Origin of the sequence: Bosea sp. Tri-49, from assembly GCF_003952665.1 — a bacterium.
Classification (GTDB): Bacteria; Pseudomonadota; Alphaproteobacteria; order Rhizobiales; family Beijerinckiaceae; genus Allobosea.
In genome coordinates this window covers 112,114-335,579 of record NZ_CP017946.1, presented here as the reverse complement: position 1 = coordinate 335,579, position 223,466 = coordinate 112,114, and the positions used below count along the sequence as shown (strand labels likewise).

At 66.5% G+C, this 223,466-nt stretch carries 221 protein-coding genes, 1 tRNA gene, 2 other RNA genes and 2 pseudogenes (2 of these 226 only partly in view); 111 read left to right on the top strand and 115 right to left on the bottom strand.

Annotated features, from left to right (window positions below; translation table 11 throughout):
• The 13 genes and pseudogenes from BLM15_RS01670 to BLM15_RS31735 all read left to right on the top strand — a co-directional run.
• On the top strand, positions 1–1,412 hold the 3' portion of the coding sequence (locus BLM15_RS01670; RefSeq protein WP_236846488.1) for a fused MFS/spermidine synthase. 1,153 nt of this gene lie to the left of the window's left edge; only the last 1,412 of its 2,565 coding nucleotides appear in the window; its start codon lies off the left edge, out of view; its stop codon occupies positions 1,410–1,412.
• A 35-nt stretch (positions 1,413–1,447) separates the two neighbouring features.
• The gene (locus tag BLM15_RS01665) at positions 1,448–2,806 is read left to right on the top strand and encodes a DUF1214 domain-containing protein (RefSeq protein ID WP_236846487.1); all 1,359 of its coding nucleotides are present in this window, start codon (positions 1,448–1,450) and stop codon (positions 2,804–2,806) included.
• A gap of 57 nt (positions 2,807–2,863) precedes the next feature.
• Positions 2,864–3,886 (top strand): DUF1254 domain-containing protein, encoded by a 1,023-nt coding sequence (locus BLM15_RS01660; RefSeq protein ID WP_126109766.1) that lies wholly within the window; start codon positions 2,864–2,866, stop codon positions 3,884–3,886.
• A 36-nt stretch (positions 3,887–3,922) separates the two neighbouring features.
• Positions 3,923–4,927: an HAD family hydrolase gene (locus BLM15_RS01655; protein WP_126109764.1), complete on the top strand. Its 1,005-nt coding sequence runs from the start codon at positions 3,923–3,925 to the stop codon at positions 4,925–4,927.
• 2 nt (positions 4,928–4,929) lie between these two features.
• Complete coding sequence (locus tag BLM15_RS01650; RefSeq protein ID WP_126109762.1) at positions 4,930–5,943, top strand: AAA family ATPase; 1,014 nt, start codon at positions 4,930–4,932, stop codon at positions 5,941–5,943.
• 13 nt (positions 5,944–5,956) lie between these two features.
• Positions 5,957–6,960, top strand: a pseudogene (locus tag BLM15_RS01645) (DUF58 domain-containing protein).
• Positions 6,957–7,454: a DUF4381 domain-containing protein gene (locus BLM15_RS01640; protein WP_126109760.1), complete on the top strand. Its 498-nt coding sequence runs from the start codon at positions 6,957–6,959 to the stop codon at positions 7,452–7,454. Before BLM15_RS01645 ends, BLM15_RS01640 begins: the two are co-directional and overlap by 4 nt.
• 2 nt (positions 7,455–7,456) lie before the next feature.
• Entirely contained in the window at positions 7,457–8,479 is a 1,023-nt protein-coding gene (locus tag BLM15_RS01635; RefSeq protein WP_126109758.1) for a VWA domain-containing protein, read from the top strand.
• A complete protein-coding gene (locus tag BLM15_RS01630) occupies positions 8,476–9,393 on the top strand; it encodes a VWA domain-containing protein (RefSeq protein ID WP_236846484.1) in 918 nt (305 codons plus the stop codon). The genes BLM15_RS01635 and BLM15_RS01630 overlap by 4 nt, the downstream gene beginning before the upstream one ends.
• Positions 9,390–10,034 carry a tetratricopeptide repeat protein gene (locus BLM15_RS01625; RefSeq protein ID WP_126109756.1) on the top strand — a complete coding sequence of 215 codons (645 nt, stop codon included), beginning with the start codon at positions 9,390–9,392 and terminating at the stop codon, positions 10,032–10,034. The genes BLM15_RS01630 and BLM15_RS01625 overlap by 4 nt, the downstream gene beginning before the upstream one ends.
• The gene (locus BLM15_RS01620) at positions 10,031–11,305 is read left to right on the top strand and encodes a BatD family protein (RefSeq protein ID WP_126109754.1); all 1,275 of its coding nucleotides are present in this window, start codon (positions 10,031–10,033) and stop codon (positions 11,303–11,305) included. The genes BLM15_RS01625 and BLM15_RS01620 overlap by 4 nt, the downstream gene beginning before the upstream one ends.
• 431 nt (positions 11,306–11,736) lie before the next feature.
• On the top strand, positions 11,737–12,687 hold the full coding sequence (locus tag BLM15_RS01615; protein WP_236846483.1) for a SphA family protein: 951 nt from the start codon (positions 11,737–11,739) through the stop codon (positions 12,685–12,687).
• A gap of 289 nt (positions 12,688–12,976) precedes the next feature.
• Positions 12,977–13,285, top strand: a pseudogene (locus BLM15_RS31735) (MFS transporter); the annotation flags it as partial.
• A gap of 24 nt (positions 13,286–13,309) precedes the next feature.
• On the opposite strand, the gene thyA reads toward BLM15_RS31735, so the two are convergent.
• Positions 13,310–14,212 carry a thymidylate synthase gene (thyA, locus tag BLM15_RS01600; protein ID WP_126109750.1) on the bottom strand — a complete coding sequence of 301 codons (903 nt, stop codon included), beginning with the start codon at positions 14,210–14,212 and terminating at the stop codon, positions 13,310–13,312.
• A gap of 255 nt (positions 14,213–14,467) precedes the next feature.
• Between thyA and BLM15_RS01595 the strand changes: the two genes are divergently transcribed.
• The 6 genes from BLM15_RS01595 to BLM15_RS01570 all read left to right on the top strand — a co-directional run bounded on the left by BLM15_RS01595 (position 14,468) and on the right by BLM15_RS01570 (position 17,894).
• Positions 14,468–14,764: a PepSY domain-containing protein gene (locus BLM15_RS01595; RefSeq protein ID WP_164547352.1), complete on the top strand. Its 297-nt coding sequence runs from the start codon at positions 14,468–14,470 to the stop codon at positions 14,762–14,764.
• 92 nt (positions 14,765–14,856) lie between these two features.
• Positions 14,857–15,242: a transfer-messenger RNA gene (ssrA, locus tag BLM15_RS01590) on the top strand.
• Between the two features lie 164 nt (positions 15,243–15,406).
• Positions 15,407–16,030, top strand: a complete 624-nt coding sequence (locus BLM15_RS01585; RefSeq protein WP_126109746.1) for an SspB family protein — start codon at positions 15,407–15,409, stop codon at positions 16,028–16,030.
• A 23-nt stretch (positions 16,031–16,053) separates the two neighbouring features.
• The gene (gene fumC / locus BLM15_RS01580; RefSeq protein ID WP_126109744.1) at positions 16,054–17,448 is read left to right on the top strand and encodes a class II fumarate hydratase; all 1,395 of its coding nucleotides are present in this window, start codon (positions 16,054–16,056) and stop codon (positions 17,446–17,448) included.
• Between the two features lie 6 nt (positions 17,449–17,454).
• Positions 17,455–17,655, top strand: coding sequence for a DUF4169 family protein (locus tag BLM15_RS01575; protein ID WP_126109741.1), 201 nt, complete (start codon positions 17,455–17,457; stop codon positions 17,653–17,655).
• Positions 17,652–17,894: a ribbon-helix-helix domain-containing protein gene (locus BLM15_RS01570; protein ID WP_236846482.1), complete on the top strand. Its 243-nt coding sequence runs from the start codon at positions 17,652–17,654 to the stop codon at positions 17,892–17,894. The genes BLM15_RS01575 and BLM15_RS01570 overlap by 4 nt, the downstream gene beginning before the upstream one ends.
• Here BLM15_RS01570 and BLM15_RS01565 read toward each other — a convergent pair.
• Positions 17,878–18,786, bottom strand: a complete 909-nt coding sequence (locus tag BLM15_RS01565; protein ID WP_126109739.1) for a LysR family transcriptional regulator ArgP — start codon at positions 18,784–18,786, stop codon at positions 17,878–17,880. The genes BLM15_RS01570 and BLM15_RS01565 overlap by 17 nt on opposite strands.
• Positions 18,787–18,879: 93 nt before the next feature.
• Here BLM15_RS01565 and BLM15_RS01560 point away from each other — a divergent pair, with 93 nt between their 5' ends.
• Positions 18,880–19,488 (top strand): LysE/ArgO family amino acid transporter, encoded by a 609-nt coding sequence (locus tag BLM15_RS01560; protein WP_126109737.1) that lies wholly within the window; start codon positions 18,880–18,882, stop codon positions 19,486–19,488.
• A 99-nt stretch (positions 19,489–19,587) separates the two neighbouring features.
• On the opposite strand, the gene BLM15_RS01555 is transcribed toward BLM15_RS01560, so the two are convergent.
• Together BLM15_RS01555 and BLM15_RS01550 are read right to left on the bottom strand one after the other, a co-directional pair.
• On the bottom strand, positions 19,588–23,388 hold the full coding sequence (locus BLM15_RS01555; RefSeq protein ID WP_126109735.1) for an AsmA family protein: 3,801 nt from the start codon (positions 23,386–23,388) through the stop codon (positions 19,588–19,590).
• 106 nt (positions 23,389–23,494) lie between these two features.
• Complete coding sequence (locus BLM15_RS01550; protein WP_126116007.1) at positions 23,495–24,934, bottom strand: FAD-binding oxidoreductase; 1,440 nt, start codon at positions 24,932–24,934, stop codon at positions 23,495–23,497.
• Between the two features lie 153 nt (positions 24,935–25,087).
• Here BLM15_RS01550 and BLM15_RS01545 point away from each other — a divergent pair, with 153 nt between their 5' ends.
• Positions 25,088–25,648, top strand: coding sequence for a thioesterase family protein (locus BLM15_RS01545; protein WP_126109733.1), 561 nt, complete (start codon positions 25,088–25,090; stop codon positions 25,646–25,648).
• Positions 25,649–25,684: 36 nt separating this feature from the next.
• On the opposite strand, the gene BLM15_RS01540 is transcribed toward BLM15_RS01545, so the two are convergent.
• The 4 genes from BLM15_RS01540 to BLM15_RS01525 form a co-directional block, all read right to left on the bottom strand.
• A complete protein-coding gene (locus BLM15_RS01540) occupies positions 25,685–26,278 on the bottom strand; it encodes a YdeI/OmpD-associated family protein (RefSeq protein ID WP_126109731.1) in 594 nt (197 codons plus the stop codon).
• Between the two features lie 151 nt (positions 26,279–26,429).
• Positions 26,430–27,230, bottom strand: coding sequence for a potassium channel family protein (locus BLM15_RS01535; protein WP_126109729.1), 801 nt, complete (start codon positions 27,228–27,230; stop codon positions 26,430–26,432).
• A gap of 46 nt (positions 27,231–27,276) precedes the next feature.
• Entirely contained in the window at positions 27,277–27,894 is a 618-nt protein-coding gene (locus tag BLM15_RS01530) for a class I SAM-dependent methyltransferase (protein WP_126109727.1), read from the bottom strand.
• A gap of 98 nt (positions 27,895–27,992) precedes the next feature.
• On the bottom strand, positions 27,993–29,243 hold the full coding sequence (locus BLM15_RS01525; RefSeq protein ID WP_126109725.1) for a BtaA family protein: 1,251 nt from the start codon (positions 29,241–29,243) through the stop codon (positions 27,993–27,995).
• Between the two features lie 216 nt (positions 29,244–29,459).
• Here BLM15_RS01525 and msrB point away from each other — a divergent pair, with 216 nt between their 5' ends.
• A complete protein-coding gene (gene msrB / locus BLM15_RS01520) occupies positions 29,460–29,891 on the top strand; it encodes a peptide-methionine (R)-S-oxide reductase MsrB (protein WP_126116006.1) in 432 nt (143 codons plus the stop codon).
• Between the two features lie 113 nt (positions 29,892–30,004).
• Here msrB and BLM15_RS01515 read toward each other — a convergent pair whose 3' ends face one another.
• Complete coding sequence (locus BLM15_RS01515) at positions 30,005–31,645, bottom strand: acyl-CoA dehydrogenase family protein (RefSeq protein ID WP_126109723.1); 1,641 nt, start codon at positions 31,643–31,645, stop codon at positions 30,005–30,007.
• A gap of 152 nt (positions 31,646–31,797) precedes the next feature.
• Between BLM15_RS01515 and BLM15_RS01510 the strand changes: the two genes are divergently transcribed.
• The 4 genes from BLM15_RS01510 to BLM15_RS01495 all read left to right on the top strand — a co-directional run bounded on the left by BLM15_RS01510 (position 31,798) and on the right by BLM15_RS01495 (position 36,441).
• Positions 31,798–32,712 (top strand): alpha/beta hydrolase, encoded by a 915-nt coding sequence (locus BLM15_RS01510; protein ID WP_126109721.1) that lies wholly within the window; start codon positions 31,798–31,800, stop codon positions 32,710–32,712.
• A 120-nt stretch (positions 32,713–32,832) separates the two neighbouring features.
• On the top strand, positions 32,833–35,214 hold the full coding sequence (locus tag BLM15_RS01505) for an ATP-dependent helicase (protein WP_442859411.1): 2,382 nt from the start codon (positions 32,833–32,835) through the stop codon (positions 35,212–35,214).
• Between the two features lie 31 nt (positions 35,215–35,245).
• Positions 35,246–35,668, top strand: a complete 423-nt coding sequence (locus BLM15_RS01500; protein WP_126109717.1) for a GNAT family N-acetyltransferase — start codon at positions 35,246–35,248, stop codon at positions 35,666–35,668.
• 5 nt (positions 35,669–35,673) lie between these two features.
• Positions 35,674–36,441, top strand: a complete 768-nt coding sequence (locus BLM15_RS01495; protein ID WP_126109715.1) for an SDR family oxidoreductase — start codon at positions 35,674–35,676, stop codon at positions 36,439–36,441.
• Positions 36,442–36,459: 18 nt separating this feature from the next.
• Here BLM15_RS01495 and BLM15_RS01490 read toward each other — a convergent pair whose 3' ends face one another.
• Complete coding sequence (locus tag BLM15_RS01490; RefSeq protein WP_236846670.1) at positions 36,460–36,855, bottom strand: winged helix-turn-helix transcriptional regulator; 396 nt, start codon at positions 36,853–36,855, stop codon at positions 36,460–36,462.
• A gap of 124 nt (positions 36,856–36,979) precedes the next feature.
• On the opposite strand from BLM15_RS01490, the gene BLM15_RS01485 reads away from it, so the two are divergent.
• Positions 36,980–37,735: an SDR family oxidoreductase gene (locus tag BLM15_RS01485; protein ID WP_126109712.1), complete on the top strand. Its 756-nt coding sequence runs from the start codon at positions 36,980–36,982 to the stop codon at positions 37,733–37,735.
• 142 nt (positions 37,736–37,877) lie between these two features.
• Positions 37,878–38,825: a 50S ribosomal protein L11 methyltransferase gene (locus BLM15_RS01480; protein ID WP_126109710.1), complete on the top strand. Its 948-nt coding sequence runs from the start codon at positions 37,878–37,880 to the stop codon at positions 38,823–38,825.
• A 47-nt stretch (positions 38,826–38,872) separates the two neighbouring features.
• On the opposite strand, the gene BLM15_RS32120 is transcribed toward BLM15_RS01480, so the two are convergent.
• Positions 38,873–39,001 (bottom strand): hypothetical protein, encoded by a 129-nt coding sequence (locus tag BLM15_RS32120; protein WP_257791805.1) that lies wholly within the window; start codon positions 38,999–39,001, stop codon positions 38,873–38,875.
• 59 nt (positions 39,002–39,060) lie between these two features.
• Positions 39,061–39,306, bottom strand: a complete 246-nt coding sequence (locus BLM15_RS01475) for a hypothetical protein (RefSeq protein ID WP_126109708.1) — start codon at positions 39,304–39,306, stop codon at positions 39,061–39,063.
• A gap of 302 nt (positions 39,307–39,608) precedes the next feature.
• Between BLM15_RS01475 and BLM15_RS01470 the strand changes: the two genes are divergently transcribed.
• On the top strand, positions 39,609–41,447 hold the full coding sequence (locus BLM15_RS01470) for an aminopeptidase P family protein (RefSeq protein ID WP_126109706.1): 1,839 nt from the start codon (positions 39,609–39,611) through the stop codon (positions 41,445–41,447).
• A gap of 179 nt (positions 41,448–41,626) precedes the next feature.
• Here the strand turns inward: BLM15_RS01470 and BLM15_RS01465 are convergent, their stop codons facing one another.
• The 5 genes from BLM15_RS01465 to BLM15_RS01445 form a co-directional block, all read right to left on the bottom strand.
• The gene (locus BLM15_RS01465; RefSeq protein ID WP_126109704.1) at positions 41,627–42,589 is read right to left on the bottom strand and encodes a PLP-dependent cysteine synthase family protein; all 963 of its coding nucleotides are present in this window, start codon (positions 42,587–42,589) and stop codon (positions 41,627–41,629) included.
• 20 nt (positions 42,590–42,609) lie between these two features.
• Positions 42,610–42,909, bottom strand: coding sequence for an AzlD family protein (locus tag BLM15_RS01460; RefSeq protein ID WP_126109702.1), 300 nt, complete (start codon positions 42,907–42,909; stop codon positions 42,610–42,612).
• On the bottom strand, positions 42,906–43,616 hold the full coding sequence (locus BLM15_RS01455; RefSeq protein WP_126109700.1) for an AzlC family ABC transporter permease: 711 nt from the start codon (positions 43,614–43,616) through the stop codon (positions 42,906–42,908). The genes BLM15_RS01460 and BLM15_RS01455 overlap by 4 nt, the downstream gene beginning before the upstream one ends.
• Positions 43,617–43,627: 11 nt before the next feature.
• Entirely contained in the window at positions 43,628–44,491 is an 864-nt protein-coding gene (locus tag BLM15_RS01450) for an AraC family transcriptional regulator (protein WP_126109698.1), read from the bottom strand.
• An 85-nt stretch (positions 44,492–44,576) separates the two neighbouring features.
• Complete coding sequence (locus BLM15_RS01445; protein WP_126109696.1) at positions 44,577–45,791, bottom strand: MFS transporter; 1,215 nt, start codon at positions 45,789–45,791, stop codon at positions 44,577–44,579.
• A gap of 72 nt (positions 45,792–45,863) precedes the next feature.
• On the opposite strand from BLM15_RS01445, the gene BLM15_RS01440 reads away from it, so the two are divergent.
• Positions 45,864–46,919: an AraC family transcriptional regulator gene (locus tag BLM15_RS01440; protein WP_126109694.1), complete on the top strand. Its 1,056-nt coding sequence runs from the start codon at positions 45,864–45,866 to the stop codon at positions 46,917–46,919.
• 88 nt (positions 46,920–47,007) lie between these two features.
• Positions 47,008–48,243, top strand: coding sequence for a peptidase T (gene pepT, locus BLM15_RS01435; RefSeq protein WP_236846481.1), 1,236 nt, complete (start codon positions 47,008–47,010; stop codon positions 48,241–48,243).
• Between the two features lie 114 nt (positions 48,244–48,357).
• Here pepT and ligA read toward each other — a convergent pair whose 3' ends face one another.
• Positions 48,358–50,508: an NAD-dependent DNA ligase LigA gene (gene ligA, locus BLM15_RS01430; protein WP_126109690.1), complete on the bottom strand. Its 2,151-nt coding sequence runs from the start codon at positions 50,506–50,508 to the stop codon at positions 48,358–48,360.
• Positions 50,509–50,699: 191 nt separating this feature from the next.
• Between ligA and BLM15_RS01425 the strand changes: the two genes are divergently transcribed.
• Positions 50,700–51,509: a DUF2189 domain-containing protein gene (locus BLM15_RS01425; RefSeq protein WP_126109689.1), complete on the top strand. Its 810-nt coding sequence runs from the start codon at positions 50,700–50,702 to the stop codon at positions 51,507–51,509.
• Between the two features lie 202 nt (positions 51,510–51,711).
• Here the strand turns inward: BLM15_RS01425 and BLM15_RS01420 are convergent, their stop codons facing one another.
• From BLM15_RS01420 to BLM15_RS01410, 3 genes are read right to left on the bottom strand one after another with little or no spacing between them, the layout of a single operon-like run.
• Positions 51,712–52,515, bottom strand: a complete 804-nt coding sequence (locus tag BLM15_RS01420) for a carbohydrate ABC transporter permease (RefSeq protein WP_126109687.1) — start codon at positions 52,513–52,515, stop codon at positions 51,712–51,714.
• Positions 52,512–53,381: a carbohydrate ABC transporter permease gene (locus tag BLM15_RS01415; protein ID WP_126109685.1), complete on the bottom strand. Its 870-nt coding sequence runs from the start codon at positions 53,379–53,381 to the stop codon at positions 52,512–52,514. Before BLM15_RS01415 ends, BLM15_RS01420 begins: the two co-directional genes overlap by 4 nt.
• Before the next feature lie 52 nt (positions 53,382–53,433).
• Positions 53,434–54,660, bottom strand: coding sequence for an extracellular solute-binding protein (locus BLM15_RS01410; RefSeq protein WP_164547351.1), 1,227 nt, complete (start codon positions 54,658–54,660; stop codon positions 53,434–53,436).
• A gap of 116 nt (positions 54,661–54,776) precedes the next feature.
• On the opposite strand from BLM15_RS01410, the gene BLM15_RS31215 reads away from it, so the two are divergent.
• Complete coding sequence (locus BLM15_RS31215) at positions 54,777–54,923, top strand: hypothetical protein (RefSeq protein WP_164547337.1); 147 nt, start codon at positions 54,777–54,779, stop codon at positions 54,921–54,923.
• 142 nt (positions 54,924–55,065) lie between these two features.
• On the opposite strand, the gene BLM15_RS01405 is transcribed toward BLM15_RS31215, so the two are convergent.
• Together BLM15_RS01405 and BLM15_RS01400 are read right to left on the bottom strand one after the other, a co-directional pair.
• Positions 55,066–57,156 carry a DEAD/DEAH box helicase gene (locus BLM15_RS01405; RefSeq protein WP_126109681.1) on the bottom strand — a complete coding sequence of 697 codons (2,091 nt, stop codon included), beginning with the start codon at positions 57,154–57,156 and terminating at the stop codon, positions 55,066–55,068.
• A 239-nt stretch (positions 57,157–57,395) separates the two neighbouring features.
• On the bottom strand, positions 57,396–58,487 hold the full coding sequence (locus BLM15_RS01400; RefSeq protein ID WP_126116005.1) for a Cj0069 family protein: 1,092 nt from the start codon (positions 58,485–58,487) through the stop codon (positions 57,396–57,398).
• 224 nt (positions 58,488–58,711) lie between these two features.
• On the opposite strand from BLM15_RS01400, the gene aidB reads away from it, so the two are divergent.
• Positions 58,712–59,530, top strand: a complete 819-nt coding sequence (aidB, locus tag BLM15_RS01395) for an AidB family quorum-quenching N-acyl homoserine lactonase (RefSeq protein WP_126109678.1) — start codon at positions 58,712–58,714, stop codon at positions 59,528–59,530.
• A gap of 6 nt (positions 59,531–59,536) precedes the next feature.
• On the opposite strand, the gene recN is transcribed toward aidB, so the two are convergent.
• The 8 genes from recN to BLM15_RS01355 form a co-directional block, all read right to left on the bottom strand.
• A complete protein-coding gene (gene recN / locus BLM15_RS01390) occupies positions 59,537–61,225 on the bottom strand; it encodes a DNA repair protein RecN (protein ID WP_126109676.1) in 1,689 nt (562 codons plus the stop codon).
• Positions 61,226–61,284: 59 nt separating this feature from the next.
• The gene (locus BLM15_RS01385) at positions 61,285–62,199 is read right to left on the bottom strand and encodes an outer membrane protein assembly factor BamD (RefSeq protein WP_126109674.1); all 915 of its coding nucleotides are present in this window, start codon (positions 62,197–62,199) and stop codon (positions 61,285–61,287) included.
• A 169-nt stretch (positions 62,200–62,368) separates the two neighbouring features.
• Positions 62,369–63,316, bottom strand: coding sequence for a UDP-3-O-acyl-N-acetylglucosamine deacetylase (lpxC, locus tag BLM15_RS01380; RefSeq protein WP_126109672.1), 948 nt, complete (start codon positions 63,314–63,316; stop codon positions 62,369–62,371).
• 318 nt (positions 63,317–63,634) lie between these two features.
• Entirely contained in the window at positions 63,635–65,338 is a 1,704-nt protein-coding gene (gene ftsZ / locus BLM15_RS01375; protein ID WP_126109670.1) for a cell division protein FtsZ, read from the bottom strand.
• A 128-nt stretch (positions 65,339–65,466) separates the two neighbouring features.
• The gene (gene ftsA, locus BLM15_RS01370) at positions 65,467–66,792 is read right to left on the bottom strand and encodes a cell division protein FtsA (RefSeq protein ID WP_126109668.1); all 1,326 of its coding nucleotides are present in this window, start codon (positions 66,790–66,792) and stop codon (positions 65,467–65,469) included.
• Positions 66,789–67,724: a cell division protein FtsQ/DivIB gene (locus tag BLM15_RS01365; protein WP_236846480.1), complete on the bottom strand. Its 936-nt coding sequence runs from the start codon at positions 67,722–67,724 to the stop codon at positions 66,789–66,791. Before BLM15_RS01365 ends, ftsA begins: the two co-directional genes overlap by 4 nt.
• Positions 67,721–68,635, bottom strand: coding sequence for a D-alanine--D-alanine ligase (locus BLM15_RS01360; protein ID WP_126109664.1), 915 nt, complete (start codon positions 68,633–68,635; stop codon positions 67,721–67,723). Before BLM15_RS01360 ends, BLM15_RS01365 begins: the two co-directional genes overlap by 4 nt.
• 110 nt (positions 68,636–68,745) lie before the next feature.
• Positions 68,746–69,264 (bottom strand): MarR family winged helix-turn-helix transcriptional regulator, encoded by a 519-nt coding sequence (locus BLM15_RS01355; protein ID WP_126109662.1) that lies wholly within the window; start codon positions 69,262–69,264, stop codon positions 68,746–68,748.
• Positions 69,265–69,374: 110 nt separating this feature from the next.
• Between BLM15_RS01355 and BLM15_RS01350 the strand changes: the two genes are divergently transcribed.
• A complete protein-coding gene (locus BLM15_RS01350; protein WP_126109660.1) occupies positions 69,375–69,959 on the top strand; it encodes a nitroreductase family protein in 585 nt (194 codons plus the stop codon).
• Between the two features lie 34 nt (positions 69,960–69,993).
• Positions 69,994–70,893: a DMT family transporter gene (locus tag BLM15_RS01345; protein WP_126109658.1), complete on the top strand. Its 900-nt coding sequence runs from the start codon at positions 69,994–69,996 to the stop codon at positions 70,891–70,893.
• On the opposite strand, the gene murB is transcribed toward BLM15_RS01345, so the two are convergent.
• The 5 genes from murB to BLM15_RS01320 form a co-directional block, all read right to left on the bottom strand.
• Entirely contained in the window at positions 70,868–71,791 is a 924-nt protein-coding gene (gene murB / locus BLM15_RS01340; protein ID WP_236846479.1) for a UDP-N-acetylmuramate dehydrogenase, read from the bottom strand. The two genes, BLM15_RS01345 and murB, sit on opposite strands and share 26 nt — an antisense overlap.
• Positions 71,788–73,200: a UDP-N-acetylmuramate--L-alanine ligase gene (murC, locus tag BLM15_RS01335; RefSeq protein ID WP_126109654.1), complete on the bottom strand. Its 1,413-nt coding sequence runs from the start codon at positions 73,198–73,200 to the stop codon at positions 71,788–71,790. The genes murB and murC overlap by 4 nt, the downstream gene beginning before the upstream one ends.
• Positions 73,201–73,219: 19 nt before the next feature.
• Positions 73,220–74,320 carry an undecaprenyldiphospho-muramoylpentapeptide beta-N-acetylglucosaminyltransferase gene (gene murG, locus BLM15_RS01330; RefSeq protein ID WP_126109652.1) on the bottom strand — a complete coding sequence of 367 codons (1,101 nt, stop codon included), beginning with the start codon at positions 74,318–74,320 and terminating at the stop codon, positions 73,220–73,222.
• Positions 74,317–75,456 (bottom strand): FtsW/RodA/SpoVE family cell cycle protein, encoded by a 1,140-nt coding sequence (locus BLM15_RS01325; protein WP_126109650.1) that lies wholly within the window; start codon positions 75,454–75,456, stop codon positions 74,317–74,319. The genes murG and BLM15_RS01325 overlap by 4 nt, the downstream gene beginning before the upstream one ends.
• Positions 75,457–75,570: 114 nt before the next feature.
• Entirely contained in the window at positions 75,571–76,191 is a 621-nt protein-coding gene (locus tag BLM15_RS01320) for a TetR/AcrR family transcriptional regulator (protein WP_126109648.1), read from the bottom strand.
• A gap of 96 nt (positions 76,192–76,287) precedes the next feature.
• On the opposite strand from BLM15_RS01320, the gene BLM15_RS01315 reads away from it, so the two are divergent.
• Entirely contained in the window at positions 76,288–76,812 is a 525-nt protein-coding gene (locus BLM15_RS01315) for a DinB family protein (protein WP_126109646.1), read from the top strand.
• Here BLM15_RS01315 and BLM15_RS01310 read toward each other — a convergent pair.
• From BLM15_RS01310 to BLM15_RS01265, 10 genes are all read right to left on the bottom strand, one after another.
• Complete coding sequence (locus tag BLM15_RS01310; protein ID WP_126109644.1) at positions 76,797–77,258, bottom strand: cupin domain-containing protein; 462 nt, start codon at positions 77,256–77,258, stop codon at positions 76,797–76,799. The two genes, BLM15_RS01315 and BLM15_RS01310, sit on opposite strands and share 16 nt — an antisense overlap.
• Positions 77,259–77,310: 52 nt before the next feature.
• Positions 77,311–78,741 carry a UDP-N-acetylmuramoyl-L-alanine--D-glutamate ligase gene (murD, locus tag BLM15_RS01305; protein ID WP_126109642.1) on the bottom strand — a complete coding sequence of 477 codons (1,431 nt, stop codon included), beginning with the start codon at positions 78,739–78,741 and terminating at the stop codon, positions 77,311–77,313.
• Positions 78,741–79,823 (bottom strand): phospho-N-acetylmuramoyl-pentapeptide-transferase, encoded by a 1,083-nt coding sequence (gene mraY, locus BLM15_RS01300; protein ID WP_126109640.1) that lies wholly within the window; start codon positions 79,821–79,823, stop codon positions 78,741–78,743. The genes murD and mraY overlap by 1 nt, the downstream gene beginning before the upstream one ends.
• Before the next feature lie 17 nt (positions 79,824–79,840).
• A complete protein-coding gene (locus BLM15_RS01295) occupies positions 79,841–81,265 on the bottom strand; it encodes a UDP-N-acetylmuramoylalanyl-D-glutamyl-2,6-diaminopimelate--D-alanyl-D-alanine ligase (RefSeq protein ID WP_126109638.1) in 1,425 nt (474 codons plus the stop codon).
• Positions 81,262–82,734: a UDP-N-acetylmuramoyl-L-alanyl-D-glutamate--2,6-diaminopimelate ligase gene (locus tag BLM15_RS01290; RefSeq protein ID WP_126109636.1), complete on the bottom strand. Its 1,473-nt coding sequence runs from the start codon at positions 82,732–82,734 to the stop codon at positions 81,262–81,264. The genes BLM15_RS01295 and BLM15_RS01290 overlap by 4 nt, the downstream gene beginning before the upstream one ends.
• A gap of 163 nt (positions 82,735–82,897) precedes the next feature.
• Entirely contained in the window at positions 82,898–84,694 is a 1,797-nt protein-coding gene (locus BLM15_RS01285) for a peptidoglycan D,D-transpeptidase FtsI family protein (RefSeq protein ID WP_126109634.1), read from the bottom strand.
• Positions 84,691–85,080, bottom strand: a complete 390-nt coding sequence (ftsL, locus tag BLM15_RS01280; RefSeq protein ID WP_110488944.1) for a cell division protein FtsL — start codon at positions 85,078–85,080, stop codon at positions 84,691–84,693. Before ftsL ends, BLM15_RS01285 begins: the two co-directional genes overlap by 4 nt.
• Before the next feature lie 2 nt (positions 85,081–85,082).
• Positions 85,083–86,087, bottom strand: a complete 1,005-nt coding sequence (gene rsmH / locus BLM15_RS01275; RefSeq protein WP_126109632.1) for a 16S rRNA (cytosine(1402)-N(4))-methyltransferase RsmH — start codon at positions 86,085–86,087, stop codon at positions 85,083–85,085.
• Complete coding sequence (locus BLM15_RS01270; protein ID WP_126109630.1) at positions 86,084–86,542, bottom strand: division/cell wall cluster transcriptional repressor MraZ; 459 nt, start codon at positions 86,540–86,542, stop codon at positions 86,084–86,086. Before BLM15_RS01270 ends, rsmH begins: the two co-directional genes overlap by 4 nt.
• A gap of 386 nt (positions 86,543–86,928) precedes the next feature.
• Positions 86,929–87,393, bottom strand: a complete 465-nt coding sequence (locus tag BLM15_RS01265; protein ID WP_126109628.1) for a MarR family winged helix-turn-helix transcriptional regulator — start codon at positions 87,391–87,393, stop codon at positions 86,929–86,931.
• A gap of 230 nt (positions 87,394–87,623) precedes the next feature.
• Between BLM15_RS01265 and BLM15_RS01260 the strand changes: the two genes are divergently transcribed.
• On the top strand, positions 87,624–88,049 hold the full coding sequence (locus BLM15_RS01260; protein WP_110488942.1) for an organic hydroperoxide resistance protein: 426 nt from the start codon (positions 87,624–87,626) through the stop codon (positions 88,047–88,049).
• Positions 88,050–88,169: 120 nt separating this feature from the next.
• A complete protein-coding gene (locus tag BLM15_RS01255) occupies positions 88,170–89,123 on the top strand; it encodes an MBL fold metallo-hydrolase (protein WP_126109626.1) in 954 nt (317 codons plus the stop codon).
• Between the two features lie 61 nt (positions 89,124–89,184).
• Here the strand turns inward: BLM15_RS01255 and rnpB are convergent.
• Positions 89,185–89,577: RNase P RNA component class A (gene rnpB, locus BLM15_RS01250), an RNA gene on the bottom strand.
• A gap of 153 nt (positions 89,578–89,730) precedes the next feature.
• Positions 89,731–90,387 carry a lytic transglycosylase domain-containing protein gene (locus BLM15_RS01245; protein WP_126109624.1) on the bottom strand — a complete coding sequence of 219 codons (657 nt, stop codon included), beginning with the start codon at positions 90,385–90,387 and terminating at the stop codon, positions 89,731–89,733.
• A gap of 313 nt (positions 90,388–90,700) precedes the next feature.
• Between BLM15_RS01245 and BLM15_RS01240 the strand changes: the two genes are divergently transcribed.
• From BLM15_RS01240 to BLM15_RS01200, 9 genes are all read left to right on the top strand, one after another.
• Positions 90,701–91,000, top strand: a complete 300-nt coding sequence (locus BLM15_RS01240; protein WP_126109621.1) for a glycine zipper domain-containing protein — start codon at positions 90,701–90,703, stop codon at positions 90,998–91,000.
• Between the two features lie 56 nt (positions 91,001–91,056).
• Entirely contained in the window at positions 91,057–91,821 is a 765-nt protein-coding gene (locus BLM15_RS01235) for a TerB family tellurite resistance protein (RefSeq protein ID WP_126109619.1), read from the top strand.
• A 246-nt stretch (positions 91,822–92,067) separates the two neighbouring features.
• Positions 92,068–92,856, top strand: a complete 789-nt coding sequence (locus tag BLM15_RS01230; RefSeq protein ID WP_126109617.1) for an N-acetylmuramoyl-L-alanine amidase — start codon at positions 92,068–92,070, stop codon at positions 92,854–92,856.
• 126 nt (positions 92,857–92,982) lie between these two features.
• Positions 92,983–94,650, top strand: coding sequence for an efflux RND transporter periplasmic adaptor subunit (locus BLM15_RS01225; protein ID WP_126109615.1), 1,668 nt, complete (start codon positions 92,983–92,985; stop codon positions 94,648–94,650).
• Between the two features lie 11 nt (positions 94,651–94,661).
• Complete coding sequence (locus BLM15_RS01220; protein ID WP_126109613.1) at positions 94,662–95,411, top strand: ABC transporter ATP-binding protein; 750 nt, start codon at positions 94,662–94,664, stop codon at positions 95,409–95,411.
• A complete protein-coding gene (locus BLM15_RS01215; RefSeq protein ID WP_126109611.1) occupies positions 95,408–96,640 on the top strand; it encodes an ABC transporter permease in 1,233 nt (410 codons plus the stop codon). Before BLM15_RS01220 ends, BLM15_RS01215 begins: the two co-directional genes overlap by 4 nt.
• Positions 96,641–96,728: 88 nt before the next feature.
• Positions 96,729–97,685, top strand: coding sequence for a sensor domain-containing diguanylate cyclase (locus BLM15_RS01210; RefSeq protein ID WP_126109609.1), 957 nt, complete (start codon positions 96,729–96,731; stop codon positions 97,683–97,685).
• A gap of 301 nt (positions 97,686–97,986) precedes the next feature.
• Positions 97,987–98,331, top strand: coding sequence for a GrrA/OscA1 family cyclophane-containing rSAM-modified RiPP (grrA, locus tag BLM15_RS01205; protein WP_126109607.1), 345 nt, complete (start codon positions 97,987–97,989; stop codon positions 98,329–98,331).
• Positions 98,332–98,536: 205 nt separating this feature from the next.
• Entirely contained in the window at positions 98,537–99,007 is a 471-nt protein-coding gene (locus BLM15_RS01200) for a VOC family protein (RefSeq protein WP_126109605.1), read from the top strand.
• 10 nt (positions 99,008–99,017) lie between these two features.
• Here the strand turns inward: BLM15_RS01200 and BLM15_RS01195 are convergent, their stop codons facing one another.
• Positions 99,018–99,383 carry a winged helix-turn-helix transcriptional regulator gene (locus BLM15_RS01195; protein ID WP_126109603.1) on the bottom strand — a complete coding sequence of 122 codons (366 nt, stop codon included), beginning with the start codon at positions 99,381–99,383 and terminating at the stop codon, positions 99,018–99,020.
• A gap of 125 nt (positions 99,384–99,508) precedes the next feature.
• Here BLM15_RS01195 and gstA point away from each other — a divergent pair, with 125 nt between their 5' ends.
• From gstA to BLM15_RS01175, 4 genes are all read left to right on the top strand, one after another.
• Entirely contained in the window at positions 99,509–100,120 is a 612-nt protein-coding gene (gstA, locus tag BLM15_RS01190; RefSeq protein ID WP_126109601.1) for a glutathione transferase GstA, read from the top strand.
• Positions 100,117–100,506, top strand: a complete 390-nt coding sequence (locus BLM15_RS01185; RefSeq protein ID WP_126109599.1) for a nuclear transport factor 2 family protein — start codon at positions 100,117–100,119, stop codon at positions 100,504–100,506. The genes gstA and BLM15_RS01185 overlap by 4 nt, the downstream gene beginning before the upstream one ends.
• A gap of 297 nt (positions 100,507–100,803) precedes the next feature.
• Positions 100,804–102,513 (top strand): Na/Pi cotransporter family protein, encoded by a 1,710-nt coding sequence (locus tag BLM15_RS01180; protein WP_126109597.1) that lies wholly within the window; start codon positions 100,804–100,806, stop codon positions 102,511–102,513.
• Positions 102,514–102,693: 180 nt separating this feature from the next.
• Entirely contained in the window at positions 102,694–103,158 is a 465-nt protein-coding gene (locus tag BLM15_RS01175; protein WP_126109595.1) for a hypothetical protein, read from the top strand.
• A gap of 201 nt (positions 103,159–103,359) precedes the next feature.
• On the opposite strand, the gene BLM15_RS01170 is transcribed toward BLM15_RS01175, so the two are convergent.
• A complete protein-coding gene (locus BLM15_RS01170) occupies positions 103,360–104,559 on the bottom strand; it encodes an MFS transporter (protein WP_126109593.1) in 1,200 nt (399 codons plus the stop codon).
• A gap of 117 nt (positions 104,560–104,676) precedes the next feature.
• On the opposite strand from BLM15_RS01170, the gene BLM15_RS01165 reads away from it, so the two are divergent.
• Positions 104,677–105,564 carry a LysR family transcriptional regulator gene (locus BLM15_RS01165; protein ID WP_126109591.1) on the top strand — a complete coding sequence of 296 codons (888 nt, stop codon included), beginning with the start codon at positions 104,677–104,679 and terminating at the stop codon, positions 105,562–105,564.
• 28 nt (positions 105,565–105,592) lie between these two features.
• Here BLM15_RS01165 and metH read toward each other — a convergent pair whose 3' ends face one another.
• From metH to BLM15_RS01145, 4 genes are all read right to left on the bottom strand, one after another.
• Complete coding sequence (gene metH, locus BLM15_RS01160; protein WP_126109590.1) at positions 105,593–109,345, bottom strand: methionine synthase; 3,753 nt, start codon at positions 109,343–109,345, stop codon at positions 105,593–105,595.
• A 4-nt stretch (positions 109,346–109,349) separates the two neighbouring features.
• Positions 109,350–110,261 (bottom strand): methylenetetrahydrofolate reductase [NAD(P)H], encoded by a 912-nt coding sequence (gene metF / locus BLM15_RS01155; protein WP_126109588.1) that lies wholly within the window; start codon positions 110,259–110,261, stop codon positions 109,350–109,352.
• On the bottom strand, positions 110,261–111,274 hold the full coding sequence (locus BLM15_RS01150) for an ArsR/SmtB family transcription factor (protein ID WP_236846478.1): 1,014 nt from the start codon (positions 111,272–111,274) through the stop codon (positions 110,261–110,263). Before BLM15_RS01150 ends, metF begins: the two co-directional genes overlap by 1 nt.
• Before the next feature lie 64 nt (positions 111,275–111,338).
• Positions 111,339–112,793: an aminotransferase-like domain-containing protein gene (locus BLM15_RS01145; RefSeq protein ID WP_126109584.1), complete on the bottom strand. Its 1,455-nt coding sequence runs from the start codon at positions 112,791–112,793 to the stop codon at positions 111,339–111,341.
• Between the two features lie 84 nt (positions 112,794–112,877).
• Here BLM15_RS01145 and BLM15_RS01140 point away from each other — a divergent pair, with 84 nt between their 5' ends.
• Entirely contained in the window at positions 112,878–113,741 is an 864-nt protein-coding gene (locus BLM15_RS01140; RefSeq protein WP_126109582.1) for a DMT family transporter, read from the top strand.
• A gap of 174 nt (positions 113,742–113,915) precedes the next feature.
• On the opposite strand, the gene BLM15_RS01135 is transcribed toward BLM15_RS01140, so the two are convergent.
• Together BLM15_RS01135 and BLM15_RS01130 are read right to left on the bottom strand one after the other, a co-directional pair.
• The gene (locus BLM15_RS01135) at positions 113,916–114,119 is read right to left on the bottom strand and encodes a cold-shock protein (protein ID WP_057190882.1); all 204 of its coding nucleotides are present in this window, start codon (positions 114,117–114,119) and stop codon (positions 113,916–113,918) included.
• 248 nt (positions 114,120–114,367) lie between these two features.
• On the bottom strand, positions 114,368–116,569 hold the full coding sequence (locus BLM15_RS01130; protein WP_126109580.1) for a glycoside hydrolase family 3 N-terminal domain-containing protein: 2,202 nt from the start codon (positions 116,567–116,569) through the stop codon (positions 114,368–114,370).
• A gap of 200 nt (positions 116,570–116,769) precedes the next feature.
• On the opposite strand from BLM15_RS01130, the gene BLM15_RS01125 reads away from it, so the two are divergent.
• Positions 116,770–117,915 carry an alpha-hydroxy acid oxidase gene (locus tag BLM15_RS01125; protein WP_126109578.1) on the top strand — a complete coding sequence of 382 codons (1,146 nt, stop codon included), beginning with the start codon at positions 116,770–116,772 and terminating at the stop codon, positions 117,913–117,915.
• 12 nt (positions 117,916–117,927) lie between these two features.
• Here the strand turns inward: BLM15_RS01125 and BLM15_RS01120 are convergent, their stop codons facing one another.
• Entirely contained in the window at positions 117,928–118,941 is a 1,014-nt protein-coding gene (locus BLM15_RS01120; RefSeq protein ID WP_126109576.1) for a DUF2891 domain-containing protein, read from the bottom strand.
• Positions 118,938–119,861, bottom strand: coding sequence for a hypothetical protein (locus tag BLM15_RS01115; protein WP_126109574.1), 924 nt, complete (start codon positions 119,859–119,861; stop codon positions 118,938–118,940). Before BLM15_RS01115 ends, BLM15_RS01120 begins: the two co-directional genes overlap by 4 nt.
• Before the next feature lie 90 nt (positions 119,862–119,951).
• On the opposite strand from BLM15_RS01115, the gene BLM15_RS01110 reads away from it, so the two are divergent.
• The 5 genes from BLM15_RS01110 to BLM15_RS01090 all read left to right on the top strand — a co-directional run bounded on the left by BLM15_RS01110 (position 119,952) and on the right by BLM15_RS01090 (position 124,357).
• Positions 119,952–120,857, top strand: a complete 906-nt coding sequence (locus BLM15_RS01110) for a LysR family transcriptional regulator (RefSeq protein WP_126109572.1) — start codon at positions 119,952–119,954, stop codon at positions 120,855–120,857.
• An 87-nt stretch (positions 120,858–120,944) separates the two neighbouring features.
• The gene (locus BLM15_RS01105) at positions 120,945–121,514 is read left to right on the top strand and encodes a TetR/AcrR family transcriptional regulator (protein WP_126109570.1); all 570 of its coding nucleotides are present in this window, start codon (positions 120,945–120,947) and stop codon (positions 121,512–121,514) included.
• 84 nt (positions 121,515–121,598) lie between these two features.
• On the top strand, positions 121,599–122,480 hold the full coding sequence (locus tag BLM15_RS01100; RefSeq protein WP_126109568.1) for an SDR family NAD(P)-dependent oxidoreductase: 882 nt from the start codon (positions 121,599–121,601) through the stop codon (positions 122,478–122,480).
• A 312-nt stretch (positions 122,481–122,792) separates the two neighbouring features.
• Positions 122,793–124,031 (top strand): DNA sulfur modification protein DndB, encoded by a 1,239-nt coding sequence (locus tag BLM15_RS01095; protein WP_126109566.1) that lies wholly within the window; start codon positions 122,793–122,795, stop codon positions 124,029–124,031.
• A 14-nt stretch (positions 124,032–124,045) separates the two neighbouring features.
• Positions 124,046–124,357, top strand: coding sequence for a hypothetical protein (locus BLM15_RS01090; RefSeq protein ID WP_126109563.1), 312 nt, complete (start codon positions 124,046–124,048; stop codon positions 124,355–124,357).
• Positions 124,358–124,455: 98 nt separating this feature from the next.
• Here BLM15_RS01090 and ettA read toward each other — a convergent pair whose 3' ends face one another.
• The gene (gene ettA / locus BLM15_RS01085) at positions 124,456–126,108 is read right to left on the bottom strand and encodes an energy-dependent translational throttle protein EttA (RefSeq protein WP_126109561.1); all 1,653 of its coding nucleotides are present in this window, start codon (positions 126,106–126,108) and stop codon (positions 124,456–124,458) included.
• 193 nt (positions 126,109–126,301) lie between these two features.
• Here ettA and BLM15_RS01080 point away from each other — a divergent pair, with 193 nt between their 5' ends.
• Positions 126,302–127,105 (top strand): MBL fold metallo-hydrolase, encoded by an 804-nt coding sequence (locus BLM15_RS01080; RefSeq protein WP_126109559.1) that lies wholly within the window; start codon positions 126,302–126,304, stop codon positions 127,103–127,105.
• 12 nt (positions 127,106–127,117) lie between these two features.
• Here the strand turns inward: BLM15_RS01080 and BLM15_RS01075 are convergent, their stop codons facing one another.
• A complete protein-coding gene (locus tag BLM15_RS01075) occupies positions 127,118–127,858 on the bottom strand; it encodes an SDR family NAD(P)-dependent oxidoreductase (RefSeq protein WP_126109557.1) in 741 nt (246 codons plus the stop codon).
• A gap of 101 nt (positions 127,859–127,959) precedes the next feature.
• Between BLM15_RS01075 and BLM15_RS01070 the strand changes: the two genes are divergently transcribed.
• Together BLM15_RS01070 and BLM15_RS01065 are read left to right on the top strand one after the other, a co-directional pair.
• Positions 127,960–128,607, top strand: coding sequence for a TetR/AcrR family transcriptional regulator (locus tag BLM15_RS01070; protein WP_126109555.1), 648 nt, complete (start codon positions 127,960–127,962; stop codon positions 128,605–128,607).
• 82 nt (positions 128,608–128,689) lie between these two features.
• Positions 128,690–129,013, top strand: a complete 324-nt coding sequence (locus tag BLM15_RS01065; protein ID WP_126109553.1) for a hypothetical protein — start codon at positions 128,690–128,692, stop codon at positions 129,011–129,013.
• Positions 129,014–129,020: 7 nt separating this feature from the next.
• On the opposite strand, the gene BLM15_RS01060 is transcribed toward BLM15_RS01065, so the two are convergent.
• Positions 129,021–129,905 (bottom strand): AraC family transcriptional regulator, encoded by an 885-nt coding sequence (locus tag BLM15_RS01060; RefSeq protein WP_126109551.1) that lies wholly within the window; start codon positions 129,903–129,905, stop codon positions 129,021–129,023.
• On the opposite strand from BLM15_RS01060, the gene BLM15_RS01055 reads away from it, so the two are divergent.
• Positions 129,904–130,314, top strand: a complete 411-nt coding sequence (locus BLM15_RS01055; protein WP_126109548.1) for a DUF2000 family protein — start codon at positions 129,904–129,906, stop codon at positions 130,312–130,314. The genes BLM15_RS01060 and BLM15_RS01055 overlap by 2 nt on opposite strands.
• Before the next feature lie 114 nt (positions 130,315–130,428).
• On the opposite strand, the gene BLM15_RS01050 is transcribed toward BLM15_RS01055, so the two are convergent.
• A complete protein-coding gene (locus BLM15_RS01050) occupies positions 130,429–131,439 on the bottom strand; it encodes an aldo/keto reductase (RefSeq protein ID WP_126109546.1) in 1,011 nt (336 codons plus the stop codon).
• Between the two features lie 119 nt (positions 131,440–131,558).
• Between BLM15_RS01050 and fliK the strand changes: the two genes are divergently transcribed.
• The 6 genes from fliK (at position 131,559) to BLM15_RS01020 (ending at position 137,626) form a co-directional block, all read left to right on the top strand.
• A complete protein-coding gene (gene fliK / locus BLM15_RS01045; protein WP_126109544.1) occupies positions 131,559–133,088 on the top strand; it encodes a flagellar hook-length control protein FliK in 1,530 nt (509 codons plus the stop codon).
• A complete protein-coding gene (locus tag BLM15_RS01040; protein ID WP_126109542.1) occupies positions 133,085–133,360 on the top strand; it encodes an EscU/YscU/HrcU family type III secretion system export apparatus switch protein in 276 nt (91 codons plus the stop codon). The genes fliK and BLM15_RS01040 overlap by 4 nt, the downstream gene beginning before the upstream one ends.
• Positions 133,357–134,484, top strand: a complete 1,128-nt coding sequence (locus tag BLM15_RS01035) for a GNAT family N-acetyltransferase (RefSeq protein WP_126109540.1) — start codon at positions 133,357–133,359, stop codon at positions 134,482–134,484. Before BLM15_RS01040 ends, BLM15_RS01035 begins: the two co-directional genes overlap by 4 nt.
• A 61-nt stretch (positions 134,485–134,545) precedes the next feature.
• Positions 134,546–135,553, top strand: a complete 1,008-nt coding sequence (locus tag BLM15_RS01030) for an NAD-dependent epimerase (RefSeq protein ID WP_126109538.1) — start codon at positions 134,546–134,548, stop codon at positions 135,551–135,553.
• Between the two features lie 8 nt (positions 135,554–135,561).
• On the top strand, positions 135,562–136,107 hold the full coding sequence (gene mog, locus BLM15_RS01025; protein ID WP_126109536.1) for a molybdopterin adenylyltransferase: 546 nt from the start codon (positions 135,562–135,564) through the stop codon (positions 136,105–136,107).
• Positions 136,108–136,210: 103 nt separating this feature from the next.
• Positions 136,211–137,626: a mannose-1-phosphate guanylyltransferase/mannose-6-phosphate isomerase gene (locus BLM15_RS01020; protein WP_126109534.1), complete on the top strand. Its 1,416-nt coding sequence runs from the start codon at positions 136,211–136,213 to the stop codon at positions 137,624–137,626.
• 110 nt (positions 137,627–137,736) lie between these two features.
• Here the strand turns inward: BLM15_RS01020 and BLM15_RS01015 are convergent, their stop codons facing one another.
• The 12 genes from BLM15_RS01015 to BLM15_RS00960 all read right to left on the bottom strand — a co-directional run bounded on the left by BLM15_RS01015 (position 137,737) and on the right by BLM15_RS00960 (position 148,973).
• The gene (locus BLM15_RS01015; protein ID WP_126109532.1) at positions 137,737–138,294 is read right to left on the bottom strand and encodes a glutathione peroxidase; all 558 of its coding nucleotides are present in this window, start codon (positions 138,292–138,294) and stop codon (positions 137,737–137,739) included.
• Between the two features lie 129 nt (positions 138,295–138,423).
• Entirely contained in the window at positions 138,424–138,810 is a 387-nt protein-coding gene (locus BLM15_RS01010; RefSeq protein ID WP_110488895.1) for a response regulator, read from the bottom strand.
• A 112-nt stretch (positions 138,811–138,922) separates the two neighbouring features.
• Complete coding sequence (cheB, locus tag BLM15_RS01005) at positions 138,923–140,029, bottom strand: chemotaxis-specific protein-glutamate methyltransferase CheB (RefSeq protein ID WP_126109528.1); 1,107 nt, start codon at positions 140,027–140,029, stop codon at positions 138,923–138,925.
• Positions 140,029–140,622 carry a chemoreceptor glutamine deamidase CheD gene (locus BLM15_RS01000; RefSeq protein ID WP_126109526.1) on the bottom strand — a complete coding sequence of 198 codons (594 nt, stop codon included), beginning with the start codon at positions 140,620–140,622 and terminating at the stop codon, positions 140,029–140,031. Before BLM15_RS01000 ends, cheB begins: the two co-directional genes overlap by 1 nt.
• The gene (locus BLM15_RS00995) at positions 140,619–141,419 is read right to left on the bottom strand and encodes a CheR family methyltransferase (RefSeq protein ID WP_126109525.1); all 801 of its coding nucleotides are present in this window, start codon (positions 141,417–141,419) and stop codon (positions 140,619–140,621) included. Before BLM15_RS00995 ends, BLM15_RS01000 begins: the two co-directional genes overlap by 4 nt.
• A 73-nt stretch (positions 141,420–141,492) precedes the next feature.
• Positions 141,493–143,439 carry a methyl-accepting chemotaxis protein gene (locus tag BLM15_RS00990; RefSeq protein WP_126109523.1) on the bottom strand — a complete coding sequence of 649 codons (1,947 nt, stop codon included), beginning with the start codon at positions 143,437–143,439 and terminating at the stop codon, positions 141,493–141,495.
• A gap of 75 nt (positions 143,440–143,514) precedes the next feature.
• The gene (locus BLM15_RS00985) at positions 143,515–144,018 is read right to left on the bottom strand and encodes a chemotaxis protein CheW (protein ID WP_110488890.1); all 504 of its coding nucleotides are present in this window, start codon (positions 144,016–144,018) and stop codon (positions 143,515–143,517) included.
• A gap of 3 nt (positions 144,019–144,021) precedes the next feature.
• Positions 144,022–146,286, bottom strand: a complete 2,265-nt coding sequence (locus BLM15_RS00980) for a chemotaxis protein CheA (RefSeq protein WP_126109521.1) — start codon at positions 146,284–146,286, stop codon at positions 144,022–144,024.
• Between the two features lie 8 nt (positions 146,287–146,294).
• Positions 146,295–146,654 carry a response regulator gene (locus tag BLM15_RS00975; protein WP_126109519.1) on the bottom strand — a complete coding sequence of 120 codons (360 nt, stop codon included), beginning with the start codon at positions 146,652–146,654 and terminating at the stop codon, positions 146,295–146,297.
• A gap of 7 nt (positions 146,655–146,661) precedes the next feature.
• Positions 146,662–146,943, bottom strand: coding sequence for an STAS domain-containing protein (locus BLM15_RS00970; RefSeq protein ID WP_129159451.1), 282 nt, complete (start codon positions 146,941–146,943; stop codon positions 146,662–146,664).
• Positions 146,944–147,058: 115 nt separating this feature from the next.
• Positions 147,059–147,526: a response regulator gene (locus tag BLM15_RS00965; RefSeq protein ID WP_110488886.1), complete on the bottom strand. Its 468-nt coding sequence runs from the start codon at positions 147,524–147,526 to the stop codon at positions 147,059–147,061.
• Between the two features lie 67 nt (positions 147,527–147,593).
• A complete protein-coding gene (locus tag BLM15_RS00960) occupies positions 147,594–148,973 on the bottom strand; it encodes a methyl-accepting chemotaxis protein (RefSeq protein WP_164547350.1) in 1,380 nt (459 codons plus the stop codon).
• A 251-nt stretch (positions 148,974–149,224) separates the two neighbouring features.
• Between BLM15_RS00960 and BLM15_RS00955 the strand changes: the two genes are divergently transcribed.
• From BLM15_RS00955 to BLM15_RS00935, 5 genes are all read left to right on the top strand, one after another.
• Positions 149,225–150,100, top strand: coding sequence for a LysR substrate-binding domain-containing protein (locus BLM15_RS00955; RefSeq protein ID WP_126109513.1), 876 nt, complete (start codon positions 149,225–149,227; stop codon positions 150,098–150,100).
• Positions 150,101–150,441: 341 nt separating this feature from the next.
• Positions 150,442–151,626, top strand: coding sequence for a cystathionine beta-lyase (gene metC, locus BLM15_RS00950; protein ID WP_126109511.1), 1,185 nt, complete (start codon positions 150,442–150,444; stop codon positions 151,624–151,626).
• A gap of 91 nt (positions 151,627–151,717) precedes the next feature.
• Positions 151,718–152,737: an amino acid ABC transporter substrate-binding protein gene (locus tag BLM15_RS00945; RefSeq protein WP_126109509.1), complete on the top strand. Its 1,020-nt coding sequence runs from the start codon at positions 151,718–151,720 to the stop codon at positions 152,735–152,737.
• A 79-nt stretch (positions 152,738–152,816) separates the two neighbouring features.
• Entirely contained in the window at positions 152,817–153,263 is a 447-nt protein-coding gene (locus tag BLM15_RS00940; protein WP_126109507.1) for a hypothetical protein, read from the top strand.
• Positions 153,264–153,436: 173 nt separating this feature from the next.
• Positions 153,437–153,715 (top strand): GNAT family N-acetyltransferase, encoded by a 279-nt coding sequence (locus BLM15_RS00935; protein ID WP_126109506.1) that lies wholly within the window; start codon positions 153,437–153,439, stop codon positions 153,713–153,715.
• 283 nt (positions 153,716–153,998) lie between these two features.
• Here the strand turns inward: BLM15_RS00935 and BLM15_RS00930 are convergent, their stop codons facing one another.
• The 3 genes from BLM15_RS00930 to BLM15_RS00925 form a co-directional block, all read right to left on the bottom strand.
• A complete protein-coding gene (locus BLM15_RS00930) occupies positions 153,999–156,995 on the bottom strand; it encodes a thiol-disulfide oxidoreductase DCC family protein (protein WP_126109504.1) in 2,997 nt (998 codons plus the stop codon).
• Between the two features lie 156 nt (positions 156,996–157,151).
• Positions 157,152–157,304, bottom strand: a complete 153-nt coding sequence (locus BLM15_RS31565) for a hypothetical protein (protein ID WP_206438589.1) — start codon at positions 157,302–157,304, stop codon at positions 157,152–157,154.
• 317 nt (positions 157,305–157,621) lie between these two features.
• Positions 157,622–158,779 carry an acyltransferase family protein gene (locus tag BLM15_RS00925; RefSeq protein ID WP_164547349.1) on the bottom strand — a complete coding sequence of 386 codons (1,158 nt, stop codon included), beginning with the start codon at positions 158,777–158,779 and terminating at the stop codon, positions 157,622–157,624.
• A gap of 555 nt (positions 158,780–159,334) precedes the next feature.
• Here BLM15_RS00925 and BLM15_RS00920 point away from each other — a divergent pair.
• Entirely contained in the window at positions 159,335–159,772 is a 438-nt protein-coding gene (locus tag BLM15_RS00920) for a tyrosine-type recombinase/integrase (protein WP_236846477.1), read from the top strand.
• Between the two features lie 82 nt (positions 159,773–159,854).
• On the opposite strand, the gene BLM15_RS00915 is transcribed toward BLM15_RS00920, so the two are convergent.
• From BLM15_RS00915 to BLM15_RS00890, 7 genes are all read right to left on the bottom strand, one after another.
• Positions 159,855–159,930: transfer RNA gene (locus BLM15_RS00915), tRNA-Ile, on the bottom strand.
• A 104-nt stretch (positions 159,931–160,034) separates the two neighbouring features.
• On the bottom strand, positions 160,035–160,673 hold the full coding sequence (locus BLM15_RS00910; protein ID WP_126109498.1) for a ferric reductase-like transmembrane domain-containing protein: 639 nt from the start codon (positions 160,671–160,673) through the stop codon (positions 160,035–160,037).
• The gene (locus BLM15_RS00905) at positions 160,654–161,178 is read right to left on the bottom strand and encodes a peptidase associated/transthyretin-like domain-containing protein (protein ID WP_126109496.1); all 525 of its coding nucleotides are present in this window, start codon (positions 161,176–161,178) and stop codon (positions 160,654–160,656) included. Before BLM15_RS00905 ends, BLM15_RS00910 begins: the two co-directional genes overlap by 20 nt.
• 255 nt (positions 161,179–161,433) lie before the next feature.
• On the bottom strand, positions 161,434–163,836 hold the full coding sequence (locus BLM15_RS00900) for a methyl-accepting chemotaxis protein (protein WP_126109494.1): 2,403 nt from the start codon (positions 163,834–163,836) through the stop codon (positions 161,434–161,436).
• Between the two features lie 84 nt (positions 163,837–163,920).
• Positions 163,921–164,043: a hypothetical protein gene (locus tag BLM15_RS32115; protein ID WP_257791804.1), complete on the bottom strand. Its 123-nt coding sequence runs from the start codon at positions 164,041–164,043 to the stop codon at positions 163,921–163,923.
• 155 nt (positions 164,044–164,198) lie between these two features.
• Complete coding sequence (locus tag BLM15_RS00895) at positions 164,199–164,609, bottom strand: acyl-CoA thioesterase (RefSeq protein WP_126109492.1); 411 nt, start codon at positions 164,607–164,609, stop codon at positions 164,199–164,201.
• Positions 164,602–164,973 carry a hypothetical protein gene (locus tag BLM15_RS00890; RefSeq protein ID WP_126109490.1) on the bottom strand — a complete coding sequence of 124 codons (372 nt, stop codon included), beginning with the start codon at positions 164,971–164,973 and terminating at the stop codon, positions 164,602–164,604. Before BLM15_RS00890 ends, BLM15_RS00895 begins: the two co-directional genes overlap by 8 nt.
• A gap of 139 nt (positions 164,974–165,112) precedes the next feature.
• On the opposite strand from BLM15_RS00890, the gene BLM15_RS00885 reads away from it, so the two are divergent.
• The gene (locus tag BLM15_RS00885) at positions 165,113–165,925 is read left to right on the top strand and encodes an AraC family transcriptional regulator (RefSeq protein ID WP_126109488.1); all 813 of its coding nucleotides are present in this window, start codon (positions 165,113–165,115) and stop codon (positions 165,923–165,925) included.
• A 70-nt stretch (positions 165,926–165,995) separates the two neighbouring features.
• Positions 165,996–166,415: a VOC family protein gene (locus tag BLM15_RS00880; RefSeq protein ID WP_126109486.1), complete on the top strand. Its 420-nt coding sequence runs from the start codon at positions 165,996–165,998 to the stop codon at positions 166,413–166,415.
• Here BLM15_RS00880 and BLM15_RS00875 read toward each other — a convergent pair whose 3' ends face one another.
• Positions 166,416–167,639: an MFS transporter gene (locus tag BLM15_RS00875; RefSeq protein WP_126109484.1), complete on the bottom strand. Its 1,224-nt coding sequence runs from the start codon at positions 167,637–167,639 to the stop codon at positions 166,416–166,418.
• Positions 167,640–167,830: 191 nt separating this feature from the next.
• Here BLM15_RS00875 and BLM15_RS00870 point away from each other — a divergent pair, with 191 nt between their 5' ends.
• Entirely contained in the window at positions 167,831–168,853 is a 1,023-nt protein-coding gene (locus tag BLM15_RS00870; RefSeq protein ID WP_126109482.1) for a 2-dehydropantoate 2-reductase, read from the top strand.
• A gap of 1 nt (position 168,854) precedes the next feature.
• Here BLM15_RS00870 and BLM15_RS32280 read toward each other — a convergent pair whose 3' ends face one another.
• Both BLM15_RS32280 and BLM15_RS00860 read right to left on the bottom strand, forming a co-directional pair.
• Positions 168,855–170,069 carry a putative bifunctional diguanylate cyclase/phosphodiesterase gene (locus BLM15_RS32280; RefSeq protein ID WP_126109480.1) on the bottom strand — a complete coding sequence of 405 codons (1,215 nt, stop codon included), beginning with the start codon at positions 170,067–170,069 and terminating at the stop codon, positions 168,855–168,857.
• Positions 170,070–170,341: 272 nt separating this feature from the next.
• The gene (locus tag BLM15_RS00860; protein ID WP_126116004.1) at positions 170,342–170,629 is read right to left on the bottom strand and encodes an HlyU family transcriptional regulator; all 288 of its coding nucleotides are present in this window, start codon (positions 170,627–170,629) and stop codon (positions 170,342–170,344) included.
• 243 nt (positions 170,630–170,872) lie between these two features.
• On the opposite strand from BLM15_RS00860, the gene BLM15_RS00855 reads away from it, so the two are divergent.
• From BLM15_RS00855 to BLM15_RS00845, 3 genes are all read left to right on the top strand, one after another.
• Entirely contained in the window at positions 170,873–171,187 is a 315-nt protein-coding gene (locus BLM15_RS00855) for a hypothetical protein (RefSeq protein WP_126109478.1), read from the top strand.
• A gap of 145 nt (positions 171,188–171,332) precedes the next feature.
• Positions 171,333–171,704 (top strand): hypothetical protein, encoded by a 372-nt coding sequence (locus BLM15_RS00850; RefSeq protein ID WP_126109476.1) that lies wholly within the window; start codon positions 171,333–171,335, stop codon positions 171,702–171,704.
• Positions 171,695–172,264, top strand: coding sequence for a TetR/AcrR family transcriptional regulator (locus tag BLM15_RS00845; protein ID WP_164547348.1), 570 nt, complete (start codon positions 171,695–171,697; stop codon positions 172,262–172,264). Before BLM15_RS00850 ends, BLM15_RS00845 begins: the two co-directional genes overlap by 10 nt.
• Positions 172,265–172,268: 4 nt before the next feature.
• Here BLM15_RS00845 and BLM15_RS00840 read toward each other — a convergent pair whose 3' ends face one another.
• The 3 genes from BLM15_RS00840 to BLM15_RS00830 all read right to left on the bottom strand — a co-directional run bounded on the left by BLM15_RS00840 (position 172,269) and on the right by BLM15_RS00830 (position 173,638).
• Complete coding sequence (locus BLM15_RS00840; protein ID WP_126109472.1) at positions 172,269–172,694, bottom strand: secondary thiamine-phosphate synthase enzyme YjbQ; 426 nt, start codon at positions 172,692–172,694, stop codon at positions 172,269–172,271.
• Positions 172,694–173,305, bottom strand: a complete 612-nt coding sequence (locus tag BLM15_RS00835; RefSeq protein ID WP_126109470.1) for a LysE family translocator — start codon at positions 173,303–173,305, stop codon at positions 172,694–172,696. The genes BLM15_RS00840 and BLM15_RS00835 overlap by 1 nt, the downstream gene beginning before the upstream one ends.
• Positions 173,306–173,368: 63 nt before the next feature.
• Positions 173,369–173,638 (bottom strand): hypothetical protein, encoded by a 270-nt coding sequence (locus tag BLM15_RS00830; protein WP_126109468.1) that lies wholly within the window; start codon positions 173,636–173,638, stop codon positions 173,369–173,371.
• A gap of 228 nt (positions 173,639–173,866) precedes the next feature.
• Here BLM15_RS00830 and BLM15_RS00825 point away from each other — a divergent pair, with 228 nt between their 5' ends.
• Entirely contained in the window at positions 173,867–174,112 is a 246-nt protein-coding gene (locus tag BLM15_RS00825; RefSeq protein ID WP_126109466.1) for a DUF2798 domain-containing protein, read from the top strand.
• A 17-nt stretch (positions 174,113–174,129) separates the two neighbouring features.
• Here the strand turns inward: BLM15_RS00825 and BLM15_RS00820 are convergent, their stop codons facing one another.
• A complete protein-coding gene (locus BLM15_RS00820) occupies positions 174,130–175,317 on the bottom strand; it encodes an aminotransferase class V-fold PLP-dependent enzyme (protein ID WP_126109464.1) in 1,188 nt (395 codons plus the stop codon).
• 289 nt (positions 175,318–175,606) lie between these two features.
• On the opposite strand from BLM15_RS00820, the gene BLM15_RS31725 reads away from it, so the two are divergent.
• A complete protein-coding gene (locus tag BLM15_RS31725; protein WP_236846476.1) occupies positions 175,607–175,996 on the top strand; it encodes a LysR family transcriptional regulator in 390 nt (129 codons plus the stop codon).
• Complete coding sequence (locus BLM15_RS31720; protein ID WP_335904838.1) at positions 175,897–176,373, top strand: LysR substrate-binding domain-containing protein; 477 nt, start codon at positions 175,897–175,899, stop codon at positions 176,371–176,373. The genes BLM15_RS31725 and BLM15_RS31720 overlap by 100 nt, the downstream gene beginning before the upstream one ends.
• A gap of 59 nt (positions 176,374–176,432) precedes the next feature.
• Here BLM15_RS31720 and BLM15_RS00810 read toward each other — a convergent pair whose 3' ends face one another.
• The 4 genes from BLM15_RS00810 to dnaG all read right to left on the bottom strand — a co-directional run bounded on the left by BLM15_RS00810 (position 176,433) and on the right by dnaG (position 181,868).
• Positions 176,433–176,846, bottom strand: a complete 414-nt coding sequence (locus BLM15_RS00810) for a ribosomal maturation YjgA family protein (protein ID WP_236846475.1) — start codon at positions 176,844–176,846, stop codon at positions 176,433–176,435.
• On the bottom strand, positions 176,846–177,721 hold the full coding sequence (locus BLM15_RS00805) for a DUF817 domain-containing protein (protein WP_126109460.1): 876 nt from the start codon (positions 177,719–177,721) through the stop codon (positions 176,846–176,848). The genes BLM15_RS00810 and BLM15_RS00805 overlap by 1 nt, the downstream gene beginning before the upstream one ends.
• Positions 177,722–177,765: 44 nt before the next feature.
• Positions 177,766–179,781 carry an RNA polymerase sigma factor RpoD gene (gene rpoD, locus BLM15_RS00800; protein ID WP_126109458.1) on the bottom strand — a complete coding sequence of 672 codons (2,016 nt, stop codon included), beginning with the start codon at positions 179,779–179,781 and terminating at the stop codon, positions 177,766–177,768.
• Between the two features lie 194 nt (positions 179,782–179,975).
• The gene (gene dnaG, locus BLM15_RS00795) at positions 179,976–181,868 is read right to left on the bottom strand and encodes a DNA primase (RefSeq protein ID WP_126109456.1); all 1,893 of its coding nucleotides are present in this window, start codon (positions 181,866–181,868) and stop codon (positions 179,976–179,978) included.
• A gap of 126 nt (positions 181,869–181,994) precedes the next feature.
• Between dnaG and BLM15_RS00790 the strand changes: the two genes are divergently transcribed.
• Together BLM15_RS00790 and BLM15_RS00785 are read left to right on the top strand one after the other, a co-directional pair.
• The gene (locus BLM15_RS00790) at positions 181,995–182,912 is read left to right on the top strand and encodes a LysR substrate-binding domain-containing protein (protein WP_126109454.1); all 918 of its coding nucleotides are present in this window, start codon (positions 181,995–181,997) and stop codon (positions 182,910–182,912) included.
• 171 nt (positions 182,913–183,083) lie between these two features.
• Positions 183,084–183,404: an NIPSNAP family protein gene (locus BLM15_RS00785; RefSeq protein WP_126109452.1), complete on the top strand. Its 321-nt coding sequence runs from the start codon at positions 183,084–183,086 to the stop codon at positions 183,402–183,404.
• Between the two features lie 12 nt (positions 183,405–183,416).
• On the opposite strand, the gene BLM15_RS00780 is transcribed toward BLM15_RS00785, so the two are convergent.
• Positions 183,417–183,914, bottom strand: a complete 498-nt coding sequence (locus BLM15_RS00780) for a hypothetical protein (protein ID WP_126109450.1) — start codon at positions 183,912–183,914, stop codon at positions 183,417–183,419.
• Between the two features lie 58 nt (positions 183,915–183,972).
• Entirely contained in the window at positions 183,973–184,434 is a 462-nt protein-coding gene (locus BLM15_RS00775; RefSeq protein ID WP_126109447.1) for a GatB/YqeY domain-containing protein, read from the bottom strand.
• Positions 184,435–184,568: 134 nt separating this feature from the next.
• Here BLM15_RS00775 and carA point away from each other — a divergent pair, with 134 nt between their 5' ends.
• Complete coding sequence (gene carA / locus BLM15_RS00770) at positions 184,569–185,777, top strand: glutamine-hydrolyzing carbamoyl-phosphate synthase small subunit (protein ID WP_126109445.1); 1,209 nt, start codon at positions 184,569–184,571, stop codon at positions 185,775–185,777.
• A gap of 185 nt (positions 185,778–185,962) precedes the next feature.
• Entirely contained in the window at positions 185,963–186,763 is an 801-nt protein-coding gene (locus tag BLM15_RS00765; RefSeq protein WP_126109443.1) for a prephenate dehydrogenase, read from the top strand.
• On the opposite strand, the gene BLM15_RS00760 is transcribed toward BLM15_RS00765, so the two are convergent.
• Entirely contained in the window at positions 186,760–187,692 is a 933-nt protein-coding gene (locus BLM15_RS00760; protein ID WP_126109441.1) for a LysR substrate-binding domain-containing protein, read from the bottom strand. The genes BLM15_RS00765 and BLM15_RS00760 overlap by 4 nt on opposite strands.
• A gap of 91 nt (positions 187,693–187,783) precedes the next feature.
• Here BLM15_RS00760 and BLM15_RS00755 point away from each other — a divergent pair, with 91 nt between their 5' ends.
• On the top strand, positions 187,784–188,683 hold the full coding sequence (locus BLM15_RS00755) for a DMT family transporter (RefSeq protein ID WP_236846474.1): 900 nt from the start codon (positions 187,784–187,786) through the stop codon (positions 188,681–188,683).
• Between the two features lie 123 nt (positions 188,684–188,806).
• On the opposite strand, the gene BLM15_RS00750 is transcribed toward BLM15_RS00755, so the two are convergent.
• Complete coding sequence (locus tag BLM15_RS00750; RefSeq protein ID WP_126109439.1) at positions 188,807–189,355, bottom strand: MarR family winged helix-turn-helix transcriptional regulator; 549 nt, start codon at positions 189,353–189,355, stop codon at positions 188,807–188,809.
• A 164-nt stretch (positions 189,356–189,519) separates the two neighbouring features.
• Between BLM15_RS00750 and BLM15_RS00745 the strand changes: the two genes are divergently transcribed.
• From BLM15_RS00745 to BLM15_RS00735, 3 genes are all read left to right on the top strand, one after another.
• Positions 189,520–189,855, top strand: coding sequence for a cupin domain-containing protein (locus BLM15_RS00745; RefSeq protein WP_126109437.1), 336 nt, complete (start codon positions 189,520–189,522; stop codon positions 189,853–189,855).
• A gap of 29 nt (positions 189,856–189,884) precedes the next feature.
• Positions 189,885–190,295 carry a VOC family protein gene (locus tag BLM15_RS00740; RefSeq protein ID WP_126109429.1) on the top strand — a complete coding sequence of 137 codons (411 nt, stop codon included), beginning with the start codon at positions 189,885–189,887 and terminating at the stop codon, positions 190,293–190,295.
• Positions 190,296–190,994: 699 nt separating this feature from the next.
• On the top strand, positions 190,995–191,387 hold the full coding sequence (locus BLM15_RS00735; RefSeq protein ID WP_442859410.1) for a GNAT family N-acetyltransferase: 393 nt from the start codon (positions 190,995–190,997) through the stop codon (positions 191,385–191,387).
• A gap of 24 nt (positions 191,388–191,411) precedes the next feature.
• Here the strand turns inward: BLM15_RS00735 and BLM15_RS00730 are convergent, their stop codons facing one another.
• Both BLM15_RS00730 and BLM15_RS00725 read right to left on the bottom strand, forming a co-directional pair.
• A complete protein-coding gene (locus tag BLM15_RS00730) occupies positions 191,412–192,221 on the bottom strand; it encodes an inositol monophosphatase family protein (protein ID WP_126109425.1) in 810 nt (269 codons plus the stop codon).
• A 2-nt stretch (positions 192,222–192,223) separates the two neighbouring features.
• Positions 192,224–193,480 carry an SAM-dependent methyltransferase gene (locus tag BLM15_RS00725; protein ID WP_126109423.1) on the bottom strand — a complete coding sequence of 419 codons (1,257 nt, stop codon included), beginning with the start codon at positions 193,478–193,480 and terminating at the stop codon, positions 192,224–192,226.
• A 155-nt stretch (positions 193,481–193,635) separates the two neighbouring features.
• On the opposite strand from BLM15_RS00725, the gene BLM15_RS00720 reads away from it, so the two are divergent.
• Together BLM15_RS00720 and BLM15_RS00715 are read left to right on the top strand one after the other, a co-directional pair.
• Entirely contained in the window at positions 193,636–194,340 is a 705-nt protein-coding gene (locus BLM15_RS00720) for a class I SAM-dependent methyltransferase (protein ID WP_126109421.1), read from the top strand.
• 4 nt (positions 194,341–194,344) lie between these two features.
• Complete coding sequence (locus tag BLM15_RS00715) at positions 194,345–194,842, top strand: anthrone oxygenase family protein (RefSeq protein WP_126109419.1); 498 nt, start codon at positions 194,345–194,347, stop codon at positions 194,840–194,842.
• Here BLM15_RS00715 and BLM15_RS00710 read toward each other — a convergent pair whose 3' ends face one another.
• The 3 genes from BLM15_RS00710 to zigA are packed head-to-tail and all read right to left on the bottom strand — an operon-like array spanning position 194,843 to position 197,842.
• Positions 194,843–195,247 (bottom strand): GtrA family protein, encoded by a 405-nt coding sequence (locus BLM15_RS00710; RefSeq protein WP_126109418.1) that lies wholly within the window; start codon positions 195,245–195,247, stop codon positions 194,843–194,845.
• Positions 195,248–195,292: 45 nt separating this feature from the next.
• A complete protein-coding gene (locus BLM15_RS00705; RefSeq protein ID WP_126109416.1) occupies positions 195,293–196,591 on the bottom strand; it encodes a YncE family protein in 1,299 nt (432 codons plus the stop codon).
• 36 nt (positions 196,592–196,627) lie between these two features.
• Complete coding sequence (gene zigA / locus BLM15_RS00700) at positions 196,628–197,842, bottom strand: zinc metallochaperone GTPase ZigA (RefSeq protein WP_236846473.1); 1,215 nt, start codon at positions 197,840–197,842, stop codon at positions 196,628–196,630.
• Between the two features lie 143 nt (positions 197,843–197,985).
• Here zigA and BLM15_RS00695 point away from each other — a divergent pair, with 143 nt between their 5' ends.
• Positions 197,986–199,368 (top strand): amidohydrolase family protein, encoded by a 1,383-nt coding sequence (locus BLM15_RS00695; protein ID WP_126109412.1) that lies wholly within the window; start codon positions 197,986–197,988, stop codon positions 199,366–199,368.
• On the opposite strand, the gene BLM15_RS00690 is transcribed toward BLM15_RS00695, so the two are convergent.
• On the bottom strand, positions 199,369–199,716 hold the full coding sequence (locus BLM15_RS00690; RefSeq protein WP_126109410.1) for an ArsR/SmtB family transcription factor: 348 nt from the start codon (positions 199,714–199,716) through the stop codon (positions 199,369–199,371).
• 137 nt (positions 199,717–199,853) lie between these two features.
• On the opposite strand from BLM15_RS00690, the gene BLM15_RS00685 reads away from it, so the two are divergent.
• On the top strand, positions 199,854–201,065 hold the full coding sequence (locus tag BLM15_RS00685; RefSeq protein ID WP_126109407.1) for an MFS transporter: 1,212 nt from the start codon (positions 199,854–199,856) through the stop codon (positions 201,063–201,065).
• A gap of 75 nt (positions 201,066–201,140) precedes the next feature.
• Here BLM15_RS00685 and BLM15_RS00680 read toward each other — a convergent pair whose 3' ends face one another.
• A complete protein-coding gene (locus BLM15_RS00680; RefSeq protein WP_126109405.1) occupies positions 201,141–202,202 on the bottom strand; it encodes a methyltransferase domain-containing protein in 1,062 nt (353 codons plus the stop codon).
• A gap of 280 nt (positions 202,203–202,482) precedes the next feature.
• Here BLM15_RS00680 and carB point away from each other — a divergent pair, with 280 nt between their 5' ends.
• From carB to BLM15_RS00660, 4 genes are all read left to right on the top strand, one after another.
• Positions 202,483–205,815, top strand: a complete 3,333-nt coding sequence (gene carB / locus BLM15_RS00675; protein ID WP_126116002.1) for a carbamoyl-phosphate synthase large subunit — start codon at positions 202,483–202,485, stop codon at positions 205,813–205,815.
• A 98-nt stretch (positions 205,816–205,913) separates the two neighbouring features.
• Entirely contained in the window at positions 205,914–206,387 is a 474-nt protein-coding gene (gene greA / locus BLM15_RS00670) for a transcription elongation factor GreA (RefSeq protein ID WP_126109403.1), read from the top strand.
• 73 nt (positions 206,388–206,460) lie between these two features.
• On the top strand, positions 206,461–206,943 hold the full coding sequence (locus BLM15_RS00665; RefSeq protein ID WP_126109401.1) for a hypothetical protein: 483 nt from the start codon (positions 206,461–206,463) through the stop codon (positions 206,941–206,943).
• 4 nt (positions 206,944–206,947) lie between these two features.
• On the top strand, positions 206,948–207,424 hold the full coding sequence (locus BLM15_RS00660) for a hypothetical protein (RefSeq protein WP_126109399.1): 477 nt from the start codon (positions 206,948–206,950) through the stop codon (positions 207,422–207,424).
• A gap of 9 nt (positions 207,425–207,433) precedes the next feature.
• Here the strand turns inward: BLM15_RS00660 and BLM15_RS00655 are convergent, their stop codons facing one another.
• A complete protein-coding gene (locus BLM15_RS00655; RefSeq protein ID WP_164547347.1) occupies positions 207,434–207,895 on the bottom strand; it encodes an Lrp/AsnC family transcriptional regulator in 462 nt (153 codons plus the stop codon).
• 89 nt (positions 207,896–207,984) lie between these two features.
• Between BLM15_RS00655 and BLM15_RS00650 the strand changes: the two genes are divergently transcribed.
• The 7 genes from BLM15_RS00650 to BLM15_RS00620 all read left to right on the top strand — a co-directional run bounded on the left by BLM15_RS00650 (position 207,985) and on the right by BLM15_RS00620 (position 214,110).
• Positions 207,985–208,968, top strand: coding sequence for a mitochondrial fission ELM1 family protein (locus BLM15_RS00650; RefSeq protein WP_126109395.1), 984 nt, complete (start codon positions 207,985–207,987; stop codon positions 208,966–208,968).
• Positions 208,969–209,020: 52 nt separating this feature from the next.
• The gene (gene trxB, locus BLM15_RS00645) at positions 209,021–209,986 is read left to right on the top strand and encodes a thioredoxin-disulfide reductase (protein WP_126109392.1); all 966 of its coding nucleotides are present in this window, start codon (positions 209,021–209,023) and stop codon (positions 209,984–209,986) included.
• Positions 209,987–210,128: 142 nt separating this feature from the next.
• Positions 210,129–211,019, top strand: a complete 891-nt coding sequence (locus BLM15_RS00640; protein WP_110488827.1) for a LysR family transcriptional regulator — start codon at positions 210,129–210,131, stop codon at positions 211,017–211,019.
• Positions 211,020–211,476: 457 nt separating this feature from the next.
• Positions 211,477–211,935: a hypothetical protein gene (locus BLM15_RS00635; protein WP_126109390.1), complete on the top strand. Its 459-nt coding sequence runs from the start codon at positions 211,477–211,479 to the stop codon at positions 211,933–211,935.
• Positions 211,936–211,946: 11 nt separating this feature from the next.
• Positions 211,947–212,615 carry a ribonuclease T2 family protein gene (locus tag BLM15_RS00630; protein ID WP_126109388.1) on the top strand — a complete coding sequence of 223 codons (669 nt, stop codon included), beginning with the start codon at positions 211,947–211,949 and terminating at the stop codon, positions 212,613–212,615.
• Positions 212,616–212,621: 6 nt separating this feature from the next.
• Positions 212,622–213,473: a 23S rRNA (adenine(2030)-N(6))-methyltransferase RlmJ gene (locus BLM15_RS00625; RefSeq protein ID WP_126109386.1), complete on the top strand. Its 852-nt coding sequence runs from the start codon at positions 212,622–212,624 to the stop codon at positions 213,471–213,473.
• A 34-nt stretch (positions 213,474–213,507) separates the two neighbouring features.
• Positions 213,508–214,110, top strand: coding sequence for a glutathione S-transferase family protein (locus BLM15_RS00620; protein ID WP_126109384.1), 603 nt, complete (start codon positions 213,508–213,510; stop codon positions 214,108–214,110).
• A 219-nt stretch (positions 214,111–214,329) separates the two neighbouring features.
• On the opposite strand, the gene BLM15_RS00615 is transcribed toward BLM15_RS00620, so the two are convergent.
• The gene (locus BLM15_RS00615; protein WP_126109382.1) at positions 214,330–214,980 is read right to left on the bottom strand and encodes an outer membrane protein; all 651 of its coding nucleotides are present in this window, start codon (positions 214,978–214,980) and stop codon (positions 214,330–214,332) included.
• A 371-nt stretch (positions 214,981–215,351) separates the two neighbouring features.
• Here BLM15_RS00615 and BLM15_RS00610 point away from each other — a divergent pair, with 371 nt between their 5' ends.
• On the top strand, positions 215,352–216,149 hold the full coding sequence (locus BLM15_RS00610; RefSeq protein WP_126109380.1) for a glycosyltransferase family 2 protein: 798 nt from the start codon (positions 215,352–215,354) through the stop codon (positions 216,147–216,149).
• Positions 216,139–216,888 (top strand): SDR family oxidoreductase, encoded by a 750-nt coding sequence (locus BLM15_RS00605; RefSeq protein WP_335904815.1) that lies wholly within the window; start codon positions 216,139–216,141, stop codon positions 216,886–216,888. The genes BLM15_RS00610 and BLM15_RS00605 overlap by 11 nt, the downstream gene beginning before the upstream one ends.
• Positions 216,889–216,900: 12 nt before the next feature.
• On the opposite strand, the gene BLM15_RS00600 is transcribed toward BLM15_RS00605, so the two are convergent.
• The 7 genes from BLM15_RS00600 to BLM15_RS00570 form a co-directional block, all read right to left on the bottom strand.
• Positions 216,901–217,530: a 2-hydroxychromene-2-carboxylate isomerase gene (locus tag BLM15_RS00600; RefSeq protein WP_126109376.1), complete on the bottom strand. Its 630-nt coding sequence runs from the start codon at positions 217,528–217,530 to the stop codon at positions 216,901–216,903.
• A 135-nt stretch (positions 217,531–217,665) separates the two neighbouring features.
• A complete protein-coding gene (locus BLM15_RS00595; protein WP_110488819.1) occupies positions 217,666–217,953 on the bottom strand; it encodes a hypothetical protein in 288 nt (95 codons plus the stop codon).
• A 161-nt stretch (positions 217,954–218,114) separates the two neighbouring features.
• Entirely contained in the window at positions 218,115–218,879 is a 765-nt protein-coding gene (pgeF, locus tag BLM15_RS00590) for a peptidoglycan editing factor PgeF (RefSeq protein WP_126109374.1), read from the bottom strand.
• A gap of 22 nt (positions 218,880–218,901) precedes the next feature.
• Positions 218,902–219,999 (bottom strand): class I SAM-dependent methyltransferase, encoded by a 1,098-nt coding sequence (locus BLM15_RS00585; protein WP_164547346.1) that lies wholly within the window; start codon positions 219,997–219,999, stop codon positions 218,902–218,904.
• A complete protein-coding gene (lgt, locus tag BLM15_RS00580; protein WP_206438587.1) occupies positions 219,996–220,823 on the bottom strand; it encodes a prolipoprotein diacylglyceryl transferase in 828 nt (275 codons plus the stop codon). Before lgt ends, BLM15_RS00585 begins: the two co-directional genes overlap by 4 nt.
• A gap of 76 nt (positions 220,824–220,899) precedes the next feature.
• A complete protein-coding gene (locus tag BLM15_RS00575; protein WP_126109370.1) occupies positions 220,900–221,466 on the bottom strand; it encodes a hypothetical protein in 567 nt (188 codons plus the stop codon).
• A 145-nt stretch (positions 221,467–221,611) separates the two neighbouring features.
• On the bottom strand, positions 221,612–222,121 hold the full coding sequence (locus BLM15_RS00570) for a hypothetical protein (RefSeq protein ID WP_126109368.1): 510 nt from the start codon (positions 222,119–222,121) through the stop codon (positions 221,612–221,614).
• A 75-nt stretch (positions 222,122–222,196) separates the two neighbouring features.
• Between BLM15_RS00570 and uvrC the strand changes: the two genes are divergently transcribed.
• Positions 222,197–223,466 carry the 5' portion of an excinuclease ABC subunit UvrC gene (uvrC, locus tag BLM15_RS00565; protein ID WP_126116000.1) on the top strand. 836 nt of this gene lie beyond the right edge of the window, so only the first 1,270 of its 2,106 coding nucleotides appear in the window; it begins with the start codon at positions 222,197–222,199; its stop codon lies beyond the right edge, outside the window.

Genomic DNA, 223,466 nt, shown 5'->3' with positions numbered 1-223,466 from the left:
CGCTGCGGCTGATCGTCGATCCCCGCCGGGTCGGCCGCGGTGTCGGCACGATCGTCGCGCTCAACACGCTCGGCGGCATTCTCGGCACGGTCCTGACCGGCTTCGTCCTCGTGCCGATGCTCGGCCTCGTGCGCGCCCTCGCCATCCTTGCCATCGCGGCTGGAGCGCTCGGCGCCGTCGCCGCACTGCGCGAGCGGCGCGGCTCCTCGAGGGTCTGGATCGCCGCGCTCGTTGTCAGTGCAGCAACCTGCCTGACAGCGATCCTTCTCCCCAGCGATCGGCTCGCCGCCCTCCTGCCGGGCGCCCGCGGGGCAAGTCTCGTGTCCTATGAGGAAGGTCTTGGCGGCACGGTCGCGGTTGTCGAGCGCGGTTCGGGCCGTAACCGTTTCCGCCGCCTCTACATCCAGGGCGTCTCGAACTCCGGCGACGCCATGCCATCGCTCCGGTACATGCGTCTGCAGGCGCTGCTGCCCTTGATCATCCACAACCGCGAACCGAAATCGGCGCTGGTGATCGGCTTCGGCACCGGCATCACGGCCGGCGCGCTGCTGACCTATCCCGGTCTTGAGCGGCGCGTCGTCGCCGAGCTGCTGCCCAGCGTCGTTCGTGCCGCCTCGGCCTTCAGCGGCAACTTCCAGGCGACGAGCGATCCCCGCCTCGACATTCGTCTGCGCGACGGCCGCCGCGAGCTCCTGCGCAACCCGGACCGCTACGACCTGATCACGCTGGAGCCGCCCCCGCCCTCCGCCGCCGGTGTCGCGAACCTCTATTCCAGCGACTTCTACAGGCTGGCTGCGTCCCGTCTCGCTGAGAGCGGCCTCGTCGCACAATGGCTGCCGCTGCCGACCCAGAACGACGAGGATACCCGCTCCCTGGTGCGCAGCTTCCTCGACGTCTTCCCGCATGCGACGCTCTGGACCAGCGAACTTCACGAGATGCTGCTGATCGGCTCGCAGGAGCCCGCCACGCTCGACCTGCCGCGGATCACGGCCCGGCTCGCGCAGCCGGAGGTGGCGAAGGCCTTGGCGGAGGTCGGCATCACCTCTCCCGCTGCCTTGCTGGCGACCTACGTGACCGACCGCGCCGGGCTGGAACGCTACGCCGGCGCCGCCCGGCCCGTGACCGACGACGATCCTAGGATCGAGTATGCCGGCTGGGTCCGCCGCCAGGAGTTGACCACGACCTTGCCGGCGCTGATGGACATGCAGCACGCCCCTGCCGTCGCTGGAGCCGACGACGCCTTCAGCGCGGCGCTCGCGACCGAAACCGACACCCTCCTCACCTTCTACGATGCCGGCCTTGCCGCCTATTCGGGCGAGAGGGCGCGCTGGGCGCGGCAGATGCGGCAGGTCGCCCAAGCCGCGCCAGACAACGCATATTTCCGCTGGTTCAGCGGAGGGAGGCGGGAATGAGCCGCTTCCACGAATTGTCACGGAGGGCTGAAACAATGCGTTCGAGACAAACACCCTCGATGGTCCTGCGCCGCTGCGTGCTGCTCGGGCTTCTGACGCTCGCCGCTGCTCCCGTTTCCGGGGCGGGTGCGCAAGGATTGACAGCGCCTGCGCCCCCCGACGAGAAGACCGTCGCCGACGCCTATGTCTATCTCCTCGGCCGTGCGCTCGTGATCCGCCAGGAGCAGATCGATAGCAAGGTGAAGGGCTTCGCTTACAACCAGATCAAGTATAACCCTTTGGGATCGGCCGATTTCGTCAATCCGAACTTCGATGTGGCCTATCTCGAAGCCTGGTTCGCGGTGGACGACAAGACGCCCGTGATCCTCGAAGTGCCCGAGGTCAAAGGCCGCTACTACACCGCTCAACTGCTCGACGAATGGGGCGAGGTGATCGCCAATATCAACGAGCGGACCTTTCCCTCGAAGCCGTTCGGCAAGTTCGCGCTGGTGAAGCCCGGATCGACCGCCAAGATTCCTGCCGACGCCGCGCGGATCGAATTGCATTCGAGCAAGGCCAAGATGCTGGGCCGCGTCGAACTCAAGGGCGAGCCCGACGGCGCGGTGAAGCTCCAGCACGCCTTCAAGGTCAGCACCGGCGGCAAGCCCGCCATCGCCAAGCCAGTCGCACTGCCGATGTTCGAGAACAAGGGCCTGATCGGCGCCGAAATCTTCGACAAGGTCGACACCACGCTCGCAAGCGCGCTCGATGTCGCGCCGAACGCCGCCGAAATGCAGCAGAAGGTGCGCGCTGTAGCCGCCTATGCAGCCTCCGGAAAGGAGGCGCGGGCTGCGATCGATACGCAGCTGAAAAAGGTGGTGCCGGAGTTTCAGGAATACGCCTTCACCAAGAGCGCGCCCTATCGCAATCACTGGGTAGGCGGCAGCAGCACCGGCAATTACGGCAAGGATCATTGGCTGCGCACCACGGCAAATTACGCTGGCATCTGGGCCAACAGTTCGGACGAAGTGATGTACTTCGCCGCGACCCGCGATGCCGAGGAGAAGCCGCTCAACGGCAGCAACAGTTACGTGATGCACTTCCCAGCTGATCGGTTACCGCAGAACGCCGTCAACGCCTACTGGTCGGTGATCCTCGTCGGCGTGCCGGACTACCGGGTGGCGCCCAACCCGCTGAACCGGTTCAACTTCAATACCTACTCGCCGCTGGCGAAAGAGGCGGACGGTTCGCTGAAGATCGCGATCGGCCCGAAGCCCGCCGCGGGCGTGCCGGACTCCAATTGGCTGCCGTCACCGGAGGGCAAACCCTTCTCGCTTACCTTCCGCACCTATGTCCCGAAGGACGTCGTGAAGAAAGGCGAGTGGCAACCCGCAGCGGTGACGCCCGTGAAATAGCGCGCAGCTTCATTACGGCGGCCTTGGTCAATCAGGCACAGCGAATGGGAGAAAGTCATGAAACATCTCGGATTGCTGATCGCGTGCGCGGTGCTGCCCTTCTCCGCTCAGGCCCAGTCGCCCGGTGGCGCTGCCATGCCGGTCGGCGTCGACAACTTCGTCCGCGCCGAGTCCGATCTCTACTTGAGCAACATGGTCAAGGACGGCAGTTTCGGGAAATTCCTGCACCGCCGCGAGCCGGCGACGATCGACAACCAGACGGTGATCCGGCTCAACCGCGACACGCTCTACTCATCGGCGGTGTTCGATCTCGACGCAGGGCCGGTGACGATCACGCTGCCGGATGCCGGCAAGCGCTTCATGTCGCTGCAGGTGATCAGCGAGGATCACTATGTACCGATGGTGGCCTATGGCGCCGGCAGCTACACCATTGACAGAAAGAAGGTCGGCACGCGCTACGTCGTGGCAGGGATCCGCACGTTGGTCGACCCGTCCGACCCCAAGGATGTCCAGCAGGTCCATGCTCTGCAGGACGCCCTCAAGGCCAGCCAGAAGACCCCCGGCAAGTTCGAGGTGCCGAACTGGGACCAGGCCAGCCAGAAGAAGGTCCGTGACGCGCTGATCGTGCTGGGCTCGACCATTCCGGACTTCAAGAAGGCGTTCGGAACCAGGCAGCAGGTCGATCCCATCAGGCACCTGATCGGCTCCGCTTCGGCCTGGGGTGGCAATCCCGACAAGGACGCGACCTATCTCAACATCACGCCGAGCGGGAATGACGGCAAGACCGTCTACAAGCTCAACGTCAAGGACGTGCCGGTCAACGGCTTCTGGTCGGTCAGCCTCTACAATGCCGAAGGCTACTACCAGAAGAACCCCTATGACGCTTACGCGCTCAACAACCTGACGGCGAAGAAGAGCGCCGACGGCGCGATCGCGATCCAGTTCGGCGGCTGCGACGGCAAGATCCCCAACTGCCTGCCGACCATGCCGGGCTGGAACTATACGGTGCGGCTCTACCGCCCGCGCGCCGAGATCCTGAACGGTAAATGGCAGTTCCCGCAGCCGCAGCCGGCGTCGTGACGTCCGGCAGTACAGACCCGACCCAGGGAGGTTCGAATGTTGAATCGGCGTGCTGCGGTTGTCCTGGCGTTGCTGCTCGCGGGCCAATCGGCCTGGAGTCTCGGCGCCCTGGCGCAAACGGACCCACTACCATCCTGGAACGAGGGCAAGCCCAAGGCGACGATCCTCGACTTCGTCGCAAAGGTGATGCGGGAGGGCGGCCCCGACTTCGTCAAGCCGGCGGAGCGCATCGCCACCTTCGACAATGACGGTACGCTCTGGGCCGAGCAGCCGGCCTATTTCCAGCTGCTGTTTGCCTTCGACGAGGTGAAGCGGCTCGCCCCCCAGCGCCCGGACTGGAAGGGCAAGGAGCCCTATCGCTCGCTCGTCGCCGGCGACATGAAAGGGCTCGCCGCCTCGGGCGAGAAGGGGCTGCTGCAAGTCATGGCCGCAACGCATACGGGCATGACGACGCAGGATTTCGAGAAATCCGTCGCCGACTGGCTGAGCACGGCCCGGCACCCGACCAAGAAACGACCTTACAGCGAGATGGTCTACCAGCCACAGCTCGAATTGCTGTCCTACCTTCGCGCCAACGGCTTCAAGACCTTCATCGTCTCGGGCGGCGGTGTCGAGTTCATGCGGGTCTTCGCCGAGAAGGTCTACGGCATCCCGCCCGAGCAGGTCGTGGGCTCCTCGGGCACGGTGAAGTTCAGCATCGGGCCTGATGGCAAGCCCGAGCTCTTCAAGGAAGCCAAGGTCGAGTTCGTCGACGACGGCCCCGGCAAGCCCGTCGGCATCAACCGCTTCATTGGGCGGCGCCCGATCCTCGCCTTCGGCAACTCCGATGGCGACCTGCAGATGCTCCAGTACACGGCTGGCGGTAACGGTCCCCGCCTGGCCCTGATCGTCCACCACACCGATGCCGAGCGCGAATGGGCCTATGACCGCGCGTCCCGCATCGGCAAGCTCGACAAGGCGCTCGACGAAGGCCGCGCCAAGGGCTGGACCATCGTCGACATGAAGGCGGACTGGAAGACCGTGTTTCCGCCGGAGCGCTGAGCATGAAGATTTCGCAAGACGAGACAAAGGGCGAAGGCGTTGCCGGGTCGGCAGCGCGGGCGGCCATCGCCGATCTCCAGAAGCGGATCAACCAGGACATCATCGGGCAGGAGCGCGTCGTCGAGCGCCTGGTCATCGCACTGCTCGCAAATGGCAATGTGCTGCTGGAAGGGTTGCCCGGCCTCGCCAAGACGCGTGCGATCAAGAGCCTGTCGAAGAATCTCGAATCCGACTTCAGCCGCATCCAGTTCACGCCGGACCTCCTGCCCTCGGACGTCACCGGCGGCGAGATCCTGCGTCCGGACGGTCAGTTCGAGTTCCGCAAGGGGCCGGTCTTCGGCAACCTCATCCTGGCTGACGAGATCAACCGCGCGCCGCCCAAGGTGCAATCCGCGCTGCTCGAGGCGATGGAGGAACGCCACGTCACGGTCGCCGGCAAACGCTACGACCTGCCGGGCCTGTTCATGGTGCTCGCCACCCAGAACCCGATCGAGCAGGAAGGGACCTATCCCCTGCCCGAAGCACAGATGGATCGCTTCCTGATGCATATCCGGATCGATTACCCGTCCGACGCCGACGAGGTGAAGGTGATGCGGCTGGTGCGCTCCGAGAACGCCACGTCGCCAAATGGCGCCATACAGCCCCCGCCAAAGATCCCGCAGAAAGTGGTCTTCGAGGCCCGTTCCGAGATCGACCGGATCACGACCAAGGACGCCGTCGAGGCCTATATGGTCGCCCTGATTGCCGCGACGCGCCGCCCCGCCGAGTTCGGCGACAAGCTGAAGAACTGGATCGCGATCGGGGCGAGTCCGCGCGGCTCGCTGGCGCTCGATCGCTGCGCGCGCGTCTACGCCTGGCTCAAGGGCCGCGATTACGTGACGCCCGAGGATGTTCAGGCGATCGTGCATGACTGCCTGCGCCACCGCGTTTCGCTGAGCTACGAGGCGGGCGCCGATGGCGTGACGGCGGACGGCGTGCTGGACGAAGTCGTCAAACAGGTCGCGGTCGCGGCCTGACGCGAGGCGTCTCATGGGCTTGATACGCGAGAACCCAGGAACTGACGCCGCCGCACCGGAAACGGAAGCGCGCGCCTTCGTGACGCTCGACGAGTTGCTGAGGCTGAAGCATCGCGCGCAGGGATTCAGCTTCCTGCCCCGCCAGCCGGTCCACAGCCTGCTCACTGGCCGCCACGCTTCGCGGCTGCGAGGCCGCGGCCTGAATTTCGAGGAGCTGCGGCATTATTTCGAGGGGGATGATACGCGCTCGATCGACTGGCTGGCGACGGCCCGCCTCGGTTCCCCCATGTTCGCGTCTATTCGGAGGAGCGTGATCGGCCCGTGCTGCTGCTTGTCGACCAGCGCAGCACGATGTTCTTCGGGAGCCGGCGGGCGATGAAATCGGTCGCGGCGGCGGAAGCAGCGGCCCTTGCCGCCTGGCGCGTCACCTCGCTCGGCGACCGGGTCGGCGCCATCGTATTCGGCGACGATGACATCGTCGAAATCAAGCCCCAGGGACGAGATGCGGGAGTCGTGCGCGTGCTTGGCGAAGTGGTGCGGCAGAACCGGGCCCTGGGCCAGGCCATCGGCTCGCAAACTGCTCCCCAAAAGCTCAACGAGGCGCTGCAGTACGCCGTACGCGCCGCCACGCACGACTGGCTGATCTGCCTGATTTCGGATGCTGCCGGCGCCGACGACGAGACCGCCCGTCTGATCACGCGCCTATGTGCGCATAACGATGTGCTGGCCATCTATGTTCATGATCTGCTCGAACAGAGCCTGCCGGATGTCGGCCCCGCTGTGTTCAGCTCGGCTCTGGGAGAAATCGAGATCGATTCCTCCGCGCAGACGCTGCGCAGCCGCTTCTCGCGGGAGCACGACGACTGGCGCGCGCAGCTGGCTGAGCTCTCGCGACACCGAGCGATACCGGTCCTGCCGATTTCCACCGATCGCGATGTCGCCCGGCAGTTGCGCGAGCTGATCGGCAAGCGCACGCAGCAGCGCGCGACCGCCGTACGGAACCAGGTGCGGGCATGAGCAGCGATCCGGGAAGCCTTGCCAACCTGCGCGACCTGACGCTCCCGCCGGAGATCTCGTTCTGGCCGCCTGCGCCCGGGATCTGGATTCTCGGCGCGGCCTGCACAGCGTTGATCGCCGTCGCGATCTGGCACGCGATGCAGCGTTATCGAGCACGGGCCTATCGCCGGGCGGCCATCGCCGAGCTGAATGCGCTCGCTGGCGCGATCGAGCGCGGCGATCCCGTCGGCGTTGCGCGCATCTCGTCCGTTCTCAAGCGTGTCGCCATCGTGGACTATGGCCGCGAACAGGTGGCGCCCCTCAGCGGAGAGGCCTGGGCGGATTTCGTCGCAAGCAAAGCCAGCGTGGATTTCGACGCACGGCCGATCCGGAGAATACTGAGCGGGGTCTATGTGGCCGAGCCTGCGCCCGGTCCTTCCGAACTGCGCGAGCTCATCAGCCAGGCCAGCATCTGGATTCGCAGCGATCGCAAGTCCCCCGGCGCGGAGGCTTGACGATGCTGACCTTCGTCTACCCCTGGCTCGCCCTCCTTGTCCCCCTCCCCATCGCGGTTTGGCTGCTCCTGCCCGCCCACGCCAGCAACCGAACCGGGCTGCGGGTCCCGTTCTTCGATCGCCTCGCCCGGTTGACCGGTCAGCAGCCGCATCGCGGCGGCGTCGTGGCGCCGCGCCGTACCTTTCCGCTGATCGTCCTCATCCTCTCCTGGCTGTTGACCCTGGCAGCTCTGGCACGCCCGCAATGGATCGAGCCGCCGCTCCACCAGGACCGCCCGACGCGCGACCTCCTGCTGCTGGTCGACCTCTCGGGATCGATGGACACCAAGGACTTCGTCGATGCCTCGGGCAAGACGATCGATCGGCTGACGGCGGTCAAGCAGGTGCTCGACGACTTCCTCTCGCGTCGCAAGGGCGATCGGGTCGGCGTTGTGGTTTTCGGCGACGCGCCCTTCGCGCTCGTCCCCTTCACCACCGATCTCGAGCTCAGCCGCGCCATGTTGCGCGATACCGTCGTCGGAATGGCCGGTCCGCGTACTGCCTTTGGCGACGCGATCGGCCTCGGCATCGGGCTCTTCGACAAGAGCACCGTCAAGGCGAAGACGATCATCGCCCTGACCGACGGCAACGACACCGCCAGCAAGGTGCCGCCGGCCGAAGCCGCCGGGGTGGCCAAGGACCGTGGCATCGTCATTCATGCGGTCGCCGTCGGCGACCCCACGGCTGCGGGCGAGGACAAGCTCGATGAGGCTGCCCTGAAGCAGGTCGCAAGCGCGACGGGAGGTGGCTTCTTCCGGGCACTTGATCGCGACCAGCTCGCCGGAATCTACCAGCGCCTCGATGAGATCGAGACCCGCAGGATCGACACGGTCAGCTTCCGCCCGAAGCGGGACATCTACTGGGTTCCGCTCGCTGCCGCACTCGCCCTGTCATTGCTGACGCAGGCGCTGCGCCAGCTGTGGCGTCGCCGCCCATCTCGGCATTCGCAAGCGGATCAGGCCACGGCCGCACGGGGGGCGTCGTGATCGAAGTGCTCTCCGCCTTCCATTTCGAGCGCCCGCTTTGGCTCCTCGCCCTCGCGCCCGCCATCTTCCTGGTTTGGCTCGAACATCGGGCTGCGGATACGGCGGGCCGCTGGCGCCGGGTCATCGATCCCGAATTGCTGAAGCATCTCCTGGTCGACAGCGGCAGAATGTCTCGGATCACGCCGAATCTCCTGCTGCTGATCGGCTGGACGCTCTCCGCCATCGCCGTCGCTGGACCGGCCTGGCAGCGCGAGCCCTCGCCCTTCGCCGATGCCAGGCCCCCGGTCGTGGTCGTGCTCAAGGTCACGCCTTCGATGATGACTGAGGACCTTGCCCCGACCCGGCTCGACCGGGCGCGGCAGAAGCTCTCCGACCTGCTTGCGCTGCGTGAAGGCGCCGCCACCGGCCTCATCGCCTATTCCGGATCGTCCCACGTCGTGCTGCCGCCAACCCCGGACGGCAAGGTCGTGCTCGATCTCGCGAAAGCCCTCGAGCCCGGCATCATGCCGAGGGAAGGCGACGACCTTGCCAATGCCGTAGCCATGGCACGGCGCATCCTGTCCGGCGGCGGGCATGGTGGCTCGATTCTGGTGATGGCCGACATGGTTGCAGGTGATCAGCTCTCGCGCCTCGGCGATGCGGCGGCGGGCGAGAGCACGATCCTGTCCCTGCTTCCGCCCGATCTCGACGCCGCCAGCCTCAGCGATGCAGGACGTGCGCTAGGTGCGACCGTCATTGCGATCACGCCGGACCAAGCCGACATCACCGCCATCGCCCGCCGCCTTGATCGCGTCGGCCGCATCGCGGGCGTCGCGGGCGAAGGCCGCCATTGGCAGGAAGCGGGATACTGGCTCACCCCGCTCCTTGCGCTGTTCGTGCTGCTCTGGTTCCGCCGAGGATGGGTGCTGACATGACGCCCGCCCGCAGTAAGACGTGGCTTCCCTATGCGATCATCGCCATGGCGACGTGCGCTGCACTGGCGGGTGCCGCAGAACGCCTCGGTTGGCGCAACCTTTTCCTGGCCTCCGACCAGCGCGGGCGCATCCTGCTGGATCGAAGCCAGCCAGCCGCTGCTGCGGAGGCCTTCCGCGACCCGCTCTGGCGTGGCATCGCGCTGTTCCGGGCAGGAGACTTCAAGTCCGCCGCGCAGGCCTTCGCCGCGCTCGACACGGCCGAGAGCGCCTATGACCAGGGCAATGCCCTCGTCATGCTCGGCCAGTACGAGGGCGCAGTGAAGCGCTACGACCGGGCACTCGCCCTTCGTCCCGGCTGGCCGGACGCGGCCACCAATCGCGAGATCGCGCGCATTCGCGGCGAGCGCACGAAGGCCGAGGGCGGCGTCAACGACGACACTGAATCCAAGCCCGACGAGATCGTCTACGACAAGACCAAGAAAGGCGGCGAGGACACGACGCTTCAGGAGCCAGGCAAGGCGATGTCGGACGACGCCGTCCGCGCGCTCTGGCTGAAACAGGTCCAGACCAGGCCCGCGGACTTCCTGCGCGTGAAGTTCTCCTACCAGCTTCAGTCGGCAGCCGAACGGAGCGGCCCATGATCCGGCTCCTTCAACTCTTTCTTCTCTGCTGCTTATCGAGCTCAGCTCTCGCGCAGGCGCCGACCACGGGCCCGTTGGTCCAGACATCGATCGTTCCATCCGAGGGCATCGTCATCGGCCAACCCGTGCGGCTGCACATCAAGGTCATGTTCCCCGGGGAAATGCTGCGACCGCCCCTGGTCAAGATCACGGAGGCTTCCGGCGCGCAGATCATGCGCTTCGAGACGCAGGCGCTCACCGTCCGCGACAGCGTCGATGGCCAGGATTATGTCGGACAGACCTTCGAATTCGTCGTATTCCCCCGACGTGGCGGCGACATCCAGGTTCCTGCCGCCGATGTGACGCTGCTCGATCGGAAGGGCGACCCGATCGGATCGGTCAGGGGGCAGCCACTGCGTTTCGCTGTCACCGTGCCTGCGGGGATCGATCCGTCCGGCCCCGTCCTCGCCGCATCGGATGTCAGCGTGAGCGAGAGCTGGTCTCCTGCCTCGTCGTCGACCTTCAAGGTCGGCGGCGCGATCACCCGCATCATCCGACGCCGGGCCGCCGATGTCCCGGCGCTGGGCATGGCCGAGTTTCGTTTCACCGCACCCGCAGGGGTGCGCGCCTATGTCGACCCGCCGGCCATCGACGACAAGATCAATCGAGGTTCCGTCGAAGGCATTCGCACCGACAAGGTCACCTACGTCTTCGAGAAGCCGGGCACCTACGCATTGCCAGCGCTGACGCAACCTTGGTGGGACATCGACGACAGACAGCTTCGCTCCGAAACGCTGGACGGGATCACCATAGCCGTCGCAGCCGCGGCGCCATTGCAACCGGACTGGCGAGCCCTGATCGGAGGCTGGCAGGGTATCATCGTCGGCGGGTCAGGCAGCGCCTTGTTGCTGTGGCTCCTGGTTCAGCTCAGGCCCCAGCTGATCGTGGCCTGGCGCCGGCACCGACAGCGCCACCTGAGCTCCGAGGCCTTCGCCCGCAAAGCCCTGCGCAAGGCTGCCAGAACCGGCGATGCTTCCGCGACCTACCGCGCATTGCGGGTCTGGTCGTCGCGATTGTCGCCCGGTGCCCGGCAACGTCTCGGGCAGGACAGCCGTCTGAACGCTCTGGTCAACCGGCTCGAGCGCAGCCTGTTCGGCCAGGGTGAAAAATGGTCCCGGCAGAGCGGGGTCGAACTCGCAAAGCTCGCGCTTCGCATCGGCAGCGTCAGGCTCGAGAAGCGGCGGATCCAGCCGTCAGCCTTGCCACCGCTCAACCCGATCGGCCGTCCTTAGCCGGGAGTTCCCTGCCGCATCGCATTCACGATGTCCCCGTCCGACAGATCGCTGCGCAACCTGCCGGAACGAGGCAAGCGCCGCAGACATCTCCCGGGTAAGGGAAAGCTCGGCGCAATCCGGGGGTTTTACCGGATAGAGATGTCAGGGGCGATGCCCGTACCATCAGGCCCGTCCTGCGGAGCCGATGATGCCCCCTGCCGACATCATGATGAACGACCATTATTGGCAGGCAGTATTGCCGACCACGATGGCCGCACGCCCTGTCCTCAGTTATTGTTTCTGCGCAGAAGCAAGCAACTTGACCGGGATATCTGCGCCGCTCAGCCTCGCCAGCAACTCTTGCCGGAAATGAGACCATGATTCGATCCCGGAGCGCCTTCTGGAGTGCTGCGATCTGTATCGGCGCATCGATCGGTTGCAGTTCGGCAATGGCCACTGAAAGCGGGGCAAGTCTTTTTGTTCCTGGCCTTCGCGGCCCGGCTGCCGGCATCGTTCCGCCACCCGGATTCTACTTCGAGAACGACTTCTATTCCTATTCAGGCCGTCTCTCGGCCTCGACCCGAACCCAGATCGGCGGCGCGGTTCTCGCCAACGTCAAGGTGCAGGCGCGCGTAAACTTTATGACGCCGACCTGGATCACCCCTCTGCAGATCTTCGGCGGCAATCTTGGCTTTGCGGTGTCCTTGCCGTTCGGCGATCCTCGTGTCAGCGCAGGAGCCGTCATCGCCGCGCCGCGGCTGGGCAGAGCATTCGGCGTCAAGCAGCGCGACTCGGCTTTCCTCTTCGGCGACCCGGTCGTCTCCAGCTTCGTCGGCTGGCATGCGGGGAATTTCCACTGGCAGGTCGGCGGCTCGGTCAGCATTCCATCGGGAACCTATCGGGACGGTGCGCTCTCGAACCTGTCGTTCAACCGCTGGATCGGCGATGTCTATGCGGCTGCGACCTGGCTCGACCCCAAGATCGGCCTCGACATCTCCGGCGCCGTCGGTTTCGAGATCAACGGCAAGAACAACGATACCGACTACAAGAGCGGCAACGCCGTCCACGCCGACCTCGCGATCAGCCAGTATCTCAGCAAGGAGTTCTCGATCGGCGCCCTGTTCTCGCATTACCAGCAGATCAGTGGCGATAGCGGCGCGGGAGCCTCGTTGGGAGCTTATAAGGGCCGTACGACTGCCGTCGGCGGCACGATCAGCTATTCCTTCACTGTCGCCGGCACGCCGGTTTCCGCTCGCCTGAAGGTCCTGCGCGAGGTCAGTGTCGAGAACCGGCCGCAGGGCACGCTTGCGTTGGTCACGATTGCCTTCCCGCTTGGCTATTCCGCCCCGGCAGCGCCGCCGCCCGAGCCCATCCGGGGCGCTAAAGTGGTCAAACACTGAAGCACGGACACTACGTCGGGTTTTGGATTCACAGTTTGGGGACGCCTTGGCGGATCGGCAGCAGGTCTAGGCGCGTTGCCACAGCCAGATCGCCGAAGGCGCATTTATGCTCTCAGGCAACGTCAAGACGCGCTTACAATCCATACCATGCTACGGGCCGCGGCCGAGATCGATCCGGTATCGCGAATGCTCTCGAGCAGCGCGATCTTGCCAGGGTCAATCCGCGCCCCGGAATCGAAGACGATCATCGTTGTCAGTTTTGCCATGCCGGAAAACGAGCTTCAGCTGGGCCGGTGCGATCGTCACCTCCGGCCTGATCGCCGACCAGATCGGACGCCGCAACACGCTGCTGCTCTCCGGCTCGATGATCGCGCTGTTCAGCCTGTCGAGCATCGTCGCCCCGTTGCTCTTCGGCGACAGCCTGGCCGGGCAGACAATCTACGTGATCATCGGCTTCGGGCTGCTCGGCCTCGCCTACGGCCAGACCGCCGGTGCGGTCGCCGGCAGCTTCGGCACGCAATACCGCTACACTGGCGCGGCGTTGACCTCCGACCTGGCCTGGCTGCTCGGCGCTGGCTTCGCCCCGCTGGTGGCGCTGATCGGGAGCCGCGGAGCTGCCTGGTCAGACCGCGACGTCGGCCTTGATCGCGGCGTGGGGCGAATAGCCCTCGACCTCGAAATCCTCGATCCGATAGTCGTCGATGCTGGCGGCCTGGCGGCTCAACCGCATCGTCGGGAACGGCCGCGGCTCGCGCTCCAGCTGTCCCTTCGCCTGCTCGAGATGGTTGAGGTAGAGGTGGACGTCGCCGCCGAACCAGACGAGGTCGCCCGGCGTCAGACCGGCCTGCTGGGCGATCATCAATTGCAGCGCCGTCGCCCCGACCCAGTTGAAGGGAACGCCGAGCAAAAGGTCCGCCGAACGCTGATAGCACAGCGAGTTGAGCCGCCCGTCGCTGGTCACATGATACTGGTAGACCATGTGGCAGGGCGGCAGTGCCATCGAGCTCAGCTCCGGCACGTTCCAGGCGTGGAAGAGCATGCGCCTGCTGGTCGGATTGTTGCGCAGCGTCCTGATAAGATCGGCGATCTGATCGTGCTCGCGTCCGTCGGCGCCGAGCCAGCGCCGCCATTGCTTGCCATAGACCGGCCCGAGATCGCCCCAGCGCGCGGCGAAGCCGTCATCTTCGGCGATGCGCCGCTCAAACTCGGTCTGCGAGATGTCCTCGCCGCTCTCGCGGCGATAGGTCGCAAGCGGCCAGTCGGTCCAGATCCGCACATTCTCGCGCACCAACGGCTGGATGTTGGTCTGGCCGGTGAGGAACCACAGCATCTCCTTCACCGCCGTCTTCCAGAAGACGCGCTTGGTGGTGAGGATCGGAGCCGTCCCGTCCGAGAGATCGAACCGGGCCATCGCCCCGAAGATCGAGCGCGTGCCGACGCCGGTGCGGTCGATCCGCTCGTCGCCGCGGCTCAGCACCTCGTCGACGAGGTCGAGATACTGCTGCTCTGGATGCCTGCGGACCACTTCCGCCTCCACGATAACGGCTGTCGCCGGGACGAATCCGGGCTCGTCGGCGCAGCTTCTCCCACAGCTCTCACGATAATGACAGGGATCGTGAACGCTGGGGATATTGCAATGTCGCAGGACCGCCCCAATCTGAATGCCTGGTGAACAGAAGGGGCGCTTCGGGTTTGCGCTTGCTGCATCGGACGAAGGTGGCTTCCGGTTTCCGGAACGATCCGATGCTCCATCAAACGCCCGGTTGATATGGACCGTATCATGACCAGACTATCGATGCTGGCAGCGCTGCTTCTGGCAGCGGGCCTGGCGGGACCGGCTTCGGCTTCGGCCTGGGCCGACAGCCAACCCCAAACCCCGGCCGCTGCCACCAAGCAGAGGATCACCGAAGCGCAGGCGCGCTCGATCGCCTTCCGGCACGGCCTCGTCCATGTCGAGGAGATCGCCCTCGCCGATTGGCGCTGGGAAATCGCCGGGCGCGCCCAGGGCGGCGTCGAGGTAACCCTCGACCTCAATGCCTATGACGGCTCGGTGATCGGCGGCGCGGCGGCGCCCTGATCGCATCTCCCGCCAAGAAAAGCACAAGCCGCGGGGCTTTTCCCGCGGCTTTTTCCGTGTTTGCGCAGAAATTAGCCGGGACGGCGTTCTGCTCTCTTTCCCCGCGCGCACTCAGTCCCTATATTCCGCTTGCCGTCCGCAAGGTCGGCTATGGCGATAAACGGACGTCGGAATAAGCCTTTCGGACCCGGGGGCGGTACCCGGCGCCTCCACCACAGCCCTGCGGCGCGAGCGGCAGGGACTTGCAGCTACCAGGCTGCAGGGCTGCGGCGGGGGCGAAATAGGATCGACGAGGGTGTAAAGGTCGTTCTTTTGCTCGGCATGGTTCCGCCGTTATCGGGCCAAAAGCATAGTTGCCAACGACAACAATGCTCGGGTTGCTGTCGCCGCGTAAGCGGTGCTGGTTCCCAAACCAAAGCCCTTGCGTTTAGCCGCGTAAGGCGGGGCTCGGAGGCGCCTGGCAACAGAAGCCTCCACTTTTCTGCCTGGACCTGCGCGAAGCAGTATCGGGCATCGGAAGCAGCTGGCCTCTTTTGCATGAGAGGCGCTCTAAACTAATGGAATTGGTCACGTTTTTCGTTTCGGGGCGCTTCCCTCCGGTCGCGGCGTGATCTAGAGGAGCGGAAACGGAATCCGGACGCGATGACCAAGGATATTCTCCGCTACGACCTGATGGTGCAGGACGCGCTCAAAGGCGTCGTCCGCAAGATCCTGTCCGAGGCGGGCCGCGACGGGCTCCCGGGCGATCACCATTTCTACATCACTTTCCGGACGACCGCGCCGGGCGTGCGGCTGTCGCAGCGCCTGCGCGAGAAGCATCCGGACGAGATGACGATCGTGCTCCAGCACCAGTTCTGGGATCTTAACGTCAGCGACCACGCCTTCGAGGTCGGGCTCTCCTTCTCCGGCGTGCCGGAGCGGCTGCTGATCCCCTATGATGCAATTACCACCTTCTTCGATCCGTCGGTCCAGTTCGGCCTGAAGTTCGAGACGCAGGACGCCGCCGGCGAAGCGCCCGCGAGCGAGGCAGTCGCACCGGCGAAGGGCCCACGTGGCGCCGGCTCCGAGCCCAGCGTCGCGCCAGCCGCCCCTCTCGCTCTGCCCGCCAAGGCGCCGGTGAAGTCGCTGCCGGCTGCCAAATCGAAAGCAGCCGAAACAGACGAGGCCGGCAAGCCCGACGCAGCCGCCGACGAGAAGCCGGTCGAGGCCGAGGAGGAAGGCGGCGCCCAGGTCGTCAGCCTCGACGCCTTCCGCAAGAAGACCTGAGACCAGCCTAGAGGCTCCCTGCCATGACCGGATTCCGTAGCGAGACCGATTCCTTCGGTCCGATCGATGTCGCCGACGACCGCTATTGGGCGGCGCAGACGCAGCGCTCGCTGCAGAACTTCAAGATCGGCGGGCCGGCCGAGCGCATGCCGCTGCCGTTGGTCCATGCCTTGGTCATGGTCAAGAAGGCTGCTGCGACCGTCAATGCGAAGCTCGGCCTGCTCGACGGCAAGATCGAGACCGCGATCGTCCAGGCTGCCGACGAGGCGCTTTCCGGCAAGTTCGACGAGCATTTCCCGCTCGTCGTCTGGCAGACCGGCTCCGGCACCCAGTCGAACATGAACGTCAACGAGGTCCTGGCCAACCGCGCCAACGAGATTTTGGGCGCCGGCCTCGGCAAGAAGAGCCCGGTGCACGCCAACGACCACGTCAACAAGGGCCAGTCCTCGAACGACAGCTTCCCGACCGCGATCCATATCGCCGCCGCGCTCGCCGTCTCGACGGAGCTTCTGCCGGCGCTCGGTCGGCTGAAGGATGCCTTCGCCGCCAAGGCGAAGGCCTTCGCCAATCTCGTCAAGATCGGCCGCACCCATCTCCAGGATGCGACCCCGGTCACGCTCGGCCAGGAGTTTTCCGGCTATGTCGCTCAAGTTCAGCTCGGCATCGCCCGCATCGAGCAGACCCTGCCCGGCCTGCTGGCGCTCGCCCAGGGCGGCACCGCGGTCGGCACCGGTCTCAACGCCCATCCCGATTTCGCCAAGGCCTTCTCGGCCGAGGTCGCCAGGCTGACCGGCCTGCCCTTCCGCACCGCCGACAATCTGTTCGAGGCGCTCGCCAGCCATGGCGCGATCTCCTACAGCCATGGCGCGCTGACCGCGCTCGCCATGGACCTGTTCAAGATCGCCAACGACATCCGCCTGATGGGCTCCGGCCCGCGCTCCGGCCTCGGCGAGATCAGCCTGCCCGAGAACGAGCCGGGATCGTCGATCATGCCCGGCAAGGTCAATCCGACCCAGGCCGAGGCGCTGACCATGGTCGCGACCCGCGTGCACGGCAATCAGGCGACCGTCACCTTCGCCGCCAGCCAGGGCCATTTCGAGCTCAATGTCTTCAAGCCGGTGATCGCGCAGGCGTTCCTTCAGTCGGCGCGGCTTCTGACAGACGCGGCCGGCAGCTTCCGCACCAATTGCGTCGAGGGCATCGAGCCCAATCGCGAGCGCCTCACTGAGCTGCTCTCGCGCTCGCTGATGCTGGTGACGGCGTTGGCCCCGGCGATCGGCTACGACAAGGCCGCCAGCATCGCCAAGGCGGCCCATCACAATGGCACGACGCTGCGCGAGGAAGCGCTGAAGGCCGGGGTCGACGCCGAGCTGTTCGACAAGACCGTCGTTGCCGAAGACATGCTCAGCCCGGGCTGAAGCGCCATGGCCGAGATCGTCAATCTCCGCCGCGCCCGCAAGGCCCGCGACCGGGCGAGCGCCGAGGCGCAGGCCGAGCAGAACCGGATCGCGTTCGGTCGGACCAAGGCCGAGCGCAGATTGACCGAAGCGGAGAAGACACTGGCCGAGCGCCGCCTCGAAGGCCACCGTCTCTCCGACGATCCCGACGGCAAGGACAACGCGTGAGCGGCCTGCGTAAGCGCTCCCTCGCCATCGCCGGCCACCGCACCAGCGTCTCTCTGGAGGAGCCCTTCTGGGAGGCGCTGAAGGAGATCGCAGCGGCGGAGAAGCGGCCGATTGCGAGCCTGGTGGTTGAGGTCGATTCCGGCCGGGGCGAGCTCAACCTCTCCTCGGCGCTGCGTCTGCGCGTGCTGGCGCATTATCGCGGGCGGGCCGAGACCGCGAAGCTCACTCCCGCGGATTGACCAGCAGGCGGCGCGCCGTCTCGACGACCGCGCGCGTAAGATCCGACAGCCGCTCGGCCGCGACCCGATTGACCTGCCAGAACAGTGGCGTGTCGAGCACCGTCCCGGGCATGAGCTCGCACAGCCTGCCGGCAGCGAGATGCTCGCGCACCAGCAATTCGGGATTGGCGCTCCAACCGATGCCGAGCAGGCTCGCCTCGACGAAGCCCTGCGTCGACGGCACCCAGTGCACGGGGTGGGCAGGGCTCTTGCCGAAGGCAAGCTCCATCCACTGACTCTGAAGGCGGTCCTTCTGGTTGAAGATCAGCGAAGGCGCCTGCGCCAACGCTGGAACTGTCACGCCGTCAGCGAAATGGCGCGCCATGAAATCCGGGCTCGCCGTCGCGAGATAGCGCAGCGAACCAAGCGGGATCACGCGGCAGCCCTGGATCGGCTTCTCCAGCGCCGTGACGGCAGCGAGCACCCGCCCCTGCCGAAGCCAGTCTGCCGTGTGCTCCTGATCGTCGACGGCGATATCGAGCAGATGCGGGCACCGCTCCGCGAAGGCTGCCACGGCGCGCAGGAACCAGGTTCCGAGGCTATCGGCATTGGCGGCAACCCGCAGCGTGACGCGCTGCTGCGGCTGGTCCGGCTCGGCCAACGCCGGCAGCCGCGTCATCAGCTCGCCTTCGAGCAGCCCGACCTGCTCCATGTGGCGGCAGAGCCATTCGCCCCGTTCGGTCGCGGTGCAGGGCTGCCCCCTGATGATCAGCACGGTTCCCAGCCGTTCCTCGAGATGCTTGACGCGCTGCGAGACGGCCGAGGGCGTAACGTTCAGCGCCTGCGCGGCTTTTTCGAAGCTGCCGGTCCTGACAACGAGCGAGACGGCCTGCAGGGCCGGGTAGTCGAGCATGGCATTAGCTCTGCTTAATCAGAGTAACGATATTTAACTACATTAATGAACGCATCGCGCATAGGCAGGACGGCGGAAACGGGACCGCCGCTCATGCCTTTCTCCGTCTATGTCACCGGCCTGACCATGGGCCTCAGCCTCATCGTCGCCATCGGCGCCCAGAACAGCTTCGTGCTGCGGCAGGGCCTGCGCAACGAGCACGTCTTCGCCGTCTGCCTCACCTGCGCCTTGTCGGACGCGGTGCTGATCCTCGCCGGCGTCGTCGGCTTGCGGCAGGCGACGGCGATGCTGCCCATGCTCGAACCGGCCCTGCGCTATGGCGGCGCCGCCTTCCTGATCTGGTATGGCGTGCGCAGCCTGCTCTCGGCGCTGCGCTCGTCGGAGGCTCTCGCGGTCGCCGCCGCCGCCGGCGCGAGCCTCTCGGCCAACCTTGTCACCTGTGCCGCGCTGACCTGGCTCAACCCGCATGTCTATCTCGACACGGTGCTGCTGATCGGCAGCATCGCCAGCCAGTTTCCCGGGCAGGAACTGGTCTTCGCCGCCGGCGCGATGACCGCCTCGTTCCTGTTCTTCTTCGGGCTCGGCTATGGCGCCCGCTGGCTGCGCCCGCTCTTCGCCAATCCGAGGTCCTGGCGGATCCTCGACGGCATCGTTGCCGCCACCATGTGGGCGATTGCCTTCAAGCTGCTCCAGGGCGGCTGACAGCCCAGCCTGAGGCGAAAATCTTGCCAGTTCAATATCTTGCGAGAGAAATTTGAACCGGCGCCGCACGCGCTTGAATCAGTTTGCCAGCGCCTTGAATCAGTTCTGCAGGGGCGAGCGCGACAATGGCCGCGGGATCGACTGGATATCGAGCGGCGGCGGCAGCGGCGGAGCTTCAGCGCGCGGCCTGACATACGGATCACCCGGAATATAGGAAGGCGGCGCTCCCTGCAGGATCATCGGCCCAGGCCGCCCCTCGATCGCGGCTCGGATCGCCGCTTGCCTGGCCCGCTCCTCGGCCTCGGCCTTGCGCCGCTCCTCCTCGGCCCGCCGGATCTCGTCCTGCCGCTTTGCGATCTCGAGCTTGCGCGCTTCCTCAACGAGGCGCGCCTCTTCCAGCTTGCGGGCAACCTCCGCCCTGCGGGCCTCCTCGGCCTGCCTGGCCTCCTCGGCGCGCCGCGCGATCTCGGCTTTGCGGATTTCTTCGGCGAGCCTCGCCTCTTCGGCCTTGCGCGCAGCCTCCGCCCTGCGGGCTTCCTCGGCCTGTCTGGCCTCCTCTGCGCGCCGTGCGATCTCGGCCTTGCGGGCTTCTTCGGCGAGCCTGGCCTCCTCAGCCTTGCGCGCCTCCTCCGCCCGCTTCTCCTCAGCGATGCGGCGCTCCTCCTCGGCTTTCAGGAACTCCGCCAGCTTTCGCTCGTTCTCGCGCAGCTCGCGCTCGGCCCGCAGGCGTCGGACGTTCATCGCCCGCTCGCGCTGATCAGCCTCGAAGGCCTCAACCCGCTCGATCTCGCGCGCCAGAGCCCGCGCCGCAACCACGTTCGAAAGCGCCCCGACATCGGTCTCGCGCTTCGGCGCCTCGAGCGGCCCGCGCCAGGCGACACCGACCTGCGGCAACTGTTCCGGCCAGCCCTTGGGCGCCGCGCCGAGCGGGCGAAGATTCATGCGCAGATCAGTCGTCATCGCCCGCCAGTCGACCAGCCCGGTAGCCTCGGCCCTGAGGCCCGCGCGCTCGACGGAGACGGGAGATACGCGCAGCACGCCGGCCGCTTGTGTGAAGGGAATGGTGACGTCGCCCAGCGGCCAGCTCGCCTTCTCCAGCGCCGCGCTGATCCGGTCCTGCAGGCGATCCGTCTCGCTTTCCGAGGCGTCGTCGCCCGTCGCCGCGATCACCTTTGAGATCGCAGAGGGGTCGAAGCGCGCCATGCCGGCGCCAGAGACGCTGATCGAACCGGCGCCGCCGAGCGCGGCGATCAGGCGCGCCGGGCTCTCGCCGGAGCCTCCGGCCTCGAAGCTGCCGGACAGCCTGCCGGTCAGTGCCCCCTTGGTCAGCACGGCAAGATCGAGGCCGTTCCAGGCGAGCTTGCCCGCCAGCTGCGCCAGACCGCCCTCACGCCGCGCCGAGAGCCGCCCGCTGATCTCGCCGCCGGCATGGCTGCCGCGGAGATTATCGAGCACAAGCCCGTCCGGCCCTGCCGCCAGATCGACGCGCGCTTTCGACAGGGCGGTTGCCTCGGTCAGTTCCAGGCGCTCTGCACCGAGGGCAAGTCTGATCTCGCCAAGGCCCGTCGCGCCCTGAAAGCGGCTCGGCGACCACTGGCTGCCGACGACCGGTTGGGCCTGGCCGAGCACGGCCGCAAGCACCGGCTGCAATGCGAGCGACGGCAGGTCGAGCCGCCCGCCAATGCCGCGCTCAGCCGAGAAGCTCAGCGCGCCGCGCGCCGCCTTGCCGCCGGCATTGACGACGAGATCGTCAAGCCTGGCTTCCTCGCCAAAGGAGACACGGCCATGCGCATCGAGCACCCCGTCCGGGGCCAGTCGCGCCAGCCCTTCCGGCAAGACCTGCCCCGGCCCGTCGGCCTGGAGGCTCAGCCGTGCCGCATCGCCTGCGCCTTCGAGCACGAGCATCAGCCCGGAACCGACGAGCGAGCCGACCGGTCCGGTTGCACCAAAGCCGAGCGTGAACTCGCCGGGCCCGCCCCGTGCCGGGCGCGGCAGTCCGAACGCGGCGAAGGCACGGCGCCGATCGTCGAGCGAGAGCTTGACATCGCCACCGCTCCACAGGCCGGCCGCATCGAGCTTGCCATTGAGCGAAAGCCGCCCGGCCTGGGCTGAACCTTCGGCGGCTACGCCGGTTTCGCCATTCGCCGCGCGCACGAGCTTGAAGCCGGCATCGATGCCGGCGAGCCCGTCCTCGATCCGCGGTAACACGCGCCGCAGCCCTTCCGGCAGCAAGGGCCCGGCCAGCGCCGCCAACGCCGCAAAACGCGGCGCGCGCACCCGGCCGGAAATCTCGCCGCCGCCCGGCAGCAGAGCCCCTTCGCCTTCGACCTTGACGCCGCCGAAGCCATCGACGGCGAGGCGGCTGAGACGCCAGTCCATGCCTTGCCGCGTCAGCGCGAGCCGGGCCGAACCAGGCGGAGAAGCCCGGTAGCGCGCGCCATTCAAGGTGAGGTCGAGCGCCAGGTCACGTCGTCCGGTCAGCGCATTCAGGCTGTCGCCCAGTGGCAAGGTCGACAGGTCGAGCCCGTTCAGCGTCAGCTTGGCGTCGAGCCGATCGAGCGTGAGCGCGCCGGAGCCTTCGAGGCGCGGCCCGGAGCCTGCCCGCGCTGTCAGCTGCGTGACTGCGAGACGCTCGTTGCTCCAGTCGAACGCCGCCGTGCCGTCGAGGCTGCGCAGGGCCGCAAAGCTGTCGGCCAGTCCGGCCTCGGCGCCGAGGCGCGCCAGGGCCAGAGCCGCCCGGCGCGCATCCGGCGCCTTTGCCTCAACCGTACCACGAAAGCCCTGGCCATCGAGCGCACCGCGCGCTTCAAGAACGGCATTGGCGATCTTGACCGTGGCGTTCGCCGCGTCGAGCCCGCTTTCATCGAGCTTCCCGCGTAGGGCAAAGCCGCTGAAATCCTCGCCGCGCCAGGCGATCTGGTCGAGCTCCAGTGAAAGGTCGAGCGCGCCTGGCAGCGCCTGAAAGGCGCGCTCATAGCCCGGCCGCTGAGAGAGAGCCTCAATCAGCGCATCGGCATCGAGCCGGCGCGCCTTGAGCTGGACGCTGCCGTGACCGCCCCCCGGATTGAACGAGCCTTCGCCTTCCAGCCGCGCGGCACCGCCGGCGATCTCGACGGCAAGCGCGGAGAAATCAAGGCGGCGGCTGTCGCCGCTCACCCGTCCGGCCAGGCTGACGGCGCCACCGGGTGCGATCGTGAAGCTGCCTTCGAGCCCGGGCCGGACCTTGCTTTCAGCCGCCGGCAGGATCAGCGAGCCGTCGAAGCCGAACTGCACCTGCTCGCCCGTGATCGACCCTTTGGTCCGCAGTCGGCCGTCGCTTTCGGCCGCCCCGGTGGCGAAGCGGACCGAGGCGCCGGCGATCTCGCCTTCCACCCGCCATGGTCCTGCAAGGCTCACGGCCGAGACATCGACCGAGATCGGCGCCAGCGTTTGGGCCGCCTTGCCGGGCTCGCGCCAGATCACGGCCGCTCGCCTGATCGCCAGCCGGTCGATCACCGTTTCGGTCGGCAAGCCTGTCCCCTGACGGGCGGGCAGGGCAATGGCGCCCGCCTCATCGGCGACGAGGTTCAGCACCAGCCCATCGGCCTCGGCCTCGACCAGCCTGAACTCGCCGCGCGCCAATGGCGCCAGAGCAAGCTCGGCGGTCAGCGTCTCGATGCTGGCGCTGCTCGCTCCGCTGTCGCTGGAGCCAAGACGCACCTGGCCCAAAACCAGCCGCGGCGACGGCAGCAGCCGCAGCCCGATCTCGCCGGCAACACGCGTCTCCACGCCGAGCGCGGCGCTGATGCGCTGCTCGAAATGGGGCCTGTACTCGCGCCAGTCGACGAAGCCCGGCCCCAGCAGCGCGGCCAGCAACGCCGCGACGAGCAGCCCGGCCAGGAAGGTCAGGGCCTCACGCACGCTCTTGCATCAATCCTCGAAATGTCGACCGCCTGATCATGCACGCAAGTCGCGGCAGGATCACGACATTCTTGTGGGTAATACCGCCTAAGAGCGCGGTTGGATGTCACAAGGCGATGATCTTGCCGGGATTGAGGATGTTCTGTGGGTCGAGCGAGCGCTTGATCAGCCGCATCACCGCGAGCGCGGCCGGGCTGTGCTCGATTTCGAGATACTTCATCTTCTTCTGGCCGACGCCATGCTCGCCGGTGCAGGTCCCGCCCATGGCGAGCGCCCGCTTGACCAGCCTGTCGATGAAGGCCTCGCAGCGTGCGACCTCGTCGGGATCGGCGAGATCGACCAGCGGCTGGGTGTGGAAATTGCCGTCGCCGACATGGCCCACGATCGGCGCGATCAGCCCGGAGGCTTCGATGTCGCGCTTGGTCTCGTCGACGCACTCGGCCAGCCGCGAGATCGGCACGCAGACATCGGTCGCGACCGATTCCGCACCGGGGCGCAGCGCCCGCGCCGCCCAGTAGGCGTCGTGGCGGGCCTGCCACAGCTTCGAGCGATCCTCCGGTCTCGTCGCCCAGTCGAATGAGCCGCCGCCGAACTCCGCTGCAATCTCGCCGAAGCGCTCGGCCTGTTCCTTCACGCCCTCCTCCGAGCCGTGGAACTCGACGAACAGCATCGTCGTCTCCGGCAGACCGAGCTTGGAATGCAGGTTGACGCCGCGCATCATCACATCGTCGACCAGCTCGATCCGCGCCACCGGCAGGCCGGACTGGATCGTCATGATCGTCGTATCGCAAGCCGCCTTCACCGAAGGGAACGGGCAGACGCCGGCTGAGACCGCCTCGGGAATGCCATGCAGCTTCAACGTCACCTCGGTGATGATACCGAGCGTGCCTTCCGAACCGACGAGAAGGCGGGTGAGATCATAGCCGGCCGAGGATTTGCGCGCCCGGCTCGCCGTCTTGACGATCGCGCCATCGGCCATGACAGCCGTGAGCGCGATGACATTGTCCTTCATCGTGCCGTAGCGCACCGCATTGGTGCCGGAGGCGCGCGTCGCCGCCATGCCGCCGATCGAAGCGTCGGCGCCAGGATCGATCGGGAAGAACAGGCCCTGGTCGCGCAGATGCTCGTTCAGCTCCTTGCGGGTAACACCGGCCTCGACCGTGCAGTCGAGATCTTCGGCATGCACCGCGACGACCCGCTTCATCTGGCTCATGTCGATGCAGACGCCGCCGAACGGCGCGTTGACATGGCCCTCAAGCGACGTCCCCGTGCCGAAAGCGATGACGGGAACCCCGTATCCGGCGCAGAGTTTCACAATCGAGGCCACCTCTTCGGCGCTCTCGGGATAGACGACCGCATCTGGCGGCTGGTTCGGGATCCAGGTCAACGTGTGGCCATGCTGCTGCCGGACCGCGAGGCTGGTGACGAGCCGGTTACCGAACAGCGCCGCCAGCTCCCGCGTCACTGCAGCAATGGCCTGCGGCGACGGCGGTAGCTCTGCAGTACGAGCAGGGGCGGGCTGAGGCACGGAAACGGTTGAAGGCATTGTCATGGCTGGAGAACTTCGCCTAGTCTGGAATGGTTCGGCCTATGGAGCAGCGGCTCGTGTTGTTTTCACGCGCCGCGCCCGCGCCGGCAAGAGGCGGCGGCGCAGAGCCGCCCACGCATTGACGAGATAAAGCGACGAAAGGAGGCGCCGATGCCGGATAAAACTCGCACGACCGCCCTGTTCTTCGCTCCTTTCGTCTCGTCCCCGATGCGGGTCGAGCCGCAATGGATCGACTATAACGGCCATCTCAACATGGCCTATTACCATGTCCTGTTCGACCGCGCGGTCGACGAGGTCTTCTCGCTTGTCGGCCTGAACCAGGACTATGTCGAGACCCGCAAGGCCTCGTTCTTCTCGGCCGAATGCCATGTGCTCTACAAGCGCGAGCTGACGGCCAGCGACCTCGTACGTGTCACCGCGCAACTCATCGCCTTCGACGATAAGCGGCTGCACTACTATCTCGAAATGCGTCATGCCAGCGAAGGCTGGCTCGCCGCGACCTCCGAGAACCTGTCGCTGCATGTCGACATGACCAATCGCAAGGTCACGCCTTTCCCCGCCGACATCCTCGCCAATCTCGCGATCATGAAGGCGGCGCATGCGCAGATGCCGCGCCCGGCCACGGTCGGCCGGATGATCGGCATGCCGGAGAAGAGCGCGATCACGCTCGGCTCACCCGAGGCCGAGCACGAGACCGAGACGCGGCACTAGGCCGGACCTGCAATCCCGCCCTGTCCGCCAACGAACCTAGCGCTGCGGGTAGATTGTCTCTCCACGCTTGAGCATTTCGACGAAGGCCGCGATCTTTCTCTGTCTGGCGGCTTCCGTCTTGAGATTGTGGACGCGGAAGGCGAGCGCAAAGCGATTTTGTTCGCTCAGCCTGCAGAGCATCGCCTTCGCCAAAGGCTCGGCATCGATCGCAGCCTGGAGATCGTCAGGAATCTTCATGCTCCGGCCGGCGCCATAGGCACGAGCCCATCGGCCGTCGGCCTTGGCTGCATCGGCCTGCACCAGGCCGTGGCTGGTCATGCGCCCCTCGGTGATCAGGCGGGCGACATTGTCGACATTGATCTGGCTCCAGATGCTTTTGGCTGTCCTCGGCGTGTAGCGCTGCAGATAGCTGCGCTCGTCGAGGCTCTTCTTGATGCCATCGATCCAGCCCCAGCAGAGCACGACGTCGATCGCTTCCTTGGGCGTGATCGATCGTAGGCCCGACGAGAGCTTGTGGATCTTGATCCAGACTTCGTCCGCATGGGCATGGTGCTCGCCAAGCCACGCGTAGAAGCGCGAGGCATCCTCGAATTCCCGGACCTTTTCAGGATCGACCTGCACAGGCGCCATCACCGCTCCAAAATTTTCAGTCTGACCGGAAGGCCGAATACCCCTCTAGGCGTCAAAGCGGCTGTCTCATGTCAGCATTCCCTCTCCGGCGGATATAGGTCGGATCGCCTTCCAAGAACGGCGTCGAGGCCGCTGGGCCCAGGCCAGCCAATTACTCGTCGTCGTCCGGTATCTTCAGCAGGTGGCCACAGGCCTTGCAGTGCACCGCATCGGGTTCGTGGCGCTGCAGCGCGCATTGCGGACAGGGGAAGGTCACCTTGTGCGGCCGGAAGACGGCCTGCGCCAGCCGCACGAACAGCGAGATGCCGATGATCATCACCACGATCGAGGTCAGCTTGCCGGCGATGCCCGGCAAAGTGATGTCGCCGAAACCGGTCGTCGTCACCGTCGCGACGGTGAAATAGAGCGCCTCGACATAGCCCTCGAGCCCGGGCCGGCTCATGAAGAAGAAGGTGTAGACGAAGCCGCTGACGACGAAGAGGAAGGTCGCGAGGTTGACCAGAGCCTTGGCGACGTCCTCCCAGTCGCGGAAACGCGTCTGCCGCAACTGTGCCCAGATCAACCCGCGCTGCGACAGCGACCAAAGCCTCAGGATGCGCAGGAAGCCGAAATTCTCCAGCCATTGCGGCGCCAGCAGCGTCGCCAGAATGAAGAGGTCGAGCAGCATGGTGGGCTGGCGCAGCAGCCGCAGCATGTTCGAAGAAGCGAGGAAGCGCGCCGCGATCTCGGCGGCGACGATGATCGCGACCGCATAGTCGAGCCAGAGGAATTCCGGCAGGTCGCGCAGCAGCGGCGTCGCGATGAAGAAGCTGATGATCAGGAGATCGACGATCAGCGTCGCGACCTGGAAGCGCAGCGCCGCCGGAGTCCGCCCGTGATAGAGCTGCCGAAGCCGATCGCGCAACGAAGGACGTCCGTCGCTGCTCTCTTCGCGGTCGGCCCTGTCGCTCATCCTGCTGGCGTAGCAGCGCGATGGCGGCAGCGTCCAGCCCCAGCGCTCAAGCCGGCCTGATCGCCACGGCCTGCACGCTATAGCCGCCGAACAGCCGCGTTGTGCCGCCGATGACGCCGGCCTCGGCACAGAGTTCGGTCACCACGGCGTCGAGGTCCTTGCGCGGCGTGACATGGAACAGCGCCAGCCAGCGATTGAGCACCGCCTTGAACGGGTCGGGCAGATCCGCCTGATCGCCAAAATCGACGATGTGCAGCGAGCCCCCCGGCGCGACGACGCGCACCGCCTCGGCGAGCGCCTCGCGCCAGGGCGGGATCATCGAGAGCGCATAGGAGATCACCACCCGTTCGAAGCCGGCGCGGCCGAACAGTGCCTGCGGGTCGAAATGTGTCGCATCCGCCTGCGCCAGCACGATGCGCTCGGACAGCCCTGCCTTTGCCACCTGCTCGCGCGCCGTGCGCAACATCTCCTCGGAGACGTCGAGCCCGTAGCAAAGCGTATGGGGGTAGCGCCGGGCGATCTTGATCAGGTTGCGCCCGGTGCCACAGCCGATCTCAAGCACAGCCCCGCCCGGCGGCGGCTTCAAACCGGCGATCAGCCCGTCGCGGCCGAGCAGGTAGAACTTCCGGGTTACGTCGTAGATGTGCCGCTGGAAGCGGTACATCCGGTCCATCAGACCGGCAGCATCTGGCCCGCTGCCCGAGCTGGATGCGAAAAAGTGGGAACCGGTTTTTCGCACGAATCCTGCTCCATGCTCTTCGATCACGCGGCCGTCCTGCGGACATAGAGATGGAAGGCGCCATAGATCGAGGAGCGGTCGCGAGCGCCGAGCTCGCGGCTGCGCGCCTCGTCATAATGCCATTGCGACAGGATCGCCTCCGGCACCCGGCCGGGCAGCAGGCGCTCATCGGCAGCGGTGCGGAAGATCACGCGTGCGCCTGGCGCAGCGCTGCGGGTGACTTGAGTCCACAGAGCCGTCAGCTCGGCGTCGTTCATCCAGTCCTGCGCATCGAGCAGCACGAAACCGTTGCAGCTCTCGGCCGGCTGCTGTTCGAGGAACGCGGTGATCGCGCTTTGATGGTAGGCCACGCGACCAGCGCGCGCTCGCACTGTCTCGAAATTGCCCCGCTCCAGATAGGGCGGCACCGCCGCATCCGGCTCCGGCCCGTAACCGCGGCCGAAGGCCTGCCAGGCGAAATAGTTGGTCTTCAGGTCAAAGCCGCAGGCGAGCCGCTCCAGCCGGTGGCGCAGCACCCCCCGGATGCCGGCGTCACCATCGGCGGCAAGCGCCTTGTACTGCGCTGGCGGAATGCCGAGCCCGTAGAGCGAAGCCGGCTGGCGCACCAGCCAGCGCACCAGCCTCTTGTCGAAGACCGGCGCGAGATGCTGCTCGAACAGCGCCCGCTGCTCCTCCATCGTCTTCGCCTGCAGCATGACCCTGGGATCGCAACCGAGGCGGCGCCCAAGGAAATGCCCGGTGCCGATGAAGCGGCCGAGCAGGCCATAGCGATAGAAATTGCGGGCGAACAGCTCGATCCGGCGTCGGCCCACGAGGTTGCGCCCTTCCCAATAGGCGCGGCTGACCGCATCGAGCCGCGGCGCGATCAGCCGGTCATAGGTCTCGACATTGGCCTTCGACTGCGCCTGCCCGAAGAAGCGGCGGAAGATCGCGTGATCGTCGATCTCGGCCAATGCTGCGAGCTTGAGATGCCCGAGCGCGATATGGGCGCCGTTGAGGTCGATCGCGCTGATCCGCGCCGGATCGGCCGTGAGATAGGAGAGGATGTTGCAGGAGCCGGAAGCGATGGCGACGAGATGATCGTCGGGCTGCAGCGCGAGCGCCTCCATGTCGACGACCGGGTCCTCCCAGATCTGCGGATAGACCAGGCCGGAGAAGGCGAGCGTGAACATCCGTTCGAGCAGGCCGGCACGCGAGAGAGGCTTGCTGCGATGAACGGCGGTGGTCAGGCCGAGATTGGTCGTGCGCTTTACCGCGCGGATCGTCTGCGTCACGAGGCCCCTCGTCTGCGCCCGTTGCGATGGCGAGCCGACTAGAGGAGTCGCGTGACGGTTGGGTGACGCGGCAGAGGCTCGGAGAAGAGACCGGTCGCCGCCGAACGCAAACGTGAAACAGGCCGCGTTGCGCGAGGATGAAATCAGGAAGACAAATCCCCATATCTCGCGCGACAATCCCGACAAGACAGCGCAAAGGAGCCTCGCATGGGCCTGATGGATCTGTTTGCCAAAACCGAAAAGCCAGAGCGCGACTTCCCCTTCCAGCTCAGCGATGCCGAGTGGCGCGCGAAGCTGACGCCGGAGCAGTATCAGGTGCTGCGCGGCCACGGCACCGAACGGGCCGGCTCCTGCGCGCTGAACTTCGAGAAGCGCGCCGGCACGTTCTCCTGTGCCGGCTGCGGCCAGAAGCTGTTCCGGTCGCACAAGAAATTCGAGAGCGGCACCGGCTGGCCGAGCTTTGACCAGCCGCTGGAAGGCGCGGTCGAGGAGAGCGTCGACCACAGCTTCGGCATGCGCCGGGTCGAGGTGCACTGCGCCAATTGCGGCGGCCATCTCGGCCACGTCTTCCCCGACGGCCCGCCCCCGACCGGCCTGCGCTACTGCATCAACGGCGTGGCGATGGATTTCGAGGCGGAAGCAGGCTGAGCCTCCCCGTCATTGCGAGCGCAGCGAAGCAATCCAGGGAGACGTAGAGTTCTACCGGCCCTGGATTGCTTCGTCGCTCCGCTCCTCGCAATGACGGTTGCGCCTCGAGCGCCTCAAACCTCCGGCACCGCCCTTCTTGCCAGCGTCGCCGCATCGACCGCCAGCGGCAGGTCGCCGAAATGGCCGGACCAGTGCCCGCCGAGCCGTGTCGCGACGAAGGCGTCCGCCACGGCATGTGGCGCATGACGGATCAGCAAGGCACCTTGCAGCATCAGCGCCAATCGCTCGGTCAGCAAACGCGCCTGGCCCTCATGGCGGATGAGCTCATGCAGGTCATTGTCCAGCGCTTGCACCGCCGCATCGTAGCGCCGGTCCTGCCCTGAAACCGCATGGAACTCGGCGCGCAGCGCCTGCAGCGAGCCCGGCTCGCGTTCCAGCGAGCGCAGCACGTCCAAGCAGATGACGTTGCCCGAGCCTTCCCAGACCGAGTTGAGCGGCGCCTCGCGATAATGCCGCGCCATCGGGTTCTCCTCGATGAAGCCGTTGCCACCATGGCATTCCAGCGCCTCGACGACGACGGCCGGCGTGCGCTTCGCCACCCAGTATTTCGCCAATGGCGCGCCGATCCGGGCCAGTAGCTTCTCGCTCTCCGACTGCTCCTGCCGGTCGACCGCGGCGAACAGTCGAAAGGCGAGCCAGGCGGCGGCCTCCGCCTCGATGGCGAGGTCGGCGAGGACGTTCTGCATGATCGGCTGGTCGATCAGCTGGCGCTGGAAGGCGGTACGGTGCTGGGCGTGATGGCCGGCGAGCATGACCGCCTGCCGCATCAGCCCGGCCGACGCGGCCGCGATGTCGAGTCGCGTATTGTGGTTCATCGACAGGCCGGTGCGCAGCCCCCTGCCGGGATCGCCGAGCATATGGCCGATCGCGCCCCTGAACTCGACCTCGGAGGAGGCGTTCGAGCGGTTGCCGCATTTGTCCTTGAGGCGCTGGATCGCGATGCCGTTGCGCTCGCCATCCGGCCGCCAGCCCGGCACGACGAAGCAGGAGATGCCCTCCTCATTGCGCGCCAGCGTCAGGAAGAGGTCGGAATGCGGCACCGAGAAGAACCATTTATGCCCATGCAGCGAATAGGTGCCGTCGCGATTGTCATAGGCGATGGTCTGGATCTGCCTGAGGTCCGAGCCGCCTTGCGTCTCGGTCATCGCCATGCCGACGGTCGCGCCTAGCTTGCCCGCGACAGGTCCTTGTCTCTTGTCGTAGGTCTTCGAGGAGATCAGCGCGCCCCACTGCGCCCAGAGCGCCCGATCCTGCTTCAGCACGGGGATGGCCGAGTAGGTCATCGAGATCGGGCAGCAGATGCCGCTCTCGCAGCCATACCAGAGATATTGCAGGGCGGCCCGCGCCACCTGCGCCCCCGGCCCCGGCCGGTTCCAGGCGAGCGCATGCGTCTCCTGGCCAATGGCGCGGGTCATCAGCGCGTGCCAGGCCGGGTGGAACTCGATCTCATCGAGCCGGTTGCCGAAGCGGTCATGGCTGCGCAGTTCCGGCCCGTGCCGGTTGGCGAGGCGCGCCATCTCGATCGTCTCGGCCGCCCCGACCGTCCGCCCCGCCTCGTGCAGCCGCTCATCGGCCCAGCTTGCATCGAAGGCGGCGATCACCGCCTTCAGTACGGGATCGGCGGCGTAGGCATCGTAGTCCTGGAGCGGCGGTACCTGATTGGTGACCTGATGGGCGTGCGATGCCTGGGCCATGAGCTTCCCTTCTGATCCGCGAACCGCCCCGTCATTAACCACCAGACTATGCCGGCGCCCCGGAATTGCGAACCTGCCCGATTGCCGCCCGAGTTCTCGCCGCACCTCGCCCCGCGCGCCGCGACCGGCGCGGGCTATGGAGAGCCTTCACAGTGCTGCGAAGTGTCCTGAGTACCCTGGTCATCGCTCTTGCCGCCGGTTTCGGCCTCGCCACAGGCCCGGCAAACGCCCAATCCCAAACCGCTCCGAAGATACAGCCGAGCGACGGTCGCCCCTATGAGATCGCCGACAGCGAGGTCTGGGACGTGCCGGACCCGGTCGCGCGCCGTGGCTATCAGGTCTTCGTCGCCCTGCCGCCGTCCTATGCCAGGGAACCGCAGCGGAAATATCCCGTGCTCTACGTCACCGACGCCGACTACGCCTTCCCGATCATTCGCCAGATCAACCGCCGCCTGAACCTCGACGGACCCAAGATCGAGGAGTTCATCCTCGTCGGCCTATCCTATGCCAAGGGCGAGGACGGCATGATCAGCCGCCGACGCGACTACACCCCGACGCCGAAGGGGGCCGGCGACACCACGCATGGCAAGGCGGTGGCCTACCAGGCCTATCTGCGCGACCAGGTGAAGCCGTTCATCACGCAGCGCTACCGCACCGATCCGGCACGCAATCTCTTCCTCGGCCATTCCTATGGCGCACTGCTCGGCGCGCAAATCCTCTTCACCGAGCCCGCCATGTTCAGCGGCTACATCCTCGGCAGCCCGTCTTTCTGGTTCGCCAAGGACCATTATCGCGAGATCGAGGCGGGCTACGCCGCGCGCAGCAAGGACCTCCCGGCCAGGGTCTTTCTCTATGTCGGCGAGTACGAGACCGTCCGCAAAGGCGATCCGCGCTTCAACAAGACCGCCGACATGGTCGGCGACAACCGCGCCTTCGAGACGGCGCTGAAGGAGCGGAAATATCCGGGCCTGAGCGTGAAGTCGGTGGTCCTCAACGATGAGGACCACCTCACCGTCGCCCCGCGCGGCTTCACCCTGGGGCTTCGATATCTCCTGCCAGCGCGTTGACGCAGCCGGGTTTACGATGACCCGCTCGCCGTCGCGGAAAACCACCCGCGACGGCGAGCAATCCACGTCGCCTGCCCCTATATTGACCGTGAACGAATCACGATCACGCAAGCAAAGCCCTTGTCAGACCACACCACCTCCGCCCCCCTGCCCCGCCCCGGCGGCCTCGCATCGCGCGCGGCGGCACAGCCGGCGGCCGGCTATCTGCAGGGGCTCAATCCAGAGCAGCGCCTGGCGGTCGAGGCCACCGACGGCCCCGTGCTGGTGCTCGCCGGCGCCGGCACCGGCAAGACCCGCGTCCTCACCACCCGCATCGCTCATCTGATCGCGACAAACCGCGCCTTTCCCTCGCAAATCCTCTCGGTGACCTTCACCAACAAGGCGGCGCGCGAGATGAAGGAGCGCGTCGCCCATCTCGTCGGGCCGGTCGCCGAGGGCATGCCCTGGCTCGGCACCTTCCACTCGATCTCGGCCAAGCTGCTGCGCCGCCATGCCGAGCTGCTCGACCTGCGCTCCGACTTCACCATCCTCGACACCGACGACCAGGTCCGGCTGATGAAGCAGGTGATCCAGTTGGAAGGGATCGACGAGAAGCGCTGGCCCGGCCGCATGCTCGCTGGCTTCATCGATAGCTGGAAGAACCGCGGCCTTGCGCCCAAGGACGTGCCGCCGGGCGAGGCCGGGGTCTTCGCCAATGGCAAGGGCGGCAAGCTCTACGCCGCCTATCAGGACCGGCTGAAGACGCTGAACGCCGTCGATTTCGGCGATCTCCTGCTGCATTGCCTGACGCTGTTCCGCGAGCATCCGGACGTGCTCGCGACGTATCACGAGCGCTTCCGCTACATCCTCGTCGACGAGTACCAGGACACCAACGTCGCCCAGTATCTCTGGCTGCGCCTGCTCGCCCAGGGCCGGCGCAACATCGCCTGCGTCGGCGACGACGACCAGTCGATTTATGGCTGGCGCGGCGCCGAGGTCGACAACATCCTACGCTTCGAGCACGATTTCCCGGGCGCGACCGTGGTCCGGCTCGAACGCAACTACCGCTCGACCGGCCATATCCTCGCCACCGCCTCCAAGCTGATCGCCCGCAATGAGGGCCGCCTCGGCAAGACCCTGCGCACCGAGGACGAGGCTGGCGAAAAGGTCACGATCACCGGCGCCTGGGACAGCCAGGAGGAAGCCCGCCTGATCTCGGATGAGGTCGAGGCGATGCAGTCGAAGGGCGAGAACCTCGCCGAAGTTGCGATCCTGGTCCGCATCTCCGCGCAGATGCGCGAGATCGAGGAGCGCTTCGTCCATGTCGGAGTGCCCTATCGGGTGATCGGCGGCCCGCGCTTCTACGAGCGCGCCGAGATCCGCGACGCCATGGCTTATCTACGTTGCGTGGTGAGCCCCACCGACGACCTCGCCTTCGAGCGCATCGTCAACGTACCCAAGCGCGGCCTCGGCGACGCCACCATCCAGATCCTGCACAACCATGCGCGCGCCACCGGCTTTTCGTTGATGCAGTCGGCCAGGGCCGTGGTCGAAAGCGACGAACTGAAGCCCAAGGCCCGCACCTCCCTACGTGAGCTGGTAGAGGCCTTTGCCCGCTGGTCGGGACGCGCCGAAAGCATGCAGCAGGGCGAGCTCGCCGAGCTGGTGCTGGAGGAGAGCGGTTACACCGAGATGTGGCAGAAGGACCGTTCGGCCGACGCCGCCGGCCGGCTCGAGAACCTGAAGGAACTGGTGCGCTCGCTCGACGAGTTCCCCGATCTGCCGGCCTTCCTCGAGCACGTCTCGCTGGTGATGGATGCCGACAGCGGCGATGGCGGCGCCCGTGTCTCGATCATGACGCTGCACGCCGCCAAGGGGCTGGAGTTCGACACCGTCTTCCTGCCCGGCTGGGAGGAAGGGCTGTTCCCGAGCCAGCGCGCCCTCGACGAGAACGGCCGCGCGGGCCTCGAGGAGGAACGCCGCCTCGCCCATGTCGGCCTGACCCGCGCCCGCAAGCGCCTGAAGCTCTTATTCGCCTCGAACCGTCGCATCCACGGCCTCTGGCAGTCGAGCCTGCCCTCGCGCTTCATCGACGAACTGCCCGAGGAGCATGTCGAGGTCGTCCAGGCGCCCACCGCCTACAGCCAGGGCGGCTACGGTGCCTCACGCTTCGAGCGCATGGAAAGCTTTGGCTCCTCCTACCAGACGCCGGGCTGGCAGCGCGCGCAGGAGAACAAGGCCAGGTCCAACTCGGGCGGCGGCTCGGGTTTCTCCGATGCCGGCCAGCGCGGCTTCGGGCAGGGCACCGGCTTCGGCAGCCGCCAGCGTGGCCCGATGCTGATCGAGGGCGAGCTGACGGCGAAATCGACCGGCACCTCCGCCTTCGACACCGGCGCGCGCGTCTTCCACATCAAGTTCGGCCCCGGCTCGGTGGCGAGCGTCGACGGCAACAAGCTGACCGTCGATTTCGACAAGGCCGGCAGGAAGATGGTGCTGGATAGCTTCGTCCAGAAGTCGGGATAGGCTCAGGCCTCGCGATTCCCGGAGACCACCCATGCATCCCGACATCATCGTCACCGACAGCAGTGACGAGAGTTTCCTGTCCGTGCTCCAGGAAGGCCTGCGGAGCTACAATGAGGAGCAGGGCGGCGCGACCGATCAGAAGCCGATCCAGGTAAAGGTCCGCGACCCCGAGACCGGCGTCCTCACTGGGGGCATCTCCGGACGAACCTCGCGCGGTATTCTCTTCATAGACTATGTCTATCTGCCGCAGAGCCTGCGCGGCTCCGGTATCGGCAGCCAGATTCTCGCCATGGCCGAGCATGAGGGCAAGAGGCGTGGCTGCAGCAAGGCGGTGCTCTTCACCATCAGCTTCCAGGCCCCGGACTTCTACAAACACCTCGGCTGGAAGGTCCTCGGCGAGGTCGTCCCCAAGCCGCCCGGCGCCGCCCGCATCTACCTGACCAAGGATCTGTGAGCGCGATGCCGACCGGGGCGCTCGCAGGCCGCGTGGCGGTGATCACCGGGGCCGGGCGCGGGCTCGGCACCGCGCTTGCGATCTCCCTCTCCGAAGCTGGCTGCCGCCCAATCCTCTGCGGCCGCAATCCGGCTGGGCTGGCGGCGACAGCAGCGATGATCCGCGAGCGAACCGGAATCGAGCCGGCATTCGTTGCGCTCGACCTCGCCGATGCCGCCAGCGTCCAAGCAGCCGGCCAGGCCATCGCTACCAGCGTCGGCGGCATCGACATCCTGATCAACAACGGCGCGATGTGGCTGGAAGCGCGATCGGAGCCCTACTCCGCCGAGGAGGTGCTCGGCGTCGTCAATGCGGCTGTTACCGGCACCTTCCTCCTGACCCAGGCGCTGCTGCCGGCGCTGAAGCGCTCGGCCTGCCCGGACATCGTCACCATCGGCTCGATCAGCGGGCTGCCCAATGCCGCCTTGCAGAGCGTCTCGGTCCCCTTCTACGCCGCCAAACATGGGCAGGCGGCGCTCGCCGACGGCTTCCGCCAGATGCTCGCCGGCACGCCGATCCGCTCGATCGCGATCCACCCGCCCTATCTCGACGACATGCTGCCGGGCGACGCCGACTGGCAGGCGAGCCCGCAACGGGCCAAAGGCAGCCGCGCCAGCAATCGCGACGTCGTCGAAGCCGTGATCTTCGCCCTGACACGGCCGCGGCACGTCACCCTGTCGATCACACTCGACGCGGATGACGGCGGACAGTTTCCGCACGCGGCGGGAGACTGAACGCAGCGCTTCAGCGCGCTATCTCTCCTCCCGCTCGCGGAACGCCCGCCGCGCCGCCGAGACCTCGGCGTAGTAGGTTTCGGCCCAGGTCCAGACTCCGCAGAACGCCGCGCTGAGCTCGCGGCCGAGCTCGGTCAGCGTGTAGTCGACATGCGGCGGGATCACCGGATGGACGGTCCGGATGACCAGCCCGTCGCGCTCCATCTCGCGCAGCGTCTTGGTCAGCATCTTCTGGCTGATGCCGCCGACGATCCGCCCGCATTCGGTGAAGCGCAGCGTGCCGTGCTCTTCCAGTGCTTCCAGCACCAGCATCGTCCATTTGTCGGCGACCTGCGCGATCACCTGGCGCACCAGCGATTCCACCGCCTTCGAGACAGGCGGGATCTCCTCGCTGCGCTTGTGCATGGTCGCCATCGCCTCGCGGATCGCATGCATCGCGACACTCTCCTTTTGGTGCGTATCGAACTTTCGGGCGCCTTCTTTCCGATGAAGAGTATCGACGCCAGCTGATGTACCGCAACCAGGAAAGGGATTTGCGATGAACATCAGCGGCAACACCATCCTCATCACCGGCGGCGGCTCGGGCATCGGCCGGGCGCTGGCCGAGGCCTTCCACAAGGCCGGCAACCAGGTCGTCATCGCCGGCCGGCGCGAGGCTCTGCTTCACGAGGTGACCTCGGCCAATCCAGGCATGGAGGCGCTCCTGCTCGACATCCAGGACAAGGACGACGTCGCCGCCTTCGCCAGGCAGGCGGTCGAGAGCTTCCCGGCGCTCAATGTCGTCATCCACAATGCCGGCATCATGCGCAGCGAGGCGGTCACGGCCAGCGATTTCCTCGACACGGCCGAGGAGACCATCACGACCAACCTGCTCGGGCCGATCCGGCTCACCGCCGCTTTGCTGCCGCATCTGCTGGCGCAGAAGCGCGCGGCGATCCTGACCGTTTCCTCCGGCCTCGCCTTCGTGCCGCTGGCGACGACGCCGACCTACAGCGCCACCAAGGCGGCGATCCATTCCTGGTCGATGGCACTGCGCGAGCAGCTCAAGGCGACATCGGTCGAGGTCATCGAGATCGCACCTCCTTATGTCCAGACCGAACTGCTCGGCCCGCAGCAGGCGGTCGATCCCACGGCGATGCCGCTGGCCGAGTTTACCGCCGAGGTGATGGCGCTGCTCGAAAGCGCCCCGGCCTCGGGCGAGATCATCGTCGAGCGCTGCAAGCCGCTGCGCTTCGCCGCCGAGAACGGCCAGATCGCCGCGGTCTTCGCCCAGCTAAACGCGCAGCACGGCTGAACGCTGGCCGTCATTGCGAGCGTAAGCGAAGCAATCCAGGGGCATAGAGCTCTGCCCCCGGATTGCTTCGTCGCTCCGCTCCTCGCAATGACGGCCCCGCCAAGCGAATGACAAGCTGCCAGCACCCTGCTAAGCCGCGCCCATGCGCGAAGGCCTCCTGCCATCGACGGTCGCGACCGTCCTCGAACTCGAAACCAGCGGCGACAAGGCACGCGCCTTGACCGAGCTCTTGGGCGAGGTCTTCGACCCAACCGAGACCGCCGTCTCCGCCTTCGAGGTCGAAACAGGCGTCACCACGCTCTCGCTGAACGCGCCGTGGAAGGTCGAGATTTATTTCGCGACCCACCCGGACGAGGACGCAGTGCGCGACATGCTGCGCCCGATCGTCGGCGACAGCATCGATTCCACGCCCTTCACCACCGTCAACCAGAAGGACTGGGTCGCGGCTAGCCTCGAGGGCCTGCAGCCGGTCCGCGCCGGCCGCGTCCTCGTCCATGGCTCGCATGACCGCGACGCGGTGAAGGTCAACGATGTCGCCATCGAGATCGCGGCGGCGCTCGCCTTCGGCACTGGCCATCACGGCACCACAGCCGGCTGCCTGCTGGCGCTCGATGCCGAACTGAAGAAGCGCCGGCCGAGAAACGCCATCGATGTCGGCACCGGCACCGGCATCCTGGCGCTGGCGCTCGCCAAGCAGGTCAAGCGCAAGGTCGTCGCCGGCGATATCGACGCGATTGCGGTCGAGGTCTCGGCTCGCAATGCCCGGATCAACCACGCGCCGCAGGCGCTCGACCTCTATGTCGCCCCCGGCCTGCGCCACGCCAAGGCGAACCGGCCGCGCCATTTCGACCTGATCTTCGCCAATATCCTCGCCGGCCCGCTGCGCAAGCTCGCGCCCGCGATCGCTCGCGCCCTGTCGAACGACGGCACGGTGATCCTGTCGGGATTGCTGGAGATGGACGTCGCCGGCGTGGTCTCGGCCTATCGCCATCAGGGGCTGGCGCTGGCCAAGCGCTCCTCGCGCGAGGGCTGGGCGACCTTGGTCATGAAAAGAGGCGGCGCAGCCGCCAGGCCGCGCCGCCTCTACTAGGCCCTACGCTTCGAACGAACGGCGGCGGATTTCGCCGCCCTGCCCGCTCAGAAGCCGAGGTGGCCGTACTTCTCTTCGGCCTGCGCCTGCATGGCGCGGGCATCGTGCCAGACAGCCGCAGCGAACTTGGCGGCGTCGACGACGGCATCATAGGCATGCTTGACGATGGCGATCATGGTCTTGGTTCCTTTGTCAGTTGCGCGCGGCGCGGTTCGCGGCCTGCGGCGCTTGAGGTTCAACGATTGAAAGGCAGTTCGGCGTCGCGTTTCAGCGTCGTCTGCGGGAAACCGCCGAGCACCAGTTCGCTCTCGCGCACCAAATAGCTATGGGCGCGCAGCTCGCGCAGGGCCGAACGGCGGCGGCTCTCGATCAGCGCGGCGTAGAGGCGCTGCCAGAAGCTCTGGCCGGCGGTCTTCTTGTCCGTCGTCTCGGCGCGGGTCGCGGCCGGAAGGACGTCGGTGGAATTCAGCACATAAGTCATAGGGTCTCTCCTCAGATCACGAAGGACAGTCCCGGTCGCTTCCTCGTTCTCTTATGCGACTAAGATGGGCCGCCTTCGCATCTGCGAGAAGATATGTTCGCATATGCACAACATGCACCAGACGCATAACGAAAAAAGAAATCCATTAACGAGTGCGCATATCGCATAGCTAAGAGGCAAACCGCTCAAATGCGAGTCAGTCCGCGCCTGCTGCGCAAGCAGAGGCGAAACGGCAGTTTTGCACTGGCCTTTCGCGCGCGCGGAGGCGAGCATGCGGCAAATCCCGCCTTGCCGAGCCCGACATGACCGATTCCCCAGCCAAGACCGCCTGCCGCTTCCAGTCCTTCTCCGAGCCGAGCGACCCGTCGCAGGTCGCACCGCGCGTCGCCGCCTTGCGCGTCGCCCTGGCGAAACAGGGACTCGACGGCTTCATCATCCCGCGCGCCGACGAGCACCAGGGCGAATATGTCCCCGCCCATATGGCGCGCCTCGCCTGGCTCACCGGCTTCACCGGCTCGGCCGGCAACGCCATCGTGCTCGCCGACAAGGCCGCGCTGATCGTCGACGGCCGCTACACCATCCAGTCGGCGGCGCAGACCGATACGAGCGTCGTGACGCCCACCAAGATGGAGGAGACCCCGCTCGACAAATGGGTCGAGGCCAATCTGCCAGCCGGCGGCAAGCTCGGCTACGATCCCTGGCTCCACACCGTCGATGGGGTCGCCAAGCTGGAGAAGGCCGTCTCGGCGGCAGGCGGCATGCTCGTCCCGGTAACGCCGAACCCGATCGATGCGCTCTGGAGCGACCGCCCTGCCCCGCCGACAGCTCCGGTCAAGGCGCATCCGGCCGCCTATGCCGGCGAGAGCAGTGCCGACAAGCTAGCCCGCATCCAGAAGGAGCTCGCCAAGGCCAAGGTCGATGCGCTGGTGCTCTCCGACCCGCACGCGCTGGCCTGGACCTTCAATATCCGCGGCGGCGATGTCGAGCACACGCCGCTGCCGCTCGGCTATGCGATCGTGCCGCGCGAGGGCCGCCCGACCGTCTTCCTCGCCCCGGAGAAGATCACCAACGAGGCCGGCGACGCCATCGGCGCCCTCGGCGAGATCGCCCCGCCGCAGGCGCTCGAACAGCAGCTCAAGGCGCTCGGCGCCGCCAAGGCCAAGGTCCGGCTCGATTCCAGTACCGCCGCCTCGGCGCTGGCGACGCTCATCCAGGATGCCGGCGGCACCCCGGACGCCGGCGCCGACCCGATTGCCCTGATGAAGGCGAAGAAGAACGAGGCCGAGCTGAACGGAAGCCGCCGGGCCCACCTGCGCGACGGCGCGGCCATCGTCCGCTTCCTGTCCTGGCTGGCGCGCGAGGCGCCCAAGGGGCAGCTGACCGAGATCGACGCCGTGGCGGCCCTGGAAGCCGAACGGCTGAAGACCGGCGAATTGCGCGACGTCTCCTTCACCACCATCGCCGGCGCCGGTCCGAATGCAGCTCTGCCGCATTACCGCGTCACCGAGGCGAGCAACCGCCGGATCGAGCCCGGCATCTTCCTGGTCGATTCCGGCGGGCAATACGAGGACGGCACCACCGACATCACCCGCACCATGGCGGTTGGCGAGCCGACGGCCGAGATGCGCGATCGCTACACCCGCGTGCTCAAGGGCCATCTCGCGATCTCGCGCGCGGTCTTCCCGAAAGGCACGTCGGGCGCCCAGCTCGACGCCTTCGCTCGCGCCCCACTCTGGCAGGCCGGACTCGATTTCGACCATGGCACCGGCCATGGCGTCGGCAGCTATCTCTCGGTGCATGAGGGGCCGCAGCGCCTGTCCAAGCTCGGCACCACCCCGCTCGAGCCCGGCATGATCCTCTCGAACGAGCCCGGCTACTACAAGGAAGGCGCCTACGGCATCCGCATCGAGAACCTGATCATCGTCGAGGAGCGCCAGATCCCCGGCGCCGAGCGGACCATGTACGGCTTTGAGACGGTGACCTGGTGCCCCTATGAGCAGGCGCTGATCGACCTCTCATTGCTCGACGAGGGCGAACTCGCCTGGATCAACGCCTACCACGCTCAGGTCTGGAGCAACCTCGCGCCATTGGTCGATGGCGAGGCCAAGGCCTGGCTGGAGCAGGCGTGTCTGCCGTTGTGAGATAAGGCGCGGGATCCCCTCTCCTGTAAGGAGAGGGGTAGGGGTGAGGTGTTCGGAGCGGAAACGTTGGCCTGAACCCAACCGTGCGGTCAGGCCTCGCGGCACTGGTCACAGGGCCCACCCCTCACCCTGCCCTCTCCCTCCGGGAGAGGGTTCCCCGCGCTCTTCCCTGCAGCCAGTCAGCCCCACAAATCCGTCGACAGGTACTTCAACCCGGAATCGCAGACGATGACGGCGATCGTCTTGCCCGCCTCAGCCCCACGCAGCAGCTGCAGCGCCGCCGCGACGTTCGCCCCGGCCGAAAACCCGCCGAATATCCCCTCATGGCGCGCCAGCAGCCGCGTCGTTTCGCGTGCCTCATCTCCGCTGACCTGCAGATAGCCATCGACCGGCACATCCTTCAGGAAAGCGAGATCGGCCATCGCATAGCCGCCGCCCTGGATCGGGTGATCCGGCCTTGAGACCGTCTCGCCCGCCGCGGCGGCGGCGCCGGCCGGCTCAACCACATAACAGTGGACCGCCGGGCTGCGCTCCTTCAGCGCTCTGGTCACTCCGGCATAGCTACCGCCCGAGCCGATGAAGTCGACGAAAACGTCGATCGTGCCGCCGCTCTGCTCCCAGAGCTCCGGTCCGGTCGTGCGGTAATGCGCCAGCCAGTTGCCGTCACGATGGAACTGGTCGGCGCGGAAGGCGTCGCGCTCCCTGGTGATCCGCTTGGCTTCGCGGTCGACGAGGTCGAGATCGCCGCCCGAGACCTGCCCCGGCACCGCGCCGGGCAGCTGGTCGACCAGCACCACCTCGGCCCCGAGCGCCCGCATCATCCGCGCCCGTTCCTCCGAATTGCCCTTCGACATCACCGCGATGAAGGGATAGCCCCTGATCCCGCAGACGATCGCAAGCCCCGTGCCCATATTGCCGGAGGTCAGCTCGACCACCGTCTGACCGGGCTTCAGCGAGCCGGTGCGTTCCGCCTCCTCGATGATGCCGAGCGCGGCCCGGTCCTTCTTCGAGAAGCCCGGGTTGAGATAGTCGAGCTTGGCGAGGATGGTTCCGCTGACGCCGATGTGCCGCGTCAGGCGATCAAGCCGGACGAGCGGTGTGCCGCCAATGGCATCGACGACGGAATCCATCACGGGGCGCATGCGTTCTCTCCCGGCCAGCCTCAGGCCACCATGCGCAAGGCAACCACGGTCGCGACGCCGACGGCAACCACGCCGAGCAGCGGCAGCCGCGTCGCCGCCAGCCCTGACACAAGAGCCGCGACCGTTTCCGGCCAACCGGTCGCGAGCGCGCTCGGCGCGATCACGGCGATCAGCACGGCCGGCGGGATCGCATCGAACGCAGCCTGCGCCCGCGGCGAGAGATTGAGCCGGCCGACCAGCGCCAGACCAGCGATGCGGGTGAGATAGGTCACCAGCGCCATGCCGAGGAAGGCGGCGAGATTGATCGGATCAACGGTCATTCGGCCGGGCTTTCGACAGGTTTCCCGGCGAGGTCGCCGGCAGCGATCCAGGCAGCCGCAAGGCCGCAGAGCGCGCCCGCCAGCACATGCCAGGGCGGCCCGGCGAGCTTGTAGGCCAGCGCCGAGGCAAGACCGGCCGCGGCAACAGTCCAGGCGGTCACCCGGCCCTTCCAGAACGCGGCGGTCAGCGCGATGAAAAGGGCTGTGAAGGCGAAGTCGGCGCCATAGCGCTTGGGGTCACCGAGCGCGGCGCCGATGATCGCACCCGTCGTCGAGGTCGTCAGCCAGCCAGCGACGAAGGGCACGATCATGCCGAACCAGTAGGCCGGCGTGACCGGATGGCTGCGGGCCCGCTTCTCGGCCAGCGCCCAGTTCTCGTCGGCCATATAGTAGAGCCCGCCGAAGAGCTGCGCTGTCGAGAAGCCCTTCAGCTTCGGCGCGATCGAAGCGCTCATCAGGATGTGGCGGGCATTGATCAGCGCCGTCGAGAACACCAACGCAACGATCGGCGCTGGGCTTGCCCAGAGCTCGACCGCGGCAAACTGCGCCCCGCCGGCGAAGACCAGCACGCTCATCAGGAAGACTTCGAGCGGCGACAGCCCCTTGCCGGCGGCGAGTGCGCCGAAGAGCAGGCCGATCGGCACCGCGGCGAGCGCCGCCGGCCAGATGTCGTTGAGCCCTGCACGGGCTTCTGTTTTCCAACTCATCTTCTTGTCCATCAGCCGTGATGGGCGGCGCGGAAGACGCCCGGCGTCACGCCGAGCCTCGCCTTGAAGGCGCGGGTCAGATGCGCCTGGTCGCAGAACCCGGTGGCGGCCGCGACCGCGCCGGGGGATTCGCCACGCCGCAGCCGCTCTCTGGCGCGACGGATGCGGACATCGACGAGATAGGCATGCGGCGTCAGCCCGGTCTCGCGCCGGAAGGCACGGATCAGATGATGCCGCGGCAAGCCCGAGCGTTGCGTCAGATCGGCGAGCGACAAATCCTCGTCATAGCGCTGCTCGAGCAGCGCCTTCGCCTGCGCGATCGGGCCGTGCTCGCGCCCGATCTCGCGCACCGAGAGATCGGCATGACGCGCCAGGCACCAGGCATAGGCGCGCAGCAGACCTTCTTCGCCGGCAAGCGCATCCCCGCCCTCCTCCAGCGCGCGGTGCGCCTCCGAGAACAGGGCCGAGCCTTCCGGATCCTGCACGGTCGGCTCGGGGAAGAAGGGCGTGCCGATGGTCTGGTCGCCGGTGAGCGAGATTGCGACCTCGCGCATCAACTCGATCGTCGGATAGGTCATCCGGTAGCGATAGCCGCCCTCGCTGGGGGCGCCGTCATGGACATCGAGCGGGTGGTTGAAGACGAGATCGCCGGTGCGGGCGAAGAGGGTGCGGCCGCGCGCATGCCAGAGCTCGCAACCCGACAGGATCGTGCCGACTGCATAGGTCTCGTGGGCGTGCGGCGAATAGGTATGGGTCGAGAACTTCGCCGACAGGCATTCAAGCCCGGAGAAGCGCGCCGCCGTGAACAGGCGGGCGTGCTCGCCCTCCCGGAGCGGCATCTCCTGCAATGCATCGCCTTGGCTGATCAGATCCATGCCGCAAGATAGAGCGGAAGCCAGCCTGCGTGTCTTGAAGAAAAGTGATGGCGACGATCACGCGACCGTCGCCATCTGTCAGGTGTCAGGGACGCGGGGGCTCCTTGCCGGCGACGAGCACCAGCAGCGCGCCGGCGAGCGTCGCCACTGCCATGTAGCCGATCGGGCCGAGGCCGCCGACATGGTTGACCAAGAGGCCGCCGAGTACCGCACCGCTGGCGATCGCGACGAGGAAGGCCGCCGTCACGAGGCCGCTCGCCGATTCGGCATGGTCGGCCGCGACGCGCACCATCCAGGTCTGGAAGCCGACCGGCGCAAAGCCGAAGGCGAAGCCCCAGAGCGCGACCGCAATTCCCGCCACGATCGGCGAAGCGCCGAACTGGAGCATGACAAGCGCCAGCACGCCGATCGCCAGCGCGAAGGAGACGATCGCGAGCTTGACGCCGCGCCCCGCGACGGCCCCGCCGGCGAAATTGCCGACGACATTGCCGAGACCGTAGCCGAGCAGCACGACAGTAATCGCCGTGACGCCGAGCTGCGGCGCATGCTCGAGGAAGGGCCGGATATAGGTGAAACCAGTGAACTGCCCGGAGATGATGACGAGCACCGAGATCAGCATCAGCCGAATGCTCGGTCGCGCGAGGAGGATCCCCAGCGTGCCCAGCCGCGGCGCCGTCTGCGGCGGCAGGGCTGGCATCGTCGCCAGCAGCGCCAGCAGGGCGACGCCGGCAAGCCCGGCCGAGAGCCCGAAGACCATGCGCCAGCCGATCAGGGAATCGAGATAGGCCCCGAGCGGCCCGCCACCAATGAAGGCGGCCGAGACGCCGGCCGAGATCAACGCCAGCGCCCGCGGCACGGACTGCGCCGGCACGAGCCGCAGCGTCAGCGCCGGCGCCATCGACCAGAAGCCGCCCAGCGCAAGGCCGAGCAGGAAGCGCGCCGCCAGCAGCATGACGAAGCCGTTGGCCAGCGCAGTGACCAGGCTCGACAAGGCAAGCAGCGACAGCAATGACCAGAGCACCAGCCGCCGGTCGAAGCGGCTGGTGACGATCGGCGTGAAGATCGCCGCGGCGACGCCGACCAGCGAGGTCACTGTGACGGTCTGTCCGGCGGCGCCGACGCTGATCGAGAGATCGGCGGCGATCGAGGTCAGGACGCTGGCGGGCAGGAATTCGGCGCTGACCAGCGCGAACACACCCATGGCGAGCGCGAACACCGCCGGCCAGGCGGCGTCTGTGCGTTCTGCGGGCGCGATGCCGACGAGCTCGGCATCGGCTGTGGCTGACAAGGAATCCGACATAGGTCGCTCCACGAAGATCGGACACCGGAGTTAGGCGTGACCCTGTGGAGCTTCCATGCTAGAAAACCCGGCATGCTTGACCAATCGTCCAGAAGATCGGCACCGGACCCGCTGACGGAGATGCTTCGCGGCCTACGGCTCGAAGGCGTCGACTACGCCCGTTACCAGATGACGACGCCCTGGTGCCTGCTGTTCCCGGCCCAGCCGGCCGCGCGCCTTCACTTCATGGCCGAGCAGGGTTGCTGGCTGCGCACGCCTGAGGGCGAGTGGTGCCGGCTCGAACAGGGCGATGCCGTGCTGATGCCACGCGGCGTCGAGCATGCGCTCGCCAGCGAGCCCGGCCTCTCGGTGGCACCGAACGGGCACTGCGCCTTCCAGCATTGCTGCGGCGAGATCGCAGAGGCACGCGGCGGTGGCGCGGGAGAAGGCGACAACGGCGAAGCGACCTTGTTCTTCAGCGCCAGCCTCTGCTTCAACGTCGACGCCCAGCACCCGATGCTGCGGATGATGCCAGAGCTGATGTGGGTGCATGAGATGGCGGTGGCCGAGCCGGCAATCCCGGCCTTGCTGACCACCATGGCCTGCGAACTCATGCTCGATCGCGTCGGCGCCGGCGGCATCCTGACCCGCCTCGCCGACGTCGTCGCCGCCGCCCTGATCCGCTCCTGGGTCGAGCGTGGCTGCGGCACCGCCACCGGCTGGGTCGCCGCCGCCCGCGATCCTGACATCGGCCGAGTGCTGGCCGCGATCCATCTCAACCCGAGCGAGGACTGGACGGTCGATGCGCTCGCCAAGGTGATGCATGCCTCGCGCTCCGCCTTCGCCGAGCGCTTTGCCAGCGTCGTCGGCGAGACGCCGGCGCGCTATGTCTCGCAGGTCCAGATGCACCAGGCCAGGCAATGGCTGGAGCGCGACCGGATGCGGATCTCGGCGGTGGCGCGCCGCCTCGGATATGATTCCGAAGCTTCGTTCAGCCGTGCCTTCAAGCGTGTGATCGGCAAGCCGCCCAGCCATTTCCGCAACACCGAGCCGCCGACACGCGCGACGCGGCCGATCGACGCCTCCCCTGCCGGCGGGCTTCCCGTCATTGCGAGGAGCGAAGCGACGAAGCAATCCAGGGGAGCGTAGAGCCCTGCCGCTCCTGGATTACTTCGCTTACGCTCGCAATGACGGTCATATGGCGCTGACTCGCGCTTCTTGCTGCTGGAGACCATCAGTGACCACGCCCATCCGCCAGCAATTGATCGAGCGTTTCTTCCGCTATGCCGCGGTCACCAGCCAGAGTGACATCAAGGCTACGACCCTGCCGAGCACGCCGGGTCAGCAGCACCTCGCCAAACTGCTGGCCGACGAATTGCGCGCGCTGGGCCTCGACGATGTCGAGATCGACGACCGCGCCACAGTCACGGCGCTGAAGCGCGGCACTGTGCCGGGTGCGCCCAGGATCGGCTTCATCGCCCATCTCGACACGTTCGACGCCGGCCTCTCGCCCGAGATCCACCCGCAGCTCCTGCGCTTCGAAGGCGAGGACCTCTGCCTCAACCGAGAACAGGACATCTGGTTGCGCGTCGCCGAGCATCCGCAATTGCGCGATTGGCAGGGGGCCGAGATCATCGCCAGCGACGGCACCAGCGTGCTCGGCGCCGACAACAAGGCGGCGATCACGGTGATCATGACGCTACTCGCCAATCTGCGCCCACAGGATCGCCATGGCGACATCGCCGTCGCCTTCGTCCCCGACGAGGAGATCGGCCTGCGCGGCGCCAAGGTCCTCGATCTTGCCCGCTTCCCCTGCGATTTCGCCTATACGATCGACTGCTGCGAGCTCGGCGAAGTCGTGATCGAGAATTTCAACGCCGCGAGCGCCGAGATCACCCTCACCGGCGTCAGCACCCATCCGATGTCGGCCAAGGGCGTGCTGGTGAACCCGGTCCTGATGGCCCAGGACTTCATCAGCCGCTTCGACCGCTCGCATACGCCGGAGAACACCGAAGGCCGCGAAGGCTATGTCTGGTTCAACGCCATCACCGCCAATGCCAGCGAGGCCAAGTTGGGGGCGCTGATCCGCGATTTCGACAAGCAGAGCTTCGAAGCACGCAAGCGTCGCCTCATAGAGGTTACGGCCGAGATCGCCGCGCTCTATCCGACCGGCCGGGTCGAATGCGTGGTGAGCGACACCTATGGCAACATCCATGACAGCCTCGGAGACGACCAGCGCCCCGTCGACTTGCTCTTCGGCGCTCTGGAAGCGCTGCAGATCCGCAAGAAGCAGATCCCGATGCGCGGCGGCACCGACGGCGCGGCGCTCTCGGCCCGCGGCCTGCCGACGCCGAACTTCTTCACCGGCGCCTATAATTTCCACTCGCGCTACGAATTCCTGCCGGTGCCGGCCTTCGAGAAGTCCTACGAGGTCGCGCGGATGATCTGCACGCTGGCGGCGGGGCGAGGCTAAAAAGCAGCCGTTCTCCGTCATGGTCGGGCTTGTCCCGACCATCCACGTCTTCATTCGGACAGCGCAGTGTTCAAGACGTGGATGCTCGCCACAAGGGCGAGCATGACAGCGGCCTTACCCGCCGACCAGCTCGAACCAGCCGGCCTCGTCGATCACCTTGACGCCGTGCTTGGCGGCGTCCTTGAGCTTCGAGCCGGCACCCGGCCCCGCGACCAGCAGATCGGTCTTCGACGAGACCGAACCGGCGACCTTGGCGCCGAGCCGCTCGGCCATCGCCTTGGCCTCGTCGCGGGTCATGCGCTCGAGCGCGCCGGTGAAGACGACGATCTGGCCGGCGACCGGGCTCGATGACGCAACCGCTTCGAGCGGTTGCGGCGTGACCTCGCCAAGCAGCCGGGCGAGCATCTGCTGGTTGTGTTCCTCGGCGAAGAACTGGAGCAGCGCCTCGACTACGGTCGGGCCGACGCCGTCGATCGCATCGAGCGCCGCCCGCTCCTCGCTCTCCGGATTCTCGGCGGCGAGGCACGCCGCCTCCAGGGCTTCGAACGATCCGTAATGGCGCGCCAGTAGCCGCGCATTGGTCTCGCCGATATGGCGGATGCCGAGCCCGAAGATGAAACGGTTGAGCGGCGGCTTGCGCCGGTCGTCGATCGCCTCGAACAGCTTCTTGGTGCTGGTCGCGCCGAAGCCTTCCTTGTCCTTCAGCTTCTTGAGGTTGGCCCCGTCGCGCTCAGCCAGCGTGAAGATGTCGGCCGGCTGCTTCACCGGCAGGTCTGGGTCGGTATGGAAGAACTCGATCTGCTTGTCGCCGAGCCCGTCGATGTCGAGCGCGTCGCGCGAGACGAAATGCTTCAATCGCTCGACTGCCTGCGCCTCGCAGATCAACCCACCGGTGCAGCGGCGCACCGCATCCTCCTTGCCTGAGCGCGGATTGTGCTCGCGCACCGCATCCGAGCCGCAGACCGGGCAGGTCGCCGGGAAGACGTAAGGCTGCGCGTCCGCCGGGCGCTTGGCGAGATCGACCGCCTCGACGCGCGGGATCACGTCGCCGGCGCGCTTCACCGTCACCGTGTCGCCGATGCGGATGTCGCTGCCGTCGCGGATCGGCAGCCCCTTCGAATCGAAGCCGCGGATATAGTCCTCATTGTGCAGCGTCGCATTGGTGACGACGACGCCGCCGACCGTCACCGGCTTCAGCCGCGCCACCGGCGACAGTGCTCCGGTGCGCCCGACCTGGATGTCGATCGCCTCCAGCACGGTGGTCGCGAGCTCGGCCGGGAACTTGTGCGCGATCGCCCAGCGCGGGGCGCGCGCGACGAAGCCGAGCCTCGCCTGCAGCGCGAGCTCGTCGACCTTGTAGACCACGCCGTCGATGTCGTAGCCGAGCGTCGCGCGTTGCGCCTCGATCATGCGGTAATGCGCCAGCAGCTCTTCCACGCTCTGGCAGCGCGCCATCAGCGGGTTGGTCTTAAAGCCCCAGCGCGCGAAAGCCTCGACCACGCCGAACTGGGTTGGCGCCGGCAGCTCCGGCATCTCGCCCCAGGCATAGGCGAAGAAGCGTAGCGGCCGGGAGGCCGTGATCGAGACGTCGAGCTGACGCAGCGAGCCGGCAGCGGCGTTGCGCGGATTGGCGAATTCGCGCTCCTCCTTTTCGCGCTGACGCTGGTTGATCCCCGCGAAATCGGCATGGCCGAGATAAATCTCGCCGCGCACCTCGGCGATATCAGGCACGTCCTTGCCCTTCAGCCGGTGCGGAATCTCGGAGATGGTGCGGGCGTTGGCGGTGACGTCCTCGCCCTCCTCGCCGTCGCCGCGGGTCGCGGCACTGACCAGTTCACCCTTCTCGTAGCGCAAAGACAGCGAGAGTCCGTCGATCTTCGGCTCGGCGGTGAAGGCGATCGGCTGGTCGTCCTTGCGGCCGAGGAAGGTCCTGACCCTCGTCACAAAGTCGGCGATGTCCTCGTCGGCGAAGGCATTGTTGAGCGAGAGCATCGGCACGCGATGCCGGATCTTGGCGAATTTGCCCGAGGGCTTGGCACCGACCTTGTCGGAGAGCGCCTCGGCCCCTTTGAGCTCGGGGAAGGCGTTTTCCAGCGCAGTGAGTCGGCGGAACTTCGCGTCGAAGGTCGCGTCGTCCATGATCGGCGCGCTGTCGCTGTGATAGGCGGCATTCGCGGCAGCAATCTCGGGCCCGAGCAATTCATGCTCGGCGCGCGCGGCTTCGGGCGTCAGATCTTCGACGGGTGCGGGAACAGGATCGGCCATGGCGCAGTTCTAGTTCAGGGGAAGTTTCCTGCGAAGCTCCTGTTTCACGATTTGGCTACGCCGATTTGTGGCAGGAGCAGGTCGGGTGTAGGCTTCCCTCGCTGAAATGGATGCTCGACGCCTCGCAGGTCTTGACCGGAGGATTGCGTCAGGACCGCCAAGGCGAACCGGGCCGAACCGGGAAGAACGCCATGGCCGATACCCATCTCCATCACGATCACGTGGCGGCGAATGATGCTGCACCGCCCGACGCCCTGCCCGTCAGCGAGATCGGCATCGCCGACATCAAGGATGCTCTGAGGCAGGGCTATTCCGACTTCATGGCCCAGCCGAGCCATCTGCTTTTCATCGCCCTGATCTATCCGATCGCCGGTATCCTGCTCGCGCGCCTGACGGTGAGCTACAACATCTTCCCGCTGCTGTTCCCGCTGGCCTCGGGCTTCGCCCTGCTCGGCCCCTTCGCCGCGATCGGCCTCTACGAGATCAGCCGCCGCCGCGAGCTCGGCATGGACACCTCCTGGAAGCATGCGCTCGATGTCGTGCACTCGCCCGGCATCGGCCAGATCGCACTGCTCGGCGCGCTCCTGACCGGCGCCTTCCTCACCTGGCTCTTCAGCGCCTGGATCATCTATCGCTGGCTGATGGGCGACGCGCCGCTCGATTCCTTCGAGAGCTTCGTCACGCCACTGCTGACCACGGTGAACGGCTGGACGCTGATCATCCTCGGCAATTCGCTAGGTCTGCTCTTCGCGATCGTCGTCTTCTCGATAACCGTGATTTCCTTCCCGCTGATGCTCGACCGGCATGTCGACATGGCAACGGCAGTCCGTACCTCGGTCGCGGCCGTCGAGAAGAACCCGCGGGTGATGATGTATTGGGGTCTGACGATCACAGCGTTGCTGGTGCTTGGCTCCTTGCCGGTGCTGGTCGGCCTGATCATCGTGATGCCGGTACTCGGCCACGCCAGCTGGCACTTCTACCGCAAGGTCGTGCCGCAATAGGCACTTCTCTCGCCGGACAAGCGCGGGATCCCCTCTCCCGGATGGGAGAGGGGTAGGGGTGAGGGACCGCCGCTGGTCATTGGAATGCAACGGCCCCGCTGCAGCCTCATCCGGATAAGGCAGGCCCTCATCCCTGCCCTTCTCCCACACGGGAGAAGGGTTCCCCGCGCCCATCGTCCGGCACGCGGCACCACGTTCCCGCTCAATGCTGGTCGACCGAGACCTCGCGCGTCAGCCCGCGCCTGACCAGCCCGACCGCGAGCAGGACCGGCAGCGAGGCGATCAGCCCCATCGCCGAGAGCCTGCCCCACAACGTCTCGTCCTCGTTGATCAGCGTCGCGATGAAGGCCGGCAGGGTGAATTTCGACGGCGTCTGGATGAAGAGCAGCGCGAACAGGAACTCGTTCCAACTCATGATCGCGACGAAGACCGCGGTCGCGACCAAGCCAGGCATCAGCAGCGGCACGACGATCTGGAGCAGCCGCTTCACGAAACCGGCGCCGTCGAGCATCGCCGCCTCCTCGAACGAATAGGGCACGTCTCGCACGAAGCCGAGCAGCATCCAGATCGCGAAGGGCAACGCCAGGATCTGGTTGGCGAGGATCAGGCCAAGATGCGTGTCGAGCAGACCGAGCGCCCGCAGCACCTGGTAGAGCGGGATTGCGAGCGCGATCGGCGGCGCCAGCTTGATCACCAGCACGAAGCCGAGGAAGACGACGTCGAAGCGCTTGGGCAGCTCGAAGCGCGCCAGCGCATAGGCGGCCGGCAGGCCGGCGAGCAGCGAGAGCGCGACCGTTCCGAGCGCCACCACGACGCTGTTGAGCCCGAGCCGCCACATCCCGCTGTCGAGCAGCACGCGGTAATGCGCCAGCGTCGGATCCTGTGGCCAGAGCGCGATCGAGGTCGAGACATATTCGGCCGGCGGCTTGAGCGAGGTCGCGACCATCCAGAGCAGCGGGATCAGCGAGAGTGCGCAGAGCGCAAAGGCGGCGACGATCCGGATCATCGGCCTGCCCCCTTTAGCAGCGACGCCGCATAGACGACGGCGAGCAGCCCGGCGACGACGATCATCACCACGGCGGCGGCCGAGGCCAGTCCGATGTCGAAGAAGCGGAAGCCCTGCCGGTAGACGAACATCGAGACCGTCTCGGTCGCCTGCCCCGGCCCGCCGCCGGTCATGGCATAGACCTTGTCGAACAGCTTGAAGCTGTCGACCGAGCGCAACAGCGCCGCGACGAAGAGATAGGGCGCGAGCAGCGGCAGCGTCATGTCGCGAAAGCGCCGCCACGGCCCGGCGCCGTCGACGCGGGCTGCCTCGTAGACGTCCTGCGGGATCAGGCGCAGGCCGGCGAAGATGATCAGGAAGGCGAAGGGCGCGGTCTGCCAGAGGTCGACCAGCACGATCGACCAGAGCGCAAGGTTGGGATCGAACAGCCAGGGCACACCGGGCAGGCCGACGGCACGCAGCAGGTTGTTGAGAAAGCCGAGATCGAAATGGAACCAGGCCCGCCAGATCGCGGTGACGACCATGGTCGAGAGCACGAAGGGCGCGAGCAGCAGCGTCATCACCAGCGTACGGCCGGGAAAGGCGCGATTGAGCAGCAGGGCCAGCCCCAAGCCCGCCGCGACCTCGAGCACAGTCGCAACCACGGTGAACACGACGGTGTTGGTCACCGCCTGCCGGAAGAAACGGCTGTCCCAGAGCTCCTGGAAATTCTCAAGCCCGACGAACTTGGCGTTCTCGAAGCCGTAATCGGTGGCGAACAGCGAGAGCGCCAGCGTCCGCCCGAGCGGATAGAGCGTCAGCCCGGCGAAGATCAGGAGCGCCGGCGTGAGCAGGAGCCAGGGCAGCAGGCGGCGGGAAGCGGTCATTACGTCCAGACGGAAAGCGGGCCGCCTCTTTGGGAGGCGGCCCGTGTGATGATCAGCGCGACAGCGCGCGGGCGATCTGGGCGTTGGCCTCGGTCAGCGCCTGCTTGGGCTGCAGCTGGCCGATCAGCGCGAGCTGAAGGTAGTCGCCCAGAATGGTCTCGACGCGAGCCCACTGGCTGATGCGCGGACGGGCTTGCGCGACGTTCAGCGCCTCGAGCTGCGCCGGGTACCAGCGGTACTTGGCGACAAGGTCCTTGTCGTTGAACAGCGCGGTCAGCGTCGGCGGGTTGCCGGTCTCGAGCGCGATCAGCTTCTGGTTCTCAGGGCTGGTGACGAAGCGGATGAAGTCGGCAGCCCGCGCCTTGTTCGGCGAATCGGCCGGGATGGCGAGCAGCCAGGCGCCCAGCATCGGCGCGGGCCCCTTGACCTCGCCTGGCGAGGCGACGACCTCGACCTGGCCCGCGACCTTGGAGGCGCTGCCGTCGAGCGTGCCGGCCCAGGACGACCACATCTCGACTGCGATAGCGGCACGGCCCTGCTGGATCGCATCGCGCAATTCGGTCGCGTTGTAGGTCTCGACGCCCTTCGGGGCGAGCGCCTTGAACGAGAGGAACTGGGTCAGCGCCTTCTCGGCCGCGGGGGTATCGAGCACGGCCTTGCCGTCGGCGCTCACCACGTCGCCGCCGTGCGCCCACAGCACCGGCAGGAAGGAGGTGACGATCGGGTTGCCCTTGATGCCGCGGAAGACGAGGCCGGAAACGCCCTGCTCCTTGTCCTGGATCACCTGCGCCGCCTTGACGACATCGCTCCAGGTCTTGGGCCGCTCGAAGCCGTGCTTGGCAAGCAGGTCCTTGCGATAGGCGAACATGGCGATGTTGCCGACGAAGGGCGCGGCATAGAGCTTGCCGTCATGGCGCGAGACGTCCATCGCCGACTTGACGAATTCGCCCGGCAGCCCGCCTACCGTGCCGAGATCGGTGAGCCAGCCGCGCGCCATGAACTCGGGCGCCCAGATGTCGTCGAGCATGGCGACGTCGGTCGCCGCCGTCTTCTCGCGCGCGCCGACGGCGAGGCGCTCATAGAGCGGGCCGCCGCCAAGCTCGAGCCGCTCGATCTTCACGCTTGGATTCTTGGCCTGGTAGAGCTCGACCATCTTGGCCAGCGCCGGGGCGAAGCCGGCATCGCGCCCGGCGATCACCAGCCGGTCCTGCGCGACGGCGGGCAGGCTGAGCCCGGCCAACATCAACACGGCGCCGAGCGCCTTCCCAATCGTCCTCATAGCGATCCCCCGTCCGGGTCTCTGCCCGGCCGGGCATTGTGGGAGCGGATGGCTGGCGAGTGCAACAGCTATGCGACGGTTCCGGAACAATCCCGCCATGCGTCGCGTTGCGAGAAGTGCTGCGGCCTGGTCGCACGCACCGTCAGCCGTGCAGAGGCGACGGCACCGCAACCGGAGGGGGCTCCACCATGAACAACATCATCTACATCGTCGGTCTGATCGTCGTCGTCCTGGCGATCCTGTCCTTCCTCGGCCTGCGCTGACCCAAGCCGGGTCCAGGCCCTCAACGACGCCGATTCAACTCGTCATGCTCGCCCTCGTGGCGAGCATGACGAGTTGAACACCACATTCGGCGAAGGAAGGCGTGGATGGTCGGGACAAGCCCGACCATGACGACAACGCGATTTAGCGATCGTCGCGGCGCGGCTTCTTGCTGGCGAAAGGCTTCTTGCCGGTGAAGGGTTTCTTCGTAGCAAAAGGCTTTTTCTCGCCGAAGCTCTTGCCCGCAGGCCGTGCGTCACCAGAAGCCGGACGCTCGCCACCCTGCGGCGCGCCGAATGGCTTCTTGCCGCCCTTGAACTTGCCGGCGAACGGCTTGCCGCCGTGCTCAGCCTTTTTGTCGAAGGGCCGTTCCGGCCGCAGGATCGCGGTTTCCTCATAGGCCGGCTCGCGGTCCCGCCGCGTCGGGTCATAAGGCTTGCCGCCGAATGGCTTGCCCTTGCCCTCATAGGGCTTGCGCGCCGGCGCCATCGAACGCTCATCGCGCTGGTCACGAGCCTGATAGGGCGCGCGCGGCGCATGGCTCGCCTTCTCGGCGAAGGGCTTGGCCGGGCGGCGCTCCTCTTCGCCGGTCACCGGCTCGATGATGATCTTGTCGCGATCGACCGCCTTGGCGAGTTGCGCGAAGCGCTCCGCGACCTCGGCATCGATCTCGACTTTGGTTTCCTTGTCAAAGATGCGGATCGCGCCGACCTCGTCGCGCGTGATCTTGCCGCGCCGGCACAGCATCGGCAGGAGCTGGCGCGGATCGGCGCCGTCCTTGCGGCCAATGTTTAGGCGGAACCAGACGGTATCGCCGCGCGGACCCGACCTCTCGCGGCGCTCCGGTCGCTCGGCGCCACCATGTTCGCGCGGCCTTGCGTAATCCTCGGCGCTGCGTACGGGGCGACGTTCGTCACGACCGAAGTTGGGATCGCCGACCTCTTCGGCCGCGGGCAGGCGCGAGCGATAGACACGCACCAGCGCCGCTGCGATCTCCTCCGTCGAGCGTCCCGCAAGCAGGGCCGCGACCATCGGCGCGTCGTCCTCGCTCGCCTCGCCGGAGAGCAGGGGATCGCTCAGCAGGCGCTGCTCGTCGAGCACGCGGATCTCGTCCTGCGTCGGCGGGCCGGCCCAGCTCACCTCGATCTTGGCCTCGGAGATCAGCATCTCGGCCTTGCGCCGGCGCGAGGCCGGCACCAGCAGCACGCTCGTGCCCTTGTTGCCGGCGCGCCCGGTGCGACCCGAGCGATGCTGCATCACCTCGGGATCGTTCGGCAGCTCGGCATGAATGACCAGCGTCAGGCCCGGCAGGTCGATGCCGCGCGCCGCGACGTCGGTCGCGACGCAGACGCGTGCCCTGCCGTCGCGCAAGGCCTGCAGCGCCGAATTGCGCTCGCTCTGGCTGAGTTCGCCCGAGAGCGCCACGGCCGAGAAACCGCGCTCCAGCAGGATCGCTTCGAGATGACGCACCGCGTTGCGGGTGTTGCAGAACACCAGGGCGGTCGGCGAATCGTGGAAGCGCAGCAGGTTGACGACCGCGAGCTCGGCCTCCTTCGGGAAGACGCGGATGGCACGATACTCGATATCGGCATGGCCGCGCTCGCCACCAGCGACCTCGATGCGCAGGGCATCGCGCTGATAGCTGCGCGCCAGGGCGATGATCGCCTTAGGCAGCGTTGCCGAGAACAGAAGGCTGCGGCGCTCTTCCGGTGCGGACTTCAGGATGAATTCGAGATCGTCGCGAAAGCCGAGATCGAGCATCTCGTCGGCCTCGTCGAGCACGACCGCCCGCAGGCCCGAAACGTCGAGCCGGCGGCGTTCGATATGGTCGCGCAGACGGCCGGGCGTGCCGACAACGATATGCGCACCTTCGTCGAGCAGGGCAGCTTCCCGGCGCGGGTCCATGCCGCCGACGCAGGAGATCACACGGGCGTTGGTCTGCTTGTAGAGCCAGCTGAGCTCGCGCTGGACCTGGAGGGCGAGCTCGCGCGTCGGCGCAACGATCAGCGCCAGCGGCCGTTCGGCCCGCGGCAGGGCTTCGGCCTCGCCGAGCAGGTCGGCGCCGATGGCGAGGCCATAGGCCACCGTCTTGCCGGAGCCGGTCTGCGACGAGACCAGGAGATCGCGGCCGGCGGCGGCCTCTTCCAGCACGGCGGCCTGAACGGGCGTCGGCTCATTGTAATTGCGGTCGGCGAGCGCACGCGCGAGCGGCGCACTCGTGGAAATGAAGGACATTGATGTCAGGCCTTAGGTTGCAACCGGCGGGCTGGCGGCGTGCAGATCGAGGGGCGGCGCCGGATACGGCGCACGCAGTTGCTGCCGCACATAGAGCAGATCGCGCAAAAAGGAAATGGAGCAGCCATCCCTTCCGACATGCGGAACCGGATATCGACCATGTTGCCCGGTCCATTGTCGGCTCGTTGCAGGCTCCGCCAGCTCCGCTTTCCGGCAATATTGTCTAGGGCGCGGACGCTTTAACGCTCAACTACAGTCTGCGCCGCCGCTAGGTCCGGCTTCGACTCCAGCCGATCGACAACGCACTGCGCGATCTCCTCCGCTGCCTCGTCCGGAATCGGAAACACCGAACTGACGTTGATCTCGCCAAGCACGTAGTTGTCGGTCCCATCAACGCCGCGCCCGCCAAGCATGAAGTCCGCATCCCAGATCATCGGCAGGTCGCACCGCGCGAGGTCCAGCGAAGACATCAATTGCGGTGTCCATTCGTCTTCCATCAACCGCCGCAAGCGCTGGAAGCGTGGATCGGCTTTCGAGGTGTAAAGCCGCGCTCCGGCCGCGGCGCGCGCGGCCGGAGCTTCAATGAGCGCCTTGACCTTCTGGTAGCCAAAGCCGGCACAGCGATCGCCCGCCATGTAGCAGCGCACCACGCCTTCGCTCAGACGCTCCTGGAACGGTTGATCGATGACGCAACCATCCTCGAAATACGCCTCACACCTCGTCAGAAACTCTTCCAGGGGCGTCTCCTCCGGTTCGGCCTTGGTGGCGTCCAGGATCCGCACCCTTGAGCCGCCACCTGCGTCCGCGAGCACCTCGACCTTCCAAACGCCTTGGCCGCCATTGCCCCGATTGCGCTTGATCACGCGCGCACCGGCGGCAAGCCTCGCCGGCAACTCGGCGCGCATGGCATCGACCGTTCGATAGAGAGCCGTATCACAGCCCCAGCTCATCGTGCGGGTACGATGAAGCACCTCCTTGGTGCCCATCTTGAGGATCACGTCGGGATGGGCGCTCACCCAGATGCCGCGCTCCGCGACTTCGCGAAGGAGTGCGTCAAGCTTGGCGCGGTTGCGCCCCTCGTGAAGCGGATTGACCCAGACAAGCACGCCATCGAGCCGGGCGAGCTGTGATCGCACGGCGTCGAGAACATCGTCCTCGTAAACCACCGGCTCCGCATCGACGCCGAGATTGGCAAGCGCCGCGAAAACATCCTTGAAACGGCTGGCTTGTGGAGTAGCGCCGCGGCGTTCGGTTTCATCACCGCGCCAGAGGATAGCGATACGGCCGAGGCGAGCTGTACGCTCGGATACAGAAAACGGCTCCGCGTTCATCATCGTGCTCCGTCCGCGTGATCATGCGGATCGCGAGCAGGACTTGGACGGGAACCGTCTTTGCAACGCCGGGAGCCTGCGATACCCCGACGAGCGATTCATAAATGCGATATGCCACGCGATCAAGGACAGGACCCGTCGAAGCCAACCACCGGCCTTGGGTCCGTTGTCGGGCGTGAGAGCTGCGTGGTCTAAGAGCGTACTAAAGAGAGAAGCGAGTAGGCATGGGCGAGACTTGGCGGCGGTTCGGCTCCTACGATGTGCTCACCTTGCATGATGGCGTCTTCGAGGCGCCGCTCGACGTCCTGATCCATGCGAGCGGCCAGGCCGCTCGTGACGAATCGGTCTCGCGCTGGGGCAAGCCGAAGGTCAGCATCCCGGTCAATTGCTTCGCCTTGAAGCACGCCGACGGGATCACGCTCGTCGATGCCGGCACGGGTCCGTCCTGGGGCGAGGCGATGGGCCATGCGCCCGCCGCCATGGCGAGCGCGGGAATTGCCCCCGAGCAGGTCGAGCGCGTCTTGATCACGCATCTGCACGGCGACCATGCGCTCGGCCTTTTCGACGGTGATCGCGCCCGTTTCCTCAAGGCCGAGATCATCGTGCCGGAGGCCGATTTCGGCTTCTTCGGAAACGAGGCCAATCGCGCGCAGACGCCGCAGAACAGGCAGGGCGGCTTTGCCGTCGCGACGGCGGTGAAGAAACACTATGGCGACCGCATCCGTCCCGTCGCAGCCGGCCCCGTGCGGTCCGGTATCGCGCTGATCCCGCTCCCTGGCCACACCGTCGGCCATAGCGGTTATCTGATCGAAGGCGAGGAAAGTCTCCTGCTCTGGGGCGATGCGCTGCATCTGTCCGATCTGCAGGCCTCGGATCCGGATGTCGGTCTGGTCTATGATTTCGACGCCGCCACCGCCGTCGCATCCCGCCGCGCCATCCTCGAACGCGCCGCGCGCGACGGCTGGGTCGTGTCCGGCGGCCATGTCGACGGCTTCAGGCGCGTGATCGAGAACGGCTCGGAGTACGAACTGATCCCGGCCTGATCGGCCTCAGCCGCGCAGCCCAGCCGCATCGAGCAGCTTGCCGGCCGCCGCCCGCGCCTCCTCGGTGATCGAGGCGCCGGCGAGCATGCGGGCGATCTCCTCGCGCCGGCTGCCAGCCTCCAGCTGCGAGACGCGGGTGACGGTGCGCTCGTCGGCGCCCTCCCCGCCATGGGCCGACTTTGCGATCAGGAAATGCTGCCCGGCCTTGGCGGCAACCTGCGGCGCATGCGTCACCGATACGACCTGCACGCGCGCCGCGAGCCGCGCCAGCCGCTCGCCGATCGCATCCGCCACTGCGCCGCCGACGCCGGTGTCGATCTCGTCGAAGACGAGCGTCGGGGCCGAGCCACGCTCGGCCAGCACGACCTTAAGCGCCAGCATGAAGCGCGAGAGCTCGCCACCCGAGGCGACCTTCATCATCGGCCCCGGCCGCGTGCCGGGATTGGTCTCGACCCAGAATTCGACGCGGTCGAAACCCTCCGGCCCGCGCGCGTCGGGATCGCTGTCGATCTGCGTGATGAAGCGGGCGCGCTCCAGCTTGAGCGGCGGCAATTCCGCCTTGACCGCGGCGTCGAGCGCCGAGGCCGCCCGGATTCGCCCGGCAGAAAGCGTGGTTGCCAGCGCGACATAGGCCGCCTCGGCTTCGGCAAGCTCGGCCTCCAGGCGTTTCAGCGAGCCTTCGCTCTCATCGAGCGCGGCGAGATCGGCCGCCATGGTTTCGGCGAGCGCCGGCAGCGCATCGACCGGCACGTCGAATTTTCGGGCCGCTGCGCGCAGCGCGAACAGCCGTTCCTCGACGCGCTCCAGCACGCGCGGATCGAATTCGGCGGCGCGCACCGCAGCCTGCAGGGTCTCGCCCGCCTCCTCCAGCGCGACCACTGCCGTGGTCAGCGCCGCGATCGAGGGGTCGACCAATTCTGGCGCCTGGGCGGCACGTCGTTCCAGCCGGCGCAGCACACCCGACAGGGCGGAAACCGGCGAAGCCGTGCCGCCGACCGCCTCATAGGCTTCAATGATATCGCGGGCGACCTTCTCGGCTGCCATCATGCCCTGGCGCTGGCTCGCGAGAGCCTCTTCCTCGCCCGGCCCGGGGGCGAGCTTGCCGAGTTCGGCCACGGCATGGCGCAGGAAGTCCGCTTCCTTGCGCGCGGTCTCGACCCTCATGCGCTGGCTCTGCAGGGCCTGGCGCGCCTTCTTCAAGGTCTCGCTGGCACGGGCGACTTCTGCCGCCTGCTCGGCGAGCTCGCCGAAGCCGTCGAGGATGGTGCGGTGCTGGGCCGGATCGGTCAGGGCCCGGTCATCATGCTGGCCATGGATCTCGACCAGCGCCGCGCCGATCATGCGCAGGATCTGGACGCTGACCGGCTGATCATTGACGAAGGCGCGGGTGCGGCCATCGGCATATTGCACGCGCCGCAGGATCAGGTCGCCGTCGGTGTCGATCTCCTGCGCCTGCGCGAGTGCACGCGCAGGATGCGACATCGGCAGGTCGAAGACGGCGCTGACCTGGCCCTGACTTTCGCCATGACGCACCAGCCCGCCATCGCCGCGGGAGCCGAGCGCGAGCGCGAATCCATCGAGCAGGATCGATTTGCCGGCGCCGGTCTCGCCGGTGAGCACGCTGAGCCCGTCCTCGAAGCCCAGGTCGAGCCGGTCGATCAGTACGATGTCGCGGATCGAGAGCTGAGCGAGCATGCAACTCAGCTCCCTTGTGCCGGCAGGAGATGGCCTCGCCGGGGCACCAGCAGACCGACTTAGAGGCGGCCGAGACCAGTTATCCCGACGACGGCGCGCGTGAAGCCGTTGAAGGCCCGGCTGATATAGGAGCCGCGATCCTCGCGTGGCTGCAGGCCGCCGCTCTCCAGGAGCGTATAGGCGTCCTTGTACCAGGGGCTGTCCGGGAAGTTGTGCCCGAGCACCGCAGCGGCGGTCTGCGCCTCGTTGGTGATGCCGAGCGCCATATAGGCCTCGGTCAGGCGCATCAGCGCCTCTTCGACATGGCGCGTGGTCTGGTACTTGGTGATGACGTCGCGGAAGCGGCCGACGGCGCCGGTGTAGTTGCGCTTCTCGAGATAGAAGCGACCGACATTCATTTCCTTGCCGGCGAGCTGATCGCGCGCGACCAGCATCTTCTCGCGCACGTCGATGACGTATTCCGACTTCGGATAGCGGTCGAGCAGCTCCTGCATCGCGCGCAGCGCCAGGTCGGTACGCTCCTGGTCACGCGTCGCGTCCGGGATCTGGTTGTAATAGGACATCGCCAGGATGTACTGCGCGTAGGCCGCGTCCGGGCTTGCCGGGTTCTGCGCCAGGAAGCGCTTCGAGGCGGTGATCGCGTCGTCGTACTTGGCCGCCTCGTAATTCGCATAAGCGGCCATGATCAGGCCTCTCTTCGAATAGGGCGAGAACGGCGCCTGCTTGTCGATTTCGTCGAACTTCTTGTTCGCGCCTTCGGTGTCGCCGTTCTGGAGACGGGCGAGACCCTCATTGTAGAGCTTGTCGGCGGGGACCTCCGCCACCACTTCAGGCTTGTAAACCTCGGGACGGTCGAAGGGGTTGAGCGCGCTCATCGTGTCGCAGCCGCCGAGCGCAGCCGCGAGGGCGAAAGCCAGCGCCAGGCGCTTGCCGCCGCTGGTCGATTCGCCGGGATTGAATGTCTTCAGCCGCATGACGCTCACTTCATCCGTCCTTGTGACGCCCCTTCGACAAGAGCGCGCGAATTGGCTTTAGCTCAGAAGCAGCCTTTTCGCCAAGCGTGACGGGCGCTTCATGCAGTGCGATCGCCGTTTCCTACAGGAAACGGGCGAATGCAAGGCGTGGCGTCGCGTAATACCCTGCTCAGTGCAGATCGGGTGCGAGCGCGGCAGGCATCGGGCCAGCCGCCATCTGCACGGCGTGGTGTCCGTAGACCGGCTGAGCCTCGACGATCGCGTAGTTGGCGCGGTCGGCGAACAGGGCCTCGAGGATCCGGACATTCATGCGGTGACCACCGCAATAGGAGCGGAACTCGCCGAGGATCGGATAACCGGCCAGAGCCAAGTCGCCAACGGCGTCGAGGACCTTGTGGCGCACGAACTCGTCAGCGTAGCGCAGGCCTTCCGGGTTGATCACCTTGTCGTCGCCGATCGCGACGGTGTTGTCGAGCGAGGCGCCAAGCGCGAAGCCGGCTTTCCAGAGCTGCTCGACATCGCGCATGAACCCGAAGGTGCGGGCGCGGGAAATCTCGCGGGCATAGGCCTCGGGATCGAGATCGAAGATCTTGCGCTGGCGGCCGATGGCCGGGGTGTCGAAGTCGATCTCGACGTCGAGGCGGAAACCGTTCTCGGACGGAGCGAGCTCGGCGAAGGCGCGGCCGTGCTCGATGCGCACCGGGCGCAGAACCTTGAGATAGCGACGGGTCGCGCCGAGCGCGACGAGGCCGGTCGCCTCGATGGCTGCGACGAACTCCGCGGCGCTGCCGTCCATGATCGGCATTTCCGGGCCGTCGATCTCGATCAGCACGTTGTCGAGGCCGAGACCGGCGCAGGCCGACATCAAGTGCTCGATCGTGGCGACGGAGCCCGACGCCTGATCGCCGATCACCGTGCACAGCTCGGTGGCGCTGACCTTGTTGTGGCGGGCGTGGATGAGCTGCTCATGGCCACCTTCGAGGCCCTTGCGCAGGAAGACGACGCCGGAATTGGCAGTGGAAGGCCGCAGCGTGAGGCAGGCGGGAGCCCCGGAGTGAACGCCGATGCCTTGCAGGGTCACGGGCGAGCGTAGGGTCGTCTGCCGTTCAGCCATCATACTCGATATCCGTCTCAAACGCGCAAATCACGGGGGCGGCGCCTTGCGGCGCAACCTGTTCGATGATTGACGCGGTTCCCTGAATTGCAGCGAACTCGGGATTAATCCCGAATCCCCCTACCCGGTGATGCGCTGCAAGATACGCGCTGGCGCACAACCTTCAAAATCACGCTTTCTTTCGCTCTGTAACAGAGGTTACGAAGCCAGAAAACCTTAACCATCTGATTGATGTATATGGTTTTTCAGACGTTAAAAAGGCCCGACGGAGGGGTCCCGCCGGGCCTTCTGTTTAAACCGGTTGAACCGGAGTTGGAAAGCTCAGTTCGACTGGCGGCGCAGGAAGGCCGGAATCTCGAGCTGGTCTTCTTCCGTATTGCGCGCCGGAGCTGCGCGACCGAGTTGGTCGAGCTGCCCCTGGGCCGGCCGGGTGGCTGGCGCCGGCGGGCGGCGCATGAACTCCGCATGGGCAGCGCTCGGGCCGGCTGCTGCGACCGGAGGCGCCGGACGCGGAGCCGGTGCCGGAACAGGCGCAACTGGGGCGTCGGCGTAGTCATCTTCCTTGCGACCGAAGCCAACCGAGGCGAGGCGCTGCATCAGCGACATGCGCTTCTGCTCGGCCGAAGCCGGCGCGGGAGCCGGCACCGCGCCGCGGCTCTGCGCGATCTGATGCTGGGCCGGCATCGGCAGGTCCTCGACGCGCGGCATGCGGGTCGGGCGGATGACGGCGCGCTCGGGAGCCGGCGGAATGAAGCTGTCCTCGAAATGCGGCATGGACGCTTCGGCAACCGGAGCTTCGACGACCGGCGGAGCCACCATCGCCGGGCGCGGCTGGGCCGGCTCGATGCGGACATCGGCAGCGTAGGCCGCTGGAGCCGGAGCGCGGACCGGCTCGGGAGCCACGTACTCGGCTACGGGAGCCGGCATCGGCGCCGGAGCAGCCGCGGCGGAGGTGCGGACGTTCGGGACGGCCGAGCGCAGCCGCGCCTCGGCCTTCAGCCGCTCGGCGACCTCGGCGATGCGGGCTTCGGTCGGGTCGAGCTCGCCATGGGCGCTCATCGGCTTGTCGATGCCGGTGGCGACGACAGAGACGCGCATCGTGCCTTCCAGCGCCTCGTCGAAGGTGGCGCCGACGATGATGTTGGCCTCGGAGTCGACCTCCTCGCGGATGCGGGTGGCGGCCTCGTCGACCTCATAGAGCTTCATGTCGCGCCCGCCGGTGATCGAGATAAGCAGACCGCGCGCGCCCTTCATCGAGACATCGTCGAGCAGCGGGTTGTTGATCGCGGCCTGGGCGGCCGAGAGCGCGCGCTTTTCGCCCTGGGCCTCGCCGGTGCCCATCATCGCCTTGCCCATGCCGCGCATCACGGCGCGGACGTCGGCGAAGTCGAGGTTGATCAGGCCGGGACGGACCATCAGGTCGGTGATGCAGGCGACACCGGAGTAGAGTACCTGGTCGGCCATGCCGAAGGCGTCGGCGAAGCCGGTGTTCTCGTTGGCGACACGGAACAGGTTCTGGTTCGGGATCACGATCAGCGTGTCGACGGCTTCGTTGAGCTCACCGATGCCGGCCTCGGCCATGCGCATGCGACGCTGGCCCTCGAACTGGAACGGCTTGGTGACGACGCCGACGGTCAGGATGCCCATGTCGCGGGCGACGCGGGCGATCGCGGGGGCCGCGCCCGTGCCGGTGCCGCCGCCCATGCCGGCGGTGATGAAGACCATGTGCGCACCGGCGAGATGATCGCGGATCTCGTCGATCACCTCTTCCGCCGCCGCCCGGCCGACTTCCGGCTGCGAGCCGGCGCCGAGGCCTTCGGTAACCTGGAGGCCCATCTGGATGATGCGCGGGGCGCGGGCAAGAGCGAGTGCCTGCGCGTCGGTGTTGGCGCAGACGAAGTCGACGCCGTCGAGCCCGGCCTCGATCATGTTGTTCACGGCATTGCCGCCGGCGCCACCGACACCGAACACGGTGATCCGGGGCTTGAGTTCCCGGATGTCCGGGGCTTGCAGGTTCATCGCCATGATTGCCTCTTTCACTGTCTTGTCCGGCTCCTGGCGGGCCGTCCCGTCTTCCACGCCAGGGGCCGTGGCCCCGTTCTGTTAAATCTCACCCCGGGTCGCCTCGCCTCGCGGCGTCGCGGCCCGCAACTCTAGAAGCTCTCGCGCAGCCAGCGGCCGACGCGGGAGAAGTAGCCGTCGGTCGCATGGGCGAAGAAGGACGCCCCTGCCCGCGGCTCGAAATGTTCGACATGCGCGACCTGCGGATAGACCAACAGGCCGACCGCCGCCGCGAAGGACGGGCCCTTGCCCGCCTCAGGCAAGCCCTTGATTCCGAGCGGCCGGCCGGTGCGGACCTGGCCGCCGAGCACGCGCCGCGCCACTTCCGGCATGCCGGTAAGCTGGCAGGCGCCGCCGGTCAGCACCACGCGGCGCCCGGCCTCGGCCGAGAAGCCGGCCGCCTTCAGCCGGTCGCGCACCAGTTCGAGGATTTCCTCGACGCGCGGCTTGATAATCCGCACCAGATGCGACTTCGAGAGATGGTTCGGCATGTCGCGCTCGTCATCGTCGACCTGCGGCACCGCGATCATGTCGCGCTCGTCGGACGGGCTGGCGATGGCCGAGCCGTGCAGCGTCTTCAAACGCTCGGCCGCGGAGACCCGGGTCGAGAGCCCGCGCGCCACGTCCATGGTGATGTGGTTGCCGCCGACTGCGATCGCGTCGGCATGGGTCAGGTGCCCGCCGGAGAAGACGCCGAGCGAGGTCGTGCCGCCGCCCATGTCGACCACGACGACGCCCATCTCAGCTTCGTCATCGACCAGGACCGAGAGACCCGCCGCGTAAGGTGTCGCGACCACCGCCTCGACCTCGAGATGGCAGCGCTCGACCGCGAGCATGACATTGCGGGCCGCAGCCGCTTCCGAGGCGACGACGTGCATGTCGACCGAGAGCGAACCGCCGATCAGCCCGCGCGGATCGAGCACGCCGGGCGATCCGTCGAGCGCGTAACCGGTCGGCAGCGCGTGCAGCACCGCCTTGCCTGGGCGAATGGCGTGGTTCGCCGCCGCCGCGAGCACGCGCTTGACGTCGGAGTCGCCGACCGAGCCACCGCGCAGATCGACGCTGGCGGCGTAGTGCTGGGAGTTCAGGCGGCCACCGGTGAGGTTCACGATCACCGACTGCACTTCGACCTTGGCCATGCGCTCGGCCGCGTCGACCGCGGCGCGGATGGCGCGCTCGGCGCTTTCGAGATCGATGATCGCCCCGCCCTTCAGGCCGAGCGAGCGCTGATGGCCGATGCCGATGATGCGCGCGACATGGGTGCGCCCGCGCAGCCGCTCGTTCGCTTCGGCCGGGTTGAGCTCGGCGATCAGGCAAACGACCTTGCTCGTGCCGATGTCCAGAATCGACAAGGTCGCGCTCTTGCGCGACGACAAGGGCCGCATCCGCGGCGTCAGGCCCTGCGAGGTCAAACTCATGCCTCGCCGCCCTTCTTCTTCGTCTTGCTCTTGAGCTGCTCGGCCCGCGCGGTCGCGGCTTCTTCGGTCAGGCGCATGGTGACGCGGTCAGGCTGGCGCATGTCGATGGCGATCAAATCCTTCTCGCTGATCCGGAAGTCCTGCTCGAGGCTGGCGAGGCGCTTCACCGCTGCCCCGGCGCCCTGCTCCGGCAGCCGGATGTCGGCGCCGGTGTCGAGCTTCAGGTTCCAGCGCCGGCCGGCGACGAGGCTGCCGGCGCGGATGCGCGCGGCAAAGGGGCCAGCCTCGTTGAGCAGCGCGAGATAGTCCTTCGCCTTGAGATTGGCGTCGGCACCGACGACCAGCGGCAGATTGGCGAAGCGGCCATCGTCCATCTTGTCGATCACCGTGCCGTCCTGGGCGATCAGGAAAAGCTCGCCCTTGACCTGCCAGAGCGCATAGGGCTCGCGTTCGGTGAGAGCGATCGAAATCTCGCCGGGATAAAGCTTGCGGACCGAGGCCTCGCGGATCATCGGCGTGGCTTCGAGCCGCTTGCGGGCCTCGTCCGCATCGAAGAAGGCGAGCGAGATCTTGGGATCGATGCCGGCCGCGACCAGGACCTCGATCTCGGAGAGCCCGCTCAGGCCCGAAATGGTGATGCGGTCGATGCCGAGCCCGACTGCCCGGGCCAGCGCATGCTTCGGCTCACCATAAGTTTCGCGGAAGGTCTCGTAGTGGCCGCCGAGGACCGCCCCGGTCGTGCCCGTGAGCGCCAGGAAGGCGATCGCCAGCCAGGAGCCGAGGCCGCTCGGCAGCCGCTCGGCCAGCGGCACCGCGACGGCGCTGCGGCGCGAGCCGCGGAACCAGCGGCGCGAGCGCTCGCCGACGAGGAGCTGAGGCCCCGTCACGCGCATCGGCAGGTTGGCGCCGGCAAACACCGGTTCCACCTTCACCGATTTAAGGAGGCGTCCTCCACGATCCATTTGACGAGCTCACCGAAATTCATGCCCGCATGGGCGGCTAATTCGGGCACCAGGCTAGTCTCGGTCATGCCCGGCTGCGTGTTGACTTCCAACCAGACGAGCGTGTCGCTCTCGTCGTCGTAGCGGAAGTCTGAACGGCTGACGCCGCGGCACCCGATTGCTTGATGCGCCGTTAACGCACACTCTTCGATCCGCTGGTAAATATTCGGTAAAATTTGAGCCGGGCAGATGTGGATTGAACCGCCTTTGGCATATTTGGCGTCGTAGTCGTAGAACTCACCCGTCGCCGCCCGAATCTCCGTTACCCCCAAGGACTTGCCGTCCATCACCGCGCAGGTCAGTTCGCGTCCGGCGATGAAGGTTTCGGCCAGCATGGTCTCGCCGCAGGGCCAGTCCGGCCGGGCGATCTCCTGGGGTGGATGCTCGCGGCCTTTCTTAACGATCACCACCCCGACAGATGAGCCTTCGTCGATCGGCTTGATCACATAGGGCGGTGGCAGGGCGTGCCGTTTCGCCGCCTCGAAGCGCGAGACGCTGATGCCGTGTGCCACCGGCACGCCGGCCGCCGACACGACCATCTTGGCCTTGTCCTTGCGGATGGCGAGCGCCGAGGCGAGCACGCCAGAATGGGTATAGGGAATGCCGAGAATCTCGAGCATGCCCTGGATGGTGCCGTCCTCGCCGAAGCGGCCATGCAGGGCGTTGAAGACGACCTCGGGCTTCAGCCTGGCCAGAACCTCGGCGACGTCGCGGCCGACCTCGACGTGCGTGACGCGGTAGCCGACGCTTTCGAGCGCCCGGGCACAGGCCGCGCCGCTGCGGAGGCTGACCTCACGCTCGACCGACCACCCGCCCATCAGCACTGCGACATGCTTGCTCATCAAGGTTCCTGACACCGAATTCCTGGGTCCGAACCTGATCCGACATGGTTAACGACGCGTTAACGATGCGCCCTGCCGGTTAATGTCTCGGCAGCTGTTGCGCGCCGGACTCACTCCCCCTCGCCGGCGGCGACCTTGGCCAGCAGAGCCTTGAGTTGCTCGCGCTCGGACGCTCCGAGCGGCGAGAGCAGCCGCTCCTCTGTCGCCACATGCGAGACCACGAGCAGCTCGATCAGCGCGAATCCGTCCGGCGTCAGCAGGATGCGCAGGCTCCTCCTGTCCTGCGGATCGGCCTGCCTTGCGATCAGTCCGCGCTTCTCCAGCCGGTCGAGCCGATTCGTCATCGCCGAGGTCGACAGCATCATGTCCTTGGCGAGCTCGGACGGGGTCAGCGAACCACCGCGCTCGCCCTGGCGGCGCAAAGTCATCAGCACGTCGAAGCCGGCGAAATCGAGCTCGGCCCCGGCGAGATTGCCGGCCAGTCCCTGGCGAATCCGCTCGCCCGCGCGCCAGACCGCACCACAGACCGCCATGGGACCGGGATCGATGTCGGGTCGCGCCACTCGCCACTGCGCCAGAATCGAATCCAGCGGCCCGCCTTGCCCGTTCACCTCGTCAACTTGACTCATGGAAATCCTGCGCCTAATTATCCGTCATCAAGTAATTCGATATCGAATTATCTGACGTCGGACAACCTTATCAGCCCGGCGCAGCTGCCGCAAACCGCGAGAGCAAGACGATGACGGACAGAACCGCTGCATTCCCGATCGACCCGATCTTCATCGAGCGCTGGTCGCCGCGTGCCTTCCATCCGGAGGCCATGCCTGCCGAGGCGCTACTGACCATCCTGGAAGCCGCCCGCTGGGCTCCGTCTGCCTATAATGTGCAGCCTTGGCGCTTCCTCTATGCGCAGCGAAACGATGCGCATTGGCCGCACTTCGTTTCGCTGCTCGACAGCTTCAACCAGAGCTGGGCCGGATCGGCCTCCGCCCTCGTCTTCGTATTGTCGGATACCGGCTCGGACGACCTCGGCCAGCAGGCGCAAGCTTCACCGATCCGCAGCTTCGACACTGGCGCCGCCTGGTCGCATATCGCCCTGCAGGCCGTCCGGCTCGGCTACCATGCCCATGCGATGGCCGGCATCGATGTCGAGGCCACCCGCAAAAGCCTCGCCGTTCCCTCGCGCTTCCGCGTCGAGATCGCCGTCGCGCTCGGCCGCCGGGCAGAGCCCGAAACGCTGCCGCCGCAACTGCGCGAGCGGGAATGGCCGAGCCCCCGGCGCCCCCTGACGGAAACCGCTTTCTCCGGCCCCTTCCCGGCCTGAGCGCCGGATCCATCTCTCTCGAAAGGTCACGGCCATGGCCGACAACAAGACCCGCATCCTGTTCGCGACGATCCTCGCGCCCATCCTCTGGGGCTCGACCTATGTCGTCTTCACCCAGACGCTTCCGGTCGAGCATCCGCTGCTCGTCGGGGCGCTCCGCGCATTGCCCGCCGGCATCCTGCTGATGTTGCTCGGGCCGGGCCTGCCGCCGCGCGACAAGCTCCTGCCGCTCGCTATCATTGGCTTCGCCAATATCGGCCTGTTCTTCGGCATGCTCTTCCTCAGCGCCTCGCGCCTGCCGGGCGGGCTCGCCGCCACTCTGGGCTCGATGCAGCCGCTGATCGTCGCCTTCCTCGCCTGGCCGCTGCTGCTGCGCCGCCCGCGCCTCGGGCAGGTGCTCGCCGCGCTCGCCGGCACCGTCGGCGTCGGCCTGCTGGTCATCGACGACACGGTGAAGCTCGACGCGATCGGGGTCGTCGCCGCCCTCATCGGCGCCGCCTCGATGGCGACCGGCACCGTCCTGATCGAGCGCTGGGGCAAGGTCGGCACGCCGCTGGCACTCGCCGCCTGGCAGCTCACGCTGGGCGGGCTGCTGCTCCTGCCGGTCGCGCTCGTGGTCGAGGGCCTGCCGCCCATGCCGACCATGCGCAACCTCGCCGGGCTGACCTATCTCGTCGTGATAGGCACCGCCTTCGCCTACTGGCTCTGGGTGCGCGGCATCGCCACGATCGGGACGGGCGTCGCCTTCCTGAGCCTGCTCAGCCCGCTGGTCGCGACCTTCCTCGGCGCCGCCCTGCTCAATGAATGGTTCAATGCCCAGCAATGGCTCGGCATCGCCATCATCTTCGGCTCGACCGTCGCCGGCATCCTGCTGTCACGCCGCAAGGCTGACAACGCGCTGGCGCCAGTCAGGCCGCAACACCGAACCGCTTGATCTCCCAGTGCAACTCATAGCCTGAGTTGTCCTTGACCCGGCGGCGGACCTCTTCGCCCAGGCCCTCGATATCGGCGGCGGTCGCGCCGCCGGTATTGATCAGGAAGTTGCAGTGCATCTCGGAGACCTGCGCGCCGCCGATGCGCAGGCCGCGGCAGCCGGCGGCATCGATCAATTGCCAGGCCTTGCCGCCTTCAGGATTTTTGAAAGTCGAGCCGCCGGTGCGCTCCTTGATCGGCTGCGCCGCCTCGCGCGCCGAGGTCACCCGGTCCATCTCGGCGAGGATCGCGGCCTGTTCGCCCGGCCGGCCCTGGAACAGCGCCGAGGTGAAGATCATATCGGTCGGCGCGGTCGAGTTGCGATAGCTGAAGCCCATCTGCGCATGCGAGAAAGTGACGATCTCACCGGCACGTGTCACGCCCCGCGCCTCGACGAGAACATCGGTGGTCTCGCCGCCATGCGCGCCGGCGTTCATCCTGAGCGCCCCGCCGATGCAGCCGGGAATACCGCGATAGAAGGCGAGCCCGTCGAGCGAGGCATCGGCCGCGGCGCGCGCCACCTTCACATCCGGAACGGCCGTCCCGGCGCGCAACCGGTCACCCTCCTCGCGGGCGATCTCGCCGAAGGCCTTGCCGGAGAGCCGGATGACCACGCCGGGAATGCCGCCATCGCGGACGATCAGGTTCGAGCCGAGCCCGACCACGGTGACCGGGATCTCCACCGGCAGCTTGCCGAGCAGATAGGCGAGATCGGCCTCGTCGGCCGGATTGAACAGCACCTGCGCCGGTCCACCTACGCGGAACCAGGTCAGCCCCGCCATCTCCTGATTGGCGAGAAGCCGCCCGCGCAGCTCGGGCGCGGCAGCGCGGATGTCGGCGGAGAGGTCCGGGAAGCTCACCGGGAGGTCCCCAGCGCCGCCAGCTCCCCCGGCAGCGCATAAGCCCATTGCGTGATGTTGCCCGCTCCGAGGCAGACGACATAGTCGCCCGGGCCGGCCAGCTCAGCGACCATGCCGGCAAGCTTGTCCGGGGATTCGAGCGGCAGCGTATGACGGTGGCCGCGCGCCTTGATCGCCGCCACCAGCGAATCGCGGTCGATGCCCGCAATAGGCTGCTCGCCGGCCGCGTAGACATCGGCGATAATCACCGAATCGGCATCGTTGAAGCAGGCGGCGAAGTCGGCGAACAGGCTCGACAGGCGGCTATAGCGGTGCGGCTGCATCACCGCGATGACCTTGCCCTTGGTCGAGGCGCGCGCGGCCTTGAGCACGGCGGCGATCTCGACCGGATGGTGGCCGTAATCGTCGAAGATCAGCGCGCCGTTCCACTCGCCGGTCTTGGTGAAGCGGCGCTTGACCCCGCCGAAGCCGGCCAGCCCGGCACGGATCTGCTCGACCGGCACGCCGAGATCATAGGCGACGGCGATCGCGGCGGTGGCGTTGAGCGCGTTGTGATGGCCCGGCATCGGCATGATGAGGTCGCGCACCACCTCCTCGCGGCCGCGCTTGCGATCGCGGATCAATAGCGTGAACTTCGACCGGCCGCCCGAGAGGTCGATGTCGAGCAGGCGGAAATCGGCCTGCGGGTTCTCGCCATAGGTGATGACGCGGCGGTCTTCGATCTGCCCGACCTGCTCCTGCACGGTCGGATGGTCGATGCACATCACCGCGAAGCCGTAGAACGGCAGGTTCTCGACGAAGGCGCGGAAGGCCGCCTTAATCGCGTCGAACGAGCCGAAATGGTCGAGGTGCTCCGGGTCGATATTGGTGATGATCGCGACATCAGCCGGCAGCTTCAGGAAGGTGCCGTCGGATTCGTCGGCCTCGACCACCATCCAGTCGCTCTCGCCCATGCGGGCATTGGTGCCGTAGGCGTTGATGATGCCGCCATTGATCACGGTCGGGTCGAGCCCGCCCTTTTCGAGCAGGGTCGCGACCAGGGAGGTCGTCGTCGTCTTGCCATGCGTGCCGGCGATGGCGACGCAGGATTTCAGCCGCATCAGCTCGGCCAGCATCTCGGCGCGGCGCACCACCGGCAGGCGCTGCTCGCGCGCCGCCATCAGTTCGGGATTGTCACGCTTGATCGCGGTCGAGACCACGACCACCTCGGCCTCGCCGATGTTCTCGGCCTTATGGCCGACGAAGGTCTTGATGCCCTTCTCGGCCAGGCGCTTGACGTTAGCGCCGTCTGACGCATCCGATCCCTGCACCTTGTAGCCGAGATTGTGCAGGACCTCGGCGATGCCGGACATGCCAATGCCGCCGATGCCGACGAAATGGATGGAGCCGAGTTTCGGCGGCAGCTTCATGGTATCGCGTCCTGAAAGATCAGTTTTGGGCGGTCTGCAGCACGAGCCGCGCCAGGCGGTCGGCCGCATCCGGTATGCCCGCGCTCTTGGCCGCCTGAGCCATCGCCGTCAAGCGCAACGGTTCGGCGAGCAGCACGGACAGCTCCGCAGCGAGCCGCCGCGGCGAGAAATCGTTCTGCAGGATCATCATCGCCCCGCCAGCTCTCGCGAGCACTCCGGCATTGGCGGCCTGGTCTTGGTCGAGCGAGCCCGGCAATGGCACCAGCAGCGAGGGGCGACCGATCACCGTGAGTTCGGCGATGGTCGAGGCGCCGGAGCGTGCGATCACCAGATGGGCCGCCGCCATCCGCGCTGGCAGGTCCTTGAAGAAGGGCGCGATCTCGAACCTGATACCGAGGGAGGTGTAGATCTTCCGCACCCGCTCGTCATCTTCGGCCCGCGCCTGCTGGACGATCGACAGGCGGCCGCGCTCCTCCGGCGAGAGCAGCTGCATCGCCGGCGGGACGATGTCGGCCATCACCCGCGCGCCCTGGCTGCCGCCGAAGACGAGCAGGTTGAGACGCCCGTCCGGCTCGCTATAGGGCGAGGCCGCATCGATCACCGCTGGCCGGACCGGATTACCAACCTGGGTACACTTCCTTGCCTGCTCCGGTGTCAGCCCGCCGACTTCGGCAAAGCCGGTCGCGATCGCCTTGACCCGGCTCGCGAGGAAGCGGTTGGCCCGGCCGATCACGGCGTTCTGCTCGTGCACCATGGTCGGCACGCCCATCAGCGCCGCGGCGAAGACCGGCGGCACGGTCGGATAGCCGCCGAAGCCGACGACGATGGCGGGCTTCAGCTGCTTGATCGCCTGGCGCGCCGCCAGCCCGCCGCGCAGGAGCACGACGGCAGCCTTCGCCATCGCGACCGGCGACTTGCCCGAGGGCGTCGCCGCCGGCACCGCATGGATCGACTCGGCCGGGAAGTTGCCGGCGTATTCGGCAGCGCGCGTATCGGTGATCAGCGCCACCCTGGCGCCGTGGCTGTGCAAGGCATGGCTCAGCGCCTCGGCCGGAAAGAGGTGCCCGCCCGTGCCGCCGGCGGCGAGCACGACGAGCGGCGCCTGCGCCTCTGCGCTCACGAGCTGCGCTCCGGCTTGCCGAAGCTCTCGGCGCGCGGCCGCTTGCGGGTCAGCGCCAGCAGGAAGCCGGTGCCGAGCGCCAGCGAGATCAGCGAGGAGCCGCCATAGGAGATGAACGGCAAGGTCATGCCCTTGGCCGGCATCATGTGCAGGTTCACCATCATGTTGATCGCGGCCTGGATGCCAAAAAGCAGGGCAAGACCTGTGACGCCGAGGCGCACGAACGGATCCTCGGCACGCTGCGCCACGAACAGCGCCCGCAGAACGATCGTCGCGAAAAGCAGCACCAGCACCATGCAGACGACGATGCCGAACTCCTCGGCGGTGACCGCGAAGATGAAGTCGGTATGGGCGTCCGGCAGGATGCGCTTGACCGTGCCTTCGCCCGGGCCCTTTCCGAACCAGCCGCCCTGGGCGAAGCTTTCCAGCGCGGTATCGACCTGGAAGGTGTCGCCCGAGCCCTTGTCCATGAAGCGCTCGATGCGGGCGCGCACATGCGGGACGAGTTCATAGGCTATGAACAGGCCGACGGCGCCGATGCCACCGAGCCCCAAGACCCAGAACCAGTGCAGGCCGGCGACGAAGAACAGCCCGGCCCAGACCAGGGTGACCAGGATGGTCTGGCCGAAGTCCGGCTGCAGCACCAAGGGCACGATCGTGATCGGCAGCAGCAGGAAGGCGATGATCGTGCCCGGCAACTCGGGCCGGCGATGGCCTTCGGCAAAAGCCCAGGCGGCGAGCACGACGAAGGCCGGTTTCAGGAATTCGGAGGGTTGGATCGACCCAAGCGGCCCGAGCGTCAGCCAGCGCTTGGCACCCTTGACCTCGACGCCGAAATAGAGCGTGCCGATCACGCCGGCGAGAGAGAACAGGAAGATGACCAACGCGATCCGCCGCACCTGGCGCGGCGCGAGCAGCGAGGTCGAGAGGAAGATCGCCAGCGCGACCAGGAGATAGACCACCTGGCGGTTGACGAAATGGAAGGTCGACAGGCCCAGCCGCTCGGCGACCGGCGGCCCGCCCGCCATCAGCAGCACCACGCCGGAGACCATCAGCGTCACCAGCGTCGTCAGGATGACGCGGTCGATCGACCACCACCAGCGGCCGCTCAGGCTGGGTTCTGCGCGCGAGACCATCGTTCCAAGGCTCCGTCGATGAGCAGGCAGATCGAAGGCGCCCGCTCCGGCGAATCACTCTGTCAATGAATGGTTAACCGATTGATTCCGATGCCGACGATCGCGCCCGCCGGCTTACAGCCGCCGCGGCTTGTCCACCGCGACCTCGCCACGATCCGCCAGATACGAGCAGATCATCCTAACGAGCTCGTCCCGCAACTGGGGCTCGCGCAGCCTGCCGCGACGCGCCGCATTGTGGATCACGCCATCGATCGCATCGGAAATGACGAGGCCGACGGTCGCGGCGGGAACGCCCCGATCCTGCGCTTCATAGGCGCTCGCCGCTTCGGTGTAGAGGGCGAGGTACTGCGCCTCGATCTGGCTGTTCTGGTCCCGGTAGGCCTCGAGGCCCGGCGCTTCGTCCAGAAGCACACGATGCAGCCCCGGATGGATGCTGTGCGCCTCGATGATGTTGGCCACCAGGGTTTCGACGAACGCGACGAGGGATTGTGTCTCGGCGAGAGCGCCCCGGACCGCAGCGAGGCTGTCATCGATATGCCGGCGCCTGATCGCGTCGACCAGCGACAGCTTGTCGGGGAAGTACTGATAGAGCGAGCCGATGCTGACGCCGGCGGCATCGGCGACCTTGTTCGTCGTGAAGCCGCCCCAGCCCTGCTCGCTCAGAATGCGAGCCCCGGCCTCGACCACTGCGTCCACCGTCGCCCGCGATCGCGCCTGACGCGGCTCCTTGCGCATCGAGAACCGCTCTTTGGCAATGCGAGTAGACAAATTGGACGCCTCGGCCCCGAATATGAGGACATTACTCACATTTCTTGCGCGGGACCATCGATCATGAGCGAGATGCTGCAAACCCTGTACGGGTACCAAGCCTGGGCGAATAATGACCTGCTCGACAAGCTGGCGCTGCTTGATGGAGCGACGCAAGCTGCAGAGCGCAAGACCGCGCTGCGGCTGATCAGCCACTACCATGTCGTGGCCGAGATCTTCGCCGCGCATCTGACCAGCACAGACCATGGCTACACCTCGGACAACACAACCGAGACGCCATCCCTGGATGAGCTCCGGGCAGCGGTCGCGGCGACGGATCGCTGGTACCAGGACTATGTCCGGACGGCCTCGCCCGAGATGCTGACCGAAGCGGTCGCCTTCAGCTTCACCGATGGCGACAAGGGTCGTATGACCAAGCAGGAGATGCTCCTGCACGTCGCCCTGCACTCGGCGGTTCATCGCGGCGAGGTCTGCCGCATCCTGTGGCAGCTCAAGGTCATGCCGCCCTGGGACACGCTCGCCGTCTACCTGCACCAGTCGGAGCCGGCGCGGCGCCAGCAGAGAACGGCAGCTCACGTCTCGGGATAGGGCCTGCCATCCTTGTGCACGAAGCGCCCGTCGGCATTGGCGCTCATCATGTCGATGTCGGAGCAGGTGGTGAGGTCGGCCCCATGGCGGCTGCCGACTTCGAGATAGACCGCGACCTTGTCCGACCGGTTGATCATGTGGTGGCCGTTGCGGCTGTTCTTGGCGAAGGCGGCACAATCGCCGGGGCGCAGCATCGTCTCGCCTTGGTCCTCGACCAGGACCAGTTCTCCTTCGAGCAGATAGACGAACTCGTCCTCATGCGAATGCCAGTGCCGCTGGCTCGACCAGCCGCCGGGCGGAAGCCGCATCAGGTTGACGCCGAAATCGCTGAGGCCGCCGGCATTGCCGAGCCGCTTGCGGATACGCTCGGCGCAAGGGGCGTCGAAGGGCTTCGGATAACCCGAGCCCTTGCGTTCCGGTACGGCGGCGACGTCGATCTTGGGCATGGCGGGCGGCTCCAGGCTGATGGCCGCCCGCAACCTATCACGCGACGGCCGTCTAGCGGGCTGCAACCGCCTCGAATCCCGGCAGCGCCTTGACCAGCGCCCGGAACGCGTCGCCCCGCACCTCGAAATTCGGGAACTGATCGTAGGAGGCGCAGGCCGGCGAGAGCAGCACGGCGATCTCGCCGGTCCCTTCCCGCGCCAGCGCCACCTTCGTCGCGGACGCGACCGCGATGTCGAGCGTGCCACTGCGCTCGTAAGCAACGCGGCCGTCATCGTCGAAGGTCGCGGCGAAGAGGTCGCTCGCTGCGCCGATCAGATAGGCGTGGGCGATGTTGGGGAAATAGCGCCTTAGCGACTCGATGCCGCCTTCCTTGGCCTTGCCGCCGAGGATCCAGAATATCTCGCGGAAGGAGGTCAACGCCTTCTCGGTCGAGTCGGCATTGGTCGCCTTGGAATCGTTGATGAAGACGACGCGCCCGATGCGGCCGAGCTCCTCCATCCGGTGCTTCAGCCCGGGATAGCTCCTGAAACCGGCGGCGACTTCCTCGGCCGTCAGGCCAAGCGCCGCGCAGGCGGCAAAGGCAGCCGCCGCATTCTGGGCATTATGGCTGCCACGCAAGGAACCGATGCCGGCGAGATTGGCGACGACCTTCGGCTTGCCGTCCCTGACCTCGACGATACGGGTGTCGAGCTGGCCGGCATTGGCGGTGACGCCGGCGAAGACGCCCTCGTCGAGCGGCTGCTCGCCGCTGATCTTCACGAGCGGCTTAGCCTGCGCGGCGCGCCGGCGCGCCATCTGCTTCGACGGCTCGTCGTCGACGCCTACAACCGCGATGTCGGAGGCCGCGACTAGCCGCTCCTTGATCGCGCCATAGGCTTCGAAGGTGCCGTGCCGGTCGAGATGATCCGGCGTCAGGTTCATCTGGATGCCGACGCTCGGCTTCATCGACGGCGCCAGATCGATCTGAAAGGTCGAGCACTCGACGACATGGATGCGATCCAGAGCCGGTGGCTCCAGCGCCAGCACGGCGGTGCCGATATTGCCGCCCATCTGCACGTCGCGGCCGGCGGCCTCAAGCACATGCGCAATCAGCGCTGTCGTCGTCGACTTGCCATTGGTGCCGGTGATGCAGATCACCGGCGCAGCGGGCGCAATCTTCGCCCGTTCGAGGAAGAACAATTCGATGTCGCCGATCACTGGGACATTCGCGGCCCTGGCTTTCTCAACCGTCCAGTGTGGCGCGGGATGAGTCAACGGCACGCCAGGCGACAGCACGAAAGCGGCAAAACCCGACCAGTCGGCGGTGGCGAGATCGACAACGGAGAGCCCCTCGGCCGCCGCCTTGTCGCGGCTCGCCTGATTATCGTCCCAGCAAGCAACCTTGGCCGCGCCAGCGACGAGCGCACGCGCCGTCACCAGCCCCGAGCCGCCCAAGCCGAACAGAGCAAGCGTCTTGCCGGCGAAAACCGTAATAGGGGTCATCAACGCAGCTTCAGCGTGGCGAGGCCGACCAGCGCCAGCACCACCGAGATGATCCAGAAGCGGATCACCACCTGCGGCTCGGTCCAGCCCAGCTTCTCGAAATGGTGGTGGATCGGCGCCATCAGGAAGACGCGCTTGCCGGTGCGCTTGAACACCGCGACCTGGATGATCACCGAGAGCGCCTCGACCACGAACAGGCCGCCGACGATGGCGAGCACGACCTCGTGCTTGATCGCCACCGCAATGGTGCCGAGCATGCCGCCCAGGCCGAGCGAGCCGGTGTCGCCCATGAAGATCTGCGCCGGCGGCGCGTTGAACCAGAGGAAGCCGAGCCCCGCTCCCATCATCGCGCCGCAGATCACGGCGAGCTCGCCGACGCCGGGGACATGATGGATCTGCAGGTAGTTGGCGAAGATGGCGTTACCGGCGAGGTAGGCGATGAAGCCGAAGGTGCCGGCCGCGATCATCACCGGCACGATGGCGAGGCCGTCGAGCCCGTCGGTCAGGTTCACCGAATTGCCGGCGCCGACCACGACGAAGGCGGTGGCCACCGGGAACAGGATGCCGAGTGGGATCATCAGTTCCTTGAGGAACGGCATGGCAAAGCCGCTGGCGATCGAGGGCGGGCTAACCTGCATGATCGCCGTGCAGGCGGCGAGCGCGATGACGATCTCGAGGCCGAGGCGCGCCTTGCTGGAGAAGCCCTTGTGCGACTGCTTCGTCACCTTGAGGAAATCGTCATAGAAGCCGATCGCGCCATAGGTCGCGGTCACGCCGAGCACGATCCAGACGTAAGGGTTGCGCAGGTTGCCCCAGAGCAGCGTCGCGACGAAGAGCCCGGTCAGGATCATCAGCCCGCCCATGGTCGGCGTGCCGCGCTTGGCCAGATGCGATTCCGGCCCGTCGGTACGGATCGGCTGGCCCTTGCCCTGCTTGATCCGGAGCCAGGAGATCGCCGCCGGCCCGAAGAAGAAGACGAAGAGCAGCGCGGTCGCGGTCGCTCCGCCGGCGCGGAAAGTGATGTAGCGGAAGACGTTGAGGATCGGGAATGTCCCCGCAAAATCGGCAAGCCAGACCAGCATCGAACCTTATTCCTTACTCAGTCGTCGGCCTGGACGACCGGGAAGCGAGCCGTCATCGCCTTGACGATCGGCCCCATGCGCGTGCCGAGAGAACCCTTCACCGTGACGACGTCGCCGGCGCGAACCGCGTCGAGCACATGAGGCTCGAGACCGGTCGCCTGCACGGAATAAGCGCCGCGGCGGTGCGAAGGCAAGGCGTCGTACAGGGTTCTCATCAGCGGGCCACAGGCGAAGACGAGGTCGATTCCGTTTCCGGTGACCGCGTCGGCGAGCCCCTTGTGCAGCTCCGGCCCGGTTTCGCCGAGCTCCAGCATGTCGCCGAGCACGGCGATGCGCCGGCCTCTGCCGGAGACTGGCATGCGGCCGAGATTCTCGATCGCCGCCCGCATTGAAGCCGGGTTGCCGTTATAGCTCTCGTCGATCAGCGTGAACGGGCCGGCCGGTGCGTGCAGCACCTGCCGCGCGCCGCGCCCGGCCGGTGGCTTGAGGTCGCCGAGCGCCAGCGCCGCCAGAGCAAGATCGGCACCGAGCGCCTCGACCGCCGCGAGCACGGCGAGCGAGTTCAAGACGATGTGCTTGCCCGGGCTGCCGAGCTTGTAGGTCACCGCCTGGCCCAGCACGCTGGCATTGGCGGTTGAGACATCCGGCTTCAGCGCACAGCCGAGCAACCGCACATCCGCCTGCTCGCTCTCGCCGAAGGAGATGACGCGCCCTGCCCCGCCGGCGAGCGCCAGCTCACGCAACAGGCCGGCCTGCGGGATGTCGGCATTGATGATCGCCGTGCCGCCAGCCTTCAGCCCGCCGAAGATCGCTGCTTTCTCGCGAGCGATCCCCTCCAGCGACTCGAAGGCGGCAAGATGCACCGGCTGGATCGTGGTGATCACGGCGACATCGGGCTTGACCATCTTCGCCAGCGGCAGGATCTCGCCGGGCGCGTTCATGCCGATCTCGTAGACGCCGTAGCGTACGTCGCGCGGCGTCCGCACCAGCGTCAGCGGCACGCCCCAATGGTTGTTGTAGGAGGCGACCGGCGCATGCGTCTTGCCCTGGCGCGAGAGCACGAGTCTCAGCGCCTCCTTGGTGCCGGTCTTGCCGACAGAACCTGTCACCGCGACGACCTTGGCCGAGAGCTCGGCCCGGCGCGCCATGCCAGCCTGCTCCATCGCGCGCAGCACATCGGGCACGACTGCTAGCGGCACATCCGCCGGGAAAGTGCCCGCATGTGCCTCATCGACGACGGCCAGCGCCGCGCCCCTGTCGAGCGCGGCCGCGACAAAGTCATGCCCGTCGCGCTCGCCCTTGATCGCGAAGAAGGCATCGCCCGGCTCCAGCGTGCGCGTGTCGATCGAGGCGCCGTTCACGGCAGCCGGCACAGGGCCTTGCGAACGGGCGCCCATCGCCTCGACCAGGCGCGCGCCGGTCCACAGCGGTTCGGTGGTCATCCCCGTCTTCCCCCAGCCAATGCCACGATCGCCTCCCGGACCACATCGTGATCCAAAAACGGCAAAGTCCGATCGCCGACGATCTGGCCGCTTTCATGGCCTTTTCCGGCAACGACCAGGACATCCCCAGGCTGCAGCATGGTGACGCCGGCCGCGATCGCCTCGGCCCGGTCACCGATTTCCCTGAGACGGTCCGGCGCCGCCGCCAGGACCTCGGCACGGATCGCGGCGGGATCCTCGCTGCGCGGATTGTCGTCGGTGACGATCGCGATGTCGGCGCCATCGGCGGCGATCTTGCCCATCAGCGGACGCTTGCCGCGATCGCGGTCGCCACCGCAGCCGAAGACGCAGACCAGCCGACCACCGGCATAGGGCCGCAACGCCTTCAGCACTGCCGCAAGCGCATCGGGTTTGTGGGCATAATCGACCACGATGAGCCCGCCATTGTGCTCAGCCACGCGATCGAGCCGGCCAGGAACGCCCTTGAGGCCGGCAATGGCCTGAACGCTGGCCACCGGGTCCTCGCCAGTCGCGATCGCGAGCCCGGCGGCGACCAGCGCATTGCCGGCCATGTAGTCGCCGACTATCGGCAGCACGACCTCCACCGTCGCACCATCGACCTCGACCGTCAGGCGCTGCGAGAAGCCTTCACGGGCCAGATCAAGCAGTTTCAGGCGGTCGCCCAGCTTTCCAATGCCGATCACCGGATGGCCGCCTGCCCGTGCCGCAGCTTCCGCGTCGGCGGCATAAGGTTCATCGCGATTGATCACCACCGGTGCGCCGGCCGGCAGCAGCTCCCAGAGCCGCAGCTTGGCAGAAAGATAGTCCTCGACGCTCGGATGGTAGTCGAGATGGTCGCGGCCGAGATTGAGGAAGGCGCCGGCCGAGAGCCGGACGCCGTCGAGGCGGCGCTGGTCGAGCCCGTGCGAGGACGCTTCCATCGCCACATGCGTGACGCCATCGCCGGCGAGCTTGTCGAGCGAGGCGTGCAGCGAGAGCGGGTCCGGCGTGGTCAGCGAGCCGTAATCGGCTCCGTCCTCGGTGACGATGCCGATCGTGCCGACGCTCGCTGCCTTGCGCCCGAGCGCCATAAAGATCTGGCGAGTGAACTCGGCGACCGAGGATTTCCCGCTCGTGCCGGTGACGGCGACAACAGTTCCCGGCTGGCGTGGATGCACCGTCGCGGCGGCCAGTGCCAGAGCGCGGCGCGGATCCTCGACCTGCGCATAGGCAACCTCGGCCGGCAGATCGGCTGGGCGTGGCCCACCGGCAACGATCGCGACCGCCCCGCGCTGGACCGCATCGGCGATGAAGCGGGCACCATCGGCCTTGGCGCCTGCGAGCGCAACGAAGGCATCGCCGGCCGAGACCTTACGGCTATCGAAGGCGAGGCCGTTGACGCGGCGCTCGCCCGACTCCGGAAACGCCCCGGGGAAGAGCTGGCCGAGGCTGAAACCGGATTGGGTCATCTCACTACCAAGGTCCTTCGGCCCAGAGTCCGTTCGAAAATTCGTCAGGGCGTGGCGAGAATGGGGTTTTTCGAGCATCGGAGCGGAGCGTACTCAAGTACGTGAGCACCGAAGCGCAGACAAACGCCATTCGCAGCCCGCCTTGACGAATTTGCGGGCGGGCTCAGCGCGAGCCCCAGGCGTTCAGCCTGGCCATCAGCGGGAACGGAGCGACCGGCGGGTCGAAGCGCGGCGCCAGGCCGAGGATCGGCGCGGCTCGCTCGATCACCTTGCCGGTGGTCTTGCCAGCATTCCAGGCCGCGGTCGAGTAGCCGCCGCTCTCGGCATAGCCCTTCGGCTCGTCATAGATGGCGAGGAAGACATAGCGCGGCTTGTCCGAGGGCGCGATCGCCGTGAAGGTGGTGAAGTTCTTGTTCTTGGCGTAGCGGCCATTGATAACCTTCTCGGCCGTGCCGGTTTTGCCGCCGACGAAATAGCCGGGAATGTTCGCGAACCGGGCCGAGCCCTTGTCGCCGTTGAGCCGCATGATGAAGCGCATGGCCTCGGAGGTCTCGGGCTTGATCACGCGGACCGCGTCCTTCTTGGCCTCCTCCTCGGAGCGCTTCAGGAAGGTTGGCCTGATCAGGTAGCCGCCATTGACCAGCGCTCCGACCGCCGCCAGCGCCTGGAGCGGCGCGACCGCAAGGCCATGGCCGAAGGCGATCGTCGCCGTATTGATCTCACCCCAGCGCCCGGGGACGATCGGCGCGGCGCTCTCCGGCAGTTCCGTCGTCATCCGGTCGAGCTGCATCATCTTCTTCAGGAAGGCCTTGTGGCCCTCGACGCCGACCGCGAGCGCCATCTTGATGGAGCCCATGTTCGACGAATGCAGGAACACCTCCGGCACCGTCAGCGTACGGCCGGTGCCGTGGTATTCCTTGATGACCTGGCGGCCGAACCGCATCATGCCGCCAGCGGTCGAGTAGCTCGAATTGATGTTGGCCTTGCCGGAATCGAGCGCCATCGCGATGGTCAGCGCCTTGAAGGTCGAGCCCATCTCGTAGACGCCGACATTCATCCGGTTGATCCGATCCTTCTCCAGCGCGTCGACCGGATTGTTGGGATCGAAATCGGGCAGCGAGACCAGCGCGATCACCTCGCCGGTGTTGACGTCCATGATGGCGCCGGCCGCAGCAATCGCCCGGTATTTCTCGATGCCCTTGACCAGCTCGTCGCGCACCAGATGCTGGACGCGCATGTCGATTGAGAGCTGCACCGGCTTGAGGTCGGAAGCCTGCACAGCGAAGCCCGCGCCATTCAGGTCCTGCAGCCCTTGCGAGTCGATGTACTTCTCGATGCCGGCGATGCCGATATTGTCGACATTGGCGAAGCCGAGCACATGCGCGGCGACGTTCCCGTTCGGATAGACGCGCTTGTTCTCGGGCACGAAGCCGACGCCGGGAATGCCGAGCCTGTGGACCTCCGCCTGCTGGCGCGGCGTGATCTCGCGCTTGACCCAGACAAAGCCCTTCTTGGTGCCGAGCTTATCGCGCAGCTCCTTGGCATTGAGATCGGGCAGCACCGCGGTCAGGAGCTCGGTCGCCTCGTCCTTGTCGAGAATATTGCGCGGCTCGGCGAAGACCGAGACGGTGCGCACATCAGTTGCAAGCTGGATGCCGTTGCGGTCGAGGATGTCGGGCCGAGCCGCCGAGATCGCGTTCGAGGTCGCGCGGCGCAGGCCGACCTGGTCGCTCGGGAAGGCGCCGAGCATGACGAGCCTGCCGACGATCGCCAGGAACAGCCCGCTGAAACCGAGAATGACGAGCCCGACGCGGGGCTCGCTCTTCTCGCCGCTCATCCGGAAGACGTCGCGCAGCCATTCGGTGCGGAAGCGCCATTTGCGCTTCGCAACCACGGGTTTTTCGATCGCGGCGGCACCGATCTCGAGCGCCCCGGCGTGCTGGTAGGGCTCCTGGCTCATGGGCGGGCTCCCGGCGTCGTCACGGCGTTGCTCTTGCGATCTTTCGGCGTCTCGGTCGGCAGGCCGAGGCCGAGGTCCTCCAGCTTGCGGCCGATCGAGTCGACCTTCGGCCCGCGATTGGGGATGTCCGACAGGCGCACGATCTGTGTGATCGCCAGCGGCTGCAGGTCGAGGTGCTTGTCGGCCAGCGCCTGCAGGCGTTCGGGCCGGTTGAGGAACTGCCATTCCGCCTTGAGCACCGCGATCGCCTCGCGCTCGCGCTGGGCCTTGGCCTTCAGCTTCTGCAGCTGTTCGGCCTGCAGCGTCGTCTCGTACTTGATCGAGTAGGCATAGAGCGCCGAGGACACCAGCGCGCCGATGGCGACGATATGCAAGAGCTTGATCATGCTCAGCTCCTCCGGCGGGCTTGCGGCGCGGGCACCACGGCGAGCCCGACAAGATCGGGATCGGGCGCGCGCGGCGGAAGGTCGGTACGCTCCACGGCGCGCAGCTTGGCCGAGCGGGCCCGCGGGTTGGCTCTGGTTTCGGCCACGGACGGCGCGACCGGCCCCTTGATGACGAGGCTGAACGTCGCCTGCGGCTGTGCCACGGCCGGGGCATGGCGCGAGCCGGTCGGCGCCTTGCCCGAGCGCTCCGCGAAGAACTGCTTGACGATGCGGTCCTCGAGCGAATGGAAGGTGACGACGGACAGCCGCCCGCCCGGCTTCAGCACGGCCTCGGCGCCATGCAGCGCCCTGACCAGCTCGCCGAGCTCGTCATTGACCGCGATGCGCAGGCCCTGGAAGGTCCGTGTCGCCGGATGCGCCCCGCCGGGCTCGCCCCGGACGATGCCGGCGACGAGATCGGCAAGCTGCTTCGTCGTCGTGATCGGCGCCTTGCGCCTGGCCTCGACGATGGCGCGCGCCACGGCGCGCGAGCGCCGCTCCTCGCCATAATGGTAGATGATGTTGGCGAGCACGCCTTCATCGGCTTCGTTGACGAGTTCGGCCGCGCTCTGGCCGCTCGCCCCCATGCGCATGTCGAGCGGCCCGTCGAAACGGAAGGAGAAGCCACGCTCGGCCTGGTCGAGCTGCATCGAGGAGACGCCTATATCGAGGACGACGCCGTCGAGCGGCACCATCTGGAAGCGCTCGGCCTCCTCCGCCAGCGCACCGAAGCGGGCCTCGGCCAGCGTCAACCGCCCGCCCATCGCCAGGACGAGGTCGGCACCGCCGGCGATCGCGGTGGGATCGCGATCGAGCGCGAGCAGCGTCGCCTCCGGCTCGCGCTCCAGCAGGGCGCGCGAATAGCCACCGGCGCCGAACGTGCCGTCGAGATAGCGGCCGCCAGGCTTGAGCGCGAGCGCATCGAGCGCCTCGTCCATCAGCACGGGAATGTGGGATTCGCCGGTCATGGCACCGTCCTCGCGCCCAGCATGCGCCGGACGTCGCGCAGCTTTCCCCTGGCATCCTCGAGATGCGCCTTGAAGCGCTCCGGCTCCCAGATCTGGAATTTGTGGCCCTGCCCGACGAAGGTGACGGTATCGCCGATGCCGGCATGCGCCTTCAGCGCCTCGCTCAGCATCATCCGCCCTTCGGGGTCGACCTTCAACACCTCGGAGGTGCCATTCAACGCCGTCGAGAGCGACTCCCATTCCTCGGAGAAGGGCGAGAAGCGCGACAGGATCTCGTCGATCGTCGCCCGCAGCGCATGGCCGCCGCAATCGAGACTGGCCTGGTCGAGCGCCGGATAGACGTAGAGCCCCTCGTAGCCGTCCTTCGCCAGCACGGCCCGGAAAGAAGCCGGGATCGAGACGCGCCCCTTGGCGTCCAGCCTGTTGGTGAAATGGGAGACGAAGCGGTCCGTCAACGCCGCCTCCAGGTCGGACTTCCAACCGCGCCGCTATGGCGCGAAGCGAGCCGGCAGGCACCGGCAATCGATACCCCCGTCGATCCCGACATGGCGGAGCCATCAGCCAAAATCCGCGCGGCACACGGGCTTCGACTTGTTGCTTGCCTGTCGGTCTCGACGGGATAATTTGGGATAGCATGGGACAATATGGGCGTCAACGGATCCAGCGCTGCAGAAGGAGGTCTGCCCGAGCCTGCAGGCATCACAGCCCGTTAAGGTTAACTATCCGTAAAGACGAGGATTTTCGGCACGCACCGAGGCCCGGCGGCGCCCATGAGAGCTGGCCGCCCCACCGGATCTGCGAAGAAATATTTTCGGGGCTGCGCGCCCTGCCCTGCCGGGCTCTAGCCTTCCGCCGCCGCTCTGCGCAGCAGCGCCTCGCGCAGGGCGCGGACATCGTCCAGCAAGCGCCCCGGCGGGACACCGCTGTCCTCGACCGCGCAGGGCACGGGATTGGCTGACAGGCTCGCCTTCTCGCGCAGGGCGCGGCCGGCGCCAGTCAGCTCGACCAGGACCTGCCGCTCATCTTCGCGGCCGCGCTTGCGCAGGATGAGACCGTTGCCTTCCAGGCGCTTCAGCAGTGGCGTCAGCGTGCCGGAATCGAGCATCAATCGATCGCCGATCGCCTTCACGCTCTGGCCATCCTGCTCCCACAGCACCAGCATGACCAGATATTGCGGATAGGTCAGCCCGAGCTCGGCCAGGAACGGCCGATAGGCCCGGTTGAAGGCATGAGCGGCCGAATAGACCGCAAAGCAGATCTGATCGTCGAGCCCGCGCACCAATGTCGCCTTCGCATCTTCCGTCATGGCTTTGCCGTCAGTCGACCGCATCATGGCTCCTTGGACAGGGCGAGCGATCCGATCGGATTGGAACAACCCACCGATGAAACAGTCTCACCCTGCGATGAACCCAAGATACTCTTTCATCGCACCGAGCGCTGCCTGTTCACGGAAATTTGAATTGCAGACAATTCGATTGTGCACAATCTAATTCGCATCAACCACGGCGGACGGGCCGCCCAGCAAGGAGAGCAATCATGAAAATCCTCTACACCGCCCATGGTTCCGCCACCGGTGGCCGCGAAGGCCAGGCCGCGACCGATACCGGCAACGTCAAGCTCGTGCTGAACACGCCGAAAGAGCTCGGCGGCGGCGGTGGCGAGGGCACCAATCCCGAGCAGCTCTTCGCCATGGGCTATTCCGCCTGCTTCCTCGGCGCGCTGAAGTTCGCCGCCGGCAAGGAGAGCGTGAAGATCCCGGACGACGCCCGCGTCAGCGCCGATGTCGGCATCGGCCCGCGTGACGACGGCAAGGGCTTCGGCATCGCCGTCAAGCTGACGATCTCGGCGCCCGGCATCGAGAAGGCCAAGCTCGAGGACCTCGTCCAGAAGGCCCATATCGTCTGCCCGTATTCGGACGCGACCCGGGGCAACATTGACGTCCAGCTGACGGTTGCGGCCTGACCTTACCCCACCCATCTGATCCTCACGGCCGGGCATCCCTCCGGCCGTGAGACGATTTGGCCCGCCCTCCAGCCGGCCTCGTTTCCGGAAGCCTCAACCTCAAAGCCTCTGGAACATCCCATGATCGATCGCCGCCATTTCCTCACAGCGGCTGCAGCAGCCGCACTCGCGCCTGCCCTGCCCGCGTACGCCCGCGCTCCCTTGACCGGCGCACAGGTGCCGGGCATCTATCGCCGCAAGCTCGGCGACCTCGAAATCACCGCGCTTCTCGACGGCTATGTCCCGCTCGGTGCCCAGTCCTTCGCCGGCCCTGAGCCGACAACCGTACGCCAGCTCATTGCCGGCGCCGGCCTCGACGAAAGCCTGCCGACCTCGGTCAACGCCTTCGTCGTCAATAGCAAGGACCGGACCTATCTCGTCGACACCGGTTCCGGCGCCTGGAACGCCATGGGCAACACCATGGGCCGGGCCGAGAGCAACCTGCGTGCTGCCGGGATCGAGCCGGCGCAGATCGACGCGATCATCCTGACGCACGCTCACCCGGATCATCACGAAGGCCTTCTCACAGCCGAGAAGACCGCCCGCTTCCCCAACGCCGAGCTGATCATCCACGAGGCCGAGCATGCCTTCTGGCATGATGACGGCATCCTCAGCCAGGCGCCGGCGGAGGTGAAACCGTTCTTCGCCTCCGCCCGCGGGGCGCTGGCGCCTTATGCCAGCCGTACCCGCAAGGTGAAGGCGGGCGAGGTCGCGCCCGGACTGACGCTCGAGCACGCTCCGGGCCATACGCCGGGGCACAGCATCCTGCGGCTTTCCTCCGGCAACCAGCAACTTCTGCTCGTCGGCGACTGCATCCATAATGTCGTGCTGCAGACCGCCCAGCCCGAGATCACCTTCGTCTTCGACGCCGACGCAAAGCAGGCCGTTGCCTCGCGCCGGCGCGTGCTCGACATGGCGGCGGCCGACAAGCTGGTGATCAGCGGCGCCCATATCCCCTTCCCCGGCTTCGGCCGGGTCAACAAGGAGGGCAACGGCTACCGCTTTGCCACGGCGGAGTGGAGCTACACGCTCTGACCGCAGCGTCAGCAGACACGAAAGGGCCGGGATCGCTCCCGGCCCTTTTCGCTGCGATGAGGGTGCCAGCCGGCCTGTAAGCCGGGTTTTGGATGGCCGGGAGATCGCTCCCCCGACGTGACGGCCATTCCTCTGGGACGTGCATTGCTGCGCGCCTCGAGCAACCAACCCGGACGACTGGACCTGGAAACCGGTCCCTCCTCCCTTGCGGGCGAGCATCGTCCCTATTCGGTTTTGCTCCCGGTGGGGCTTGCCATGCCGTCCCCGTTGCCGGGTCCGCGGTGCGCTCTTACCGCACCTTTTCACCCTTACCTGCGGCCGAAGCCGCAGGCGGTTCGATCTCTGTGGCGCTTTCCCTGGGGTCGCCCCCGCCGGACGTTATCCGGCACCGTGTTTCCGTGGAGCCCGGACTTTCCTCCCCTGCCGAAGCAGGAGCGGCCGTCCGGCCGACTGGCCGGCCCCCTGTGCGCTGTAAAGGCCAGAGCCGTCAAGCGCATACGGAATCCCGTCGAGGGATTGCGTATTCCGCTCGTTGAAAATCACGCAAGTGCCTGATTTTCAACGATGGATGAATCCGGCGTTGCGAAGCGGTCTGCCGGATTAAAGCTCAGTTGCTGGCCTGGGTCGCACCGGTGATGGTACGCACCTTGCCGCAATAGGCGCGGTTGGCGCCGCTCATGCGGGTCGCCATGTGACCGCTCTGGTACTTCATCACCGTGCGGCAGGTGTCGCCGCCGGCGAGCTTGTAGGCCTGGCCGAGATATTTCATGGCATAGCGGGCGTTGGTGTCGGCATCGAGCAGGCCTGCTGCGCCGCCGCTGTAGCCGACGCCGCGCGCTGTCTGATGTCGGATCTGCATCAGGCCGAAGTTCCCGGCATTGGCAGCGCGCGGATTGTAACGGCTCTCGATACGCACCACGGCATCCGCCAGCGAGAACGGCACGCCATTGGCAGCGGCATGACGGGCGACCAGCGCGCGCAGACCTTCCGAACCCGCGGGCGCCGCGAGTGGTGTACGAGCCTCGCGAACGGTCTTGCCAGCCTTGGCCTGCGCCTTGCGCCCGCCCTTGGTCTGGGCGGTTTCGGCTGTCTCCTTCTGCGGATCCTGGTCCTGCTCGGCAGCGGCGGCCTGGCGCCGGATTTCAGCCTCCCGAACGATGAAGGCGCGGGCGTCGGTCTCGGCGTTCACCTGGGCAGAAGCGGGTTGAAGAAAGGCCAGGCAAATCGCGAAGGCGGCGCAGCCGCTACCGGAGATTTTGTTCATGCAGAGGAAGCCTCATCTATCTTGTGCAGCGCAAAACGGTGCGGTGAAATGATAGATGAATGTGACGACAATCTGGCCGATACGACAGATAACCGAGCCATTACCGAGCACCTGCAAATACTTTAGCCTCGTTTCGAGAGCAGTAATTATCATGTATTGAGCGGCGGAACGATTCACCCTGCCCGGCGTTGACGCAGTTATGGCGGCACGCCAAATCATCGCCGCACTGCGACCGCAATTCCCGGTCGCAATGCAAAAAGTCGGCTGAGGCTGGGATCGTGCCGCTGCAAGCGACCCGAGAAGGGGGAATGAGATGAAGACGTTGATGGCAATCGCGGTTGTCGGGCTCGCCCTTGGCGCCTGCACACCGCATGAGGAGCGTGTCGGCGGCGGCGCGCTGGTTGGCGCTGCCGGCGGTGCCCTGATCGGCGGACTTGCCACAGGCCGCGCAGGCGGCGCACTCGCCGGCGCCGCGATCGGTGCCGCCGGTGGCGCCATCGTCGGCTCGGCGACATCGCCCTATCGCCGCGGTGGCTACTATTATGACGACGGCTATGGCGGCTGTCCGTACGGCTATTACCGCGACTATTACGGCCGGCTCTATTGCCGCTGAGCCCGGTGCATTCTACGCAGATGCCATGGCCAGGAACGGCCATGGCTGGATGAGCGATGAAGTCGTCTTTCTGGGGAGCATTGGGCGGCGGCGGCCTCGGCTTCGCCTTTGGCGGACCGCTCGGCGCGCTCGTTGGCGCCGTGGCCGGGCACGTGCTGGTCGATCGTGAGGGAGCCCTGTTCGGGCCCGCGCCCAAGCAGCTGATCTTCACGACCGGCCTAGTCGCGCTCGCCGCCAAGATGGCGCGCGCCGACGGTGTGGTGACACGCGACGAGATCGCGGCCTTCCAGCGCATCGTCACCGTACCTCCCGACGAGCAGGCCCATATCGAGCGCCTGTTCGATCTCGCCAAGCAGACCAGCGCCGGCTTCGAGGCTTATGCGCAGCAGATCGCCGAAGCCTTCCGCGACGAGCCGGCTCTAATCGAGGACGTGCTCGACGGCCTCTTCCTGATCGCCGCCGCCGATGGCGCGATCCACGAGCACGAGCACGCCTATCTGCGCGATGTCGCGACGATCTTCAGGGTCGACGAAGCCGGCTTTGCCCGCATCGAGGCGCGTCATCTGCGCCGGCGCGATGACCCCTATATCGTGCTCGGCGCCGACCGCGCGATGAGCAATGGCGAGCTCAAGCAGCTGCATCGTCGCCTCGTCATCGAGAACCATCCCGATCGCGAGATCGCCCGTGGCCTGCCCGAGGAGGCGATCTGCATTGCGACCCGCCGCCTCGCCGCCATCAATGCGGCCTGGGACGCGATCGAGAAGGAACGTGGCCTCAGCCCCAAGCAGGTTGAACTAGAGGCTACCAGTGACCATGACTAGGGTTTGGGTGAGGTCAAACCGCCCGAATGCCAGGAGCATTGCGCCGCCGATACCGCTGGTATCGGCAAGCGGTGCGACGCCGCAGTCGGCCGGTTTCACCTCACCGCGCAGCGGCGTGGCGCTTTTGCCCGATTGCGGCGTCGCTCGTCACGGCCAAGCCGGAAGGCTTGGCCGCACCAAGCTCCTGGCACTCGGACAAAATCGCCAACGCCCAAACCCTAGCCATGGTCACTGGTAGCCTCCAACGTGAGCCTCGTCCTCGAACCCGATAGCCGCTTCGCCGCCAAGGTCTTCCCCTCGCCCAATCATGGCGAGCGCAAGTTCAGTGACGGGTCGACCCAACGCCACCCGGACACGCTGATTCTGCATTATACCGGCATGCCGGACGCCGGCGAGGCGCTGCAGTGGCTGTGCAACCCGGTCTCGCAGGTCTCCTCGCACTACTTCGTCTTCGAGAACGGCCACACGCTCCAGCTGGTACCCGAAGCGCGCCGCGCCTGGCATGCCGGGGCCTCGTACTGGGCCGGCGAGACCGACCTGAATTCGGCCTCGATCGGCATCGAGATCGCCAATCCCGGCCATCCCGGCGGCCTGCCGGACTTTCCCGAGGCGCAGATCGCCGCGACGCTGAACCTCTGCCGCGACATCTGCGAGCGCTGGCAGATCCCGCCCGAGCGGGTGCTCGCCCATTCCGACATCGCCCCAGGCCGCAAGATCGATCCGGGCGAGACATTCCCCTGGCGCCACTTTGCCGAGGGCGGCGTCGGGCTCTGGACGGAACCAGCGCCGATCAAGGGCGGCCGCTTCTTCGCCCGCGGCGATGCCGGCCCGCCGGTCGAGGCGCTGCAGGCGATGTTCGCGATGCTCGGCTACGGCGTCTCGGTCGACGGGACCTATGACGAGCGCTTCGAGGCGGTCGTCGCCGCCTTCCAGCGCCATTGGCGGCCGGAAAAGGTCGACGGCGTCGCCGACGGCTCGACCATCACCACATTGCGCGACCTCCTGGCGCTGACGCAGGAAGCGCGGACGACCTGAGCGACGGCTTCCGGCAAGCTTTCCGCAACGTTGCAGCGAGTTAACTCGTCTCGCCTGCCTGAATCTGGCATGCTGCGCGGAATGGAAGGCCGGCTTCTTCGGCCAGCCTTGGGAGGGTGAACGGACGTGCGTCTCTGGGCAATCGGTGCGGTGGTCGGCGCAGGCGCGCTGGCAGCTGGCTATTTCGCACTGCGGCCGACCGGCGGCGCAGCCAATGACGTAGCGTATCGTACCGCCGCGATCGATCGCGGCCGGATCACCGCATCCGTCCGCGCCACCGGCACGCTGACGCCGATGACCACCGTCGTGGTCGGCTCGCAGCTTTCCGGCCAGATCGTCGAAATCCTCGCCGATTACAACTCGCAGGTGAAGGCCGGCCAGGTCGTGGCTCGCCTCAACAGCGACCAGATCAAGACCCGCCGCGACGCCGCCGCCGCTGATTTGCAGCAGGCGAAGGCCGATCTCGTCGTCAAGCGCGCCCAGCTCGCGCGGGCCAAGGTGGCGCGGACCAAGGCGAACTCGACCGTCAACGACCTCGAGGCCCAGCGCGACCGCACCCGCGCCCAGCTCGCCGATGCCAAGCGCACCTTCGACCGCCAGAACGAGCTGTTCACTCGCGGCGCCGGCGCGCAGCAGGGCCTCGACAGCGCCCGCACCCAGGTCGAGATCCAGACCGCGACGCTCGCCTCGAACGAGGCACAGATCGCCTCGCTCCAGGCCGAGATCGCCGGCCTCGACGCCGATATCGCGCTGGCGGAAGGCCAGGTCCAGTCCGGCGAAGCGCTGATCGCCCAGCGCGATGCCAAGCTGAAGGACATCCTGATCGATCTCGAGCGCACCGAGATCCGCTCGCCGGTCGATGGCGTCGTTGTCCAGCGCCAGGTCGATCTCGGCCAGACGGTCGCCGCCTCGCTCTCGGCGCCGGTGCTGTTCCAGATCGCGCAGGACCTGCGCACCATCGACATCTACGCCAATATCGACGAGGCCGATGTCGGCCGGCTCAAGGTCGACCAGGAGGTCTCGTTCAGCGTCAACGCCTATCCGAACCGGACCTTCCAGGGAAAAGTGCAGATGGTCCGCCTCGGCGCCCAGACCATCCAGAACGTCGTCACCTATACCGGCGTCGTGCGCGTCGAGAACCGTGATCTCGCGCTGCTGCCAGGAATGACCGCCAATCTCCAGATCGTCACCGACGATCGGCAGGACGTGCTGCGCGTGCCCAATGCGGCGCTGCGCTTCCGCCCGCTCGGCGGCCCGACCGCCCTGCCCGCCACCGCGCCGGCCGAGGCGCAGACGGCACGCACCGGAGGCGGCGGTCGCGCTGCCGGAGCCCTACGCGAGCGCATCGAGGAGGAGGTTCAGCCGACGCCGGAGCAGAAACAGGCGATCGCCGCGATCATGGCCGAACAGCGCAGCGGCAACCGCCAGGCCATGGCTGGCCTGTCCGAGGAGGAGCGCCGCGCCGCCTTTCGCGCTGCCCGCACCGAATTGCGCGCCAAGGTCGCCGCCGTGCTCGATCCCGAGCGCCGCACCAAGTTCGAGGCCCTGATGCAGGACGGCCGGCCGGCGACGCAAAACGACATCACGCCCGGCCGCGTCTATGTGCTCGACGGCGAGGGCCAGCCCAAGCCGGTCGCGATCAGGCTCGGGCCGAGCGACGGCGCCTTTACGCAAGTTCTGCCGGCGGCCGGCATCGCCGAGGGCATCGAGGTCGTGATCGGCGGCGGCCCGCGCACCGCCGAGCCGACGCCCGCCAGCCGCGGTCCCGCCCCGCGCGGCCCGCGCCTGTTCTGAGGGCCGCAGCCATGGCGCTGATCGAGGTGCGCGATCTCTCCCGGGTCTACGATCTCGATTCCGGTCGCGTCACCGCCCTCGGCGGGGTTTCGCTCGACATCGAGGCCGGCGAGCTCGTTGCGGTGATGGGCCCGTCGGGTTCCGGCAAGTCGACCTTCATGAACCTGGTCGGCTGCCTCGACCGGCCGACCGGCGGCCATTACCGGCTCGACGGCGTCGCGGTCGAGACGCTCTCCAGTGACGGACTCGCCGCACTCCGCAATCGCAAGCTCGGCTTCGTCTTCCAGCAGTTCAACCTGCTGCCGCGCGTCGACGCCTGCGCCAATGTCGAGCTGCCGATGGTCTATGCCGGGCTCGACGGCAAGTCGCGACGTGAGCGTGCGCTTGCCGCATTGGCGCGCGTCGGCCTCGCCGACCGCGCGCATCATCGACCGATGCAGCTCTCCGGCGGCCAACAGCAGCGCGTCGCCATCGCTCGGGCCCTGGTCAACCAGCCGCGCCTCCTCCTCGCCGACGAACCGACCGGCGCGCTCGACAGCCGCACCGCGCTCGAGATCCTTGCCCTCTTCCAGGACCTCAACCGCGAGGGCGTCACCGTCGTGCTGGTGACGCATGATGCCGAGGTCGCCCGCCATGCCCGACGAGTCGTGCGCTTCCGCGACGGCCATGTCATCGCCGACACCCGCCAGGAACCGGCCGATGCGCGCGCGGCGCTCGCCGCTCACGACAGCACCACCTCTTTGCCCGAGGCCGCCGAATGAGCCTCATCGAAGCCATCCGTTCCGCCCTCTCCGCCATCGGCGCCAATGCGCTGCGCTCGGCGCTGACCATGCTCGGCATCATCATCGGCGTCGCCGCGGTGATCGCCATGGTCGCGATCGGCTCGGGCGCCCGCGAGCGCGTCGATAGCCAGATCAAGTCGCTCGGCGCCAATCTCGCCATCATCCAGGCCGGCAACGTCACCCAGGGCGGCGTCAGGTTAGGGGCCGGCGCCTCCTCTACGCTGACCGACGAAGATGCGCGCGCCGTCCTGAACGAGGTCGAGAACGTCGCCGCCTCAGCCTCGGTGATCACCACGCGCGCCCAGGCGGTCTATGCCGGCACCAATTGGTCGACGACGATCACCGCGACCGATCTCGATTTCTTCGCCGCCCGCGAATGGGGACTGGCAGAGGGCCGCCTGTTCGAGCCGGAGGAACTGCGCCGGGGCGAGATCGTCGCCATCATCGGCCAGACCGTGGCCAAGAACCTGTTCGGCGAGAGCGATCCGCTCGGCCAGATGTTCCGTATCCGCAACGTGCCGTTCAAGGTTATCGGCGTGATGGCGGGCAAGGGCCAGTCGGCGCTCGGCCAGGACCAGGATGACGTCATCTTCGTGCCGCTCGACACCGGTCGCCGCCGCATCATCGGCCGCAATTACGCCCGCGACCGCTCGGTCCAGACCATCATGGTCAAGTTCGCCAGCGAGGGAGCGATCAGCCCCGGCATCGAGCAGACGCGCGCTTTGCTGCGCCAGCGCCATCGCCTCGCAGAGGATCAGGAGGACGACTTCATCGTCCGCAACCTGACCGAGATCGCCAACACCGCGACCGCAGCCGCCAGCACCCTCTCCTGGCTGCTCGCGGCGGTCGCCGGCGTCTCCTTGCTGGTCGGCGGCATCGGCATCATGAACATCATGCTGGTCTCGGTGACCGAGCGCACCCGCGAGATCGGCCTGCGCCTCGCCGTCGGCGCCCGCCAGCGCGACGTGCTCTCGCAATTCCTGATCGAAGCGACGACGCTGGCGACCATCGGTGGCGCCGTCGGCATCGCGCTCGGCATCGGCGCCGCCACGGGGATCGCCCGCTTCGCCGCCTGGCCCTTCGTGATCTCGCCGGAAACGATCCTGGTTGCGGTCGGCGTCTCCGGATTGATCGGCGTCTTCTTCGGCTTCTATCCCGCCCGGCAGGCGGCGCGGCTCGACCCGATCGAGGCGCTCAGGCGCGAGTGAGCTGGCGCAACGGGAAGCCTTCGTTAACGCTTGCGAAACTAGCTTCGAAAGGCCGCGTGAGTCGTGCGGTGCGAGGCCATTCCCGCTGATGCCGCTCTCCGACGCCGAAGCCAGACGCCTTTACGACCAGGCTGCGCTGATGGCCGGCATCGGCGCCTGGGAATGCCGGCTGGCCGATACGCAATTGAGCTGGACCGACGGCATCTACGACCTGTTCGGCCTGCCGCGCGGCTCGGCGATCCACCGCCCTTCGATCGTCGACCTCTATCACAATGACTCGCGTGCCGAGATGGAGCGCCTCCGTGGCCGGCTGATCGCATCCGGACAGGGTTTCAGCATGGACGCCCGGATACTGACCGCCGCCGGCGCCGAGCGCTGGATGCGCCTCTCCGCCTCTGTCACGCATGAGCATGGCCGGCCGGTCCGCATCCACGGCGCCAAGCAGGACATCACCGGCGAGAAGGACATGTGGATGGGCCTGCGCCGGCTCGCCTATAGCGATCCGCTGACCGGCCTCGCCAATCGCCGCGCCTTCGAGATGCAGCTCTCCGACCTGCGCCGCCACACCGGCGACAATTGCGCGCTCGGCGTCCTTGCCATCGTCGATCTCGACAATCTGAAGCCGATCAACGACCGCTTCGGCCATGCCGCCGGCGACGAGTGCCTGCGCCAGCTCGCAATGCGGCTGGAGACCTCGCTCAGCGATGCCCAGATCATCGCCCGCATCGGCGGCGACGAGTTCGGCCTGCTGCTCTGCTCGGCCGCCGGCCGCCCTTATCTGCTCCATCGGCTGGAGCAGGCGCAGCAGGCGCTGGCGCGCCCGGTCGCCTGGCGTGACACCACCATCGCGGTCAGCGCCTCGATCGGCGCCACCATCCTGCGCCCCGGTCTCCTGCACGATCCGGAGCGACGCTTCGCCGAAGCGGATTCAGCGCTCTATGTCGCCAAGGCGGCCGGCCGCAACTGCCTGCGCCTGTTCGGCGATCCGGTGGAGGTCGCGGGAGACGTGGCGATGGTTCACGCCCGCAGGGCGCACGCGATCTGAGCTAGCAGCCTATGGGCCGGAGCGTCGGCTTCCCGCCCTGAGCAGACATCACGGCTTGCCAACGCCACTCCGCCCTGTGACGCGCATCGGGCACCGAACTCGCTTTCGCAAGCGCCGCAACCTTTCGGCAACCTTCTTTCGACCATCGTCCGCGAGCGGACAGATTCGGCTGGCGGCCCTCGCGTCGTGCCCAAAGTAGCCGCTTGGCCCGCGCGTTCGCTGAACGAGAGCGAACAATTCCGTTCAGGTGGCGTTGCAATTGCCACCGCGATCATCGCCTCAACAAATCAGGAGACCTTTCATGCGACATCTATTGATCGCCGCTGCCCTGCTCATCGGCTCCGCCACGGCGGTCAGCACCGCGTCTGCGGCCGAGCTCAACGGATCGCTTCCCTCGGCGACCGCGCAGCAACTCGACAAACTGCCGGCCGAGTTCACCGCCAGCGACGCGAAGCTGCGCCGGATGCAGATCATCCAGAACAACATGGATCGCCAGCGTTATGGCCGCGGTGGCGGCTACGGGCGCGGTTATGGCGGCGGTTACGGGCGCGGCTATGGACGTGGTTATGGCGGCTACGGCGGCGGTTACGGTTATCGGCGCGGATATGGCGACGGTTATGGTCGCCCCCGCTACGATCGCTGGTGAGACAAAGCGGCCCCGCTGTGAAGCGGGGCCGCTTCATGCAGACTGAGGTGTGAGCAGGAGCAAAAAGGGATGAGGCACCCTCAGCCTCGCGGTCCCAACGCTCCTCGGGAAAAATCGCCCCGCCCTTGTCGGAACCTTCTCCTCGCGTTCGTCCTTGAGGTGACAGGCCAATCTCTGGCTTGATGGCGCAGCAAGGAGCATGGCGATGAAGGTCATCCAGAATCTCTGGTTCGATAGGGACATGGAGGCGGCGATCAGCCTCTACACCTCGCTGATCCCGAACTCCGCGCTCGAATGGACCGGTGCCCTGCCGGCGGAATCGCCGAGCGGACCGGCCGGCAGCGTCAAGATCGCCACCTTCACCATCGACGGCCAGCGCTACCAGGCCTTCGAGGCCTCGCGCTCCGACGCCTTCAACCACACCTTCTCGATCATGATCGAATGCGAGACGCAGGCCGAGGTCGACCGGCTCTGGGAGGCGCTCGGCGAAGGCGGCAAGTTCGAGCAGTGCGGCTGGCTCAAGGACCGCTGGGGCCTGTCCTGGCAGATCACGCCCAAGCGCCTGGGCGAGCTCGTGCGCGATCCCGATCGCGCCAAGGCCAAGCGCGTCGCCGAGGCAATGCTCAAGATGGTCAAGCTCGACATCGCCGGATTGGAAGCCGCGGCGAAGGGCTGAGTCCCGGCTCTCAGGCCGCTTGCGCTCGCACCGCGGCCTGTGCCTTCAGCTTGGCGCCGACCTCGGCGATCGCAAGGATCGCCGGCACATATTCCTGCCCGAGCTCGGTCAGCGCATATTCTGTCGAGGGTGGGGTGGTCGGCACCACCTTGCGCTGGACAACGCCCTTCGACTCCAGCGCCCGCAGGCGCGCGCTCAGCATCTTGGCCGAGATCGCCGGGATATCGCGGCGCAGCTCCCCGAAACGGCGCGGCCCGCCGCTCAGGAACCAGATCACGTTCGGCGTCCAGGCGCCGCCGAGCACCTGCATGCAGGCGCCGACATTGCAGGTCTCGGGCTGCGCCGCAGCGCGGTTCTTCCTGAGCTTCAAGGCCATTGCGATCAGCTCTCCAGTTACCGGGAGGATACCGGAAAACGCAGTTACGACAAGTTACCCCGTATACAGACGTAACTGCTTCCGACTACCTCTCCGCCATCGTCAACGCGGATGAGGAAACCGCCATGAAGCTCTACTACTCGCCGGGTGCCTGCTCGCTTTCGCCCCATATCGCCCTGCGCGAGGCCGGCCTGCCCATCACCCTGGAGAAGGTCGATCTTCTCGCTGGTCGGACCGAGACCGGCGCCGATTACGCCGCCGTCAACCCGAAGGGCTATGTGCCGGCGCTGCAACTCGAAGACGGCATCGTGCTGACCGAAGGCGCGGTGATCGCCCGCTACATCGCCGACCTCGCGCCCGGTCTCGATCTGGCCCCCAAACCCGGCAGCTTCGCGCGCATCAGGCTTGAGGAGGTCATGAATTATATCGGTAGCGAGTTGCACAAGGCCTACACGCCGCTCTTCCTCCCCGACACCACCGAGGACGGCAAGACTGCTGCGCGGGCCCGCGTCGCCAAGAAACTCACCTATATCGAAGGCCTGCTCGCAGACGGCCGGGAGCATCTCCTCGGCGAGCACTTCAGCGTCGCCGACGGCTACCTCTTCACTATCGTCAACTGGTCGGATAGCCGCGGCGTCCCGCTCGACGCCTTCCCGAAGCTGCGCGCCTTCATGGAACGGATTGGCGCCCGCACCAGCGTACAGGAGGCGATGCGCGCCGAGGGTCTGCTCCAGTGAGAGCCGACCCCCGCTATGCCGAACTCGTCGAGGTGCTGACGCGCTATTTCGACGGCCTCTACCACAGCGATGCCGCCAAGCTCGCCGGGGTCTTCCATCCGCAGGCGATCTACGCCTGCGCCAGCGAGGGCAGCCTCACCCATCTGACCATGGATACCTACCTGCCCATGGTCGAAAGACGTCCCTCCCCGGCCAGCCGGGGAGAGGCACGCCATGACCGCATCCTCTCCATCGAATTCGCCGGCCCGGTGACCGCCTTCGCCCGCGTCGAATGCGCGATCGGCCCCAAGCGCTTCACTGATCTTCTGAGCTTCGTCAGGCTCGACGGGCACTGGCGCCTCATCGCCAAGGTCTTCCACTTCGATCTCGACGAACCTGCAGCCTGAGATCGACTTCCACAGTCAAGCGCGTGCCTTTCGGCTGCAACCGGAAGGCGCGACGCTGCTGTGATTGCGACCCGAAAGATCGAAGATCGCACCAGTTGCTCTCGCCGTCAGGTGCAGTGCCGCATAGTCACCCGATTGTCGCACGACCTGCCTAGGACTTGCCGAGGTTGGTGGGGACGTCGGCCGAAGTCATCGCGCGTGCTCCACAAGGATTGCGCGGGCTGATGCTCGCCAGGACAGCCTTGACCGTGCCGACCGACCGAAAAGCGCTGCAGCGCCCCTGACGGAGTCGAGAGCATGCAAGTCGATATCTTCACGCAGGTAATCGTGCCTGTGATCGGTGGCCTGGGCATCTTCATGCTCGGCCTCGAATTCATGAGCAACGGCATTCAGAATCTCGCCGTCAACAAGATGCGGGCGCTGCTCGCCAAGATCGCCGGCACGCCGGTCAAGGGCGTCCTGGCCGGCACCTTCATCACCGGCATCATCCAGTCCTCGACCGCGATGACCGTCATGGTCGTCGGCCTCGTCAACGCCGGCGTGATCGGCCTGCGGCCCGCGATCAGCGTGATCATGGGCGCCAATATCGGCACGACGCTCGGCAACGGCCTGATCGCCCTGCCGCTCGGCCCGCTCGGCCTGTTTCTCGCCGGCATCTTCGCGCTGGTGCACATCTTCGCCAAGACCGACAAGGTGAAGAACATCGCGCTCGCCTGCATGGGCTTCGCGCTGATCTTCTACGGCCTCAACCTGATGACCGGCGGCCTGCGCCCGTTGCGCGCGATGCCGGAGGTGATGGGCGTCATCTCCTCGCTCAAGGCCGACGGCTATATCGGCCTGCTCTACTGCGTGCTGATCGCCGCCGGCATCACCGCGATGATCCACTCCTCCTCGGCGACGATCGGCATCGTCATGGGCCTCGGCGCCGCCGGCATCCTCGACTGGAAGACCGCGGTCGCCTTCTCGCTCGGCGCGGATCTCGGCACCACCATCACCTCCTGGATGGCCTCGCTCAACCTGACCAAGAACGCCAAGCGCGCCGCCTACGCCCACATCTCCTTCAACATCATCGGCGTCGCAATCACCATCCCGCTCTTCTTCGTTTCGATGGACGTGCTGACCTGGGCGATGCAATGGTTCGGCGGCGATCCGAGCGTGCCGGTCATCAAGGATGGCAAGGAAACCTTCCCGCTCATCCCGGTCGCGATCGGCCTCTATTCGACCTTCTTCAACATCTTCAACACCGTCCTGCTCTTCCCCTTCGTCGGCGTCTTCGAGCGCGTCCTGATGAAGGTCGGCGCCACGGCGACGGACGAGCGCGAGGATTACTCGCAGCCGCGTTTCCTCGCCAAAGCGACCGATCATGGCCATGCCGTCGCGAACATCCAGCAGGAGACCGGTCGCTATCTCCAGGCGGCGCATCTCTTCCTCGACATCGCCCGCAACAAGCCGGATGCGCCGGAGAAGAGCGACGAGCTCTACACTGCAATCGACGTGCTCAACCGCGACATCCGCGCCTACACCTCCGGTATGTTCACCTCCGAGATGCCTTATGCCCGCGCCGATCTCGTCGCGAGCCTGATCGAGGAGGAGGACTTCACCGCGAGCCTCGGCGAGACGCTCTACCAGATCGCCCGCCGCATCGAGCGCCAGCCCTTCGGCGCACCTGGCCGCGAGATCGTCGACAGCGTTGTCGATCAGGTCGCCGAGGCGATGCGCGCCATCGTGCCGGTCGGGCAGGACGGGCCGATCGTCTCCGCCGCGGCCGAGCCGCGCATCTCCGCCCTCACGGCTGTCCGCGAGCGTTGCCTGCGCCTCGGCGCCGAGCTGCCCTGGGTCGAGCGTGGCGCGATCCTGGCGCTGCTCGGCTCCGCCGAACGCGCCTATTTCCTGATCGAGCGCATCGATGAAGAGCGCCGCTCGGTCTCGCGTGTCGTGCCGGTGACGGAGCCAAGCAAGCAGACCCGGGAAGCCGGCGGTTTCGACGCCGCCGCCGTGCCGGCCTGAACAGGTTGACATCACCGGGTTGTGGACAGGCCGCCTTCGGGCGGCCTGTTTGCTTTTGTCCGCTCGATTTTTTGTCGTGATTGCAAGCGAAACCGAGCAGCCGCAATGGCGATGCAACACGCGAATTGGCGCCTGCTCGGCGCAAGGGCGCGGCGACTACCGGATATGAGGACAGCTGTCATGACGTCGAAGGCGATTTTCCTGCTGGCGCCCGCTTTGGCACTCCAGACCGCCACTGCTCTGGCCAAGGACGGCCTGAGCTGGGGGATCCGGCAGGATGGCGAAGGCATCGTCGTCGCCTATGAGATGCCGCAGACCGACGATCAGCGCCTGTTCTTCTCATGCGATTTCGCCAGCAAGAGCCTGACCGTGCGGGTCCCCTTCTTCAAGGAAGGCATGAAGGAGAGCACCGTCACGACCGCCAAACTGTCGTCGAGCGGCGGGCAGGCCGACCTGAGCATGAAGCTGATCAGCGACGAGATGGGCAATCACCTCGAGGCGACGACGACGCTGACGCCCGCGCTCCAGTCCGTGCTGCGCAAAGGCCAGAGCCTGACGCTCCGCATCGAGGGCGAGACCCAGAGCTTCCCGCTCGCCGGCGGACAGAAGGGCTTTGCCGTAATGGCGCAGCGCTGCGGCGGGTGAGAGGTTTTTGTCGGAAGGGCGCGGGATCCCCTCTCCTGGAAGGAGAGGGGTAGGGGTGAGGTGTTCGGACTGGAAACGTGAGCCTGAACCCGACCGTGCTGTCAGGCCTCGCGGAACTGGGCAAACGGCCTACCCCTCACCCTGCCCTCTCCCTCCGGGAGAGGGTTCCCCGCGCCTGCCCGTTCACGGCACCAATGGGAGTTATCTGGGTGTGGCCGCTCGAAAGCCATGGCTCTTCGCGGCCCATGCGACCACGAATGTAGCGATCAGAAGCGCCGCCAGCACCCACGGAAAAGGCGCAACGCCAAGGCCGCTCAGCAGCAATCCGCCGACGATCCCGCCACCTGCAATCGCGAGATTCCAGGTCGTGACCAGCATCGACTGCGCGACATCGGCCGCATGGCCGGCCGCCTTGGCCGACGCGGTCTGGAACAGTGTCCCAACCCCGCCGAATGCCAGCCCCCAGACGGCGACCGCACCATAGATCACCCCCGGCACCGTTCCGGCGATGCCGAGCGCCAAGGCGGAAAAGCCGAACAGCGTGATGCTCACAAGAACCAGTTCGCGCAGCCAGCGATCGATCAACACACCCGTGATCCAGATGCCGAGCAGCGACGCGACACCAAAGACCAGCAGCACGACATCGGTCCGGTCCTTGATACCAGCCGGCTCGAGGAAGGGCGCGATATAGGTGTAGAGGGTGTTGTGGGCGAGCACATAGGCGAAGACCACGAACAGTACCGGCCGGACGCCCGGCAGCGTGAAGACTGCCTTCAGCCCGAATTCCTGCCCCCGCTTCTGGCCGGGAAAATCGGGCACCTTGGCCAGAACCCAGAAGACGAGGAGCACCGTCAGCCCGCTCATCACGCCGAAGGTCCAGCGCCAGCCCAGAAGCGTGCCGAGGAAGGTTCCCGTCGGAATGCCGAGCGAGAGGGCGAGCGGCGCTCCGACCATGGCGATGGCGATCGCGCGCCCCTGCAGATATTCGGGCACCATCCGCGCGGCATAGCCGGCCGCCAGTGCCCAGAGCAGCCCCGCACTCATGCCCGCGACGAAACGGGCGACCAGCGTGACGGCATAGCTGTCGGAGATCGCCGTCACCGTGTTGACGACAGCAAAACCACCGATGGCGATCAGCAGCAGCGTACGCCGCCGCCAGTTCTGCGTGGCGATCGTCAGGGGAATGGCGGAGACGAGCGAGCCCACCGCGTAGGCGGTGACGAGCTGGCCGATCAGTGCCTCGGATTGTCCAAGGCTCTCAGCCATCTGCGGGAGGAGGCCCGATGGCAGGATCTCGGTCAGCAGTGTGATGAAGGCCGCCATGGCGAGCGCCAGCAGGCCTCCTAGCGGCAGCCTCGCATCGGTCGAGCCAGCTGATATCGTGTTCGTCGCGGATGTCATGGATAGAGCGCTTTCAATGATGTGCCGGCGCTTGAGGTAGCTGGTTCCCAATGGCCGAAAAATAGGACACAATTCACAATACTTTGGACATTTTCGTCATGCATAAGCGATCGCGATATGGATAGCCTTGGAGCGCTCTTCGCCTTTGTGCATGCGGCCGATGCCGGTGGTTTCACCGAAGCGGGCCGTAAGCTCGGCATCTCGGCATCGGCCGTCAGCAAGGCCGTAGCACGCCTGGAGGACCGGCTTGGCGCACGGCTGTTCCACCGTTCGACGCGCAGCGTCACGCTGACGCCGGAGGGCGCGATCTTCCTCGAACGCTGCCGGCGCATTCTCTGCGAATACGAGGCCGCCGAGCTGGAGTTGTCACAGAGCCAAACGGCACCGCAAGGCAAGCTGCGTGTCAGCCTGCCGTCGATGAGCATGATGCCCATGCCGAAACTCGCCGCGTTCAAACGACGTTACCCGGAGGTTGAGCTCGAACTGGATGCCACCGACCGGATAGTCGATGTGATCGGCGAGGGCTTTGATGTGGTGATCCGCACCGGAGAGCATGCCGACTCCCGGCTGATGACCCGCACGCTCGGCTATTTCCGCCAAGTGATCGTCGGTTCACCGGACTATTTTCGTCAGATGGGAACACCGGAAACGCCGGAGGATCTCGCCCGGCATTCTCGCGTCGTTTATCGCTACGCCTCCACCGGCAAGCTCGCCCAATGGCCCTTGTCCAGCAAAGGTGAGCCCGTGCAGGTGGATATCCCCATCAGCGTGGTGACGAACGCGCTCGAAGCACAAATCGGCCTCGCCGAGAGCGGGCTCGGCATAGCCTGTGTTCCCGATCTATCCGTCGCCGAACAATTGCAGCGCGGCTCGCTCGTTAGCATTCTCGACAGCTATGTCGAGGTGCAGACGAAGCTCAGCGTGATGTGGCCCGCCAGCCGCTACGCCTCGCCAAAACTGCGAGCTTTCGTCGACTTCGCCGCCGAGGAATTCCTGGCCGCGTGACCTCCCCGCGCTCGCAGCGAGACGGCGGTTACTCCGCCGCCTCCGCATAGGCGCTCGGTTCGTAGTTCAGGATCGGCGAGAGCCAGCGCTCGACCTCGCGGATATCCATGCCCTTGCGGACCGCATAATCCTCGGCCTGGTCGCGCTCGACCTTGGCGACGCCGAAATAATAGGCGTCCGGATGCGAGAGATAGAGGCCCGAGACCGAGGAACCCGGCCACATCGCATAGCTCTCGGTCAGCTTGACGCCGACGCGGCGCTCGGCCTGGAGCAGCTCGAACAAGGTCGCCTTCTCGGTATGGTCGGGTTGGGCCGGATAGCCCGGCGCCGGCCGGATGCCCTGGTACTCCTCGCGGATCAGGTCCTCGTTCGAGTAGGCCTCGTCCGGCGCATAGGCCCAGAATTCGGTGCGCACGCGCTGGTGCATGCGCTCGGCGAAGGCCTCGGCGATGCGGTCGGCCAGCGCCTTGACCATGATCGAGCGGTAATCGTCGTTGTCGCGCGCGAATTTCTCCGAGATGCGCTCTTCCTCCGCCCCCGACGTCACCACGAAGGCACCGACATAATCGGGCCGCTCGATACCTTCCGGCGCGATGAAGTCGGAGATGCACATGTTCGGCTTGCCGTCGCGCTTGGAGAGCTGCTGGCGCAGGCCGTGGAAGGTGGCGAGCGTCTCCTGCCGGCTCTCGCCGGTATAGAGGCGGATATCGTCGCCGACCGCGTTCGCCGGCCAGAAGCCGACAACCGCCTTCGGATTGAACCAGCGCTCCTCGACGACACGCTTCAGCATCGCCTGCGCATCGTCCCAAAGCGCGCGCGCCGCCTCGCCCTGCTTCTCGTCCTCGAGGATGGCGGGGTACCGGCCCTTCAGCTCCCAGGTCTGGAAGAACGGCGTCCAGTCGATCAGCGGCACGAGCTCCGCAAGATCATAGGTCCGGAAGACGCGCGTGCCGAGGAAGGTCGGCTTCGGCGGCTGGTAGCCGGTCCAGTCCGGTTTGAAGGCGTTGGCGCGGGCCTTCGCCAGCGGCAGGCGCTGCTTGTCGGCCTCCGAGCGGCGATGCGCGGCGGCGACCTTCTCGTACTCGGCCTGGATGCCCTCGACGTAAGGACCCTTCTGCTCCTGCGACAGCAGGCTGGAGACGACGCCGACGGCGCGCGAGGCGTCGGTGACGTAGACCGTCTGGCCCTGGTTGTAGGCCGGGTGGATCTTTACAGCCGTATGGACGCGGCTGGTCGTCGCACCACCGATCAAGAGCGGGATGTCGAAGCCCTCGCGCTCCATCTCGGAGGCGACGGTGACCATCTCGTCGAGCGAGGGCGTGATCAGCCCGGAGAGGCCGATGATGTCGACCTTCTCCTTGCGCGCCGTGTCGAGGATCTTCTGCGTCGGCACCATCACGCCGAGGTCGATAACCTCGTAATTATTGCACTGGAGCACGACGCCGACGATGTTCTTGCCGATGTCGTGGACATCGCCCTTCACCGTCGCCATCAGCACCTTGCCGGCCGCCGAGCGCTCGCCGCCGCCGTTGAGGCGCTTCTCCTCCTCCATGTAAGGCATCAGATAGGCGACGGCCTGCTTCATCACGCGGGCCGACTTCACCACCTGCGGCAGGAACATCTTGCCGGCGCCGAACAGGTCACCGACCACGTTCATCCCGGCCATCAGCGGACCTTCGATGACGTGAAGCGGCTTGTCGGCCTGCGCCCTCGCCTCTTCCGTATCGCGGTCGATGAACTCGGTGATGCCGTTGACCAGCGCGTGCTTGAGGCGCTCGTGCACGTCGGCCTCGCGCCAGGCCAGATCCTTGCCAGACGAGACGGTCGAGCCGTCGCCCTTGAAGCGTGGGGCGGCGTCGAGCAGGCGCTCGGTCGAATCCTTGCGCCGGTTGAGGACGACGTCCTCGCAGAGCTCGCGCAATTCGGGATCGAGGTCATCGTAGCTGCCAAGCTGGCCGGCATTCACGATGCCCATGTCCATCCCGACCTTGATGCAATGGTACAGGAAGACCGAGTGCATCGCCTCGCGGACCTTCTCATTGCCGCGGAACGAGAAGGACAGGTTCGAGACACCGCCGGAGATATGCGCATGCGGCAGCGTCTCGCGGATCGTGCGGGTCGCGTTGATGAAGTCGTTGCCGTAGTTGTCGTGCTCTTCGATGCCGGTCGCGACCGCGAAGATGTTCGGATCGAAGATGATGTCCTCGGGCGGGAAGCCCGCGACCTCGGTCAGCAGCTTGTAGGCGCGGGTGCAGATCTCGATCTTGCGCTGATAGGTGTCGGCCTGGCCGGTCTCGTCGAAGGCCATGACCACCACCGCGGCGCCGTATTGCCGGCAGATGCGGGCATGCTCGAGGAAGGCTTCCTCGCCCTCCTTCATCGAGATCGAATTGACGATCGGCTTGCCCTGGATCGTCTTAAGGCCCGCCTCGATGACATGGAACTTCGACGAGTCGACCATGATCGGCACGCGGGAGATATCCGGCTCCGAGGCGATCAGGTTGCAGAACTCGGTCATCGCCTTCTCGGAATCGAGCAGGCCTTCGTCCATGTTGATGTCGATGACCTGCGCGCCATTGGCGACCTGGTCGCGCGCCACGTCGAGCGCGGCGGCATAGTCGCCATTGGTCACCAGCTTGCGGAACTTGGCCGAACCGGTGACGTTGGTGCGCTCGCCGACGTTCACAAACGGAATCGTCTCGTCGAGCGTGAACGGCTCCAGGCCCGCGAGCCTGAGATAGGGCTTGGGCTCGGGCACGCAGCGCGGCGCCTTGCCGGCGACGGCCTCGGCGATGGCGCGGATATGGCCCGGCGTCGTGCCGCAGCAGCCGCCGACCATGTTGACGAAGCCGGCATCGGCGAACTCGGCCAGCATCTTGGCGGTCGCTTCCGGCCGCTCGTCATAAAGGCCGAACTCGTTGGGCAGGCCGGCATTGGGATAGGCGCAGACCAGGGTGCCGGCGACGCGCGACATGTCCTTGATATGGGCGCGCATCTCACGGGCGCCGAGGGCGCAGTTGAGACCGATCGTCAGCGGAGCGGCATGGCGCACCGCGTTCCAGAAGGCCTCGACCGTCTGGCCCGAGAGCGTGCGGCCGGAGAGGTCGGTGATCGTGCCGGAGATCATCACCGGCAGCTTCATCGCCTTCTCGCGGAAGACTTCCTGGATCGCGACGATCGCGGCCTTGGCGTTGAGCGTGTCGAAGATCGTCTCGATCAGCAGCAGCTCGGAGCCGCCGTCGATCAGCCCGCGCACCTGCTCGGCATAGGATTCGCGCACCTGGTCGAAGGTGACGGCGCGGAAGCCGGGATTGTTGACGTCGGGCGAGATCGAGAGCGTGCGGTTGGTCGGGCCGATCGCACCGGCGACGAAGCGGCGGCGGCCGTCCTCCTTGCGCGCGATCTCGGCCGCCTCGCGAGCCAACCGGGCGCAGGCGACGTTGAGCTCGTAGACGATCGCTTCCATGCCGTAATCGGCTTGGGCGATCGAGGTGCCGGAGAAGGTGTTGGTCTCGACGATGTCGGCGCCGGCCCGATAATAGGCGAGATGGATGTCGCGCAGCGCGTCCGGCAGCGTCAGCGCGATCAGGTCGTTATTGCCCTTGAGGTCGTGGTTCCAGCCCTTGAAGCGTTCGCCGCGGAAATCCGCCTCGGTCAGCTTCAGGTCCTGGATCTGCGTTCCCATCGCGCCATCGAGGATGAGGATGCGCTCGGAGGCGGCCTGGCGCAGGGCGCGCTCGATCTCGGCGCCGTCGACGGGAGTGGGCTTGTAGTCGGACATCAGGCTACTCCGCCGCCACCTGCTGCGCCTGCGCCTTCTCCGGCTTCAGGCCGACGAGGTGGCAGATCGCATAGACCAGGTCGGCCTTGTTCATCGTGTAGAAGTGCAGGTCGGAGACGCCGCGGTCGATCAGGTCGAGCACCTGCTCGGCGCAGACGGCGGCAGCGACGAGACGGCGGGTCGCAGCGTCGTCCTCCAACCCCTCGAAGCGGTCGGCCAACCATTGCGGCACGCTCGCCCCGGTCTTGCGGGCGAAATTCGCCGTCTGCTTGAAGTTCTGCACCGGGACGATGCCCGGCAGGATCGGGATCTCGATACCCCTAGCGCGAACCTTGTCGAGATAGCGGAAATAGACGTCGTTATCGAAGAAGAACTGGCTGATCGCTCGGGTCGCACCGGCATCAACCTTCTTCTTCAGGGCATCGATATCAGCATCGAGCGAGGCCGCCTCGGGATGCTTCTCGGGGTAAGCCGAAACCGTGACCTCGAAATCGCCGACCTTGCGGATGCCCGCGACGAGGTCCGAGGTCTGGTGATAGCCCTGCGGATGGGGCTCATAGGTGCTGCCGAGGCCGCCGGCCGGATCGCCGCGCAGCGCCACGATATGACGCACGCCCGCCGCCCAATAGGCGCGGATGACCTCGTCGACCTCGTCCGTGGTCGCAGAGACGCAGGTCAGATGCGCCGCCGGCTTCAGGCCGGTCTCGTCGACCATGCGCTTGACGGTATTGTGCGTGCGCTCGCGGGTCGAGCCACCGGCACCATAGGTCACCGAGACGAAAGCCGGCCCGAGTGGCTCGAGCCGGCGCACGCTCTCCCACAGGCTGACCTCCATCTCCTCGTTCTTCGGCGGGAAGAACTCGAAGGAGACGCGCGGGCGGCGCGAGCCGTGGCGGCTGGGGCGGAACGCGTTCATCACGCAACCTCACGATCGAACTGACGAATCGGAAAATCGCCCTGGAGGCGCCGGTCGCGCCCGCGCCAGAGCATGACGCCAAGCTGGCCGCAAGCCCCGTCCGGAGCAGTGACCTCCTCGGCGAGATCGCATTCGAGGCCCGCTTCCGCGAACCAGGCGGCGATCTCGTCCTTCTCGAAGCCGAGCCGGCGATGGGCGTGCTCGGTGCGCAGGAATTCCATCTCGTGCGGGGCGAAATCGACCAGGATCAGCCGCCCGCCGGGCGAAAGCAGCGCCGCCGCCTCGCGCAGTGCGCGCGCCGGGTCGTCGAGGAAATGCAGGACCTGGTGCACGATCACCAGGTCGAAGGAGCCGCGCGCGAAGGGCAGCGCATAGATGTCGCCCTGCCGGAGCTCGACCCGCGACAGCCCCGCCTTCTCCAGATTGGCCCGCGCCACCGCCAGCATGGCGTGGCTGGCGTCGACGCCGACGGCGCGCGCAGCCTTCGGCGCCAGCCGCTCCAGCATGCGCCCGGTGCCGGTGCCGAGATCGAGCAGCGCCTGCATCGGTGTCTCGCCGACCGCGGCCTCGACAGCCGCTTCGACGGCTGCATCCGGCACATGCAGCGAGCGCAGCTGGTCCCATTCCCGCGCGACATTGGCGAAATAGGATTGCGCCGCGGCGGCTCGGCTCGCACGCACCGCGGTGAGGCGCTCGCGGTCGGCCGCCAGGACAGGGTCGGCGGGATCGAGATCGCGGGCGAGCGTCAGCGCCAAGGCACCGCCCGCCGTCCCGTCGTCGAGCCGGAAGAAGGCGAACGCGCCCTCGCGGGAGCGGCGCAGCAGCCCGGCCTCCGCCATCAGCTTGAGATGGCGCGAGATCCGCGGCTGCGACTGGCCGAGAATGTCGGTGAGATCGGAGACCGAGAGCTCACCTTCCGCCAGCAATGCCAGGATCCGCAGGCGCGTTTCCTCGCCCGCCGCGCGCAGGCAGGCCAGCAAGGTCGGCAGCGAATGATGGGAGGGGCGGGTCACTTGCGAGCGGTCTCGATTTCTCTGTGAAAGATATAAAGATATCTTTATGTCAGAACCGCTCGCATTACAAGCCCTCGCGAACCTCTCCACCCCCTGTGGAAGCGGCCCGCATCGCATCGCGCAGCACCGTGAAAATCCTGGGATCAGCGGCCTGCGCCACGTTGAAACGCATGAAATGCCGCGCCGTCCGCGACAGACTGAAGGCGTTGCCCGGCGCGAGCACGACCCCTTCGCCCAGCGCATGCCGGGCAATCTCGGCGCCGTCGAGCTCGCCCGGCAGGCGGCACCACAGGAACAGTCCACCGCGCGGCGTCAGCCAGGGCTCGATGCCGAGTTCGGCGAGCCGGCCCCGCGTTTCCGCCATGGCTCGACCCAGGCGCTGGCGTAGCGCCTCGACATGCCGGCGATAGCTGCCGTCCTTCAACAGGTCGAGCACCAGCTCGGCCGCGAGCCGCCCACCACCGAAGGAGAGCGCGACCTTGAGATCGATCAGCCCCTCGATCCAGTCTCGCCGCGCCGCGATGTAGCCGCAGCGCACCGAAGCCGACAGCGTCTTCGAGAAGCTGCCGATCTGGATCACCCGCTCCAGTCCGTCGAGCCCGGCAAGCCGCGGCGCCGCTTCCGGTTCGAGATCGCCGAAGATGTCATCCTCAACGATTGTCAGCCCGGCCTCCTCGGCGAGCTTGAGCAAACGGTGTGCAGTCGCGGCCGACAGCGTCGCGCCGGTCGGGTTATGCAAAGCGCAATTGGTGACGTAAAGCCGTGGCCGGTGCTCGGTCAGCGCCTGCGCGAACAGCGCAAGATCAGGCCCCGACGGCGTATAGGGCACGCTGACGATCTTCGCCCGATGCGCGCGCAACAACGCATTGAAATTGAAGTAGCAGGGATCGTCGACCAGCACGGTATCGCCGGGCTCGAGCAGGAAGCGGCAAACGAGATCGATCGCCTGCGTGCCCGACTCGGTCAGGACGATCTGGTCGGGCAAAGCCTCGACGCCGCGCTCCGCGAGGCGATGGGCGAGCAGATGGCGCAGCGCCGGCAGGCCGAGCGGAGTGCCGTATTCGGCCAATGTCCCGGCCTCGGCCCGGCTGAGCCGGCGCAGCGCCTGGCGGAGCGAGGCTTCCGGCATCCAGTCGGGCGGCAGCCAGCCACAGCCTGGTCGCAGGCTCCCGACACCGGCATCCAGCGACTGCCTGGAGATCCAGAGCGGGTCGACGGCCCGGTCCAGCCTGGGCGCGACATCGGCGAGCGAGAGCGGCGGCAGCCGCCGGACATAGAAGCCCGAGCCTCGCCTTGCATGGATCGCCCCTTCTGCCGCTAGCCGCTCATAGGCCTCGACCACGGTCGACTTCGAGACGCCCATGCTCTCGGCCAGCCCGCGGATCGAGGGCAGCTTCGCCCCCGGCGCCAGGGTTCGCCCGGCGATCCGTTGCCGGATCGTCGCCATGACGCGCCCGACGAGCGTGTCGCCGGCGGCCGCAGAATCGACGGAATCCTTAATCTGTCCTGCCTTCAGCATCAGCACAGTTTGCTCGAACTGTACCGGACTGTCTCTGGAAATCTGCAGGCCCTCACCGCATGCAGGCCAGCCTCAGGAGGTATCATGGACCGGACTGCGAACGGCTTGCTCAACGGCTTCATCGGTGTCGTCATCTTTAGCGGCTCGCTGCCGGCGACCCGCGTCGCCGTCGCCGATTTCGATCCGCTCTTCCTCACCGTCGCGCGCGCCGCCATCGCCGGCCTGCTCGGGCTGGCCCTCCTGCTGGCACTGCGCCAGAAGCGGCCTGCCCCTGCCGACCTCGTGCCGCTCGCCGTGGTCGCACTCTGCGTCGTCGTCGGCTTTCCGTTGCTGACCGCGCTGGCTTTGAAGCACGTCACCTCCGCTCATTCGATCGTCTTCATCGGTCTCCTGCCGCTCGCAACCGCGATCTTCGGCGTGCTGCGCGGCGGCGAGCGCCCGCGCCCGGCCTTCTGGCTCTTCGCCATCCTCGGCAGCCTCTGCGTCGTCGGCTTCGCCTGGACGCAAGGGATAGCTGCCTCCCCGATCGGCGACCTCCTGATGCTCGCCGCGGTCATCATCTGCGGTCTCGGCTATGCCGAGGGCGGCAGGCTCTCGCGCCATCTCGGTGGCTGGCAGGTGATCTCCTGGGCGCTCGTCATCTCGCTGCCGATCATGGCCGGCCTGACGCTGATGACGTTGCCGGTCTCTTTCGCCCAAGCCGGCGGCGGCGCCTGGCTGGGCCTGGCCTATGTCTCGTTGTTCAGCATGCTGATCGGCTTCGTCTTCTGGTATCGCGGCCTCGCCCAGGGCGGCATCGCCGCGGTCGGGCAGCTGCAATTGCTGCAGCCCTTCTTCGGCCTGGCGCTGGCTGGCCTGCTGCTCGGCGAGACGGTCGGCTGGCAGATGGTCGCGACCTCGGCCGCCGTCGTCCTCTGCGTGGCTGGTGCCCGGCGCTACGCGCGCTAGAGCGGAACACCGAACAAGTCGAAATCGAGGGCGGCAGCGCGCTCCGTCAAGAACGCGTGGCCGCCGTGCCGGTCGGGACCGGTTGTCAATGTGGCGACGAGCCTGCCGGCTTTGGGCGCAGTCTTCACTGCCGCAGGCGCAGCCTTCGTCACCTCTATCATGCCCGCAGCTGCGTCAGAGCAGCTTCAGGTCACCAGCAGCGGTCTTGCCGCGCTCGGTCTTCAGGTCGAAGGAGAGCTTCTGTCCCTCGGTCAGGGACATCAGGCCCGCTTCCTTGACGGCCGTGATGTGCACAAACACATCCTTGCCGCCATCAGCAGGTTGAATGAAGCCGTAGCCCTTCTCGGTATTGAACCATTTGACGGTTCCGGTCGCCATCGCCGCATCCCTTGGAGCATCCGTGGTCGCAACGGAGCCCCTCGGCATCGACGTCGAAAAGGCCCCGCGCAGCAAGGATTGACCGAAAACGCAAGCTTGTCGAGATGAAAGCGACGGCAGCTTCCGTTACGTCTGCTAGAGCCGGAACCAATCGGTTCGAAACAAGCTTTTCAATAAAGCCATCTCTCATTTCATGATCGAGACAGTTTTACCGATCGGCTTGCAGTGTAGAGGGATCGCCACCGGCGCTAGGGTCGAGTAAGCTCGAACTCCGTCTTCGCTGCAGCCAGCGAGGAACCACCGAGATAAACCTCGATCGTGCCGGGATCGAGCTGATAGCGGCCGGCATCATCATGGGCGCCGAGTGCTCTGCCCTCCAATCGGAACTTGACCGTCTTGGTCTCGCCGGCCTTGAGCACGACCTTGTCGAAGCCCTTGAGCAGGCGCAGCGGGCGGGAGCGCTCCGCCACCGGTTGGCGGATATAAAGTTGTACGACTTCCTGGCCGTCGCGATCGCCCTGATTGGTCACGTCGACAGCGACCTCGGTCGCGCCGTTGAACGGCACCCGGCCGTTCGTCACCCGCGGATTGGCATAGGCGAAGCGGCTATAGGACAGGCCGAAACCGAACGGGTAGAGCGCCTCATTGGCCTCGTCCATGTAGATCGACTCGTAGCGCTGGCGGATCTTCTGCGGCCGCCCGGTCGGCAACTGGTCGTAATAGACCGGGATCTGCCCGACCGAGCGCGGGAAGCTCATCGGCGTGCGTCCCGCCGGATTGACCTTGCCCGCCAGCACCTCGGCGATCGCGGCGCGCCCCTCGGTACCACCATGGAAGGTCTGCACGATCGCGGCGACGTGCTTGTCGGCCCAGGTGAGGACCAGCGGCCGCGCCGTCGCCAGCACCATCACGACCGGCTTGCCGGTGGCGACCAGCGCCTCGAGCAGCTCCTGCTGCACGCCAGGCAGGCCGAGATCGGTGCGCGAGGCGCCCTCGCCCATGAACTCGCAGTCCTCGCCGAGCATAGCGACGATCAGGTCGGAGGCAGCAGCCGCCTTCAGTGCGGCGTCCTTGTCCTTGAACTCGGTGCCGCAATTCTTGGCGAAGGCGGGCTCGTAAGCGACCGTGACATCGGAGGGCAGCTGCTCGCGCAGCGCCTCGGGCAGCGGCTGGACGACGCGGCGTCCCAAACCGGCCGGATCGGTCCAGACCCGCTCATCCTCCGGCACCGCCATGGCGCCGATCACCGCGACCGATTTGACCGAAGGCGCGATCGGCAGCGTCCGCTTGTCGTTCCGGAGCAGGATCACGCCCTCGCGCGCCGCCTGCCGCGCGACTTTGCGCGCCTCTTCGGTCTGCATCAGGGAAGGCGCCGCGGCGACATCGACATCCGGCTGTTCGAACAGGCCGAGATGATACTTGACCCGCAGCACGCGCCGGACGGCTTCGTCGAGCGCCTTCACCGGCACGCGGCCGGCCTTCACCTCATTGGCGAGGTGCTTGTGGTAGACATCGCCCATCATGTCCATGTCGATGCCGGCGAGCAGCGCCTTGCGCGCGGCTTCGGCATCGTCCTTGGCGATGCCGTGCAGGCGCAGTTCGGTGATCGAGCCGAAATCCGAGGTGACGAAGCCGCGGAAACCCCATTGCCCGCGCAGCAGGTCGGTCAGCATGCCGCGATGGGCGGTGGCCGGCATGCCGTTCAGCGCGTTGAACGCCGCCATCGCCGTCATCGCGCCCGTATCGAAGGCGGCCTTGAACGGCGGCAGGAAGAGATCGTGCAGCTGGCTCGTCGGGATCCAGGTCGAGTTGTAGTCGCGCCCGCCCTCGGCCGCGCCATAGCCGACGAAGTGCTTCACGCTCGCCGCCACGCCGCCGCGCTGGTAGCCGCGGGTGCGCGCCACCGCGATGACGCTGGCGAGATAGGCGTCCTCGCCCGCGCCCTCCAGCACCCGGCCCCAGCGCGGATCGCGCGAGATGTCGACCATCGGCGCGAAGGTCCAGTTGACGCCGGCGGCGCGCGCCTCGCGCCCGGTCCAATAGGCCGCCTGCTCGATCAGCTGCGGATTCCAGCTCGAAGCCTGGCCGAGCGGCAGCGGGAAATAGGTCGAGAAGCCGTGGACGGCGTCGAGGCCGATGATCAGCGGGATCTTGAGGCGCGACTGTCTGACAGCCTCCTGGACCTGCCGGACCTCCTGCGGCACGACGAAGTTCATCACCGCGCCCATGCGGCCGGCCTTGACCTGGTTGACGTCGAAGCCCTCGCCGCGTCCGGAGAGGTGGAGCTGGCCGACCTTCTCCTCCAGCGTCATCCTGCCGATGAGGGCATTGATCTTGCCCTCGATCTCGGCGGCCTCACGGCCTTGCTTCCAGCCGACGCCCTGCTGCTGCGCATGGGCGAAGGTCGCAAGGCCGCAGAACAGGAATGCAGCGACGAGCCGCAGAAGCATGAGAGATGTCTCGCTGAACGGACGGAAGGGATAAGCGGCCCTACAGGATCGGGCCGCCGGGCTCAACCGCCCCCATCGCCGCAACGCGATGAACACGAGCTGAAGCGTGGCCGATATGCCAGGGCGCGCGGCCTCCCCGGTTGCCTCCCGTCCCGTTCCATGCGACCGGGGACGCGGAGAAAATGCGGGATTTGGCGACCATGGCCCAGCCTTTGACCATCGAAGATCTGCGTCTGCTGGCGAAGCGCCGCGTCCCGCGCATGTTCTACGACTACGCCGATTCCGGCGCCTGGACCGAGAGCACCTACCGCGCCAACGAGAGCGACTTCGCCGGGATCAAGCTGCGCCAGCGCGTCGCCGTCGACATGACCAACCGCACACTGGCGACAACCATGATCGGCCAGGACGTCTCGATGCCGGTCGCGATTGCGCCGACCGGACTCACCGGCATGCAGCACGCAGATGGCGAGATCCTCGCCGCCAAGGCCGCCGCCAAGGCCGGCATTCCCTTCACGCTCTCGACGATGAGCATCTGCTCGATCGAGGACATCGCCGAGAACACCGACAAGCCGTTCTGGTTCCAGCTCTATGTGATGCGCGACCGCGACTTCATCGAGCGCCTGATCGACCGCGCCAAGGCGGCCGGCTGCTCGGCCCTGATGTTGACGCTCGACCTGCAAATCCTCGGCCAGCGCCACAAGGACATCCGCAACGGCCTCTCCGCGCCGCCGAAGCCGACGCTCGCCAACCTGATCGACCTCGCCTTCAAGCCGCGCTGGTGCATGGGCATGCTCGGCACCAAGCGCCGGAGCTTCGGCAACATCGTCGGCCATGCCAAGGGCGTCGGCGACCTCTCCTCGCTCTCCTCCTGGACCGCCGAGCAGTTCGACCCGACGCTAAGCTGGGACGACGTCAAATGGATCAAGGACCGCTGGGGCGGCAAGCTGATCCTGAAGGGCATCCTCGATGCCGAGGACGCCGAGCTCGCGGCCCAGAGCGGCGCCGACGCGCTGATCGTCTCCAACCATGGCGGCCGCCAGCTCGATGGCGCCGTCTCCGCGATCGCGGCCCTGCCCGGTATCGTCGAGCAGGTCGGCGGGCGCATGGAAGTCTGGATGGATGGCGGCATCCGCTCCGGCCAGGACGTGCTGAAGGCGGTGGCGCTCGGCGCCCGCGGCGTGCTGATCGGCCGCGCCTTCCTCTATGGGCTCGGCGCCATGGGCGAAGAGGGCGTCAAGCTCGCCCTCGACATCATCCGCAAGGAGATGGACATCACCATGGCCCTCTGCGGCAAGCGTGACATCCACGATGTCGACGCCAACATCCTCGTGAAGGGCAAAGCCTGAGGCTGCTCGCGCTCAGGCCTCCTCTTCCAAGCCCAGAACGGCGAAGCTGGCGAGCCAGTGCTCGCCCATATAGTCGCCGGCGATATGCGGAAGTCCCGCAGCGAGATGCTCTGCTGCAGCCGTCTTCGCGACCGCCCGGCGGGCATCGCCTTCCGGCAGCGCGCCGGCCAGCGCCCGCCAGCACCAGGCGCGGCTGAGGTTCAGCCCGTCGAGATGCGCGATCTTGCCGTCGCTGCGATCCGAAACGGTCGCGGGCCGGAACAGCGCCGCCGGTTCCTGGCGCTCCAGCCTCGGCAGGAAACGGTCGAACCAGGGCAGGAATGCCTCCGGCGCCAGCAGGCGGCGCATGCATTCGGCCTCGATCAGGGCCGAGGATTGGAAATCGTCGCCGCTCGGCTCGCCCCAGGCCGGGCAATCGATATCGTCGCCATACCAGCGCAAGGCCGTATCGCCCAGCAGTGTTGCGAACTCGCCATCCGCCGTCGCGGTTGCGTAATCCGCCGCCATGCGCAGGCCGAAGGCGGTGTTGAAATGCGTCCCGACCCGCACCGGATAGGTCGCGAGCGGCAGGAAGTCGCGGAAGCGCTGCGCGAAGACCTCGGCCAGCGGCGCGCAGTTCTCAGACCAGCGCTTGTCGTCGAGCAGGCTCAATTCCGCTGCCAGCTTCAGCAGCCAGCCCCAGCCATAGGGGCGTTTGAAGCCGCGCGCGGTCGGAGCGGCGAGATAGGCGCATTCGACCGCGACCTTCTCCGGCGTCAGCTGCGCGTCGAACAAAGCGCGGATATCGGCGGCCGCCTCGAAGCCGGGGTATCGCCGCAGCAGCCGCGTCAGCATCCAGTAGCTGTGGACGCAGGAATGCCAGTCATAGCTGCCATAGAAGATCGGATGCAGCTCGCGCGGGGTCAGCGCATCCTCCGGCCCAGCCAGCGTATGATCCGGCTTGTTGGGATATTCGCGCCCGACATGCCCGAGCGCGATGCGGGCGAAACGGAGCGCGAGCTCTTCCGTCAAACGGGCAGCGGTCATGATGGCTTCCTTGCTCTGGCGTAGCTGATGATCATGTCGATCAGGCGTGGGGTGAGATAGATCGGCAACTGCGTCGCCGCAAAGAACAGCGCCATGCGCGGCGAGGCCGCGGCGCCGAGCGCCGACCAGACCAGCCCGACATTGCGGTTGCCGAGGATGAGGCCGACGGTCAATCGCTCGGCGAGCGCGCCGGGTAGCAAGGCAGCCCCCGCTCCCTGCAGACCAAGATTGCAGGCGAAGGCGAGCACGAGGCAGAGCAGCGCACTTTGCCAATCCGCTTCGATCTGCGCGCGCACGCCCGCCATGGTGGCGACGACGAAGACGAGCAGCGCCGCGACCACGGTCCTGTCGATCGCTTCGCCGTGGCTGTGCAGTTGCGATCCGGCAAAGCGCCGCAGCAGCAGGGCGACGCCCTCCGCGCCGCCGACCAGCAAGGCCAGGCGCAAGGCGAGGTCGAGGGCGCTGAGCCCGATCCCGCCGAACCAGCCGGCGAGCAGCGGCACGGTGAGTGGGGCGAGCGCCATGCACAGCAGCGTCACCGCAAGCGGCACCGTGCCGTCGAGCCCAAGCATCCGCGCCACCGCCGCCGTGCCGCTCGATGGCGGCGCCGCGGTGGCCAGCACGAGGGCGAGCGCAAGCTCGGCGCCGAGGCCGAGACGGTGTGCGACAAGGCCGATCAGGACCGGGCACGCGACCATGACTGTGACGGGAAGCAGAACCGAAAGCGCAGGCCGGCCGAGCACGGCGATGACGGCCTGGCCATCGGTCCGCAGCAGCGTGCCGAGCACGATGAGGAAGATCATCACCGGCATCGACGGCCGGACCAGCTCCGCCAGCGCCGGAAAGGCCAGGCCGACCAGAACGCCGAGCGCCAGGATCGTCGGGCCGCGCGGCACAAGGCGCGACAGGGATGCTCGCATGCGCCTCGTCCGGTCGTTTCAAGCCCGCCCCTTTCACCAGCTCGCACAACATTGTGGAAATCGATTTTTACTATCTGTACTATTGCTCAGATGAATTTAGCTGCCATCGATCTCAATCTCCTCGTCGCCTTCGAGGCGCTGCTGGAGGAGCGCAACGTCACCCGCGCCGGCCAGCGCATCGGCCTGGCGCAGCCCTCGATGAGCAGCGCCCTGACGCGCCTGCGCGCCTTGTTCGGCGACGAGCTCTTCATCCGCACCGCCGCGGGCATGCAGCCGACCGCCAGGGCGCTGGCACTGGCCCGGCCGATCGGCGAGGCGCTCGCCCGGATCAGAGAGACGCTCGCGCCGGACATCGCCTTCAATCCCGCGACCGCACGCCGCCGCCTGACCATCGCCGTCACCGACTATGGCGACCTCGTCGTCGTGCCGGCGCTGGTCGCCCTGTTGCGACAGGAGGCACCCGGCATCGATCTCATCGTCCGGCCGATCGCCGATGCCGCCGCGAGTCTGGCCGCCCTCGAACGCGGCGATGTCGACGCGCTCATCGGCGGCCATCTGCCGGACTCAGGCCGCATCGTCAGGCACAGGCTGTTCGAGGAGGATTTCGTCTGCATCCGCGACAAGACGCACGCCGTGCCGCTCACGGCCGACGAGTACCTCAGGCTACCGCACGCGCTGTTCTCCGCCGCCGGCGGCGACGGATCGCCCGGCGTGGTCGACGCCGTCCTCGCCATGGAGGGCCGCAGGCGCCGGATCGCAGTCACACTCGCCCATGTCGTCGCCGTACCCTTCACTGTTGCCGGCACCGATCTCGTCGCGACCATGGCAAGGCGTGTCGCCGCGCGCTTCGCCACGATCGCCGGCGTCACGCTCATTCCCCTGCCCTATGACGCCTCGCCCTTCGCGATCGACCTGCTGCATAGCCGCCGCGCCACAAGCGACCCGGCCCTGTCCTGGTTCCTGGCGACGGTCGAGCGGGTCGGGCGCGCGCTTTAAGGAAACAAGCGCTGGCAGTCTTGACACTCGCATTCATCGCATCCAGATGAATGAGCAATCACTCACTCATTTTGATTGAAGCGACCCGTGGCCCGTCCCCTCAGCGAAGCGAAGCGTGAAGCGATCCTGGCCGCTGCCTGCAAGCTGGTGGCGGAGCATGGCACCGGCGCGCCAACCGCCAAGATCGCCAGGGAGGCCGGGCTCGCCGAGGGCACGCTCTTCACCTATTTCGCCAACAAGGACGAGTTGCTCAACCAGCTCTATCTCGAGCTGAAGACCGACTTCGCCAAGCTCACCGTGCCCTCCTATCCGCGCGATGGCAGCGTCCGCGACCGCTTCGAGCATTTCTGGAACGGCTTCATCGACTGGGGCGCGAAATATCCCGCCAAGCGCAAGGCGCTGCGCCAGCTCGCCGTCTCCGACCGGATCACCCAGGAGACCCGCAGCAAGTCAGCCGTCGCCTTCGCCGAGATCAGCGCCCTGTTCGAGCAGGGTCACCGGGATCGCGTGTTGAAGGACCAGCCGCAGAGCTTCATCGGCACCGTCCTCGACGCTTTGGGCACGATGACGCTCGACCTGATCGCGCAGGAGCCGAACCGGCACGAGCACTACAGGAAGACCGGCTTCGCGGTCTTCTGGGACGGCATTTCCGCCTGACACCCGCTGAGGAAGGACCGCTTGGGCCCTTTTTAATTGATTTAAATGAGCAAGCACTCACTCACAATATCGAGAGGACATCTCATGACCAAGACCTGGCTGATCTCCGGCGCCGCCCGCGGCCTTGGCCGCTCGATCGCCGAAGCGGCCCTCGCCGCGGGCGACAACGTCGTCGCGACCGCGCGCGAACCCGGCCGCCTTGCCGATCTCGAGGCCCGCTACCCCGACACGCTGCTTTCCTTCGCGCTCGACGTCACCGACATGGCGGCCGCGAACGTGGCCGTGACCGTCACGATCGACACCTTCGGCCGGCTCGACGTGCTCGTGAACAATGCCGGCTACGGCCACGCCGTCGCCTTCGAGCAGACCAGCGACGACAGCTTCCGCGCCCAGATCGAGACCAATTTCTATGGCGTCGTGAACCTCACCCGCGCGGCGCTGCCGGTGCTGCGGGCCCAGCTCGCCGGCCATATCATCAACATCTCCTCGGTCGGCGGACGCACCGGCACGCCCGGCCTCAGCGCCTACCAGTCGGCGAAATGGGCGGTCGGCGGCTTCACCGAGGTGATCGCCAAGGAGGTCGCACCGTTCGGCGTCAAGATCGTCTCGGTCGAGCCCGGCGGCATGCGCACCGGCTGGGGCGAGATCGCCCGCGGCAATGCGCCGACCGTGATGCCGGACTACCAGCCCAGCGTCGGCGCCGTGCTCGACCTGCTGAAAGCCTATGTCGGCAACGAGATCGGCGATCCCGAGCGGATCGCCGGGATCATCCTCGATCTCAGCCGGCGCGAGACCCTGCCGGCCCATCTCGTCCTCGGCAGCGACGCCCTCTTCGTCCTCGCCCAGGCCGAGGCACAGCGGCAGAAAGAGGCGGCAGAATGGGCGGACGTCAGCCGCTCCTCGGATTTCGTCGGGACCGATCTCGTGGCCCTGCAAAAGCTGCTTGGCGTGGAGGCACGCGCGTAGATCGGGAGAGAGCGTTAAGGCCCTTCAAAAGAAAAAGCCCGCGCCCGGTCTCCGGAGCGCGGGCTTTTCGATTCCGCTGGCAGTGGCTCACCTCATCACGAGCGCGACAATAGGCTAGCAAAGCAGAACTCGGGGAGCGCAAGAAAGGCGTGTGAAACACCCTCACTTAGCTCGGGCGGTAAAAAATCGAACTAAACCTAACTCGAGGTGATTGACGCGCATCTCGAGTTAGACCCATAATGAAAAAACCCGCCGCCTCTTTCGAAGCGACGGGCACCGCGAGACGAGCTCACGTTTGGTGACGCAATTAGTGTGCTCCGTCTCGCGGCGAAATTCAACCGCCAACAGAAAGCACGCGATATGCAGATTAACCTCCCCGATCCGCCCCTCGCCGACGGGTTTCCCGTTTTTGGTTCCAGTGTGGATGATCATGAATTCCAAGGCGTCCTGAACCACGGTCTCTTCAAGGCCATGGTCCCCGACCCGCGTCGGCTTGAGGGCACGCTCGCTAAGTACAATACTGACCTGGCTCCGGTGGCCGATCTTCGCGCTCGCGTACAGCGCCTTATTACCGGCGCGAAGAGGCGCAACGTAGAGCCCTACGCGAAGTACATCATCCGCAAGACGAAGACTGGTGAGGGCTTCACGCCGCAGATCGTCCTATGGTCGCCGCGCAAGCTTCGCGTCGAGGTGGATTCGCAGACCGGTCTGGCCTGGGCCATCGTTCCGCACGACTTGAAGCTCGTCGCTCTTGATGGCGACACACAAACCACGGCTCGCAATCTTGCCGAAGGGCTAGCGCCTGGGCTCCTCGACAAGACGAAGGTTAAAGTGGCTATCATTCACGGCATCCCTGAGGATGACGCCGCTCAGGTCTTCTCCGACTGCAACTCAGAGGGAGTTAAGGTCACGACGTCAATGGCGATCGGGCTCGACAACCGAGACGACGCCACCCGACTCGCCAAAAGTATCGAGAAGTCGGTCCCAGCCCTGTCGGGGTTGGTCAACCGACAGAAGCGCCAGCTCAGCAAATCAGACAAGGAAGTCGTCACGATCTCGGCGCTCCGCACCTCGGTAGTTTGCTTTAATCAAGGCATCGGTGGCGTGCAGAATCAGACTAAGTCGGTGGAGATCAGCGAAGAAGATTTTATCGAGCAAGAATTTGCAGCGAAGGCCTGGTACACGGCCGCCACTGACGCCCTGAACGGAGCGCTCGCAGCACATGAGCGGGAGTACACGTTCGCCTCGGCTCCAGCCGTGTGGGCGGCAATCGGCGCGATCGGCCGCGATGTATGGCAGGAAGTGGCCGGCGAAGACTTTCACAATCAACTGACACCCGCGGCGCTTGAGCACGCTTTCCATATTGCTGCTCAAAAGCACCTTGGCTCCGTAGATTGGAGCCGCGGCAACCATTGGGCGGCGGTGGGTGCCAAGAAGAGTCTGACTGGTGCTGTGACGCTCGGCGGGCCGAAGGAGAGCGGCTCACTTGTCTACAAAGCAATCAAAGACGGTGTGCTTCAAAAGCCCACCACCGAACGGGTGCTCGCGTGAGGAGGGCTGTCCATATGAACCGGCGCCGCGCTAAGCCCAGCGGCATCCACCTCACCGAAACTGATGCAGCACAGGTGAAGGGCATGCTCGTTCGGGGCGATCGGCAGCATGACATCGCGTCATGGTTTGGCGTCAATGGCGGTCGCATCGCAGAAATTGCCGCAGGCATTACCTATGGGTGGGTGGCTTCGGCTGCGCCTGATGAGCTGCCTGCTCCCGGGCCCTATCTGAGCGGAAAGGCGGCCAACGCCGCCATGACCGCACTTGCCGAGGCGAGGGCTGCGCTTGCCGCCGCAGAGCGGCAAATCCGCACAAGGACCGGCTGAGCGCCGGGTAGCTCGAATCTGAAACAACTTCTCAAAGAACAGAAAAGCCCGCGCCCCGTTTCCGGAGCGCGGGCCTTTTTGAATCCTGCACCAACCGCTTAGCGCGTGAACTTCTTGTACTGGATGCGCTTCGGGATGGTGGAGTCGATCCCGAGCCGGCGCTGCTTGTCTTCCTCGTAATCCTGGAAGTTGCCCTCGAACCACTCGACATGGCTGTCGCCCTCGAAGGCGAGGATGTGGGTCGCGATGCGGTCGAGGAACCAGCGATCGTGGCTGATGATCACGGCACAGCCGGCATAATCCTCCAGCGCCTCTTCGAGCGCCCGCAGCGTGTCGACGTCGAGGTCGTTGGTCGGCTCGTCGAGCAGGAGGACGTTGGCGCCGGACTTCAGCATCTTGGCGAGGTGGACGCGATTGCGCTCACCGCCCGAGAGCGAGCCCACCTTCTTCTGCTGGTCGCCGCCCTTGAAGTTGAAGGCCGAGCAATAAGCCCTTGAATTGATTTCTTTCTTGCCGAGATAGATGATGTCGTTGCCGCCCGAGATCTCCTCCCAGACATTCTTCTTGTCGTCGAGCGAGTCACGGCTCTGGTCGACATAGCCGAGCTGGACGCTCTCGCCGATCTTGATCGTGCCGGCATCGGGCTTCTCGACCCCGGTGATCATCTTGAACAGCGTCGTCTTGCCGGCGCCGTTGGGACCGATCACGCCGACGATGCCGCCCGGCGGCAGCTTGAAGGAGAGTCCGTCGATCAGCAGCTTGTCCTGGAAGCCCTTGGACAGGTCCTCGAAATCGACGACGTTGTTGCCGAGCCGCTCGGCGATCGGGATGATGATCTGCGCGGTGTCCGGGCCCTTGTTCGAGGCCTTCTGCACCAGCTCGTCATAGCGCTGGATGCGGGCCTTGCTCTTGGCCTGGCGCGCCTTCGGCGAGGCCGAAATCCACTCCTGCTCGCGCTCCAGGGTCTTCTGGCGCGAGACGTCCTCGCGGCCTTCCTGGGCGAGGCGCTTCTGCTTCTGCACCGACCAGGCCGAGTAGTTGCCCTCATAGGGGATGCCCTGGCCGCGATCGAGCTCGAGGATCCAGCTGGTGACGTTGTCGAGGAAGTAGCGATCGTGGGTGACGATCAGGATCGCGCCCGGATACGTCCTGAGGTGCCCTTCGAGCCAGGCGGTGGTCTCGGCGTCGAGATGGTTGGTCGGCTCGTCGAGCAGCAAGAGCTCGGGCTGCTCCAGCAGAAGCTTGCACAGTGCGACGCGGCGGCGCTCGCCGCCCGAGAGCTTGCCGACTTCCCAGTCGTCCGGCGGGCAGCGCAGCGCGTCCATCGCCTGGTCGACCTTGGAATCGAGATCCCACAGGCCCTTGGCCTCGATCTCGTCCTGGAGATTGGTCATCTCGTCGGCAGTCTCGTCCGAGTAGTTCATGGCGAGCTCGTTGTAGCGGTCGAGGATCGCCTTCTGCGGGCCGACGCCGAGCATGATGTTGTCGCGGACGTTCAGGGTCTCGTCGAGTTTGGGCTCCTGCGGCAGATAGCCGACGCGCGCGCCCTCGGCGACCCAGGCCTCGCCGGTCCACTCCTTGTCGAAGCCGGCCATGATCTTGAGCAGGGTCGACTTGCCGGCGCCGTTGACGCCGAGCACGCCGATCTTGGCGTCCGGATAGAAGGAAAGATGGATGTCCTTCAGGACCTGCTTGCCGCCCGGATAGGTCTTCGACAGGCCGCGCATATGATAGATGAACTGACGAGACATGGGGCGTGCGGGCTCCGCTTGCGACTGGCGTTCGGGCTTTGGGGAAATCTGGCGCGTATGTAGCGAGGCGGATGCCGAGCCGCAACCTTCAGAACTCTCCGGCGCTCACAACTCCGCCAGCCCTGCATATCCGGTCTTTCACGGGCAGGCTTTTTGCCTCAGCCTGCGGCAGACGAATGGGCGGAGTGGAACGATGCGCTTTCTGTCCCGAGCCGCGATGGGGCTGGCACTGCTGCTGGCGCCCGCATTCGCGCCATCAGCCCTCGCCCAGGCGAACGAGCCCGGCTGCCGGCCGGAAATGGCGAGCTATCGCCTGCCGATCCAGCGCGTGAACCTCGCCAAGGACGAGGTGAAGCTCACCTTCATCGGCCACGCCACCTTCCTGATCGAGACGCCGGGCGGGGTGAAGATCGCGACCGACTACAACGACTATGTCCGCCCGCCGGTGACGCCCGACATCGCCACGATGAACAAGGCGCATTCGACGCATTACTCGCGCGCGCCCGATCCGGCGATCAAGCAGGTGCTGCCGGGCTGGGACCCGTCCGGCAAGGGCCCCGCGGCGCACGACGTCACGCTTGGCGACATCCGTGTCCGCAATGTCCCGACCAATATCCGCACCTATTCCGGCGGCACCGATTTCGACGGAAATTCGATGTTCGTCTTCGAGATCGGCGAGCTCTGCATCGCCCATCTCGGCCATCTCCACCACCCGCTCGAGCCCGGCCACTTACGCGCGCTCGGGCGGGTCGACATCGTGCTCTTCCCGGTCGACGGCAGCTACACGCTCGACCAGGAAGGCATGCTGGAGGTGCTGAAGTCGCTGCAGGCCCGGGTGATGATCCCCATGCACTTCTTCGGCGGCGGCACGCTCAACCGCTTCCTCGGCCGCTCGCAGGATCTTTGGCCGGTCGAGCGGCGCGACCGGCCGGAGATTGTGCTGTCGAAGGCGGCGCTGCCGGCGAAGCCAACGATCATCGTGCTGCCCGGGCATTGAGCGCCACAGCGCTCAGGTGTTCACCCCGCCATCGATGGCTATCCCCGCGCCGGTGATGAAGCGCCCTTCCTCACTCGCCAGATAGGCGACGAGGCCGGCGATGTCCTCGGCCTTGCCATAGCGCGGGATCGCCATGCGCTGGCGCTGCGCCTCGGCATGCTCGCTATCGGCCGGATTCATGTCGGTGTCGGTCGAGCCGGGATGGACGACGTTGACGGTGATGCCGCGCGGGCCGAGATCGCGGGCAAGGCCCTTGGTGAAGCCGATCAGCGCCGCCTTGCTCATCGCATAGAGCGCGATGCCCGGCTCCATCACGCGCTCGGCCAGGCATGAGCCGGTGGTGATGATCCGCCCGCCATCGGGCAGGTGCTTCGCGGCTGCCTGCGAGGCGACGATCACTGCCCGGACATTGACCGCGATGATCGCGTCGATCTCCTTGAGATCCCAGCTGCCGACCTCGCCATAGTGCCAGATGCCGGCATTGTTGACGAGGATGTCGAGCCCGCCGAGCTCGGCTGCCGCCTTGTCGACGGCCGCCGTCAGCGCCACCGGGTCGGCACTGTCGGCCTGCAGCACCACGGCCTTGCGGCCGAGCGCCCGTATCTGCACGGCCACGGCCTCCGCCTTGTCACGAGCGCGCTCATAGGTCAGCGCCACATCCGCCCCATCCTGCGCCAGCCTGAGAGCCGTCGCCGCGCCAATGCCGCGGCTGCCGCCGGTCACCAGGGCTGTCTTGCCCGCCAATTTCGTCATGGGTCACCCATATTTGTAATGATCGATACAGAGATAGATGACCCGCTTGCCTCGCTGCGTCAAGTAATTTATTTATCGCTCGATACAGAAAGGTGGCCATCATGGCCGAACGAGGCCGACCACGTGCCTTTGACCGGGCGCAGGCCCTGGAACAGGCGATGCTGCTGTTCTGGGAGAAGGGCTTCCAGGGCACCTCGATGAGCGAGCTCACCGGGGCGATGGGCATCAATGCGCCGAGCCTCTATGCCGCCTTCGGCAGCAAGGAGGCGCTCTATCGCGAGGCGATGGCGCTGTACGAGGATTGCGACGGCGCCGAGCTCGCCGCCGCCATCGCCGCCGCGCCAACGGTCCGCGAGGCGATCGAGATGTATCTGATGCGCTCGGCCGCGCTGTTCAGCCGTCCCGGCAAGCCGGCGGGCTGCATGGTCGTGCTCTCCGTCGTCCATGCCGCAGGCACCAGCGAAGAGGCCGGCCGCGCCTTGCGCGATGCACGCGCCGAGATGCAGGGCGTGCTGGAGGAGCGACTGCGCGCCGCGATCGGCAGCGGCGAGCTGCCGGGAGGCGATCCGGCCGCCATCGCCGCCTTCTACTGCACCGTGCAGCAGGGCATGTCGGTCCGCGCTCGCGACGGTGCGTCCCGCGCCGAGCTCGAAGCGGTGGCGCAAGGGGCCATGGCAGCCTGGGGCGGCTTGACCGGAACGTTTGCCCCACCGCATGCGGCGGCAGGAGAGCTTGCGCGTCCCGCTTAACCTCTTGCTTAGCCTGAGCTGAGGCTTTGCTGGGCAGGAAAGGCGCACTCAGGCACAATCATGCCGCGCAATGGAGCCTGGCATGATCCGTCGTCTCGCCGTCGCCGCCCTCGCTGTCGCTTTGCTGCCGGCAAGCGCCGAGGCCGCCAAATTCCGCTTCGGTGGCGGCCGTTCGTCCACCACCCATGCCGGCCAGGGCCAGCGTGACGGCTCCCATGTCGTGGTCACGCCGACGCTGCGCAGCCGCCAGACGCAGAACGCCGCGGCGAGCCAGCCTCTCCGCATCGCGACGCCCGCTGCCACCGCCGCGGTCGAGACGGCCGATCTTCGCGGCACACAATCCGCAGACCCGCGCATCTGGTGCCGCTCGCAAGTGGTCGTCGGTGGCTTCTGCATCCTGAACTGAGCCGCGCTCAGGCGGCTTCAGGCACACCGCCGACCTGCATCGCCCGCCAACGCCCGGGCGATTGCCCATAAGCGCGGCGGAAATGCCGGGTCATATGGCTCTGGTCGGCAAAGCCGCTCGCTGCCGCAGCCTCGGCCAGCGCCTCGCCCCGGCGGATCAGCAATCGCGCCCGCTCCAGCCGGCGCATCACCAGGTAATGATGCGGGCTGGTGCCGTAGCGGCGGCGGAACTGCCGCGCCAGCGCATAGCGGTCGAGCCCGGTGATCACCTCCAGCATCGCCGAATCGATCGCCTCGTCCCGGCTCTCGCTCAGGACATCGCGCGCCCGCTCGCAGGCCCGCATGGCGATCGTTTCCGCGCCCGCCAGTGCACAGGACGGGTCGAGCCGGAGCAGCGCCTCGGCCAGCGCACCGATCGCCGCATCGCGCTCCAGCGGCTCCAACCCATGCTCGACATCGCCGAGCAGGCCGACCAGCGCCCGCATCAGGCTGCCATCGCGGCAGACCGCATTGCCAATGAACGGGATCGCGCTGGCGCGCCCGGCGAGCGCCGCCATGATCAGGCCGGGCTCGACATAGGCCATCCGGTAACGGAATCCGCTCTCGATCCCGGCCCGGCCATTATGCAACTCGTCCGGATGCAGCACGATCAGGTCGCCCGGCGTCGAATCCCGCTGCGCGCCACGATAGTCGAAGCTCTGCACCCCGCTGATCGTGTATCCGATCGCGTAGGTGTCGTGCCGGTGCGTGTCATAGGCATGGCCGCTGAAGAAGGCCTCGATCCGCTCGATGCCCTCCCCGTCCGGCGCGGTCCGGATCCAGTCGCCGGGCGAGGCAAGCGCGCACGAACGTTCAAGACCGGCCGGCTCGGCGGGTTCTATCGCTGTCGGCATGCGCTTCGACACCAAGATTGCCATCATCGTCCTAGAAGAGCTCGCCGCCTGGCAGAAGCTCAACGTCACCGCGTTCCTGTCGGGCGGGCTGGTCGCCGCCGCGCCGGAACTCGGTGGTGAAGCTTACCGCGACGGCTCGGGCAAGGTCTACGGTCCGCTGGCGCGCCAGCCGATCCTGATCTTCGCCGCGACCTCGGCCGATCTCACCCGCGTCCTGCGCCGGGCCGGGGAAGCGGGCCTGACGCCCTCGCTCTACACGCGAGAGCTGTTCGCGACCGGCCATGACGAGGCCAATCGCGCCGCCGTCGCAGCCGTCGCGACGGATGCGCTCGACCTGGTCGGCATCGCGCTGCATGGCGAGCGCAAGGCCGTCGACAAGGCGATCAAGGGGCTGAAGCTGCATCCTTGAACACTGCACCGTCATTGCGAGCGCAGCGAAGCAATCCAGGGGGACATAGAGCTCTGCCGGCCCTGGATTGCTTCGTCGCTTTCGCTCCTCGCAATGACGGGCGGTGCGCCGTTATCACCCCGTCCGCGCCGCCCGTCCCTCCAGCGGATAGGCCGGGTCGCTATAGCCCGGCGTCGAGGGATGGCCTGCCGGCACCAGCCGATCGACCAGCGCCTCGTCCTCGGCGGTGAAATCGACCGAGAGCGCCGAAAGATAGCCCTGCCACTGCTCCATGGTGCGTGGGCCCGCCACCGCCGCGGTCAGCAGCGTGTTGTTCAGCACCCAGCGGACCGCGAACTGCACGGGCGTCAGCCCCCGCCGCGCGGCATGGTCGGCGATGGTGCGGGCGATGACGAGCGATTCCTCGCGCCATTCGGTCTGCATGATGCGCTTGTCGGCGCGCCCTGCCCGCGTGCCTTCGGGCGGCGCCTGGCCGGGCTCGTATTTCGCCGTCAGCACGCCGCGCGCCAGGGGCGAATAGCTGGCGACGCCGAGCCCGTAATAGCCGCAGGCCGGCAGATGCTCGACCTCCGGCGTGCGGTTCATCGCGTTGTAATAGGGCTGGCTGACCACCGGCCGGTCGATGCCGAGCTCGTCGCAGAGCCGGCAGATCTCGGCGACGCGCCAGCCGCGATAGTTGGAGACGCCGAAATAACGGATCTTGCCGGCGCGCACGAGGTCGCCGATCGCCCGAATTGTCTCGGCGAGAGGCGTCTCGTGATCCTCCTTGTGCAGGTAGTAGATGTCGATGAAATCCGTGCCGAGCCGCTTCAGGCTGGCGTTACAGGCCTCGAGCAGCCATTTGCGCGAGAGCCCGCGCTGGTTCGGCCCCTCGCCCATCGCATTCGCCGCCTTGGTCGCCAGCACCCAGTCATGGCGGTTGTCGGCGATGGCGCGGCCGGTAATCTCCTCCGAACGCCCATCCGCATAGACGTCCGCCGTGTCGATGAAGTTGATGCCGGCTTCGGCGGCACTGTCGATGATCGCGCGCGCATCGGCCTCCTCCGTCTGCGCGCCGAACATCATCGTGCCCAGGCAGAGCGGCGAGACCTTGAGGCCGGAACGGCCGAGTGCGCGATAATCCATGACGATCTCTCCAGAACAGGCGCGCAAACCTGCCGCAGAGATGTCGCCCGCACCAGCGCCACAGGCGCAACACGGCCCAGCGCAAGAAAATCCTTAACATTTCGTGGCAGGCTGTTCGGATGGCAGCCATCCCGCCCGATCCGGCGCAACTCGCCGCGCTCGTCAAGAGCCAGAGCCTCGCGACCCTGCTCGCGGCGATGAATGGCAATGGCGGCCTCGCAGCCGGCAAGACGGTGGAGGCCAAGCTCGTCGCACTCGATGGCGACGGCAACGCCACCGCTTTGGTCAACGGCGTCAAGGTCGCGCTCGTGCTCGCCGGCCCCGAGGCCAGGCAGGCGGCGTTGCAGCCCGGCGCCAGCCTGGTGCTCAAGCTCGCCGCGCCGGCCGAGCAGGGCGCTCCGCTGCAGGCGACGCTCGTCGGCATTCGCCCGCCAACAACTGGCAGCCCCAACGCTTCGGCCCCGGCTGGGCAACCGACTGTTGGCACGCCCTCGGCCGCTCCACAGCCGGCCCAAACGGCGATCTCGCCCACCATTGCCGCCGCAACTGCACAGACAACGACTGCCCCTGCTGCCTTGCAGGCAGGTCTCGCGGTCCCCACCGCGCCGGTCACTCCGCAGACCGCGCCCGCCTCCCCCCGTACGGTCGCCGGCCCTCTCCTCGGCGCCGCGCTCGGGCGCCAGGACAGCTTCGCTCCGCTCTTCGCCAATCTCGGCAGTCTGGCTCAGGGCTCGGTCGCGTTCACCTTGCCGAAGCCGCTGATGACGCTGGTAAACCAGATCCTCGCTCAGCGGCTGCCGGCGGAGGCCAGGCCAGTCACGCCCGAAGCGCTGAAGGCCGCTATCGCCCGCTCCGGCGTCTTTCTCGAAGCACGGCAAGCGGCGGGCGAGGCTCCGACGCCGCAGACCGATCTCAAGGCGGCGCTACAGAGCCTGCGCGACCTTCTCAAGCCTGCGGTCGAAGGCGCACCGGCAGCGAGGTTGCCCCTTCCCGGCGAGACGACGGCTGACACTGCGCCGCAGCCCGGGCGCCCGGCCGTGCGCACGGCGCCAGAGCAGGATACCGCTGCGTCGACGGCAGCCAAGGCGCGCCCTGCCCCGCCGCGCGACGGCATGCTGACGCCGCAGCCAGCCGCTGAGCCGAGCCTCAACAGCGCCGCCCGCCCCGCCATGATCGCGCAGACATTGTTCGGCCAGGCGGAAGCGGCGCTCGACCGGATCGCGCTCGCCCAATACGCCTCGCTGCCGCAGGAGGCCGCGCGGCTCGACCAGCAGCCACAGGCGCGCTGGCTCACCGAGATTCCGCTTGCTTTGCCGAACGGCACCGCCGTGCTGCCGCTCGAGATCGAGCGCGATCCGCCCCAACCCGGCTCCGCGACACCCGACGCGCCGCTCTGGCGGGTGCGCTTCGCGCTCGATGTCGAGCCGCTCGGCGCGTTGCAGGGCGTGGTGACATTGCAAGGCCGTGCCATCGGCGTCTCCTTCTGGGCTGAGCGCGAAGAGACCAGCCGTCTGCTGCGTCAGGCGACGCCCGATCTGGAGACCTCGCTGCTCAGGTCGCGCTTCGACAGCGCCGAGTTCGAGGTCTTCACCGGCCACCCGCAGCAGGCCAAGGCGAGCGCCGGCCAGTTCCTGGACCGCCGCTCATGAGCCAGCCTTTGCCGCTCGCCGTCGCGCTTGAATATGACGGTCAGGGCGCACCGCGCGTCACCGCCAAGGGCCATGGCCTCGTCGCGGAGAAGATCGTCGAGACGGCGCGCGAGCACGACATCGCGGTCGAGCAGAACGCCGTGCTGGCGCAGGCGCTCTCGGCGGTCGAGCTCGAGGACACGATCCCCGAGGAGCTCTACCTCGCGACCGCGCAGGTGATCGCCTTCGTGCTCGGGCTGCGCCGCCGCAGCGGTGGCCCGCCGCGCCCATGAGCTCAGCTGTCGCGGTCCGCCGCCTGACGGCCGGGACCTATGGCGCCACCTACGCCGAAGCCTTCGCCGATCTCTGCCGAAGGGCCGAGGCGCCCAACCTTCATATGGCGCCAGCGGCCGTCGCGGCTACGATGAGCTTCGGCATCGCCGCCGACGATATCGTTGTCCTCGCGGCGCACGAGCAGGGCGAGGAGCGCCTGCTCGGCATCTGGGCCCTGGGCCGAGCCCGCAGCATCCACACCGGCTTCGCACCCGTCCTCGAAGCGCCACTGGTGCCGCTCTACGAGGTGTCCTCAGCCCCGGTGCTCGACCGTGAGCGTGCGGGTGATGTCGCCGTGGCGCTGGTGCGCGCCATCGTCGAGGCGCCCGATCTGCCGAGCATCCTGAAGCTGCCTCTATTACCCATGCAGGGTAACGTCTTCTCCGCCATCGAGTCCGCGCTGGCGGCAACCGGCGACACCATCACGACCTTCGAGCGCTGGCAGCGGCCGATGCTGGTCCCCGAGCCGGGAGACGATGCCGAGCGCTATCTGCGGCGTGCCCTAGCCCAGGGCTACAAGAAGCGCCTGCAGCAGCACCGCCAGCTCGAGAAGGCCGGCGCGCTCGCCTATGAGCGCCATCGCGGCGCCGATGCCTTCGCCGCACTGGAGGATTTCCTCAAGCTCGAAGCAGCCGGCTGGAAGGGCCGTGGCGGCACCGCGCTCGCGAGCCTGCCGGAGCATGTTGCCTATATCCGCGAGATCGTCGGGAATTTCGCTGCCGTCGACGCCGCCCGTATCGACCTGCTGCGGCTGGACGGCACGCCGATCGCCGGCGGCCTGCTGCTCGACCTCGCCGGGCAGTCGCACTTTCTCAAGATCGCCTATGACGAGACTAAAGCCCGCCTCTCGCCGGGCCGGGCGCTGGCCATCGAGATGCTGCGCGCCGATTTCGCCGTGGGCCGCCCGTTCCGGCTGGACAGCGGCGCCGGCGACCGGGTCGATCCGTCGGCCTATCCCTGGGGCGAGCGTCAGGAGATGGCGAACGCGATCGTCGCGCTCGGCGGCCGAACCGCCATCCTGCCCCGGCTCGCAGCGACCGCGCGCAAGCGGCTAAGGCGCTGGCGCGACCGCGGCCCGCGTTGACCGGGACAGCAAGCTGCTCGATAGACGTAACCTTGACGCCGCGACTGGCGCGAGGAGGATCATGCGCGTTCTGGTGACGGGGGCTGCCGGCTTCATCGGCAACGAGACAGCCCGGGTTCTGCTCGAACGCGGCGACGAGGTCGTCGGCATCGACAACCTCAACGATTATTACGATCCCGCCTTGAAGCAGGCGCGCCTCGCCCGCCTTGCCGGCCATAACCGCTTCAGCTTCGAGACGCTCGACCTCGCCGATCGCGACCGCATGGCCAAGCTTTTCGCTGAAGGCCGCTTCGAGCGCGTCGTCCATCTCGGCGCCCAGGCCGGCGTGCGCTTCTCGATCGACAATCCGCAGGCCTATCTCGATTCCAATCTCACCGGCTTCGGCCATGTCCTCGAAGGCTGCCGCCGCAATGGCGTCGAGCATCTCGTCTACGCCTCGTCCAGCTCGGTCTACGGCGCCAACACCCGCACGCCCTTCCGCGTCGAGGACAATGTCGACCATCCGGTCAGCCTCTACGCCGCGACCAAGAAGGCGAACGAAGGCATGGCCCATGCCTACAGCCATCTCTACGGGCTGCCGACGACGGGCCTGCGCTTCTTCACCGTCTACGGCCCCTGGGGTCGGCCGGACATGGCGCCGATGATCTTCACCCGGAAGATTTTGGCCGGCGAGCCGATCGAGGTCTTCAACGAGGGCAAGCACGAGCGCGACTTCACCTATGTCGACGATATCGTCGAGGGCGTGGTGCGCGTGCTCGACCAGGTCGCCGCGCCCGATCCCGCCTGGTCGAGCGACGAGCCCAGCCCCGCGACCTCCTCCGCGCCCTGGCGGCTCTACAATATCGGCAACTCCGATCCGGTGCCGCTGATGGACTTCATTGCCACAATCGAGCAGGCGGTCGGCAAGAAGGCCGTGATGGAGATGAAGCCGCGCCAGCCCGGCGACGTGCTGCGCACCGCCGCCGACGTCTCGGCGCTGGAGGCGGCGGTCGGCTTTCGCCCGCACACCCCGCTCGCCGAGGGCATCGGGCGCATGGTGCGCTGGTATCGCGATTTCTACCGCGTCTGAGGAAAACCATGGCGTCCCCTGCGAAGATCGGCATCGTCACCGTCTCCGACCGCGCCTCGGCCGGCGTCTACGCCGACGAGGGCGGCCCGGCCATCCTCGATTATCTCGCCAAGGCGCTGACCAGCCCGTGGCAAGCGATCACCCGCGTCATCCCCGACGAGCGCGGCGGCATCGCGCAGACGCTGATCGAACTCGCCGACAAGGAGGGCTGCTGCCTGATCGTCACGACGGGCGGTACCGGCCCTGCCCCGCGCGACGTCACGCCCGAAGCGACCGAGGATGTGATCGACAAGCTGATGCCCGGCTTCGGTGAATTGATGCGCCAGGTCAGCCTCGCCAAGGTGCCGACCGCGATCCTCTCGCGCCAGCTCGCCGGTACTCGCGGCAAGTCGCTGATCGTCAACCTGCCCGGCCGCCCGCGCGCCATCGCCGAATGCCTCGACGCGGTGATGCCGGCGATCCCCTACTGCATCGACCTGATCGAGGGACCGTACCTCGAAACCGACCCGGCCGTGATCGTGGCGTTCCGACCGGGGCAGAAGCCGAAAGGGTGAACAGGATCTCGACCGACACCATCATCCTCTCCTAGCGAGCGTTTATCGGATGGTAGCTTCGGTGCTGTAGGAATGGGGGACCAGTTTTCGCCGGAACCCGTTCATGGCTGCAAAGATCGTTCCTCTCATCATGGCCGGCGGCTCCGGCACCCGGCTGTGGCCGCTCTCGCGCGACACCATGCCGAAGCAGTTCATCGCGCTGCTGGAGGACGGCCTCTCGACCTTCCAGGCGACGCTGCGGCGCCTCGTCGATCCGGCTTTCGGCGCGCCGATCGTCATCACCAACAATGATTTCCGCTTCATCGTCGCCGAGCAGATGCTGGCGCTCGGCATCAAGGGTGAGATCGTGCTGGAGCCCGAGCGGCGCGATTCCGCAGCGGCCATCGCGGTCGGCACGGTCATGGCCAGCAAGCGCGATCCGGAAGCCGTCTGCGTCGCGCTCGCCTCCGACCATGTCGTCGGCGACGCCGAGGCCTTCCGCGCGGACTGCAAGCGCGCGGCGAGCTTGGCTGCGACCGGGCTGATCATGACGCTCGGCATCAAGCCGACGCATCCCTCGACCGCTTATGGCTATCTCGCCCCGGGCAAAGCGCTGCCCGAGCCCGACGCCAGCCGCCTCTCCCGCTTCGTCGAGAAGCCGAAGCTCGACATCGCCGAAAAATATGTCGCCGAGGGCTATCTCTGGAACAGCGGCAATTTCCTGTTCGCCGCCAAGACCATGCGCGAGGAGCTCTCGCGCCATGCACCAGCCGTGCTCTCGGCGGCCGAGGCTGCGGTCGAGAAGGCCACCCGCGATCTCGACTTCCTGCGGCTCGATCCCGAGAGCTTCGGCAAGGCCACCAAGATCTCGATCGACTATGCCGTGATGGAGCGCACCTCCCATGCCGGCATGCTCGCCGCGTCTTTCGACTGGTCCGATGTCGGCTCCTGGGATTCGATCCACGCGATCAAGCCGCAGGACGCCGACGGCAATGTGCTGGAGGGACCGGCGGTTGCGCTCGACACCCGCCGCTCGCTGATCCGCAGCGAGGACGTGCTGACCACCGTGGTCGGGCTCGACGACGTCGTCGTGGTCTCGACCCGCGATGCCGTGCTCGTCGCCTCCATGTCGGCAGCCGGCAAGGTCAAGACGCTGGTCGAGCAGATGAAGGCAGAAGGGCGCCCCGAGGCCAGCGAGCATCTGCGCATCTACCGGCCCTGGGGCTGGTATCAGCGCATCGACATCGGCGCCCGCTTCCAGGTCAAGCGCATCCACGTCAAGGAAGGCGGCCAGCTCAGCCTGCAGAAGCATTTCCACCGCGCCGAGCATTGGGTCGTCGTGCGCGGCACCGCCGAGGTCACGCTCGACGGCACTGTCAAATTCGTCCACGAGAACGAGTCGGTCTACCTGCCGATCGGCTGCACCCACCGGCTGAAGAACCCCGGCAAGATCGGGCTCGAACTGATCGAGGTCCAGGTCGGCAGCTACACCGGCGAGGACGACATCATCCGCATCGAGGACATCTACGCGCGCAGCTGAGGGCGCCCGCGCGCTGCATCGTCATTGCGAGCGCAGCGAAGCAATCCAGGGCCGTTGAGCGAGCCCTGGATTGCTTCGTCGCTTGCGCTCCTCGCAATGACGGATAGGGCTCAGCCCTTCTCCAGCTCCTGCCCGATCGCGCGGACGAGTTCCGGCGCCAGCGGGTCGCTGCGCGAGCTGAAGCTGCCGATCAGGCTGCCATCGCGGCCAATCAGGTATTTGTGGAAGTTCCAGTTCGGCAGCTCGGTCGGGCGCTGGTTCGCCGCCCAGCGATAGAACGGATGGGCATCCGGTCCGCGCACGACGTTCTTCTGCGTGATCGGATAGTTCGCGCCATGGCTCTGGCGCACCGCCTCGGCGATCGCCGCGCCGTCGAGCGGCTCCTGCCCGCCGAAATCATTGCTCGGCACCGCGATCAGGACGAGGCCGCGGTCGCGGTAGCGCTGCCAGAGCTGTTCGAGCCCGACGAACTGCCCGGCAAGGCCGCATTGCGTCGCCGTGTTGACGATCAGGATCGGCTTGCCGCGATAGGCCGAGAGCGGAATGCGCCCACCCTCCGCCCGGTCGAAGCTGAAGGCGTAGGCATTGCTGTCCCCTTGCGCGGCCAGCGCCGGAGCAGCCGGTGCGAGCGCGAGAAGAGCGAGAAACTGGCGGCGATGGAAGCGCATGGGAAGCTCCGCGATGATGCCAGGCTACTGCCGGATTAGCCTACTCGCCAAGTAAGATATCCGCGAGCGGAAACGAAAACGCCCCGGCACGGGCCGGGGCGTTGATCGTTCGCGAGGAGCGCGGGCCGCTCAGCAGGCCAGAACCTTCTTCACGCGCACCTCGAGATCGCGCAGCTCATAGGGCTTCACGACGTAATGGTCGGCGCCGTTGGTGGTCGCTTCGTCCATCTTGTCGACCGAGCGCTCCGAGGTCGCCATGATGATCTTGATCTGATTGAGCTCCGGCACCGAGCGGATGGCGCGCAGGAGGTCGATGCCGCTCATCCCGTCCATGTTCCAGTCGAGCAGCAGCAGATCGTAGCGCTTGGTCTGCATTTTCATCAGGGCTTCGCGGGCATTCTCTGCCTCATCGATGTCCTGGAACTCGATCTGCTTGAGGAAATAGGTGGCAAGGCCGCGCATGCTCTTCTGGTCGTCGACCACAAGGATGCGATACTCGCTTCTCGCCTTTGACATGGCACTCTCCCATAGCATCGGACCGAAAAGTGGATTCCACTTTTCGGAGGAATCCGATGCGATAACAATGTGATAGATCATCGTGACCGCGTCCGTTCGGACGCGCGATGATCTATGCGGTGCGCTGCTGCGGGCGCTCGCCCAGCAGTCCCGCGATGGCGCCTCCGATCTGGTCGAGCGGTACGACCCGATCAGCGGCGCCCAACTCGAACGCGGCTTTCGGCATCCCGTTTACCACACAGGTCTCGCCACTTTGGATTAACGTCGCAGCACCGGCTTTGCGCATAGCTAACAAACCGTCAGCGCCGTCGCGGCCCATGCCGGTGAGCAGGACGCCGATCGCGTGGCTGCCGAGCGAGCGGGCGACCGAATGGAACATCACGTCGACCGAAGGGCAGTGCCCGCTGACCAGCGGCCCCTCCTTGACGACACAGACGAGTTCGCCGCGCCGCTCCTCGATCTCGAGATGCTTCGTGCCGCCCGGCGCGACCACCGCCATGCCCGGCCGCAGGCGATCGCCATCGGCCGCCTCGCGCACGTCGAGCCCGGTCGCAGCCGAAAGCCGGGCCGCGAACTTGGCCGTGTAGCCGGCCGGCATGTGCTGGACCACCGCGATCGGCAGGCGCAGATGCGCAGCATCGCGCATCACGGTCTGCACTGCCGGCACGCCGCCGGTCGAGGCGCCGATCGCGATCAGCGAGACCTTGCCGTGGTTGGCAGGCATATGCACCGCAACGGGCCGGGCCGGAGCGCTCTGGGGCCGCTGCTGCGTGACCATTTCCTTCGCAGCCGCCATCAGGCGCCGGCTGGCCGAGGCACGTTGCAGCGCCGCCGCGACATGCTTCATGAAGCCTTCGAGCGTATGGGTCGCCCCATCCGGCTTTTCGATGAAGTCGATCGCGCCGAGCTCCAGTGCCTGGATGGTGTTGTCGGCACCCGGCCCGCCAAAGGCCGAGACGATCAGCACCGGCAGCGGATCCTGTTTCAGCACCCGGGCCAGCAGCTTGAGCCCATGACGGCCGGGCAGCTCCATATCGAGCGTCAGGATGTCGGGCCGCAATTCCTGGATCGCGTCCCAGCCTTCCTCGGCGCTGCCGGCGACGCCGATCACCTGGAAACCGGGTGTCGAGTTGACGATCTGCGTCATCAACTTCTGCATCAGCACGGAATCGTCGACGACGAGGACTTTGACCGGGCCACCGGAGGTCAGCACGCTCATCACCAGATCTCCACTTCACCGGCAACAGGCTGGGTCTTGAGGCGGTTGAGATAGGCCATTTCCTGCTCGCGTTCGGGATCGCGCGCCGCCTGCTGGACATGCTGGACCCAGGCGCGTCCGGTTGCGGGCTGGTAGTGGATCCGGCGCGAGCGCGTGCCGCCGACATCCCTGGATACGACCGGGATGCCCTCGCGGGCGAGGAACTCGTTGACGAAGATGATATTGCCCTCGCCGATCGCCAGCATGGTCGCGCCGGAGAGCACGCGCGCCCCGCCGAAGACCTTGGCCTCGAGCTGGCCACGCCTGGCGCCGCGCTTCAACAGGCCGTTGATCAGCACTTCCATGGCGGTGTCGCCGTAACGCTCGCCGGCGCTGGTGTCGGTGCCGCCATTGTTCTTGGGCAGCAGGAAATGGTTGAGGCCGCCGACGCCGATCTGCGGGTCGCGCATGCAGACCGAGACGCAGGAGCCGAGCACCGTGGCGACGATCTCGTCCTTCGCCGCGGTGATCTCGTGCTCGCCCGGCGCGACGGTGATGATGGTGGCGTCGAAGCGCGGATCGAAATAGCGCCGTGAGGATCGGTTCAGGCTCATGGCGTGCGCTCGTAGATCGTCCGGCCGATCAGCCGCAGTTGTGGATGCGGCTGGGGCAGTGATTCAGAATGGCCGAGATAGAGAAATCCGCCGGGCTGCAGCAGCGCGACATAGCGGTCGAGGATCGCGGCCTTGGTCGGCGTGTCGAAATAGATGAAGACGTTGCGGCAGAAGATGACGTCGAACGGGCCCTTCATCGGCCAATTCTCGATCAGGTTCAGCCGCTTGAACGCGATCAGCCGCTTGAGTTCTTCGGCGATACGCGCTTCGCCGCGCCCGTTCTGGCCTTCCAGCTTGAGCAGCGGGCGTAAGTCCGCCGGCAGCCTGTCGAACTGATCGGTGGGGTATTGCCCAGCGGCGGCCCGGTCGAGGATGTCGGTGTCGATGTCGGTCGCCAGGATCTTGAAATCGAGATCGCTGCGGTTGCCGATCACGTCGCGCGAGATTGCCGCAGCGCTGTAGGGCTCCTCGCCCGACGAGCAGGCCGCCGACCAGATCCGGATGCGACCGCGCCGGCCAGACCGCTCCTGGATCAGGCGCGGCAGCACGTCCTTGCGCAGGTGGTCGAAATGGTGGCGCTCGCGGAAGAAGGCGGTGTGGTTGGTGGTGACCGCGTTGATCAGCTCCGGAATTTCATCCGCTGCCGACGCCGTGCGCAGATAGGCGCAGTATTCCGCGATCGAGCCGAGGCCCAGTACTTTGACGCGCCGCGCCAGCCGCCCGCGCGCCATCGCCTCCTTGTGCTCGCGGATGACGATGCCCGCGTGCTCGTAGACGAGCTTGGCCACAAGGGCCATGTCGTCCCGACTGAGCGTGGTGTCTGACTGGGCAGGTTGAGGCGCAAGCATGCTTCGGCCTTGGCGATACGAACTAGAACTCGGCCCACTCGTCCTTCCGTCCGCCGGCGACGCGGCGGCGCGGAATGACAGGGCGGGCTTCGGCGGAATGGATGTCCTGGCGGACGGGCAGGCGTCGCGGCTCGGCCGGCGTGTTCGCGGCGGCCGGGCGCTGCCAGTTCGGCTCGACCGAAGCCGGCCGCGCTTGCATCGGCGCCCTGCCCAGCTGGAAGAAACCGGCGAGCTCACGCAGCGCCTGTGTCTGCTCGGCGAGGCTCGCGGCCGAGCCGGCGCTCTGCTCGGCCAGCGCCGCATTCTGCTGGGTCGCCTCGTCCATCGCCGCGACGGATCGGCTCATCGCTGCGATGTCGGTCGCCTGCTCGGCGCTTGCCTGCGAAATCTCCGAGATCGTGGCGGAGACCTGCTCCACCGCCGTGACGATGCGGCCGAGCGTCTCGCCGGTCCGGCGCACCAGGCGCACGCCCTCGGCGACCTCAGCGTTGGAATTGGCGATGACGCCCTTGATGTCCTTGGCAGCGGTGGCCGAGCGCTGCGCCAGCGTGCGCACCTCGCTCGCGACCACGGCGAAACCCTTGCCGGCATCGCCGGCGCGGGCCGCTTCGACGGCCGCATTGAGCGCCAGCAGATTGGTCTGGAAGGCGATGCCGTCGATCACGGAGACGATCTCGGCAATCCGCGCCGAGGACTGCTCCATCCGCCCGATCGCACCGATCGTCTCGGCCACGGCGTCCTGACCGCTGCCGGCAACCGCCATCGCTTCGCCAACAAGCGCGGTCGCGGCGCGCGAGCGGCTGGCGCTCTGTCCGATCGAGGTCGCGAGCTGGCCGGTTGTCGCCGACGTCTCTTCCAGCCCGGCAGCTGACTGCTCGGTGCGGCCAGCAAGGTCTTCCGCGCCGGCCCTGATCTCCCCGGCCGTCGCGGCGACCTGTGCCGTTGCCACCTGGATGCCCGAGACCGTCTGGGTCAGCCGCGCGAGCGTCTGGTTGAGTCCGGCCTTCAGCTCGCCAAGGCGCCCGTCATAGGCACCATCGACGCGTCCGGTCAGGTCGCCCTCGTTGAGCCCAGATAGGACCGTCGCGAATTCGTTTGTGGCAGCCTCGACGATCGTATTGATCTCGTTGATGCCTTCAGCGATGCGCTGCAGCGCCTCCGGCTTGCCGGCAAGCGGCACGCGCCGGGAGAAATCGCCCCCGGCCGCCGCGGCGACCACTGCCGCGACCTCGTCGGCAGCACGCAATTCCTCGGTCAGCTCGCGCCATTCGATCGTCGAACCGAGCCTCTGGCCGCCAGGCTGCGTCATGATGGTCAGCGTCAGCGCGACCATGCGCCGGCCGAGCGGCACGCGCATCGTGCGGGCTTCTGGAACGCCCTGGGGGCCGGCGAACAGCTCCAGCACCTTGCCGAGCATGTCCTTGGCCGAGACGCCCGGGAACGCCGCGCGGAAATCCTCCTGCGCCCCGCTGAAGAAGCTCAGCAGCGACTTGTTGACGTAGACGACACGGTCCTGCGCATCGCAGACCATGATGCAGGTGCGGCAGCCGTCGAGCGCAGTGCGGATACGCCCTGCCTCGAGGGAACTCTCCTGGACCTGGCGCAGCGCCCGCGACAGATCGCCGATCTCGTCGCGGCGGGTAAGCTCGGGCATGGCCTCGGCTGTGCCTTCCGAGAGTTTCTCCATGCCTTCGCGCAGCGCCGTCACCGGCCGCGTCAGCGAGCGGGCCGTCAGCCAGCCGAGGCCGGCGGCGATGGCGAGGCCGGCAGCGCCGAAGGGCAAGGCCGTACTGGTGAGCGCCGACAGCGCGACCTCAGCCTGCTGGCTGGACAGGCCAAGGGCGCCGAGCTTTGCGGCTGCGCTCTGCTGAACCGCGAATGCGACGAGCCCGCCTGAAACAGCGGCGCCGCCGGCGAAGAGCGCCGGCAGCTTGACCGATAGTTTCGAGAGGACGCCCAGTTGGCTCATCGGCTCGTTTGTCTCTCAGGCGATCGGACTGATCTCTGGCCTACCGGCTGGGCGCTGCCTGGGGCCATCGGATGCTCAGGCGACGCGCAGTTGCTTGTCCTGGTTGTCACCGCCGTCACGGATCACCGCTGCAAGGTCGAGCAGGGCGACGATCTCGGTGTCGAGCAGGACGAGGCCTTCGATCAGCCCGTGCTCGTCACGCTCCAGATCCGGCGCCGGACGGACCGCGCTGACCGGCACGTCGACGATGTCCGAGACCGAGTCGACCAGGAGGCCCGCGGTCTTGTCCTCGACATCGACGACGACGATGACATGGGTCGCGGTGGCGTCCGTCGTGCCAAGCCCGATCGCGGTGCGCAGATCGTAGACCGCGAGGATGACGCCGCGCAGGTTGAGCACGCCACGCACATGCGGAGCCGCATGCGGCAGCGGCGTCGTCGCCTGCCAGCCCTTGATCTCGCGGACCATGCCGACATCGATGCCGAAGGTACGGTCGCCGACCCGGAAGGTGACGATCCGGCGCGCCGCGGACTCAGGCTGCGCCGAGGTGAAGTGCTTTTCGCTGAGCTGCAGGGACATGGTTCATCCAGCCAGTTTGAGTTCGGGAACGGGTTGGCGGACGCCCGATGCGGCCAAGCGCAACATCGAGTCGACATCGAGAATGAGCGCGACGAGGCCGTCGCCCAGAATGGTCGCGGCGGAGGCGCCGTTGACCGTGCCGTAGTTCGATTCAAGGCTCTTCACGACGACCTGCTGCTGGCCGACGATCTCGTCGACGGCGATGCCGACATTTCCGCCGCGCTCGGTCTCCGCGATGATGATGATGTTCTCGTCGCGCGTGCCGGCCGAGCCCATCACGGCACCCAAGCGGTGGAGCGGCGTGATCTCGCCGCGCCAGCGCAGCACTTCCTGACCGAAGGTCAGGTGCTCGATCGGCGTGTTGGCGAGGTGCTGGGTCTCGATCACGCTGGCGATCGGGATGACGTAGCGGTCGTCGCCACAGCGGATCACCATGCCTTCGAGCACGGCGAGGGTCAGCGGCAGAGCGAGGGTGAACTTGCAGCCGCGGCCGGGTTCCGAATCGACGCTGATGCGGCCGCCGAGCGATTCGACGTTGCGGCGCACCACGTCCATGCCGACGCCGCGGCCGGAGATGTCGCTGACCGCGTCGGCCGTCGACAGGCCGGCGGCGAAGATCAGCTGATCGATCTCCTCCGGCGCGAGCTTCTCGTCGGCACCGACGAGTCCGCGGGATTTCGCCTTGGCCAGCAGCCTGTCGCGACCAATGCCACGCCCGTCATCGGTGACCGAGATGACGATGCGACCGGCGCGGTGCTCGGCGATCAGCCTGATCGTGCCTTCCGGATGCTTGCCGGCGGCGATGCGTTCGTCAGGCGTCTCGACCCCGTGATCCATCGAGTTACGGATCATGTGGGTCAGCGGATCGGCCAGTTCCTCGATGATGGTCTTGTCGACTTCGGTGTTCTCGCCCTCGAGGACGAGCTTCACTTCCTTGCCGAGCGTCTGGGCGAGCTCGCGCACCAGGCGCGGCATGCGCTGGAACACCGCCTTCACCGGCTGGGCGCGCACGGCCATGACATGGTCCTGCAATTCGCGCGTCTGGCGCGACAGGGTCAGGATGCCCTCGGCGGTCTTGGCATAGACATCGTAGGGCAGCGAGCGCACGCACTCGACCAGCATGGACTGGGTGATGACGATCTCGCCGACCAGGTTCATCAGCCGGTCGATGCGGTCGAGATCGACGCGGACGCTGACAGCCTGGCGCTGGCGGGCGGCGACGGCATCGTTGGCGGCGGGTCGCACTGGCGCGCGCGGCGCCGCTGGGGCTGCGGCCGCTGCGGCAGCCGCGACCGGAACCACGGCAGCGACGGGCTGGATGTCGGGCTCCGGCGCGGCATCGGCGCTCGGCCCGAGCCGGGCAAGGATCGCCGACAGGTCGGCAGCGACGCTTTGCGGCACCTCGGCCGGAGCCGCGGGGGCGGTCTCGATCTCGGCATCCGCCAGGACCTCGACCTCGAACTCCTCATTGGCGAGGGTGAAGTCGAATTTCGAGACGATCTCCTCGGCCGACAATGCGGTCCGCATCATCACCTCGAAGCGCATATGGCAATCGGTGACGTCGAGGGCCTCGAGCGGGGGGACGTGGCTGAGATCACAGGCGACCGAGACGATCTCCTCGGCCGGCAGGATGCCGATCGCCACGCGCGGCTCGATCACCCGGCGGAACAGGTCGGCTTCCGGCGTGATCTTGATTCTGACGTCATGGCCGAGCCGGCGGACCGGCGCAGCGGCGACGGGCTCGTCGTCCCAGCCATCGTCCTTGGCGGGCGCGGCCGGTGCCGGCGCGCCCATCTTGGAATCGACCAGGGCGAGGAGGTTGCCGAGCGCGGCAATGCCGGGCGGTGCATCCGCCACGAGCGCGGCCGGAGCGGCCGACGGCGCCGCCTTGGCCTGCCCGACCTGCTCGAGCGCTGCGAGCAAATCGGGGCGCACCGGCGCGACCTCGTCATTGCGCGCAGCGTTGACGAGATCGGAGACCGCATCCGAGCAGCGCAGGAACAGGGCGAATGGTGCATCCCCGAGCGCGACGCGGCCCGAACGCAGATGGTCGAGCGCAGCCTCGAAGACATGCGCGAAGCCGACAAGGTCGGTGCAGCCGAAAGCGCCTGCGCCACCCTTGATCGAGTGGATGGCGCGGAAGGCGGCGTTGACGTCCTCGGGATCGCTCGAGCCTTCATCGAGCAACTGGAGCTTCTGCTCCAGCGCGCCGAGGAGTTCCTCGCACTCCTGGAAAAAGGTCTGCTTGAGTTCCGCCAACGGATCCATAGACCGCCTCAGTTCTGGTAGCGCGCGACGAGGCCGAGCAGGGTGTTGGGTTCGAACGGCTTGACCATCCAGGCGCTGGCGCCGGCACGGCGGCCTTCCGCCTTGATCTCGGCACCGTTCTCGGTGGTCAGCACGATGATCGGCGTGTTCTGGCCCGCAGCCCGTGCGCGGCAGGCGCGGGTGAACTCGATGCCGTCCATGATCGGCATATTGAGATCGGTGATGACGAGGTCGGGCTTGAACTGGTCGAAACGCACCAGCCCTTCCTCGCCGTTCTCCGCCTCGGCGACCTCATGGCCGGCATTGCGCAGCGTCATGCTGAGCAGGCTGAGCAGGGTCTTGGTATCGTCGATCGCGAGAATCTTCATCGCGGGATCACTCCAAAACGAGAGCGCTTTGCGCCGGGTCGAACCCGATCGCCTGAAAGGACTGGCGGCATTCTTCGGACACCGCCTTGAGCGTGACGCTGAGCCCGCGCGCCTTGGCGCTGGTCGCCGCCGCATGCATCAGCTGGATCCACAGGCTCGGGAACGGGCCGGCCTCGGCGCATTCCACTGCGATGCTTTCCTTCTGCTCCAGCGCGACGAGGAGCTGATTGCGGAACGCAGCAGCCTCTGATCGACCGAGGAAAGGCGGAAGGGAGACGGTGATGACCACGGCGGCGCGCCCTGTGATTGGTGACTAGGCAGAATCTGCACGATTAGTAAAAATTTCACTAAGCTGGCGCTGCCGCGGCAAGGATTGTGACCATTCCGGGGCAACAATTCCTGCTTCAGAACAGGCTGTTGCTGATTGCGCGCGGCACCAGCGTGATGGCGCCGTTCGCTTCCTTGTATTTGCGCGGCACGTTGATGATGCCGGACAAGTGCAGCCAGAGATTATTGGGCGAGATCGGCTTCACGATGATCTCGTGCGCGCCGAGCTTGGCGGCTTGCACCACCGAGCGCCGGTCGGGCTTCTCCATCATCACCAGCACCGGCGCCTTGGCGAAGGGCGAGGTCTTGAACGAGCGGATCGAGGCTAGGCATTTCAGACTGTCGCCATCGGGCAGGTCCCAATCCAGCATCACGATGTTGGGTTGCTTCTGGATGAAGGTCGTCGCGGCGGTGGAGAGGTCGGCCGCCTCGAAAACGCGTTGCAGCTGTGCCTGATAGAGCATGGTGCGGATGATCCGCCGATAGTGCGGGCTGGGATCGATCAGCAGCACCGAGAGATTGGGGAAGGATGGCGCGATATGCATGTCAGCAACTCGAAACGCGTACTCAACACGACACTGGAGACGACCGCTCCGGTTCCCCTACCGCCTCTCAGACACTGAGCCCGAACCGGACCCCGCCCCAGTGGCGGCCCCGGACGAAGATCGGCGCCGATAGGTCTTCCATCACCAGGAAATTGCCGCCGCCCATGTCGCGCCGGTAGGTCTGGAGCAGGAACGGTTTCTGGTTGCGCGCCGCAGCGAGCCCGGTGCGATCGTTGAAGATCCGACGGTTGCGGCAATTGGCGTTGTTCCAGACCGGGTCCGATCCCTGCGGCTGCGAATATTTGCGGTTATGCGTCGGCAGGTAGCCATTGCGGTCGATCGCTGCGCAGAAGACGATGCGCTTGTTCACCGTCAGCAGTCTCTCCTGCACCGGCGGTAGCAGCCGATCGGTCAGCGCTGTGAAGCGGCTCATGAACTGCTGGGGATCGCTGCCCGGGACCGGCCGGTAGGCCTCGTCGAACAGCTCGGCCAGGCCGACCTCGCCCTTCGCGACGACCTGCTCGAACAGGTCCGACATCGTCGCTGCCGCCTCGACGGCGATCTCGATCATGTCGGATTGCGGCGTGCGCACGCCGGAGCCCGCGATCGCGCCGAGGATCGCCTCGCTGGTCGAGACCAGCGACGCCCCTCGCCGCGCCGCGACCTCGAGGTTGCGGCCGGACTGGTCGACGCCGGCAACGAGGTCCCTCAGCTCATCGCCGACCTGGGCGAAGGCGATGGCATTCTCGCGCGCAGGATTTGAAATCGAGTCGATCTCGCCGATCAGGCCGACCACCGAGCGGCCGAAATGGTCGAGCTCGCCGATCTGCTGCGAGATGCCCTGACTCTCCTCGCTGGCGCGCCGCGCCGCCTGTGCATTCGCCTCGCTCTGCTTGGCCAACTGGTCGACGGTCGCGACCAGCGCGTCGAGCTGCTTGGCGCTCGCCGAGGTGGCGTCGCGGGTCTGCTCGGCGAGCTGCTTCACCGCCGCGGCGATGACGGCAAAGCCACGGCCGGCGACGCCACTGCGCGCGGCCTCGACGCCGGCATTGATCGACAGCAGCTGGATTTCGCGCGTGATCGTCTGGATCGCTTCGCTGGCCTCGCGGACCTTGTGCGCCCGGCTCACCGCCTCGCCCAGCGCCTGCGAGATCGACTGCGCGCCATCGGACAGTGCGGCGATGTCGCTCTGCGCCGCATTGAGCCCCTGCCGGACGGCGCCTGTGACGCGTTCCAGCCCGCTCTTGACCACGGACGCCGCTTCCTGGGCGGCCTCGGCAGAATGCTGGATCGCCTGATTGGAGCGCGAGACCTGGTCGACCGAGGCGACGACGCGGTGCAACCCGTCGGTCTGCCGGTCGAGCTCGGCATTGACGTCACCGATACGACCGGACATATCGGTGATCTCGGCGCTGAGCTTGCCGAAACGCTCGGCGATCTCGCGCACGGCCTGAGCCGCAGCCCCTGCGCTCGACGCATCCTCATTGGCAGGATCAGGCAGCTTAAGAGCCTGTGCGTGCATTGACGCTGCGCTTTCATCTTGGAGTTCTGCCCGGCGACCCTACGGAAACAGGGTAAACCCGCGGTTAAGGGCGGCCCTTCCGCAAAATCGCGTCCCGGGCCCGTGCTCGAGCGGTTTCCTCCGCCCGGCACCACGACTAGGCTGCCCGTCGCAGGACAGCCTGGGGCACGCACCGCTTGAACAGCCGACAGCTCGAAACCTTCGCCGCGGTGATGAAGGCCGGCACGATCTCGCGCGCCGCCGAGCTGCTCGGTGTCACCCAGCCCGGCGTCAGCCGCGCCATCGCCGAGCTCGAACGCACGCTCGGCTTCATGCTGTTCGACCGCATCCGCAACCGCATCGTCGCGACGCCCGAGGGCAAGCTGTTCTACGCCCAGGTCCAGGCCTCCTTCCTCGGCATGGACACGCTGCGCGCCACCGCCGCCCGCATCCGCGACCACGGCGCCGGGCAACTGCGCATCGGCTCGCTCTCGGCGCTCGGCTCCTCGCTGGTGCCAAGGGCGGTGCGCCGCTTCCGCGACAGGCGCCCGGACATCGCGGTGACGCTGATGGTCCTGCCCTCGCGCGATGTCCGCGACGGCGTCGCCTCCGGCGCCTTCGACATCGGCCTCGCCGCCGACGAGATCGACACATCCGGCGTCCTCCACCAGCCTTTCGTCCAGCCGCGCGCGCTCTGCGCCATGCCGCTCGGCCACCCGCTGGCGGAGAAGGAGGTGATCAGCCCGGCCGACCTCGATGGCGTCCCGTTCATCGCCTATGTCCCGGAAGACCGCGCCCGCCAGAGGCTCGACCGCATCTTCGACGAGGCCGGCGTCAAGCCACGCATCGTCGTCGAGACCATCTATGCCGCGACCGTCTGCGCCCTCGTCGCCGAAGGCGTCGGCATCGGCCTGGTCAGCCCCTATGCGGTCGCCGGCGCCGATCCGTCCCGGCTGGTGCTGCGCCCGTTCGAGCCGGAGGTGCAGAGCCGCAGCCTGCTGATCCTGCCGCTCGATCGGCCGAAATCGCAGCTGGTGCGAGACTTCATCGATTGCCTGATGGAAGTGCGCTAGCCGGAAGCTTCCACGTCATTCCGGGGCAGACCGCACGGCTGAGCCCGGAACCCATGACCACGACGCTCATCGTCATTGCGAGGAGCGTAGCGACGAAGCAATCCAGGGGGATGTGGAGCTCTGCCGCTTCTGGATTGCTTCGCTTACGCTCGCAATGACGGCATTTCGTTCGGCATTATCGTGTTCATGGGTTCCGGGCCCGGCGCTGACGCGCCGCCCCGGAATGACGGCGTGATCTTGTCGCAAACACCCTGCTCATAACGCCCAGGCATCGAGCCATGAGTTTTCGCTGATAGCCGGCAGGGCGCCGTGGAGGGAACATGCCCTTCAAAGGAGCCCCCATGCACGACACCACCCGCAGCGTTCACCATCCGGCCGTCAACGAGGAGGGCTATGCCAGTCTGACGGTGCCGACCCACCGCGCCTCGACCATCGTCTACCCGGATGCGGCGAGCTTCTTCGCCCGCAGGCATCGCGGCTTCGACGGCTATACTTACGGCCTGCATGGCACTCCGACGACGCGCACGCTGGAAGCACAACTGACCGCGCTGCATGACGGTGTGCGCACGGTGCTCGTCCCCTCCGGCCAGGCCGCGGTCACCATCGTCCTGCTCTCGGTGCTGCTGCCGGGCGACAAGGTGCTGATCCCCGATCAGGTCTACCAGCCGGTGCGCAGCTTCTGTGAGGAGTACCTGAAGCCGCGCGGCATCGACTACGCCGTCTACGACCCGCTGATCGGCGCCGGCATCGCCGATCTCATCGACGAGACGGTGAAGCTGGTCTGGGTCGAGTCGCCGGGCTCCAACACGATGGAGGTCCAGGATGTGCCGGCCATCGTCAAGGCGGCCAAGGCCAAGGGTGTGCTCGTCGGCTGCGACAACACCTGGGCGACGCCGCTGATCTTCAAGCCGTTGGCTCATGGCGCCGACTTTGCCTGCGAGGCACTGACCAAGTATGTCGGCGGCCATTCCGACCTACTGCTCGGCTCGGTCACCGTCGCCGATCTCGGCCTGCGCGAGAAGCTGAAGGAGACGCTGCGCGGCTTCGGCGTCGGCGTCTCGCCCGACGAATGCCAGCTCGCTCTGCGCGGCCTGGAAACCCTGGCGCTGCGCCTCGCCCATATGGGCAAGGTCTCCGAGGATTTCGCCCGGCGCCTCACCCGCTCGCCCGCGGTCGAGACGGTGCTGCATCCGGCCCTGCCCTCCTGCCCTGGCCATGAATTCTGGAAGCGCGACATGGGCCGCTCGTCCGGGGTGTTCAGCATCGTGCTGAAACCGGTGCCGCACGCTCTATTCGAGGCGGCACTCTCGGCGCTCGAGGTCTTCGCCATCGGCGCCTCCTGGGGCGGCACGCGCAGCCTGGTCGCACCGCTGGCGCCGGATGGCGAACGCACCGTCATCCCCTGGCCCCATCCGGGACCGGCGCTGCGCATCAGCATCGGCCTCGAGGACCCGGACGACCTCTGGAACGATCTCGATGCGCTGCTGATCGCGCTGGAACAGCCGGCGGCCGCCAAGGTCGCCTGAGGCCGAAAGACTGAAGATGACGAACGCGGCGGGGGCACGTCTCCGCCGCGGCGGGAGAGCTTTGCCTAAAAACAACAACAGGGGATCGACGATGAAACGGATTTTGCTTCGCCTGACCGCCGTGCTGGCGCTCGCCGCCGGCTTCGCGACGCCTGCCGACGCCAACACGATCAAGATGATCCGCGACCGCGGCAAGATCATCTGCGGCACCAGCCCCGGCGTCGCCGGTTTCTCGACCCAGGATGCCAACGGTCGCTGGCAGGGCTTCGACATCGACATCTGCCGGGCGCTCGCAGCGGTGATCTTCAACGACACCGAGAAGGCCGGCTTCGTCTCGCTGACCTCCAAGGACCGGCTGATCGCCCTACAGGCCGGCGAGATCGACGTCCTGCCGCGCACCACGACCTGGACGCTGTCGCGCAATGCCGGCCAGGGTGTCACCTTCACCACCGTCAACTACTATGACGGCCAGGGCTTCATGGTCTCGAAGAAGCTCGGCGTCTCCTCCGCCGCGCAGCTCGGCGGCGCCTCGGTCTGCGTCGCCCAGGGCACGACCAGCGAGCTCAACCTCGCCGACTACTTCCGCAAGCTCGGCATGAAATACGAGGCCGCCGCCTTCGGCACCTCCGAGGAGGCGCTCAAGGCCTACGAGTCCGGCCGCTGCGACGCCTACACCACCGACATCTCGGCCCTCTCGGCCGTCAGGATGAAGCTGCAGGACCTCGACGATCACGTCATCCTGCCTGAGGTCGTCTCGAAGGAGCCGCTCGGCCCCTGGGTCCGCACCGGCGACGAGACCTGGTTCAACCTGGTGCGCTGGACCGTGCTCGCCCTGATCAACGCCGAGGAGCTCGGCATCACCAAGGCCAATGTCCAGGAGATGCTGAAATCCTCGAACCCGGAGGTGAAGCGCTTCCTCGGCCTCGACGGCAAGATGGGCGAGGCAATGGGCGTCAGCAACGACTGGGTCGTGCGCATCATCTCCGCCGTCGGCAATTACGGCGAGAGCTTCGAGCGCCATCTCGGCAAGAGCTCGCGCCTGCAGCTGGCACGCGGCCCCAACGAGCTCTGGAGCAGGGGCGGCATCCAGTACAGCCCGCCCTTCCGGTAAGCCTTGCGAGGCGGGCACACGGAACTGCCGGACTTCCCGGCAGTTGTAGACTCCGTTGCATCACCAAGGAGTACTGACCGTGCCCGCCATCAAGTCCCTCTTCGCCGGCGCTGCTGCGCTTGCCCTCGTCACCGGCTCCGCCATGGCCCAGCCGCGCACGCTCGGCCCGCAGACCGGCACGGTCAAGATCGAACAGATCTCCGTCGCCTTCATCGCCTCCGGCGAGCTCGGCGGTGGCACCTTCACCTATCGCGGCCGCTCCTATCCGATCTCGGTCGGCGGACTCGGCATCGGCGGCATCGGCGCAGCGCGCGTCGTCGCCAGCGGGCGCGTCTACGGCCTGACCGAGCGCAACGACCTCGCCGGCCCCTACGTCCAGCTCAAGGAAGGCTGGGCGGTCGGCCGCGCTGGCCAGGGCCGTGTCTGGCTCAAAAACGACAAGGGCGTGACCCTCAGCCTCGACACGCGCCGCCAGGGCCTGCAGGCCACGATCGGCGCCGACGGCGTGGTGATCGCGTTCAAGTAAGGCGGACAGCCCGCACGGGATTGAAGACAGCGGCCGGAGAACTCCGGCCGCTTTTTTTTTGCGCTGCCGGGGGCCAATGAAGGCTCGCTTGCCCCGAGCCGGGGCCCCCTCCACATTGCTGCCCGGCCTGCATCTGAATCGTCTGGATGCGGCAAACTATGAGAGGAACTGCCATGGATACCGGCGTCGTCGACCAGCCCGACCAGAACCGTTTCGAACTCGCTGTCGGCGACGAGCTCGCCCTCGCCTATTACCGGCTCGACGGTGACCGCGTCGTGCTCACCCACACCGAGGTTCCCCAAGCGCTCTCAGGCCAGGGGGTAGGCTCGCGGCTGGCCAAGGGCGTCTTCGAGCAGATCCGGGCGTCGGGCCGCAAGGTCGTGCCGCGCTGCTCCTTCATGGCCGGCTGGGTCAGCCGGCATCCGGAATATAATGATATCGTCATGGGCTAGAGCAAAGAGTCGCGATTTTACCTTCGACTCGCCAAGGTTTAGCCCGAAGGCTACAGGCGCTTCTTCGCAAAGGCGCAGCCAGAGGCGGATTCAGATAGCTCTCGAACACGAAAGCCTGCTCCTCGTCCGAAAAAACGAGATAGCTCATGATCCGCCAAGGTGCGAACCTGAAACGGTGCGTCACCTCGCCCGCATTGCCGGCCTCTTTCTCACTTTTCGAGCCCACGGGGCGATCCGACAGCGTGCCGGCGAGCATCGAGAGAGATCGACCGAAGAACGGAGTTCACTTCGAATGCGTGGTCAGCATCGCTGCCCACAAGCGCGCGCGTCCGGTGGCAGTAGCTGCAACGCATATCGACCAATTTCCCGCGGCCTCGGCGCCCTCCGCTGCGGTGAGGTTTGCGTCGAGCTCGGGCTTAAGCTTGCCTAATCCAGCATCGATGCTTTGGAACTCCCGCAAGAGTGCAAGGCCAGCTCTGCAGCTCGCAGGGTTGCCAATCAGTACAGCTGGATCAGTAAGCCGCGGCTCGCGCTCGACCACGGCATAGATGCGAGCAGCGCAAGCGAGCTCGAATTCCCCATGGCGTTCCGGTATGAGATCAAGCGCCGCAGCCACCAGCGCCTGATTTGTAACGAAACGCTGATCCGTCTCGACCACTGTGTTGATCCAGGCGGCATCAGCCCGGCACGGATAGGTTGACGCCAACGACATCCCGGAGGCGGAAAAGACACGAGGCAGATCGGCCCTCTTTAATGCTTCGTCCAAATCTGCCTGAGCCATTTCGAGAGGTGACAGACTGCCCGTCGATGATTGTGTGGTCAGCATCGCGGCCCACAAACGTGCGCGTCCGGTGGCGGCAGCTGCAACGCAGGTTGCCCAATTCCCTGCGGCCTCTGCTCCCTCCGCTGCGGCGAGAGTTGCATCGATCTCGGGCTTAAGACTGCCCAGTCCAGCATCGATGCTTTGGAACTCCCGCAGGAGTGCAAGACCAGCTGTGCAGCTCGCAGGGTTGCCACGTAATACGGTTGGGTCAGCAAGGCGCGGCTCGCGTTCCACCACGGCATAGACGCGCGCAGCACAGGCGAGTTCGAACTCGCCATAGCGTTCCGGTATGAGCTCAAGCGCCGCAGCCACCAGCGCCCGATTTCTAACGAAGCGCCGATCCGTCTCGACCACCGTATTGATCCAGGCGGCATCAGCCCGGCACGGATAGGACAACGCCAGCGACATTCCGGAAGCGGAAAAGACACGAGGCAGATTGGCCCTCTTTAGTGCCTTGTTGACACCCGCCTGATCGAATTCGAGAGATACCAGATTACCCGTCGGCAACTCGAACACGCTTCGGCACAGCAATTTTTTAACGGAAGACACCGATCGATAGTTAAGAAGGTCATCATTGCTAGGCCATGGATTCAGAATAAATGAAATAACCGCAAGTTCTGCGTGAAAATTAACCGCACGAGCGAACGTAGATTCGCTATATATTTCACCCAATCTAGAAAGATACTTCGAATCGCAGCCAATATTTGCCCTCGACATCGCCCTCAGATACGCAACGAGCTGATACCCCTCTCTGTCAGTGAAGCTTTCGACCGAGGTCAAAGTTTCAGGTACATCGATAATTCGATGATTCCGATCAGTGAATTGAAACGATATGCTCGTCCTAAACAGGCGCAAATCGCTTTCGTTGAAAACATTAATCTTCCCAACACCGAACCCCAATGGAGCCGAACCTATCACCGTCCGAGAAAGGCGCGACAAGAAGCTCGGATTGTCGTCGGAACCGGCTACCGGAAGCCGCACGAGGAAAGCTAGCGATAGCGCCGCCAATGCCACCAGCAGGCTCGATATCATAACGGGCCAGGTTCGAGTTTGATCGGCTGTCGAAACTGACTGGCGAGCAGCGGTGAAACGGTCAGGAATTGCCGATGTGGTGCAAATGCCAAACATGGCAATGCGGCGATCAGCAACAAGGCGATAGAGCCACGGACCGATCCACAGCCGCCGACCAAGCTCGAGCGGGATCAGGGCCGGCCATAACAGCGGCAGGCGCCGAACCAGCCTGAGATAAAGTTCGTACCCGTCGTAGCGGCGGCCGCTATGAAGATCGATACCGACAAGGTCGGTCAAACCCTCGGCGAGAGTCACGCCGTGTTCAGCCGCAAAGGACGTATTGCGCCTGATGGGACGAAATTCGCATTGCCCAAAAATATCGATCAACGCAAGAAAGCGCACCGTGCGATCGCAAAGATTGCATCGATCATCAAACAGAATAGCGAGCGAAAGCGGTTTGCGTCCGACAAGCCATTGGGCAGGGAAGAAGAGCACAAACCAGAAAACAAGTTCATACCACCCTAAGAATCTAAGTGGCAGAACGAATGTACTGATCAGGAAAAAGGCAAGCCCCCACCAGATCACGAATGCACGGACCACCTTACCCATCAATAATCCAGGCAAGACCAAGATATACCACGCAAACATGCCATAGATTGAAATTCGGCTTAGGCTCACGACGAGCCACGGGCTGAATTGATACAGGCGCCATACTTGTTCGTTAAGTTCCGGGTTTGATACGGGCGAGAGCATGACCCGGGCAATGACCATGCCTGAAAGCCAAGCCTCGTCTTGAAGGTGCCACGTGACCGAATAAATGCACACGCAGTAATACGCAAAAATCGCGGCAATTTTTGCAATGACGAGGCGGTCACTGCTTGGATCGCCTGTAATCCGCCATTGCAATAAGACAGTCCTGGCGAGTAATCCGTGCCGCGCGACGAGTAAGCTATCCGCCGATATACGCCGGCCAGCCGGTGCGAGCAGGAGCAGGAGCAGGACGATCGACATGACCATCGTGCCGAGCGTGGATGCACCGAGGAGGTTATCGACGAGAATGTTTGACGTCGACATGAGCAGGAAGACTGCAAGCGGCGTCATGAAACCGAACAGCACGCATAGCGCCATCAGCACCATCACGCCGGCCAGCGCCGCGGTTGAAGCACTCCCAACCATCCAGCCGCTGATGAAGATTTCGCCATACCGGATCGTCGCTAAGAGGCCGACGGCGATTCGCGCGAGATCCACCATCGCAAAATCTGAAGTAAAATCATGCTCTGGGAACGCCCGCTTTCTTCGCAGAAAGCTGGCAAGAGCCATCAGCGAGCGCGCGTCAGGCGCACCACTTCGGCGCAACAAATTTATAAAGCAGATGCCCAGCATAACCACCGCCAGGAATACGATCAGCTCCTGAACCGGGTTGCCATCCGAGAATGCATTGCTCAAAATATAGCCATCCTGTCGGCAAGTGCCGCCTTGGTGATGTGTTTGCTATAACAAATTGGCTGACCCACAAGCCAGTGCCGGCTGGCGAATAATGCTGGTAAAACCGCATATCATCCCGCAGGCAGGTTCAAGGCTCGTCTACTCTGACGAGCGGCGTCAAAATACTCCCTGGTAGCCGAAGCCACTCTTCGAGCCCGCACCGCGCCGCAGCAGCATCACCGCTCGACCACCGAGCGCACGGACTGCCGTCGCCTCATTGGCGTACCGGACGTCGTCGCAGACGGCGCACAGTGGCACGTCGTCGGCCAAGGCTTCGCTCGGCCTGCGGGAGATGCGGACGACTAGGGGCGCGGGACGGTCGTTGCGCCACATTGGGTGCGAGCCGGGAGCGACGGTGACGACATATCCCCCGGCGCTCTCTCGGACGGCGCTCGGGCTGACTGGCGCGCAGTCGACCCCAGAGCAACAGGAAGCCGGGTACCAGCTATGCGCCCATGCGGGTTTAGCGCCCGGCCCCACGATCAGGGCCAGCGAGAGCCAGAACAGCAGCCTCATAGGGCCTCCGGGCAAAGAAAAAGCCGCCCGGAGGCGGCTTATCGACTTGATGGAAAAGCGCTTGCGAGGAGTTAGCCCCGCTCTGCTGCCATGGTTCCTATCGATGCGCGGTCAATCGCGCGGCGCTCCTTGGCCCAGCGGCGCACAGGCATCTCGAAATAGCGTAGGGAAAGCCACGAGATCACGGCGGTGATCATCAGCACTAAGACCGGCATGTAGATATGATGCCAGCCCTTGAAAGAAGGCCCCGTGCCATAGAGCAAGCCCCAAAGCGCATTGTTGACGACCTGATGGTACATGTAGGCGCCGTACGAGACTAAGCCGGCCGTCATGAGTATTTTTGTCTTGAACACCCAGCGCAACGGCCCCGCCTCGCGCGTGAAGACGTTCAGCAGCAAGCACGCCATCGCGAGATTTATCAGAGGGTACTGAGCGCAGATAAGGACCAGCGCGACCGTCGAATTACCGGAACGCTCCAAAATTTGGCCAACCGCACCCCAAAAATCGGCGAGCTGCAGCACGATAAGGAAGACTGCGAGCCAGTTCAGCGACCACTGCGCTCGCCTCGCCAAATCCAGAGATCGATCGTGCCGCACAATGCACGCAACCAGAAAGCCCATCATCAAAGCGTCGAGACGGCAAACAGTGATGATATAGCCTGCGTTCCAATTGACGCTCTGAACCACCCACGCCCGAATGACAGGCGTCGCGAGAATGATACCAATCGCCAGAGCCACGAGCGCCCGGCGCCGAAACAGTAGCACCAGGAACGGCAGTACCAAGTAGAACTGCTCTTCGATAGCCAGAGACCAGGTAACCCCTAGGGAAGCTCGTCCGCCCGGCAAGAGCGCCAGAGCAAAGTTCTGCACAAATGCAACATAATACCAGATCGACAACGTCGCATGGCCCACGAGATGAGCCGTTACCGAAGGATAGTTCGCGTTGACCCAGTTCATGACGAGCGAGAATGCGATCATCAGGTAATAAACCGGGAAAATCCGCGATGCTCGCGCGAGCCAAAACGAGCGGAAATAATTCGGCGATGAGCGGCTATCCATCAGAATTCCGGCAATCAGGAATCCGGACAGGATGAAGAACAGGTCGACGCCCCCGATGAGAAAGGGCTGGATGCGAAACCGGGCGAGATCAAACCAGCTCCCCGGTGACAGCGGAAGCGGCGCAATAACGACGTGCAGAAAGATGACCAGAAGGCAGGCGAGACCACGCACGCCATCCAATTCCGGGATGTGACCCCGCCGCATTACTGCCCCTCGGTTGCACAACCCGCTTTATACGTTGCAACCACGCGATGACCAGTAGGCATGCTGGTTCCAGGTTAAAAATATTGTATGCAGATGCGAGCCTTCTTAGACCGCCGAAGCGGTACAATAGCCGATGCCGGTCGGCCCAAAATTGACGTGCCCATATCCATTGCCCGTGTAGTAGCAGTGGTAGGTATTGCCGACGCGGACGCAGGCTGGATAGGCCGTGGCTTTGTCGTCGAAACTCCCGAGCGGGCCTAGCGGCAACGTCCCCTCTGCGGGGGCTACATCCCACGTCCAGTTCTTAAGATCCGTGCTGTGCAGCGAGCGGGCGCGATAGTCCGTGCTGTGCGAACTGACCATCATCCGCCAGGGGATTACGTCTCTGCCGACCCGACGCAGGGCGTGAAGTCCCCGCGACCGCGCACGGATGGCCATCACGCTTGGACGCAAGCCGAGTGCGACGCATTTGAGGAGAAGTGGGCCACCGGAACGCGCGAGCGTCTGGCCTACGATATCCTGTTGTACACCGGCCTGCGCCGCGGCGACGCCTGCCAGCTCGGGCGGCAGCATGTGCGCAACGGCATCATCACGATCAAGACCGAGAAGACCGGCGAGACCGTCGTCATTCCGGTGCTCCAGCCACTCAAGGATTCAATTGCGGCCGCGCCCACTGGCGACCTGACTTACATCATCGGCGAACACGGTCGAGGCTTTACGAAGGAGAGCTTCGGCAACTGGTTCGGCGACGTTTGCCGAAAAACCAACGTCAAGGGTAGCGCCCACGGCCTGCGCAAGGCGGGTGCCACCAGGGCGGCCGAACAAGGCGCTTCAGAAAGCGAGCTGGAGGCCATTTTCGGGTGGCGCGGAGGCCGGATGGCGTCGCTCTACACCCGGAAAGCCAATCGCGAACGACTGGCGAAGCACGCCGCTTCGAAGCTCCTACCGGGACAGGATTAGAACATCCTATTCCCGCACCTTGAAATCCGGTGCGGGAATGATCTCAAAAGACAGAGGGATATCAGATGCTTAGCAATTTGAATGGTGGGCCGGGCCGGACTCGAACCGGCACCGGCGCTGTTATGAGCAGCGAGCTCTAACCATTGAGCTACCGGCCCGCAGCACGCCTAGCATCCGGGCGGTCAGGCGCGCAACGGCTTTGCCGCGAGCGTGGAACGCACCGGTCCGGTAACGCTCACGCCATCGGCAAAAATGCGCCGAGCTAGGCCCGCAGCAGATTGCGGCGCCGGCGCAACGGGCCGAGGACATTGATCTCGAGCGCGCCGACCGTGGTCGCAGCCAGCGCGGCAATGCAGATCGCGAGCTTCGAGATATCTTCCATCGCCCCTTCGATCAGGACTGCGTGAACCGCCCCTGCGCTGACGATCGCCACGGCCAGCACGCTGTGGGCGATGCGCCAGTTCCGATGGGAGAAGCGCAAGTGCCGGCGCGTCGCGGCGAGGATGGCGGTGAGGACGAGGCACCACAGGCTGATCACGCCGTAGAGCGAGAACGGCGTCGGCGCGACCAAGAGCAGCGCATCCATCACATCCTCGGGGCTATAGGCGTAAAGCGCCCCGATATGCAGCGCGACTGCGGCGACGATCGCGATTCCGCCCCAGCGATGCCAGCGCAAGCCGCGCGCGGCGGGCAGCAGCACCGGAGCGGTCGCGGTCAGCAGCGGCTGCACGAACAGCAGGCTGAGCGCCACGACGCCGGCCATGCCGCCGATGACCCAGAGAAGCTCGCGGCCGCGCTGGAGCGGGCTTAGCCCCGCCGCAACCACGGGTATGGTGGCGACGGCCGCGATCGCCAGCCAGGCGATGCTCCGCCGGCCCTTGTCAGCTCGACTTGCCGGCATTGCCCGCCGGGGGAGCGAGGACGAAGTCGACGGCCATGCTCTTGTCGTGGCGGCTGTTCAGCACCGGCCGCAGGAACAGGGTCGCAAAGCCGGGATCATCATAGGCGATATGGATGTGCGGCTGGCCGAACTGCGGAACGATCGGCGAGATATCGAACCGATAGCGGCCGTTCGCGTCGGTCATGACACTGCCGCGATTGCTCGGCTCGCGCTCGCCGCCACGATCGGTCGCCGCCCAGATCTGGATGCGGAGATTGCGCAGCGGCTCGCCGCTACCGGCTTTCCGGACGAGCCCCGAGGCGACGAAGCCGGTTCCGAGGTTTTCGACCAAAGGCGCGTTCGGAATGTAGTTATTGGCGCCGCCGCGCATCGTCTCGGTCGGAGCATGGGCGCCGGTCTGCGCACTCGCGGAAGCAAGATGGCGCGGCAGCAGGCCGACGACGCCGGCAGCCGCTGCACCAAGGAGCAGGATCCGGCGGTTGGGATGGATGATCGTCACGGTCATGATCTGATCCTCGCCATTGCATCTGACGTCAGGAAAGACTTTTGGGCGGCATGGCCCGGGGAGCAGCCACAGGCATCCCCGCCCGACGCATCGTCTTGTCTGTCCCATCTAAGGAGCGACCGCCGGCGAAGTCCATCGGCCGGGCCATCACCTTCCCGTCATGCCGGCGTGAGGTGACGGCCGGCAGCACATGAAAAACGCCGCCGCTCGATGAGAGCGGCGGCGTTCTGGTGAACCCGTCTTCGACGATGCGGCTCAGGCCGCTCTCGCCTGCTCGTGTTCGTGCTCGGCTGCCCCGCCCTCGCGGAAGCTGAAGCGGGAGATGTGCTCGGTGAGTGAGCGGGTCTGCTCGTCGGTGAGAGCGAGCGCGGCATTGGTCTCCTCGACCAGTGCGGCGTTCTGGTGCGCCATGGTGCCGATGCCGTCGATCTCGCGGTTGATCGTCGAGACATCGGTCGCCTGGCCGCGAGCGGTCTGCGAGATGCCGTTCATCAGTGCCGAGAGATCGTTGACCGAGGTCAGGATGCTGCCGAACACGGCTGAGCTCTGCTCGACCAGGCCGACGCCGACCTTGACGTCGCCATGGGCCGCCTCGACCAGCTTCTTGACGTCGTTCGAGGCGTCGGCCGAGCGCTTGGCGAGGCTGCGCACCTCGCTGGCGACGACGGCGAAGCCCTTGCCGGCGTCGCCGGCGCGAGCAGCTTCAACCGCCGCGTTGAGCGCCAGGAGATTGGTCTGGAAGGCGATCTCGTCGATCATCGAGATCACTTCCGAGATCTTGCTGGAGGAGACGCGGATGCGGTGCATCGCTTCCAGCGCCGATGCGACGACCTGCTCGCCCTGCTGGGCGCGCTCCTCGGCGCTCTGGGCCATGCCGACCGCCTGGGCGGCGTCCTTGGCGGTCTTCTGGACATTGCTGGCGAAGGCGCCGAGCTGGTTGGTCGCTACCGAGACGGCGTTGCTCTCTTCGCTGGTGCGCTCGGCAAGGTCGGTGACGCCGTCGAGGATCTCGCTGGTCGCGCTGCGCACGGCCGAGACGGTCTCCGACAGGCGCGCCAGCGTGCTCTCGAACTCGCCGGCGAGGCTGTTGGTGCCGTTCTTCAGCTCGGCGAAGGCGCCCTGGTAGCGGCCCTCGACGCGGGCGACCAGGCGGCCGTCGGAAAGATGGCCGAGGACCTCGCAGGTCTCGGACAAGCCGGCCTGGACGGTCTCGAGCAGCTCGTTCACCGAACCGGCGAGCGCGTTGAGCTCGGCATCGGCGAAGTTGGCGTCGACGCGCCGGCTGAAATCACCCTGGGCGGCCGCCGCGACGACCACGCCGAAGGCCTCGCCAAGCTCCGCCATCATCTGCTGACGCTGCTCGCGGGCGCGCTCCTCGTCCTCGACCTTGGCGAGCTCGGCGGCGCGCAGCGCCACCGCATTGTCGCGGAAGAGCAGCACGCTCTTCGAGATGTCGGCGATCTCGTCGTTGCCCTTCGTCTCGACCTGAGTCTCGAGCTGACCATCGGCGATCGCCCGGGTCGCGGCCCAGAGCCGGTTGAGGCGGCCGACGATCTGGCGCCGGACATAGAACAGCGCCAGCGCCAGCGCGACGACGAGCGAGCCAAGACCGATGATGCCGAGCCAGAGCTTGCTTGTCTCGATCAGTGCCTGCGTCGAAACGACGGCGGCCTGCGCCTCGCCGCGCGCGCCCTGCACGAGCGCATCGACCTCACGGCGCAGTTGAGCCGCCGCCTGATCGACCTCCTTCAGCCCGCGGGCGATGCCTTCGCGGGTGGTGATATCGCGATTGCGGATGTCGACAAGACCTTCGGTGCCCTCGCCGACCGCGATCAGGGCCTCGACCGTGCTGGCCCGCGCCTTGTTACTGGTGATCTTCTCGGCGTCGGCCAAGAGCGTCCGCAGCCGGTAGGCGATGCCGTTGAAGCGCTCGCGGGCAAGGCCGAGCTTCTCCTTGTCGTTGATCTGCGCGATCTCGCGCAGCACGCCGACCATCTCGTTGACATTGGCCTGCAGCGTCCGCGCCAGGTCAAAGATGGCGAAGTCGCGGTCCATCAGCGTCTTGACCGCACCGGTCAGCGCCTCGCCGGAGAGCACGGCGAGATCGTCGAGCCCGAAGGTCACCGCGAACTTGGCCTGCTCGGCCTCGCCGCTTGCCGCCTTGACGAAGGCGTCATAGGCCTTGCCGAGCTTCTCCAGCGCGGCGGCCGATTCCGAGGCGACACGCAGGCGCTCGCCGGTCAGGTCGTTGATGTCGTTGATCTGGCGCGAGAGGTTGTCGAGCGCGGACTGCGCCTTCTTGTTATCGACATTGCCCTGCTCGCCGATCTTGCGCACCAGGTCGAACTGCCGGGCTTCGACCTTGTCGAATTCGCCGGTCAGGGCCGCGCGCTCGCGCACGGTCTGCACTTCCATGAAGCGCGGCGCCAGCGCCGTCGAGGCCGTAGCGGCCTGCGACAGTTCAAGCGCCAGCTCGACCACCGGCATCTTGCGCTCGACCATGTCGGCGACCGTGCTGCCGACCCGGCCATAGGAAAACCAGGCGACCAGCGAAGCCGCGATCGTCAACACCGTCAGGACGCCGAGCGCCGCATAGATGCGGGCGGCGATGCCGACACGCGACGCCTTCTGGCGCGCAGGCTTCTCAGTCTTCGACATTGACGCGGTACTCCTGAAGACAAGTCCGGCAGCGCGGCGCTGGCCGGTAGCGGATCACGAACGATAGGCGGCGGCCGACGATGGTCAGCCGTGAAATGGATGCGCTTGGAAAAATGCGGGGCAAAGGCTCGCCGGCTCGATCGTGCCGCGTGCGAGCGGCGGCGCGAGCCGGACCACGTCCGCCGACATGCGACGGCGATCGATCATGCAGGACCTCCCAGCCCCAGGCCGACCGATCCCGATGGACCGATCGACGGCAGAATTGCGGAGGTTCGCTTAAAGAACGCTTAAGTTGCCGGATTCTTCTGAATCACTCGGCCTGCGGGCTGGTTCAGATTCCGTTAGGATTTGGGGCGCCGAAATCAGCCCGCCGGCAGCGGCGGCACCGGCCGCGGCCGGCCGTCATCGTCGATCGCGACGAAGGTGAAGCTCGCATCGGTGACCTTCTCGTGGAGCGTCGTGCGGAAGCGCTTGGCCCAGGCCTCGACCTGGATCTTCATCGAAGTCCGGCCGACCGACTTGACCGAGGTGTAGACGCTGAGCACGTCGCCGACCTTGACCGGGCGGATGAAGGTCATCGCCTCGACCGCGACGGTGACCACGCGGCCCTGCGCCCGCTCGACGCCAGCAATGCCGCCGGCCTGGTCCATGCGTGACATCACCCAGCCACCGAAGATATCGCCATTGGCGTTGGTGTCCGCCGGCATGGCGATGGTCCGCACGGTCAGCGTGCCGCACGGCTCCTCGGCAGGATTGACGCCAGGCTCAGTCATCGTTGCCCTTCCCTTCCTCGATATGGAAGGAGTGGAGCACACGATGCAGGATCGGCGCCAGTACGAAGCCGGTGGCGATCACCACAAACAGGCCTGAGAAGATCGCATAGACGCCGGCGAAGAGCTTGCCGCCCGCGGTCTTGAGCTCGGTGACCGGTCCCATGCCGGAGAGGATCATCGCCGCATTGACGAAGGCGTCGACCCCGCTCATGCCTTCGCTGGCGGCGTAACCGATCATGCCGATGCCAAGGCCCGCCATGGTGAGCGCGAGCCAGAGCAGCACCGCGCGGCTGATGCGCCGGACGAAGAGCCTGACCGGGATCAGCCGTTCATGGCGGCGCTCGAATTGCATCAGGCGCAGCATTGCCACCTCCCCCGCTCGGCGGGTCGGCGCAGCCCCGGCGGAGCGTCGGACCGTCTGGTCATGAGCATGGCATACCCCCTTTGCCGTTGAGCCGGCAGCCGATACGCGCCACTATCCGCCGAACACCACGGGGCCGGCAATGCAGGCGGATTGGGAACTGGTGCGGGCGCCGCCGCGGCCCGATCTGGCGGGCGCCGTGCTCGGCTACACCGGCTATCGCGAGCACCGCGCCGAACCGGTCCTGCGCCGCGAAGTGCCCGTGCTGGTCCTGCCGCTGATCGTCAACTTCGCCGCCCCCTTCAGGCTGTCCGTTGCGGGCGGGCAAAGCAGCGCGCCGCAAGGCTTCGCAGCCGGCCTGATCGACCGCCCTGTCCTGGTCTCCTCCACCGGCCTCGCCGCCTGTGTGCAGGTCGATTTCACCCCTGCGGGCGCCTATGGCTTCTTCCAGCTCGACCAGCGCGACATGGCCGGCCGCATCGTCGACCTCGACGATCTCGGTGAATTGCGCCATCTCGGCCCGCGCCTGCGCGACTGCCGGTCTTGGGTCGAGTGCTTCGCTTTGCTCGATCGCGTCATCGGCGACAGGCTGGCGCGCGGGCGCAGCCTGTCGCCGGAGGTCGCCGCCGGCCTCGCCTGGCTGGCGGCGCGGCGCGGCAGGGGCCGCATGCGCGAGCTAGCGGCTGCGGCAGGCTGGAGCGAGCGCCACCTGACCCGGCGTTTCGTCAGCGAGACCGGCGTAGGGCCGAAGATCATCGCCCGTATCCAGCGCTTCGAGCACGCCCGCGAGCTGGCGGCGCGCGGCCGGCCGGGTGGCTGGGCCGCGATCGCCCAGACTGCCGGCTATGCCGATCAGGCCCATATGACCCGCGAATTCACCGCACTGGGCGGCCTGCCGCCGGCCGCTCTCGCCCGCAACGATGCCGGCGAGCACGGCATCCTGGAACCGGGCTGAAGTCCGTTTCGTTCAAGACCAGGCGCCAGATCGGCTTTGCTGGCGCGACATGCAACCGGAGATGCAGCCCATGCCGCAACCCGCCGCCATCTATTTCAGCCTGCGCTACCGCGATGCGGTCAAGATGGTCGACTGGCTCGTCGAGGCCTTCGGCTTCGAGAAGCACGCCGTCTTCCTCTCGGATGACGGCAGCAAGGTCGTGCACGCCGAGCTGCGCCTCGGCGAGGGCATCGTGATGTTCGGCTCGAGCGAGGGCACCGACTTCGCCAAGCTCGTGCAAACACCCTCCGAGCTCGGCGGTACCACCGCCTCGCCCTATATCGCGACGACCGATATCGATGCGCTCTGCGAGCGCGCCCGCAAAGCCGGTGCCGAAATCTGCATGGAGCCGACAGACCAGACCTATGGCAGCCGCGACTTCATCTGCAAGGACCCGGAAGGCCACATCTGGGTCTTCGGCACCTACAGGCCAGGAGCTGCCTCGACTTGATCACGCCGCCGCCAGCTTCGGCCGCGCCTTCAGCATCAGCCAGCAGACGATCGCGAGGTTGACCAGGTTCCAGGCGAGGCCGTTGAGGAAGGCGAGCCGGTAGGACGAAGTCGCGTCGAAGATCACGCCCGAGGCCCAGCCGCCGAAGGCCATGCCGAAGATCGTCGCCGACATTACCACGCCGATGCGCGCCCCCGCCTCGCGCGGCGGCATGTAGTCACGGATCGCCACCGCATACATCGGCACGATCCCGCCCTGGAACAGGCCGAAGATGGCGGTGACGATGAAGAGCGAGCTCAGCCCGTCGAACCAGAGATAGAGGAAGAGCGCCATGCCCTGCATCAGCGAGGACAGAGCGAGCGTCATGGTGCCGCCGATCCTGTCGGCTACGAAGCCGGAGCCGACGCGGCTGACGATGCCGAGCGCCATCATCACGCTCAGCATCTCGGCGCCGCGCGCCACGCCATAGCCGAGGTCGCTGCAATAGGCGACGATATGGACCTGCGGCATCGACATCGCGACGCAGCAGCAGAAGCCGGCGACAACCAGCAGCAGCTGCAGCTGGTTCGGCGACAGCCCGAGGCTGCCGCGTGCGCCAGCGCTCGTCACCTCAGCCGCCGCGAGGGTCGCCGCATTCGGCCGGCGCCGGAACAGCGGCGCCAGCGGCATCATCACCGCGAACGCCGCAATGCCGAGCCACAGATGCGTCGTGCGCAGGCCATGCGTCTCGACGCCCCAGTTGATCAGCTGCGGCCAGAACATGCCGGCGAGATAGCTGCCCGACGCCCCGAAGACGACGGCGAGGCCGCGATAGCGCTTGAACCAGTGCGACAGGTCAGCGATCAGCGGCGAGAACCCGGTCGCGGCGCCGAGCCCGATCAGGAAGCCATGCGCCAGCGTGAACTGCCAGAGCGTGCCGGACACGGATGCCAGTGCATAGCCGGCGGCTAGCAAACATGCGCCGAGCACGATCGGCCACATGATGCCGAAGCGATCGACCAGGCGGCCCATGACGATGTTGCCGATGCCGAAGCCGATCATGGCGAAGGTGTAGGGCAGCGAGGCATCGGCGCGCATGACACCGAACTCCCGCTGCACCGCCGTCACCACCACCACGGCCGACCAGGAGCCAACGCAGGCCACCGTTCCGATCAGCAGGGCAAGCGCCAGCCTGAACCAGGCATAGGGCGAATCCGGTGCGTAGCGCGCGTCCTGGGCGTCCATGTTTCCTCGCGAGCGCGACGGAGAACGATCTTCTCTCTGCCCGAGCATTAGGCAGCGTTGAACCCCGCCACAAGCGCGCGGGCGCCGGGGCGATGCAGCGCCGATGTGGGTGCATCATGCCATTTTGCCCGCAGCGCTTGCCATTGAAGCGGCCCGCTCGGCATGCTGTGCGCCTTGTCCGCGGGAGCGTGATGGCCAGGATCTGCATCTACGGCGCTGGCTCGATCGGCTGCTATCTCGGCGGGCGACTCGCCGCCGGCGGCGCCGAGGTCGGCTTTGTTGGCCGCCCCGGCGTCGGCGAAAAATTCCGGGCTCATGGCCTGACACTGACGCATTATGCCGGCGGAAGTTGGCGGGTCGCGCCGGAAGCGATCGCATTCGCGGCCGATCCGGACGCAGCAGCGAACGCCGATCTCATCCTCGTCACGGTGAAATCAGGCGGCACCGCGCAGGCCGCGGCCGAGCTTGCGGCCGTGGTTTCGCCGGATGCGGTCGTGATCAGCTTCCAGAACGGGCTCGGCAATGCCGATACGCTGCGCGCCGCCCTGCCCGGCCGCACCGTGCTCGCCGGCATGGTACCGTTCAACGTGGTCAGGCGCGGTCCCGGCGCCTTCCATCAGGGCTCCGAGGGCGAACCCGAGGTCGAGGACGCGACCGTGCTGGCTCCGTTCCTCGTCGATTTCGCTCGCGCCGGCTTCGCCTTGCGCCGGCACCGCTACATGCTGCCGGTGCAGTGGGCCAAGCTGCTCTTCAACCTCAACAATGCCGTCAACGCCCTCTCCGGCCTGCCGCTGCAGCAGGAACTGGCGCAGCGTGATTATCGCCGTTGCCTTGCCTTCGCCCAGGCCGAGGCGCTCGACCTGCTCTCGCAAGCCGGGATAACGCCCGCCCGGCTGACGCCGCTGCCGGCGCGCTTGATCCCCGCGCTGCTGCGACTGCCGGATGCCCTCTTCGCCAGGCTTGCTCGCAAGATGCTGGCGATCGACCCGCTGGCCCGCTCCTCGATGGCCGACGATCTTGCCGCCGGCCGCCCGACCGAGGTCGACTGGATCAATGGCGAGATAGTGCACCTCGCTGAGCGCCTTGGGCGGCAGGCGCCGGTGAACGAGCGATTGGTCGCGCTCGTCCATACAGCCGAGGCGAGCGGCGGAAGACAGAGCTGGAGCGGCGAGGCCCTGCTGGCCGAACTGCGAACAAGTGCCAGGCGGGGCTAGTTCAGCCCTTGCGCCCGGTCAGCTCGGCATATTGCTCGGCCGGGAGCGGGCGGCCCAGCATATAGCCCTGCATGTAGTTGCAGCCTTCGTCGATCAGGAAATCGAGCTGCTCGCGCGTCTCGACGCCTTCCGCAACCACCTCGATATCGAGCGCATGGCCGAGCGCGATCACTGCGCGCGTGATCGCCGCCGCCTCCGAGGCGACGCCGAGATTGGCAACGAAGCTGCGATCGATCTTCAACGTCGAGAGCGGGAACATGTGCAGATAGGACAGCGAGGAATAGCCCGTCCCGAAATCGTCGAGCGCGATGCGCACGCCGAGCGCCTTGATCCGGTGCAGCACCAGCATGGTCCGGTCGAAATCGGTGATCATCACTCCTTCGGTGATCTCGAGCTCGAGCCGCTCCGGCTCGAGGCCGGTCTCGAGCAGAACCTCGTCGATCAGCCCCGGCAGGTCGCCATGGCGGAATTGCAGCGGCGAGACGTTGACCGCGATGCGCAGCCGCTTCTCCCAACTTGCCGCCTCGGTGCAGGCCTGGTGCAGTAGTTCCCGTGCCAGCGGCAGGATCAGCCCACTCGCCTCCGCTGCCGGGATGAATTCGGACGGCGGAACGACGCCACGTTCGGGGTGGATCCATCGCGCCAGCGCCTCGAAGCCGGTCAGGGCGCCCGCCGCCGAGAAGACCGGCTGATAGTGCAGATGCAGCCGCTTCTGCGTGATCGCGGCTTCGAGATCTTCGGCGAGATCATACTGCTCGCTCGCAGCACTCGGGCCAGGCTGTTGCCCCGACGTGACGTCGACGAGCAGATTGATTGCGCCGGTGAGCTTGCCCTCGGCATCGTAGAGCGGCGTCGGCAACGGCATGATGCGCACACGGCTGCCATCGGGCCGTTCGGCCAGGGCTTCGACGCCCCGTATTTCGCGTTCTTCGCGCAGAGCAACCGCCATGGGACAATCTTCGAGCGGCAAGGGCGAGCCGTCGATCTGGAACAGCTTATGGCTGATGCACCAGCGATCGCGGCCGAGCTGCGGCTCGCGCCCGACGAGCCGGACTGCCGCCTGATTGAAATAAGTCAGGAACCCGTCAGCATCGGTCGTGTAGAGCGCCATCGGCAACCGCGCGACGACCTCACGAAACCAGCTGTCGTCACCGCAGCCGGCCCCCATATCCTGGGATGTGTCCGGCTTCTGGTCACCGGGGGGCTTCGGAGGCATGAAAACGGTCTCGATCCGACAGGCGATGTGACGGTATCAAAGCCCGAAAAACCGAATAAAGTTTTAAATGGCAGGAACCCAGCCGGCGACCCAACCCAAATACCAAATCGGTTCATCGAGAAACAATTCATGAAACCGGTATAATTTGAATCAAATTCTTTTGGTATCCTAACGGAACAACGATATTCACTCGAATATAAAGCTTTTAATCAATTGCCATGCATGTCGAAACGAAACAATTCTCGCAATGAAGCGGAGATGTTCGTAAATTCCTATTTGAACAGGCGTTCGTCTTGCTCATCGATCAACTGCCTGGCCTTGATGATGGCGAAGTCCGCCGCCTCCTCGGCCCCCGGGAAACGATCGGCCCGGATGAAGCGATGGCTTTTCACCTCGCCGTCGATTTCCTTCTCGATCACACCTGCAAGCTGCTGCTGCCCGCCCTCTGGGAACGGCGTCGCATGGATGGTGAAGCCCTTATACTCCGTGCTCTTCAGCGGCGCGGCGGGGCCGCTCGGCTTGGCCTCTTTGCGGCCGAACAGGGATTTGAGAAAGGACATGGCGAGCTCCGTCTGACCCGCGCTGTATAGCGCAGATGTTGCCTGCTTGGCCAAGGGGCCAAGCCATCCCTCGCGGGACTGAAGAATGGCGATGGCGACCCGCCGCACGAGCTTGCGCGCCTGCTGCGGTACTGGCCACTGGCGGAACGGCGCCAGCATCACCATGTTTCTTGAAGACAGGGCGGAATAGAGGCCCGTCCAGCTTTCGTGCTCTTCTTGGCCCGCTCTGTCGCAGGAGCAGCCATGACGCGCTTCCTTAAACTTCTTCTGCCGATCTTGCTGGCCTTGCCGCTGATGTCCGCTACGGCACGCGCGCAATCCCCTGCCGGTATCCCTTGCGCCGACCGCCGCATGGCGACGACACAACTGCACGAACTCTATGGCGAGCGCCGGATCGGTTACGGTCTTGCCGCAAATGGCAGCGTGATCGAACTCTTCGCCGCCCCGAACGGCTCCTTCACCCTGTTCGCGACCCTGCCGCATGGCGTGAGCTGCCTGATTGCCACCGGGCAGTCCTGGGAGCCGCCGCCAGAGCCCGATTACTACGCCGGGCGGTGAGCCCCCGGTGACTGAAAAGCAGCGTTACGCCGCTCCCATCGGAGCAGGAAAATCGCCCCCCTTCGCATATCGCCTCCCACATCAGCAGGCTTGCACTTCAATCCAGAATAATACCATACTAGATGGTATTATTCTGGAGGCCTTCATGAATGCCTGGCTTGCAATCGCCGCCGCGCTCGCTGCTGCCACCACGCTGATCCACGCCATTCTCGGTGGCAGGCATGTCGCCGTGCCGCTGCTCTCAGTCGAACGCCTGCATCCCGTGCCGAAATTCACCATGTACTATTGCTGGCATCTGGTGACGATCGTGCTCGCTGCACTAACGCTCGCCTTCGGCCTTGTCGCGACCGGCCTCGGCAGCCGCGACCTTGCACTGTTCGCGACGGTCGGCGCCGCACTGTTTTGCCTCTGGAGCCTCGCAATGGTCGGCCTGTTCCGCCTGCGGATCACGCATTTCCCGCAATGGGCGCTGTTCGCAGCGATCGCGGTCAGCGGTACGATCGGCCTGTGGCTCTGACCTCCCCTGCCCCGCTGCGCTTCCGCCGGAGCGACTGGCTCGCGCTCGGCCTCACCGCGCTCGCCGAACAGGGACCGGCCGGGCTCACCATCGAGGCGCTCTGCCGCCGCGCCGGCAAGACCAAGGGCTCGTTCTACGCCCATTTTCCCGCGATCGAGGCCTATCTCGCCGCGCTCGCCAGCCATTGGCGCGAGACCTATACGCTTCGCCTGATGCAGGAGGCCGACAAGGGCAAGGCGGCGCAGGAACGGCTGATCGCACTCGACCGGATGGCGCTCGCCCTGGACGTCCACGTCGAACAGGGCATGCGCCGCCTTGCCCAGCTCGATGCCAGCGTCGCGGCAATCTGCGCCGAGGTCGACCGCGAGCGCATCGGCTATCTGGAGAAACTCCATGGCGAGAGCGGGCGCTTCACGCCGCAGGAGACTCTCGCTCTCGCCCGCGTCGAATACGCCGCCTTCATCGGTTTCCAGCAGCTCGATCTCGGCCTGTCGCCGCAGGAGCTGCACGATTGCTATCGCACATTCATGCGGCTGCTCGTCCCAACTACCGGCAGCTGACGGCTCAGGCGAGATGCAGCACGACCTCGCGCCGGTGCGGGCTGGTGCGGTGCTCGAACAGGTAGATACCCTGCCAGGTGCCGAGAGCCAGCCGGCCGCCGCTCACGGGAATGGAGAGCGAGACCGGCAGCACCGCCGCCTTGATATGGGCCGGCATGTCGTCCGGCCCCTCGGCGCGGTGCGTGAGATAGCCCATCGCCGGATCGTCCGCCGGCGGCACGAGCCGGGCGAAGAAAGCCGAAAGATCGCGACGCACATCGGGATCGGCATTCTCCTGGATCAGCAGCGAGCAGGAGGTGTGGCGCACGAACAGCGTCAGCAGGCCGAGATCGACCGCCGCTTCGCGCACGAAGCGGGCGACCGCATCGGTGAATTCGTAAAGTCCCGCCCCACGCGTTTCGACGACGAGGCGGGTCTGTTTGCCCGCCATCAACGCTCGGTCAGCGCGAGCTTGGCGCCCAGCGCGACGAAGGCGGCCGCGAAGGTGCGGCGGAGCCAGGCCATGACCTTGGGCCGCGTCACGACCTTGTCGCGCATCGCCGCTGCGAACAGGCCGTACAGCGCGAAGACGATGAAGGTCATCGCCATGAACACGCCCGAGAGCTCGAGCATGCGCGTCATCGGGCTCGCCTCGTTGGCGGCGATGAACTGCGGCAGGAAGGCGACGAAGAAGATCGAGAGCTTCGGATTGAGTACGTTGATCGCGATGCCGTCGACCAGCACACGCCAAGCCGAGCGCTTGTCGGCTTTAGTCTCGACGCTGAGCGCACCCTGCTCCTTCAGCGTCTGCCAGGCCATCCAGAGCAGATAGGCAACGCCGGCATATTTGACGATCTCGAAGGCGAGCGCGCTAGCGTGCAGCAGGGCCGCGAGGCCCATCATCGCGGCGAGCAGATGCGGCACGATGCCGAGCGTGCAGGCGAAGGAGGCGAGCACGCTCGCCTTGGCGCCGCGCGTCAGCCCGGCGGCAATGGTGTAGATCGCCCCGGTGCCGGGCGAAGCGACGATGATCAGCGAGGTCAGCAGGAATTCGAGGGACATGCCTTGCTCCACTTCCTGCGACGATGCCGGAGCCGCATCGATATCCCGGTCGAGGACGCCTTGCTAGCCCAGCCCCTCGAAGATGCCCCCTATCACCGTGACAACCGCCTCGCCGGTCGCGACCGCGACGGTGCCCACGCCTTCGGCCACGGTCCCGACTGCAGCGTAGACGACCTCGCCGACCCCCTCGAACATGACGTTACCGGCGATGTCGGCGGCGCTGCCGAGCACATCTGTGACCGAACCCGATTGCTTCTGTGCTTCCTTCTCGACTTCCGCCTGCACCGCCACCTGGGCGGCTTCGATCTGGGCGGGATCAGGGATGCCGGTCATGCGCGCTCCTCTCAAGCAAAGATCACCATCCTCGCGGTGACCTTAGCAGAACTGTGGCGGACTGAGCAGATTCTGCTTGCCTCCTGCCTGCCATCGACCTAGGTGAGCGCCGTGCGTCCCTTCGGACGGCCGTAAGCGTCTCACGTCAGGCAACGCATCCACCCGGCTTTAGCGCCGCCAGGATGCAGCAAGGCCATGACGGCGCGGCCTGTCCTTACGGATGTTCCCATGACTCGTTCCCGCAAATTGCCCGCGCGCTATGGCGCGCTCGTCACTCCTTTGATCCTGTCGGGCCTGATGACCCTGATCGTCTCGGGCATCTCGACGCTGCGCGTCCTCGGCCCGACGCCGGCCTTCCTGCAGGGCTGGCCCGGCGCCTGGGGCCTGAGCTGGCTGATCGCTTTCCCGGTACTGCTGCTGGCGTTGCCAGTGGCCCGCCGGCTCACTGCGACGCTCGTCGCGCCGGCAGGGTGAGCCGGGACGAAGCGATCTCAACGTGCCTTCGCGATATCGCGAACGCCGACGAGCAGGCGATCGATGTCCCGCTCGTTCGTGAGATAACTGACGGAGGCACGCACGATGCCGGCGAGCGCGCGTGCCTCCATGTCGAACGGCGTGTAGGCGGGCCCGTTGGCTCCGACCGAAATCCCGGCGCCTGCAAGCCGGTTCTTGACGACATTGACGTCGAGATCCCCGACCGTGAAGGAAATCAGCCCGGACCGTTGCTGCCCGAGGTCACGGATGGTGATGCCGTCGATGGCTGCGAGTTCGGCCCGCAACCGATTTGCGGTGACATCGATCCTCTCGCGGATCGCCGGCACTCCGAGTGACAGCGCCTCGTGAAGCGCGACACCGAGCCCCAGCAGCAGGGGGACCGGTTGTTCGCTCGTCTCGAACATCCTCGCATCGCTGCGCGGCGCCGGACCCTCATTTGTCCAGGGTGCCGACAGGACGTCCGAGAACACGGGGTCGAGCCGCGCCTGGAAAGACCTGCGGACATAAAGGATCGCAGTCCCGCGCGGACCGCGCAGATGCTTGCGACCCGCGCCCTTGAGCACATCGCAGCCGATCGCTTCGACATCGACCGGAATCTGGCCGAGCGCCTGGCCGGCATCGACGAAATAGGGAATGCCCGCCGCGCGCGTCACCCGGCCGATCGACGCCGCATCGTTGATGAGGCCGCCATTGGCGGGCAGCCAGGTCAGAGCGACCAGGCGGACACGCTCGTCGATCATCGCCGCGAGCGCGTCCGGATCGACCGACCCATCGTCGCGGCAGGCGATGACCTCGATCCTCGCTCCGGCGCGAGCAGCCGCGCGCTGCATGGTGGCGAGGTTGCCGCCCCATTCCTGGCGCCCGACCAGAATGCGATCACCCGCCCGCAGCGGCGGCAGAGCCGCAAAGGCGAGCCCCCAGCCGGCCGAACCACTGGGTGTGAAGGCGATTTCGCCAGCCGTGGCGTTGAGGAGCCGGGCCGCATCCGCTCGTGCCTGATCGAGCCTGTCCTGCACAGCGACGGCCGCCTCATGCGGCCCGAGCGTTGCCTCGCGCCGGAGCTGCTCGGCGATCGCAGCGAGCGTGGCGCCAGACATCAGCGAGGCGCCGGCGTGGTTGAAGTGGACACTAGTCGCACAGCCCGGCGTCGCTGCGCGCAGCATCTCGATATCGAGGCAGCCCATCACCGCGTCTCCGCCAGCTGGGCGATCGCCCCGACCTCGAAACTGGCGCCGCACGAGGACCGCAAGGCCCTTTCCCGTGTCGAGGACGGATAGCTGGCAGCAGCAGGTAAGGCCTGCCCGAGCATCCGCAGACAGTTGGTGAGCGTCATTGTCAAAAACCCTTTCGATCGCGACGATGCCAGCGTTGCGTTCACCCGACCAATTCGAACGATGGTGCACTGCGATCGATCTGGCTCATGAGTCGGGCTTCATGTAAGGCTTTGCGCCCGATCGCTCGGGATCTCGCGGCATGCGCTCCTCACCTGCCCTGCCACCGCTCCATGCCCTGCGCGCCTTCGAGGCTGTGGGCCGCCTCCTGAGCTTCCGTCGTGCCGGCGAGGAATTGCTGATCACGCAAAGTGCCGTCAGCCACCATATCCGGACGCTGGAAGAGGCCCTGGGAACAGAGCTGTTCGAGCGCAGGGGCCGCAGCATCGCCTTGACCGAAGCGGGCGCGCGCTATCTCGACAGCATCTCGCAGGCCTTCGCGCTGGTCGCCGACGGAACCCGCGACGTCCGCTCCCACGCTACGCGCCAGACATTGAGGGTGAGGCGGATATCGCCATTCGCTACGGCGTCGGCGAATGGCCAGGCCTACGCTGCGAGCTGCTCGCCACCGAACGGCTCATGCCGGTTTTGAGCCCGGAGCTGGCGGAGCGTCAGCCTCTTGTAAAACCAGAGGACATCCTCGGACATACCCTGCTGATCAGCCATCGCCCCACCGAATGGGAGGCCTGGTCGCGGCATGCCGCGCTCGATCTCGCCACAGCCAGCCGGTTGCAGCTGACGGACTACAACATCGTCCTGCAGGCTGCCCTCGGCAGTCAGGGGGTCGCGATGGGCCGGAGCCTTCTGGTCGCCGATTATCTGCGCCGTGGTGCGCTGGTCGCTCCCTTGCCGGGTTTTGCGACCGCGCCAGGGCTTGGCTACTGGGTGGTACTGCCGGGCCGTGCCGAGATGAATCCGGCAGCCATGGCATTCACGGATTGGCTCAAGCAGGAAATCGCCGGACACTGAGAAGCCTGCAAGGCAGCGCTGGGACACCGGACTGCCGCAAACGGCCTCGGATCGCATCCCTATGCTTCGGAACGACGCGCATCCACTGCGGGCGACAGCGACCTGTCGCTAACGGCGGCAACGCTGATCCCGACAAGGTAAGCCGCGATATCGGCCCATGCGAAGAAGCGACCGAGCAGCAGAACGCCCAGCCTGGTCTCTCGAAAGGCGTCTAGCCAAGGCGGATGCCAGAGCTGGCTGGCCTCAATTGTGGCCGCGATGCACGCTGCCAGCAATGCGACCGACGTCATGCGCCATTGCGGACGCAGGAACGCGACGAGGCAGTAGACCATGGCGCCCCAGAGCGCCGAACCGAGATATTTCGCGACGATTGGCGGCCAGGCGATACCCGGCAGGCGCGTCGTCAGTCCGATCGCGATGATGAGGATCGCCGCGAGCGCAAGCATGGCACGTCGCGACAGCCGGGTGCTCATCATGGCCGGTCGAGCGGTTGCGGGCGGTTGACCAGCGTCACCAGCGTGTAGCTGATGATCAGCAACAGCGACCACGAGCCGAGCTTGGCGAGCGAGACCATCGACCAGCCCTGCAACTGCGAGGGGTAAAGCCAGGTCCGTGTGAAGGTGCCGATGTTCTCCGAGAACCAGATGAACAGCGCGACCAGCAGCAGCCCGAGCAGGAGCGGCATCGAGCGATGCACGCGCCAGACCTTGAAGTAGATTTTCGTCCGCGCGAACAAAACCGCGGCGAGCAGGAAGAGCCCGATACGGATATCGACCACATAGTGATGCATGAAGAAATTGACGTAGATCAGCACGCTGAGGACGATCAGGGCCCAGCGTGGCGGATGATGTGAAAAGCGAAAATCGAACAGCCGCCAGGCCCGGCAGATATAGCTGCCGATGCACGCGTACATGAAGCCGGTGAATAGCGGCACACCGCCGATCCGGAAGAAGCTCGGCTCCGGATAGATCCACGAGCCGACAGCAGTCTTGAAGATCTCCATCGCCGTGCCGACGACATGGTAGATCAGGATGACCTTGGCTTCTTCGGCCGTCTCGAGCCGCGTCAGGATCAGCCCGGCCTGAACCGACACCATGCTCAGGAAAAGGAAATCATAGCGCGCCAACACAGCATCGCGCGGATAGACGAGATAAGTCGCGATCAGCAAGAAGACGACGATGCCGCCGAACAGGCAGGCCCAGGCCTGCTTCATCCCGAAGCGGATGAACTCGTAGAAGCCCGCCATGACCGGACGGCCGGCCCAGCGCTCGCCAAGGCGATGTTCAAAATCGATGAAGCCGGCGAGCGGCGGCCAGATCGCCGCGGCACTGGCCCCGGGACCACGCATGTCGGATGGTTCCATGCGTGCCCCCGAGGGCAAAGGCCGGACGACTAGTTGTCCAGGAAGCTCCTGAGCTTCCGCGAGCGGCTCGGGTGCTTGAGCTTGCGCAGCGCCTTCGCCTCGATCTGGCGGATGCGCTCGCGGGTGACGCTGAACTGCTGGCCGACCTCTTCGAGGGTGTGGTCGGTGTTCATGCCGATGCCGAAGCGCATGCGCAGCACGCGCTCCTCGCGCGGCGTGAGCGAGGCCAGCACGCGGGTCGTCGTCTCGCGCAGATTGCTCTGGATCGCCGCGTCGATCGGCAGGATCGCGTTCTTGTCCTCGATGAAGTCGCCGAGATGCGAATCCTCCTCGTCGCCGATCGGGGTCTCGAGCGAGATCGGCTCCTTGGCGATCTTGAGGACCTTGCGGACCTTCTCCAGCGGCATGGCAAGCTTCTCGGCCAGCTCCTCCGGGGTCGGCTCGCGGCCGATCTCGTGCAGCATCTGGCGCGAGGTCCGGACGATCTTGTTGATCGTCTCGATCATGTGCACCGGGATGCGGATGGTGCGGGCCTGGTCGGCGATCGAGCGGGTGATCGCCTGCCGGATCCACCAGGTCGCGTAAGTGGAGAACTTATAACCCCGGCGGTACTCGAACTTGTCGACCGCCTTCATCAGGCCGATGTTCCCTTCCTGGATCAGGTCGAGGAACTGCAGGCCGCGATTGGTGTACTTCTTGGCGATCGAGATCACGAGACGCAGATTCGCCTCGATCATCTCCTTCTTCGCCTGCCGCGCCTCACGCTCGCCCTTCTGGACCATCAGCACGATCTTGCGGAACTCCTGGATCTCCAGGCCGGTCTCCGACGCCAGGGTATGGACGTCCTCGCGCAGTTCGCGGATGCGCTCCTTCTCCTGCGCGACGAACTCCCTCCAGCCGCGCGAGCCGAGCTTGGAGACGCGTAGCAGCCATTTCGGGTCGAGCTCGGCGCCGATATGCTGCTTCAGGAAGTCCTCGCGGCCGACGCCATAGCTCTCGGCCAGGCGCAGCAGGCGGGTCTCGTGCGAGATCAGGCGCTTGTTGATGTCGTAGAGCTGCTCGACCAGCGCCTCGATGCGGTTGTTGTTGAGCGAGAGCGACTTCACCGCGGTGATGATGTCGTCCTTCAGCTTCTTGTACTTGCGGTCCTGCGACGGCGAGAGCTTGGTGTTCTCCAGCCGGTTGGCAATGTCCTGGTCCTGCAGGCGGCGCAGCTTGGTGTAGTTGCTGGCGATCGAGTCGAAGGTCTCGAGCACGCGCGGCTTCAGCTCGGCTTCCATGGCCGAGAGCGACACGTTGTTCTCCATGTCGTCGTCGTCCATCCCCTCGGGCGGAGTCTCGCCCTCAGGTGTAGCTTCCTCGGCCGCTTCCGCGCCCTCTTCGCCCTCACCCGGCATCTGGTCCGGATTCTTGCCGTCGGGGCCGGCATAGGTCGCTTCAAGGTCGATGATGTCGCGCAGGAGGACCTTGCCCTCCATCAATTCGTCGCGCCAGATGATGATCGCCTGGAAGGTCAGCGGGCTCTCGCAGAGGCCCGCGATCATCGCCTCGCGGCCGGCCTCGATGCGCTTGGCGATCGCGATTTCGCCCTCGCGCGAGAGCAGCTCGACCGAGCCCATCTCGCGCAGATACATCCGAACCGGATCGTCGGTGCGCTCGGTCGGCTCGAGGTTGCGCTTGGTCTCGACCGGCAGCGCCGAGCGCTGCGCCTCGACCATGTCGCCGCCTTCGGGCTCGTCCTCTTCGCCTTCCTTGCCGCGCGCCGCCCGCTCCTCGCCGGCAGCTTCCGGGTCCTCGTTGTCGACGACGTTGATGCCCTGCTCGCTGAGCTGGCCAAGCACGTCCTCGATCTGCTCGGAGGAGAACTCCTCCGAGGGCAGAACCTCGTTCAATTCGTCATAGGTGACATAGCCGCGCTTCTTGGCGAGCTTGATCATCCGCTTGACGGCCTGATCGGTGAGATCCAGCAGGGGGCTGTCCGTGCTCGGGGGCGCTTCGGGGGAACCCGCTTCGGACTTGTCCCGCTCGCTCACTTTGGTCGCCATAAATCAGCGCTCCGCCATCTTGCGCGTCGGATGCAGCCGCTCCGACGCAGAAAAGGGCGCCGCGGCTGCCGTTGCTGCCGCGCACCCCAACCTACTCATCCGTCACAGATAGCGCCGACCATCGTTGATGAATCGTGCACCATCTCGAAAGTCACCCCGGATCTGCCGACGAACGAGCAAAGCACCCAGCCTGGTCAGTCCTCAGGATTGGCCTCGGTCCCCTCGACTGCTTCGAGGCGGGCCTTGACGTCCTTCATCCAGGCGAAATTGGCTTCCGTTGGTTCGTCAGCCAATGCGCGTTCGGCTGCCTTCAGCTCGCTATGTAGCGTTCGTGCGCGATGATGCAAGACGAGGGCCTGACGAATCGAATCAAAAACCGATTCCAGATCAGCCGTTTGCAAGAGTTTCAGCCGCTCGGCCGGCTGGGTGACGGCGAGCAGCGCCGCCCTCGCCTCGGCCACCCGGGTCTGCTCCAGCCGGCGCCCGAAGGCCTCCTGGTCGAAGCTGCCATCGAAGGCCGCCTCGAGCAGTGCCTGCCGGAAACGCTCGGCTGCCAACCCGTCGAGCGCAAGCTCCGCGATCTCATCGACGCAGCGCATGACCAGATCCGCATGGCTGGCCAGCGCGAGCAGAATGAAGGCCTCGCGGGGATTTTCGCCATGCCGGCGCTGCAGCATCGCCGAATTGGTAAGCTGCGGGCTCGGCCGCACCAGCGACAGCGGCTGCCTCTCCGGGCCGCGCTGAAAACCGCGCCCGCCGCGCGCATTGCCGCCGAACCCGCCCTGCCGGCGCCCTTCGAAGCGCTCCTGTTGTGGCGCCGGGGCAAAGAGCTGGCCGACGCGCTCGTCGATCTCGCGACGGTAATGCCGGCGCGTCGCCTCGTCGCGGATCAGGCCGAGAGGCTCTTTCACCCTGCGCTCGAAGGCGGCGCGCCGCTCCGGTGTATCGAGCTGGCTCGCCTCGAACTCGCGCGCCCAGAGCATATCGACCAGCGGCTTTGCCGCCCCGATGACCTCGGCAACCGCCTGCTTGCCACCCGAGCGAGCGAGATCGTCAGGGTCCTGCCCTTCCGGCAGCAGGGCGAAGGAGAGCGATTTGCCCGGCTCCAGCATCGGCAGCGCCAGATCGATCGCCCGGCCCGCCGCCTTGCGGCCGGCCTTGTCGCCGTCAAGGCAGATCACCGGCTCCTCGGCCATGCGCCAGAGCAATCCGAGTTGGTCTTCCGTCAGCGCCGTGCCGAGCGGCGCCACCACCTGGGGAAAGCCGGCCAGCGTCATGGCGATGACGTCGACATAGCCCTCGACCACGATCACCTGGCCGGTGTCATGCGCCGCTTTCCGGGCATTGTGATGATTGAACAGCAGCCCGCCCTTGTGGAAGAGCGGCGTCTCCGGCGAGTTCAGGTATTTCGCAGGGACATCGGCGCTCATCGCCCGGCCGCCGAAGGCGACGACCCGCCCGCGCGCATCGTGGATCGGGAACATGACCCGGTCGCGGAAACGGTCATAGGGCACGGCGATCTCCTCGCCATGCACCAGGAGCCCGGTCTCCATCATCGCATCGGCGCCAACGCCCTTGCCCGCGAGATGGTCGCGCAGCGAGAAGCGGTCGGGCGGGGCATAGCCCATGCGGAAGAGCTGGCGCGCCTGCGCTTCCAGCCCACGCCCGGAAAGATAGCGCCGCGCCAGCCCGCCGCGCTCGGATTGCAGTTCGGCCTCGAAGAAGCGTGCTGCGAGCTCGACGACCTCGTGCAGACCCTTGCGCTTCTCCTCCTGGACCTGCGCCTCGACGGAGACTTTCGGCAGGACAACACCGGCCTCCGAGGCGAGCTTCTCGACCGCCTCGGGGAAGGACAACCCCTCGGTCTCCATCACGAACTTGAAGATGTCGCCGTTCTTGCCCGAGGAGAAATCGAAGAACGAGCCCTTCTGGTCGTTGACGAAGAAGGACGGCGTCTTCTCAGCATTGAAGGGCGAGAGCCCCTTCCATTCCCTGCCGGCCTTGGCGAGGCGCACGCGCTTGCCCACGACCGCCGAGACTGGCAGCCGCGCCTTGATCTCCTCAAGGACGGAGGGCGGGAACTTCATGGCTTCCTATCTGGCGATGCGGAGAGCTTGTGCCAATCACCGATCGCAGCGCTCCCCCGATTATTGGCGCAATCCACAGCGCGTGATAGCCAGCCATGCTGGCGAAGCGAGGCAGGAGCGCGTGCGATGATCGAGACGCGGCTGCTGCGCCAGTTCGTCGCCGTCGCCGAAGAGCTGAATTTCCATCGCGCCGCCGGGCGCCTGCACATGGCGCAGCCACCGCTCAGCCAGGCGATCCGCAAGCTCGAGGACACGCTCGGCTTATCTCTGTTCGCGCGCAGCAACCGCAGCGTCGCGCTGACGCCTGCCGGTGCAGCCTTCCTCGTCAGCGCCCGGCGCGTCCTCGCTCAGCTCGATGAGGGCATCCGGGAAGCAAAGGCTGTCGCCGCCGGCCAGGCCGGCCGCCTCTCGATCACCTTCGTCGGCACCGCCCACGACCTGCTGCCCTTGGCGCTGCGCCGTTTCCGTACCGAATTCCCGGGCATCGAGCTCGTCCTGCGCGAAGCGACCACGGGCGAGCAGCTCGCGGCGATTACTGCGGGCGAGGCCGATATCGGCCTGATGCGCCACCCCGGCATCATGGTCGCACAGCTCGCCAGCGAATGCCTGCTGCGCGAGCCGATCCTCGCCGCCCTGCCGGACGATCACGTGCTTGCTGGACAGGGGACCATTCCCCTCGCCGCTCTCGCCAGCGACGACTTCATCGGCACGCCGCGCCAGCTTGGCATCGGCTTCCACGACCAGATCATCGGGCTCTGTCGTCTCGCCGGCTTCTCGCCGCGCATCGTCCAGGAAGCCCGCCAGATGCAGACCGTCGCCAGCCTGGTCGCGAGCGGCATTGGCGTCGCGCTGATCCCGGGCTCGCTGGCGCTGATGCCGCGCACCGGCGTCGCCTTCCGGCCGATCGCTGTCGAGGCGCCGCCGGAGATGATGCATGTCGAACTGATTGCCGCCTGGGACGCGACGCGCAGCTCGCCGGCGCGAGAGAACTTCCTCGCTGTGCTCCGGCAGGCAGTCGTCGATATGCGGGACATATCAAACTAGGACAAACAATATATTTTACTGAAGGCAGCCATGCAGGCAGCCTCCTCGCACAGCAATAGCGAGGAGCTTCAGCTCATGCACCGCCCCATCCGGCGATCAGCCTTGCTTGCGGCCGCACTCTCCGCGGCGGCCGCCTTCGCCATCCCTGCCTCAGCGACTGAACGAGCGACCATGATCGAGCAACTGCGCATCTACGAGATCTTCGAGAACAACAAGGACGCCTTCCACGCCCGCTTCCGCGACCATGCCGCCCGCATCATGAAGACCTATGGCTTCGACATCGCGGCGATGTGGGAGGCCAAGGCCAAGGATCGCACCGAGTTCGTCTATGTCCTGCGCTGGCCCGACGAGGCGACGATGCGCGAAAGCTGGGCCCGCTTCATGCAGGATGCGGAGTGGTCGAAGATCAAGGACAGCAGCGCCGCCGAGCACGGCCGCATGGTCGGCGCGATCGAGGAACGGGTGATGCAGCGCACGAGCTATTCGCCGTAAGCAACCGGTTCCTTACGGACAGCTCAGCGGATCGCCAGTCAGGGCCTTCGCCACGCCATCCGTCGGCAGCAGGATCGAAGCGTCGGCAGCGCGCAACTCGATCCGCGTCGCCGTGCGCAGGCTCGCCACCACCGGCCTCATCTGCATGACGCCGAACCCCTCGTCGGGTGTCCAGGTCAGCTCGACCTCGTCGACGCCCGATTGCGCCTTGACCGGCACGCGTATCGCCTTGCCGTCGGCCACGATCTCGATCGCCGACGGCAGGGCGTCCTTGAGCTGTGTCTTGGGCAGAACGGCCATCAGATAAGGGCCGCTCGCGATCGCCGGGTTGGCGCGGGCCGCCGCCGGATCCCCGCAATAGAAGGTGAGCCGCGTGCCATCGGCGCCGCTCACCCCGGCATAGGACGTGCCCATCTGGTAGCCGGTGCCCCAGCCTTCCGACTGGGCGAGCGCAGCCGAGCTCTGCAAGGCCAGCCCGAGCGCGACCACAGCGATCAACTGTTTCGACATCGGAAGCCTCCTTTGCCGAAACGCTGCCCGTCGATCTGGCGGAAATGCCGCCCGCGGATCAGCCGCCCAGCAACTGCTTTACCATAGGCGAGACCTTGGCGAAGTCCATCTGGCCGGCATAGGCGCCGCGCAATGCGCCGATGACCTTGCCCATGTCCTTGACAGCCGAGGCGCCGGTTTCGGCGATGACGTCCTCGATCGCCGCCTTGATCTCCTCGTCGCTCATCTGCTTGGGCAGATAGGCGGAGATCACCGCGACCTCGGCGCGCTCGCCGTCAGCGAGCTCGGGCCGGCCGTTGGCGTCATAGATCGCGATCGATTCCTGGCGCTGCTTGATCATCTTCTGCAGCAGGGCGAGGATCTCGTCGGCCGTGGCCTCTCCCTTGCCGGCGCCGCGCGCCTCGATGTCCTTGTCCTTCAGCGCCGCCTGGATCAGGCGGATGGCAGCGACCTTGCCTTTTTCGCCGGCCTTCATCGCGGTCTTGAGGTCGGCAGTGAACTGCTCACGCAGGTTGGACATGATGGTGCAAACCTTCTTCATTCATTGACGGGGCGCAGGCGCCTGATTAAGGCTCGCGCTCCAGACCGGCAGCGCCACCCGCGCGCAGCCTTCACGCTTGCCGCAGCTTCCAGCGGCCTGGACGAGACATAGACATGACCGCTCACGAAGGAAACCCCGCCTCCCAGGGCTGGAGCGAGCCACGCGCGACTGCCGTGCTGGTGCTGGCCGACGGTACAGTGCTCGAAGGCTTCGGCCTCGGCGCGATCGCGCAGGCGCCCGGCGAGGTCTGCTTCAACACGGCGATGACCGGCTATCAGGAAATCCTGACCGATCCGTCCTATGCCGGGCAGATCATCACCTTCACCTTCCCGCATATCGGCAATGTCGGCGTCAACGAGGAAGACACCGAGACGGTGAACGCTGCTGCCTCCTCCGGCGTGCGCGGCATCGTGCTGCATGCCGAGGTGACGCAGCCCTCGAACTGGCGCGCGGCCAAGCATCTCGATGCCTGGCTCAAGGCCCGCAACATCGTCGGCATCTGCGGCGTCGACACGCGGGCGCTGACCACGCTGATCCGCGAGAACGGCATGCCCAACGCCGTCATCGCCCATGACCCGGCCAGCAATTTCGATATCGAGGCCCTCAAGCAGGAAGCCGCCGCCCTGCCCGACATGGCCGGGCTCGACCTCGTGCCGCTCGTCGCCGCAACCCAGCGCTATGACTGGGACGAGACGCCCTGGCAGTGGCCGCGTGGCTACGGCAAGCGCGAGAGCGCGGGCCATCGCGTCGTCGCCATCGACTACGGCGTCAAGCGCAACATCCTGCGCCTGCTGGCCAAGGCCGGCTGCGAGGTCGAGGTCGTGCCCTCGACCGCATCAGCCAAGGACATCCTCGCGCTCAATCCCGACGGCGTCTTCCTGTCGAACGGCCCGGGTGACCCGGCCGCAACCGGCGAATATGCCGTGCCGGTGATCAGGGAGTTACTGGACAGGAATATCCCGACCTTCGGCATTTGCCTTGGCCATCAGATGCTGGCGCTCGCCATCGGCGGCCAGACCCTGAAGATGAAGCAGGGCCATCACGGCGCCAATCATCCGGTGCAGGACAAGACCACCGGCAAGGTCGAGATCGTGTCGATGAACCACGGCTTCGCCGTCGATCCCGCGACGCTGCCGGCCAACGCGACCGAGACCCATGTCTCGCTCTTCGACGGCTCGAACTGCGGCATCGCCCTGACCGACCGCCCGGCCTTCAGCGTCCAGCACCATCCCGAGGCCTCGCCCGGCCCGCAGGACAGCCACTACCTCTTCGCCCGCTTCGTCGAGCTGATGGAAGCCGAGAAGGCGAAGAAGGCGGCCTGAGCCCGGCCATTGACAGCCTGCATGGCGCGCGCTTTATGCGCGCCATGACCTTTGCCTGCCTGCTCGCCCGCAACTATTACGCCCCGTCCTCATAGAGGCGGTGGCATTTTCATGTCTCAACCGCCGCGCTGGCGGTTGAAATCAGGCAGTCACCCGGCATCGCGGCCCTCCTCAAGGAAAACGCGATGCATACCCTCAACACCACCAATCCCTCCATCGGCCTGATGGGCTTCGGCGCCTTCGGCCGCCTGATCGCCCGTCATCTCAGGCCGCATTGCCGCCTGTTGGCGTTCGATCCGACGCTGCCGGCAGATGCCACCTCAGGTGGCATCATCGCCGCCGATCCCGCCGAGATCGCCGCCTGCGACATCGTCATCCTCGCCGTGCCGGTCGCGGCGCTCTCGGAAGCGATCGCGACCTTGCGGCCGCATCTGGGCGCCGGCGCGATCGTCGTCGATGTCGGCTCGGTCAAGATCGGCCCGGCCATGACCATGCTGGCGCAGCTGCCCGAGGACGTCGAGATCGTCGGCACCCACCCGCTCTTCGGCCCGCAGAGCGGGCGCGACGGCATTGCCGGCCTTAAGATCGCGATCTGCCCGATTCGCGGTCGCAGCGCCTGGCGCATCGCCGCCTTCCTGCGCCGGATGCTGCGCCTCAAGGTCATCATGACGACGCCGGAGGCGCATGACCGCGAGGCGGCGATGGTCCAGGGCCTGACCCATCTCATCGCCAAGATCCTGGTCCGGATGGAGCCCTTGCCGCGGCGGATGACCACGGCGAGCTTCGACCTCCTGATGCGCGCGACCGAGATGGTGCGCCATGACAGCCCCGGCGTCTTCCTCGCCATCGAGCAGGCCAACCCGCATGCGCGGCCGGTACGCGACCGCTTCTTCGCCCTGGCCGAGGAGATGCGGGCGCATCTCGATCGGGACCGGTCACCTGCAAACGGAACCCGAGAAGCGCTGCAGCCGGACGCGGTCTCCTAAGCCGCTTTCGCCTCCAGCCGCAGGAACCCCGCCAGCTTGCCCGCCGACAGCCCGGCCTCATGCGCGATCCGGCTCGCCAGCGCCACCGCTGCCGGGCGCGGCTGCCCCATCGGCCGGTCGAGCCAGTAGGAGACCGGATTGAGCGCCGTGCGCTGATCGACCCTGATGACCCGCCCGGCATCGACCTGCGCCTGCGCCAGAGGCGGGCGCGATAGCGCCACGCCAAGCCCCGACGCAGCAGCGTCGAGCACGAGATTGTAGTCCTCGAAGCGCCGGTCCTGCTGGCGCGGCCGGAAGTCGAGCCCCTGCGCATTGAACCAGGCGCGCCAGCCGGCGGCGTCCGAATCATGGATCAGCGGCTGGTCGAGGAAGCGCTCCGGCCTGCCCTCGCCGATCGCCTTGGCCAGCTCGGGCGAGGCCACGGGATAGCACCACTCCTCGAAGAGCTGCACCGAGACCCGCCCCGGCGTGCCGCCGCGGCCGCAGCGAATGGCGAGGTCGATGCCCTCCTCCTCAAGGTCGACCTTGCGATGGTCGACCTGCAGCATGATCCGCACGGTAGGATCGCCGCTTTCCAGGCGCTGCCAGCGCGGCATCAGCCAGAGCGAGCAGACGGAAGGCGTCGCGCTGAAGCGCACCACCGCCGTCCCGCGCGGCTCGCTCCAGCGGTCGGATGAGTCGGCGAAGACCGAGAAGGCCTCCTGCGTGCGCTGGAACAGGCGCTGCCCCTCTGGCGTCAGCGCGACGCCGCGCGCCTGGCGCTCGAAGACGCGCAGGCCGAGCCAATGCTCAAGCTTGGCGACCTGCCGAGAGATCGCGCCATGGGTGAGGTTCAACGCCTCGGCCGCGGCCGAGAAACTGCCGGAGCGGGCAGCCGCCTCGAAGGCGCGCAGCGTGTCCAAGGGCGGAAGTGGAGAGCTGTGATCCATACTCACAGCTCGTCATTGAATTACTCGTTTGTCAATCAGCTCCCCGGGGCGTCTATCGAGGGCGAACCGTCACCAGCCTTTGAGGCCTGCCATGACAACCGTCCCCTCTGCCGCGCCCTCCCGGCCCGGCTCCACCCTCGACGCCATGCTGCTCTTCACCATCCCCTTCACCGTCATCGCCTGGGCCTCCTCCTTCCCGGCGATCCGGGCCGGCCTCGCCGGCTTCGGCGCGCTCGAGCTGGCGGCGCTGCGCTTTGCCATCGCCGGCGTGTTCGCGGCGCTCTTCCTGATCGTGATGCGCCCGAAGCTGCCCGAGCGCGCCGACATCTGGCGCTTCCTCACCGGCGGCATCGTCTTCATCGCGCTCTATGCGATCTTCCTCAATCTCGGCCAGCGCGTTGTGCCGGCGGGCGCTGCGAGCTTCATCATCAACACCAATCCGATCATGACGGCGGCGCTCGCCATGCTGGTCCTGAACGAGCGCTTCAGCCTGATCGCCTGGCTCGGCACGGCAATCGCCTTCGCCGGCATCGGCGTGATCGCGCTCGGCAACGGGCTCGATCTCAATATCGGCGTCAGCGTCCTGCTGATCCTTGGCGCTGCCCTGTGCAACTCGATCTCGACCGTGGTCCAGAAGCCGCTCTTCGCGCGTCACAAGCCGCTCACCGTCGCGGCCTGGAACATGGCGCTCGGCGGCATCGCGCTGACGCCCTTCCTGCCCGGCGCGCTGGAGCAGCTACCGACAGCCCCGGCGCAGGCGATCTGGTCGGTGGTCTGGCTTGCCTTGGTCTCGAGCGTCGTCGCCTACGGCACCTGGGCGATCACCCTGTCGCGCCTGCCGGCCGCCCGCGCCTCCAACTTCCAGTATTGCGTGCCGCCGGCGGCGATGCTGATCAGCTTCCTCTGGCTCGGCGAGATCCCGACGACGCTCGGCCTGATCGGCGGCGCCATGGCGTTGGCCGGCGTGGTGATCGTCAACCTGAAGCGGTGAGTACTTGCCACTTTCCGTCATGGCCGGGCTTGTCCCGGCCATCCACGTCTTCGCCTCACTGATCGCGTGTGGTGTTCGAGACGTGGATGCTCGCCACAAGGGCGAGCATGACGCTGAGGATGACTACGTTGCCGCCCCTTCTTCGCTGACCTGCTTCTCGATCCCGAGGATCAGCTTCCTCAGCAACCCCGCCAGCATTTCGCGCTCGCCTGCGTCGAGCGACTGCAGGAAGGCGAGCTCGCTCGCCATATCCGTCCGGAAGGCCTGCTCGGCCAGCGTCGCCCCTTTCTCCGTCAACGCGACCCGCACGCTACGCCCATCCTGCGGCGACTTCTCGCGCCGGATCAGCCCAGCCTTCTCCAGCCGGTCGAGCCGGTGGGTCAGCCCCCCCGAGGAGATCATCAAGAGCGCATACATCTCGGTCGGCGTCAGCCGGTAGGGCGGGCCGGAACGGCGCAGGGTCGAGATCACGTCAAACTCGCCGCGGTCGAGCCCGAAGCCGGCGAAGGTCGCCTCGATGCTCGGCCGGACCATGTTGCCGAGCCGGAAGGCGCGGCCGAGGATCGCCATCGGTTCGGTGTTCAAATCCGGCAGCTCCCGTGCCCATAGCCGGCGCAGCCGGTCGACATGGTCCTCCGCTGCACCTTCCTGGTTTCCTGATTCGTTTGTCATTTCCGAGCCTTGGCTGTCGCTACCCCGACAGCGAGACATACACGGCGTGTGCTCTCCGGCCAAGATATCTCGACACGAAGATAATTATCTTGACAGGAAGATATCTCGCCATTATATATCTTCTCGCAAAGATAAATCCATCCGCCGCTTACAGGGAGGCAGTCATGTTCAACGTTCTTCGGTCCGAGGATCAGCAGCGCGGCGCCAACCGCACGGTGCGTTTCGAAGGCGAGGCGCTCGGCGGCCCGGTCTCGTTCTTCATCGTCGACGCCGAGCCCGGCCAGGGCTCGATGCTGCACGTCCATCCCTATTCCGAGACCTGGATCGTCCGGAAGGGCGAGGCCGAGTTCACCGTCGGTGGCGAAACCACCCGCGGCCATGCCGGCGACATCGTGGTTGCCGCACCAGATGTCCCACATCGCTTCGAGAATGTCGGCGAAGGCCGGCTCGAGCTGATCTGCGTCCACCCGAACGGGCGGATCCTGCAGCAGAACCTCTGACGATCACTCACCCAGCAAGGAAGCACACCATGTCCAAGATGCTCTTCGTCAACCTGCCCGTCGCCGACCTCGCTGCCGCGACCCGCGTCTACGAGGCGATCGGCTGCACGCAGAATGCGGCCTTCAGCGACCACCAGGCTTCGAGCATGGTCTGGTCCGATACGATCACCTTCCATCTGCTCGCCCGCGACTATTTCGCGACCTTCACCGCGAAGCCCGTCGCCGACGCCCATGCCGGCGCGCAGGTCCTGCTGGCGCTCACCCAGGAGAGCCGCGCCGCGGTCGATGCGGTGGTCAAGGCTGCGGCAGACGCCGGCGGCAAGGCCGATCCGCGCCCGGCGATCGATCTGGGCTGGCTCTACAATCGCGCCTTCGAGGACGCCGACGGCCACACTTTCGAGGCGGTCTTCGCCGACATGGCGGCGATGCCGGCGGGGTAAAGTACGCCACAGAACCCCTCTCCCTGATGGGAGAAGGGTTCCCCGCGCCTCCTCGTCATGGTCGGGCTTGTCCCGACCATCCACGTCTTCCTCCGTGAAGCACAGCGTTCAAGACGTGGATGCTCGCCACAAGGGCGAGCATGACGGTCGAGCCAACGGGGACAACTCCCCAATCAATCCCCGCCCCGAAAACCTGCTTTATGCTTCTCCCCGTCCCGCCCGAACCGAGGGGGCTTCGCGAGGCATCATGAGGCCGGGCGGGAGAGCGGTGTTCGTGGCGAAAGGGCCTTGCGAGCCTGAATGAGTGCGCTCCGCAGAAGTGCGAACCACTTTTGCGACCAGGGCCTGCTCGTTCCACCACGGAGGGGTTTCGTCGTTCGGGGCAGGCACCCCGGTCCAGCCGGACGCAACACACGGCGAGAACTCACAAGAGAACCGCGCGCGGGGTTCGGGCAGTGGCCAGTGGCGCTGCCTCGACATTTCGACATCGACATTCGGCACGCAGCCGTCGACTGCGACGCCGCCTTAACCCCGCGCCTCCCTCGGATGGCGTTTACCTCACACCCTCGCGGCAAAAGCTGGCGGGGTTTTGAGTGCGACCGACCAGCCGTTGCCGGGCTGAGCTGGCCTCTGCTACTCGGGGAAATGCTCAGTCCCCCGACCAGGCTCCAACGCAATGACATGGATGCGGTGGCAGCCGTGCACCGCGCGAGTCTCGACGATCGCCTGCCCTGGCTGGCAGGGCTGCATACGCCCGAGGAAGATCGCGCCTATTTCGGGACGGTCGTCTTCCGCGAATGCGAACTGTGGGGCACGTTCCACGGCCCGGCGCTGGCCGGCTTCATAGCCTTCCGCGACGGCTGGATCGACCAGCTCTACGTGCTGCCGACCCATCAGGGTCAGGGTGCGGGCAGCGCCTTGCTGGAGGTCGCGCAGATGCGCTGCTCCGAGCTCAATCTCTGGACGTTTCAGCGCAACGCGATCGCCAGGCGCTTCTACGAACGGCACGGCTTCGTCGAAGCCGAGCTGACCGACGGATCGCGCAATGAAGAGCGCGAGCCCGACATCCACTATGTCTGGCGCAGGCGCTGACCAACCTCGTGGCCGCGGTCTGATCTAGATCTCGGCGAACAACCGCCGCTGCAGCTCGTCCCACAATTCTGGCGTTTGCGCCGCCAGGATGCCGAAGCCCTGTTCGGCCGGCCTGTAGGGGCGCCCGTCGAAGCGGGCCGCCCGGCCGCCGGCCTCTTCGAGGAAGAGCGTGCCCGGCGCATGGTCCCAGGGCAGGCCGCGCCAGAACACCACGAAATGCTGCTCGCCGCGCACGATCGCGGGATACTCCTCGCCGGCGCAGTGCATCCCCGGCAGGATGGCGGCCAAATCCCGGCCATTGGCCTGCACCCGCGCCGTGATCTCCGCCGGCAGGAAGCGGGTCAGCACGCCGCCGCGCAGCGCAGCCCACTGCGGTGGTCGGCCGGCCCTGACGCGCTCGCCATTGACCCACGCACCGGAGCCGCGCTCGGCGACATGGAGCGTCCCTGTCGCCGGGCTCAGCATCCAGGAAGCGACGGGCTCGCCGTCACGCAGCAGCGCCACCATCATCGAGAAGCACGGACTGCCCTTGATGAAATTCGAGGTGCCGTCGACGGGGTCGACCACGAAGACGGTGCCCTCGCCCAGCCCCTCCAGCAGCTCCGGCTGGGCCGAGACCGCTTCCTCGCCGATCACCCGCGAGCCCAGCAGCAGCGCCGGCAGCCGGACATTCAGAAGCCGCTCCGCCTCCTCGTCGGCGATCGTGACCTCTTCGCCCGGCGATTTCACCCGGACGTCCGACTCCACCAGCTTGCGGAAGCGCGGCATCACCGCCTGCGCCGCAACCTCGCGCAGCAGGTCAGAGACCTGCTCGATCGGCAAATCTCCGGCCACCGTCAGAAGCCCCGCCGTTCCAGCTCAGCTTCCGCCTCGGTGATGTAGTCCCGGATCACCGGCACGGCGCTCTTATGCGGGCCGAGCAGCAGCTGGAAGACCATGTCGCCGCCGATGTCGAAGGAGATCGAGCAGGCGGAGAGGTAGAACTCCCACATCCTTGCGAAGCGCTCGCCCAGCATTGCGACCACCTCCGGCCGGTGCGCCATGAAGCGCTCGCGCCAGGCTTCCAGTGTCCAGTGATAGTGCCGGCGCCAGAACTCGCAGTCGGAATGCCATAGGCCAGTCTGCTCGACGGCGGCGAAGACCTCGGACAGCGCCGGGGCATAGCCGCCGGGGAAGATGTACTTGTCGAAGAACGGGCCGGTGAAGCCGGGCGGGCCGACGCGGCCGATGCAGTGGACCAGCGCGATCCCGTCCGGAGTGAGCAGGTCGCGGATCTTCTCGAAATATTCGAGGTAATGCGCGACGCCGACATGCTCCATCATGCCGACCGAGACGACGCGGTCGAAGGTCCCGGTCAGCTCGCGATAGTCCTTGTTGATGAAGCTTACGGCATCGCCGACGCCGGCGGCCTCGGCTCGCTTTTGCGCCGCCGCCATCTGGTCGGGCGAAACGTTGAGCCCTGTCACCTTCGCCCCGCAGGCCTTGGCGAGATAGATCGAAAGCTCGCCCCAGCCCGAGCCGATATCGAGCACGCGCATGCCCGGCTCGATCTTCAGCTTCGCCGCGAGATGCCTGAGTTTCGCCTTCTGCGCGGCCTCCAGACCCACATCCGGAGAATGCCAATAGGCGCAGGAATAGGTCATCGTCTCATCGAGCCAGAGCCGGTAGAAATCGGTCGGAATGTCGTAGTGGTGCTTGACCTTCTTGCCGGCGACACCAAGCGGGTTGTGCATCCGCCAGCGCCGGATCTTGAAGCGGATCTTGCGGATCGCCGCCTGCAGCGGGTGCTTGCGGAGCTCGCTGCGCTGGATCCAGAACAGCGTCAGCAGGTCGTGGATGGTCGAGCCGTCCTCGAACTCGATACGCTCATCCATATAGCCTTCGGCCAGCGCCAGCTCGGGATTGAGGAAAAGCTCGCGCTCGATCTTCGTATCCTTGAAGCGCACCGTCACCTCGCCGGCGACGACCGGCTTTCCGGCGAAGCTGAACTCGGTCCGGCCCGGCCCGAAGACATGTCGCTTTCCATCCGGCGCGATCACGGTCAGGCGCCCCTTGCGGATCGAGCGCTTCAGGAGTTTCGGCAAAAGCAGCATGGTCGGCACGGCTCCGGTCGGTCGCGCGCAGGCTATTGGCTCGGCTGTGGCAGCACAAATGCTTGGTGCAATCAACCTGACTTCACAGTCGCCGCGGGCATGCTAGGGCTTAAGGCGAAGGCGCTTTCCGCGCCATCCTCCAAACGGGAACCCCGATGTCCTGGCGTGATTTCTGGAACGGCGAGCATGCGATCTACGTCTCGGATCGCCACAAGGCCCTGCATTATCGCCGTATCGCGCAGGATATCGCCGCCGCCGTGCCGTCCAGGGACGCAACCGTGCTCGATGTCGGCTGCGGCGAAGCGCTCTCGGCCGATCTCGTCGCCGCGGCCAGCGGCCGGCTGATCCTGTGCGAGGCTGCCCCGACGGTCCGCGACAAACTCAAGACCCGCTTCGCTGCGCTCGCCAATCTCTCGGTCGTCTCGCCGGAAGAGGTCGAGGCGCTGCCGGATGATTCGCTCGACCTCGTCGTCGCCAATTCGCTGATCCAGTATCTGAGCGAGGACGAATTGAAGCGGGCGCTGACAACCTGGCTCGCCAAGCTCAAGCCCGGCGGCGAGCTGATCCTCGCCGACGTGATCCCGCCGGACCTCTCGCCGCTGACCGACGCGACCGAGTTGCTCGGCTTCGCCTGGCGCGGCGGCTTCCTCGTCGCGGCGCTCGGCGGGCTGGTCCGCACCGTCTTCTCGGACTACCGCAAGCTGCGCGCCCAATACGGTCTCTCGACCTACAGCGCCGTCGGCATCTCCGCGCTGGTCGAGGCGGCCGGCTTCAAGGGCGTCGCGCGCCGCCAGAACTTCGGCCATAACCCGCATCGCATGGCCTTTTCGGCCAGGAAGCAGCTCATCCCGGAGGTTTGACGCCATGGCCTCGCTCGCGCTTGCTGTCACCTTCATCGCGCTGGTGCTGGCCGGCGCCATGGCCGGCTTCTTCTATGCTTATTCGATGTCGGTGATGTGGGCGCTCGACGCGGTCGATCCGAAGACCGCGATCGCGTCGATGCAGAGCATCAACATCGTCGTGCGCAACGCCATCTTCTTCCCGGCCTTCTTCGGCACGCCCGTGGTGGCGCTGCTAGCGGCTGGGCTCTGGTGGAAGGCGGGTGCCGGGCAGGTCGCGCTGCTGCTGGCGCTCGCGGCCATCGTCTATCTGGCCGGCGCCTTCCTGCTCACCATTCTCGCCAATGTGCCGATGAACGAGGCGCTCGCCGTTGCCACGATCCCGATCGATCCCGAGGCGGCGCGTACGCTCTGGCGGAACTATTCCGGCCCGTGGACGCTGTGGAACCATGTCCGCACGCTCGCGAGTCTCATTAGCCTGCTGTTGGTCGGCTGGGCGCTCTACGCCGCCGGGCAAGCCTGATCAGGCGCCTTCGCGATCGGCGAAGGAGAAGAACTTGTGCCCGGCAAAGGTGAAGACCATCACGATCAGCGTGGTGACGACCTGCATCGGCAGATAGGGCAGGCCGGCGACCTTGACGAAGAGGTGCATCAGCACGCCGGTGAGCAGGAAGCCGCCGAAGGCGATCAGGCCGAAGCGCCAGCTCGCCTCGCCATGGGTCCGCGTGGCGTCGAAGGTCAGCCAGCGGTTCATGAGATAGGAGACGACGCCGCCGAGCACGAAACCGGCGAGCGACGCCAGAACGGGATCGGCCCCGCCGAGCTCGACCAGGCCGATCAGCAATCCGTAATGCGCAACCGCCGCCATCACGCCGGAGAAGGCGTAGGCGATGACCTGGCGCGTATGGCGGGGAAGGCGGTTCAGCATCCGGGATGCCTATACCCCGGATGCTGAACGAAAGCCTATGGCCGATCAGCCCGCATCGCTGCCGGCGAGGTTGGTCGGCATGCCCTCGACCGGCAGATCGAGCGCCTGCTTCAGCGTCTCGAGATTGTATTCGCGGATCCGGCCATTGGTCGGATCGCTGACATAGGCACTGCCGCCGACCACCGCGAGCGAGGGTGTCGGTGTCTTGGCGCCGTACTGGCAGTCGAAGGCCGGCACGGCGTCGAAGCTGGCGATCTCCTTCCAGGCGGCGACGTCATAGACCCGCAGCTTGCCGTCCGGCGTCAGATTGGCGAGCCGCCGGCCATTGCCGGAAAGTTCGAACTGGCAAGCCGACTGGCCGCCGGGCACCGGCAGGATATCAGCCGAGGTCAGCGACTTGGCGGCTGGATCGACCCTGATCAGGCCGTCATAGGGCGAGGTCTTGCCGTAATTGGCGACCATGAACTTGGCGCCGACCCGGGCCTTGATCGCGCTGATCCGGCGCTCGTCCGGATAGGCGAGCTTGTGCGCGCTGAACTTGCCGCCGGCCTGCGACAGCACCAGCATGCCACCGCCCTCGCCCTCGGCGCAGCCGAAGACATGGCGGCCATCGGCCGCAGCATGGCCGTGATAGAGCTTGCATGAGGCGTCGGCCTTGGCCGGATCGTTGAAGCTGGCGAGCTTGGTCCAACTGCCCTTCGTCCGGTCGAGGATCTCGAAGCCATCCGGCCGCGACGAGGCGCTGCGGTCATCGCCTTTGACATAGGCCGGGTTCGGCACCGACATCAGCCAGCGCCCCTCGCCCATCGGCACGACGATGCCGTGCTGCGGCCCCGGGCTCGGCCATTCAGTCAGCGCCGGCTTGTCCTTCGCGAGATCATTGATCGCGACCAGCACCGCCTTCGCCGTGCTTTGCCCGTCCCAGGGGCGGATGCCGTCATAGAACAGCGCGAGCTGGCCATGGCCGGAGATGACATGGGCCGGCTTCTGGCCGGTCAGCGTGAGGTCGACGAGCTTCACCGCCCCCTTCTCGATGTCGTTGTGGTCGCCATGCGACTCGATCGTCAGGCCGGTGTCGAGGAAGCGGATCGTGCCGGCATCGTCGCCGGTCTTGATCACCACGAAGCGGCCGCCCTGCGCCGTGGCGAAGCCGGGATTGGCCTTAGGGACGTCGAAGCTGTGCGTGACCTCGCCGGTATCGAGGTCGAGCACGCGCACGACCGGCTTCTCGTGGTCGGCGAAGACCAGCCGGCCGCGCAGCACGGCATGGTCATGGGCGAGGGCCGGCAGGCTCGAAAGCACGGCCGAGATGGCGAGCGTGGACAATAGGGAAAGCGGACGCATGGCAGTCTCCAGGGCGGACAGTAAGGGGGTGAGGTCTCAGGCGGCGGTCGCGCGGCGCCAGGCCGGGAACGGGTCGGGCAAATCGCGATAGCGCTCGGGCTTGAAGGCGATGGTCGGCGTCTCGCCAAGCAGGCAGGCGTCGAGCCCGGCGCGGATGGCGCGCTCGTCCATGCCGGAGCCGATGAAGACGAGTTCCTGCCGACGGTCGCCCCAGACGGAGTGCCAGTGCCGGTTCAGGATTGCCTTCCATTCCGGATGGTCGGGCCAGCGCGGGCGCGGCACGGCGGCCCACCAGAAGCCCATCGCTTCGGTGCGGCAGATCGCGCCGGCAAGCGACATCTCGCCGACCCATTCGGGCCGCGTCGCCAGCCAGAAATGCCCCTTGGCCCGGATCAACCCCGACCAGCTCCGGGCAAGGAAGGCGTTGAATTTTTCCGGATGGAAGGGCCGACGCGCCCGATAGACGAAGGATGAGATGCCGTATTCTTCGGTCTCCGGCACATGGTCGTTGAAGCCGTAGAGCTCCTTGTGCCAGAGCGGGTGCTCCTGCGCCTTCTCATGGTCGAACAGGCCGGTGTCGAGGATCGCGTCCAGGGGCGCGCGGCCGAAATCGGCCTCGATCAGGCGCGCATCAGGATTGAGCGCCCGGATGATGAGCCTGGCCTGCGCCACTGCCTCCGGCCCGGCATCGCCGACCTTGTTGAGCACGACGACGTCAGCGAACTCGATTTGCTCGACAAGAAGATCGACCAGCGTGCGCTCGTCGCCCTCACCGGCCGTCTCGCCACGCTCGCGCAGGAAGTCGCGCGACCCATAATCCTTCAGCAGGTTCACCGCGTCGACCACCGTCACCATGGTGTCGAGCCGGGCGAGATCGGAAAGCGAGAAGCCGTCCTCGTCGCGGAATTCGAAGGTGGCGGCGATCGGCAGCGGCTCGGCGATGCCGGTGCCCTCGATCAGCAGGTAGTCGAAGCGCCCGTCGCGGGCGAGCCGGCCGACCTCGGCGAGGAGATCGTCGCGCAAGGTGCAGCAGATGCAGCCATTGCTCATCTCGACTAGCTTCTCGTCGGTGCGCGAGAGATCGCCGCCGCCGGAACGCACGAGATCAGCGTCGATGTTGACCTCGCTCATGTCGTTGACGATGACCGCGACCTTGCGGCCCTCGCGGTTGTTGAGGACGTGGTTGAGCAGCGTCGTCTTGCCAGCGCCGAGAAAGCCGGAAAGCACGGTGACGGGAAGGCGGCCATCCATCTCGGATCTCATATTTTGTTACGTTGTAACATTTCATAGCGAGAGCGGATTGCCGACGCAAGGCTGCCGTGCAGGCGCGCCGCTGGCCTTCCACAGCGCGCGCCCTAAGCTCGCTTTCTCATGCCGATGGAGGAGCCCGCACCATGATCGAGATCGACCTCCTGGTGCGCGCCGAATTCCTCTATCCGGTCAGCCCTGGCATGCCGGTGATCCCGGATGGCGAGGTCGCGATCGCCGGCGGGCGCATCCTCCATGCCGGCCCGCGCCGGCCGGAGGGACATTGGGCGCCGGCCCGCACGATTGGCGGCTCCGGACGGGCGGTCCTCCCCGGCTTCGTTAACTGCCATTCGCATGCAGCATCACTGGTCTTCCGCAGCCAGACTGACGACCACGCCGCCAAGGCGGCGCTGCTCGAAGTCGCCTTCAGGATGGAAAAGGACATCTCGGAGGACGAGTGGGCGCTGCTGGCGGAAGCCGGTTGCGCCGACGTGCTCCAGTCCGGCATCACCACCATCAACGACATCTGGTACGCGCCGCACCGGCTCGCCGGGACGGTTGAGGCCTGCGGGCTGCGCGCCCAGATCGCCCACAAGGTCTTCGATGTCCGCCTGCACGAACTCTGGCGCGGCGACTACACGCACCATTCTGATATCGGCGAGGAACGCCTGCGCGACGGCGTCGCCTTCGCCGAGCGCTGGCACGGCGCCGCCAATGGCCGCATCACCGCACGCATCGGCACGCACGCCACCGACACCTGCTCGGCCGACCTGCTGAAGGCTGCTCGTGCCGAAGCCAACCGGCTCGGCATCGGCATGCATATCCACGCCGCCCAGAGCGTCTCCGAAGTCGAGCAGATCATGGCGGCCCATGGCTGCGGCCCGGTCGAGTTCCTGCGCGACGTCGGCATGCTCGGCCCGGATGTCGTGCTGGCCCATCTCGTCTTCGCGGGCGCGGGCGATCTCGACGCCGTCCAGCAGAGCGGCGCGGCCTATGCGCATTGCCCGACGATCTATCCGCGCCGCGGCCGCTATCCGCCGCTCGAAGACATCATGGCACGCGGTATCCCGACCGGCTTCGCCACCGACTGGATGCTGAACGACCCGTTCGAGGGCATGCGCAACGCCCTCAATGCCATGCGGCTGCGCCTGGGAAGCCCAACCGCCCTCTCCTGCGCGCAGGCGCTGGAGCTGCACACGATCGGCGCTGCCCGGGTCATGGGCCTTGAGGGCGAGATCGGCTCGCTGGAGACTGGGAAAAAGGCCGACCTGATCATGGTCGACATCGACCGCCCGCACCTCCAGCCCTTTTACGGCGACTACGCCGCGCTGGTCTATTACGCCCGGGCGAGCGACGTGGTGACGAGCATCGTCGACGGGGCGATCGTGGTCGAGGATGGCCGCCCGACCCGTCTCGACCGCGAGCGGACGATGGCGCGCATCAGGGAGCACGTTCCCGGCTGGCGCGGAAGGCTGGCCGCGCTCGGCAGCCGGGCGGTGTTCGGGCCGGGATGCCCCTGCTGCGGCTGATCAGACGTCGAGCTTGATCCGCGGTACCGACGGGTCGCGCCGCGCCGTCTCGATCACGCTGTCGAGCAGGCCGGGGAAGCGCCGGTTGAACTCCTCGCGGCGGATGCTGAGGAAGCGCACCGTCCCCTCCGCCCGCGAGCGGGTCATCCCCGCCTCGCGCAATTTGGCGAAATGGTAGGAGAGCAGCGAGGGCGAGGCGAGCTCGGTGAAGGCGCCGCAGCGCGCCTTGTCGATCTCGTCGCAATCGGCGAGCGAAACCAGGATGCCGAGCCTGATCGGATCGCCCAGCGCCGCGAAAACGTCAGCCGGGAGGACGTCCTCGATCTCGGGATGGAAAAGCTGCTTCATCACCTCCGGCTTAATTGCATCGGCCGCTCCTGACAAGTTTCAATGATCCTTGAATTTAGGATTGACTCATGGCCAGCCGGCGCCCATGATTCAACGATCATTGAAATAGTCGGCAAGTCCCCACGGAGCGCTCTGCCATGGACATCCGTCTTCTTTTGCTGGCCGGCGGCGCCTTCGCCATCGGCACGGGCAGCCTCGTCATCACCGGCATCCTGCCGAACCTCGCCGCCGCTTTCGGCGTCAGCGTCGACACCGCCGGCCTGCTGATCTCGATCTTCGCCATCGCCTACGCCATCGGCTCACCGGTGCTCTCGACGCTGTTCGGCAATCTCGACCGCAAGCTCGTGCTCGTCGGCTCGCTCACGGTGTTCACGCTCGCCAATCTCGTCGCCGCCTTCACCAGCGATTTCTCCTCGCTGATGCTGGCGCGCATCGTCATGGCGCTCGCTTCCGGCGTGTTCATGCCGGCGGCGAACGCCGTCGCGGTCGCGCTGGTCCCGCCTGAGCGCCGCGCCCGCGCCATCGCCCTGGTCACCGGCGGCATGACCGTCTCGCTAATCCTCGGCGTGCCGCTCGGCACCGCCGTCGCCACCCTAGGCTGGCACTTCCCCTTCCTCGTCGTGGCGCTGTTCGGCGCGCTCGCCCTCGCCGGCCTGCTGTTCAAGATGCCGGCCGGCCTGCCGCGCGGTGCCAACACACTCGCCGAGCGGCTGCAGGTCGCGCGCCGCGGCGACGTACTGCTGGCACTCGGCACCACCGCACTTTGGACCACCGGCGCCTTTACGCTCTACACCTATGTCGCGCCCTTCCTCTCGGCCCATGCCGGCATTTCCGGTCACTGGCTAAGCGCGACGCTGGTGCTGACCGGCATCGGCTCGGCGCTGGGCAACCAGCTCGGCGGCCAGGCCAGCGACCGCTTCGGCCCGGTGCCGACGCTGACCTTCGTGCTTACCCTTCTCGCGACCTCGCTCGCCGCCGCCTCGCTCGTCGCGGTGACCTTGCCGCCGACCGTGGCGATCTTCGTCCTGCCGGTGATCCTGATGATCTGGAGCGGCGCCGGCTGGGCCGGACATCCCTCGCAGATGTCGCGTCTCGCCGCGATGGCGCCCGATGCCGTCGTGGTCGCGCTCTCGCTCAACGCTTCGGCGCTCTATGTCGGCATTGCCGCCGGCGCCGCGCTCGGCCAGCAGGTGCTGCGCCATGGCGCCTCCTGGGAGCTCGGCTTCGTCGGAGCCGCCTGCGAGCTCGGCGCGCTCGGCCTGTTGCTGATCGCAACACAGCGCCGAAAGGCGGCGGCGCGCGAAGCCGCCCGCGTCAGCGAGATCGCAATCGCGCCGCCGGTGCGCTGAGCTGGATCACCCGGAGAGACGCAAGCCCGCTCGCCTTCCTGGCGGGCGGGTTCTGCGTTCCAGTCGTAGCCGAATTCAGGCCCTGACCTCGAACACCATGTTGAACGGCGTCTCGGTGGCACGGCGGAAGCGGGTGAAGCCGGCGTCCAAGGCAACCTTGCGCAGCCGCATCTCGCCTGCCTGCGCCCCGAGCCCCAATCCGACCTCCTGCGACAGCGAGGCCGGCGTGCAGATCATCGTCGACGCCCCGTAGAAGATCCGGCCGACCGGGTTGATATTCTGCTTCAATTTGTCGTGGGCGAAGGGCTCGACGATCATCCAGGTGCCGTCTTCGGCCAGCGTCTCCCTGACATGGCGGCCGGCCCCGACCGGATCGCCCATATCGTGCAGGCAGTCGAACATGGCGACGAGATCATAGCTCGCCGCCGGGAAGTCCTTGGCGCTGGCCCGCTCGAAGACGATGCGATCGCCGACGCCGGCCTTGTCAGCTATCTCCCGCGCCTTTTCGATCGAGGGACCGTGATAGTCGAAGGCGTAGAAGCGCGACTTCGGGTAGGCCTGCGCCATCAGGATGGTTGAGGCGCCATGGCCGCAGCCGACATCGGCAACCACCGCTCCCGCTTCGAGCTTGGCCTTGACGCCGTCGAGCGCCGGAATCCAGCTGTTCACCAGATTGGTGTTGTAGCCCGGACGGAAGAAGCGCTCGGTGCCGCGGAACAGGCAGTTGCTGTGCTCGTGCCAGCCGAGGCCGCTGCCGGTCCTGAAGGCCTCTTCGACCTTGGGCTCGTCGACCCACATCGACTGGACGATCTCGAAGGCGCCGGCGAAGAAGGCCGGGCTGCCCTCCTCGGCGAAGGCCATGGCCTGCTCCGGCGACAGGTTGAAGCTGTCGCTTCCCTCGTCGTATTGGATGTACTCGGCGGCGGCCTGGGCCGAGAGCCATTCGCGGACATAGCGTTCCTTCAGGCCGGTCCTGCCGGCGAGTTCCGCAGCAGTGACGGGCTCGCCATCAGCCATCGCCCGGTAGAGGCCGAGCTGATCACCGAGAACGATGAGCGAGCCGGTGACGCAGGCTCCGACGTCTCCGACGAGACGTCCGACAAGGGCATCCAGCTTTTGCGGATCGGATTGACGCATGGCCAAGCTCCTCTGGTTGGGGAGGGCGTGGCCGGAGCTGACGCGAACCGGCTCGACGCCATCGCGGAAGCGGATGCTATACCCCACCCGCCGCCACTCAACTGCGCAAAGGGGGAAACGCGCTGCCTGTGCGCGCATGACAGGAAGAAGCGCTTTCCGCTTCCCCCCGCCGCCTCCCCCGTCTATAGCGAGCGCCTAGCATTCATCTTTGGGCACGCGCTGGCCTCCGCTCCTTTCGATCGGACGGGCCGTGCGCGCCCGCACGGAACCGGTCGAGACCATGCCCAAGCGCACAGACATCAAGACGATCCTGATCATCGGCGCGGGCCCCATCATCATCGGCCAGGCCTGCGAGTTCGACTATTCCGGTACCCAGGCCTGCAAGACGCTGAAGGCCGAGGGCTACCGCATCGTCCTGGTCAACTCGAACCCGGCGACGATCATGACCGATCCGGATCTCGCCGACGCGACCTATGTCGAGCCGATCACGCCCGAGATCGTCGCCAAGATCATCGAGAAGGAGCGCAATGTCCTGCCCGGCGGCTTCGCGCTGCTGCCGACCATGGGCGGCCAGACCGCGCTCAACTGCGCCCTCTCGCTGCAGAAGATGGGCGTGCTGGAAAAATTCGACGTCGAGATGATCGGCGCCACCGCCGATGCGATCGACAAGGCCGAGGATCGCGAGCGCTTCCGCGAGGCAATGACCAAGATCGGCCTCTCGACCCCGCGCTCGCACCACGTCAAGACGCTCGGCGCCGCGCTCGATGCGCTGGAGGATATCGGCCTGCCGGCGATCATCCGCCCGTCCTTCACCATGGGCGGCACCGGCGGCGGCATCGCCTACAACAAGGGCGAGTTCATCGACATCGTCGAGCGCGGCATGGACGCCTCGCCGACCAGCGAGGTGCTGATCGAGGAGAGCGTGCTCGGCTGGAAAGAGTACGAGATGGAGGTCGTCCGCGACAAGGCGGACAACTGCATCATCGTCTGCTCGATCGAGAACATCGACCCGATGGGCGTCCACACTGGTGATTCGATCACCGTCGCCCCGGCACTGACGCTGACCGACAAGGAATACCAGATCATGCGCGACGCCTCGCTGGCGGTGCTGCGCGAGATCGGCGTCGAGACCGGCGGCTCGAACGTTCAGTTCGCGGTCGATCCCGAGAGCGGCCGGATGATCGTCATCGAGATGAACCCGCGTGTCTCGCGTTCGTCCGCGCTCGCCTCCAAGGCGACCGGCTTCCCGATCGCCAAGGTTGCGGCGCGCCTAGCCGTCGGCTACACGCTCGACGAGATCGAGAACGACATCACCGGCGGCGCCACCCCGGCCTCGTTCGAGCCGACGATCGACTACGTCGTCACCAAGATCCCGCGCTTCGCCTTCGAGAAGTTCCCGGGCTCCGAGCCGACGCTGACCACCGCGATGAAGTCGGTCGGCGAAGCCATGGCGATCGGCCGCACCTTCCAGGAATCGCTGCAGAAGGCGCTGCGCTCGCTCGAGACTGGCCTCGATGGGCTCGACGAGATCGAGATCGAGGGCGTCGGCCATGGCGACGACAAGAATGCGATCAAGGCGGCGCTCTCGACGCCGACCCCGGACCGCATCCTGCAGGTCGCCCAGGCGATGCGCGCCGGCTTCACCGACGAGCAGATCCATGAGAGCTGCAAGATCGATCCGTGGTTCCTCGAGCAGATGCGCGGCATCGTCGACGCCGAGGAAAAGATCCGCAAGCACGGCCTGCCGCAGACGCCGATCGCTTTCCGCCAACTCAAGGCGATGGGCTTCTCAGACAAGCGCCTCGCCGCCGTCGCCGGCAAGAGCGAGGACGAGGTTCGCACGCTCCGCCGCTCGCTGAAGGTGCGCCCGGTGTTCAAGCGCATCGACACCTGCGCCGCCGAATTCGCCTCGCCGACGGCCTATATGTACTCGACCTACGCCATGCCCTTCGCTGGCGCGCCGGCCGACGAGGCACAGCCCTCCGATCGGAAGAAGGTCGTCATCCTCGGCGGCGGCCCCAACCGCATCGGCCAGGGCATCGAGTTCGACTATTGCTGCTGCCATGCCTGCTACGCGCTGCGCGACGCCGGCTACGAGACCATCATGGTCAACTGCAATCCCGAGACGGTCTCGACCGACTACGACACTTCGGACCGGCTCTATTTCGAGCCGCTGACCGCCGAGGACGTGCTCGAGATCCTCGAGACCGAGAAGCAGAACGGCACGCTGCACGGCGTCATCGTCCAGTTCGGTGGCCAGACCCCGCTGAAGCTGGCGCATGCGCTGGAGCAGGCCGGCATCCCGATTCTCGGCACGACGCCCGATGCGATCGACCTCGCCGAGGATCGCGACCGCTTCAAGCGCCTGCTCGACAAGCTGCAGCTCAAGCAGCCGAAGAACGGCATCGCCTATTCGGTCGAGCAGTCGCGCATGATCGCGGCCGAGCTCGGCCTGCCCTTCGTGGTGCGCCCGTCCTATGTGCTTGGCGGCCGCGCCATGGCGATCATCCGCGACGAGGTGATGTTCGAGGACTATCTGCTCGGCACCCTGCCCTCGCTGATCCCTTCCGAGGTCAAGGCCAAGTACCCGAACGACAAGACCGGACAGATCAACACCGTCCTCGGCAAGAATCCGCTGCTGTTCGACCGCTATCTTTCCGATGCGATCGAGGTCGACGTCGACTGTCTCTGCGACGGCAAGGATGCCTTCATCGCCGGCATCATGGAGCATATCGAGGAGGCCGGCATCCACTCCGGCGATTCGGCCTGCTCGCTGCCGCCGCGCTCGCTCTCACCGGAGCTGATCGCCGAGCTGGAACGCCAGAGCAAGGCGATGGCGCTCGCGCTCGACGTCGGCGGATTGATGAACGTCCAGTACGCGATCAAGGACGGCGACATCTACGTGCTCGAGGTCAATCCGCGGGCATCGCGCACCGTGCCTTTCGTCGCCAAGGTCATCGGCCAGCCGATCGCGAAGATCGCCGCCCGGCTGATGGCGGGTGAGAAGCTTGCGAGCTTCAACCTGAAACAGGAGAAGCTGGACCATGTCGGCGTGAAGGAGGCGGTCTTCCCCTTCGCCCGCTTCCCCGGCGTCGACGTCCTGCTCGGACCCGAGATGCGCTCGACCGGCGAGGTCATCGGCCTCGACCGCTCCTTCGACGTCGCCTTCGCCAAGAGCCAGCTCGGCGCCGGCTCGAAGGTGCCGATCAAGGGCACGGTCTTCGTCTCGGTCCGCGACGAGGACAAGCCGCGCATCCTGCCCGCGATGGCGATGCTGGCCGAGCTCGGCTTCCAGGTCGTCGCCACCGGCGGCACACTCAGGCTGCTGCAGGAACACGGCATCCGCGCCAGCAAGATCAACAAGGTGCTGGAAGGCCGGCCACACGTCGTTGACGCCATCAAGAACGGCGAGATCCAGCTGGTCTTCAACACCACCGACGGCCCGCAGGCGCTCGCGGACTCGCGCTCGCTGCGCCGCGCAGCCCTCTTGCACAAGGTGCCCTATTATACCACCTTGGCCGGAGCGATCGCCGCGGCGGAGGGCATCAAGGCCTATTGCAGCGGTGATCTCGAAGTGAGGTCGCTGCAATCCTATTTCGCCCGCGCAGCCTGACCGGCCGCGCGGCGGAATAGTTTTCTGACGATCAGGAGCGATGCGGGCGCGTCGGCCATGGCCGGCGCGCGTGTTCGTTTTTTAACTGGGACGGGACGATGGAAAAGGTTCCTATGACGGCAGGCGGCTTCGCCGCGCTCGAGGTCGAATTGAAGCAGCGCCAGCAGGTCGAACGCCCGCGGATCATCCAGGCGATCGCCGAAGCGCGCGCGCTGGGCGACCTCTCGGAGAACGCCGAGTATCATGCCGCCAAGGAAGCCCAGTCGCTGAACGAGGGCCGTGTCATGGAGCTCGAATCGCTGATCGGCCGCGCCGATATCATCGATATCAGCAAGCTCGGCGGCGACACGATCAAGTTCGGCGCCACCGTCAAGCTGATCGACGACGATACCGAGGAAGAGAAGCTCTACCAGATCGTCGGCGAGCCGGAATCGGACGTGAAGTCCGGCAAAGTCTCGATCGGCTCGCCGATCGCGCGCGCTTTGATCGGCAAGAAGGTCGGCGATTCCGTCCACGTCAACACGCCTGGCGGCGGCAAGTCCTACGAGGTCGTCAGCGTCGCCTTCCGCTGAAACAGCGGAGCGACTTGGCCAGCCCGGCGGCAATCCCTAGATTAGAGATCAGCCTGCCGCCGGAGACCGCCCCATGACCACGCGCCGCGCATTTCTCACCGGGTCCGCCGCGCTCGCCGCCGGCGGGCTCGCTTCGCTTCCGGCCCTGGCGCAAGGCATCGCCATCGGCGGGATCCGCGTCGATGCACGCCGGCTCGGCCCACAGGGCTGGGGCGAGAACGCCCCCAGGATCGCGCGCGCCATGGAGCAGGAGCTCGCGCGCCAGCTGGCACCGCTACGCCAGCGCGGCGGCCCGACCCTTTACGTCACCGTGCAGGGACTCTGGCTCACCGGCTCGGCCGGCACCGGCGGCGCCGGCGATGCTGGCGACAACGACAATATGGACAGCCTTGCCGAGGTGATCGACCGCGGCCGCGTGCTCTTCAGCCGCGATGTCCGCTCGCATCTGCTCTCCTCCTCGGGCGGCGCCTGGTACCGGCCGGATGTCGACCAACGCCGCGTCGTCGCGCTGCTCGAGAACAACGCCCAGTGGATCGGGCGCTATCTCGGCGCCTGAGAGAATGCTGTCGCGCCGGATCGTCCTGACGAGCCTCGCCGCTGCCTTGCTGGCAGGCTGCCAGATGACGGCCCGGACCGCTTCGCCTGTCGCGATCGGCGAAATCCGCATTGACACCTCGCCCCTGGCGGCCAAGGGACAAAGCGTCACCGCCACGCTGATCAAGCCGAGGCTGGAACGCGAACTCGCCAGCCTTCGCACAGCCGACGACAGGCGCGGCGCGGTCCTGCAGGTCACCGTCACCGGCCTCCATCTGACGAGTTATGCCGGCGGCCAGGCCGTCACGCTCGGCAACGACACGCTCGAAAGCGAGGCGCGCTTGATCGGCGCCGATGGCCGCGAGATCGCCCGCTATCCTATCCTCGCGATCATGGCGCCGAGCTATGGTGGCGCCTGGTATCGGCCGGACGCTGATCAGCGCCGGATCGAGGCGCTGGTCGCCAGCAATGCGCAGTGGATCAGGCGCGCGGTCGGCAACTGAGCGAGCGCCCTAAAGCGGCGCGATCGGCGCGTCCTTGACCCGGTCGAGCGCCAGCGCCGTGCGGACATTGCGCACATTCGGCAGCGCCGTCAGGTCGGCGACGAAGTCCTGGAAGGCCTTCAGATCTGCCGCGACGCATTTCAGGATGAAGTCGATATCGCCCGACAGCGTCCAGCACTCGCGCACCAGCGACCACTCGCGGATCCGCTCCTGGAAGGCGGCGAGATCGGCCTCGGCCTGGCTGGCGAGATGGACGAAGGCGAAGCACACCACTTCGATACCGAGCTTGCGCTCGTCGAGCAGCGCCCGATAGCCGGTGATGACCCCGGCCTCTTCGAGCGCGCGCACGCGCCTCAAGCAGGGCGGCGGCGAGATGCCGACCCGGCTCGCGAGCTCGACATTGGTCATGCGCCCGTCGCTCTGCAGCTCCGTCAGGATACGGAGATCGATCTCGTCGAGTTTGGCGCGCACAAATCCTCCTGAAAAACAGCCGCGCTGGTGTAGACGCGCCATCGACGCGATACAAGGCGTCGACCACGTCAAACCCGGGCCAGTCCGCCGTGCCGCCAGAATCGACGCCTTCCCTCTGGGTGCTGACCGACGGCAAGGCCGGCGACGAGGTGCAATGCCTCGGCGTCGCCGAGCGCATTGGCGTCACCCCGGAGATCCGCCGGATCAATCCAGGCCGGCCCTGGAGCTGGCTGATGCCGCGCGGACCGATAGATCCGCGCGAAGCCTCCGACCGGCCAGGCAGCCCGATCCGAGCCCCCTTCCCCGACATCGCCATCGCCTCGGGCCGCCGCGCCGTCGCCTATCTGCGTGCCGTGAAGAAAGCCTCGAACGAGCGGACCTTCACCGTCTTTCTGAAAGACCCCCGCATCGGCACCGGTGCCGCCGACCTGATCTGGGTTTCCGAGCACGACCGCCTGCGCGGCGAGAACGTGCTGGTGACGATCACCTCGCCGCACCGGCTCGCGCCGGAAGCTCTCGCTGCCGCCCGCGCCGCGCCACCGCCGGAGCTTGCCGCCCTGCCTTCGCCCCGCGCGGCCGTGCTCGTCGGCGGCGACAGCCGCCACCATCGCTTCCGGCCGGACGACATCGAACGCTTCGCGCACCAGCTCGACGCCCTCGCCGCTTCGGGCGTCGCCCTGATGGGCTCACGCTCGCGCCGAACCCCGCCGGCTCTCGATGCCGCCATCGCCGAGGTCTTCCGGCGCCATGGCGGTTGGTGGTGGGATGGCAGCGGCGCCAATCCTTATGTACCGCTGCTCGCCAATGCCGACGCCATCGTCGCAACCGCCGATTCGACTAATATGATCGGCGAAGCGGCAGCGACGGGCGCGCCGATCCTGGTGTTCGAGCCGCATGGCGGCCACGGCAAGCTGGCGAAGTTCCTGGAGGCGCTGAAACGCCACGGCGCTGTGCATCACTTCCAGGGCAAGCTTGAAGGCGGCCCTTACGAACCGCTAGATTCGACTGGAATGATTGCGGCCGCCGTTTACGAGGGTTGGCGGCGTCACGAGGCTGCGATGGGGCTGGCATGAAGCCTCCCCGATACCAATATCACCGGCTTGTGCCGGCTCAGGAACCAGATAAATGGCCCATATCCACGCCAAGGTGATGATCATCGGTTCCGGCCCGGCCGGCTACACCGCCGCGATCTATGCCGCCCGCGCCATGCTCGAGCCGGTGATGATCTCCGGTCTGCAGGCCGGCGGCCAGCTGATGATCACCACCGATGTCGAGAACTATCCCGGCTTCGCCGACGTGATCCAGGGCCCGTGGCTGATGGAACAGATGCGCGCCCAGGCCGAGCACATGGGCACGAAGATGGTCTCCGACCACATCGCCCGCGTCGATCTCTCGCAGCGTCCCTTCCGGCTCTGGGGCGATGGCGGCGAGACCTATTCCTGTGACTCGCTGATCATCGCGACCGGCGCGCAGGCGAAATGGCTCGGCCTGCCGTCGGAGCAGAGCTTCCAGGGCTTCGGCGTCTCGGCCTGCGCCACCTGCGACGGCTTCTTCTTCCGCAACAAGCAGGTCGTCGTGGTCGGCGGCGGCAATACCGCGGTCGAGGAAGCGCTCTATCTCGCCAATCTCGCCAGCAAGGTCACCCTGGTGCACCGGCGCGATTCGCTGCGCGCCGAGAAGGTGATGCAGGATCGCCTCTTCAAGCATCCCAAGATCGAGGTGATCTGGAATGCCGAGGTCGCCGAAATCCTCGGCGGCGCGCAGCCGCCGTCCGTGACGCATATTCGCCTGCGCGACGCGAAGACCGGAGCCTTGCGCGATATTGCGACGGACGGAATCTTCATTGCCATCGGCCACAAGCCGGCGACCGAGCTCTTCGCCGGCCAGCTCGCCATGCGCGATTCGGGCTATCTCGAGGTCACGCCCGGCACGACTCAGACCAATGTGCCCGGCGTCTTCGCTGCTGGCGACGTCACCGACGAGCACTACCGTCAAGCCGTGACAGCCGCCGGGCTCGGCTGCATGGCAGCGCTCGACGCCGAACGCTGGCTGCAGGCGCAGGAGCTCGGCATCCGCGAGGCGGCAGAATAGCTCAAAACCGCTCCCATCACTGGAATTGATCAGTTCCAGCACGATATTAACGGCTAAAATCAACCGTCCCGGCAAAGGAGTCGTTGACCGGACAACTCTATCCCCCCATCATGCGCTGAACGCATAACACGGGGGGAACGCGGTGGATTGGGACCGCATCCGAATCTTCTACACGGTTGCTGAATCGGGAAGCTTCACCAAGGCCGGAGACGGGCTGGGTCTCAGCCAGTCGGCAGTCAGTCGTCAGATCGGGGCATTGGAGCGCGAATTGCGCGCGCCGCTGTTCCATCGGCACACGCGCGGCCTCATTCTCACCGAGCAGGGCGAGCTGCTCTGGCGCGCCGCGCGCGAGATGACGCAGCGCCTGGAGCGAACGCGTGCCCAGCTCTCGGAGACGCGCGAGCATCCCTCCGGCGAGCTCAAGGTCACCGCGACGCGCGGTCTCGGCGGCCACTGGCTGACGCCGCGCCTCGCCGAGTTCCTCGATCTCTACCCCGACATCAAGGTCGAGCTGATCCTCACCGACGAGGAACTCGACCTCTCGATGCGCGAGGCCGACATCGCGATTCGCCTGCGCCAGCCGCAACAGCCCGACCTGATCCAGCGCCGGCTCTTCACCGTGCACTTCCACGTCTATGGCTCGCCGGCCTACATCAAGCGCTTCGGCGAGCCGAAGAGCTATGAGGAGCTCGACAATCACCGGCTGCTCTCCTTCGGCGCCTCCTCGCCGTCCTATCTGACGGCGGTGCACTGGCTCGGCACACTTGGCCGCGACCAGCGCAACCCGCGACCGATCCATCTCACCGTCAACAACATCACGGCGATGAAGCGTGCGGTCGATTCGGGCGCAGGCATCGCCATCCTGCCCGATTATCTGATCGAGGCAGGCTCGCCGCTCGTGCAGCTGATGCGCGAGACCGAGATGCCGCAGCTCGAGAGCTATCTGGTCTATCCGGAGGAGATGAAGTCGGTCGCGCGCGTGCAGGTCTTCCGCGATTTCCTGATCCAGAAGGCACAGCGCTGGACGTACTGAACAACAGGCAGGTGCTGCCGGAAAATCCGGCAGCACCGTGCCTTACGCCGGCTGCGCATGCGTGCCACGCGCGGTCTCCTGGCAATTGTGACGAATTCTAGTAATAAGTCATGTTGCCAGCGCATAACCGACCCGACCAATGCTGCATTGCGAAAAGGCAGGGTCTGCCCGATATTCAGCTCACGGTTGTTCGGAACGGGCTCCGCATCTCCTCCCGGCGTTGAGTTCGTTCCAGCCGTTCCCCTCTGAGATGTTTGGCGCTTTTGCGCTGGATGTTTCAAACTTTCAGGCCGGCTCCTTCGGGACGCCGGCCTTTTTTCTTTATTGGCCCTAGCCTGCGGCCGGATCGAAATGCCACAGGCCTCGTTCGACATGCGGCGCCCCGCCTATCCGCCTTGACCGTGGCCGCCCCCCCAGCCATCGTGCTTGCAACGGATCCCCCTTTCGCGAGGCCCCTATGCGCCGCGTTTCGCTTCTCTCGACCCTCGTCGCCGGGCTGTGCCTGGCCGGTCTCTCTGCCCAGGCTGCGGGCGGGCGCTACGTCCACCCGGCCGACCGGGCGGAAGAGCGCATCATCCCGATGTACGGCAATCTGCCGGCCTGTGAGGATCCGGCCGTGCTCGGCGAGATCACCAGCTGGTTCAACTCGCGTGAGGCCAAGTTCTGGGGCCCGTTGCAGGCAATCAGCTTCGACCGCGTTCGGCCCGTCGCCTGGCGCCCCTGGGGCGACGACTTCATCCCGCGCCGCTTCTGCACGGCGCGCGTACTGACCAATGATGGCGTGCTGCGCCGTGTCGACTATTCGGTTCGCGAGAATCTCGGGCTGTTCGGCTGGAGCTGGAACGTCAATTGGTGCGTCTCAGGCCTCGACCGTCATCGCTCCTATGCGCCCGACTGCAAGATGGCGCGCCCCTGATCCGGCTGACTATGTTTCTGAAACGAGTTGCCCTTGGCCTTTTGGCCGCTTGCACGCTGGCCGGCTCGGCTTTTGCGCAGGGCCGCTATGAGCGCGGCGGCTCGCCGGGCGATTTCGATTTCTACGTGCTCGCCTTGTCCTGGTCGCCGGGCTTCTGCGAGCTCGATGGCGGCCGCGGACGCAATCGTGAGCAGTGTGCTCCCGGCGCCAATCTCGGCTTCGTGGTGCATGGCCTTTGGCCGCAATACGAGCGTGGCTATCCCAGCGATTGCGGCCCGTCGGGCCGCTCACCCTCGCGAATCGCCATGGAGCAGGCCGAGGGCCTGTTCCCGACCGAGAGCCTCGCCCGCTATCAATGGCGCAAGCACGGCAGTTGCTCGGGCTCGAGCCCCGGCGACTATTTCGCCGATGCCCGCCGCGCCCGCGACAAGGTCGTGATTCCCCCCGCCTTGCAGAAGGGTGACAGCGAACAGAGCTGGACAGCGCTCGATCTCGAACGAGCCTTCGTCGCCGCCAACGCGGGGCTGCGCACCGACATGATGTCGGTCTCCTGCCGGCGCGGCGTGCTGGAGGAAGTGCGCATCTGCTTCAGCAAGGACCTGCGCAATTTCAGGACCTGCGAGGAGGTCGACCGCTCCGGTTGCCGCGCGCGGGATTTTCGCGTCAACGCGATTCGCTGATCCAGGATGAACTACCGCCACAGTTTCCATGCCGGCAATTTCGCCGATGTGCTCAAGCACGTCGTGCTGATGCGCATCCTCACGCATCTCAACGCCAAGGATAAGCCCTGGCGGGTGATCGACACGCATGCCGGCGCAGGCCGTTACGATCTCGGCTCCGAGGAGGCGCTGAAGACGCATGAATGGCGCGACGGCGTCGCCAGACTCGAGCAGGCGCCGCTCGCTTCGAAGGTCGAGGATGTGTTGAAACCCTGGCGCGAGGCGCTCGCCGCCGCCCGTGCCCGCCATGGCGCCGAGACCTACCCAGGCTCGCCCTGGCTCTGTCGACATGCGATGCGAGCCGATGACCGCCTGATCGCGGCTGAGCTGCACGAGAACACCTATCGCAAGCTCGCTCAGGCGCTCGCCCGCGACGAGCGCTGCAAGGCGCTCGAGATCGACGGCTGGACGGCCTTGCGCGCCAATGTCCCGCCGAAGGAGCGCCGTGGCCTCGTCCTGATCGACCCGCCTTTCGAGGAGAAGGGCGAGTTTTCGACATTGGCGGCCGAGTTCATCGCCGCGTATCGGAAATGGCCGACCGGGATCTACGCGCTCTGGTACCCGATCAAGGATATGCGCGCCGTCGAAAGCCTGCTCGACGCCATCGACGACGCCGGCATCGGCCGCCTGCTCCGGCTTGAAATCGATGTCGACCGGCCAGAGGCCGCCGGCGGTCTGAGCGCGACAGGAATGCTCATCGTCAATCCGCCTTGGCTGCTGGCGCAGGAAGCCGAGATTCTGCTGCCAGCCCTGTGCGAGCGGCTCGCGCAGGGACCGCGCCCGCGCTATCGCTGCGAGGCGATCCGCTCCGACGGCTGATCGTCCCTATCCGCCAAGCCGAAGGCCATGACCGATGCTGATCCTGCGCTCCTCCCCGACCTCCCCCTTCGGCCGCAAGATCAAGATCGCCATCGCCGAACTTGGACTGGACGATCGAATCGAGATCGTGCCGGCCGACACCAACGATCCCTCAGAATCGCTGCGGCGCCAGAATCCACTCGGCAAGGTGCCGACTCTGGTCTTCGAGGACGGGGCGACGCTGTTCGATTCGCGCGTGATCGCCGAGTATCTCGACCATCTCGCCGGTGGCGGCAGACTCTTCCCAGCCGGCGAAGCACGCTTTGCGCAATTGCGGCTGCTGGCGCTCGCCGACGGCATCTGCGACGCGGCCTTGCTGCAGGTCTATGAGCTACGCTTGCGCACGGCCGAGATGCGAAGCGCCGCCTGGACAGAGAACCAGACAGGCAAAGTGACGCGCGCTTTGGCCTCGCTCGAAGCGGCGCCCCCTGTCTATGACCGGCCGCGCATCGGCGAGATCGCGCTTGCCTGCGCGCTCGGCTATCTCGACCTGCGCTTCGAAGGAGCCTGGCGGACCAGCCATCTCGCCCTGGTCGCCTGGCTCGACGCATTCGCCGCCAAGGTTCCTGCTTTCGAGGCCACGCGCTTCAAAGGCTAGGTGTTTTTCAGTTGGCTGCGATCACCGGAGTCGCCACTGCGAGAAGCGCAACGTTGACGCAATCCGGGGACGGCAGAGTTCCATTTCCCTGGATTGGTCACTGCGTCCGCAAAGGCGGATACCCGGAGCTGCACACCCGAAATGACGGCTCGACACAACAGACAACAAAAAACCCGGTGGCCGAAGCCACCGGGTTCGCTCTGTCTCCGGGAGGAGAAATCAGAACTTGTAGCTGAGGCGGGCGCGGACGACCGAGAAGTCGGTGCCGACCTTGGAGCCGGGAACGCCAGCAATGTTCTTCTCGCCGAGGTCGACGTACTGATACTCGACGCCAGCGATGATGTTGTTGGTGAAGGCGTACTCGACGCCGCCGCCGATGGCATAGCCGCCGGTGTGGGTGCGGTCAGACGAGAAGGCCAGAGCCGGAACCGAGGTGCTGACGTTGCCGTAAGCCCAACCACCGGTGGCGTACACCAGGAAGCGGTCGAAGGCGAAGCCAGCGCGAGCGCGGACAGTGCCGTACCACTCGGTCTTGATGTTGACCAGGCCGAGGTTGCTGCCGCTGCTGAGGTCAGCGCCCTGGAAGTCGGCTTCGGCGCCGATCACGAACTGGCCGATCTGGTAGTTGTAGCCGATCTGGCCACCACCGATGAAGCCGTCGAGATCGCCGACATTGGCGAAGCCGTTGGCATTCACGTTGCCGAAGCCGTAGCCGGCGTTGGCACCGACGTAGAAGCCGGTCCAGGTGAACACCGGAGCATAGATCGGAGCAACGACCGGGCCCTTGCGGCTCGGCAGGTCGGCAGCGGAGGCAGCGCCGGCGGCGAGGAGGCCGAGGGCCGCAACGCCCGAAAGCAGATACTTCTTCATGACAAACTCCTTAGTCATCGTATTTCCCGGCGCTGGCCGGCAGGTGATTTCAGTGACCCCTTTATAGGGTTTGTAGCGGGCCGTGTCTGTTGCGGCGAGAACACATCTGCTTGCCAGACCGAGGCGAAATTGCGGCACGATCCGGAGCAAGCAAGGCATATTCATCAATTCCGGTTAGTCTTTGTTAAGACAGTCTGAATGGCTAACCGAATACTAACGCAGCGTCAGCGACTACGCACGGCCATCACATAACCGCCGCAAACCGGTTTGGGTTCCATGGCTGGCGCAAATCAGCCATGCGCCCCGTGCTTGCAGCCTGCCCTCGCGCGTGCTTTAGCCGACTGGGCCCTGCCTTTCGAGATCCGCCTTAAGTGTTACCGCTTTCGATCTTCATCATTGCGCGCGACGAAGCCGATCGCATCAGCCGCACCATAGCCGCGGTTCGCGATCTCAGTGATGACATCGTCGTGATCGATTCCGGCTCGACCGACGGCACCCAGGCCATCGTCACGAACCTCGGCGCGCGCGTGATCGAGCATGACTGGCCGGGCTATGGTCAGCAGAAGCGTTTTGCCGAAGAGCAGTGCCGCCATCCCTGGCTGCTCAACCTCGACGCAGACGAGGTGATCCCGCCGGATCTCGCGGCCGAGATCGCGGCTCTCTTCGCCAAGGACGAGCCGGCCTGCGACGCCTACCGCATTCGCATCGCCGAAACCTTCCCCGGTGAAGGCGCGCCGCATCGTTTCGCCTATACGCTCTCGCCGGTCCGCCTCTACCGGATCGACAAGGGACGCTACTCGCCCTCCCCGGTGCATGACCGCGTCGACCTCGCGCCGGATGCGCGCGTCGGCAAGCTCAAGGGCACGGTCCATCATTACTCGGTGCGTTCGCTCGGCGAGCAGATGGACAAGCTCAATGCGTATAGCGACGCACAGGCCGACGACCTCGATGCGCGCGGCGAAACACTTTCCGCCCTCCGGCTCGTGGCGGAATTTCCCGCCAACTTCATCAAGGCCTATATCGGACGACGTCACGCTCTGCGCGGAGTCTATGGCTTCATGACCGCGATGAATTACGCTTTCTATCGCTATCTGCGCGTCGCCAAGCACTGGGAGCGCCGGCTCCGGCGTCGCAGCTTCCGCGCGAACGGAAATGAGCATGGCGGCTGAGGTCGCCCTCGTCACCGGCGGCGCCAAGCGCATCGGCCGCGCCATCGCTTTGCGCCTTGCCGGCGCCGGCTACGCGGTCGCCATCCATTGCAATACCTCGCGCGCCGAAGCCGAAGCGCTCGCCGCCGATCTCACTGCTGCAGGTGGGCGGGCCTGTGTCATCGTCGCCGACCTCGCCGATCCGGCTGCCGTGGAGCGAATCGTGCCGGAGGCCGAGGCCGCACTCGGGCCGGTCAGCCTGCTCGTCAACAGCGCTTCGAGCTTCCTGGTCGACGATCTGCTCGCGCTCGATATCCCGACCTGGAACCGCCAGTTCTCGGTCAATCTGCGCGCGCCGTCGGTGCTCGCCGGAGCGATGGCCAATCGCCTGCCGCCGGACCGCCAGGGCGCGATCGTCAACATCGTCGACCAGCGCGTCTGGAAGCTGACGCCGCAATATTACTCGTACACGCTGACCAAGGCGGCGCTGCTGACCGCGACGACGACGATGGCGCAGGCGCTGGCGCCGCGCATTCGCGTCAACGCGGTCGGCCCCGGCCCGACTTTCGCCAACCCGCATGACGGCGAGGCGCTGCTCGCAGCCGAAGCAGGCGGCACACCGCTCGGCCACAAGGTCGAAGCCGACGACATCGCCGAGGCAGTGCTCTATCTCGCGCAGGCTAGGGCCGTCACCGGCCAGATGCTCGCCGTCGATGCCGGACAGCATATCGCCTGGCGCACGCCTGACATCGTCGACTGAGAGAAGCCGCTCTCAAACCGTCGCGTCGTTGCGATAAGGCGTCCGGTCTCTGGCGAGCGCGTCGGCCAGGAGGTCGAGCCGGTCCTGCCCCCAGAAGATTTCGCTATCCAGCACATAGCTCGGCGCCCCGAACACACCGGCCTCGACCGCCTCCGCGATCGCCGCCTTGTAGGCTTGGCCGGTCTCCTCGCTTTCGGCCGCTTCGATCAGGCCCGCGATATCGAGCCCGACCCGCTCGGCCGCAGCCAGGATCAGCTCCGGCCGCGACATATCCTGCTCGCGGGCCCAGACATCGGCCAGCACCTCTGCGACGAATTCGGCCGGGTCCTCTCCGCGCCCGACGAGGGCGAGGACGATCTTGTCGGCTAGCGACACGTCATAGGGAAAGAACTTTGGAAACAGCGTCAGCGGCAGGCCGCGCTTGGCCCGCCAGCGCTGCAATTCGAGCACGCGGTAGCGCTGCCGTACCGGGTGCCGCTTCGGCAATGGCAGGCCACCGGTCTCGTCGAAGACCGAGCGCAGCGGTGTCGGCCGATAGCGAACGGAAAGCCCGTGCTGCCTCGCCAGCTCGATGAAGGCACCGTGACCGAGATAGGTCCAGGGCGAGAGCAGCGTGAAATAATAGTCGATCTGGCGTGGCATTGGCGACCTCGGGCAAGCAAGGGCCGCAAGGTGCCCGCTGACGGCGCACTCCGGCAAGCTCGCCCGGCGTCAATTGTCGTGATCGTTTCGATCAACCGGGTCGTGGCGCCGCCAAGGCGGCGCCACGAGGAAGAATCAGGCCGCCGCCTTGTTCTTGATGGCGCCGATGATCGCGGTGAGGATAGCGCCACCGGCGCCGCCGCTGATCAGGTTGGTGAGGATACCGCCGACGCTGAGATTGCCGCCCATCGCAGCAGCCGAGATCGCCGGCAGCAGGACCGGGATCAGCTGGCCGAGTACGCCGCCGCCGACCAGGCCCGCGATGGTATTGCCGATCGTACCGATATCGAAGGTCGGCGAAGCCTTGCCGGCCGCATTACCACCGATCGCGCCTGCGACCAGGTTCATCAGGATCTGTTCCATGTTCAATCCCTCAGCCAAGGTGGATGGCGAAGGGAGGATGCCTCTCCGTCACGGCGTGCGCAACTCGGCATCGATAGAAACGGCGCCTGCAACGGCACGTTGCGCCGACTTACGAACCGAAATCACTCGTCAGCTGCGGCGCAAGCCGGGAGAAATGACCTCTAGCCCAGCGCGATGGCCGAGATCAGGCGCCCGTAGTCGGCCTCTTGCCGGTGAGTCGTGCGGCGATAGCTGTAGAATCGACTCTCGTCGCCATAGGTGCACAGAGCCAGATCATAGAAGCGACCGATGCCGGCTTCCTGCGCACGGTGCGCGATGAAGGCCGGCAGGTCGAACATCGCATGCGCCGGCCGCTCCGAACCGTGGAAGAAGCGGGCGAAAGTCGCGTTCTCACCTTTGAAACGCTCGATGAATTCCGGGCCGACCTCATAGGCGGCGGCGCTGATCGTCGGCCCGAGCACGGCGATGATGCGCTCACGGCGAGCGCCGAGCTTCTCCATCTCAGTCACGGTCGCGTGGATCACGCCGGTGAAAGCGCCCTTCCAGCCGGCATGAGCCGCGCCGATGACGCCAGCCTCAGAGTCGGCGAACAGGATCGGGCCGCAATCGGCAGTGGAGACCCCGAGCGCCACGCCATGCGCGACCGAGACCATCGCATCGGCCTTGGGTCGCTCTGCCTCCCAGGGGCCGGTGACGATGGCCACATCCGGCGAATGCACCTGATGGACGCTGACCAGCCGGTCGCGCTCGACGCCCATCTGCTTGGCCATGCGGGCGCGATTCTCGGCGATATGCGTCTTGTCGTCGTTCGAGCCGAGCCCGCCGTTCAGCGAAGCATAGATTCCGCTGGAGACGCCGCCCTCACGCGTGAAGAAGGCGTGGCGGATGCCGGGCTCATGGGCGAGATCGGGCGAGGTGATGAACATGGCGGCGCATCCGTTCTAAAGATCAGCCCTGCTCTGGCAGGCGATGAAGGTCAAATCCGGGCAGCAGCGGTAGATTCGGGTCCGCGACCGCCAGCACCTTGAAGAGCTCGCCCATTGCCGTCGGCCCGGTTTCGATCAGGCGTTCGGCACCGCTCGCAAGCGCTTCCGCCTGCGCCGGGGTGGCGCGGCGCGACAGCGCCTCGAAACGCTGCTGCAGGCCGAGCGCCAGCAGGAAATCGCGCTGTGCCACCGGGCCATGCGCCGCGGCGCCGGCAACAAGCCCGGCCTGCGCCATGCGGGCGAAATCGACGTGGACGGTGAGGTCGGCATCGCCCGGTTCGGCGAGCACCTCGACGAAGGCGTGGCGCTTCAAGGCCTGCAGCGTATCGCCGAAGCCGGAGCGGGCTGGGCCGTAATCGATGAACAGCCCTGCCCCGCCTTTGGCCGCGACGTGACGCGCGACGGTGGCAACCGCCTCCAGCGCCGCGGCCGGCTGCTCCAGCACCGAATCCGGCGAAGCAACGATACACAGGGAGCTGTCAGGCTCACCGGACAGACCGAAAGCCAGCCGCCCTTCGCCATCGAGCCCGACGAGCCGCTCACGCCAGCCGTCCGGCGTGCGGACGAACTGGTCGAGCGGCAGCGCGTCAAGGAGTTCGTTGGCGACGACAATCGCGGGTCCTTCCAGCGCCTCGTCGATGCGCTCGTGCCATTGCGGCGTCACGCCGGCCGTAGCCAGTGTCTGCCTCTGCCGCTCGCGCAACACCGGGCTGGTCTCGACCAGATGGACCGAAAGCGCATCGCGAAAGCCCGGCAGCGCCCGCGCTGCCCGCAGCATGTCCTGCATCAGCGTGCCGCGCCCCGGCCCGAGCTCGACGAGGCGGATGGAAGCCGGCGCGCCCATCCCCTGCCAGACGGTCGCGGCCCATAAGCCGATCAGCTCGCCGAATATCTGGCTGATCTCGGGCGCGGTGGTGAAATCCCCGTCAGCCCCGAACGGGTCCTGCTTCATGTAATAGCCATGGCGCGGATGGCCGAGGCAGAGCGCCATGTAGCGCGAGATGCTGATCGGCCCTTCCTGGCGAATCAGCTCTACGAGCTCCTGCGCCAGGCGATTCACGCTTCAGCCGATTCCCGCCGCTGCCGCAGCACCAGCACGAGGCCGGCCAGGAACAGCGGCACCGACAGCACCATGCCCATGGTCAGCCAGCCGGTCCCAAACAGGAAGCCGAGCTGCGGATCGGGTTCGCGGAAGAATTCGCAGGTCGTGCGGGCGATGCCATAGCCCATGCCGAACAGCCCGGCCGCGAGGCCCGGCCGCTTCAGACCGCCCAAGCGGACCACGATCATCAGGATCACCAGCAGGAGGAGCCCCTCGCTGAAGGCCTCGTAGAGCTGGCTCGGATGGCGCAGCACCGGGCCGCCATGCGGAAACACGATCGCCCAGGGCACGTCCGGCGCCGGCCGCCCCCAGAGCTCGCCATTCACGAAATTGGCGATGCGGCCGAGAAACAGGCCGATCGGCGCGACGACGGCGCCGAGATCGAGCGCCGAAAGCGGCGGATAGCCGCGCCGCCGGGCGAAGACCCACAACCCCGCTGCGGCGCCAGCGAGCCCGCCATGGAAGGACATGCCGCCCTTCCACACCGCGAATATCTCCAGCGGATTAGCGAGATAGTCTCCGAGATTATAGAACAGCACGAAGCCAAGCCGACCGCCAATCACGACGCCGAGCGCGGCGAACAGCAGGAAATCGTCGAGCGATTCCGGATCCGGCCGTGTCCGCCCGCCCCAGAGCCGCTCAGCTCCGGCGAGCCGGCGCGCATACCACCAGCCGCCGAGCAGGCCGGCGACATAGGCGAGCCCATACCATTTGATCGAGAGCGGCCCGAGCTGGAGCGCGACCGGATCGATCACCGGGAAGGGAATGGCGAAGACGGGCATGGGCAGCGGGTCCGGGTTGCGCGCTGCGGTGATGCAGGCGGCACGGCATCCGGGTCAAGAGGTGAGAGAGCCGCGCTCAAGCCCGGCCGCGCACCCGTGCCTCCGCCAGCATCGCTTCGCCAGCCAGTTCGAGCGAGGCTGGCGGCAGGTCCGTCGGCAGATGCTGATGGATGGTCGCAGCGAGCTCGTCGAAGCCGTTGTCATAGGGCGAGAACCGCAGGCGTGGCCCTTCGAAGGAGGTGATCCAGAGATAGCCGGTCCACTCCCCGCCGATCCGGGCGAGTTCATGCCAGCCCATCGCGATCACCCGCCCCGATATCGTCCGGCGCTCGATGCGCTGGCGGTTCCAGCGCACCTGTTCGATCAGGGCCTGAGCTGCGAGGAACAGGGTTATGCCGGCGAAGGCGCAGGTGAAGAGCAGGCCCGAGCTCCGCTCGACGCGTCCGCCCGCAACCACGAGCGTCGCGACAGCGGTGATCAGCACGCCGGCGAACAGGCCGAACCAGAAATATGGGCCGGGCGTCAGATATTTCCAGTCGCCATACCGCCGCGCCCGCCGGCGCTGCTGGCAGACGCAAAGCGCGGTCAGGGCCATGAAGGCCGGCACGAACAGGGCGGCCTTCATCAGGACATCGGCGGACATCGCAGGTCTCGGGCGAAGAGGAGCCCGCTTCTACCGGTCCTTGCAGGAAACCCGAAGCGCAACCCGCCGAAATGGCAAAGAAGCCGTTGCAGGATTCCGCCGCGCTCCCGACAAGGCTGGCTCATCGGATCGAGCAGAGGGATGTTTATCCTGGACACTCCGGCACTTGAAACTCAGCGCGATACCGGCCCCCGCCGGCACCGAAAGTAGAGATGCACTCGCGACGTTCGGCGGGGCTATAGAATCGGTATTTGCCCTCCCGATCCATGCTGGCTGCACCGAGATAGGTCCATGTGGACGAGTCGAAGTAGCGATACTCGGCAAATTCAGCCAACCGGGGCGGCTTGGCATCCTTGACTTCCACTGCGGAGCAGCACCCCCCTCCACCGATCACGATCAAAAAATTTTCGGGGGTCACATACAGATTTGCATGGGTCGCAGGTCCCCAGTCCGCCCACATTTTGGTTCTGGCCTCGCCTTGGCCATTTTTGACTAGCAACTCGTGACGGCTTTCAACCCCGTCCGACCAAATCTCGAAATGAGCACTCGTACCGGGAAAAGGCAGCTGAACGGCAAGTTCCCGAACCAAGCGCTCACCACAGCCAGCAAGAACAAGCAGGAGGGTTGCGAAAAGAGGCCATTCAAACGTCTTCATCAGTCACATCATCCAATCGGCTCGCCGCCGCGCTCCTGACATGACGAAGCGCCTGCGGCATCCTACATGCAGGTCATGAATCGCGAACGCCAAGAGCCACCGGAGCAAGAGCTGCCGGACGAGGACTTCAAGGACGAGGAGGACATCCTTCCCCCGCCCGAAGCCGCGCTCGATCCCGGCGAGGCCGCTCCCGGGGCGCTCAAGGCCGGCATCGAGGTGATCGCCGACTTCGCCAAACACCTGCCGAACCGGCCGGGCGTCTACCGGATGTTCGATCGCGCCGGCGAGGTGCTCTATGTCGGCAAGGCCAAGAGCCTGAAGAACCGGGTCACGGCCTATGCCCGCGGCATGGCGCACACCAATGCGGTGGCGCGGATGATCGCCGAGACGGCGAACATGGAGTTCGTCACCACCGGTACCGAGACCGAGGCGCTGCTGCTCGAATCGAACCTGATCAAGCAGCTGCGACCGCGCTACAACGTGCTGCTGCGCGACGACAAATCCTTCCCCTACATCTTCCTCTCGGGCGACCATCCGGCGCCGCAGATCGCCAAGCACCGCGGCTCGCGCCAGCGCAAGGGCGACTATTTCGGCCCGTTCGCCTCGGTCTGGGCGGTGGAGCGTACCATCGACGCGCTGCAGAAGGCGTTCCTGCTGCGGTCCTGCTCGGACAGCTATTACGAGAACCGCACCCGGCCCTGCCTGCTCTTCCAGATCAAGCGCTGCTCGGGCCCCTGCACCGGCGAGATTTCGCTTAGCGACTACCAGGGCCTCGCCGACCAAGCGCGCGACTTTCTCTCCGGCCGCTCCTCGGCGGTGAAGGAGCTGCTCTCCAAGCGCATGCAAGCCGCGGCCGAGGAGCTCGAATTCGAGAAGGCGGCGCGCTATCGCGACCGGCTGGCGGCGCTCTCGGCGGTGCAGGCCGGGCAGGACATCAACACGCAAGGTGTCGAGGAGGCCGACGTCTTCGCCATCGACGAGCAGGCCGGGCAGTTCTGCGTCGAGATCTTCTTCTTCCGCAACAAGCAGAACTGGGGCAACCGCGCCCTCTTCCCACGTGCCGACAAGAGCCTGACGCCGGCCGAGGTGCTGGCCTACGTCGTCACCCAATTCTACGACGACAAGCCGCCGCCGAGGCTCGTCCTGCTCTCGCATGAACTGGCCGAGGCCGATCTCATCGCGCAGGCCCTTTGCGAACGCGCAGGCCGCAAGGTCGAACTCGCGACGCCCAAGCGCGGCGAGCGACGCGACCTCGTCGCCCATGCCCAGAAGAACGCGCATGAGGCGCTCGCCCGCAAGCTCGCCGACAATGCCGGCCAGCAGAGCCTGCTCGCCGCACTCGGCG

Excerpts from the sequence above, each read along its gene's own strand:
- BLM15_RS32115 (WP_257791804.1), bottom strand. The coding sequence starts at position 164,043 with ATGATCGATCGCCGTCGCATGTCGGCGGACGTGGTCCGGCTCGCGCCG.
- BLM15_RS00575 (WP_126109370.1), bottom strand. The coding sequence starts at position 221,466 with ATGTCCGCCGATGTCCTGATGAAGGCCGCCCTGTTCGTGCCGGCCTTC.
- BLM15_RS00860 (WP_126116004.1), bottom strand. The coding sequence starts at position 170,629 with ATGTCCTTTCTCAAATCCCTGTTCGGCCGCAAAGAGGCCAAGCCGAGC.
- BLM15_RS01090 (WP_126109563.1), top strand. The coding sequence starts at position 124,046 with ATGAACCGGCGCCGCGCTAAGCCCAGCGGCATCCACCTCACCGAAACT.
- BLM15_RS01620 (WP_126109754.1), top strand. The coding sequence starts at position 10,031 with ATGATCCGGCTCCTTCAACTCTTTCTTCTCTGCTGCTTATCGAGCTCA.
- msrB (WP_126116006.1), top strand. The coding sequence starts at position 29,460 with ATGGATCTGTTTGCCAAAACCGAAAAGCCAGAGCGCGACTTCCCCTTC.
- greA (WP_126109403.1), top strand. The coding sequence starts at position 205,914 with ATGGAAAAGGTTCCTATGACGGCAGGCGGCTTCGCCGCGCTCGAGGTC.
- BLM15_RS00790 (WP_126109454.1), top strand. The coding sequence starts at position 181,995 with ATGATCGAGACGCGGCTGCTGCGCCAGTTCGTCGCCGTCGCCGAAGAG.
- BLM15_RS01065 (WP_126109553.1), top strand. The coding sequence starts at position 128,690 with ATGATCCGTCGTCTCGCCGTCGCCGCCCTCGCTGTCGCTTTGCTGCCG.
- murC (WP_126109654.1), bottom strand. The coding sequence starts at position 73,200 with ATGAAGCTGCCGCCGAAACTCGGCTCCATCCATTTCGTCGGCATCGGC.
- fumC (WP_126109744.1), top strand. The coding sequence starts at position 16,054 with ATGACCGGATTCCGTAGCGAGACCGATTCCTTCGGTCCGATCGATGTC.
- BLM15_RS00725 (WP_126109423.1), bottom strand. The coding sequence starts at position 193,480 with ATGCTGCTTTTGCCGAAACTCCTGAAGCGCTCGATCCGCAAGGGGCGC.
- BLM15_RS00705 (WP_126109416.1), bottom strand. The coding sequence starts at position 196,591 with ATGCGTCCGCTTTCCCTATTGTCCACGCTCGCCATCTCGGCCGTGCTT.
- BLM15_RS00740 (WP_126109429.1), top strand. The coding sequence starts at position 189,885 with ATGTCCAAGATGCTCTTCGTCAACCTGCCCGTCGCCGACCTCGCTGCC.
- BLM15_RS00695 (WP_126109412.1), top strand. The coding sequence starts at position 197,986 with ATGATCGAGATCGACCTCCTGGTGCGCGCCGAATTCCTCTATCCGGTC.
- BLM15_RS01515 (WP_126109723.1), bottom strand. The coding sequence starts at position 31,645 with ATGGCCCAGGCATCGCACGCCCATCAGGTCACCAATCAGGTACCGCCG.
- BLM15_RS01615 (WP_236846483.1), top strand. The coding sequence starts at position 11,737 with ATGGCCACTGAAAGCGGGGCAAGTCTTTTTGTTCCTGGCCTTCGCGGC.
- BLM15_RS00825 (WP_126109466.1), top strand. The coding sequence starts at position 173,867 with ATGACTCGTTCCCGCAAATTGCCCGCGCGCTATGGCGCGCTCGTCACT.
- BLM15_RS01245 (WP_126109624.1), bottom strand. The coding sequence starts at position 90,387 with ATGAACAAAATCTCCGGTAGCGGCTGCGCCGCCTTCGCGATTTGCCTG.
- BLM15_RS01635 (WP_126109758.1), top strand. The coding sequence starts at position 7,457 with ATGCTGACCTTCGTCTACCCCTGGCTCGCCCTCCTTGTCCCCCTCCCC.
- BLM15_RS00910 (WP_126109498.1), bottom strand. The coding sequence starts at position 160,673 with ATGCCGGCAAGTCGAGCTGACAAGGGCCGGCGGAGCATCGCCTGGCTG.
- BLM15_RS01265 (WP_126109628.1), bottom strand. The coding sequence starts at position 87,393 with ATGACGGAAGATGCGAAGGCGACATTGGTGCGCGGGCTCGACGATCAG.
- ftsL (WP_110488944.1), bottom strand. The coding sequence starts at position 85,080 with ATGATCAAGCTCTTGCATATCGTCGCCATCGGCGCGCTGGTGTCCTCG.
- BLM15_RS00600 (WP_126109376.1), bottom strand. The coding sequence starts at position 217,530 with ATGCCACGCCAGATCGACTATTATTTCACGCTGCTCTCGCCCTGGACC.
- BLM15_RS01180 (WP_126109597.1), top strand. The coding sequence starts at position 100,804 with ATGCAAGTCGATATCTTCACGCAGGTAATCGTGCCTGTGATCGGTGGC.
- pgeF (WP_126109374.1), bottom strand. The coding sequence starts at position 218,879 with ATGTTCATCACCTCGCCCGATCTCGCCCATGAGCCCGGCATCCGCCAC.
- BLM15_RS00890 (WP_126109490.1), bottom strand. The coding sequence starts at position 164,973 with ATGCTGCGCCTGATGCAATTCGAGCGCCGCCATGAACGGCTGATCCCG.
- BLM15_RS01255 (WP_126109626.1), top strand. The coding sequence starts at position 88,170 with ATGATCGATCGCCGCCATTTCCTCACAGCGGCTGCAGCAGCCGCACTC.
- BLM15_RS01655 (WP_126109764.1), top strand. The coding sequence starts at position 3,923 with ATGTTGAATCGGCGTGCTGCGGTTGTCCTGGCGTTGCTGCTCGCGGGC.
- BLM15_RS00965 (WP_110488886.1), bottom strand. The coding sequence starts at position 147,526 with ATGCATATCGCGCCATCCTTCCCCAATCTCTCGGTGCTGCTGATCGAT.
- BLM15_RS01535 (WP_126109729.1), bottom strand. The coding sequence starts at position 27,230 with ATGAGCGACAGGGCCGACCGCGAAGAGAGCAGCGACGGACGTCCTTCG.
- BLM15_RS01060 (WP_126109551.1), bottom strand. The coding sequence starts at position 129,905 with ATGCCGACAGCGATAGAACCCGCCGAGCCGGCCGGTCTTGAACGTTCG.
- fliK (WP_126109544.1), top strand. The coding sequence starts at position 131,559 with ATGGCAGCCATCCCGCCCGATCCGGCGCAACTCGCCGCGCTCGTCAAG.
- BLM15_RS01310 (WP_126109644.1), bottom strand. The coding sequence starts at position 77,258 with ATGCCCAAGATCGACGTCGCCGCCGTACCGGAACGCAAGGGCTCGGGT.
- BLM15_RS01285 (WP_126109634.1), bottom strand. The coding sequence starts at position 84,694 with ATGAGCCAGGAGCCCTACCAGCACGCCGGGGCGCTCGAGATCGGTGCC.
- BLM15_RS01220 (WP_126109613.1), top strand. The coding sequence starts at position 94,662 with ATGGCGCTGATCGAGGTGCGCGATCTCTCCCGGGTCTACGATCTCGAT.
- BLM15_RS00905 (WP_126109496.1), bottom strand. The coding sequence starts at position 161,178 with ATGACCGTGACGATCATCCATCCCAACCGCCGGATCCTGCTCCTTGGT.
- BLM15_RS01360 (WP_126109664.1), bottom strand. The coding sequence starts at position 68,635 with ATGAGCAAGCATGTCGCAGTGCTGATGGGCGGGTGGTCGGTCGAGCGT.
- BLM15_RS01595 (WP_164547352.1), top strand. The coding sequence starts at position 14,468 with ATGACCAGACTATCGATGCTGGCAGCGCTGCTTCTGGCAGCGGGCCTG.
- BLM15_RS01235 (WP_126109619.1), top strand. The coding sequence starts at position 91,057 with ATGAAGTCGTCTTTCTGGGGAGCATTGGGCGGCGGCGGCCTCGGCTTC.
- BLM15_RS00690 (WP_126109410.1), bottom strand. The coding sequence starts at position 199,716 with ATGAAGCAGCTTTTCCATCCCGAGATCGAGGACGTCCTCCCGGCTGAC.
- BLM15_RS01075 (WP_126109557.1), bottom strand. The coding sequence starts at position 127,858 with ATGACGAAATTGGCGGGCAAGACAGCCCTGGTGACCGGCGGCAGCCGC.
- BLM15_RS01030 (WP_126109538.1), top strand. The coding sequence starts at position 134,546 with ATGCGCGTTCTGGTGACGGGGGCTGCCGGCTTCATCGGCAACGAGACA.
- BLM15_RS00830 (WP_126109468.1), bottom strand. The coding sequence starts at position 173,638 with ATGACCGGCATCCCTGATCCCGCCCAGATCGAAGCCGCCCAGGTGGCG.
- BLM15_RS01240 (WP_126109621.1), top strand. The coding sequence starts at position 90,701 with ATGAAGACGTTGATGGCAATCGCGGTTGTCGGGCTCGCCCTTGGCGCC.
- ftsZ (WP_126109670.1), bottom strand. The coding sequence starts at position 65,338 with ATGGCGATGAACCTGCAAGCCCCGGACATCCGGGAACTCAAGCCCCGG.
- BLM15_RS01130 (WP_126109580.1), bottom strand. The coding sequence starts at position 116,569 with ATGCTTCTGCGGCTCGTCGCTGCATTCCTGTTCTGCGGCCTTGCGACC.
- BLM15_RS01400 (WP_126116005.1), bottom strand. The coding sequence starts at position 58,487 with ATGAACGCGGAGCCGTTTTCTGTATCCGAGCGTACAGCTCGCCTCGGC.
- mraY (WP_126109640.1), bottom strand. The coding sequence starts at position 79,823 with ATGCTGGTCTGGCTTGCCGATTTTGCGGGGACATTCCCGATCCTCAAC.
- BLM15_RS00980 (WP_126109521.1), bottom strand. The coding sequence starts at position 146,286 with ATGGATCCGTTGGCGGAACTCAAGCAGACCTTTTTCCAGGAGTGCGAG.
- BLM15_RS01050 (WP_126109546.1), bottom strand. The coding sequence starts at position 131,439 with ATGGATTATCGCGCACTCGGCCGTTCCGGCCTCAAGGTCTCGCCGCTC.
- BLM15_RS01500 (WP_126109717.1), top strand. The coding sequence starts at position 35,246 with ATGCATCCCGACATCATCGTCACCGACAGCAGTGACGAGAGTTTCCTG.
- BLM15_RS00660 (WP_126109399.1), top strand. The coding sequence starts at position 206,948 with ATGCTGTCGCGCCGGATCGTCCTGACGAGCCTCGCCGCTGCCTTGCTG.
- BLM15_RS00595 (WP_110488819.1), bottom strand. The coding sequence starts at position 217,953 with ATGGAACAGATCCTGATGAACCTGGTCGCAGGCGCGATCGGTGGTAAT.
- BLM15_RS00805 (WP_126109460.1), bottom strand. The coding sequence starts at position 177,721 with ATGCGTGGTCCCGGGGCCAGTGCCGCGGCGATCTGGCCGCCGCTCGCC.
- BLM15_RS01420 (WP_126109687.1), bottom strand. The coding sequence starts at position 52,515 with ATGATCCGGATCGTCGCCGCCTTTGCGCTCTGCGCACTCTCGCTGATC.
- BLM15_RS01660 (WP_126109766.1), top strand. The coding sequence starts at position 2,864 with ATGAAACATCTCGGATTGCTGATCGCGTGCGCGGTGCTGCCCTTCTCC.
- BLM15_RS01440 (WP_126109694.1), top strand. The coding sequence starts at position 45,864 with ATGCTTGACCAATCGTCCAGAAGATCGGCACCGGACCCGCTGACGGAG.
- BLM15_RS00615 (WP_126109382.1), bottom strand. The coding sequence starts at position 214,980 with ATGAAGAAGTATCTGCTTTCGGGCGTTGCGGCCCTCGGCCTCCTCGCC.
- BLM15_RS00755 (WP_236846474.1), top strand. The coding sequence starts at position 187,784 with ATGACAACCGTCCCCTCTGCCGCGCCCTCCCGGCCCGGCTCCACCCTC.
- BLM15_RS01035 (WP_126109540.1), top strand. The coding sequence starts at position 133,357 with ATGAGCTCAGCTGTCGCGGTCCGCCGCCTGACGGCCGGGACCTATGGC.
- BLM15_RS01010 (WP_110488895.1), bottom strand. The coding sequence starts at position 138,810 with ATGTCAAAGGCGAGAAGCGAGTATCGCATCCTTGTGGTCGACGACCAG.
- BLM15_RS01210 (WP_126109609.1), top strand. The coding sequence starts at position 96,729 with ATGCCGCTCTCCGACGCCGAAGCCAGACGCCTTTACGACCAGGCTGCG.
- BLM15_RS01325 (WP_126109650.1), bottom strand. The coding sequence starts at position 75,456 with ATGGTCTCGCGCGCAGAACCCAGCCTGAGCGGCCGCTGGTGGTGGTCG.
- BLM15_RS01445 (WP_126109696.1), bottom strand. The coding sequence starts at position 45,791 with ATGTCGGATTCCTTGTCAGCCACAGCCGATGCCGAGCTCGTCGGCATC.
- BLM15_RS00685 (WP_126109407.1), top strand. The coding sequence starts at position 199,854 with ATGGACATCCGTCTTCTTTTGCTGGCCGGCGGCGCCTTCGCCATCGGC.
- BLM15_RS01100 (WP_126109568.1), top strand. The coding sequence starts at position 121,599 with ATGACCAAGACCTGGCTGATCTCCGGCGCCGCCCGCGGCCTTGGCCGC.
- BLM15_RS01055 (WP_126109548.1), top strand. The coding sequence starts at position 129,904 with ATGCGCTTCGACACCAAGATTGCCATCATCGTCCTAGAAGAGCTCGCC.
- BLM15_RS00945 (WP_126109509.1), top strand. The coding sequence starts at position 151,718 with ATGAAACGGATTTTGCTTCGCCTGACCGCCGTGCTGGCGCTCGCCGCC.
- rsmH (WP_126109632.1), bottom strand. The coding sequence starts at position 86,087 with ATGACCGGCGAATCCCACATTCCCGTGCTGATGGACGAGGCGCTCGAT.
- BLM15_RS00855 (WP_126109478.1), top strand. The coding sequence starts at position 170,873 with ATGACGCGCTTCCTTAAACTTCTTCTGCCGATCTTGCTGGCCTTGCCG.
- BLM15_RS31725 (WP_236846476.1), top strand. The coding sequence starts at position 175,607 with ATGCGCTCCTCACCTGCCCTGCCACCGCTCCATGCCCTGCGCGCCTTC.
- BLM15_RS01410 (WP_164547351.1), bottom strand. The coding sequence starts at position 54,660 with ATGAGGACGATTGGGAAGGCGCTCGGCGCCGTGTTGATGTTGGCCGGG.
- BLM15_RS00985 (WP_110488890.1), bottom strand. The coding sequence starts at position 144,018 with ATGTCCCTGCAGCTCAGCGAAAAGCACTTCACCTCGGCGCAGCCTGAG.
- BLM15_RS01350 (WP_126109660.1), top strand. The coding sequence starts at position 69,375 with ATGACGGACAGAACCGCTGCATTCCCGATCGACCCGATCTTCATCGAG.
- BLM15_RS01135 (WP_057190882.1), bottom strand. The coding sequence starts at position 114,119 with ATGGCGACCGGAACCGTCAAATGGTTCAATACCGAGAAGGGCTACGGC.
- aidB (WP_126109678.1), top strand. The coding sequence starts at position 58,712 with ATGGGCGAGACTTGGCGGCGGTTCGGCTCCTACGATGTGCTCACCTTG.
- gstA (WP_126109601.1), top strand. The coding sequence starts at position 99,509 with ATGAAGCTCTACTACTCGCCGGGTGCCTGCTCGCTTTCGCCCCATATC.
- metF (WP_126109588.1), bottom strand. The coding sequence starts at position 110,261 with ATGAACGCGTTCCGCCCCAGCCGCCACGGCTCGCGCCGCCCGCGCGTC.
- BLM15_RS01585 (WP_126109746.1), top strand. The coding sequence starts at position 15,407 with ATGACCAAGGATATTCTCCGCTACGACCTGATGGTGCAGGACGCGCTC.
- BLM15_RS00935 (WP_126109506.1), top strand. The coding sequence starts at position 153,437 with ATGGATACCGGCGTCGTCGACCAGCCCGACCAGAACCGTTTCGAACTC.
- BLM15_RS01560 (WP_126109737.1), top strand. The coding sequence starts at position 18,880 with ATGCCTTTCTCCGTCTATGTCACCGGCCTGACCATGGGCCTCAGCCTC.
- BLM15_RS00720 (WP_126109421.1), top strand. The coding sequence starts at position 193,636 with ATGTCCTGGCGTGATTTCTGGAACGGCGAGCATGCGATCTACGTCTCG.
- BLM15_RS00840 (WP_126109472.1), bottom strand. The coding sequence starts at position 172,694 with ATGGCGGGCAAACAGACCCGCCTCGTCGTCGAAACGCGTGGGGCGGGA.
- BLM15_RS00745 (WP_126109437.1), top strand. The coding sequence starts at position 189,520 with ATGTTCAACGTTCTTCGGTCCGAGGATCAGCAGCGCGGCGCCAACCGC.
- BLM15_RS01640 (WP_126109760.1), top strand. The coding sequence starts at position 6,957 with ATGAGCAGCGATCCGGGAAGCCTTGCCAACCTGCGCGACCTGACGCTC.
- BLM15_RS01315 (WP_126109646.1), top strand. The coding sequence starts at position 76,288 with ATGAGCGAGATGCTGCAAACCCTGTACGGGTACCAAGCCTGGGCGAAT.
- rpoD (WP_126109458.1), bottom strand. The coding sequence starts at position 179,781 with ATGGCGACCAAAGTGAGCGAGCGGGACAAGTCCGAAGCGGGTTCCCCC.
- BLM15_RS01405 (WP_126109681.1), bottom strand. The coding sequence starts at position 57,156 with ATGTCCTTCATTTCCACGAGTGCGCCGCTCGCGCGTGCGCTCGCCGAC.
- BLM15_RS01070 (WP_126109555.1), top strand. The coding sequence starts at position 127,960 with ATGGCCGAACGAGGCCGACCACGTGCCTTTGACCGGGCGCAGGCCCTG.
- BLM15_RS01475 (WP_126109708.1), bottom strand. The coding sequence starts at position 39,306 with ATGACTTATGTGCTGAATTCCACCGACGTCCTTCCGGCCGCGACCCGC.
- BLM15_RS01385 (WP_126109674.1), bottom strand. The coding sequence starts at position 62,199 with ATGCGGCTGAAGACATTCAATCCCGGCGAATCGACCAGCGGCGGCAAG.
- BLM15_RS01145 (WP_126109584.1), bottom strand. The coding sequence starts at position 112,793 with ATGCTGAAGGCAGGACAGATTAAGGATTCCGTCGATTCTGCGGCCGCC.
- BLM15_RS00760 (WP_126109441.1), bottom strand. The coding sequence starts at position 187,692 with ATGGATCACAGCTCTCCACTTCCGCCCTTGGACACGCTGCGCGCCTTC.
- BLM15_RS01650 (WP_126109762.1), top strand. The coding sequence starts at position 4,930 with ATGAAGATTTCGCAAGACGAGACAAAGGGCGAAGGCGTTGCCGGGTCG.
- BLM15_RS00765 (WP_126109443.1), top strand. The coding sequence starts at position 185,963 with ATGCATACCCTCAACACCACCAATCCCTCCATCGGCCTGATGGGCTTC.
- carA (WP_126109445.1), top strand. The coding sequence starts at position 184,569 with ATGACCGCTCACGAAGGAAACCCCGCCTCCCAGGGCTGGAGCGAGCCA.
- BLM15_RS01530 (WP_126109727.1), bottom strand. The coding sequence starts at position 27,894 with ATGTACCGCTTCCAGCGGCACATCTACGACGTAACCCGGAAGTTCTAC.
- BLM15_RS00810 (WP_236846475.1), bottom strand. The coding sequence starts at position 176,846 with ATGAGCACCCGGCTGTCGCGACGTGCCATGCTTGCGCTCGCGGCGATC.
- BLM15_RS01200 (WP_126109605.1), top strand. The coding sequence starts at position 98,537 with ATGAAGGTCATCCAGAATCTCTGGTTCGATAGGGACATGGAGGCGGCG.
- BLM15_RS00630 (WP_126109388.1), top strand. The coding sequence starts at position 211,947 with ATGTTTCTGAAACGAGTTGCCCTTGGCCTTTTGGCCGCTTGCACGCTG.
- BLM15_RS01120 (WP_126109576.1), bottom strand. The coding sequence starts at position 118,941 with ATGACCGCTGCCCGTTTGACGGAAGAGCTCGCGCTCCGTTTCGCCCGC.
- BLM15_RS00635 (WP_126109390.1), top strand. The coding sequence starts at position 211,477 with ATGCGCCGCGTTTCGCTTCTCTCGACCCTCGTCGCCGGGCTGTGCCTG.
- BLM15_RS00990 (WP_126109523.1), bottom strand. The coding sequence starts at position 143,439 with ATGAGCCAACTGGGCGTCCTCTCGAAACTATCGGTCAAGCTGCCGGCG.
- BLM15_RS00885 (WP_126109488.1), top strand. The coding sequence starts at position 165,113 with ATGCAGGCGGATTGGGAACTGGTGCGGGCGCCGCCGCGGCCCGATCTG.
- BLM15_RS00665 (WP_126109401.1), top strand. The coding sequence starts at position 206,461 with ATGACCACGCGCCGCGCATTTCTCACCGGGTCCGCCGCGCTCGCCGCC.
- grrA (WP_126109607.1), top strand. The coding sequence starts at position 97,987 with ATGCGACATCTATTGATCGCCGCTGCCCTGCTCATCGGCTCCGCCACG.
- BLM15_RS01175 (WP_126109595.1), top strand. The coding sequence starts at position 102,694 with ATGACGTCGAAGGCGATTTTCCTGCTGGCGCCCGCTTTGGCACTCCAG.
- BLM15_RS01040 (WP_126109542.1), top strand. The coding sequence starts at position 133,085 with ATGAGCCAGCCTTTGCCGCTCGCCGTCGCGCTTGAATATGACGGTCAG.
- BLM15_RS01550 (WP_126116007.1), bottom strand. The coding sequence starts at position 24,934 with ATGCCTTCAACCGTTTCCGTGCCTCAGCCCGCCCCTGCTCGTACTGCA.
- BLM15_RS01320 (WP_126109648.1), bottom strand. The coding sequence starts at position 76,191 with ATGCGCAAGGAGCCGCGTCAGGCGCGATCGCGGGCGACGGTGGACGCA.
- BLM15_RS01460 (WP_126109702.1), bottom strand. The coding sequence starts at position 42,909 with ATGACCGTTGATCCGATCAATCTCGCCGCCTTCCTCGGCATGGCGCTG.
- BLM15_RS00900 (WP_126109494.1), bottom strand. The coding sequence starts at position 163,836 with ATGTCGAAGACTGAGAAGCCTGCGCGCCAGAAGGCGTCGCGTGTCGGC.
- BLM15_RS00715 (WP_126109419.1), top strand. The coding sequence starts at position 194,345 with ATGGCCTCGCTCGCGCTTGCTGTCACCTTCATCGCGCTGGTGCTGGCC.
- BLM15_RS01015 (WP_126109532.1), bottom strand. The coding sequence starts at position 138,294 with ATGCGCTTCCATCGCCGCCAGTTTCTCGCTCTTCTCGCGCTCGCACCG.
- lpxC (WP_126109672.1), bottom strand. The coding sequence starts at position 63,316 with ATGATGGCTGAACGGCAGACGACCCTACGCTCGCCCGTGACCCTGCAA.
- BLM15_RS01545 (WP_126109733.1), top strand. The coding sequence starts at position 25,088 with ATGCCGGATAAAACTCGCACGACCGCCCTGTTCTTCGCTCCTTTCGTC.
- murD (WP_126109642.1), bottom strand. The coding sequence starts at position 78,741 with ATGACCCCTATTACGGTTTTCGCCGGCAAGACGCTTGCTCTGTTCGGC.
- BLM15_RS00620 (WP_126109384.1), top strand. The coding sequence starts at position 213,508 with ATGCTGATCCTGCGCTCCTCCCCGACCTCCCCCTTCGGCCGCAAGATC.
- BLM15_RS00785 (WP_126109452.1), top strand. The coding sequence starts at position 183,084 with ATGATCGAGCAACTGCGCATCTACGAGATCTTCGAGAACAACAAGGAC.
- BLM15_RS01110 (WP_126109572.1), top strand. The coding sequence starts at position 119,952 with ATGAATTTAGCTGCCATCGATCTCAATCTCCTCGTCGCCTTCGAGGCG.
- carB (WP_126116002.1), top strand. The coding sequence starts at position 202,483 with ATGCCCAAGCGCACAGACATCAAGACGATCCTGATCATCGGCGCGGGC.
- BLM15_RS00625 (WP_126109386.1), top strand. The coding sequence starts at position 212,622 with ATGAACTACCGCCACAGTTTCCATGCCGGCAATTTCGCCGATGTGCTC.
- BLM15_RS01565 (WP_126109739.1), bottom strand. The coding sequence starts at position 18,786 with ATGCTCGACTACCCGGCCCTGCAGGCCGTCTCGCTCGTTGTCAGGACC.
- BLM15_RS01470 (WP_126109706.1), top strand. The coding sequence starts at position 39,609 with ATGACCGATTCCCCAGCCAAGACCGCCTGCCGCTTCCAGTCCTTCTCC.
- ligA (WP_126109690.1), bottom strand. The coding sequence starts at position 50,508 with ATGGCCGATCCTGTTCCCGCACCCGTCGAAGATCTGACGCCCGAAGCC.
- dnaG (WP_126109456.1), bottom strand. The coding sequence starts at position 181,868 with ATGAAGTTCCCGCCCTCCGTCCTTGAGGAGATCAAGGCGCGGCTGCCA.
- BLM15_RS01170 (WP_126109593.1), bottom strand. The coding sequence starts at position 104,559 with ATGACATCCGCGACGAACACGATATCAGCTGGCTCGACCGATGCGAGG.
- BLM15_RS01665 (WP_236846487.1), top strand. The coding sequence starts at position 1,448 with ATGCGTTCGAGACAAACACCCTCGATGGTCCTGCGCCGCTGCGTGCTG.
- BLM15_RS00680 (WP_126109405.1), bottom strand. The coding sequence starts at position 202,202 with ATGCGTCAATCCGATCCGCAAAAGCTGGATGCCCTTGTCGGACGTCTC.
- ftsA (WP_126109668.1), bottom strand. The coding sequence starts at position 66,792 with ATGAGTTTGACCTCGCAGGGCCTGACGCCGCGGATGCGGCCCTTGTCG.
- BLM15_RS32120 (WP_257791805.1), bottom strand. The coding sequence starts at position 39,001 with ATGATCGCCATCGTCAAGCATGCCTATGATGCCGTCGTCGACGCCGCC.
- BLM15_RS01195 (WP_126109603.1), bottom strand. The coding sequence starts at position 99,383 with ATGGCCTTGAAGCTCAGGAAGAACCGCGCTGCGGCGCAGCCCGAGACC.
- BLM15_RS00995 (WP_126109525.1), bottom strand. The coding sequence starts at position 141,419 with ATGGCCCTTGTGGCCAAGCTCGTCTACGAGCACGCGGGCATCGTCATC.
- BLM15_RS01465 (WP_126109704.1), bottom strand. The coding sequence starts at position 42,589 with ATGCGCCCCGTGATGGATTCCGTCGTCGATGCCATTGGCGGCACACCG.
- BLM15_RS01000 (WP_126109526.1), bottom strand. The coding sequence starts at position 140,622 with ATGAGCCTGAACCGATCCTCACGGCGCTATTTCGATCCGCGCTTCGAC.
- BLM15_RS00775 (WP_126109447.1), bottom strand. The coding sequence starts at position 184,434 with ATGTCCAACCTGCGTGAGCAGTTCACTGCCGACCTCAAGACCGCGATG.
- BLM15_RS01115 (WP_126109574.1), bottom strand. The coding sequence starts at position 119,861 with ATGCGAGCATCCCTGTCGCGCCTTGTGCCGCGCGGCCCGACGATCCTG.
- BLM15_RS00975 (WP_126109519.1), bottom strand. The coding sequence starts at position 146,654 with ATGAAGATTCTCGCGATCGACGATACCAAGACCCTGCTCAGCCTGCTC.
- BLM15_RS01140 (WP_126109582.1), top strand. The coding sequence starts at position 112,878 with ATGGACCGGACTGCGAACGGCTTGCTCAACGGCTTCATCGGTGTCGTC.
- BLM15_RS01455 (WP_126109700.1), bottom strand. The coding sequence starts at position 43,616 with ATGAGTTGGAAAACAGAAGCCCGTGCAGGGCTCAACGACATCTGGCCG.
- BLM15_RS00605 (WP_335904815.1), top strand. The coding sequence starts at position 216,139 with ATGGCGGCTGAGGTCGCCCTCGTCACCGGCGGCGCCAAGCGCATCGGC.
- BLM15_RS01480 (WP_126109710.1), top strand. The coding sequence starts at position 37,878 with ATGCGCGAAGGCCTCCTGCCATCGACGGTCGCGACCGTCCTCGAACTC.
- BLM15_RS01540 (WP_126109731.1), bottom strand. The coding sequence starts at position 26,278 with ATGGCGCCTGTGCAGGTCGATCCTGAAAAGGTCCGGGAATTCGAGGAT.
- cheB (WP_126109528.1), bottom strand. The coding sequence starts at position 140,029 with ATGAGCGTGCTGACCTCCGGTGGCCCGGTCAAAGTCCTCGTCGTCGAC.
- BLM15_RS00750 (WP_126109439.1), bottom strand. The coding sequence starts at position 189,355 with ATGACAAACGAATCAGGAAACCAGGAAGGTGCAGCGGAGGACCATGTC.
- BLM15_RS01485 (WP_126109712.1), top strand. The coding sequence starts at position 36,980 with ATGAACATCAGCGGCAACACCATCCTCATCACCGGCGGCGGCTCGGGC.
- ettA (WP_126109561.1), bottom strand. The coding sequence starts at position 126,108 with ATGTCTCGTCAGTTCATCTATCATATGCGCGGCCTGTCGAAGACCTAT.
- metC (WP_126109511.1), top strand. The coding sequence starts at position 150,442 with ATGCACGACACCACCCGCAGCGTTCACCATCCGGCCGTCAACGAGGAG.
- BLM15_RS01490 (WP_236846670.1), bottom strand. The coding sequence starts at position 36,855 with ATGGCGACCATGCACAAGCGCAGCGAGGAGATCCCGCCTGTCTCGAAG.
- BLM15_RS01290 (WP_126109636.1), bottom strand. The coding sequence starts at position 82,734 with ATGACCCAATCCGGTTTCAGCCTCGGCCAGCTCTTCCCCGGGGCGTTT.
- BLM15_RS00875 (WP_126109484.1), bottom strand. The coding sequence starts at position 167,639 with ATGGACGCCCAGGACGCGCGCTACGCACCGGATTCGCCCTATGCCTGG.
- BLM15_RS01450 (WP_126109698.1), bottom strand. The coding sequence starts at position 44,491 with ATGGATCTGATCAGCCAAGGCGATGCATTGCAGGAGATGCCGCTCCGG.
- BLM15_RS01625 (WP_126109756.1), top strand. The coding sequence starts at position 9,390 with ATGACGCCCGCCCGCAGTAAGACGTGGCTTCCCTATGCGATCATCGCC.
- recN (WP_126109676.1), bottom strand. The coding sequence starts at position 61,225 with ATGCTCGCTCAGCTCTCGATCCGCGACATCGTACTGATCGACCGGCTC.
- BLM15_RS01345 (WP_126109658.1), top strand. The coding sequence starts at position 69,994 with ATGGCCGACAACAAGACCCGCATCCTGTTCGCGACGATCCTCGCGCCC.
- mog (WP_126109536.1), top strand. The coding sequence starts at position 135,562 with ATGGCGTCCCCTGCGAAGATCGGCATCGTCACCGTCTCCGACCGCGCC.
- BLM15_RS01080 (WP_126109559.1), top strand. The coding sequence starts at position 126,302 with ATGCGCTTTCTGTCCCGAGCCGCGATGGGGCTGGCACTGCTGCTGGCG.
- BLM15_RS01295 (WP_126109638.1), bottom strand. The coding sequence starts at position 81,265 with ATGACCACCGAACCGCTGTGGACCGGCGCGCGCCTGGTCGAGGCGATG.
- zigA (WP_236846473.1), bottom strand. The coding sequence starts at position 197,842 with ATGGATGGCCGCCTTCCCGTCACCGTGCTTTCCGGCTTTCTCGGCGCT.
- BLM15_RS00710 (WP_126109418.1), bottom strand. The coding sequence starts at position 195,247 with ATGCTGAACCGCCTTCCCCGCCATACGCGCCAGGTCATCGCCTACGCC.
- trxB (WP_126109392.1), top strand. The coding sequence starts at position 209,021 with ATGGCCCATATCCACGCCAAGGTGATGATCATCGGTTCCGGCCCGGCC.
- BLM15_RS01355 (WP_126109662.1), bottom strand. The coding sequence starts at position 69,264 with ATGAGTCAAGTTGACGAGGTGAACGGGCAAGGCGGGCCGCTGGATTCG.
- BLM15_RS01260 (WP_110488942.1), top strand. The coding sequence starts at position 87,624 with ATGAAAATCCTCTACACCGCCCATGGTTCCGCCACCGGTGGCCGCGAA.
- BLM15_RS00835 (WP_126109470.1), bottom strand. The coding sequence starts at position 173,305 with ATGTCCCTCGAATTCCTGCTGACCTCGCTGATCATCGTCGCTTCGCCC.
- lgt (WP_206438587.1), bottom strand. The coding sequence starts at position 220,823 with ATGCCCGTCTTCGCCATTCCCTTCCCGGTGATCGATCCGGTCGCGCTC.
- BLM15_RS01165 (WP_126109591.1), top strand. The coding sequence starts at position 104,677 with ATGGATAGCCTTGGAGCGCTCTTCGCCTTTGTGCATGCGGCCGATGCC.
- BLM15_RS32280 (WP_126109480.1), bottom strand. The coding sequence starts at position 170,069 with ATGCCTCCGAAGCCCCCCGGTGACCAGAAGCCGGACACATCCCAGGAT.
- BLM15_RS00820 (WP_126109464.1), bottom strand. The coding sequence starts at position 175,317 with ATGGGCTGCCTCGATATCGAGATGCTGCGCGCAGCGACGCCGGGCTGT.
- BLM15_RS01215 (WP_126109611.1), top strand. The coding sequence starts at position 95,408 with ATGAGCCTCATCGAAGCCATCCGTTCCGCCCTCTCCGCCATCGGCGCC.
- BLM15_RS00780 (WP_126109450.1), bottom strand. The coding sequence starts at position 183,914 with ATGTCGAAACAGTTGATCGCTGTGGTCGCGCTCGGGCTGGCCTTGCAG.
- BLM15_RS01575 (WP_126109741.1), top strand. The coding sequence starts at position 17,455 with ATGGCCGAGATCGTCAATCTCCGCCGCGCCCGCAAGGCCCGCGACCGG.
- BLM15_RS00870 (WP_126109482.1), top strand. The coding sequence starts at position 167,831 with ATGGCCAGGATCTGCATCTACGGCGCTGGCTCGATCGGCTGCTATCTC.
- BLM15_RS01020 (WP_126109534.1), top strand. The coding sequence starts at position 136,211 with ATGGCTGCAAAGATCGTTCCTCTCATCATGGCCGGCGGCTCCGGCACC.
- BLM15_RS01415 (WP_126109685.1), bottom strand. The coding sequence starts at position 53,381 with ATGACCGCTTCCCGCCGCCTGCTGCCCTGGCTCCTGCTCACGCCGGCG.
- BLM15_RS00570 (WP_126109368.1), bottom strand. The coding sequence starts at position 222,121 with ATGAAGACGTTTGAATGGCCTCTTTTCGCAACCCTCCTGCTTGTTCTT.
- BLM15_RS00850 (WP_126109476.1), top strand. The coding sequence starts at position 171,333 with ATGAATGCCTGGCTTGCAATCGCCGCCGCGCTCGCTGCTGCCACCACG.
- BLM15_RS01495 (WP_126109715.1), top strand. The coding sequence starts at position 35,674 with ATGCCGACCGGGGCGCTCGCAGGCCGCGTGGCGGTGATCACCGGGGCC.
- metH (WP_126109590.1), bottom strand. The coding sequence starts at position 109,345 with ATGTCCGACTACAAGCCCACTCCCGTCGACGGCGCCGAGATCGAGCGC.
- BLM15_RS01425 (WP_126109689.1), top strand. The coding sequence starts at position 50,700 with ATGGCCGATACCCATCTCCATCACGATCACGTGGCGGCGAATGATGCT.
- BLM15_RS01125 (WP_126109578.1), top strand. The coding sequence starts at position 116,770 with ATGGCCCAGCCTTTGACCATCGAAGATCTGCGTCTGCTGGCGAAGCGC.
- BLM15_RS00895 (WP_126109492.1), bottom strand. The coding sequence starts at position 164,609 with ATGACTGAGCCTGGCGTCAATCCTGCCGAGGAGCCGTGCGGCACGCTG.
- BLM15_RS00880 (WP_126109486.1), top strand. The coding sequence starts at position 165,996 with ATGCCGCAACCCGCCGCCATCTATTTCAGCCTGCGCTACCGCGATGCG.